The 230,686-nt window shown below is 31.4% G+C and carries 204 protein-coding genes, 6 tRNA genes and 2 pseudogenes (1 of these 212 cut by a window edge); 121 read left to right on the forward strand and 91 right to left on the reverse strand.

The genetic code is table 11. The annotated features are described in order from the left end of the window. Positions 1-215: the start of a calcium:proton antiporter gene (locus tag EQ921_RS05315; protein WP_128330875.1), read on the reverse strand. The gene continues 904 nt to the left of window position 1, outside the view; the window shows 215 of its 1,119 coding nt (coding positions 1-215); it begins with the start codon at positions 213-215; the stop codon falls past the left edge of the window. Positions 216-390: 175 nt separating this feature from the next. Further along, on the reverse strand, positions 391-1,389 hold the full coding sequence (locus EQ921_RS05320; protein WP_128153157.1) for a 2-hydroxyacid dehydrogenase: 999 nt from the start codon (positions 1,387-1,389) through the stop codon (positions 391-393). A gap of 328 nt (positions 1,390-1,717) precedes the next feature. Here EQ921_RS05320 and EQ921_RS05325 point away from each other — a divergent pair, with 328 nt between their 5' ends. Beyond that, complete coding sequence (locus EQ921_RS05325; protein ID WP_221410470.1) at positions 1,718-2,929, forward strand: M20 family metallopeptidase; 1,212 nt, start codon at positions 1,718-1,720, stop codon at positions 2,927-2,929. Positions 2,930-2,995: 66 nt separating this feature from the next. Here the strand turns inward: EQ921_RS05325 and rpsA are convergent, their stop codons facing one another. The 10 genes from rpsA to EQ921_RS05375 all read right to left on the reverse strand — a co-directional run bounded on the left by rpsA (position 2,996) and on the right by EQ921_RS05375 (position 16,991). After that, the gene (rpsA, locus tag EQ921_RS05330; RefSeq protein ID WP_128153158.1) at positions 2,996-4,789 is read right to left on the reverse strand and encodes a 30S ribosomal protein S1; all 1,794 of its coding nucleotides are present in this window, start codon (positions 4,787-4,789) and stop codon (positions 2,996-2,998) included. Between the two features lie 576 nt (positions 4,790-5,365). Continuing rightward, entirely contained in the window at positions 5,366-6,499 is a 1,134-nt protein-coding gene (locus tag EQ921_RS05335) for a 2-methylaconitate cis-trans isomerase PrpF family protein (protein WP_128330876.1), read from the reverse strand. 16 nt (positions 6,500-6,515) lie between these two features. Further along, complete coding sequence (gene citG / locus EQ921_RS05340) at positions 6,516-7,919, reverse strand: triphosphoribosyl-dephospho-CoA synthase CitG (protein ID WP_128330877.1); 1,404 nt, start codon at positions 7,917-7,919, stop codon at positions 6,516-6,518. A gap of 1 nt (position 7,920) precedes the next feature. After that, positions 7,921-9,426 (reverse strand): citrate lyase subunit alpha, encoded by a 1,506-nt coding sequence (citF, locus tag EQ921_RS05345; protein WP_128153161.1) that lies wholly within the window; start codon positions 9,424-9,426, stop codon positions 7,921-7,923. A 12-nt stretch (positions 9,427-9,438) separates the two neighbouring features. Next, positions 9,439-10,332, reverse strand: a complete 894-nt coding sequence (citE, locus tag EQ921_RS05350) for a citrate (pro-3S)-lyase subunit beta (protein WP_221410471.1) — start codon at positions 10,330-10,332, stop codon at positions 9,439-9,441. After that, the gene (citD, locus tag EQ921_RS05355; RefSeq protein WP_128153162.1) at positions 10,314-10,601 is read right to left on the reverse strand and encodes a citrate lyase acyl carrier protein; all 288 of its coding nucleotides are present in this window, start codon (positions 10,599-10,601) and stop codon (positions 10,314-10,316) included. Before citD ends, citE begins: the two co-directional genes overlap by 19 nt. Further along, positions 10,592-11,650, reverse strand: a complete 1,059-nt coding sequence (gene citC, locus EQ921_RS05360; RefSeq protein ID WP_128330878.1) for a [citrate (pro-3S)-lyase] ligase — start codon at positions 11,648-11,650, stop codon at positions 10,592-10,594. Before citC ends, citD begins: the two co-directional genes overlap by 10 nt. Before the next feature lie 16 nt (positions 11,651-11,666). Continuing rightward, a complete protein-coding gene (locus EQ921_RS05365; RefSeq protein WP_128330879.1) occupies positions 11,667-13,145 on the reverse strand; it encodes an anion permease in 1,479 nt (492 codons plus the stop codon). A 25-nt stretch (positions 13,146-13,170) separates the two neighbouring features. Continuing rightward, positions 13,171-14,367 carry a hypothetical protein gene (locus EQ921_RS05370; protein WP_128330880.1) on the reverse strand — a complete coding sequence of 399 codons (1,197 nt, stop codon included), beginning with the start codon at positions 14,365-14,367 and terminating at the stop codon, positions 13,171-13,173. A gap of 44 nt (positions 14,368-14,411) precedes the next feature. Then, on the reverse strand, positions 14,412-16,991 hold the full coding sequence (locus tag EQ921_RS05375) for a bifunctional aconitate hydratase 2/2-methylisocitrate dehydratase (RefSeq protein WP_128330881.1): 2,580 nt from the start codon (positions 16,989-16,991) through the stop codon (positions 14,412-14,414). Positions 16,992-17,885: 894 nt separating this feature from the next. On the opposite strand from EQ921_RS05375, the gene EQ921_RS05380 reads away from it, so the two are divergent. Both EQ921_RS05380 and EQ921_RS05385 read left to right on the forward strand, forming a co-directional pair. Next, entirely contained in the window at positions 17,886-18,608 is a 723-nt protein-coding gene (locus EQ921_RS05380) for a bifunctional 2-polyprenyl-6-hydroxyphenol methylase/3-demethylubiquinol 3-O-methyltransferase UbiG (protein WP_128330882.1), read from the forward strand. After that, on the forward strand, positions 18,609-19,337 hold the full coding sequence (locus tag EQ921_RS05385) for a ZIP family metal transporter (protein ID WP_128153168.1): 729 nt from the start codon (positions 18,609-18,611) through the stop codon (positions 19,335-19,337). An 85-nt stretch (positions 19,338-19,422) separates the two neighbouring features. On the opposite strand, the gene EQ921_RS05390 is transcribed toward EQ921_RS05385, so the two are convergent. The 3 genes from EQ921_RS05390 to EQ921_RS05400 all read right to left on the reverse strand — a co-directional run bounded on the left by EQ921_RS05390 (position 19,423) and on the right by EQ921_RS05400 (position 25,464). After that, on the reverse strand, positions 19,423-20,694 hold the full coding sequence (locus EQ921_RS05390; protein ID WP_128153169.1) for an MFS transporter: 1,272 nt from the start codon (positions 20,692-20,694) through the stop codon (positions 19,423-19,425). A 36-nt stretch (positions 20,695-20,730) separates the two neighbouring features. Further along, positions 20,731-23,013, reverse strand: coding sequence for a hypothetical protein (locus EQ921_RS05395; RefSeq protein WP_185144510.1), 2,283 nt, complete (start codon positions 23,011-23,013; stop codon positions 20,731-20,733). Positions 23,014-23,142: 129 nt separating this feature from the next. Continuing rightward, positions 23,143-25,464, reverse strand: coding sequence for a glycoside hydrolase family 3 N-terminal domain-containing protein (locus EQ921_RS05400; protein ID WP_128330883.1), 2,322 nt, complete (start codon positions 25,462-25,464; stop codon positions 23,143-23,145). 531 nt (positions 25,465-25,995) lie between these two features. On the opposite strand from EQ921_RS05400, the gene EQ921_RS05405 reads away from it, so the two are divergent. The 3 genes from EQ921_RS05405 to EQ921_RS05415 all read left to right on the forward strand — a co-directional run bounded on the left by EQ921_RS05405 (position 25,996) and on the right by EQ921_RS05415 (position 28,688). Further along, positions 25,996-26,778, forward strand: coding sequence for an NUDIX domain-containing protein (locus tag EQ921_RS05405; protein ID WP_128330884.1), 783 nt, complete (start codon positions 25,996-25,998; stop codon positions 26,776-26,778). A 145-nt stretch (positions 26,779-26,923) separates the two neighbouring features. Continuing rightward, positions 26,924-27,781 carry an N-acetylglucosamine kinase gene (locus EQ921_RS05410; RefSeq protein ID WP_128153172.1) on the forward strand — a complete coding sequence of 286 codons (858 nt, stop codon included), beginning with the start codon at positions 26,924-26,926 and terminating at the stop codon, positions 27,779-27,781. 112 nt (positions 27,782-27,893) lie between these two features. After that, positions 27,894-28,688 (forward strand): SDR family NAD(P)-dependent oxidoreductase, encoded by a 795-nt coding sequence (locus tag EQ921_RS05415; RefSeq protein ID WP_128330885.1) that lies wholly within the window; start codon positions 27,894-27,896, stop codon positions 28,686-28,688. An 84-nt stretch (positions 28,689-28,772) separates the two neighbouring features. On the opposite strand, the gene EQ921_RS05420 is transcribed toward EQ921_RS05415, so the two are convergent. From EQ921_RS05420 to EQ921_RS05465, 10 genes are all read right to left on the reverse strand, one after another. Next, complete coding sequence (locus tag EQ921_RS05420; protein ID WP_221410473.1) at positions 28,773-29,270, reverse strand: Dps family protein; 498 nt, start codon at positions 29,268-29,270, stop codon at positions 28,773-28,775. 97 nt (positions 29,271-29,367) lie between these two features. Next, a complete protein-coding gene (locus EQ921_RS05425) occupies positions 29,368-29,781 on the reverse strand; it encodes a DUF5856 family protein (RefSeq protein ID WP_221410474.1) in 414 nt (137 codons plus the stop codon). 158 nt (positions 29,782-29,939) lie between these two features. Beyond that, positions 29,940-31,589 (reverse strand): glucose-6-phosphate isomerase, encoded by a 1,650-nt coding sequence (gene pgi / locus EQ921_RS05430; protein ID WP_128330886.1) that lies wholly within the window; start codon positions 31,587-31,589, stop codon positions 29,940-29,942. A 135-nt stretch (positions 31,590-31,724) separates the two neighbouring features. Beyond that, the gene (locus tag EQ921_RS05435; protein WP_128330887.1) at positions 31,725-32,471 is read right to left on the reverse strand and encodes a GH25 family lysozyme; all 747 of its coding nucleotides are present in this window, start codon (positions 32,469-32,471) and stop codon (positions 31,725-31,727) included. Positions 32,472-32,535: 64 nt separating this feature from the next. Beyond that, entirely contained in the window at positions 32,536-33,180 is a 645-nt protein-coding gene (locus EQ921_RS05440; RefSeq protein ID WP_128330888.1) for a hypothetical protein, read from the reverse strand. A 67-nt stretch (positions 33,181-33,247) separates the two neighbouring features. Next, a complete protein-coding gene (locus EQ921_RS05445; protein ID WP_128330889.1) occupies positions 33,248-33,856 on the reverse strand; it encodes an outer membrane beta-barrel protein in 609 nt (202 codons plus the stop codon). Between the two features lie 838 nt (positions 33,857-34,694). Next, complete coding sequence (locus tag EQ921_RS05450; protein WP_128330890.1) at positions 34,695-34,940, reverse strand: DUF3781 domain-containing protein; 246 nt, start codon at positions 34,938-34,940, stop codon at positions 34,695-34,697. Positions 34,941-35,421: 481 nt separating this feature from the next. After that, positions 35,422-36,675, reverse strand: coding sequence for a hypothetical protein (locus EQ921_RS05455; RefSeq protein WP_164875588.1), 1,254 nt, complete (start codon positions 36,673-36,675; stop codon positions 35,422-35,424). A 28-nt stretch (positions 36,676-36,703) separates the two neighbouring features. Next, positions 36,704-38,443, reverse strand: a complete 1,740-nt coding sequence (locus tag EQ921_RS05460) for a reverse transcriptase domain-containing protein (RefSeq protein ID WP_164875589.1) — start codon at positions 38,441-38,443, stop codon at positions 36,704-36,706. Between the two features lie 207 nt (positions 38,444-38,650). Then, on the reverse strand, positions 38,651-39,040 hold the full coding sequence (locus tag EQ921_RS05465) for a helix-turn-helix transcriptional regulator (protein ID WP_128153180.1): 390 nt from the start codon (positions 39,038-39,040) through the stop codon (positions 38,651-38,653). Between the two features lie 190 nt (positions 39,041-39,230). Between EQ921_RS05465 and EQ921_RS05470 the strand changes: the two genes are divergently transcribed. Continuing rightward, complete coding sequence (locus tag EQ921_RS05470) at positions 39,231-39,560, forward strand: hypothetical protein (RefSeq protein WP_128330893.1); 330 nt, start codon at positions 39,231-39,233, stop codon at positions 39,558-39,560. Positions 39,561-39,718: 158 nt separating this feature from the next. On the opposite strand, the gene dnaK is transcribed toward EQ921_RS05470, so the two are convergent. After that, the gene (gene dnaK / locus EQ921_RS05475; RefSeq protein WP_128330894.1) at positions 39,719-41,626 is read right to left on the reverse strand and encodes a molecular chaperone DnaK; all 1,908 of its coding nucleotides are present in this window, start codon (positions 41,624-41,626) and stop codon (positions 39,719-39,721) included. A 360-nt stretch (positions 41,627-41,986) separates the two neighbouring features. Between dnaK and EQ921_RS05480 the strand changes: the two genes are divergently transcribed. Then, complete coding sequence (locus tag EQ921_RS05480; protein WP_128330895.1) at positions 41,987-43,195, forward strand: M12 family metallopeptidase; 1,209 nt, start codon at positions 41,987-41,989, stop codon at positions 43,193-43,195. A gap of 54 nt (positions 43,196-43,249) precedes the next feature. Here the strand turns inward: EQ921_RS05480 and EQ921_RS05485 are convergent, their stop codons facing one another. Together EQ921_RS05485 and purU are read right to left on the reverse strand one after the other, a co-directional pair. Next, positions 43,250-44,842 carry a peptide chain release factor 3 gene (locus EQ921_RS05485; RefSeq protein ID WP_128153184.1) on the reverse strand — a complete coding sequence of 531 codons (1,593 nt, stop codon included), beginning with the start codon at positions 44,840-44,842 and terminating at the stop codon, positions 43,250-43,252. A gap of 94 nt (positions 44,843-44,936) precedes the next feature. Continuing rightward, positions 44,937-45,797 carry a formyltetrahydrofolate deformylase gene (gene purU, locus EQ921_RS05490; RefSeq protein WP_128330896.1) on the reverse strand — a complete coding sequence of 287 codons (861 nt, stop codon included), beginning with the start codon at positions 45,795-45,797 and terminating at the stop codon, positions 44,937-44,939. Positions 45,798-45,916: 119 nt separating this feature from the next. On the opposite strand from purU, the gene EQ921_RS05495 reads away from it, so the two are divergent. The 7 genes from EQ921_RS05495 to EQ921_RS05525 all read left to right on the forward strand — a co-directional run bounded on the left by EQ921_RS05495 (position 45,917) and on the right by EQ921_RS05525 (position 52,424). Next, the gene (locus EQ921_RS05495; protein ID WP_128153186.1) at positions 45,917-46,588 is read left to right on the forward strand and encodes a response regulator transcription factor; all 672 of its coding nucleotides are present in this window, start codon (positions 45,917-45,919) and stop codon (positions 46,586-46,588) included. A gap of 13 nt (positions 46,589-46,601) precedes the next feature. Further along, positions 46,602-47,873 (forward strand): sensor histidine kinase KdpD, encoded by a 1,272-nt coding sequence (locus EQ921_RS05500; protein WP_128330897.1) that lies wholly within the window; start codon positions 46,602-46,604, stop codon positions 47,871-47,873. 612 nt (positions 47,874-48,485) lie between these two features. Next, entirely contained in the window at positions 48,486-48,878 is a 393-nt protein-coding gene (locus EQ921_RS05505) for a hypothetical protein (protein ID WP_128330898.1), read from the forward strand. Between the two features lie 82 nt (positions 48,879-48,960). Continuing rightward, entirely contained in the window at positions 48,961-49,416 is a 456-nt protein-coding gene (locus EQ921_RS05510; protein WP_128330899.1) for a PepSY-like domain-containing protein, read from the forward strand. 96 nt (positions 49,417-49,512) lie between these two features. Further along, complete coding sequence (locus EQ921_RS05515) at positions 49,513-50,571, forward strand: nucleoid-associated protein (RefSeq protein WP_228427645.1); 1,059 nt, start codon at positions 49,513-49,515, stop codon at positions 50,569-50,571. Positions 50,572-50,637: 66 nt separating this feature from the next. Further along, the gene (locus EQ921_RS05520; RefSeq protein ID WP_128153190.1) at positions 50,638-51,267 is read left to right on the forward strand and encodes a 4'-phosphopantetheinyl transferase superfamily protein; all 630 of its coding nucleotides are present in this window, start codon (positions 50,638-50,640) and stop codon (positions 51,265-51,267) included. Between the two features lie 77 nt (positions 51,268-51,344). Continuing rightward, positions 51,345-52,424, forward strand: a complete 1,080-nt coding sequence (locus EQ921_RS05525; RefSeq protein ID WP_164875590.1) for a glycosyltransferase family 9 protein — start codon at positions 51,345-51,347, stop codon at positions 52,422-52,424. 81 nt (positions 52,425-52,505) lie between these two features. Here EQ921_RS05525 and EQ921_RS05530 read toward each other — a convergent pair whose 3' ends face one another. The 4 genes and pseudogenes from EQ921_RS05530 to EQ921_RS05545 form a co-directional block, all read right to left on the reverse strand. Then, on the reverse strand, positions 52,506-54,227 hold the full coding sequence (locus tag EQ921_RS05530) for an outer membrane beta-barrel family protein (RefSeq protein WP_128330901.1): 1,722 nt from the start codon (positions 54,225-54,227) through the stop codon (positions 52,506-52,508). Then, the gene (locus EQ921_RS05535) at positions 54,221-54,820 is read right to left on the reverse strand and encodes a carboxypeptidase-like regulatory domain-containing protein (RefSeq protein ID WP_128330902.1); all 600 of its coding nucleotides are present in this window, start codon (positions 54,818-54,820) and stop codon (positions 54,221-54,223) included. The genes EQ921_RS05530 and EQ921_RS05535 overlap by 7 nt, the downstream gene beginning before the upstream one ends. 277 nt (positions 54,821-55,097) lie before the next feature. After that, positions 55,098-56,156 carry a DNA polymerase beta superfamily protein gene (locus tag EQ921_RS05540; RefSeq protein WP_128330903.1) on the reverse strand — a complete coding sequence of 353 codons (1,059 nt, stop codon included), beginning with the start codon at positions 56,154-56,156 and terminating at the stop codon, positions 55,098-55,100. Positions 56,157-56,220: 64 nt separating this feature from the next. Further along, a pseudogene (locus tag EQ921_RS05545) lies at positions 56,221-56,988 on the reverse strand (DNA polymerase beta superfamily protein). Between the two features lie 168 nt (positions 56,989-57,156). Between EQ921_RS05545 and EQ921_RS05555 the strand changes: the two are divergent. The 4 genes from EQ921_RS05555 to EQ921_RS05570 are packed head-to-tail and all read left to right on the forward strand — an operon-like array spanning position 57,157 to position 63,045. Further along, complete coding sequence (locus tag EQ921_RS05555) at positions 57,157-57,609, forward strand: MarR family winged helix-turn-helix transcriptional regulator (protein WP_128330906.1); 453 nt, start codon at positions 57,157-57,159, stop codon at positions 57,607-57,609. Beyond that, the gene (locus tag EQ921_RS05560; RefSeq protein ID WP_128330907.1) at positions 57,593-59,998 is read left to right on the forward strand and encodes a 3-hydroxyacyl-CoA dehydrogenase/enoyl-CoA hydratase family protein; all 2,406 of its coding nucleotides are present in this window, start codon (positions 57,593-57,595) and stop codon (positions 59,996-59,998) included. The genes EQ921_RS05555 and EQ921_RS05560 overlap by 17 nt, the downstream gene beginning before the upstream one ends. 17 nt (positions 59,999-60,015) lie before the next feature. Beyond that, positions 60,016-61,194 carry an acetyl-CoA C-acyltransferase gene (locus EQ921_RS05565; protein WP_128330908.1) on the forward strand — a complete coding sequence of 393 codons (1,179 nt, stop codon included), beginning with the start codon at positions 60,016-60,018 and terminating at the stop codon, positions 61,192-61,194. 48 nt (positions 61,195-61,242) lie between these two features. Further along, entirely contained in the window at positions 61,243-63,045 is a 1,803-nt protein-coding gene (locus EQ921_RS05570) for an acyl-CoA dehydrogenase family protein (RefSeq protein WP_128330909.1), read from the forward strand. 734 nt (positions 63,046-63,779) lie between these two features. Here EQ921_RS05570 and pncA read toward each other — a convergent pair. Further along, the gene (gene pncA / locus EQ921_RS05575; RefSeq protein ID WP_128330910.1) at positions 63,780-64,379 is read right to left on the reverse strand and encodes a bifunctional nicotinamidase/pyrazinamidase; all 600 of its coding nucleotides are present in this window, start codon (positions 64,377-64,379) and stop codon (positions 63,780-63,782) included. Between the two features lie 189 nt (positions 64,380-64,568). Here pncA and EQ921_RS05580 point away from each other — a divergent pair, with 189 nt between their 5' ends. From EQ921_RS05580 to EQ921_RS05595, 4 genes are all read left to right on the forward strand, one after another. Beyond that, a complete protein-coding gene (locus tag EQ921_RS05580; RefSeq protein ID WP_164875322.1) occupies positions 64,569-64,880 on the forward strand; it encodes a DUF2568 domain-containing protein in 312 nt (103 codons plus the stop codon). A 53-nt stretch (positions 64,881-64,933) separates the two neighbouring features. Continuing rightward, positions 64,934-66,097 carry a nicotinate phosphoribosyltransferase gene (pncB, locus tag EQ921_RS05585; protein WP_128153201.1) on the forward strand — a complete coding sequence of 388 codons (1,164 nt, stop codon included), beginning with the start codon at positions 64,934-64,936 and terminating at the stop codon, positions 66,095-66,097. 90 nt (positions 66,098-66,187) lie between these two features. After that, complete coding sequence (locus tag EQ921_RS05590; protein ID WP_128330911.1) at positions 66,188-66,658, forward strand: hypothetical protein; 471 nt, start codon at positions 66,188-66,190, stop codon at positions 66,656-66,658. A 140-nt stretch (positions 66,659-66,798) separates the two neighbouring features. Further along, positions 66,799-67,254, forward strand: a complete 456-nt coding sequence (locus EQ921_RS05595) for a hypothetical protein (protein ID WP_128330912.1) — start codon at positions 66,799-66,801, stop codon at positions 67,252-67,254. Between the two features lie 35 nt (positions 67,255-67,289). Here the strand turns inward: EQ921_RS05595 and EQ921_RS05600 are convergent, their stop codons facing one another. Genes EQ921_RS05600 through EQ921_RS05615 form a run of 4 tightly spaced genes read right to left on the reverse strand, consistent with a single transcriptional unit; the run spans position 67,290 to position 71,081 of the window. Further along, positions 67,290-68,549 (reverse strand): AGE family epimerase/isomerase, encoded by a 1,260-nt coding sequence (locus tag EQ921_RS05600; RefSeq protein ID WP_128330913.1) that lies wholly within the window; start codon positions 68,547-68,549, stop codon positions 67,290-67,292. Positions 68,550-68,559: 10 nt separating this feature from the next. Next, positions 68,560-69,444, reverse strand: a complete 885-nt coding sequence (locus EQ921_RS05605) for a GRP family sugar transporter (RefSeq protein WP_128153205.1) — start codon at positions 69,442-69,444, stop codon at positions 68,560-68,562. A 22-nt stretch (positions 69,445-69,466) separates the two neighbouring features. Next, positions 69,467-70,246, reverse strand: coding sequence for an SDR family NAD(P)-dependent oxidoreductase (locus EQ921_RS05610; RefSeq protein ID WP_128330914.1), 780 nt, complete (start codon positions 70,244-70,246; stop codon positions 69,467-69,469). Positions 70,247-70,292: 46 nt separating this feature from the next. Further along, complete coding sequence (locus EQ921_RS05615; RefSeq protein WP_128330915.1) at positions 70,293-71,081, reverse strand: glucose 1-dehydrogenase; 789 nt, start codon at positions 71,079-71,081, stop codon at positions 70,293-70,295. Positions 71,082-71,263: 182 nt separating this feature from the next. Between EQ921_RS05615 and EQ921_RS05620 the strand changes: the two genes are divergently transcribed. The 4 genes from EQ921_RS05620 to EQ921_RS05635 all read left to right on the forward strand — a co-directional run bounded on the left by EQ921_RS05620 (position 71,264) and on the right by EQ921_RS05635 (position 76,792). Next, a complete protein-coding gene (locus EQ921_RS05620) occupies positions 71,264-72,319 on the forward strand; it encodes a lactonase family protein (protein WP_164875592.1) in 1,056 nt (351 codons plus the stop codon). 116 nt (positions 72,320-72,435) lie between these two features. After that, entirely contained in the window at positions 72,436-73,728 is a 1,293-nt protein-coding gene (gene eno / locus EQ921_RS05625; protein WP_128330917.1) for a phosphopyruvate hydratase, read from the forward strand. Between the two features lie 371 nt (positions 73,729-74,099). Further along, entirely contained in the window at positions 74,100-75,383 is a 1,284-nt protein-coding gene (locus EQ921_RS05630) for a citrate synthase (protein WP_128330918.1), read from the forward strand. A 140-nt stretch (positions 75,384-75,523) separates the two neighbouring features. Further along, complete coding sequence (locus tag EQ921_RS05635) at positions 75,524-76,792, forward strand: DUF2851 family protein (RefSeq protein ID WP_128330919.1); 1,269 nt, start codon at positions 75,524-75,526, stop codon at positions 76,790-76,792. A gap of 128 nt (positions 76,793-76,920) precedes the next feature. On the opposite strand, the gene EQ921_RS05640 is transcribed toward EQ921_RS05635, so the two are convergent. The 9 genes from EQ921_RS05640 to topA all read right to left on the reverse strand — a co-directional run bounded on the left by EQ921_RS05640 (position 76,921) and on the right by topA (position 87,983). Next, entirely contained in the window at positions 76,921-77,862 is a 942-nt protein-coding gene (locus EQ921_RS05640) for a transglutaminase domain-containing protein (RefSeq protein WP_128330920.1), read from the reverse strand. A gap of 7 nt (positions 77,863-77,869) precedes the next feature. Beyond that, entirely contained in the window at positions 77,870-78,532 is a 663-nt protein-coding gene (locus EQ921_RS05645; protein WP_128330921.1) for a rhomboid family intramembrane serine protease, read from the reverse strand. Then, on the reverse strand, positions 78,533-79,576 hold the full coding sequence (locus EQ921_RS05650) for an FAD-binding oxidoreductase (protein ID WP_128330922.1): 1,044 nt from the start codon (positions 79,574-79,576) through the stop codon (positions 78,533-78,535). Between the two features lie 129 nt (positions 79,577-79,705). Further along, positions 79,706-80,644, reverse strand: a complete 939-nt coding sequence (gene gldN / locus EQ921_RS05655; RefSeq protein ID WP_128153215.1) for a gliding motility protein GldN — start codon at positions 80,642-80,644, stop codon at positions 79,706-79,708. Between the two features lie 24 nt (positions 80,645-80,668). Continuing rightward, positions 80,669-82,198, reverse strand: coding sequence for a gliding motility protein GldM (gene gldM, locus EQ921_RS05660; RefSeq protein WP_128330923.1), 1,530 nt, complete (start codon positions 82,196-82,198; stop codon positions 80,669-80,671). 40 nt (positions 82,199-82,238) lie between these two features. After that, on the reverse strand, positions 82,239-82,922 hold the full coding sequence (gene gldL / locus EQ921_RS05665) for a gliding motility protein GldL (RefSeq protein ID WP_128330924.1): 684 nt from the start codon (positions 82,920-82,922) through the stop codon (positions 82,239-82,241). A 51-nt stretch (positions 82,923-82,973) separates the two neighbouring features. Beyond that, the gene (gene gldK, locus EQ921_RS05670) at positions 82,974-84,386 is read right to left on the reverse strand and encodes a gliding motility lipoprotein GldK (protein WP_128153218.1); all 1,413 of its coding nucleotides are present in this window, start codon (positions 84,384-84,386) and stop codon (positions 82,974-82,976) included. A gap of 118 nt (positions 84,387-84,504) precedes the next feature. Then, complete coding sequence (locus tag EQ921_RS05675) at positions 84,505-85,623, reverse strand: formimidoylglutamase (protein WP_128330925.1); 1,119 nt, start codon at positions 85,621-85,623, stop codon at positions 84,505-84,507. Beyond that, the gene (gene topA, locus EQ921_RS05680; RefSeq protein ID WP_128330926.1) at positions 85,623-87,983 is read right to left on the reverse strand and encodes a type I DNA topoisomerase; all 2,361 of its coding nucleotides are present in this window, start codon (positions 87,981-87,983) and stop codon (positions 85,623-85,625) included. Before topA ends, EQ921_RS05675 begins: the two co-directional genes overlap by 1 nt. 342 nt (positions 87,984-88,325) lie before the next feature. Here topA and EQ921_RS05685 point away from each other — a divergent pair, with 342 nt between their 5' ends. Continuing rightward, the gene (locus EQ921_RS05685) at positions 88,326-89,087 is read left to right on the forward strand and encodes an SMI1/KNR4 family protein (protein WP_128330927.1); all 762 of its coding nucleotides are present in this window, start codon (positions 88,326-88,328) and stop codon (positions 89,085-89,087) included. A gap of 183 nt (positions 89,088-89,270) precedes the next feature. On the opposite strand, the gene EQ921_RS05690 is transcribed toward EQ921_RS05685, so the two are convergent. The 4 genes from EQ921_RS05690 to EQ921_RS05705 all read right to left on the reverse strand — a co-directional run bounded on the left by EQ921_RS05690 (position 89,271) and on the right by EQ921_RS05705 (position 96,335). Further along, on the reverse strand, positions 89,271-90,026 hold the full coding sequence (locus EQ921_RS05690; protein WP_128330928.1) for a tRNA(His) guanylyltransferase Thg1 family protein: 756 nt from the start codon (positions 90,024-90,026) through the stop codon (positions 89,271-89,273). Between the two features lie 135 nt (positions 90,027-90,161). Then, entirely contained in the window at positions 90,162-93,950 is a 3,789-nt protein-coding gene (gene acs / locus EQ921_RS05695; RefSeq protein WP_128330929.1) for an acetate--CoA ligase, read from the reverse strand. Positions 93,951-94,479: 529 nt separating this feature from the next. Further along, entirely contained in the window at positions 94,480-95,799 is a 1,320-nt protein-coding gene (locus tag EQ921_RS05700) for an aspartate kinase (protein ID WP_128153225.1), read from the reverse strand. Between the two features lie 245 nt (positions 95,800-96,044). After that, positions 96,045-96,335, reverse strand: coding sequence for a hypothetical protein (locus tag EQ921_RS05705; protein ID WP_128153226.1), 291 nt, complete (start codon positions 96,333-96,335; stop codon positions 96,045-96,047). A 372-nt stretch (positions 96,336-96,707) separates the two neighbouring features. Between EQ921_RS05705 and glsA the strand changes: the two genes are divergently transcribed. Genes glsA through EQ921_RS05720 form a run of 3 tightly spaced genes read left to right on the forward strand, consistent with a single transcriptional unit; the run spans position 96,708 to position 100,759 of the window. Beyond that, a complete protein-coding gene (glsA, locus tag EQ921_RS05710) occupies positions 96,708-97,724 on the forward strand; it encodes a glutaminase A (protein ID WP_128153227.1) in 1,017 nt (338 codons plus the stop codon). Positions 97,725-97,768: 44 nt separating this feature from the next. After that, on the forward strand, positions 97,769-99,391 hold the full coding sequence (locus EQ921_RS05715; RefSeq protein WP_128330930.1) for an ankyrin repeat domain-containing protein: 1,623 nt from the start codon (positions 97,769-97,771) through the stop codon (positions 99,389-99,391). Positions 99,392-99,409: 18 nt separating this feature from the next. Beyond that, positions 99,410-100,759, forward strand: a complete 1,350-nt coding sequence (locus EQ921_RS05720; RefSeq protein ID WP_164875593.1) for an ankyrin repeat domain-containing protein — start codon at positions 99,410-99,412, stop codon at positions 100,757-100,759. A gap of 43 nt (positions 100,760-100,802) precedes the next feature. Here the strand turns inward: EQ921_RS05720 and EQ921_RS05725 are convergent, their stop codons facing one another. Continuing rightward, positions 100,803-102,206 (reverse strand): cation:dicarboxylate symporter family transporter, encoded by a 1,404-nt coding sequence (locus EQ921_RS05725; RefSeq protein WP_128330932.1) that lies wholly within the window; start codon positions 102,204-102,206, stop codon positions 100,803-100,805. Positions 102,207-102,498: 292 nt separating this feature from the next. On the opposite strand from EQ921_RS05725, the gene dnaE reads away from it, so the two are divergent. Together dnaE and EQ921_RS05735 are read left to right on the forward strand one after the other, a co-directional pair. Then, a complete protein-coding gene (gene dnaE, locus EQ921_RS05730; protein WP_128330933.1) occupies positions 102,499-106,869 on the forward strand; it encodes a DNA polymerase III subunit alpha in 4,371 nt (1,456 codons plus the stop codon). Positions 106,870-106,880: 11 nt separating this feature from the next. Beyond that, positions 106,881-107,543 (forward strand): hypothetical protein, encoded by a 663-nt coding sequence (locus EQ921_RS05735; protein WP_128330934.1) that lies wholly within the window; start codon positions 106,881-106,883, stop codon positions 107,541-107,543. 169 nt (positions 107,544-107,712) lie between these two features. On the opposite strand, the gene EQ921_RS05740 is transcribed toward EQ921_RS05735, so the two are convergent. Both EQ921_RS05740 and EQ921_RS05745 read right to left on the reverse strand, forming a co-directional pair. Further along, on the reverse strand, positions 107,713-108,291 hold the full coding sequence (locus EQ921_RS05740) for a family 16 glycoside hydrolase (RefSeq protein WP_221410475.1): 579 nt from the start codon (positions 108,289-108,291) through the stop codon (positions 107,713-107,715). 138 nt (positions 108,292-108,429) lie between these two features. Then, positions 108,430-109,077: an NADPH-dependent F420 reductase gene (locus EQ921_RS05745; protein ID WP_128330935.1), complete on the reverse strand. Its 648-nt coding sequence runs from the start codon at positions 109,075-109,077 to the stop codon at positions 108,430-108,432. 208 nt (positions 109,078-109,285) lie between these two features. Here EQ921_RS05745 and EQ921_RS05750 point away from each other — a divergent pair, with 208 nt between their 5' ends. The 3 genes from EQ921_RS05750 (at position 109,286) to EQ921_RS05760 (ending at position 112,607) form a co-directional block, all read left to right on the forward strand. Beyond that, positions 109,286-109,621: a helix-turn-helix domain-containing protein gene (locus tag EQ921_RS05750; RefSeq protein ID WP_128153234.1), complete on the forward strand. Its 336-nt coding sequence runs from the start codon at positions 109,286-109,288 to the stop codon at positions 109,619-109,621. Positions 109,622-109,795: 174 nt separating this feature from the next. Continuing rightward, positions 109,796-110,434 carry a hypothetical protein gene (locus EQ921_RS05755; protein ID WP_128330936.1) on the forward strand — a complete coding sequence of 213 codons (639 nt, stop codon included), beginning with the start codon at positions 109,796-109,798 and terminating at the stop codon, positions 110,432-110,434. Between the two features lie 343 nt (positions 110,435-110,777). Next, a complete protein-coding gene (locus EQ921_RS05760; protein ID WP_128153236.1) occupies positions 110,778-112,607 on the forward strand; it encodes a hypothetical protein in 1,830 nt (609 codons plus the stop codon). A 408-nt stretch (positions 112,608-113,015) separates the two neighbouring features. Here EQ921_RS05760 and EQ921_RS05765 read toward each other — a convergent pair whose 3' ends face one another. Continuing rightward, the gene (locus EQ921_RS05765; RefSeq protein WP_164875594.1) at positions 113,016-114,005 is read right to left on the reverse strand and encodes an FUSC family protein; all 990 of its coding nucleotides are present in this window, start codon (positions 114,003-114,005) and stop codon (positions 113,016-113,018) included. 212 nt (positions 114,006-114,217) lie between these two features. Between EQ921_RS05765 and EQ921_RS05770 the strand changes: the two genes are divergently transcribed. Next, a complete protein-coding gene (locus tag EQ921_RS05770; protein WP_128330938.1) occupies positions 114,218-114,742 on the forward strand; it encodes a methylated-DNA--[protein]-cysteine S-methyltransferase in 525 nt (174 codons plus the stop codon). On the opposite strand, the gene EQ921_RS05775 is transcribed toward EQ921_RS05770, so the two are convergent. Continuing rightward, positions 114,739-115,338, reverse strand: a complete 600-nt coding sequence (locus tag EQ921_RS05775; protein WP_128330939.1) for a CDP-alcohol phosphatidyltransferase family protein — start codon at positions 115,336-115,338, stop codon at positions 114,739-114,741. The genes EQ921_RS05770 and EQ921_RS05775 overlap by 4 nt on opposite strands. A gap of 54 nt (positions 115,339-115,392) precedes the next feature. Further along, a complete protein-coding gene (locus EQ921_RS05780) occupies positions 115,393-116,274 on the reverse strand; it encodes a DMT family transporter (protein ID WP_128330940.1) in 882 nt (293 codons plus the stop codon). Between the two features lie 73 nt (positions 116,275-116,347). On the opposite strand from EQ921_RS05780, the gene EQ921_RS05785 reads away from it, so the two are divergent. Then, positions 116,348-117,181: a TerC family protein gene (locus EQ921_RS05785; protein WP_128153241.1), complete on the forward strand. Its 834-nt coding sequence runs from the start codon at positions 116,348-116,350 to the stop codon at positions 117,179-117,181. 47 nt (positions 117,182-117,228) lie between these two features. Here the strand turns inward: EQ921_RS05785 and EQ921_RS05790 are convergent, their stop codons facing one another. From EQ921_RS05790 to EQ921_RS05810, 5 genes are all read right to left on the reverse strand, one after another. After that, positions 117,229-117,522 carry a Dabb family protein gene (locus EQ921_RS05790; RefSeq protein WP_128330941.1) on the reverse strand — a complete coding sequence of 98 codons (294 nt, stop codon included), beginning with the start codon at positions 117,520-117,522 and terminating at the stop codon, positions 117,229-117,231. A 32-nt stretch (positions 117,523-117,554) separates the two neighbouring features. After that, positions 117,555-118,055 carry an endonuclease V gene (locus EQ921_RS05795; RefSeq protein WP_128330942.1) on the reverse strand — a complete coding sequence of 167 codons (501 nt, stop codon included), beginning with the start codon at positions 118,053-118,055 and terminating at the stop codon, positions 117,555-117,557. A 5-nt stretch (positions 118,056-118,060) separates the two neighbouring features. After that, positions 118,061-118,549: a GNAT family N-acetyltransferase gene (locus tag EQ921_RS05800; RefSeq protein WP_128330943.1), complete on the reverse strand. Its 489-nt coding sequence runs from the start codon at positions 118,547-118,549 to the stop codon at positions 118,061-118,063. 57 nt (positions 118,550-118,606) lie between these two features. Next, on the reverse strand, positions 118,607-120,142 hold the full coding sequence (locus EQ921_RS05805) for a YifB family Mg chelatase-like AAA ATPase (protein ID WP_128330944.1): 1,536 nt from the start codon (positions 120,140-120,142) through the stop codon (positions 118,607-118,609). Positions 120,143-120,312: 170 nt separating this feature from the next. Continuing rightward, a complete protein-coding gene (locus EQ921_RS05810; RefSeq protein WP_128330945.1) occupies positions 120,313-120,723 on the reverse strand; it encodes a hypothetical protein in 411 nt (136 codons plus the stop codon). Positions 120,724-120,883: 160 nt separating this feature from the next. Between EQ921_RS05810 and EQ921_RS05815 the strand changes: the two genes are divergently transcribed. From EQ921_RS05815 to typA, 3 genes are all read left to right on the forward strand, one after another. Then, positions 120,884-121,579: a hypothetical protein gene (locus EQ921_RS05815; protein WP_128330946.1), complete on the forward strand. Its 696-nt coding sequence runs from the start codon at positions 120,884-120,886 to the stop codon at positions 121,577-121,579. Positions 121,580-121,595: 16 nt separating this feature from the next. Then, entirely contained in the window at positions 121,596-122,018 is a 423-nt protein-coding gene (locus EQ921_RS05820) for a hypothetical protein (RefSeq protein WP_128330947.1), read from the forward strand. 100 nt (positions 122,019-122,118) lie between these two features. Continuing rightward, positions 122,119-123,879: a translational GTPase TypA gene (gene typA / locus EQ921_RS05825; protein ID WP_128330948.1), complete on the forward strand. Its 1,761-nt coding sequence runs from the start codon at positions 122,119-122,121 to the stop codon at positions 123,877-123,879. Between the two features lie 172 nt (positions 123,880-124,051). Here the strand turns inward: typA and trxA are convergent, their stop codons facing one another. Next, a complete protein-coding gene (trxA, locus tag EQ921_RS05830; protein ID WP_128153249.1) occupies positions 124,052-124,375 on the reverse strand; it encodes a thioredoxin in 324 nt (107 codons plus the stop codon). A gap of 546 nt (positions 124,376-124,921) precedes the next feature. On the opposite strand from trxA, the gene lipB reads away from it, so the two are divergent. Continuing rightward, the gene (gene lipB / locus EQ921_RS05835; RefSeq protein ID WP_128153250.1) at positions 124,922-125,632 is read left to right on the forward strand and encodes a lipoyl(octanoyl) transferase LipB; all 711 of its coding nucleotides are present in this window, start codon (positions 124,922-124,924) and stop codon (positions 125,630-125,632) included. A gap of 150 nt (positions 125,633-125,782) precedes the next feature. Here lipB and EQ921_RS05840 read toward each other — a convergent pair whose 3' ends face one another. Continuing rightward, the gene (locus EQ921_RS05840; RefSeq protein WP_164875595.1) at positions 125,783-127,195 is read right to left on the reverse strand and encodes a DUF6359 domain-containing protein; all 1,413 of its coding nucleotides are present in this window, start codon (positions 127,193-127,195) and stop codon (positions 125,783-125,785) included. A 287-nt stretch (positions 127,196-127,482) separates the two neighbouring features. Here EQ921_RS05840 and EQ921_RS05845 point away from each other — a divergent pair, with 287 nt between their 5' ends. The 3 genes from EQ921_RS05845 to EQ921_RS05855 are packed head-to-tail and all read left to right on the forward strand — an operon-like array spanning position 127,483 to position 131,152. Continuing rightward, on the forward strand, positions 127,483-129,435 hold the full coding sequence (locus tag EQ921_RS05845; RefSeq protein ID WP_128330950.1) for a DUF349 domain-containing protein: 1,953 nt from the start codon (positions 127,483-127,485) through the stop codon (positions 129,433-129,435). A gap of 4 nt (positions 129,436-129,439) precedes the next feature. Next, a complete protein-coding gene (ribD, locus tag EQ921_RS05850; protein WP_128330951.1) occupies positions 129,440-130,486 on the forward strand; it encodes a bifunctional diaminohydroxyphosphoribosylaminopyrimidine deaminase/5-amino-6-(5-phosphoribosylamino)uracil reductase RibD in 1,047 nt (348 codons plus the stop codon). A gap of 45 nt (positions 130,487-130,531) precedes the next feature. Beyond that, positions 130,532-131,152, forward strand: a complete 621-nt coding sequence (locus EQ921_RS05855; RefSeq protein WP_128330952.1) for a YigZ family protein — start codon at positions 130,532-130,534, stop codon at positions 131,150-131,152. Here EQ921_RS05855 and EQ921_RS05860 read toward each other — a convergent pair. Then, positions 131,130-131,540, reverse strand: coding sequence for a thioesterase family protein (locus EQ921_RS05860; protein ID WP_128330953.1), 411 nt, complete (start codon positions 131,538-131,540; stop codon positions 131,130-131,132). The genes EQ921_RS05855 and EQ921_RS05860 overlap by 23 nt on opposite strands. A gap of 149 nt (positions 131,541-131,689) precedes the next feature. Here EQ921_RS05860 and dnaA point away from each other — a divergent pair, with 149 nt between their 5' ends. Together dnaA and EQ921_RS05870 are read left to right on the forward strand one after the other, a co-directional pair. Then, the gene (gene dnaA / locus EQ921_RS05865) at positions 131,690-133,120 is read left to right on the forward strand and encodes a chromosomal replication initiator protein DnaA (RefSeq protein ID WP_128148574.1); all 1,431 of its coding nucleotides are present in this window, start codon (positions 131,690-131,692) and stop codon (positions 133,118-133,120) included. Continuing rightward, a complete protein-coding gene (locus EQ921_RS05870; protein ID WP_228427647.1) occupies positions 133,117-133,578 on the forward strand; it encodes a low molecular weight protein-tyrosine-phosphatase in 462 nt (153 codons plus the stop codon). Before dnaA ends, EQ921_RS05870 begins: the two co-directional genes overlap by 4 nt. 13 nt (positions 133,579-133,591) lie before the next feature. Here EQ921_RS05870 and EQ921_RS05875 read toward each other — a convergent pair whose 3' ends face one another. Next, positions 133,592-134,461 (reverse strand): NifU family protein, encoded by an 870-nt coding sequence (locus EQ921_RS05875; RefSeq protein ID WP_128148576.1) that lies wholly within the window; start codon positions 134,459-134,461, stop codon positions 133,592-133,594. A gap of 71 nt (positions 134,462-134,532) precedes the next feature. Here EQ921_RS05875 and EQ921_RS05880 point away from each other — a divergent pair, with 71 nt between their 5' ends. Continuing rightward, on the forward strand, positions 134,533-135,078 hold the full coding sequence (locus EQ921_RS05880; protein WP_128148578.1) for a gamma carbonic anhydrase family protein: 546 nt from the start codon (positions 134,533-134,535) through the stop codon (positions 135,076-135,078). A 64-nt stretch (positions 135,079-135,142) separates the two neighbouring features. Here EQ921_RS05880 and EQ921_RS05885 read toward each other — a convergent pair whose 3' ends face one another. Further along, positions 135,143-136,084: a metallophosphoesterase gene (locus EQ921_RS05885; RefSeq protein ID WP_128148580.1), complete on the reverse strand. Its 942-nt coding sequence runs from the start codon at positions 136,082-136,084 to the stop codon at positions 135,143-135,145. Positions 136,085-136,096: 12 nt separating this feature from the next. Next, positions 136,097-138,916: a TonB-dependent receptor gene (locus EQ921_RS05890; RefSeq protein ID WP_128330954.1), complete on the reverse strand. Its 2,820-nt coding sequence runs from the start codon at positions 138,914-138,916 to the stop codon at positions 136,097-136,099. Positions 138,917-139,186: 270 nt separating this feature from the next. On the opposite strand from EQ921_RS05890, the gene crcB reads away from it, so the two are divergent. Continuing rightward, complete coding sequence (gene crcB / locus EQ921_RS05895) at positions 139,187-139,561, forward strand: fluoride efflux transporter CrcB (protein WP_128148584.1); 375 nt, start codon at positions 139,187-139,189, stop codon at positions 139,559-139,561. A 63-nt stretch (positions 139,562-139,624) separates the two neighbouring features. On the opposite strand, the gene EQ921_RS05900 is transcribed toward crcB, so the two are convergent. Together EQ921_RS05900 and EQ921_RS05905 are read right to left on the reverse strand one after the other, a co-directional pair. Then, a complete protein-coding gene (locus EQ921_RS05900; RefSeq protein WP_128148586.1) occupies positions 139,625-141,184 on the reverse strand; it encodes an Rne/Rng family ribonuclease in 1,560 nt (519 codons plus the stop codon). Between the two features lie 267 nt (positions 141,185-141,451). Then, positions 141,452-141,742, reverse strand: a complete 291-nt coding sequence (locus EQ921_RS05905; RefSeq protein ID WP_128148588.1) for an HU family DNA-binding protein — start codon at positions 141,740-141,742, stop codon at positions 141,452-141,454. A 97-nt stretch (positions 141,743-141,839) separates the two neighbouring features. Here EQ921_RS05905 and mutY point away from each other — a divergent pair, with 97 nt between their 5' ends. The 6 genes from mutY (at position 141,840) to EQ921_RS05935 (ending at position 146,809) form a co-directional block, all read left to right on the forward strand. Beyond that, positions 141,840-142,835, forward strand: coding sequence for an A/G-specific adenine glycosylase (mutY, locus tag EQ921_RS05910; protein WP_128148591.1), 996 nt, complete (start codon positions 141,840-141,842; stop codon positions 142,833-142,835). 47 nt (positions 142,836-142,882) lie between these two features. Further along, positions 142,883-143,269 (forward strand): single-stranded DNA-binding protein, encoded by a 387-nt coding sequence (locus tag EQ921_RS05915; RefSeq protein ID WP_128148593.1) that lies wholly within the window; start codon positions 142,883-142,885, stop codon positions 143,267-143,269. 40 nt (positions 143,270-143,309) lie between these two features. Beyond that, positions 143,310-144,644 carry a gliding motility-associated protein GldE gene (gene gldE / locus EQ921_RS05920; RefSeq protein ID WP_128330955.1) on the forward strand — a complete coding sequence of 445 codons (1,335 nt, stop codon included), beginning with the start codon at positions 143,310-143,312 and terminating at the stop codon, positions 144,642-144,644. Further along, a complete protein-coding gene (gldD, locus tag EQ921_RS05925) occupies positions 144,637-145,215 on the forward strand; it encodes a gliding motility lipoprotein GldD (protein ID WP_128148598.1) in 579 nt (192 codons plus the stop codon). Before gldE ends, gldD begins: the two co-directional genes overlap by 8 nt. A 4-nt stretch (positions 145,216-145,219) precedes the next feature. Beyond that, on the forward strand, positions 145,220-146,515 hold the full coding sequence (locus EQ921_RS05930; RefSeq protein WP_128330956.1) for a hemolysin family protein: 1,296 nt from the start codon (positions 145,220-145,222) through the stop codon (positions 146,513-146,515). Positions 146,516-146,611: 96 nt separating this feature from the next. Next, a complete protein-coding gene (locus EQ921_RS05935; protein WP_128330957.1) occupies positions 146,612-146,809 on the forward strand; it encodes a hypothetical protein in 198 nt (65 codons plus the stop codon). Between the two features lies 1 nt (position 146,810). On the opposite strand, the gene EQ921_RS05940 is transcribed toward EQ921_RS05935, so the two are convergent. Next, a complete protein-coding gene (locus EQ921_RS05940; RefSeq protein ID WP_128330958.1) occupies positions 146,811-148,463 on the reverse strand; it encodes a M1 family metallopeptidase in 1,653 nt (550 codons plus the stop codon). A 53-nt stretch (positions 148,464-148,516) separates the two neighbouring features. On the opposite strand from EQ921_RS05940, the gene EQ921_RS05945 reads away from it, so the two are divergent. The 20 genes and pseudogenes from EQ921_RS05945 (at position 148,517) to EQ921_RS06030 (ending at position 161,776) form a co-directional block, all read left to right on the forward strand. After that, positions 148,517-149,554 (forward strand): low specificity L-threonine aldolase, encoded by a 1,038-nt coding sequence (locus EQ921_RS05945; RefSeq protein WP_128330959.1) that lies wholly within the window; start codon positions 148,517-148,519, stop codon positions 149,552-149,554. Between the two features lie 249 nt (positions 149,555-149,803). After that, positions 149,804-150,181 carry a hypothetical protein gene (locus EQ921_RS05950; protein WP_128330960.1) on the forward strand — a complete coding sequence of 126 codons (378 nt, stop codon included), beginning with the start codon at positions 149,804-149,806 and terminating at the stop codon, positions 150,179-150,181. A 45-nt stretch (positions 150,182-150,226) separates the two neighbouring features. Next, complete coding sequence (locus EQ921_RS14905; protein ID WP_370449497.1) at positions 150,227-150,433, forward strand: RHS repeat domain-containing protein; 207 nt, start codon at positions 150,227-150,229, stop codon at positions 150,431-150,433. A 1-nt stretch (position 150,434) separates the two neighbouring features. Then, positions 150,435-150,701, forward strand: coding sequence for a hypothetical protein (locus EQ921_RS14910; RefSeq protein WP_255424454.1), 267 nt, complete (start codon positions 150,435-150,437; stop codon positions 150,699-150,701). A gap of 131 nt (positions 150,702-150,832) precedes the next feature. Further along, a complete protein-coding gene (locus tag EQ921_RS05960) occupies positions 150,833-151,420 on the forward strand; it encodes a hypothetical protein (protein WP_128330961.1) in 588 nt (195 codons plus the stop codon). A gap of 396 nt (positions 151,421-151,816) precedes the next feature. Continuing rightward, entirely contained in the window at positions 151,817-152,326 is a 510-nt protein-coding gene (locus tag EQ921_RS05965; protein ID WP_128330962.1) for a hypothetical protein, read from the forward strand. 37 nt (positions 152,327-152,363) lie between these two features. After that, entirely contained in the window at positions 152,364-152,534 is a 171-nt protein-coding gene (locus tag EQ921_RS14955; RefSeq protein ID WP_370449498.1) for a hypothetical protein, read from the forward strand. A gap of 1,059 nt (positions 152,535-153,593) precedes the next feature. After that, positions 153,594-153,953 (forward strand): RHS repeat domain-containing protein, encoded by a 360-nt coding sequence (locus EQ921_RS05970; RefSeq protein WP_164875596.1) that lies wholly within the window; start codon positions 153,594-153,596, stop codon positions 153,951-153,953. 44 nt (positions 153,954-153,997) lie between these two features. Continuing rightward, positions 153,998-154,201, forward strand: coding sequence for a hypothetical protein (locus EQ921_RS05975; protein WP_128330964.1), 204 nt, complete (start codon positions 153,998-154,000; stop codon positions 154,199-154,201). Positions 154,202-154,204: 3 nt separating this feature from the next. Next, a complete protein-coding gene (locus EQ921_RS05980; protein WP_128330965.1) occupies positions 154,205-154,555 on the forward strand; it encodes a hypothetical protein in 351 nt (116 codons plus the stop codon). 795 nt (positions 154,556-155,350) lie between these two features. Then, complete coding sequence (locus EQ921_RS05985) at positions 155,351-155,914, forward strand: RHS repeat-associated core domain-containing protein (protein WP_255424443.1); 564 nt, start codon at positions 155,351-155,353, stop codon at positions 155,912-155,914. 333 nt (positions 155,915-156,247) lie between these two features. Continuing rightward, positions 156,248-156,859 carry a hypothetical protein gene (locus tag EQ921_RS05990; protein ID WP_128330966.1) on the forward strand — a complete coding sequence of 204 codons (612 nt, stop codon included), beginning with the start codon at positions 156,248-156,250 and terminating at the stop codon, positions 156,857-156,859. A 153-nt stretch (positions 156,860-157,012) separates the two neighbouring features. After that, positions 157,013-157,771, forward strand: coding sequence for a hypothetical protein (locus tag EQ921_RS05995; protein WP_128330967.1), 759 nt, complete (start codon positions 157,013-157,015; stop codon positions 157,769-157,771). Beyond that, a complete protein-coding gene (locus EQ921_RS06000) occupies positions 157,764-158,360 on the forward strand; it encodes a hypothetical protein (protein WP_128330968.1) in 597 nt (198 codons plus the stop codon). The genes EQ921_RS05995 and EQ921_RS06000 overlap by 8 nt, the downstream gene beginning before the upstream one ends. Before the next feature lie 260 nt (positions 158,361-158,620). Beyond that, positions 158,621-158,872, forward strand: a pseudogene (locus EQ921_RS06005) (hypothetical protein); the annotation flags it as partial. A gap of 116 nt (positions 158,873-158,988) precedes the next feature. Continuing rightward, complete coding sequence (locus EQ921_RS06010; RefSeq protein ID WP_128330969.1) at positions 158,989-159,315, forward strand: hypothetical protein; 327 nt, start codon at positions 158,989-158,991, stop codon at positions 159,313-159,315. Between the two features lie 36 nt (positions 159,316-159,351). Then, complete coding sequence (locus tag EQ921_RS06015; RefSeq protein ID WP_128330970.1) at positions 159,352-159,759, forward strand: hypothetical protein; 408 nt, start codon at positions 159,352-159,354, stop codon at positions 159,757-159,759. A gap of 255 nt (positions 159,760-160,014) precedes the next feature. After that, the gene (locus EQ921_RS06020; RefSeq protein WP_128330971.1) at positions 160,015-160,527 is read left to right on the forward strand and encodes a hypothetical protein; all 513 of its coding nucleotides are present in this window, start codon (positions 160,015-160,017) and stop codon (positions 160,525-160,527) included. A 107-nt stretch (positions 160,528-160,634) separates the two neighbouring features. Then, on the forward strand, positions 160,635-161,144 hold the full coding sequence (locus EQ921_RS06025; protein WP_128330972.1) for a hypothetical protein: 510 nt from the start codon (positions 160,635-160,637) through the stop codon (positions 161,142-161,144). Positions 161,145-161,257: 113 nt separating this feature from the next. Further along, complete coding sequence (locus EQ921_RS06030; RefSeq protein ID WP_128330973.1) at positions 161,258-161,776, forward strand: hypothetical protein; 519 nt, start codon at positions 161,258-161,260, stop codon at positions 161,774-161,776. 208 nt (positions 161,777-161,984) lie between these two features. Here the strand turns inward: EQ921_RS06030 and EQ921_RS06035 are convergent, their stop codons facing one another. Then, positions 161,985-162,233, reverse strand: a complete 249-nt coding sequence (locus EQ921_RS06035) for a hypothetical protein (protein WP_128330974.1) — start codon at positions 162,231-162,233, stop codon at positions 161,985-161,987. Positions 162,234-162,379: 146 nt separating this feature from the next. Between EQ921_RS06035 and EQ921_RS06040 the strand changes: the two genes are divergently transcribed. From EQ921_RS06040 to EQ921_RS06055, 4 genes are all read left to right on the forward strand, one after another. After that, positions 162,380-163,159 (forward strand): hypothetical protein, encoded by a 780-nt coding sequence (locus EQ921_RS06040; RefSeq protein WP_370449505.1) that lies wholly within the window; start codon positions 162,380-162,382, stop codon positions 163,157-163,159. 94 nt (positions 163,160-163,253) lie between these two features. Continuing rightward, on the forward strand, positions 163,254-163,637 hold the full coding sequence (locus EQ921_RS06045; RefSeq protein WP_128330976.1) for a hypothetical protein: 384 nt from the start codon (positions 163,254-163,256) through the stop codon (positions 163,635-163,637). Between the two features lie 323 nt (positions 163,638-163,960). After that, complete coding sequence (locus EQ921_RS06050) at positions 163,961-164,482, forward strand: hypothetical protein (protein WP_128330977.1); 522 nt, start codon at positions 163,961-163,963, stop codon at positions 164,480-164,482. 1,014 nt (positions 164,483-165,496) lie between these two features. Further along, on the forward strand, positions 165,497-165,907 hold the full coding sequence (locus tag EQ921_RS06055; protein WP_128330978.1) for a hypothetical protein: 411 nt from the start codon (positions 165,497-165,499) through the stop codon (positions 165,905-165,907). Between the two features lie 1,077 nt (positions 165,908-166,984). Here the strand turns inward: EQ921_RS06055 and EQ921_RS06060 are convergent. From EQ921_RS06060 to EQ921_RS06085, 6 genes are all read right to left on the reverse strand, one after another. Continuing rightward, positions 166,985-170,659, reverse strand: a complete 3,675-nt coding sequence (locus EQ921_RS06060; protein ID WP_128330979.1) for a thiol protease/hemagglutinin PrtT — start codon at positions 170,657-170,659, stop codon at positions 166,985-166,987. Positions 170,660-171,590: 931 nt separating this feature from the next. Continuing rightward, positions 171,591-171,664 (reverse strand) — tRNA-Arg (locus EQ921_RS06065). Positions 171,665-171,749: 85 nt separating this feature from the next. Then, positions 171,750-172,415 (reverse strand): HAD family hydrolase, encoded by a 666-nt coding sequence (locus EQ921_RS06070; RefSeq protein WP_128330980.1) that lies wholly within the window; start codon positions 172,413-172,415, stop codon positions 171,750-171,752. A gap of 54 nt (positions 172,416-172,469) precedes the next feature. After that, positions 172,470-173,150 (reverse strand): sugar transferase, encoded by a 681-nt coding sequence (locus EQ921_RS06075; protein WP_228427650.1) that lies wholly within the window; start codon positions 173,148-173,150, stop codon positions 172,470-172,472. Next, the gene (locus EQ921_RS06080; RefSeq protein ID WP_128330981.1) at positions 173,128-174,471 is read right to left on the reverse strand and encodes an ammonium transporter; all 1,344 of its coding nucleotides are present in this window, start codon (positions 174,469-174,471) and stop codon (positions 173,128-173,130) included. The genes EQ921_RS06075 and EQ921_RS06080 overlap by 23 nt, the downstream gene beginning before the upstream one ends. 160 nt (positions 174,472-174,631) lie before the next feature. Then, positions 174,632-175,000 (reverse strand): septal ring lytic transglycosylase RlpA family protein, encoded by a 369-nt coding sequence (locus EQ921_RS06085; protein WP_128148623.1) that lies wholly within the window; start codon positions 174,998-175,000, stop codon positions 174,632-174,634. A gap of 172 nt (positions 175,001-175,172) precedes the next feature. On the opposite strand from EQ921_RS06085, the gene EQ921_RS06090 reads away from it, so the two are divergent. The 8 genes from EQ921_RS06090 (at position 175,173) to EQ921_RS06125 (ending at position 183,765) form a co-directional block, all read left to right on the forward strand. Next, the gene (locus EQ921_RS06090; RefSeq protein ID WP_128330982.1) at positions 175,173-176,861 is read left to right on the forward strand and encodes a hypothetical protein; all 1,689 of its coding nucleotides are present in this window, start codon (positions 175,173-175,175) and stop codon (positions 176,859-176,861) included. A 123-nt stretch (positions 176,862-176,984) separates the two neighbouring features. Further along, positions 176,985-178,034, forward strand: a complete 1,050-nt coding sequence (locus tag EQ921_RS06095) for a WG repeat-containing protein (protein ID WP_128330983.1) — start codon at positions 176,985-176,987, stop codon at positions 178,032-178,034. Between the two features lie 69 nt (positions 178,035-178,103). Continuing rightward, a complete protein-coding gene (gene lysS, locus EQ921_RS06100; protein ID WP_128330984.1) occupies positions 178,104-179,801 on the forward strand; it encodes a lysine--tRNA ligase in 1,698 nt (565 codons plus the stop codon). A 196-nt stretch (positions 179,802-179,997) separates the two neighbouring features. Further along, complete coding sequence (locus EQ921_RS06105) at positions 179,998-180,306, forward strand: TM2 domain-containing protein (protein ID WP_128330985.1); 309 nt, start codon at positions 179,998-180,000, stop codon at positions 180,304-180,306. A gap of 415 nt (positions 180,307-180,721) precedes the next feature. Further along, a complete protein-coding gene (locus EQ921_RS06110) occupies positions 180,722-181,480 on the forward strand; it encodes a hypothetical protein (RefSeq protein ID WP_128330986.1) in 759 nt (252 codons plus the stop codon). Positions 181,481-181,484: 4 nt separating this feature from the next. Beyond that, entirely contained in the window at positions 181,485-182,195 is a 711-nt protein-coding gene (locus EQ921_RS06115) for a hypothetical protein (RefSeq protein ID WP_128330987.1), read from the forward strand. 2 nt (positions 182,196-182,197) lie between these two features. Continuing rightward, entirely contained in the window at positions 182,198-182,986 is a 789-nt protein-coding gene (locus EQ921_RS06120) for a hypothetical protein (protein WP_128330988.1), read from the forward strand. 194 nt (positions 182,987-183,180) lie between these two features. Next, complete coding sequence (locus tag EQ921_RS06125) at positions 183,181-183,765, forward strand: cysteine dioxygenase family protein (protein WP_128330989.1); 585 nt, start codon at positions 183,181-183,183, stop codon at positions 183,763-183,765. Positions 183,766-183,878: 113 nt separating this feature from the next. On the opposite strand, the gene EQ921_RS06130 is transcribed toward EQ921_RS06125, so the two are convergent. From EQ921_RS06130 to EQ921_RS06140, 3 genes are all read right to left on the reverse strand, one after another. Next, positions 183,879-185,549 carry a tetratricopeptide repeat protein gene (locus tag EQ921_RS06130; RefSeq protein WP_128330990.1) on the reverse strand — a complete coding sequence of 557 codons (1,671 nt, stop codon included), beginning with the start codon at positions 185,547-185,549 and terminating at the stop codon, positions 183,879-183,881. A 70-nt stretch (positions 185,550-185,619) separates the two neighbouring features. After that, a complete protein-coding gene (locus tag EQ921_RS06135; protein WP_164875597.1) occupies positions 185,620-186,501 on the reverse strand; it encodes a PstS family phosphate ABC transporter substrate-binding protein in 882 nt (293 codons plus the stop codon). Next, positions 186,498-186,689, reverse strand: coding sequence for a C4-dicarboxylate ABC transporter (locus tag EQ921_RS06140; protein WP_128330992.1), 192 nt, complete (start codon positions 186,687-186,689; stop codon positions 186,498-186,500). The genes EQ921_RS06135 and EQ921_RS06140 overlap by 4 nt, the downstream gene beginning before the upstream one ends. A gap of 97 nt (positions 186,690-186,786) precedes the next feature. On the opposite strand from EQ921_RS06140, the gene tsaE reads away from it, so the two are divergent. From tsaE to EQ921_RS06170, 6 genes are all read left to right on the forward strand, one after another. Further along, a complete protein-coding gene (gene tsaE, locus EQ921_RS06145; RefSeq protein ID WP_128330993.1) occupies positions 186,787-187,188 on the forward strand; it encodes a tRNA (adenosine(37)-N6)-threonylcarbamoyltransferase complex ATPase subunit type 1 TsaE in 402 nt (133 codons plus the stop codon). A gap of 1 nt (position 187,189) precedes the next feature. After that, a complete protein-coding gene (locus EQ921_RS06150) occupies positions 187,190-188,386 on the forward strand; it encodes an alanine dehydrogenase (protein WP_128148647.1) in 1,197 nt (398 codons plus the stop codon). A gap of 1 nt (position 188,387) precedes the next feature. Continuing rightward, entirely contained in the window at positions 188,388-188,753 is a 366-nt protein-coding gene (locus EQ921_RS06155) for a hypothetical protein (RefSeq protein ID WP_128148650.1), read from the forward strand. Positions 188,754-188,844: 91 nt separating this feature from the next. Next, positions 188,845-189,693: an acetyl-CoA carboxylase, carboxyltransferase subunit beta gene (accD, locus tag EQ921_RS06160; RefSeq protein ID WP_128330994.1), complete on the forward strand. Its 849-nt coding sequence runs from the start codon at positions 188,845-188,847 to the stop codon at positions 189,691-189,693. Between the two features lie 61 nt (positions 189,694-189,754). Then, on the forward strand, positions 189,755-191,173 hold the full coding sequence (locus EQ921_RS14830; RefSeq protein ID WP_221410476.1) for a nucleoside recognition domain-containing protein: 1,419 nt from the start codon (positions 189,755-189,757) through the stop codon (positions 191,171-191,173). A 116-nt stretch (positions 191,174-191,289) separates the two neighbouring features. Further along, positions 191,290-191,958 carry a DedA family protein gene (locus EQ921_RS06170; protein WP_128330995.1) on the forward strand — a complete coding sequence of 223 codons (669 nt, stop codon included), beginning with the start codon at positions 191,290-191,292 and terminating at the stop codon, positions 191,956-191,958. 251 nt (positions 191,959-192,209) lie between these two features. Here the strand turns inward: EQ921_RS06170 and EQ921_RS06175 are convergent, their stop codons facing one another. Next, positions 192,210-192,797 carry a sigma-70 family RNA polymerase sigma factor gene (locus EQ921_RS06175; RefSeq protein WP_128330996.1) on the reverse strand — a complete coding sequence of 196 codons (588 nt, stop codon included), beginning with the start codon at positions 192,795-192,797 and terminating at the stop codon, positions 192,210-192,212. A gap of 345 nt (positions 192,798-193,142) precedes the next feature. On the opposite strand from EQ921_RS06175, the gene EQ921_RS06180 reads away from it, so the two are divergent. Beyond that, complete coding sequence (locus EQ921_RS06180) at positions 193,143-193,523, forward strand: START-like domain-containing protein (RefSeq protein ID WP_128148658.1); 381 nt, start codon at positions 193,143-193,145, stop codon at positions 193,521-193,523. 90 nt (positions 193,524-193,613) lie between these two features. Continuing rightward, entirely contained in the window at positions 193,614-194,438 is an 825-nt protein-coding gene (locus EQ921_RS06185; protein ID WP_128148660.1) for an aminotransferase class IV, read from the forward strand. Between the two features lie 246 nt (positions 194,439-194,684). Here EQ921_RS06185 and EQ921_RS06190 read toward each other — a convergent pair whose 3' ends face one another. Genes EQ921_RS06190 through EQ921_RS06205 form a run of 4 tightly spaced genes read right to left on the reverse strand, consistent with a single transcriptional unit; the run spans position 194,685 to position 198,367 of the window. Next, on the reverse strand, positions 194,685-195,386 hold the full coding sequence (locus tag EQ921_RS06190) for an SAM-dependent methyltransferase (RefSeq protein ID WP_128330997.1): 702 nt from the start codon (positions 195,384-195,386) through the stop codon (positions 194,685-194,687). Between the two features lie 9 nt (positions 195,387-195,395). Then, complete coding sequence (gene gldG, locus EQ921_RS06195) at positions 195,396-197,063, reverse strand: gliding motility-associated ABC transporter substrate-binding protein GldG (protein WP_128330998.1); 1,668 nt, start codon at positions 197,061-197,063, stop codon at positions 195,396-195,398. Then, positions 197,063-197,791 (reverse strand): ABC transporter permease subunit, encoded by a 729-nt coding sequence (locus EQ921_RS06200; protein WP_128330999.1) that lies wholly within the window; start codon positions 197,789-197,791, stop codon positions 197,063-197,065. The genes gldG and EQ921_RS06200 overlap by 1 nt, the downstream gene beginning before the upstream one ends. A gap of 3 nt (positions 197,792-197,794) precedes the next feature. Further along, complete coding sequence (locus EQ921_RS06205; RefSeq protein WP_128148668.1) at positions 197,795-198,367, reverse strand: CopD family protein; 573 nt, start codon at positions 198,365-198,367, stop codon at positions 197,795-197,797. Between the two features lie 207 nt (positions 198,368-198,574). Between EQ921_RS06205 and EQ921_RS06210 the strand changes: the two genes are divergently transcribed. From EQ921_RS06210 to bla, 4 genes are all read left to right on the forward strand, one after another. Continuing rightward, positions 198,575-199,126, forward strand: coding sequence for a YagU family protein (locus EQ921_RS06210; protein ID WP_128148670.1), 552 nt, complete (start codon positions 198,575-198,577; stop codon positions 199,124-199,126). A 146-nt stretch (positions 199,127-199,272) separates the two neighbouring features. Beyond that, complete coding sequence (gene hisS, locus EQ921_RS06215; protein WP_128331000.1) at positions 199,273-200,640, forward strand: histidine--tRNA ligase; 1,368 nt, start codon at positions 199,273-199,275, stop codon at positions 200,638-200,640. Positions 200,641-200,643: 3 nt separating this feature from the next. Continuing rightward, positions 200,644-201,132 (forward strand): N-acetyltransferase, encoded by a 489-nt coding sequence (locus EQ921_RS06220; protein WP_128331001.1) that lies wholly within the window; start codon positions 200,644-200,646, stop codon positions 201,130-201,132. A 34-nt stretch (positions 201,133-201,166) separates the two neighbouring features. Beyond that, positions 201,167-202,048: a class A beta-lactamase, subclass A2 gene (gene bla, locus EQ921_RS06225; protein WP_128331002.1), complete on the forward strand. Its 882-nt coding sequence runs from the start codon at positions 201,167-201,169 to the stop codon at positions 202,046-202,048. Between the two features lie 85 nt (positions 202,049-202,133). Here bla and EQ921_RS06230 read toward each other — a convergent pair whose 3' ends face one another. Then, on the reverse strand, positions 202,134-202,403 hold the full coding sequence (locus tag EQ921_RS06230) for a hypothetical protein (RefSeq protein WP_128331003.1): 270 nt from the start codon (positions 202,401-202,403) through the stop codon (positions 202,134-202,136). 155 nt (positions 202,404-202,558) lie between these two features. Between EQ921_RS06230 and EQ921_RS06235 the strand changes: the two genes are divergently transcribed. Together EQ921_RS06235 and EQ921_RS06240 are read left to right on the forward strand one after the other, a co-directional pair. Beyond that, the gene (locus EQ921_RS06235) at positions 202,559-202,975 is read left to right on the forward strand and encodes a helix-turn-helix domain-containing protein (RefSeq protein WP_128331004.1); all 417 of its coding nucleotides are present in this window, start codon (positions 202,559-202,561) and stop codon (positions 202,973-202,975) included. A gap of 651 nt (positions 202,976-203,626) precedes the next feature. Further along, on the forward strand, positions 203,627-205,222 hold the full coding sequence (locus EQ921_RS06240; RefSeq protein WP_128331005.1) for a DUF4435 domain-containing protein: 1,596 nt from the start codon (positions 203,627-203,629) through the stop codon (positions 205,220-205,222). Between the two features lie 73 nt (positions 205,223-205,295). On the opposite strand, the gene lpdA is transcribed toward EQ921_RS06240, so the two are convergent. From lpdA to EQ921_RS06260, 4 genes are all read right to left on the reverse strand, one after another. Then, entirely contained in the window at positions 205,296-206,699 is a 1,404-nt protein-coding gene (gene lpdA / locus EQ921_RS06245; RefSeq protein WP_128331006.1) for a dihydrolipoyl dehydrogenase, read from the reverse strand. A 152-nt stretch (positions 206,700-206,851) separates the two neighbouring features. Then, a complete protein-coding gene (locus EQ921_RS06250; protein ID WP_128331007.1) occupies positions 206,852-207,403 on the reverse strand; it encodes a YcxB family protein in 552 nt (183 codons plus the stop codon). Positions 207,404-207,541: 138 nt separating this feature from the next. After that, positions 207,542-208,063, reverse strand: a complete 522-nt coding sequence (locus EQ921_RS06255; RefSeq protein ID WP_128331008.1) for a ClbS/DfsB family four-helix bundle protein — start codon at positions 208,061-208,063, stop codon at positions 207,542-207,544. An 18-nt stretch (positions 208,064-208,081) separates the two neighbouring features. Further along, positions 208,082-208,930 carry a GyrI-like domain-containing protein gene (locus EQ921_RS06260; protein ID WP_128331009.1) on the reverse strand — a complete coding sequence of 283 codons (849 nt, stop codon included), beginning with the start codon at positions 208,928-208,930 and terminating at the stop codon, positions 208,082-208,084. 650 nt (positions 208,931-209,580) lie between these two features. Between EQ921_RS06260 and EQ921_RS06265 the strand changes: the two genes are divergently transcribed. Then, positions 209,581-210,300 carry a hypothetical protein gene (locus tag EQ921_RS06265; RefSeq protein WP_128331010.1) on the forward strand — a complete coding sequence of 240 codons (720 nt, stop codon included), beginning with the start codon at positions 209,581-209,583 and terminating at the stop codon, positions 210,298-210,300. Between the two features lie 122 nt (positions 210,301-210,422). On the opposite strand, the gene EQ921_RS06270 is transcribed toward EQ921_RS06265, so the two are convergent. Further along, entirely contained in the window at positions 210,423-211,961 is a 1,539-nt protein-coding gene (locus EQ921_RS06270; protein ID WP_128331011.1) for a glycine--tRNA ligase, read from the reverse strand. A gap of 216 nt (positions 211,962-212,177) precedes the next feature. Here EQ921_RS06270 and rpsU point away from each other — a divergent pair, with 216 nt between their 5' ends. From rpsU to EQ921_RS06365, 19 genes are all read left to right on the forward strand, one after another. After that, positions 212,178-212,372 carry a 30S ribosomal protein S21 gene (gene rpsU / locus EQ921_RS06275; protein ID WP_128148698.1) on the forward strand — a complete coding sequence of 65 codons (195 nt, stop codon included), beginning with the start codon at positions 212,178-212,180 and terminating at the stop codon, positions 212,370-212,372. 188 nt (positions 212,373-212,560) lie between these two features. Continuing rightward, a complete protein-coding gene (locus EQ921_RS06280) occupies positions 212,561-213,478 on the forward strand; it encodes a tyrosine-type recombinase/integrase (RefSeq protein ID WP_128148700.1) in 918 nt (305 codons plus the stop codon). Continuing rightward, positions 213,468-213,761 carry a ribosome hibernation-promoting factor, HPF/YfiA family gene (gene hpf / locus EQ921_RS06285; RefSeq protein ID WP_128148702.1) on the forward strand — a complete coding sequence of 98 codons (294 nt, stop codon included), beginning with the start codon at positions 213,468-213,470 and terminating at the stop codon, positions 213,759-213,761. Before EQ921_RS06280 ends, hpf begins: the two co-directional genes overlap by 11 nt. 127 nt (positions 213,762-213,888) lie before the next feature. Further along, positions 213,889-213,962, forward strand: a tRNA-Thr gene (locus EQ921_RS06290). A 10-nt stretch (positions 213,963-213,972) separates the two neighbouring features. Continuing rightward, a tRNA-Tyr gene (locus EQ921_RS06295) sits at positions 213,973-214,055 on the forward strand. A 77-nt stretch (positions 214,056-214,132) separates the two neighbouring features. Then, positions 214,133-214,205, forward strand: a tRNA-Gly gene (locus EQ921_RS06300). 11 nt (positions 214,206-214,216) lie between these two features. Then, positions 214,217-214,288, forward strand: a tRNA-Thr gene (locus tag EQ921_RS06305). Positions 214,289-214,436: 148 nt separating this feature from the next. Further along, the gene (tuf, locus tag EQ921_RS06310; RefSeq protein ID WP_128148704.1) at positions 214,437-215,624 is read left to right on the forward strand and encodes an elongation factor Tu; all 1,188 of its coding nucleotides are present in this window, start codon (positions 214,437-214,439) and stop codon (positions 215,622-215,624) included. A 47-nt stretch (positions 215,625-215,671) separates the two neighbouring features. Beyond that, a tRNA-Trp gene (locus tag EQ921_RS06315) sits at positions 215,672-215,744 on the forward strand. Between the two features lie 15 nt (positions 215,745-215,759). Further along, entirely contained in the window at positions 215,760-215,966 is a 207-nt protein-coding gene (secE, locus tag EQ921_RS06320) for a preprotein translocase subunit SecE (protein WP_128148706.1), read from the forward strand. Positions 215,967-215,983: 17 nt separating this feature from the next. Next, positions 215,984-216,529, forward strand: a complete 546-nt coding sequence (nusG, locus tag EQ921_RS06325; protein ID WP_128148708.1) for a transcription termination/antitermination protein NusG — start codon at positions 215,984-215,986, stop codon at positions 216,527-216,529. A gap of 47 nt (positions 216,530-216,576) precedes the next feature. Beyond that, positions 216,577-217,020, forward strand: a complete 444-nt coding sequence (gene rplK / locus EQ921_RS06330; RefSeq protein WP_128148710.1) for a 50S ribosomal protein L11 — start codon at positions 216,577-216,579, stop codon at positions 217,018-217,020. A gap of 11 nt (positions 217,021-217,031) precedes the next feature. Continuing rightward, complete coding sequence (gene rplA, locus EQ921_RS06335; protein ID WP_128148712.1) at positions 217,032-217,724, forward strand: 50S ribosomal protein L1; 693 nt, start codon at positions 217,032-217,034, stop codon at positions 217,722-217,724. 17 nt (positions 217,725-217,741) lie between these two features. After that, the gene (gene rplJ / locus EQ921_RS06340; RefSeq protein ID WP_128148714.1) at positions 217,742-218,266 is read left to right on the forward strand and encodes a 50S ribosomal protein L10; all 525 of its coding nucleotides are present in this window, start codon (positions 217,742-217,744) and stop codon (positions 218,264-218,266) included. A 55-nt stretch (positions 218,267-218,321) separates the two neighbouring features. Then, positions 218,322-218,699 (forward strand): 50S ribosomal protein L7/L12, encoded by a 378-nt coding sequence (rplL, locus tag EQ921_RS06345; RefSeq protein WP_128148716.1) that lies wholly within the window; start codon positions 218,322-218,324, stop codon positions 218,697-218,699. Between the two features lie 93 nt (positions 218,700-218,792). After that, a complete protein-coding gene (rpoB, locus tag EQ921_RS06350; RefSeq protein ID WP_128148718.1) occupies positions 218,793-222,617 on the forward strand; it encodes a DNA-directed RNA polymerase subunit beta in 3,825 nt (1,274 codons plus the stop codon). Between the two features lie 58 nt (positions 222,618-222,675). Continuing rightward, positions 222,676-226,950: a DNA-directed RNA polymerase subunit beta' gene (gene rpoC / locus EQ921_RS06355; RefSeq protein WP_128148720.1), complete on the forward strand. Its 4,275-nt coding sequence runs from the start codon at positions 222,676-222,678 to the stop codon at positions 226,948-226,950. A gap of 11 nt (positions 226,951-226,961) precedes the next feature. Next, positions 226,962-227,264, forward strand: a complete 303-nt coding sequence (locus tag EQ921_RS06360; protein WP_128148722.1) for a DUF3467 domain-containing protein — start codon at positions 226,962-226,964, stop codon at positions 227,262-227,264. A gap of 222 nt (positions 227,265-227,486) precedes the next feature. Beyond that, positions 227,487-230,681: a SusC/RagA family TonB-linked outer membrane protein gene (locus EQ921_RS06365; protein WP_128331012.1), complete on the forward strand. Its 3,195-nt coding sequence runs from the start codon at positions 227,487-227,489 to the stop codon at positions 230,679-230,681. Positions 230,682-230,686: the final 5 nt, after the last annotated feature.

Below are 230,686 nucleotides of genomic sequence, written 5' to 3' on the forward strand. Positions count from 1 at the left end.
AAAGGCTCTCCTACCTTATGAGCTATTACCTCTGCATGATGAACGGCAGATAAAACTGCTGTAATTAATATAACTCCTAAAAAAATAAGATAAAAAGTATTTTCAGTAAACGTGCCTTTAATAAATAAAGTAAATACAGCTATAACCGGAAAAAACAAGGTCCACAACGGTAATTTTATATTTAGTTTTTCTGATAAAAATTTATTATATTCCATAATAATTCCTCTAATAAAGTGTTAAATAGTTTAGATTTAAGATAACAAATTTTCTAATGATTAAGTAAATACTTATTTCTTAATAAATAATTTTAATTTAATTTATATGATTTACTAATTCCTATCAGTATTTGTCAATATTTAGTGTTAAGTAATAATTAGTTGCTTAAAATGATTAAACTAATTGTGCAGCTTTGTTTTCAATAGTTTTCGTTTCTTCTAATTGTTTAAGATTATCTAAAGTTACTAAAGCAATCTGGCTTAAGGCTTCTTCGGTAAAAAATGCCTGATGCGCCGTTACTAAAACATTAGGGAATGAAAGTAACAATTGAATGGTATCGTCTTCGATGATAGTTTCCGATAAATCCCTAAAAAACAGTTTTTCTTCCTGTTCATATACATCGATACCTAATGCTCCTATTTTTTTTGTTTTCAAACCTTCGATAATAGCGCGGGTATCAATTAACCCTCCTCTACTTGTATTAATTAAATACACTCCTTTCTTCATAAGTTCAATAGTATCTTTATTGATTATGTGATGAGTTTCGGGAGTTAACGGACAGTGTAAAGATATAATATCGGATTGTTTTAATAATTCATCCAGTGCTACGTATTCAAAACCTTCTTTTTTTAATTCTTCATTCGGATATAGATCATACGCTAAAACTTTTGTGCCTAATGCCTTTATCGTTCTGCAAAATACTCTTCCTATATTTCCGGTTCCAATAACTCCAACCGTTTTTTTAAAAATATTGGTACCTAGTAATCCGTTTAATGAAAAATTTTGTTCTCTCACCCTATTATAAGCTTTATGTGTCTTTCTATTTAAAGTCAACAACATAGCCAAGGTATGTTCTGCTACCGCTTCCGGTGAATATGCCGGTACTCTGCACACTCTTAATCCGTACTCTTTAGCGGCTTCCAAATCTACATTATTAAATCCTGCGTTTCTAAGGGCTATATATTTAACTCCTTTCTTAACTAATTTTTTTATTACCTCTTTATTAATTTTATCATTAACAAAAACACAAATAGCTTCTGCATCTTCTAAAATATTAACTGTATGTTCGTCAAGATTAGCTTCAAAATATTCCAATTCAAAATTAAAGTTTTCATTACATGCATTAAAAAATTTTATATCGTAAGGTTGGGTTGAAAAAAAAGAGACTTTCATTATTTTATTTTTTATTTTAAGTGTCAAATAGTATTTCAAGTAAAATTACAAAAAGTATATAAGGTAAACATAATCATATATATATTATTTGTAATTATCTTCAGTCAACTATACATATAATTTTGTTTAAAACTTATGGTTGTAATTTTTTATCATTAAACATTCTACCAATTTTATTATTACTTATGTCATGTAAATATTTTTTTTACTTTGAAAATAAATTGACTCAAAATATACTTTTACCTAGTGTAAATAATTTTAATTTATCTTATTTTATTTTTTTATTATCTTTAGTCCATATAATTTACTTATTCAAAAAAATCAATTTATGAAAAAACTTATATTACTCACCTTATCGGTATTATCTCAATATGGCTTCGGGCAAGATAATACTTTATGGCAGAACTCCATACCTATGACTAAGGTTATAGAATGGAGAAGACATATTCATCAAAATCCTGAACTTTCATTTCAGGAAAACAAAACCAGTAAATATGTGGCAGATGTATTGAAGAGTTTTGGAAATATTCAGGTGAAACAAATTACAAAAACCAGTGTCATTGGTATTTTAAAAGGAAATTCTCCCGGAAAAACTGTTGCTTTCCGAGCTGATATGGATGCCTTACCTATTCAGGAAGAAACAGGTTTACCTTATGCCTCTGTAAATGCAAATGTGAGTCATGCCTGCGGTCACGATTCTCATACAGCTATGTTGCTTGGAACAGCTTATACGCTTTCTAAAATGCAAAAAAATTTAAAAGGTACTGTTATATTTATATTCCAACATGCAGAAGAAAAAATTCCCGGAGGAGCTTTAGATATGATTAAAACCGGTGAACTTGATTCTATTGAGGCTTTTTTCGGACTACATGTTATGCCTCTTCCTGTAGGAATCATTGGTATTTTGCCTAACGGGCCTGCCTCTACTGCCTCAGACAGCTTTTTCCTTACAATCACTGGTAAAAGTTCTCATGGTTCCATGCCCCATCTAGGTGTTGACCCTATCGTTACAGGGGCTGAGCTGGTAAATAATTTACAAACTATTGTTTCCAGAAATGTACAGCCTGGAAATTTAGCTGTTCTTACGGTTGGAAAATTTCAATCAGGAAATGCTCCTAATGTCATTCCTGAAAGGGCTGAACTGGCAGCTACGATCCGAACGACTGATCCTGAAACAAGAAAGTTAATGGAAACACGTATTAAATCCATAGTTGAAAATACAATAAAAACTAACAATGCAAGCTATCAACTGGATTATGTTTTAGGTTATCCACCTATATATAATGATGAAAAACTAAATGCTTTAGCCAAAGCCAGCGCTATTAAGGCGACAGGATTAGATAATGTTGTTGATTCTCCCTCTATTACAGCCAGTGAGGATTTTTCTTATTATAAAAAAATAGCTCCTGTTTGTTTTGTCTTACTTGGAGTGGGTAATGATGCTGTTAATCATAATTCAAAATTTACTATTGATGAAAGTGCTTTTCTTAATGGTATTAAAACTGAAGTTCAGATTATCCTTGATTTTCTAAATCAATAAATTTAATAGTAAAAGAGCCGCATAAGCGGCTCTTTTTATGAATTATTTTATCAAACTTCAGAAAGATTATTCTCCTTCTTCCATTTTTCTTTTTAATTCTTGTAATTCGTCTAAATCACCTAAGGTTGATTTTTCAACGCTTTGGTTTTGAGACTTAACTTGTTTTTCAGTTTCTTCTCTGCTCTCTTCTTCACGGAAAGTTCCAGTATGAGAAACAACTACTCTTTTGAATTCTTTGTTAAATTCAATTACTTTGAATTCAGCATCGTCTCCTTTTTTGATTTTAGATCCATCTTCTTTCTCTAATAATCTTGAAGGACAGAATCCTTCTACTTCAGCATCTTCAAACTGAACAGTAGCTCCTTTATCAAACAACTGAATTACTTTTCCTGTGTGTACAGTTCCTTCAGCATATTTAACTTCGTATTTATCCCAAGGGTTATCAGTTAATTGTTTGTGACCTAAGCTTAGTCTTCTTGCATCTGTATCAAGTTCTAAAACTACAACATCTAATACATCTCCTACTGAACAGAATTCAGACGGATGTTTGATTTTTTTAGTCCATGAAAGATCAGAGATATAAATTAATCCATCAACACCTGCTTCTAATTCTACGAAAACTCCAAAGTTTGTGAAATTTCTAACAGTTCCTTTATGTTTAGAACCTACAGGATATTTAGCAGTAATGTCTGTCCAAGGGTCTGGAGTAAGCTGCTTCATACCTAAAGACATTTTTCTTTCTTCTTTATCTAAAGTAAGAATTACACATTCTACTTCATCACCGATTTGTACGAAATCTTGTGCAGATCTTAAGTGAGTAGACCAAGACATTTCAGAAACGTGAATTAATCCTTCAACACCTGGAGCTACTTCTACAAAAGCACCATAATCAGCTAAAACAACTACTTTTCCTTTGATTTTGTCTCCAACCTGTAAGCTTGAATCTAAAGCATCCCATGGATGTGGTTCCAATTGTTTCATACCTAACTGAATTCTTGATTTTTGATCATCAAAATCAAGGATTACCACGTTAACTTTCTGATCTAATTGTACTACTTCAGATGGATGATTAATTCTGCTCCATGATAGATCTGTGATATGGATAAGTCCGTCAACACCTCCAAGGTCGATGAATACACCGTAAGAAGTAATGTTTTTAACAACACCTTCTAATACCTGACCTTTTTCTAATTGACCGATAATTTCTTTTTTCTGATCTTCGATGTCAGCTTCGATTAATGCTTTGTGAGAAACAACTACGTTTTTGAACTCATGGTTTATTTTCACAATCTTGAATTCCATAGTTTTTCCTACAAATTGATCGTAATCTCTAATTGGTTTTACATCAATCTGAGAACCTGGTAAGAATGCTTCGATTCCAAATACGTCTACAATCATACCTCCTTTAGTTCTTGATTTCACATAACCTTCAACAATTTCTCCGGTTTCGTGAAGCTCATTAACTCTATCCCAAGCTTTAAGCATTCTTGCTTTTCTGTGAGAAAGTTGTAATTGTCCTGTTTTGTCTTCTCTTTGAGCAACCATTACTTCAACTTCATCACCAACTTTTAAGTTAGGATTATAACGGAACTCATTTAAGGAAATTACTCCTTCGGATTTAAAGTTTATGTCAACGATAGCTTCCTTATCGGTAATACGAACTACCTTACCTTTGAAAACCTGATTTTCATCAAGTTCCTGTAAAGAAGTATCATACATTTTTTCTAATTCTGATTTTTCTTTTCTATCTTCAGCGTCAAGGCCAGATTCAAAAGAATCCCAATCAAATTGTTCAGGAGCCACATTGGCATTTTGAAGAACCTCTTGTTCTTCTACTAGGTTTTTAGTCTCTTCAGACATATTGTTTAATTTAAATTGTATTTCAACCAAGGTCAATTAAGAATAAAAGGCGAAATTGTTTGTTTGAAAGTGGTTATACTTAAAGTTATTTCGATTTTCTTCTAGTCGCCAAAATCGAAGCGCAAATATAATAAAAAATTTATAGTTTTAAAATTTATTACACCTCTTTTTTACTGATATTCTAAAAGTTAAGGCTATTCTAATTTAATTATTAATAATTAAATATTTAAGCTAAATCATTTTATCTTTTACTCGTTGATTTTCAAACAAATTATTACGCAATATTTTAAATTATAAAGATAAATGTTAAATTTATAATACATTATTAAATAACTTTAAAATATTTTAAAACTATATTGTAATAAAAATTTAACCTAGTAAAACAGAGGTTTGAATTAAATTATGTAGAAAAATATAAACTTATGAGTATGGTTGATCCTAATACAAAAAAAATCCCACTATTTCATAAATTTAAAGTGGGATTTGGAGTTATAGTTAATATATTTTTAATGTGATCTATTTTGATAATGAATTATATGAAAAATTTAAATGAAAGGATTAATAAATATCAAAGATTTACCAATATACCTCTCCTTTCATAAGTTTCTTAACTGTTCTGAAAACAGTTCCTAACAGTGCTTTTACCTGCCCGTCTTCTTCAGCAACTTTAGCACCTACTGATAGTAAACCGCCACAATGTCCTATACGTATTTCCTCCTGTTCGCTGGCTTTTCCGATAATCTGATTAACAATTGTTCCCGGAATTTTGGCTGCCACTCCTGTACATATTCCTCCTGTTATTGCATAATTAGGATGCAATTTTCCCATTGAAAGCATACGCGCCTGTAGGTCTATCTGATCTTTTTTAATTGTTTCTCCATTACTGGCTTTGTAATCTGCTGCTTCTGCAACAAAGCAAAACTTAGGTATTGCAGGTATTTTTTTTGCTTCTTCTATAGATGTAGTTAGTCCCATTTTTACGGAAGCTGCTTCTCTAATACTTAACATTTTTTTCAATAATTCAGGATTTGAATCTATATCCAGCGGTTGTTCGCTTCCTGTTAATCCTAAATCTTTCGCCCAGACAAAAACCAATGGGTTAGCTGCATCAACTATAGAAACTTCAAAATCTCCGTAATCCGGAGTTGATAAAACATCTATAACATTTCCTGTAGGTAGCAGCTTTTTAGTTACAGCACCTCCGGGTTCCAGAAAATCTAATTGTATTTTAGAGGCAGTTCCTGGCACTCCTGAAATGGCATAATTACCTTCATATACCACTTTTCCATCTTTTACCGGCAAATGTGCTATAATTATTTTACTTGTATTGGTATTAAAAATAGAAACCTGTGTAATAGGTTCCTGAACATCATCTATTAATCCCATTTCTATAGCAAAGGGAGCTACTGCGGCTGACATATTTCCACAGTTTCCTTTACGATCTACTAAGCTGGTTGTTATATCAACCTGAGCAAATGTATAATTCACAGCATTTTTTTCTCCGTTTCGTTTTTTAACGATCACTGCTTTGCTGGTGGTGGAGGTTGCTCCGCCCATGCCGTTAAACTGCTTACCGGTAGGATCATTTCCACCGTATATAGCTGTCAATATATGGTCTTGTTCTTCAATACTTTCAGGTAAATCATTTTCAAGAAAACACCCTCCTTTACTGGTACCTCCTCTCATCCAAATACAATTAATTTTTTTCATTTTTTATGATTTTGAATTATTTAAAACTTTGTAATTTTTTTATATAATAGAAAAACCAGGTAAGTGATAATAAATCGGCACTACCTCCCGGACTAAGATTTCTATTTATACATTCATCATCAAACTCTTCCAATTGCTGTAAAAAATATTTTTCATTTTCATAGATTTTTGAATCTCTCATCATTTTGCCGGCATAGTCCTTTATCCATTGTAAGGCCTCTACTCCTCCTCTGTTAACAATATTAGTATCATTATTTTCTGACATTAATGAAATCAGAGCTAAAAATAAGCTAAAATCATCACCCAGAAAATTAAATTTTTCAAATATGGGTAATGAGATACTGACTACGGTCTGAAAACCGGAAGCTGCCTCACCTCTGGCTCCTTTGAATTTGTATTTTTTATATGTTTTTATTCCTGCTGTAGATTCTTCGTTTACCTCTAGTTCCTTTTCTATATTTTGAGTAATTTCAGACACTAATTTACAAACTTCAGTAATTGATACACTCTCTTTTTTGTATAGATATCCTAATGCTGTACACACTAATCCTAATGAAAATATACTTCCTTTATGAGTATTTACTCCCTGCGTGGCCTGAAACATTTTTTTTTCAGCTTCGATTCCTATAGGACGAATCTGTTCAAGAATTTTATCTTTTTCTTCGTTTTGTAATGCCATTCCTTTTGACACAAAATCTTTTAAATAGGGTTTAATTGCCTGAATACTTCGATGAAACATAGGCAAGTCCATATCTTTATGTGAGCCGTTATTTCTTTTATCAACCAATCCTGGCTTAGGTGTTAGTAAAACCTCTTTTTCTAATGCTTTTGCTGCTAAATTCATAATCATATTCGCAAAAGCATCTTCTAAAACCAATTTTTGCATGGTAATCAAGATATCTTCCAGTGTATGAGTCCTGTTTCTTGCACATATCTTTGCTTCTTTTTCACATATCAAACATCTTCTGGGGCTGGAACCTAATTCTGTTCTGGATATTATTTCACCTTTCTCATTTAATACATCAGCATCCCATAATCTTGCTAAATTTGAAGATTCTTCCAAATCTATCATTAATTTTTTCAGATTATCTGCTTTTGTTTTAACTGCATAAACAGCAAAATGACCTGTGTTTTCTCTATGTATCTGCTGAGAATAAATTTCAATAGTATTTTGTTCAAACCATGTATCAATTTCTTCCAAGGCTCTTTGGAAAATATAGTCAAAAAGATGATTTTTTTTTACTCCTCCCGGTGAAACCAAACTTAATGATAGTAAAGAACAAGAATGCTTTTGCAAGCATTCCTGTTGTATGAATTGTTTTTTTTCACGGGAATCAAGTAATTCTATTAATTCAACTTGTTTTCCTAAAAAACAATCAGAAGATTTTAATTGGTTAAATTCTTTCTCGAAATCTTCCACTTTATTCTTTAATTTGAAAAACCGTATCTATTACATGTCCATCTCTGTACCTTACCACAGCTACCGGTTTATCAGTAAATTCGATAGGTTTTGGCTTTCCGGTAAGACTAATGGCTCTTTCGTGTAACTGCCGTATGGTAAACAGTTCAATTCCGGCCTTTTCAAGTTTTTCTTTTATATCTGGCCTTTGGGGATTTACAGCAACTCCATGATCTGTAACTAATATATCTATATTGTCTCCTGGTGTTACACAAGTTAAAACATTTTCTACTACGGTAGGAATTCTTCCTCTTACCAATGGTGCTACAATTATTGATAAATGTGCTGAGGCAGCTGTGTCACTGTGCCCGCCTGAAGCCCCACGTATCACCCCGTCCGATCCTGTTAAAACATTAACGTTGAAATTAACATCTATTTCCAAGGCACTTAATATCACTATATCCAAACGCTCTACTGAAGCTCCTTTAGAACTGTAATTTGCATATTTATTTGCACTTATCTCTATATGATTTGGATTGACAGCTATGGAGCGTGCTGCATCTTTATCAAAGCTTTGTACATCCAAAAGCTTTTTGATTAATCCTGCTTCATGTAATTTCACCATGCTGGAAGTGATTCCTCCTAAAGCAAATGCAGCTGTAATATTTTGAGATTGCATCTTATTTTCCAAAAATCTGGTTACTGCTAATGAAGCTCCTCCTGTACCGGTTTGTAAGGAAAATCCATCTTTAAAATATCCTGAATGAAATATAACTTCAGCTGCTTTCCTTGCTATTAAAAGTTCTCTAGGATTAGTTGTCATTCTGGTTGCGTCCGCTCCGATTTTATCCGGATCTCCTACCTGGTCTACTTTTACTATGTAATCTACTTCGTCTTGTGCTATGCTTCCGGGATTAAATGGATAGGGTGCTATTTTTTCTGTAAGCATTACCACCTTTTTAGCATACTGGGCATCTGTTTTAGCGTAACCCAGAGAACCACAAAACCCTACTCCGGTCGCATTTCCGTAGTCATCACATACCGGAACTCCTAAAAATGCAACATCGATGTTAATTTCTCCTGATTTTATAAGGTGAACTCTTCCTCCGTGAGAATGTATATTTACCGGCTCTTTCAAAATACCTCTTGATATTTGTTCTGCCAGCTCTCCTCTTATTCCTGATGTATAAATTTTTGTGATTACTCCTTGTTTAATATATTCTACTAAAGGGGCGTTACAACTATTTAATGAGCTGGAGGCCAAGGTAAGGTTCTTAAATCCTTTTTTTGCAATTACTTCCATTACTCTGTTAATTACAAAATCTCCATTTCTGAAAGCATGATGGAAAGATATGGTCATTCCGTCTTGTAAACCACTTTTTTCAATAGCCTGTTCTATTGATTGACATATTTTCCTATCGCTTGCAATTGTTTCGAATAGGTCTAACTTACTGATTTTATGATATTCTTCTATGGATAAATCTTTATGAGTATCCAAATAGGTTAAAATTCGTTCTTTCTGATCCATTTTTGTACTTTATTATAATTCTCTGACTCCTGATAATTTAGCTCGTTGTAAAACCAGTTGGGCTCTTTCAATTATGGGAGCATCAACCATTTTACCGTTCAGAGATACTACTCCGGAACCTTTTTGTACTGCTTCGTCAGAAGCTTCAATTACTTTTTTTGCAAAATCTACTTCTTTTTGCGTTGGGGCATATAAGTTATGAAGAAGTTCAATTTGTCTTGGATTAACCAAAGATTTACCGTCGAATCCTAATTGTTTAATAAGTGCTGCTTCCTTTAAAAACGTTTCTTCATCGTTTGCATCTGAGAATACTGTATCAAATGCCATTATTCCCGCAGCTCTTGCAGCATGTAAAATGGTACTTCTAGCAAACAACAATTCTATTCCATCCGGAGATCTTTCTGTTTTTAAATCTTTTACATAATCTTCTGCACCTAATGCTATTCCTATAAGTCTTGGACTTGAAAAGGCAATTTCTTTTGCATTTAAAATTCCTAATGCAGATTCTACAGCTGCAAGCATTTTAGTACTTCCTACCTCTCTATTACAATCTTTTTCAATATCTTCTATTACTTTTTCCATATCCAACACATCTTGTGCAGAATCCGTTTTAGGCAAACGCACGACATCAGTTCCGGATCGTACTACTGCATTAAGATCATCTACTCCAAAATCCGAATCTAAGGCATTAACGCGTACTACTTTTTCTATATCTTTATAAAAAGGATGTTGTAAAGCCTGAGACACCAACATTCTTGCACTGTCTTTTTCTCTTAGGGCTACGGAATCCTCCAGATCGAACATGACTGAATCCGGTTTGTATATAAAAGAGTTGCTTATCATTGCGGCATTTGACCCCGGAACAAACAACATACTTCTTCTTAATTTTATATTAGCTGTTTCCATTCTATTTTTTCGTTAGTTGATCGTGTTATTGCGGTAATCATTCTGGCTCTTAATACACAGTCTAAAGCACCTTTATCTTTAACTACAATTTTTGCTTTTTTTATTTTAAATTCTTCTAATGTGTCTTGTATTACTTTTTCAATTGCTTCTTTGAATTGTGCTCCCACTGAACTGCTGATTGTGATATCTATTTCTCCGCAAGGAGCAATCTGTATCATTGCATCGCTGGACTCCAGTGTTCCTACAACCGCTTCTTTTGTTATTTCCATTGTTGTTTATTTGTGTTATTATTTCTGTTTCGCAGATATTCATAGGTTACTTTAGGAACCAATTTTTTTATGTTCTCAACATCTCCTTTAAAATAAAGCTCTCTCACTCTGGATGCTGATATAGGAATATCCTGTAAAAGTTTACGTTCTTTAATATCTACCGTTATTTTTGGATAATTTGAATCGTCTTTTTCCAACCAGTATTTCATGGCTTCGTTATATTGATTCGTTACTCCTGAGAATGGTTCACTTCCGACAAACCTATGTGTAATGCGCAAAGCCGGACCTATAAAACGTCTAAATATTTTCAAATCTAATTCTAAATAGCTTTTTTCCACAACATCTTCATCTTTAAGAAAATAAGTTGGAAATGTTGCTCGTGAAATGATATATCGGGAACCTTCATGCAAGGTTATATTTTTTATATGTTTCACCCCTTCTGCTACGAGATTAAATCTATCCCGGTAAGAAAAATAGGAAGCATCTTCTTTTACGATAAATATATGTACCCAATCACACTCTGAGGCCGCTTTTTCAATCAAATATTGATGTCCTAGTGTAAATGGATTTGTATTTAATACAATGCTTCCTATTTTTTTTCCTTTTATATTTTTACTGTTTTCTTTTAATTTTTTACAATAATTTAGTAATCCGTTTTGTGTATTTTCCATTAAAACCACCAATCCTGGTACTGTTTCTATTTTGGTAAATCCACAGGCTTTAAACATCTTTACATTTTCGGGTTTAGTATATAAAAATAATTCTGTGTAACCTAAGTCATATCCTATGTAGATAAGTTCTGTCATGAGTTTAAGTACTAATCCTTTCCCTCTTTCCTTTTTATCTATGGCTACACATTTTATAATACCACCTTCTGAAATTCCTCCGCAAGCAATTATGGCTTCATTTTTTTCAATTGTAATAAAGAATAGAATATCATGGCTTATTTCCAAATCATTTTTTTCCAAAAATTTTTTAATGTTTTTTATATTTCCGCCTTGTGGTTTTAGTTCTATTTTTCTAATTGTATAAGAATTATAATTGCTCATAACTTAAAATTTTATTCTATTTTAATATTCCTGAATTAACTAAAAACATCCACCAAAGAATACCTATGGTACAATGTATAATTAAACTTCCATAGCCTACAACACTACCTACTTTCCACCATGATTTGGTATCGTTATAACCACAGGCCATTACGATAGGGGCAGCCGCTCCACCATAATGAGTTGTACATCCCCCATAAGCATTGGAGAATAAAATACCTATAGCTAATATATCATATGGTAATTTTAATGCTACTCCTAATAATCCGAATACTGAAACCATAGCGGCTACATAAGCGGCTCCAGATGCAAAAATATATCTGATTACCACGCTAATGGCTAAAACTATTACGATACCTACCATTCCTTCGCCGCCTTGCATGAATGGAGCTATAAATTCTAATTTTTCAGCTAATGTTTCTCCTAGCCATTTGAAAAAATCTACTTGAGTTAATACTCCGGAAAGACCTATAATTCCACCATACCAAACTAGTGTACTCCATCCTCCTTTGCTTTTCAGGATATCATCCCAACTAATTACATTGGTAATTAATAATATAGCCATTGCAGCAAGAGCTATAGCTGCAGAATCTACTCCTATCATTTTTCCAAAAATCCATCCTAATAATGCAACTACAAACACTCCACATAATATCATTTCTTTTGTACTCATTGGGCCTAATTCTTCCAATCCATTTTTCGCAATAGTTTTATTGTCTACTTTTTTCATTTCGGGTGTACAAAACTTGTAAACAACTAGTGGTGTTAAAAACAAACATAACAATCCGGGAACCGAAGCGAACACCATCCACTGTACCCATGATAAATTAAACTCAGGATTTATTTGATGTAAAAGACTTAATGCTAATGCATTAGGAGCCATAGCTGTTAAAAATATATAACTGGTAGTTTTAGTTACCATATAAACATTTAATAATAAATATTTACCCGCTTTATCTGGTGATTTTTCCGGATCAGAGCCTAAGGCTGCAGCAACCCCATTAAATATAGGAGTAATTACACCACCTGCTCTTGCTGTATTAGAAGGCATTGCAGGAGAAAGTAATAATTCTAAAAAGACATTTACATATCCTAATTTTAAGGTACTACTACCTATCATACCTATTAAATTATAGGCTATTCTTTTACCTAATCCGGTTATTACAAACGATACACTTAAAGAAAAAGCAGAGAATACTAACCAAGTTGTAGTTGAAGCATATCCTCCTAATACTTTTTTCATTTCAATAAGAGATTTTTCTCCTTCTAGTAAATTTTTATTATAAAGACCTATAAATATAGCAGAAACTGCAATAGCTGCTAATAAAATAACCGGTTCTTTATAAGGCTTCATTACTAACCCTACTATTGCTGCTAAGTAAACTCCAAATAATTTCCACGCTATAGGAGGTAATTCTTCGGGATTAGGAGTTATACAAGTGATAACAACTATTAGTATTAAAACTCCAAGTTTTATAATTTTTGATTTGTCCATTTGTTGTGTTATTTATTTTAAATAGTTATATTTTAATTTCCATTGAAACGGCTAAGGTATTGGAGTGTAAGTCCTGCCCTCTATCACCGGCTTTTTTATAGACTTTGTAATTGAAGTTGGGTGAAATTTTAACACCTTTTGCGATAATGTATTCAAGTCCAAATATAAACATGTCTGTATGTCCTGTAAATGCCTTGTTATCTGCATTAAAAAAATCATATCCTGAATAATATGATTCCGGAAGACTTGTACTATATACATCTGCTCTTCCAAATATTTTTATTTGTTTCGTAATTTTTCCATTAAGAAATAGTGAGTATCCATATTTATCAACTTCAGCAGCTCCGTCATTAAATACTTTACTTAATTCTGCACCGGCAGATATTTTGGAATTTCTGTATCCTATAAGTGCTGTTGCATACATTCTGTCTTTTCTATGAAGATTTTCACCTGTTTTAATATCAAATAGAGGTCTTATGATCATATTTTTAAATGGTGTTATAGTAGCTGCTACCACATACTGATACATATTATCTTTAGATATTTTTCTAAAACCTTCTCCTTTTAGAATTGCTGCATCTACAGATAAATATGGAGCTATTTTATAAACTCCTGTAATACCTATATCTGCACCTCTGGCTAAACCGTTTGCTATTGGAAAGCTTTTATTAATATATCTGTTTTCCCAATATTGTAAAGGAATAACCACATGGGGAGTAGCAAACATTCCTGCAGTGACAGATACTTTTTCAGTTTCGTATTTTATATATACGTTTTTAAGTGCGGGTGTTTTTAAACTTTGAACGTTTTCTTTTCCTATTTGTGCTAATGTTCCTTCCGGAGTAGCATCAATCATAATTCTGGTAGATAGATTTTCAGTTATCTGATAATCGTAACCTAAATAACTTCTTGCAATATCAAAACCTTGTCTTCTGTCACTTTTATTTTCTAAACTGTTTGCATACCCCATAAAAATTCTCCCGAAAACTCTTCCTTTGGGTTTAAATTCAGTAGATTCTTTTTTTGTTTCTGATACAGTATTGTTGTTGAGTGAAGAAGTATTTTGAGCCTGAAGTATTTTCATTTGCTCTTGTAATTCTTTTATTTGTTGCTGTTGTTGTTCCATTTGTTTTTGATAGTTTATCTGAATACTATCATTTTTTTGTGCTTTTATAAGGCTGATTGTAAAAGCAAAAACTATTAAAAAGATTTTTTTTTCCATACAGTGATTGTTTTAGCTATTTTCATGTGAGTAGTTGTAATTTTTTAGTTTTTTAAGTCTGTATAATAATCAGACATTGTACTAAAATCCAGATACTTATATATTTTTTTCTCATTTTCTGAAAGTACTTTTATGTGGGTCGTATACTCATCTATTGAAGGAAGTCTTCCTAATAGCGAACTAACAGCAGCTAATTCTGCAGAGGCCAGATATACTCTGGCATTAGTTCCTAATCTATTCGGGAAATTTCGTGTAGAAGTGGATATTACATTAGTTCCTTCTTTTACTCTGGCCTGATTTCCCATACATAAAGAACATCCTGGTATTTCAATTCTAGTCCCTGCTGAACAAAATGTATTATAAAGTCCCTCTTCTTTTAATTCTTTTTGATCCATTCGCGTAGGAGGGCTAATCCATAATTTGCTTTTCAGCTCTTTTTTACTTTGTTTTATTATTTCTGAGGCTGCTCTAAAATGCCCTATATTAGTCATACATGAACCAATAAATACTTCATCAATAGTTCCTTCATTTATTTCTGATAATAATCTGGCATCATCCGGATCGTTAGGAACACAAAGTATCGGCTCTTTTATTTCATTCATATCGATGGTAAGAATCGCTGCATATTCAGCATCTTTATCTGCTTTTAGTAATTCAGGTTTTGATAACCATTCTTCCATTTGCTGAATTCTCTTTTCTATAGTTTTAGAGCATTCATATCCTTCTGTAATCATCCATTTTAAGAGAGCTATATTAGATTCTATATATTCTTTAACTTTATTTTCTTCTAATTCAATAGTACATGCTGCTGCTGAACGTTCTGCTGAAGCATCAGCCAATTCAAAAGCCTGTTCCATTGTTAAGTCAGAAAGTCCTTCTATCTCTAATATACGTCCAGAAAAAACATTCTTTTTCCCTTTTTTGTCTATAGTTAATAAACCTTCTTTAGTTGCATAGTAAGGTATTGCGTGTACTAAATCCCGTAAAGTAATTCCTTCTTGTCTTGTTCCTGTAAATCTGACCAATACAGATTCTGGCATATCTAAGGGTATTACTCCGGTTGCTGCTGCAAAAGCAACTAATCCTGATCCTCCGGGAAAAGATATTCCCATCGGAAATCTAGTATGTGAATCTCCCCCCGTGCCTACAGTATCCGGAATAATCATTCTGTTTAGCCAGGAATGGATAATTCCATCTCCAGGTCTAAGCACTATTCCTTCTCTTTCTATAAAAAACTGGGGGAGTGTTTGTTGTAATTTTATATCTGCTAACTTAGGATAGGCTGCAGTGTGACAGAAAGATTGCATAACAAGATCTGCAGAAAATTTAAGGCAAGCCAGATCCTTTAATTCATCTCTGGTCATGGAACCTGTTGTATCCTGTGAACCTACGGAACTTATTTTAGGCTCGCAATATTCTCCTGGTCTAATTCCTGTTACTCCGCATGCTTTACCTACAATTTTTTGAGCTAAAGAATATCCTCTGTTTGAAGCTGGTATTTGTATATTTTTTCTAAATACATCATTTACCGGAAGATTTAAAAATTCTCTAGCCTTAGCTGTAAGTTTTCTACCTATAATGAGAGATATTCTTCCTCCCGCTCTTACTTCATCAAATAATACCGGATTTTTTATTTCAAATTTTGTAATTAATTCATTTGTACTATGTTTTCTAATTTCTCCTGCATATGGATAAATATCTATTACATCTCCTGTATTAAGCTGAGAAACATCTACATCTTCAATAGGTAATGCTCCGGAATCTTCCATTGTATTAAAAAATATAGGTGCTATTTTTCCGGCTAACACTATTCCTCCTCTTCTTTTATTGGGTACAAAAGGGATATCTTCTCCTATATGCCATAAAACAGAGTTGGTTGCTGATTTTCTTGAAGACCCCGTCCCCACTACATCTCCTACGAATACTAAAGGATATCCTTCCTCTTTTAGTTTATTTAGTAAAGAAACAGGCCCTATTTCACCTTCTTTATCCGGAACGTTGTCTGTACGAGACATTTTTAACATTGAAAGTGCATGAAGAGGAATATCTGATCTACACCAGGCTTCTTGCGCAGGAGACAAATCATCTGTATTGATTTCTCCTGAAACTTTAAATACTTTCATTGTCAACTTTTCAGAAACTTCTTTGTTGTGAGTAAACCATTCAGCATCTGCCCATTTTTGAATTACTTTCTGAGCATAAAGATTTCCTTGTTGAGCTTTTTCTTTTATAGCTTCAAATCCGTCAAAAATCAAAAGAGTATGTGAAAGCTGTTTCACCGCCAATTCTGCCAATTCTTCTATATCTAAAGCTTCAATCAGTGGTTGTATATTATACCCCCCCTGCATACTGCCTAAAATTTCAACCGCTTTGAGTCGGGAAATTACAGGACTAGTGATTTGTCCTTTACTAATTTTATCCAAAAATTCTGCTTTAATTTTAGCAGCTTCATCAACTCCTGGCGGTACCCTATTAATTAAGAGATTTAAAAATTCTTCTTCTTGTTCTTTAGGAGGATTTTTTAACAAACTAACTAACTCATTTGTATAAGATACACTTAATGGTAATGGAGGTATTCCTCTTGCCTCTCTTTCTGCCAAATGAGCATAATATTTTTCGTTCATACTTTCGATATATTTCAATACTCGACAAAATTATTACTTTTAAACCATTAAGTAAATAATACGAGTAATGATTCATATCATATCAAAATTAATAAAATAAATGAGATAAACTAAAGATTTTTTTATACTTAATATAAATTATTAATTTAAACAATTCCTATGAATTATTTAATTAAAAAATTCTACAATTAATAAAACAAGTATATTTAACACTAACTAAACACTTTATAATCAGAAAATTACTTACAATCTTCAGGTTTAGTTTTAATTTTTAAGAAGGTTACTATTCATTGTTTCGATATATTTCAATGCTCAACAAAAGTATTACGTTTTAATCAATTTAGATATATCATAAGGAATGATACATATCATATCATTGTAAATAAAAAAATGGGATAAATAAAATATTTTTTTCTAAGAAAATTGAAGTTTTGATTTAAGCTGTTAAATAAATAATTTTAATACTTAATATGAATTTGGATTAGGTATATTATAGTTTACTCAAAGACTTTTGAATTGATGTATAAATAGCCATGATACGGATTTGTTAAATTATAAAATATTGATTCGTTAAACCGACAACTATTTTAATATATAATATTTTATTACGATTAATTGTAAACTACACAATTCATTATATAAAAATTCACATCTATGTAACTTACCTCTATAGTCCTGATATTTTATATAAATTATATGAATGAATATTTTTTAAAGCATTATCGTATGTGTCAAAACTTTAATTTATCTGATGAATACTTAGACCGAAAAAGAGTGAGTGTGCTATTTTATATATGAATCCAACAAATTATTTATCCCTATTTTTATTTACGTTTTTAAATAATGATTTACATAATGTATAAATTAGTTAAAAATTTGTATTAATTTTGAATTATGGATTGGTTTGCAGAATGGTTTAATACTCCCTATTATCATATTTTATATAAAAACCGTGATGACAGGGAGGCTCAGGAATTTATTTCCTATTTACTAAAATATTTATCTATTTCCACAGATAAAAAGATATTAGATCTGGCTTGTGGAAAAGGAAGGCATAGTATTTTCCTTAACAAGCTGGGATACGATGTTACTGGAGTAGATTTAGCTTCTCAAAGCATAAAAGAGGCTAAACTATTTGAAAACGATCGTTTAAAATTTTATGTGGGAGATATGAGAAATCCTAATTTTCCCAATTCCTTTTCAGTTGTATTTAATTTATTTACCAGCTTTGGATATTTTAGTGATGAAGAAGACAATTACAGAGTTTATAAATCTGTATATGAACAAATAAGAGAAAACGGAATCTTTGTCATGGATTTTATGAACGCTTCTCTTGTGGAGAATGATTTAATTCCGAAGGAAGATAAAATAGTGGATGGTATTACATTTCACCTTGAAAGAAAAGTTGAAAATGATTTTGTTATAAAAGATATTACCTTTTCTGACCAAGGTAAGGATTATCATTATCAGGAACGAGTGAAAGGTTTTAAATTAAATTATTTTAAAAAACTGGGTGAAAAAGTAGGTTTTACACTTACGGATGTATTTGGAGATTACCAACTCAATGAATTTAATGAATCTAAATCGCCAAGACTAATTTTAATTTTTAAGAAATAGATGGATTATGCTATCTTAATTTTAGCGGTAGTACTAGGTGCTGCCATTGCTTACTATTTTCAAAATAATGCAAAGTTTAGTAAAAATTTACTTATGTTTAGTGCCGGTTTGTTACTGGCAATTACAGTTTTGGACATGTTTCCTTCTTTATACTATAACGGAGGAGCACATGCCGGTCTTTGGATCATAGTAGGGGTTGGATTACAACTTATTCTTGAAGGTCTGTCTAAAGGAATTGAACATGGACATCTTCATCATCATAAAAGCAGTCATAACGGAAACAATATTATTCCACTTAGTGTTATGCTTGGTCTTTTTATTCATTCTTTTTTAGAAGGTACTCCTATTATTGATGCACAATCCGGAATACATTTACACGGAGGACATTCGCATCATCATTCTCACTCTAATATTTTATGGGCATTAAGCATTCACAAAGTATCTGAATCAATTGTACTGGCTACTTTTCTTTTTTCTCTCAACATTAAAAGAATTTATCAGTTTCTTATACTTGTGTTTTTTGCCATTTCAGCTCCCATTGGTGCTTTCGTCGGTTCTTTTTTAAATCCTTCCTGGTATCCAAATGTTTTAGGAATTGTTGCAGGGATTTTCCTTCATATTTCTTCAGTTATTATTTTTGAAAGCAATGAAAAACATAATCTAAACTGGCAAAAACTTGTTTTGGTTTTCAGCGGTATGATTTTAGGTATAATTATTTCTCTTATATAAATAAAAAAAACTTCCCTAAAATTTTAGGGAAGTTTTTATAATAATATATAGAAATATTTAAATATCTTGAATAACCCGATATTATTTAATTTACCGGAATGTCTTTATTTACGTTTTTACTACCTATTAATGCATAATAAAGAATAAAAGCAAATTCTAATATAATTAACCAGTAGCTAGACAAGAAGCCTGAATTATCAACTATATATCCTTGAATAAGTGGCAAAATACCTCCACCGCACACCATCATCATAAAAATACCTGATGCTGCAGAAGTATATTTTCCTAATCCTTCAACTGCCAGGTTGAAAATTCCTCCCCACATAACTGAAGTACATAAACCACATAATACAAAGAACATGATAGTTATCGGTAATTGTGCTAACCCAAATGATATATCTGATTTAAACACAGGCATACTTACTGTTATTGAACTAGGGCTGACTATAGCTAAAAGTATAAATACAAGCCCTAATAAAGCTGTAAATGAAAGCATGGTCTTACTTGAAATTTTAGTTCCAAGAGAAGCTCCCACCAAACGGCCTATTAACATTAAAAACCAATACGTACCTATTACTGTTCCTGCTACAGTCGTATCTATTCCTAACCCTCCGTTATCTACAGAAGAAGTCATATATAAATTTGCTGTATTAGGAATCCCTACTTCTATACCTACATAAATAAAGATAGCTACTGCTCCCAGACAAAAATGTCTGAAAGAAAAAGCACTATATTTTCCAGTATTTTTTTCTGATTTGCCTAAAAAAGGCTCAGGAATCGATACTAAAGTCAAAACAATAAAAGCTAATGCAAAAATACCCATAGCCAGAAATAACGCAGGATTAGCATCTTTTATAGTTTGTTGTGCAGCATTTCCGATTAAATACCCTACTAAAACAGGAACTATGGTAGCTCCAAAAGAATTAATAGTTCCTCCGAATTGTAAAAGTATATTTCCTTTTTTTCCACCGCCTCCTAATGTGTTTAACATAGGGTTAACCACTGCATTTAACATACACATGGAAAATCCGGATATGAAAGCACCGGTTAAATATACTTCAAAACTTTCCAGACTACCTGATAAATATTGAATACCTACTCCAACAAACCCTACTACGATAGCTAGTAAAGCTGTCTTTTTATAACCTATCTTTTGAAGAAGAAGCCCAGAGGGAATTCCCATAAAAGCATAAGCAATAAAATTGGCTGCGTTTCCTAGTTGAGACTGAAAATTACTTGCCCCAAACTGATTTTTTATAATTACCCCCATTGGGTTTTGCAAACCTGTTACGAATGAAATCATAAAAAACAGGGCAAACATCATTATTATGGGTAAAACATAACTTTTGTTGTTCATATAACCTTATAATTTAAATTGTTTAATTTTCTTTTATTAAAAATTATATTTAAGGCCAAATTCAACTGTAAACGGTCGAATGTAAGTACCGGATAAAATAGTTCCTTCTTTTTGTTTTGCCTGTTCCGCTGTTAAAAGTAAATCTGCATCTCCCATATCTCCCTGTGCTCCTTTCTGATTCAACAAATTAATAATTGTTGAAGACAAACTTAAATGCTTGTTAATTTTATATTCCAAACCTGCAAACGTTTCCCAACGACTAGCAAAATAAACTGTGTTAGGTCTGTTTGCATATTGTTTACTGAAATATCTTGCACTTGCCCAAACTCTTAAATCTTTCCAAACATAACTAGGATCTATTTCAATTAATACTCTTGAAATACCTGTAACATACTTATCCGTAAAATCGTATTTTGCTACAGATCCATCGTTAAAGCCAACTTGACCTACGAAATTTTTATATTTCGGGTCTTGCAAAGTTAGTAAAAAATGTAATTCAAAATTTTTAAAAGGTTTAGATATTATATCAGTAGTCCAACCAATTGTTTCTATATCATATTTAGTAGTCTCTCTTTTTACTTCACCCGGATTGTTTGGGTTAGAGAAGTTAACTGTTGAACGATACTCATCTCTTGTGATGTAGGTAGCTTTAGATACTACACTAATTATAGGGTGGTTATAAAATACTCCGAAACCAGCACTAGGTATTTTAGATTTTTTAATTTTAGGATCTACCCCAATGTTATAATTTTCTAAATGTCCCGCTTGTTCTATATAATTTAAATCTCCTAATAAACCAAATTTCTCGTTTACTTTGTAGATTGCATTAACCATATAGGATTGGTTAAACCAATCTTTGTCAATTTTAGTCTTAGGTCCTGTTAAAGTTTGTAATCCCAGATTTCTGTCCTGATAATCCCCTCTTAACGTCTGATATTCTAAACGAGCACCTACATTAACTTCAAGAGATTTGGATACAGTCCATTTGTCTAAAGCAAAGAAAGCAAATTTATTTTCTCTACCGTTATGATATTCTAAACCTCCATTTAGGTTAAAGTCACCATTAGCGTTAGCTCCTGATCCAGCTTTTATTAACTTTCTAGGGTTTGGCGCAACTTCCTGAAAATACATGGCTGATTCTGTTGCATATTTGTCTATATCATAAAACCATTCGTTTACTCCAACTTTCCAATCATGAGTACCCCAGCTTGATTCGGATTTTTTACCTAATTCTATGGTTCCTGTTAATGACTGAATCGGAGTTCTTTTAGTTGCTAAAATTAAAACTCCCTGAGCATTGGATCCGGTGTAAGCCTCCCCTGTATCAGCATATACGAATTCACCAGCTGCAGCTTTTGAAATACCTGCCATAATTGGAATATAGGTACCTACTTTCGCAGAATGGTATCGTACTATATAATTTAAATTTAGTCCATTATCAAAATTGTTTTTACCGATAACGTCTATTGTATTTGATTGAGAACCGTAATCATTTAATACATCTCTTTGTACCAAGTCCCCGCTAAATGCATCCATTAAAGTAACTTTCCCGGATCTTTCATAGTATGATTTTCTACCTATTTTAAATCCTGGAACTTCACTTACCTCTCCATTTTTACCGTATATAAAAGGGCTGTATTTTTGACCAATTCCTTTTACATTTGCATATTTATATAGAGCAGTAATGGATCCTGTACCTCCGGTAAATTTATAATCCTGTGTTAAGGCTAATTTATAAATCTGAGCCTGATCAGAATAATACGTGTTAAGACCTTTTGCGTTAAAAGTTCCCGGGTCCATACTTACATAAGCTCCTGCAGAATACTTTAATCCTTTTTTATTAATAGGACCACTTACATTAGCACTCCCTCTTAATAAACCATAATGATTAGATTCCAGATTTAATTTCCCCTGAAAATCATCTGTTCCAAGATTATCATAAGAACTCAAAGAGAAACCAACATCTCCGATATTAATTGCAGTTTGACCTAAATCATATAAAGAATATTTATTTAGCATGGCATCCCCTCTCCATGTTTTTGTAGGAACTTCCGGCCAGAAGAAATATACTACCGGCAAACCGTTTTCCAATACAGTGGTTCCTCCAACGGAAGCAGGAAGACCAATATTTACATCACGAGGTCCGGTATTGTTAGCTGCATTCAACATAACTTTACTATCACCTTTCTGTTCTGCGCTTGTTTTTATTGTATCTGATTTTTGCTTTACCTGAGCAGTAAGGCTGGCACCACCTAATAGGGCTAACGAACTTACCGTTAGTATTTTAATTTTGTTTAACTTTTTCCGATTTTTTTTCATTGTGATTTTAATTTGTAGTTATTTTGTAAAATATTTTTATTGTATTTTGTTTTTATAATGGAGTAACCAAATGAATTTAAATATTTAGTTACTCCATTTATATAAACTTAAACGACTAATATGAAATCATTATTTATGATATTTGGCTGTACGGGAATCTTTAATTATTCCACTCCAGTTTAATCCATATCCGAAATCGTAAATATTACCTTCTGTATCTGTATGACATTGCATATCAAATGGAACATCTTCTAATTGTTTTTCAACGGTAGACATGTTTGCAGGCATTTGTAAAGGAAGTAATCCTGATGGTTCATATTTACCTGAAATTATATCCATTACTGCTTGCTCACCTATTCCAAAACGAACTAGAATACCTTGAACTCTACTTTCAAATTCGTTGAAAATCATTGGACGATTCACATTTGCTACTACTATAACAGGCTTATCACCCATTTGATTTTTAGTAGTTAAAACTGTTGATAAATCCATAGCATTTGAAACATTAACCGTTTTCCCTTTGTATGAACGATCTTTAATTGTTGGATCTATTACCGGATCTCCGGCAGCTATACTGTGGTCACGTGCATCTGTAGCAGTGTAACTGTTGTATTGTAAAGAAATTGGCACATATCCGTTACCTCCTTTTTTTCTGTCGTTTAAATCATATCCTCCTCCATCATTATTGCTATAAGGGCTAGATATAAATACTATTGAAAAATCTGCTTTTTTAGGATCTTCAGTTACGTTGTAATATTTTTTTACTAACTCTAAATCAATAGGGTAATCTAAGCTTGGTGATGACCAATTTCCCCACCAATCTTTAGTAGACGGGTAATAATTTTTAGGGATAAATACCGTTTTTCTGTCTTTTATTGGTAATAAGTTTGCTTTATTTTTTAATAAAACTACAGATTTAACTTGTGCATCATAACCTTCTTTCATAAAGTCAGGGTTTCCAACTAATTTAGCACTTTCAGAAGCATCTAAATATGGATTTTCAAATAATCCTAGACGGAAAATATTTTTCAAAAGTCTAACAGCAGACTGTTCGAAACGATTTCTCATATAAGCTTTTCCATGTTCTTTGATTCCCATTTTATAAGCTTCGATGATTGGTCCCATAACATTGTTACCTCCAAATTGATCCATACCAGCCATTAAAGCGATATAATGTCTTTCGGCAACTGTTTTATCTTCAACTCCCCAAGGTTTTCCGTCAAATTCATCCGGTGTTTTACCTTCGTTATGAGTTATTAACCAGTCCGTACATAATACACCGTCGTATCCGTATTTTCCTCTTAACAGGTCGGTAATGATATATTTATTAAAACCATTTGCATAATTACTGCCATCTTTAGACTGATTGTAAGATATGGTATAATAAGGCATTACAGCTGAAGCTTTAGAAGTCTTACCGTCTAATTTGAATGCTCCTTCTGTAAATGGTTTTAAATGAGTTTCAAAATTACTTCCCGGATATACGGCATATTTACCAAATGCCCAGTGTCCATCTCGTCCACCTTCTTCAGGTCCTCCACTTGGCCAGTGTTTTACCATTGCATTCACACTTTTATATCCCCATCCATCGGCTATTTCATCTTTACCAAATGAAGTTTGAAAACCATCAATGTAAGCTCTTGCCATATCAGTTGAAAGTTCAGGACTTTCACCAAATGTCATATAAATTCTATACCATCTTGGTTCAGTACCTAAATCTATTTGAGGTGATAATGCAGTGGTTATACCTAACGCTCTATATTCCTGAGCGGCAATGTTACCAAACTTACGTACAATAGAAGGGTCAAAAGTTGCTGCCAATCCTAATCCATCCGGCCAGATTGAAATATCTCCTCCAGCACCAGCGTTAAATTCCGCTTTTGTATTTCCGGTAGCTTGTCCTGAATGTCTTGGATCCGTACTTGTGTTTCCTGGAATACCTAATCCGATACCTTCAACGAAAGCTTGCATCTGGTTATTCCATTTTGCAGCTACTTCCGGACTTTTAACTGAAGTAATAAGCACATGTCTTAAGTTATCATCTTTAAGAAATGTTTTTTGGTCATCTGACAAAGCCCAAGGTTGTGCTCCACTTAAAGAAAATGGTTTACCATTATATTTCCCTGATCCAAAACCTGAGTCATTAGAAGGTATAGCCTGGTGAATACTATACAGCATTAATCCTGCTATTTGTTCTAGAGACATTTTTTGAGCCAAGTCTTTTGCTCTTTCATCGATTGGTAATCTCCAATCTTCATATTTATCAAGTTTACCATTTTTATTAAGGTCTTTAAACTTTAAACCGTCTACAGTTAAAATTTTAATCCCTGAAGTAGGAGAATAACCTATGGTAGCTCCGTTATTGTTATTAATTAAAATAAAATCGCTGTGTTGTGCCTTGACACATAGTAGAGATAAAATCGTAAATGCAGTTAAAATTCTCTTTCTCATATAATACATTTATTATTTAGTTATACATTATTTCTTTTACGTTTGTGGTTAGGTAGACACATATAAATGTCATATGGACGCTAATATACTTTAAAAAGTTTCTAAAAAAATAATTTATTAAGGTACTTTTTTTAACAAGATAAAAACATATAATACAAATAATTAATAATCAATCAATTAATTTAGTTTTGAGTGATGAAAATCATAATAGTTTGGATAAATTTTATGGTTTAAACAACCGTAATTTTGCTAATTAAGCAAAAAAAAACCTCTCAAAAATACCCTTTGAAAACGTTTTTCTTAAGATTTTCTTAATTTTTTCTTAATTTTTCTAACATTTAGCTGAATTGTAAATTACACTAGCTAATATAGAATTTCTATGTTAATAATTAATAGAATACCAACCATTTAATCTCAATAAACAGTTAAATTGTATTTATCTGATTAATTAATCTTATACAATAATAAAAAAATGGTAAAAAAAAGTAATTAATTTTGTATAGATTTCACTTTTCTAAATATAACTAACTCATGCAAAACAATAAAACATTTTCTGGAAGCGGTGATTTACTTTTGAAAAACAGAAACGAATTCCTGCCCGGAATATCTGTAGATAATGTTATTTTTGGATACCATGACGGTAAAATTAAAATTTTACTTAATAAATTTATTTCTTTTAATAAATGGATGCTTCCCGGAGGGTTTATTTACACATCTGAATCGGTAAATGGTGCTGCTATAAGAATATTAAAGGAACGAACCGGCCTTGAAGATGTTTTTTTAAAACAGTTTCATACATTTGGTGACATAAACAGAACCAGCCTCGATGAAAATATGGACCTTCTTAACAAACATTTTACAGACTCTGAAGCCCGAAATAAAAATCACTGGCTTATCCAACGGTATGTAAGTATTGGTTATTATGCTTTTGTAGATTATTCCAGAACCAGTATAAAATGTTATGATGATGAAGATATTCAGTGGTCAGATTTGGATAAAATTCCTGCATTGTATTCTGACCACAATAAAATAATACAAACGGCCATCAGAGAAATCTGTAAGTATATTGCTTATATCCCTATCGGTTATGAATTACTTCCGGAAAAATTTACCATGAGCGATCTGCGTTTAATTTATGAGGCATTTTTGGGAGAAAAATTAGATCGTCGTAATTTCCAGAGAAAAATGCTTTCCATGGGTCATCTTAATAAATTAGATGAAAAAAGTGAAAAAAGAGGAGTAAAACCTGCAGTCCTATTTTCCTTTAATAAAGAAAAATATACTGAGGGTATAACCAAATTCTTAAAAATATAATCATTTAACTACATACATAATAACAAAAAAAGCCCCTATACTTAGGTTAAAATATAAAATTTAATATATTTAGTGATATAATTCATAATATGTTAAAAATTTTATTTTGTACTTTTGAAAACTCAACTAAAACAAAATACAAAATATGATTTTATTAGCAGACTCAGGAGCCACAAAAGCCGACTGGATTGCCATCGATACGGAAGGTAATCGTTTATTTTCTTCTCAAACCAAAGGTTTAAGCCCCGAAGCTATCGATAAAGAAGAAATGTTAATAAGACTTAACGAACGTTTTGATATCTCTCAAAATAAAGAAAAAGTCACCAAAGTATTCTTTTACGGGGCAGGTTGCGGTACAGACAATATGAAAGATATTGTACGTGCAGCTTTGGAAGAATTTTTCACTAATGCAGAAGAAATTGTAGTGGAAGAAGATACTTACGGAGCTGTTTATGCAACAACTCCTCCGGGAACTCATGCCATTGTGTGTATTCTGGGTACCGGTTCAAATTGTAGTTATTATGATGGTGAGTCACTTCACCAGAAAATTTTGTCGTTAGGATATTTATTGATGGATGATTGCAGCGGTAACAAATTAGGAGCTGATCTTATTAGGGCTTATAATTTCCAAACCCTTCCTAAAGTTTTATCTGACAAACTGGAGCAGGAATATAATATGGATATTGATGAAATTAAGGAAAATCTTTATAAGAGACCTAATCCTAATGCTTACTTAGCAACTTTTGCAAAATTCATTATCCAAAATAAAGATCATGAATTTATCAAAAACATTATTGATAAACAGATTCAGACATTTATTGATTGTTACATCAAACAATACGATAACTGTGCAGAAGTTCCTATCAACTTTAATGGTTCAATCGGCTTTTATTTAAAAGATGAATTGGAAAGAAAACTTACTGAAAATGGATTAAAGCTTGGAGTTGCTTTAAGAAGACCTATTGATGGTTTAATCGAATACGTTAAAAGTCATAAATTATAATATTTATAATATATTACAGAATAAAGGGAGTTTTTTACAACTCCCTTTTGTTTTTTAATTACTTTATTATTAAAAATAAAATTATATTTTTGTCATCATCTAATTAAAAAAAATGCCAAGAACAATTGTAATTACGGGAACATCTTCTGGTGTCGGGCTAGCTTTGGGAAATTATTTTCAAGAAAAAGGGTACCGAGTGTTTGGATTAAGCCGTTCCGTATCTGATTCAGCAAAATTTAAAACTATACCTACAGATATTACTAAAAAAGAGGAAATTGAAACTGCTTTTGCTACTATAATTAAGGAAACAGATACTATAGACTGGATTATTAATAATGCGGGCAAAGGTATGGTGGGACCGGTTGAAAATGCTACTATTGAGGAAATCATTGAACTTTTTTCTCTTAACCTGGGGGCTCCTGCCGTAATTATTTCGCACGTACTTCCCATAATGAGGAAAACCAATCAGGGAAAAATTATCAATATTTCTTCCATCGGAAGTGTCATGGGGCTTCCTTTTCGGGGATTTTATTCTGCATCAAAATCTTCGCTCGATATGGTTACAGAATCCTTGCGTTATGAATTAAAAAATACTCATATTGAAGCTTGTACTATTAATTTGGGAGATATAAAAACCAATATAGCCGATCACAGAATCAGAAGCGAAATATCAGATTTTTATAAATCTGATTTTGAGGAAGTGTATGATAGAATGAATGTGGATGTAAATACCGGTTTGGATCCGTACACACTTGCCCCTTATATAGAAAAATTATGCTTACAAAAAAAGCGTTTAAAACCTCACTATTATTTTGGAACCTCCACTCAAAAACTGTCGGTATGGGTAAAATCCCTCATTCCGCAAAAATGGTTTGAAAAGATTATAGCTAAATATTCGGGATTATAATATAATTAGTATACCTATATGAATAAAAAACAGGTTTTTCAAAAAGAAAAACCTGTTTTTTATTTAGTTTAAAACTTTTATGTTTTATTTGGCAGTAGCTCTAAGCATCCATGCCATAGTTTCATGCTGTTCCATTACTCCTGTTAAGAAATCGCTGGTTCCTAAATCCTTATATTTCTCAGCAATAGGAATAAGTTCTGCACGTATGATACGAATTATAGTTTCGTGATCGTCACACAATTCTAAAAGCATCGTTTTAGCATCTGCTACCTCTTCTCCATCATGCTCAACTAAATCTGCCACCGCGCTGAATTGTTTGAAAGATCCTAATGCATAGTGCCCAAGCTTTCTAATTCTTTCCGCAACTTCATCAATTATTTCTGCCAACTCATTGTACTGCTCTTCAAACAAAGTATGTAATGATCTAAAATGCGAACCTTCTACATTCCAATGAAATTTTCTAGTTTTTGTATATAGAAAATATTCATTTGCCAATAGTCTGTTTAGATCGTCAGATACTGCTTGTTTGTTTTCTTCACTTATTCCAATGTTTGCTTCTATGTTTTTAACTTTTGATGCCATATGATTATTTTTTAACTGTTTTAAACGATTACTATTTGTAAAATTACAGGATTATATATAGCAATTTTCGAACCAAAAACCACTATTTATAATAAATTTATTGTAACCTTTTCAAACGATATAGCAATTGCTGTACAGCTTCCTGATAGTCGTCAAATATTGATTGTGCATAATCGTCAGGGAATAAATCTCTTCCGTCCTGTAAAAGCATGTAGAAGTTTTCACAATGTTTTACAATATCTTTAGGATTGGGCGTTTCTTTTATTGTAATATCGATAGTGCCATACTGAGCGTATGCAGTTTCCACCAAGCGGTCTATGGTATCCAATACAGTATCTATGGCTTCATCTAATGCCATGTGAGTCGCATAACTACCTTTACCGGTAACATGCCAGTGATAAAGTTTTAATGAACTGTTGTAGGAAAAGATTTCACCAAAAAATTTACCCAATTTTTTGTTTTTTGTAGCGTCATCATAGGTGCCTTTAACTTCATTTTTCTCTTGAATCATAACATTTATTTTTTAGGTTATATTGTATAATTTGCAAATACCATACCTAAAGCAGAGAATAAAGTGACAAATAAATAGAATGGTCGCTTATTTAAAATGTATATAAATACTCCGCAATAAATTAATTACGGAGTACTTTAATTGTATTTTGATAAGTATTATCTCATTTTTTTATAGGCGTTGATAAGCCCGTTAGTTGAAGAGTCGTGAGATGAAATTTTTTCATCTGTTAGTAACTCCGGAAGCACGTTATTGGCTAATTGCTTTCCTAATTCAACTCCCCACTGATCAAAACTGAATATATTCCAGATAACTCCCTGAACAAATATTTTTTGTTCATATAAAGCTATCAGCTCGCCCAACAATTTGGGTGTTAAAACTTTATATAAAAATGAATTGGTTGGTCTGTTTCCTTCAAAAACTTTATACGGTTTTAAAAAATTAATCTCTTGTTCAGACTTTCCTTGTTGTTTTAATTCTTCAACTACCTGTTCTTCAGTTTTACCGAAAGCCAAGGCTTCTGTTTGGGCAAAAAAGTTGGAAAGTAGCTTCTCGTGCTGATCCGAAACTTTGTTTAATGTTTGTGCTCCTGCTAAGAAATCGCAAGGAATAAGCTTAGTTCCCTGATGTATTAGCTGGTAGAAAGCATGCTGTCCGTTGGTACCCGGCTCACCCCAGATTACCGGTCCTGTCTGGTAATTTACTTTTTTTCCGTCTCTGTCCACATATTTTCCGTTAGACTCCATGTCTCCCTGTTGAAAGTATGCTGAAAAACGATGCAGATATTGCTCATAAGGTAAAAGAGCTACTGTTTCTGCATTAAAAAAATTATTGTACCAAATTCCCAGTAAAGCTAGTATTACCGGTATATTTTGGTCAAATTCAGCATTTCTGAAGTGTAGATCTGATTCGTTTGCTCCTTCCAGTAACTGTACGAAGTTGTCAAAACCTACGGCAAGGCATATACTTAGTCCGATAGCTGACCAAAGGGAATAACGGCCTCCTACCCAATCCCAGAATTCAAACATATTTTCTTTGTCTATTCCGAAACCTGTAACTGCTTTTTCATTGGTAGATAATGCTACAAAATGTTTTGCTACCTCCGATTCATTTTTTGCTGATTTCAAAAACCATTCTCTTGCCGTATGTGCATTGGTCATGGTTTCCTGAGTGGTAAAGGTTTTGGAAGCTACAATGAAGAGAGTCGTTTCCGGATTCAGGTTTTTAAGCGTTTCTGCTATATGTGTTCCGTCTACATTGGATACAAAATGCATGGAAAGCCTTGTTTTATAATGCTTCAATGCTTCAACCACCATTAACGGTCCTAAATCTGAACCTCCTATTCCAATGTTTACCACGTCTGTTATTTCTTTTCCGGTAAATCCTTTCCACTGGCCGCTGATGACAGCTTCCGAAAAACTTTCCATTTGAGAAAGAACTTGATTTATCTCTGGCATTACATCTTTACCGTCAACCAGTACCGGTGTGTTTTTTCTGTTTCTTAACGCAGTGTGTAATACCGCTCTATTTTCAGTGCCATTGATTTTATCACCGCTAAACTGTTTTTCTATAGCATCTTTAAGGTTGGTTTCTTCAGCCAGCTGTAAAAGCAACTCTAACGTTTTATCGTCAATTCTGTTTTTAGAATAATCAAAAAGTATATCGTTAAATTGTATTGAATACTTATCGAACCTGTTTGAATCTTCTTTAAACCAATCTCTAAGATGTTTATTTTTTATTTGATTGTAATGTTCTTCTAATAAATTCCAAGCTTGTGTCTGGGTCGGATTAATTTTTGATAATGCCATTTTGGATTTAATTTTTTTATCGTACTAACAAATTTAGGTATTTAATCATTGTTGACAAACAATTTTAGCCGAGTGTTTTTAAATATATGAAAACTTACGGCAATCTTTTGTTACAAGTTTTGAATAATGCGGTTTTTATTCAATTTTCATGAGATTTTTAAACTCGTTTTCGTTCCCGTTAAACACATTTAAATCTACATAGGTGGATATTCCTTTCTGATGTCCGCGGTTGGCATACTGCCAAAAAATCCAGTTTCGGGAATCTTTGATTTTAGGCTCTGAATATATATCCCTGAACCATAGCCGGTAACTCTGTGAGTCTCCCATGATATAGTCTTCATAAAACTCCTGGGTTACATACCATATGGGTTTCTTATGATAGCGCTCTTCTAATTTTTTTTCAAATACTCTCAATTCTTTACGTAACTGACTTCTGGATATCCTTAGCTTACAGTTTCCTCCGTATTCCAAATCTATGACAGGTGGCAGCGCATTAGAATCATATGGTACAACCTTAATAAAATTTTCGGCCTGCACTTCGCCTGATTTACAAAATGTAAAAAAGTGGTAAGCTCCCCGGTTTATATTTCTGTTTTTTGCTTCTTTCCAATTTTCCTGAAATTTTTTATCGATAAAGTCTCCTCCTTCGGTAGCTTTTATGTAAACAAAATTAATTTCCTTGTTGTGCAGTTTTGACCAATCAATGGTTCCCTGATATGCAGACAGGTCTATTCCCCGAATAGGATATTGTTTTTTTGACGGGTAGTTACATCGTATATAACCGGTATAAAATCCGGCTGTCAGCAATAGTCCTGTCAGTCCCAGCCCTACGACTACACCCCATACTTTTTTATGGTTAATTAGTGATTTTTTGGTTTCCATGTTTTTAAAAAACAAAAAGACCTCTGAAAAATCAGAGGTCTTTTTTATATTTAATTTTACTATTTTAGAAAGTAAACTTTTTTATTACACCTACGCTTATAGATTTACCGAAAGTAAAATCTATGCTTTGGCTTTTGTAATTATCAGCATAGTCTCTAGCTGTATTTGTTTTTGTGTCATTCCATTCAACACCTCCAAAAGCAACATTTAAACCAAAGTTATTTTTAAAGTTGATAAATAAAGACGGAACAAAGTTGATATAGTATCCTGATCCTCTCACTCTTTGAGTATCGTCAGAGTAGTTTAACCCTGTGGAATAATCTCTAAGAGTTCTGTCAGATCTGTACTGCTGGTAACCAGCACCTAAATCAGCGAATATACCGAATGTATCTGTGAATGAATGATTGTAACGGATAAAACCTCCAATTTTAGTTTCGTACGTTTTATCTTTAATTTTAACTAGAGTACCTCCCATATCAGTTTTTGCTGAATTTTCAGAAAAACTCATAGTACTTCTTGCTCCAATGTACCAGTTATCAGCAATACCATAAGCTATGTTTGGTGAGAATGATACCTGATTTGTTTTCGCATTGTTGAAACCGTCCACTCTTTGATAGCTTAAATCTGTCCCCAGAAAGATAGATCCTTGCTGAGCCTGAACAGACATTACGCTAAAAAAAGCAAAGGCTGCTATTATTAATTTTTTCATTTTAATCTTTTTTAATTAATTTTTAGATAACTTTTAAACGATTAACTCCAGAATTTAATTTATAAAATTATAGAGAAAAGTTTTTAGAGATACCAATGTTAAAGGCATTACCGAAAGTAACATTTACTGTACTTTGTTTTGCATTTGTACCTTTAGCTTTTAAATGGCTGTACTCAACTCCTCCGATGCTGAAGTTTAAACCAAAGTTATTTTTAAAATTAATGAATAATGCAGGATTGAACCCAATGTAGTAACCGTCTGCTTTGTTTTCGATGTTACTTGTCGTTGCGTTGTATCCTTTAGTTTTAGCTTCTTGCCATCCACCACCTAGTTCTCCGTAAACAGCAAATGTTTCACTTAATGGTTGTGTGTAACGTACAAAACCTCCGATTCTGGTTGTTTTTGTGTTTCCATCTTCCCATCCTAATTGCTCTAAAGAACTTGCATTCAAATCAGCTTTAGTGAAAGCAACTTTAGCAGCTATTGTCCATCTGTCAGCAAACTGATAACCTAAGTATGGAGACCAATCGTAAGAATCTAATTTTTCTTTTGCACCTCCAAATTTGTTTTCAGTATGGCTGTAACCAACATTACCTCCTAATAAGATACTGTTTTTTTGTGCGTTCATAGTTGATAATCCAAAAACTACTGCTGCAAACAATACTAACTTTTTCATAATTTTCTTTTTTATAAAATAATTTAATTCAAAAAATTTATTTAACCTTTATTCTAATGTAAAATTCTCTACATGTTTAGAATTTTTTATTTTAAATTATGTTAACGATACGTAAATATCGTGCCAAAAATTAACATTTCATTAAAAACTTATACTCAACTTATCTTCTTCCCTGTAAAGAACTTTTGAAGATTTTATCTTATATTTTCATATACAGATATTTAGGTTATAAAAATTTCTTCTTTAGCTCTATTCGGGGCAAATATAGTTATTTTTTTTTTCTAAATTACAATTTTAGGTACTATCCGTATAAATAAATGATAATTTATTATAAAAGCATTTTACCTTACGTAATTTATTTATTGTTTCCTAATTTTAAGATCAATTTATATCTTTTCCAGATAGTGTGCTAAAAACATACCAACTTTATATTTCTGTGGCAATAAATAAACTCCTAAAAGAAAAAAGTTACCCTTATTGGTTTTTATTTATTTAGTATCAACTATTTACGCAGGTTTAGCTCCTAAAATTTATTTTTACTGAAACGCTAGTATTTCAGACATTGTCTTGGAATACAGCGGTATTTACTGCTGCTAAAAGGTAGACCTTTGCATATCTAATGGTATTTACTGCCATATTGCAGGCAGATATATTGTGACTGGTCATGACAATTGATCATAAACCAAACAGGTTTTACGTTTTCAGAATATTTATACACTTTTGACAAGTTTAATTAACAGAAAAAATTTATTTATATTCTTTTTTTCGAAAAAAAGAACTCCTGCATACTGACATAAGTAGTTTAAACGGGTAAACAGAATTTAGATTTTTTATTCCTTTATACCTTAATTTTATTTTTATGAGCGGTTATTAGGGTATAGCTCCCGGCATGTACGGTTAGTACTGCATCTTTACTATATACATACCAGTTCTTCCCTCTCCTTTCTATCCGGTCTGCCTGTTGTATTTGCTTCTTACACCAGCTTACTACCTCATTGGTTTTCAGGGAAAGGTTTTTCTTTATCCGCAGTACTCCTAATTCTGTGGTATGAATTTTATCAATATTAGATAACAAGCTTTTCATTTTCTTTTTAACTGTTTAATATACTCTATATTATTTATAAATATATTACGACTTTCAATATTTCCAATAGTTATAAACCTTATTATAGCCGTTTAGTTCGTTAAGAACAGCAACTCTATCCAAAATGGAAAACTGCTATTTATGATTCTTTTCATCCCAAATGGCATGAACTTCACGGTCATCAAAAATGCGGATGGATATTTTAGTATTGTCGGTCATCATAAATTTCTTTCAACAGCTCGCCATATCAAGAGATACAAATGTATATAAAAAGTGTCACACATATATTATAGGTAATAAACTCTTAAAGACAAAACTCACAGTAAAATAAATATATTACCTTGATTTACAGTCCCAATATATTAGGAACATTCCTAAAACTAATCACATTCATATGTCAAATTATTTATATATTTATGATATAACAATTTATAAAATTCTCACCTAATTTTAAACCTAAAATGTAGAGTTGGAATTTTATTTATAAGGATTTAAATGCATTAATAATTGGTTGTAAAAAACTAATCCCAATTACAGTATCCTGTGACATACTCCACAATTTGGAAACAACATATTCAACATTATTCACTTTATCTTTGTCAAAATAACATGCCTTATTATCACCACATATATCTATCTGATAACAAGCTAGTTTGTCTTTTTCTTTATACTTTTCTCTATACGGAGAAGCAAACTTTATGATTTTATTATAATTTTTAATATTATAACTAATCATTTCTGTCGCATAGAATACTTTTTTTATTTTATCTATCTTTACCCTCTCAGCAATTTCATTTATCTTTCTATATGTAACAGTCTTTATAGATGAAAGATAAGACATGAACTCAAAAGTATCATCTTCATAAATTATAAGAAATGTCGGCATAAGTGTGCCTTTTTGATCAAGTGCCATTATATGCATTATTACGAATGCTTCAAATTCATTTATTTTATCATTGTTATCACTAAACATTCTGGTTAGATTAGACAGAGGAGTTCGATGTTTTTTAAAAAAATTCTCAGGGTAAAAAACAAAACCTTTACTGGCTTTTTCAAATTGATCTTCTTGATTATAGTAAACATAATCATCTACAAATAAAACTTCTTTAGGGATTTTGAAGAAATGAAATTGTTTTATTTTATCTTGCAATTGATTACATAAAGAACATTCTTCTCCAATATCTTTTCTCATTGCGTTCATAAACTCTATCATATTATGAACTCCAATAATGACATCTTCTAAAAACTCTTCATCAAAATCTTTTTCATAAAAAGAAAACTCTACTGAAAAAAATATTTCTATGGAATTAAGTCCATGAAATAATAATCTAACTGATTCTATAGTGTCTGTAATAGATATTTCATTTCCTATATCAAATACCTCTTCTGATAAAACAATTGAATTATTAGGAATATATAATATTATTTTAATTTTTTTCTGCAAATCAAATGGATGTTCTTTTAGAACTTCATTTCTCTTTTCTATAAACCATTTACTAGCTTCTCCTGTAAAATATTTATCTCTATTCTTAATGTAGATTTGTTCAAAAGATGTGCCTTTTAAAGATTTCTGTAGCATAAAGGTTATATTCCTATATTCAGAAAAAAAAATATCTAAATAAGATATATTATCAAACAGGTTGTTTCCCTTATTAAAATGCTCCAAACTCCTTAGTGCACTATATAACTTATGCATAGCTGGATAAAGCAAACTGCTTCTATTGTAATCATCCATAGTAATATTAATCTATATTCACTAATTTTCAATTTTCATCTTTTGAGTCTTCTAATATTTTTAAGAGAACATCAAATAGTACTTTAAAATTTTCTAATGAGATTTTTTTAAATTCTCCTGTTTTATTTGCGATATTCTCAGCAAATGCCATTTTAGTTAAAGCTACATTAACTCCAAACTCATTGAGAACTCTATCATTACCATCAATTATTTTAGGATAAGATGACCGTATGGTTTTTCTATTAGCAAAATTTACATTTTCTTCTTTATGGAAACATGTATTAGGATCAAATTCAGTACTTAAATATAATCGCCTCTCTTTATTTCCTTTTGTTTTTATTTCATCATCAGTATAATAATGCTCAATACATATCTCTTCAAAATCTCGATGAGGAGGTATAGGAAGCATTACAGAATATACCTTATCCCCCCAATGTTTATAAAAATTAGGATATTGACATATATTTTTTCTATTATAACGTCTATCATCACCATCAAATAGAAAAATATCAACTCTATCGCTTTTTTTCGTTATAGACCAATTCTTACAAATATCATATAAAGTGCTATTGCTTATTTCTTTCCCCTCATATGGATGAAATCCTATATTTAAGTCTATAAAATCCCCTTTACTCTTTAGATATTTTAGAGCTGTTTCAATATGTATAGCATCAGTTTTTCCTTCACAAAAAACAATAGCAGTATTTGATTCTATAATATCTTTAGGTACTGGAAGTTTTATTTCTGGATTTAATTCTTTAATTCTCCTAAAAAGATTTCGGTATACACTATTATTTTTTCCTTTAATATATCCAATATAACCTATTTTACCTGATATTTCTTTTAAAAAAGAAAAAATATAATTTTCTACTTTTTTATTTTTATAATTATACTTCTCAAAATGTTCTATTGCTGCATTTTCAAGACCATATTTTTCCCATGCATGAAGCATAGCTCTTACATGACGAACAAATTTTCTATTGATATTTATTCGATTATTGACTATCAACCCTGTAACTTCTTGTCTATTATTTTTTAATGCAAATCTGATCTTCTGTCTATTAATAACGAATCCATTAGACTCAATAATACTAATGAGCTCATTAGATAGAAACAACTCATTATCTCTAATAACACCAATCTCTTTTGGTAATTCTTTTAGGTTAGTAGAAAATGTTAAATCATCGGCATACCTTGTATAATCTACCTTACATTTTTGTGAAAGATCTAAAATCTGATTATCAAGTCGACGACAAATATAATTTGATAAGATTGGAGAGGATGGTGCACCTTGAGGTAAACAACCATTATAACAACATACTTGGGCAAGTATGGTAGCTACTTTATCGTTAAAATTAAATGGATAACTCTTAAATAGTCCTCTTATTCTACCAAAATTAATTGAAGTAAAAAAATCTTTTAAATCTATATTTATAAGAATTCTTTTTTTAACATGAATTTGAGCATTTGTCTTGATACTTTTATCTTTAACATATCCATGAGCACAATATTTAGGACTATGTAAATTATTTAATATAATAGACAGTTTTTTCTGAATATTCTTAATTCCTGAAATCGGAGCACAAATTTGGCGTTTACTCTTGTTTCTTTTTGATATTTCGAATATCTCATATTTCTTTTCGTCTGGTAGTTTATATATATTATATATTAAATTTTTGTATGGAATATCTAAAACTGAAGCTAGCTGTCTATCAGTTTCCACTTCTAAAAATGAATTTAATATATCTTTATCAAAATCTTCTTCCATGATGTAAAAACAAGTATCCGCTGAATTATTCATCTTATAGTGCTACGGCCATAAAACCGAAAATATTGGAAAGCGTTGGTGGAACAGTGTCCTAACCTTTTCATAATCGTCGCAGGAACACAACGAAAAAGTCAATAATTCAACGAATACTTTTAAATAAATTTATATTCTAAACTTGTCTATTAGTCAGTTATACAAATCAGAACTCTACCCTCTCCCTTTCAAAACCTCTTCCAGAAGTCTCACTTTTTCCTTTTCGGTTTCGAGGAGTTTTTCGTATAGTTCTACGATTTTATCAACGGTATTAAAGGTAGGTTGATTAAATATTGAACCAGAATTATCATGTAAAGTACTTGAAATAATATTTATAGCAGCTCCCTGTTCTAATTCAGTAATGGCTTCTACAGGAATATCCAAGGCTTTGGCGATTTTCTCCAAAATGTCTTGTTCCAGCTTCTCTTTCTTTTCGTAGGTAGATAAAGTAGCTTGTGATACGCCAATTTCTTCTGCCAGTACGTCCTGGTTAATGTTTCTCCATTCTCTCCATCGTCTTACATTGGCTCCGTGGTTATTCTTTTTTGCTGTAGTTGCTTCCATTTATTCTAATTATAAAGTTTACTTACTCACAAAAATAGGAAAATTAATTCATCCACTATTTAATTTCTTTAGCTTATTTTTTTATTACTAGTGTTACTAATATTATTATTAATATTTTCAATATACTATTGGTTGCTCTGATAGGTTTTACCATCAACCGGCAGTTACTTTGTCTCAAAAAAGCGTAAAAATGAAAACCGAAAATTATCCTCATATTGAAAGGCTTCAAAAATTAGAGAGAACATTACTAGAATATATTGAGGAATATTCTCCTTTTTATGAAGACATGGTTAATTACGACTATGTGCACTATAATCTAGTGTCTTTATTGGAAGTGTCCCAAAAATGCCTGTTTCTGGAAGAGGATATACTGAGGGATGATATGAAAATCCATATCTATAATTTACTGGAAATTGCCAAAGCTATGCTGGATAAGGATGAGCATGATTTTTTAAATCAGTTGGCCACGTATGCAAGAGCTTACGGTGAAGTAAAGGACTATATAAAGAAAAATTCTTGATATAAATCTGTTTCTGGCTCTACCTGAAATAAGGTAATATAATTCTTTTTTTCTGCATTCTTATAGTACCGAACTAAAAATATTTACAAGAAAAAACCGCAGTAAATATATGCTTTACTGCGGTTTGTTTATTTTTGATTATCGTTTGTAATCTTTTCTTATTTTATTTCTTCAAAGTCAACATCTTCTACATTATCTCCCCCTTGTTGTCCTGCACCTGCCTGATCTGCGCCTTGTTGTGCTCCGGCAGCTGCCTCAGGGTTTTGACCTGCTTTGTATAAATCTTCAGATGCGGCTGTCCATGCCGTATTAATTTTTTCCATTGCTACGTCTATGGCAGCAATATCTTTACTTTCATGGGCTTTTTTCAATTCTGCCAAGGCATCTTCAATCGGTTGTTTTTTGTCTGCCGGTAATTTGTCTCCAAATTCTTTTATTTGTTTTTCTGTTTGGAAAATCATTCCATCAGCAGCATTCAGCTTATCAACCTCTTCTTTACGTTTTTTATCCGCTTCAGCATTTGCTTCTGCTTCTTTTTTCATTTTTTCGATTTCCGCTTCGCTTAAACCGGAAGAAGCCTGTATTTTAATGGATTGCTCTTTACCTGTACCTTTGTCTTTAGCCGATACACTTAAAATACCGTTAGCATCTATATCAAAAGTAACTTCGATTTGAGGAACTCCTCTAGGTGCCGGTGGAATGTCTACTAAATCAAATTTACCGATTTCTTTGTTATCGTTAAACATAGGTCTTTCTCCTTGTCCTACTCTAATGGTTACAGCGGGCTGATTGTCTGCTGCGGTAGAGAAAGTTTCTGATTTTTTGGTAGGGATGGTCGTATTGGCATCAATTAGTTTAGTGAAAACTCCTCCGTAGGTTTCAATACCTAAAGATAACGGAGTTACGTCTAATAATAATACATCTTTTACATCTCCGGTTAATACCCCTCCCTGAATAGCGGCTCCTACGGCAACCACCTCATCCGGATTCACTCCTTTGGATGGTTTTTTTCCGAAGAATTTTTCTACTTCTTCCTGTATAATAGGAATACGGGTAGAACCTCCTACTAATAAAACCTCGTCTATATCTGAAGTTTTTAATCCTGCATCTTCCAATGCTTTTTTACAAGGCTCCATAGATCTTTTAACCAGGTCTGCTGCTAATTGTTCAAATTTTGCACGAGTCAAAGTTTGAACCAGGTGTTTAGGCCCTGAAGCTGTTGCAGTGATGTAAGGTAAATTAATTTCTGTTTGTGCAGAGGATGATAATTCTACTTTCGCTTTTTCTGCTGCTTCTTTTAATCGTTGTAAAGCAATAGGGTCTGCTTTTAAATCTACTCCTTCTGCTGATTTGAATTCACCTGCCAACCAGTTGATGATAACATCGTCAAAGTCATCTCCTCCTAAGTGTGTATCTCCGTTGGTTGATAATACTTCAAAAACTCCGTCTCCTAAATCCAAAATAGAAATATCAAAAGTACCTCCTCCTAAATCGTAAACCGCTACTTTCTGATCTTTGTGTGCTTTATCTAACCCATAGGCCAATGCTGCGGCTGTAGGCTCATTTATAATTCTTTCTACTTTTAACCCTGCAATTTCACCTGCTTCTTTAGTTGCTTGTCTTTGTGCATCGTTAAAGTACGCAGGTACGGTAATTACCGCTCTGTCTACAGTTTCTCCTAAGAAATCTTCTGCCGTTTTTTTCATTTTCTGAAGAATCATGGCTGAAATTTCCTGTGGTGTATATAATCTTCCGTTGATATCTACTCTGGGTGTGTCTGAGTCACCTTTTACTACTTTATAAGGAACTCTGGATACTTCACTGGCATCAGATGAATATTTAGTTCCCATAAATCTTTTTATAGAATAAACAGTGTTGTGAGGGTTAGTCACCGCTTGTCTTTTTGCAGGGTCTCCTACTTTAATTTCTCCATCTTCCATAAAAGCCACTACTGAAGGAGTGGTTCTTTTTCCTTCTGCATTAGTTATAACAGTAGGGTCGCTTCCTTCCATAACTGCCACACATGAGTTGGTAGTTCCTAAGTCTATTCCAATAATTTTGCTCATATTTATGTTTTTTCTTTTGTTACTAAATTAATGATATTAAAATTTCACTGTAACTATTTTCAATGATTATGCCATGAAGCAATTTAGAATTATTTGTCAGCCACCTACGTTAAATATATGACATAATGACAAAAAAAATCCTGTTTTTCTTATATAAATAAGTCTTTATTTTCTGCTCTTCCTCTGAATATAAGAATGACCAAGCCTTTAGCTGTCTTTTTATACTCATGCTAAATTTTCAACTATAGCACAGGTCTGCAAGGATTAAGATATATTAGCAAGTTTTTAATAATATAATATTTCAAGATAATTTACAAATAAAAATTATTATATTTGATTAAATTAAAACAAATAATTATCATGAAGAACTATTTTAACCTTTTCTTTATAGCATGCGTGCTATTTTTATCGTCGTGTAGCGACGAATCCATTAATCCGGTATCCTCAACCGATATTCAATCAAATGCCAAAGAACATCTATGTTTAGATGCTATTGTACCGGAAGATCTTTTAGAAAATCCCAAATTAACTACTCACGGTGCTTTATTGAAGTCAAAAAAATGGGAAAACGGACAAACTATTACTATCAAATTTTTAAACGGTAATGCTTTTTTACAAAACAAAGTAAAACAATTTGCCAATCAATGGATGCAATATGCCAACCTTAAATTTGTATATGTAAATGCGAATCAGAGTGCTGATATAAGAATTAACTTTGATAACAGCGGGGGATCCTGGTCTTATTTAGGCACAGATTCAAAACGAATTGACCAAAGCAAGCCTTCTATGAATTTTGGCTGGTTTAACAACTCTACGCCGGACACTGAATTTTCAAGAACCGTAATTCATGAATTCGGACATGCTTTAGGACTTATACACGAGCATCAGAATCCGGCAGCCAATATCCAGTGGAACAAGGCCAAAGTTTATTCTTATTATGGGGGTGCTCCTAATTACTGGACCACTGCACAGGTAGATAATAATATTATAAACAAATACAGCAGCACGGTAACCAATTATTCATCTTTTGACAGTCAATCGATTATGCTGTATTCTTTTCCTGCTTCATTAACTTTAAACGGATGGTCCAGCGGATGGAATACCGCTTTATCTGCAACTGATAAAAACTTTATTTCTCAGGAATATCCTAAGTCTAAACCAAGTGCTGAACTTAGAAATTTATATCGATATAATATTAATGCTCAGCATTTCTATACTTCTAATTTTGCAGAATTAGGCAACAGGTATTATGAAGGTGTATTAGGTAAGGTCTATTCTCAGCAGGTAAGTAATACTCTGCCTATTTACAGATATTTTAATAGTATTAACGGAGATCGTTTGTCTACGTTAAACTGGAATGAGCTGAAAGGCGGTGGCCAGGGCGGCTGGAGATACGAAGGAATTACCGGATATGCTTATCAAAGCGCACAGCCCAATACAATTCCTGTTTACAGATATTATAAAGGAGGTAACAGACCAGACCATTTTTACACTATAAACAGCTCGGAAGTTGCCGGTGGTAAATACGGCTATCAAGCTGAAGGTATTGCTTTTTACGTGGTAAGATAAGAAAAAAAAGAGAGGTAAAAATTACCTCTCTTTCTTTTTTATTACATAATCGGATTAATATTCGTTGGTTGAGTGCAGTTTTACGGAGGGATATTTATCCGTAGTCATAGTAATGCTAAAGGCTGAATCTGCCAGGAATACTAACTGGCCAAATTTATCGCGCGCCAGAAATTTTTGCTTTACTCGTTTGAATTCTAAAAATTCTTCCGATTTTTCATCATCACATTCCACCCAGCAGGCTTTATGTATATGAACGGGTTCGTAACTACATTTGGCTGAATACTCATGTTCCAATCTATATTGTATTACTTCATACTGAAGGGCTCCTACAGTACCTATAATTTTACGATTGTTTATTTCCATTGTAAAGAGCTGAGCAACTCCTTCATCCATCAGCTGATCTATTCCTTTGGCCAGCTGCTTGGTTTTCATTGGATCATCGTTATTAATATACCGGAAATGTTCGGGAGAGAATGAAGGGATTCCTTTAAAGTTTAATTTTTCACCTTCTGTAAGGGTGTCTCCAATCCTGAAATTTCCTGTATCGTGCAACCCGACAATATCGCCGGGAAAACTTTCTTCCACCACTTCTTTTTTATCTGCAAAAAAAGCTGCCGGACTGCTAAACTTCATTGTTTTATTCTGACGAACATGAAGATAGTTCGTATTTCTTTTAAATGTTCCCGATACTATCTTGACAAACGCAAGACGGTCTCTATGTTTAGGGTCCATGTTAGCATGAATTTTAAAAACAAAACCTGTAAATCCTTCTTCTTCAGGTTTAACTAACCGAACATCACTCATTTTAGGTAACGGATTAGGGGCTATCTCCACAAAGGCATCCAAAAGTTCCTGAACACCAAAATTATTTAAAGCAGAACCGAAAAATACCGGCTGTAATGCTCCTTTCAAATATTCTTCTTTAGAAAAAGACGGATATACAGATGCTATCAGCTCCTGATCATTTCTCAAATTTTCCGCAGCTTTTTCTCCTACCCATTCGTTAAGTGAGGGATCATTTATATCCTCAATTTCAATGGTGTCTCCTATTTTTTGCTTTCTTTCTTCTGTGAAAAATTTTAATTTTTTTTCCCACATGTTATAGATTCCCTGAAAATCTAATCCCATACCTATGGGCCAGGACAAAGGGGTAACTTTCAGTTTTAATTTCTGCTCAACTTCGTCCAGCAAATCAAAAGCGTCTTTTCCTTCCCTGTCTAATTTGTTAATGAAAACAAGCATAGGTATGTTTCTCATTCTACAAACCTCGACCAGCTTTTCTGTTTGTTCTTCAACTCCTTTAGCCACATCTATAACCACAATAACCGAATCTACGGCGGTTAAGGTTCTATAGGTATCTTCTGCAAAATCTTTGTGTCCGGGAGTATCCAGAATATTTATCTTCTTTCCTTTATATTCAAAAGCCAATACCGAAGTAGCTACAGAAATACCTCTTTGCCTTTCAATTTCCATAAAATCCGAAGTGGCTCCTTTTTTTACCTTATTGCTTTTTACAGCTCCTGCTTCCTGAATAGCGCCTCCAAAAAGCAACAATTTTTCAGTAAGTGTGGTTTTACCTGCATCGGGGTGAGAAATAATTCCAAAGGTTTTACGCCTGTGTATTTCTTTTTCTAAAGTAGTACTCATTATTAAAATTTGAATAAATGTCTGCAAATATAAAATAATTATAAGTTTGCTTCTCTATATGCTCCACAATAATTGCTATGAGCAACATAGTAAACTATGAAAACAGAATGGTTTTATTCTTATAAACCAAAACCCTCCGGTTAATATGACTTTCTATAGCCCGGGATAAAACTATTTTTTCCAAATCTCTTCCTTTTCGAACTAAATCCTGAACACTATCCCGGTGTGTTATTCTGGTTATATCCTGTTCTATAATCGGCCCTGCATCCAGCTCTGCGGTAACGTAGTGACTTGTAGCTCCTATAAGCTTTACTCCTCGCTCATATGCAGCATGATAAGGCCGTGCTCCTACGAAAGCGGGTAAAAACGAATGATGTATATTTATAATTTTATCGGGATAATTTATAATGAATTGATCAGACAATATTTGCATGTAGCGGGCCAGTACTATGAAATCAATATGATTTTCTTCCAGCAAATGCTTTTGCTCTGCTTCTATTTCTTCTTTATTTGTACTGTTAATTTTTAAAACATAATATTTAATTCCGAATTTTTCTGCCACCCATCGTAAATCTTCATGATTACTTATTATCAACGGTATTTCTACCTTCCACTCCCCTGCCGTGTATCTTGCCAGTATATCAAACAGGCAGTGAGACATCTTAGATACAAAAACTGCCATTTTAGGTTTATAATCATTAAAATACAAGCTAAAAGTAAGATTGTATTTTTTTGCATATAAGGTTTCAAAATAATCTTCTATCTTGTCTCTGGGAATAACAAAATTTGAAAGATCCCACTCTATACGCATAAAAAACTGATTTTCCTGCTTGTCTACATGTTGTTCCAGATTGATGATATTCCCCCCATTAACATTAATAAAATCTGTAACAGCAGCAACCAATCCGGGCTGATCCGGGCAGTATATTAGAATAATAGCTTGTGAATTTTTCATATTTATATATGTATATTAATTTGATGCGAAATAGTATACAAATATACTTTATTTAGTAATTTACCGGGATTTAATGCCATAAATAAAATGTGTATTTTTACATTCTTTAATTGAATAATATGAAAATACTTGTAATTGAAGATGAACCGGAATTGTGCCAAGTGATTTGTCAATCCCTGGAAAAAGAAATGCATATTGTTGAATCTGCCAATAATTATAAAACCGGGTTAGACAAAATCATATCTTTTGATTATGATTGTATTCTTCTTGATATTATGCTTCCTGATGGAAGTGGCATGGACTTATTGAAAAATTTAAAAAATGAGGGTAAAAAGGATTCTGTAATTATAATTTCTGCAAAGGATTCTTTGGACGATAAAATTGAAGGATTAGATTTAGGTGCTGATGATTATCTGACTAAACCTTTTCATCTTGCAGAACTTCATGCCCGCATAAAATCCGTGCTTAGAAGAAACAATCATAACGGACAATCCTTAATTGTATGGAACAATATTAAAATGTCTCCTGAAAACAGAACGGTTGAAGTAAATTCTTCTTTACTTAATCTTACTAAAAAAGAGTTTGACCTACTTTATTATTTCCTTATAAATCCTAACCGGTTAATATCTAAAACAGCTATTGCAGAACATGTGTGGGGCGATTATATGGATGAGGCAAGCAGCCTGGACTTTGTTTATTCCCAGGTAAAAAATTTACGAAAAAAGCTTAAGGATCATGAAGCCGACATCAATATTCAAGCGGTATATGGTTTAGGATACAAAATGATTTAATCTTACTTTTTATATGCGTTTACATAATTATACACTGAAATACCTTACGATAGCACTCTTACTAGTAATTTCTCTATGGGCTGCTCTTTTTTATGCTTTTATTTTAGATGAAGTGTATGATAATATAGATGATGGACTCAAAAACTCTAAAATTGAAATTATTAAGGAAGCATATAAAGATCCTAAAATTTTAAATACACGGGAATTCGGAATTAATAATTTCAGAATTACTCCTATGCCGGAAGGTGATTATCCTTCTAAAAGCAAAATTATTACTACTCAGGAATATCTGGAGTTTGATGACGAAGATGAGCCTGTAAGATTATTAACCGCTTATTTCTACGATTCTGATAATAACCCTTATAAGCTGGAAGTGAAAACTTCTATGATTGAAGAAGATGATTTACTTGCCGATTTAAGTATTGCTTTATTGGTTTTATATCTGGTTCTTATAATAAGCATTTTTTTATTAAATTATATTTTATTAAAAAAGGTATGGAAATCATTTTATGATTTATTAAATAAATTAAAAAAATATATTCCGGGAAATAAATCCAGCTTTACATCTACTCAAACAAAGATTAAAGAATTTAAAGATTTGGAAAATGAAATTGAAAAAATGATGATCCGAAACGAGAATAGCTTTAATCAACAAAAATTGTTTATATCTAATGCCGCTCATGAGCTTCAAACTCCATTAGCTATATCCATCAATAAACTAGAACTTTTAGCGGAAGATCCTCAAATTACAGAAAAACAATTAGAAGGAATTTCTTCTATTACAAACAGTTTAAATCGCCTGGTTAACCTTAATAAATCTTTATTATTGCTGACCCGTATTGAAAATAATCAGTTTCATGAAAATGAAAATATATCTTTTAATGATATTATTAAAAACAGCTTAACTGATTTTACTGACTTTGCTGAATATAAACAAATCTCAATCGAACTTACAGAGATTGGTAATTTTGAATTTTATATGAATAAAGGGCTTGCTATAACTTTGATTAATAATCTGATAAAAAACGCCATTATCCATAATTACCCTACAGGTAAAATTATTATTACTATAAGCCAAGACTATTTCCTCATACAAAATACCAGTATTCAAACAGTACTTGACGAACAACTAATCTTTAACCGATTTTACAGAAATTCGAATGACTCCCAGTCTACAGGCTTAGGCTTATCCTTAGTTAAAACAATAATTAACTCTTATCCTAAATTATCTATTCAATATACTTTTAATGATTTTCATAGTTTTAAAATTTACCAAATTATATAATTAGGTTTTTACAATATAATTACAACTCTGTTGTTTATTCTCTCTTTAATCCATTAAATATTAAACCATTTTCCTAGTATTTTTTTAGTATTACTCATAAATTGTACAAATTAGTTTAATATAAAAAAAGATTTATTTTGTGTTAATATTTTTTTTTATATATCATTTTGTTAATCAGGATATAATATGTTAAAATTTATTTATTTTACCTAAAAAATACATTTATTATAAAATATTGTTTAATTTTGTAAACATTTCTTTTTCATTATAAGGTAATAAATACATAATAATACATCATTAATAAAAAAAATACTATGATTCTAAATTTAACTAACAAAAAAATTAATTAATTTATTTATTTGCAAAACGTTGTTGTCCGATAATTTATTTTTCAATAATATGTAATAAAAAAATTCGCTCTTTATTACTTCACCTCTCCCAACTATTGATTAATAATATTTTCAACTCTTTGTATAGTCCTTTAACATATACAATCTATGCTGTTGACCTGTATATGTATGAGATATCATTCTCTTAATATTTTATGGAGTAAGCTCTCTATGCTTAATGTTACTTGTATGTTAGAAAATAAAAATATAAATTCTTTTATATATGGAAGAAAATACAAAGCTTTCTGTAAAAAAAAACAATCTTATTAAAAATAAATTCGAACCCAAAATTCTCAGCCGGCAAGATAATAATGCCAACGAAGAATATATTTCTAAGTTAAAAAACATAGCAAAAAATTATAATAAAAAATCTGTTTTTGAAGTTGGCGATTTAGTACAATGGAAGATAGGTCTAAAAAATAGAAAAAAACCCGAATACAATCAACCGGCTATTGTTATAGAAGTACTGGAAGAACCTATAAATGAACATATAAATGATAAAGTAGGGGTTTCCAACTTAAATGAAAAATTATCTTTAGCCTTGGGTTTTTTATCAGAAAATAATGAATTTCAAATTTCTTATTATTCTCAAAAAAGATTTGAACATTATATATAACTCTTTGTGCCTGAAAATTAAATTCCTAATTCTTTCCTAAATTTACATTTAGGTTTGTATCCCATTATTAAAATTAGTTGTAATGAAATACAAAATAATAGTTCTAGGAATTTTAATTTGTGCCTCCATAGTTTTTATCTCTATGCGTTTTTATTCCGTAGGTGAGACCATTGTGACGAAAGACCAGTTACCTGAGAAAGCCTCAGCATTTATTCAACGTCATTATGCTCATCATAATTTAAATTATATAATTAGAGAGCAGAAATTTTTTAGCAAAAAATATGAAGTCAAATTTACCAATGGAATGGAAATAAATTTTGATTCTCAAGGAAACTGGACAGAGATTGATGCAAAATATGCTACCATTGATTATTCTGTTTTTTCTCAAAAAATCGGATTTTATCTGGCCTCCCACTTTCCCGGTACTCAAATTTTAAAAGCCGAAAGGAAAAATTTCGGAAGACAGGAAATAAAAATATCTAACGGGCTGGAACTGCTCTTCTCATCACAAGGAGAATTTAAAAGTCTGGAAGATTAAAAAGTTAATTGTCTATTTTTTTTAAATTAATTTAATTTTCATTGAATTGTATTTTTTTAAAAAGTTATTTTTGCATTTCGTTTCAAGTCTATAATTATGATGATTAATCTGAAAACTGCAGTAATAACCAAATTAACATTGCAATCTGTTGGAAATAAATTACGGGAAGAAAAAAACACCTATGCCGGTGATTTATTCCATCTCAATGAAAAAGAAGAGGAAGAACTTCTTCCTTTTTTTATGTCTCCTTTTAAAAAATTGACGGAATACTATCAGTTTACTCATTATACTCAAGATATTAACTTTAATATATTATATTCTCTCTGCAAAGAAATGTTTGATGATTCTATAGACTTTGTTGAATTTTCAGACAAAGTACTGGATCATCTTTATGAAAGATCCAATCACCCTCAGATTAAAAGTGGCGAGGTTTTTATCGCTTTGCTGGAAGGTATTGATACGGGTCAGGAATCTAAAATATCCGGCATCGGTATTTTTAAACTCGAAAACAAAAATAAATTTTTGCGATTCAGACATTCTGATATTGTAGAATGCGCAATTCAAAAAGGATATCGTTTAAATTCATCTCTGGATAAAGGGTGTATCATTCTTAACGTTCAAAAAGACTCCGGTTACCTTTCGTTAATACATGATGATGCACGTGTTGAATCTGAATACTGGAAAAAATCTTTTTTAGATGTAGACTACATTAAGGATGACTCTTATCAGACAAAGAATTACATCAATCTGCTCTCTGATTTTTCTCAGCAAGTTATTTTTGAAGAGAAAGGAAAAAAAGCCCAGACAGAGTTTATAAGTAATTGCCTTCAGGTTTTTAACGAAAATGAAACTATAACCGAAGAAATTCTTGAAAAAGAAATATTGGATACGTATGAGGTAGCAGAAGAATTTAAAAATTATAAAAAAGATTATGCTGAGTCTTCCAATATTGAATTTTCTCAAATATTTGATGTATCTACTCCTGCCTTAAACCGGGAAAAAAGAAAGATTAAAACTGATATAAAACTGGATACCAACATACAGATTAAGCTGGATATAAACTCACCTGAATCTTCTGAAGACTTCATGGAACAGGGGTATGATGATGAGAAAAAAATGTTCTATTATAAAGTCTATTTTAATTCTGAAATATAGGAATTTCAGACATATTTGGTATATAAGTAGTTTATTTCATATATTTACTTTTCAATTCACCACAGAATGCCCATCGTAGACTTTATTATACCAGACTATTTCACCAGAATTGTTACATGGAAAGTAAGCGAGACCAATGAAGAATTGCTTCGTATTCTCAAACTGAACAATAAGCGTCAAGAAAGATATGAATCGTTAACTCCTAAAAGGAAACGTGAGTATCTTGGACTTAGAGCCTGTCTTATGGCTCTGGGACTGGATGAAAAAGTGCAATATACCCCCGAAGGAAAACCTTTCGTTGAAGGTACATATAACATCTCTGTCACTCATTCTCACGGAATGGTTTGCGTAGGTGCCTCCTCTTTTAATATAGGAGTAGACATTGAGCTGGAAAGAGATAATAAAATTAATAACATTAAATATAAGTTTATTCGTGAAGATGAATTTAAATTTATTCCTAAAGAACAGGAAAAAGATTATTTTCATATCATCTGGGGACTAAAAGAAGCTTTATATAAAATACACCAGGGAAACTTATGGTCTTTTTTAAATCATTACAGGGTGGAACCATTCAGTTTAAAGGGTGATAAACCCATCACCTGCTGGATTATTGATGAAAAAGCCAGCGTAAAGTATTATGCCCGATATAAAAAAATTAACAATTATTACATGGCCTATGTCTTAAATTATGAATAATTTTTTTCATATGTTGACATTAACTACCGAAATTTTTATTTTATTTTCATCTGTACTACCATCTAAAATTTAATCCATTGAAAAAAGCACTTATCATTCAAAACAAATTTATAGGAGATGTTTTGGTAGCCAGTGTACTGGCTAAAAATTTAAAAAAAAGCATTCCTGACCTTAGTGTTCATTTTTTTTGCTATGATAAAGCCGTAAGTATATTAGAGAATAACCCATACATAGATAAAGTTATTACCTTTGATGACCAAGAACTAAAAAAAATTCCGGTTCTTTGGAAATATACCAAACAAATCAGAAATGAAAAGTATGATATATTAATTGATCCCTATGCAAAGTTACAAAGCCGTTTTATTACTCTGCTTTCCAACGCTAAGCAAAAAATCAGCTTCGACAAACCCTTTTTCAAACATTTTTATACAAATGTTTATAAAGAAGAAAAAGAACCTATGCTTATTCATTGTACTTCCATTGAAAACCGATGTTTATTATTATCTCCATTCTTTAAAGATTTTACGACTATTGATTTTCAGACGGAAATATTTCTTACCGATGAAGAAATAAATAACGCCAGAGAATATATGTCCCAGGAGGGGGTTAATTTTAATAAACCGGTTATTATACTGGGTGTTTTAGGCAGCAGCCTGGATAAGTCCTGGCCTTTAGCCTATATGGCAGAATTGACCAATTTTTTACTTGAAAATTTTGATATAAATATATTGTTTAATTACGTACCTTCTCAACAAAAAGATGTAGATCGAATCCTTTCTTCGGTTTCACAAAAAGATAAGATATTTACATCTATATTGGGATCTTCAGTAAGAGAATTTGCAGCTATTTTAAAAAATTCAGATGCTCTTATTGCTAATGAAGGGGGAGCGGTAAATATCGCAAAAGCTCTCTTAAAACCTACATTTTCAATCTTTTCCCCACATAAATTCCGGAAAGACTGGGGCTGTTATGAAAATTTGTTTATACATCAAAGTTTTCACCTTACAGATATAAACCCCGAAATATACAAACAACACTCTGTTAAAGAGATTCTAAAAGCACCTGAACCTTTTTATCTTTTGTTAAAGCCTGAAAAAGTTATTCCGGTAATTTCCGATTATGTACAAAACGTGTTAAATATTCCTTTATATAAATAAACCTATAAACGTTAAAAAGCAGGTAACTATTAAAAAATAAATTACCTGCAAAATTAATGTATTAAATGTTTGGAAGAAAAATCACATAATTCCTCCTCCTTTTTTAGTGTTCTCGTCAAAAACTTTTTTATTTATTCTATTAACTTTCCCAGAGCTTAAATTGTAACGAACAGAAAAACTTATATTTCTGCTTTCCCAATCAGAACGTCCTTTGAGATTAGATGGGTTGATCATTTGATATTTCGAATGGTTGGTGTTGAATACGTCTGCCAACCTTATACTGATACTTAATTGATTGTTCATCAACATTTTTCTCAATGAAATATCTACTTTCCATTGTTCATTATATGAGTTATAGAGGTCCTTTGACTTAGAATAATATTGAGCTAGAAGTTGAATACTTAAAGAAGGATTAAGAACAAAATTATTGGTTGTTTTAATTATATATTTGTCAATATTCCTTTTAGTCCACTGCTCCTGCTTTAATCCAGACACTTCTCCCCAATAGTACTCCAAAGAAGAATTATTTTTCCACCATTTGTAAGCAGAAAAATTTAAATCAAATTCACCTCCATACTGAGCATTGGCTTTCGTATTCTCGTTAATAATTTCAATATAACTCGGATGCTCTACAAATCTTTGACTGATTGCGTCTTTAATATCTCTATAAAAAATACCAGCTTCCACATTTAATTTTCCAATATTAGCAGAGGTTCCTACCTGAAATGAATTAGTAAATTCAGGCTTTAATTTATCATTACCTGAAATAATTATTGTTCCGACTACAAATTGAGGAACCGGAGAGAGTATTCCTGCCCACGGACGATCAATTCTTCGTGAATAATTGAAAGACAATTCCATTTTTTTTTCTTTTCCTAATTTATAACTGGTATGTAAAGTAGGATAAATTTGCACATCTGTTGTATTAACCTGAACTGAATTAGTAAAATCTGATGTTGCTTTTGTATCTGTAAGCTCACCACGTATACCGGCTTTCAAACCAATTCTCTCCCATTGTTTTTTGTATTCTGCATATAAACTATAAATATCCCGTTCGAATTTGTACACATTTGCCTGGGCACTTTCGTAATTGTCCTTGTATCTGTTAAGCCTTAATTCAGCACCTGCCGTAAACATAGTTTTATCAGAAAGAGGATTTGAATAATCCAGATTTGCTCTGATATTTTTTTCTTCAATATGATTTCTTTCCTTTAAACTTATAGAAGAGTTTCTAAATCTATCTTGATTATTTTTATTAAAATTTGCTTGAAATTCTAATTCGTGATCCGATTTATCGAATTTTGATTTATAAAATAAATCATACTCCTGATATTTTGAATTATCTTTCTGTGACTGATTTATTATACTTTTCATTAAATTATTACTATCGATACTTTCATTATCCACACGTAAGTTATTTCCTGATTGTTGCGTATAAACTGATAACGTATTTTGAGAGTTTATAAAATAATCAGTTCCTACTTTTACATATCTGTTAATATTTCCTATTGATAACAGATAATCTAATTGAGAATCTGGGTTTCTTCTCTTTAAATAACCGGAGTTTTGAAAATTATAATCATTATATCCTGCATTCGCGAATAGATTAAATTTTTTATAGCCCAAATTCATATCAATACCGTTTACATATTTTGATTTTTTTCCTATTATATATCCGGTATTCAAACCTAAATTAATTCCTTGTTTAGTACTCTTTTTTAATATTATGTTGATTATTCCTGCTTTACCTTCAGGTGAATACTTTGCGGGTGGATTGGTTAAAATTTCTATTTTATCTACCAAATAGGGGGGTATAATTTTAATACCTGATCAAAATCTAAAGTAGAAGGTTTGCCGTCTATCAAAACTTTAACATTTAAACTTCCCCGTAAAGAAATTTGGTTTGCTTGATCTATGCTGATTCCCGGAATTGTTGTCAATATTTGAGTTAAATCCGGAGCTGTACCTGCCCAATCATCACCAAGAGTTACGACTTTTCTGTCAATACTATTTTTAATCGTCGTTTTTTTTCCGGTGATTACTAAATTTGTCAGCGTATGTTCTTTCGTTATTTTTTCCATTTTAATTGATTCCAGATTTACAGATTCACCAGAAATATGAATAGACTGTTTATTTTTTACATAGCTGAAAATTTCAGTAATAATTTCATACTCTCCTTCAGATATTTCAAATCTGAATTCTCCATTTTCTTCAGTAAAAGTATCATTTACAATACTTCCATTTTTTAAAATTAATATCATAGCTCCCTCTATACCTATCTGTGTAGATTCGTCAACAATTTTACCTCTTACCTGTGACATTGATTGAGCATATAAAGTACTGGATAATACTATTGATATAAGGGTCAAAATTGTACTTAATTGGATTTTTTTCATAGGTTGTAAATTTAATTTAATACTTTGTTATACATACTAGTTAATTATAAAAGCAACTGTTTTATACAATATGTATGAGTATTATGAAATTTGTTACATACTATATTAATTTTTTTCTAAAAAATTAATATAGCACTGACAATCAATACACTAAATTAATAAAAACTATGATTTTTTTTAAGTTTGTAATATAGTTAAACTGGAAAATAGTAAAAAAAGAAGTTAAAATTGAAAATAATCAGGTAGATATTAAATAAAAATGCATCCATAAAAAAATCTATTCATATAAATGTTCTCGCATCTCAATTAATAATGATTCAGCAATTTTAGAATCCGGTTCATTTCGCAAAGAAGATAAAGAATATAGATTTTCTATTTCCTTTATTAGATCTTCTGATTTTTGTAGTAACTCTTCATAGGAATACCTGCCATATTTTATATTTAACAATTCTTCACGATTTGACCTTCTAACTATTAATTCCCCATTTTGAAAAATATCCCTAGCCACTTCCAGAAGCCTGATGGTATGCATCATGTTTTTTGAATCGTAATTATTTCCATGTGATTCATTTATTTTAAATCTCTCTTTATTTCTTTTATCCACCCAACTCCAATATTCTTTATATTCCTTACAATAAGAGGAATATCCGTCTTTATTAAAAGACAAGTAAGCAATTTCTTTTTCTCCTTTAGCAATAGATGATAAGCTAACTTCATTAGTATCATCCTTTTTAGTAATTCCTCTATATCCCAAATTACCTTTTTGGTCATAAAACAATGCGTAAATCCCTTTAGAATGAGGAATACTGACTAACCCGCAGTTTTCTTGTTTAAAATTTTTAATTTGTAACCACTCAGACAATAAAACAGAATCATATCCGGATAAAATATAGCAGAAATCAAGTACCGATTTTCTTTGCTTCTCGATTGGATTTACTATTTTCTTTTTCAATCCCTGAGCTTTTTTAATCTGACTGATTGCATAACCGGCAAATGTATCCTTCACCAATTTTGAAAGGAACATGGAAAGATTTAATTTTTCCATAATGGGATGTTTATATAGAATGCAGTCTTGAGGAGATGCTAAAACTTCAAGAATATTAGGATTATTTTTCACCAATAATTCAACAAACCTGCCCAGTTCATAATATACTTCGTCATTTGTTTCATTACTGATTTGAGGAATATAATCAAATCCATAAAATTTATCTTTAGGCAAATAATATACACCTCTTATATCTGTATCTGAATTTTCCGTATCTAATCCAAAAGCTCTACTCCCACTAATAGCTTCAAATAACAATAGATTTTTATCTTTTATATCCTGAATATTCATAATTTACAGTTAATTTTAATTTATACCTGAACTTAAATAGTAAAAAAATTTTCAACATTTAATATTACCTTTGATCAAATCCCATTTTGTTTATAAAAAAAAGATCTAATTTATCTTTTTCAAAAATTATAGTATTTATGGAACCAGCAAATTCAGTACATGTCTGAAAAGTTGTATTAATATATTTTTTTAAATTACTATCAATTGTTATGATGTGAGATTCTTCAACATCCTTTTTGTATTCTATCAAATTTGTAATCAAATCTTTTAAATTCAAAGGCACTAGTTTAAGGAGCTCTTGTATAGTCATAGGTGCTATTTCATTTTTTTCCATACACCATTGAGCCGCAAGCAAAGGACGAAGTATATAAAACAATTTTTTGATTTTTATTTCTTCTTCAGCTATTGTTTCCATTGCTCCTTTCGCCACACCCAGATAATGAAAAATGTTGGATCTTTGATTAAAATACTGATAGCAAATAGCCACTAACTCTTCTTTAAATCCGGCTTCTTCTTTATAAACGATAGGTGATTGAAGCCATTCGAACGGAGTTGTATTCGATTTTTTTATTAATAGTAAAGTTTTTTTCAAATCCCATCCATTAATGTCGAGCTCATCATCAATGGCAAAGTTTAAATATAATTCCGGATCCTGTATAGATAAATACTCTTTTTGTTCTCTACTGTAAATAAACCGGACATCATAATCACTTCCCGCTGAAGGAAAGCCCTATCCTCTACTCCCCGATTCACAGGCAAACCAAATTTTTATTTTCTTTTCTTTTTCAATTGTTGAAATTTTATCCAAAATTCTATTTCTCATGAGATGCATATTATCTCCAAAAATAAAAATAATGATTTAAATATTACACAAGTCATCCCTTACTGAATATACAAACACAATAATATCAATAAGATAGTTTTACAAAAAAAGCTAAAAAATTTAAATTTATTATGCATGCATAATAAATTTTATTATATTTGGTATATGACAAATATCATGAAAAACAGAATCACAATAGACTATATATTACGCTCTACCTGGCTTTCTATACAAAAAATGTATAACGAAGAAGCCACTCATTTTGGAGCTACAATGTCAGGTGCTTTTACTTTATTATCCATTGATCCGAAAAAAGGAACTCCCAGTTCCTCGTTAGGTCCAAAAATGGGAATAGCTGCCACCAGTTTATCCAGGACACTTAATGACCTGGAACAACGAAAACTTATAAAAAGGACTACTTCAAAAGAAGACAAGCGAAGCATCATTATAAGCCTAACCCATGAAGGACTTCGTATGAGAGACATATCCAAACAATATGTAAAAGAATTTCACCATACCATTGAGAAAGAAATACCTATGGACAAATTAACTATTTTCTATGATGTTATGGATGAAATCAATCGAATAATCACAAAAAAAAGAATGAAGAAAAATGAAAAAACACATTAATCATGTTACCGTTCTCGGATCCGGGATTATGGGTTCGGGCATTGCATGCATGTTTGCAAACATTGGCGTGCAGGTCTTGCTTATCGACATGGCTCCTTCAGAACTTTCAGATTCAGAAAAAGCTAAAGGCTTATCATTGAATGATCCTATAGTAAAAAACCGAATTGTAAATAACAACCTTAGAAAAGCCGTTCAATCTAAACCTGCGCTTCTATATCACCCCTCTTTTATTGACAGAATTTCTACCGGCAATTTAGAAGACGATTTACACAAAATTAAGCATACCGACTGGATATTTGAAGTTGTTGTTGAAAATCTGAAAATTAAAAAAAGCATATATGAAAATATTGAAAAATATAGGATTCCGGGAACTTATATTTCCTCAAATACTTCAGGTATACCTATTCATTTAATGTCTGAAGGCAGAAGTGATGATTTTAAAAAATATTTTGCAGGAACCCATTTTTTTAATCCGGTTCGTTACTTACAACTACTAGAGATTATTCCAACCAAAGAAACCTCAAAAGAAGTCATTGATTTTTATTTGATGTACGGAGACAAATTTTTAGGAAAAACTACTGTCTTATGCAAGGATACACCCGGATTTATAGGGAATCGAATCGGAGTATATTCCATGTCCAAAATAATATCTTTGAGTGATGAACTTGATTTAACTGCAGAAGAAACCGATGTTTTGACCGGCTCTATACTCGGACGTCCTCAAACAGGCACTTTCAAATTAAGTGATTTAGTAGGACTGGATACGGCTGCAAATGTAACCGAAGGGCTGAAAATTAACTGCCCGGAAGATACAATGATTCAGAATCTGAAAGTTCCGGACTTTATGAAATTTCTGACTGAGCATAAATTTTTAGGAAACAAATCCGGAAAAGGTTTCTATTTTAAAGAAAAAGATGCTGACGGAAAAGATGTACGCTATACTATAGATTTAAGAACTCTAGAATACAGAATACTTCAAAAACCGAAAATTGATCTTATTGATACAGCAAAACAAGCAAAGGATGAAAGAGATAAATTAAAAATATTGTTATCATCCGAAAGTAAATACGGAAACTTTTATCGAAAACATTTTGCCAGTTTATTTGCGTATGTTTCATTAAGAATTCCTGAAATATCTGATAATTTATACAGTCTGGATGATGCTATGAAAACGGGGTATGCCTGGAAAACGGGGCCGTTCGAACTTTGGGATCAGTTAGGCTTAAAAAATGGAATCGATTTAATTGAAAACGAAGGGTTTAAAGTTTCATCCTGGGTTAAAGAAATGCAGGAAAAAGATATTCATCACTTTTATCAAGTAGATTCGCATGGAAATACCTTGTATTATGATCAAAACAAACAAGCCTTTCAACCCATTCCCGGTCAGGAATCTTTTATTATTCTCAATAATCTTCGTCCTACAAAAACATTATGGCAAAACTCCGGAACAGCAATTGAAGATTTGGGGGATGGAATTATAAATATTGAATTCCGTTCTAAAATGAATTCGTTGGGAGGTGAAGTTCTGGAAGGAATAAACAAAGGAATAGAACTGGCCGAAAAAGATTTTCAGGGAGTGGTGATATCAAATCAAGGAACTAATTTTTCCGTAGGTGCAAATCTGGCTATGATTTTTATGTTGGCCATTGATCAGGACTGGGAAGAATTAAATATGGCTATCGCACTTTTTCAACAAACAACCATGAGAGTCAGGTATTCTAACATACCTGTAGTAGTTGCTCCTCACGGTATGGCTTTAGGTGGAGGTTGCGAACTTACTTTGCATGCAGATAAAGTGGTAGCTGCTGCTGAAACCTATATAGGATTAGTTGAATTTGGTGTGGGAGTTATACCGGGAGGTGGTGGTTCCAAAGAATTTGCACGAAGGGCTTCTCTCAATTACCTCAAAGACGACGTTAAAACAAACAGATTAAGAAATGCATATATGAATATCGGAACTGCAAAAGTATCAACATCAGCTTACGAAGCTATGGACATGGGTATTCTTATTCAAGGAAAAGATACGATAATAGTTAATAAAAACCGATTAATATCGGAAGCTAAAAAGCAGGCGATTTTACTTGCCGAAAGAGGATATACAAAGCCTTATCCTGAAAAATTTGAAGTTTTGGGCAGGAATGCCTTGGGAATGTTTTACGTGGGATCAGATCAATTAGTTAAAGGAGGGTACATGTCTGAACATGATCAGCTCATTGCCAACAAACTTGCCTATGTAATGACCGGAGGTAATTTATCTGAACCTTCCAGAGTTACTGAGCAATATATACTGGATTTAGAACGAGAAGCTTTTCTGTCTCTTTGCGGAGAAAAAAAGACTCTGGAGAGAATACAATATATGTTACAAAATGGAAAACCACTAAGAAACTAATTTAAAAGCAAAGATTTATGAAACAAGCATATATAATTACAGGCTATAGAACTGCCGTAGGAAAAGCTCCTAAGGGAAGTCTCAGATTTGTCCGTCCTGATTGGATGGCCTCTCAGGTGATAGCAAAATTACTTTTAGAAAATCCTTCCATTGATAAAGAACAAATAGACGATGTAATTGTAGGTTGTGCTATGCCTGAAGCAGAACAGGGTCTCAACATGGCAAGATTAATTTCGCTTATGGGATTACAAACAGATAAAGTTCCGGGAATGACTATTAATCGTTATTGTGCATCAGGCTCGGAAGCTATTGCCATTGCATCAGCGAAAATAAAAAGCGGAATGGCCGACTGTATAATTGCCGGAGGTGCTGAAAGTATGTCATACATACCGATGGGGGGATATAAACCTGTTCCCGAAACAGAAACAGCTAAAAAACATCCTAGTTATTATTGGGGAATGGGACTTACAGCTGAAGCAGTAGCTCAGAAGTTTAATATTTCCCGTGAAGAGCAAGATGAATTTGCCCTTCAATCTCATGAAAGAGCTATAAAAGCTATAATCGGACAAAAATTTGATAATCAAATCGTTCCTTTAGAAATTTCATATGATTTTTTGAATGAAAATAATAAACCTGAAACAAAACATTATTCTTTTACTCAAGATGAAGGACCAAGAAAGGAAACCTCACTGGAGGCTCTTTCTAAGCTAAAACCAGTATTTGCAAACAAAGGAAGTGTGACCGCAGGTAATTCTTCTCAAACTTCTGACGGAGCTGCTTTTGTTCTGGTAGCTTCTGAGGAATTTATCAGTAAAAACAATCTACAACCTCTGGCCCGACTTGTTTCTTATGGTGTTGCCGGAGTAGAGCCCAGACTTATGGGAATAGGACCTATTGAAGCTATTCCCCTGGCATTGAAAAAAGCCGGATTGACTTTAAATAACATAGATTTGATAGAACTTAATGAAGCTTTTGCTTCTCAATCCGTAGCTATAAAAAAACAATTACAAATCAATCCTGATCTACTGAATGTTAATGGTGGAGCAATAGCATTGGGGCATCCATTAGGTTGTACAGGAGCAAAACTTACCGTACAACTGTTAAATGAAATGAAGCTAAGAAAGAGCAAATATGGAATAGTTTCTATGTGTATTGGTACAGGACAAGGGGCAGCAAGTATTTTTGAACTTTTATAGAGCCTGATGTTGTTAAAACAATAAAATAAACCTTAAAAAAATCAAATAATGGAAACATTAAACTCAATCAATAAAGCTAAAGGAGCTGCATTTATAACTCAATCAGTTCATTTTGAAGAAATATTTATACCGGAAGATTTTTCAGAAGAACAAAAAATGATGAGAGATACAGTAAAAGATTTCATTGATAAAGAAGTCATACCTATAAATGAACGCTTCGAAAAAAAGGACTACGCACTAACAGAAGAAATAATGCGTAAAATAGGAGAATTAGGACTTCTGAGTATTGCCGTTCCTGAACAATACGGAGGAATGGGAGCTGGCTTTGTTTCTACGATGCTCGTTTGTGATTATATCTCAGCAGCTAATGGTTCATTAAGTACTGCCTTCGGAGCTCATACCGGAATAGGCACTATGCCTATAACTTTATATGGAACGGAGGAACAAAAAATGAAATATCTGCCTAAATTAGCTTCAGGAGAATGGTTTGGAGCTTACTGCCTGACAGAACCTGATGCCGGATCTGATGCTAATTCAGGGAAAACAAAAGCCATCCTGTCTGAAGATAAAAAATATTATAAAATTACGGGGCAAAAAATGTGGATATCCAATGCTGGATTTGCTCACTTATTTATTGTTTTTGCAAGAATTGAAAACGATAAAAATATAACCGCATTTATTTTAGAAAGAGATGAATCAAACGGACTTTCTTTCGGTGAAGAAGAACATAAACTCGGAATACGATCTTCTTCAACCCGGCAGGTTTTTTTTAATGAAACAAAGATTCCTGTTGAAAATATATTAGGAGAAAGAAACGGAGGTTTTAAAATTGCAATGAATGCTCTTAACGTAGGTAGAATAAAATTAGCTGCTGCATGTATAGATTCGCAACGTCGAATAATTACGCATGCAATTCAATATGCTAACGAAAGAGTACAGTTTAAAACTCCTATTTCGGCTTTCGGGGCAATACGTAAAAAAATAGCTGAGCGAGCTACTTCCATTTATGTCTGTGAATCTGGTTCTTACAGAGCTGCTAAAAATATAGAAAATAAGATTGAAGAACTGATACACTCAGGAGCTTCTCACAGTGAAGCAGAGCTTAAAGGAGTTGAAGAATTTGCTATTGAGTGTTCTATTCTAAAAGTCTATGCATCTGATGAAGCTCAGATAACTGCAGATGAAGGTATTCAGATATATGGAGGAATGGGCTTTTCTGAAGATGCTCCCATGGAAGCCTCCTGGAGAGACTCCAGAATAGGAAGGATATATGAAGGTACTAATGAAATTAATGGTTTGGTTGCGATAGGAATGTTAATTAAAAGAGCATTGAAAGGTCAGATCGATTTAATTAACCCGGCACTTTCTGTAAGTAAAGAATTAATGAGTATTCCTTCATTCGATATTCCTGATTATTCTCAAACCCTATCCGAAGAAAAAGAAATGCTTTCTAAACTGAAAAAAGTTTTCCTCATGATTTCTGGTTCTACTATTCAAAAATATAAAGAAGAAATAGAAAAACAACAGCATTTATTGCTCAATGCATCCCAAATACTTATACAAATTTATATGGCTGAAAGTGCTGTTTTAAGAGCAGAAAAAATTGTAACTAAGTTTCCAACAAATGCAAAAATACCATTAGCAATGGCTCAACTAAATCTTTTCAAAGCTATTGAAATTATAAAATCTAAAGCAACAGAATCCATCTACTCATTTTCGGAAGGTGATGAACAAAGAATGCTATTATTAGGCTTGAAAAGATTTACGAAGTATAGCAATCCTCCCAATGTAATAGCGCTAAGTGAAAAAATAGCATCGCATATTATTGAAAAAAACGAATATACTTTATAATTTTGGCACGCAATTTGCATTTTAAAAAGTATTCATAAGGCAGTGAATTTTCATAGTAGTTAGTTTTAACCCCGTTTTATACGGGGTTTTTTATTTATATTTATTTTTTAAATCAGACAATTTTGGCACACATTTTGTTTTAAATATAACGTTCATAAGGCAGTGAATTTTCATAGTAGTTAGTTTTAAACCCCGTTTTATACGGGGTTTTTTTATTTTATTAATTTACTGAAATATAATAACTCTGGCACGCATTTTGTTTTATATATAATGTTCATAAGGCAGTGAATTTTCATAGTAGTTAGTTTTAACCCCGTTTTATACGGGGTTTTTATTTTTAATTAATTACTATCACGCTAAATATGAATAACTTTGGCACAAATTTTGTTTAAAATATATTGTTCATAAGGCAGTGAATTTTCATAGTAGTTAGTTTTAACCCCGTTTTTATACGGGGTTTTTTATTTTTAATTATTTACCATCACGCTAAATATAAATAATTCTGGCACAAATTTTGTTTTATATATAATGTTCATAAGGCAGTGAATTTTCATAGTAGTTAGTTTTAACCCCGTTTTATACGGGGTTTTTATTTTTAATTAATTACTATCACGCTAAATATGAATAACTTTGGCACAAATTTTGTTTAAAATATATTGTTCATAAGGCAGTGAATTTTCATAGTAGTTAGTTTTAAACCCCGTTTTATACGGGGTTTTTTGTCTTTTAACTATTTAATTTGAATTCACAATTTCCCCACCTAAACTTATAAATTCTCTTTTTATCAATTCATAGTTCTCACAGCTTATCGGCTTTGTAGCATTATCAATAATAAAGGTTTTGAAACCAAGTTTTATAGAGTCCTTAGCTGTAAAATAAACACAAAAATCTGCGGCTAATCCACAAATGTAAACTTCATCAACCTTTTTACCTTGAAGATAATTTGATAAACCTGTAGATTTTTTATTTCCATTATCAAAAAATCCACTATAGCTATCGATACCTTTATCCATTCCTTTTCTGAAAATGGCTTCAATTTTATTTTGATTTAATTCTTTAGAAAACTCTGCCCCCATACTTCCCTGTACGCAATGTGCAGGCCAGAGTGTTTGAGGTAATCCGTCCAGCTCAATCTGTTCAAAGTTTTTTTTGCCTTCATGCATCGTACTAAAACTTAAATGATTTGCCGGATGCCAATCCTGAGTCGCTACAACCAGTTCATAGTTTTGCTGAATTTTATTGATTATCGGTATTATATGGTTTCCATCCGGAACAGCTAAATTTCCTCCTGGTATAAAATCGTTTTGAACATCTACAATTATTAATGCTTTCATATCTATTTTTTTCAAAAATATGTTAAATATAAAATTTAATTTTTACTTGACTAAATTTCTTAGGCATAACAATTGTTATTATATAATAATCAATAAAAATTGATATTTTAATACAAAATTGTAAATTTGACAAATTTGTTGATCAAAAATATGAATTATATATTTTCTATAAATTCTGTTTTAAGGTTTATGTTAGAATTAATTTCTATCACAATTTTCATCTGGCTGGGATTTAGTAAATTTAAATTTCCGTTTAATATATGTATTGGAATATTACTTCCTGCTGCATTTATTTTCCTATGGTCAGCATACATTTCGCCTGGCTCTCCTAGTCGATCCGGTCATTTTATACGATTTATAATTGAGCTTACAATTTTTATTTCAGCTTTTTTCCTTCTTAGCTTAAAGCTCTCCCTCAATTTAGGAATTAGTTATTTAATCTTCGCGATTGCAAATAATATTCTAACCCATTGGGGAGATATATGGTTCGATAAACAATAAATTAGAACAAAAGATATAAACATAATAACCCTAATTAAAAACAAAATAATATCATGATAATTAAGCACTTCACGGACAATGATTTATATAAATTTTCAGTCATGCATGCCATTCAGAGGCTTTATCCCTGGGCATATGTAAGATATGATTTTATTAACCGGGGTCAAAATGCTTTTCCTGAAGGTTTTGCTGAAAGATTAAAAGAAGAAATTAACGAAATGACTTCTTTAAAACTTAATAAAGAAGAAAAGCACTTCATTATGAAAAGATGTTATTTCCTGGATCCTTTTTTTATTGATTTTTTAGAAGGTTATACCTACGATCCGGAAGAAGTGCACATTTCTCAGGAAGGCGGAAAATTAAACTTATATATTGAAGGTTTTTGGTATAGAACCGTATTATGGGAAGTTCCTTTAATGGCTCTTATTTCTGAATTATATTTCGAGATGATAGGTACCCAACCTCAGGATATTGAAATAAAAGCTAAGGAAAAAGCTTTGGGACTTAAAAATCTTGAGGCTGATTATTCGGAATTTGGAACACGAAGACGTTATTCATTTGATGTACAGGACAGAGTTGTTAAAACCTTAAAGGAAAACTCAGGTGACTATTTTAAAGGCACCAGTAATGTTTACCTGGCAATGAAATACGATACTATTCCCATCGGCACCATGCCTCATGAATGGTTTATGTATCATGGAGCACTTTTTGGATATCGCTCTGCTAATATAAAGGCATTAGAAGCCTGGGTAGATGTTTTTCAGGGAAGCTTGGGAATTACTCTGACTGATACGTATACTTCTGACTCTTTCTTCAAATCATTTAATTTAAAATTAGCAAAATTATTTGATGGTGTTCGTTGTGATAGTGGCAATCCTTTGGAATTTACCGATAAAACTATCAATTTCTATCAGGAACATAGAATAGATCCTACCTCAAAGACTATTGTTTATAGTGATTCTTTGAATTTGAACGAGGTAAAAAAAATAAAGGAATACGTTAATGGGCGAATTCATGATACCTACGGGATAGGCACTTATTTGTCTAATGACGTAGGCGTTAAACCTCTTAACATGGTAATTAAATTAACTCATGTGAAAGAAACTCCTTCTGATGAATATCTGAATGCGGTAAAGCTATCAGATGTATTGGGTAAAAATACCGGTGATGAAAAAGAAATTAATTTGAGTAAGCTGACTTTAGGCTTGGATGATTAAAAAATAAATAACGGCAGATTTTAAAATCTGCCGTTTTGGTTTTCCTAAATTTTACAACAATAAAACTAACTATAAACTAAAATTCATTGTATGCATATAAAACATTTACTTACAGCTCTGAGTATCTTAATTACTATTATAGTAAATGGTCAGAAAAAAGTGACTCAAGGAATTGCTCTTAACCTTGGGTATTCTTATGTAAATACCAATACCGGCTATTTTGGAGGAGAATATGGCTATCGATTTAATTCGATTGACTGGACGGGTATTACCATAGGAGCCGGTGCCTTTATGGGGAATTTCAATCGTGAGTTTAAATTCATACCGGAAGCTCATGTTACTTATTCTCATGCAATTCTTTTAGGTGAGTTTTCTATAACTCAACACAATATAAACCCTAGCATAGGATTACACTTATTCAATTTAATGCGCCTTAAGGTGGGCTATAGCTGGAAAATGGGCAATGAAAATGTAAGAATGCAAGGCATTACCTTCGGATTAAACGTTTTACTTGGAAGTTCCGGGTTTTATGATGATTTTAATCTAAAGGTAGTACATTAAATTAGCCTGTTTAATTATTTTTTATAGTTTAAACTCAAATCAAAACTATAAAATAATTTAATTACGATAGTTTATAAGTATCGTATTCTTACGTAAGCTTAAAATGAAATTATAATATTAAATTTGAAAAAAAATTGTAAATGATAAAACAGTGTTTCATACTTATTTTGTTTATATGTGCACTAGTAAAAGCTCAGGCTCAGTCACAGGGTGTTGCATTAAATGTAGGTTATTCTTATATTAATACAAATGCTGGTTATTTAGGAGGAGAGTATGCTTATCGGTTTGACCCTGAAAACTGGCATGGCATAGCCTTAGGAGCAGGAACTTTACTGGGAAGTTTTAACGGAGATTTTAAATTTGTGCCCGAAGCGCACGTTACCTATTCCAATACATTATTCTTAGGAGAGTTTTCAATCACTCCTCATAACATTAATCCAAGTCTGGGAATTAACGGAATGAATATATTCCGTCTTAAAATCGGATACAGCTGGGAAATCGGTAATGATAAAATAGGAATGAAAGGAATAACTTTTGGAATTAATTACCTATTAGGTTCCAAAGGATTTAAAGATCAATTTGAACTTAAACATTAAAAAAACGCGTAAACTAAATTTACGCGTTTTTTATTTTATAATACTTTGCTTACATTGTTTTTGACCCCTTCAGTAATACTTCCACCTAAAGGTAAGTTGGGTATAATGGTTGCCTGCAAGGCGTGATAAATATCTGGTTTCCCTAACCAGATACGTTCCGTAGGTTTGTTATTTTCATCTAAATTATGAAACCAACTTCCCTTTTGGTGATCCACCAAATACTTGTCAATATATTCCCAAAGTAATTTATATTTGTCATCATATGCAACGTTTCCTGTTCTTCTAAGAAATGAAACGGCAGCTGCAGACGCCTCAGCCAATGTCCAGTGAAGACGGTCTCTCACAATAGGTTTTTCATCAAAATCAACCGTATAAACTATTCCCGGTTTACCATCTACGTCCCAACTTTCTTTCCACGCTTTTTCAAAAAGTTTTTCAGCATCCTCCAAAAGCCATTCAGGAACTTCCATCTCATTTTTATACAACTCTGCTTCTAGGCCTACAAGCAAACGACTCCACTCAAAACCGTGCCCCGGTGTTATTCCATAGGGTCTGAACTGGTTATTTTTATCTTCTTTGTTGTAATCTTTTATTTCTTCCCATTGGGGAGTGAAATGCTCAATTACACTGTAATGATTTTTTTTAGCATGTACGTGAATAATTCTTTCCACTATTTTTAATGCTCGTTGTAACCATTTGACATCTTGAGTTGCAGAAAAAACAGCAAGAAAAGCTTCTGTAGAATGCATATTACTATTGGCTCCTCTGTACGATTCTAAATCTGACCAGTCATAATCGTAACTTTCCAACATAGCTCCTTCTTCCTCACTCCAAAAATATTTTTCTAAAATATGAATAGCTTTTTCCAATAAAAGCTCACCATCCTTACGTCCGGAAATTTTTGCAGAGGATCCGGCTAATGCTATAAAAGCATGTATATAAGCCTGTTTTCTTCCAGCATCTCCTAATCCTCCAATTGAATAAAACCATCCATCGTGTTCTTTATCATTAATTACGTCTAATAGAACTTTTACGCCGTGATCTGCAATTTTACCATACTCAGGAAATTTCATAGATGCTAATGAGTAACAATGAGTCATACGAGCATTTTCCATTGTATCCAATGCTTTATTAATCAAATCCCCATTATCATCCAAATATCCGAAACCTCCTTGTTTCAATACAGAATTGAGACCAAATTTTAACAACTCGTTTCCTTGCTGATGCAAGTATTGTTGGTGATCTTTCGATTTTACCCAACTAGATTCTATATCGTGCTCTTTATAGTTTTTCATACTTTTATTTTTAAGATTTATCGTATACACCTGATAAGTAAATGAAGAATAATCCCAGTACAATGATAGACATTCCTATAATGGCTGAAATCCATTCTTTTCTTGTTTTTTTCTCTTTATTAATATATACACCGGCAATAACTGAAACTATTATAGAAGCTTGTCCTACAGGATAAGCTACTGATAAACCTAATTTCATTTGTGAGACTAAAATTGCCAGATTACCAATAGCCCATACCACTCCTACGATGCTATTTTTCATTGCGGTAAAATTATATGGATTGATCTTAAAAAATAAAAATGCTATTAAGGTAACTCCAATAATCTGACCTACTGATTGAGGTAAAAGACTTGACCAACCATCAATTCCAAAGTATTTTAAAATCCCAACATAAAGGGTAAATCCTAACGTAGAAAGAAGATTAACTGCTATACCTCTCCCCCATTGTATCTTTTCACCTTTTTTTCCTTCTTCCGGTTGTTTATAAGATGTAAATACAATACCTATAATTATCATAGCAAGAGCTATAAAACCGAATATTTTAGAATTACTTGTTGCCCAATCTCCTAAAAAAACACCTAATAAAGAGGTTCCAATTATCTGTGTTCCATTTGAAATGGGCATGGATTTGGAAACACCTAAATACTTAAGTCCTTTATACTGGCAAACAGAACCTAGCGCCCAGAAAAGTCCCGAGGCTAGTCCAATCCAAATAATGTGAGGATTTAACTCCGGTTTCCTTATTGCATAAACAACAATTGCAAAGATAAAACTTCCTATTGCAATTCCGAAAGATTGTTCTATAGCCTTCCCTCCTATTAAAGTAGAAATAACCGGTACCATACCCCAGGATAAGATGGGAATACAGGCTATTAAAAAATCAATTATACTCATTAGTTATTCTTTTTATAAAGTTTTAAGCGTCTTGTCCTAATATTGATAAAGCTCCGTCCACGGTATACGTTGAACCGGTAACGTATGAACTTGCCTGAGAAGCTAAAAATAAAGCTACATTTGCTACCTCTTCAGGAGAACCTCCTCTTTTCATAGGAATTATATTTTCTTTTTCTTTCAAAACATCTTTATCATCCATTACTTTCTTGTTCATGGGGGTCAAAATCATACCCGGAGCAATATTATTCACGGTTAAACCTTTTGGTGCCAGCTCAATAGCTAATGTTTGAGAAAGATTTCTCATACCTGCTTTAGAAGCATTATAATCTGCATTTCCTGGCTTACATATATATTCGTGAATGGAAGTAACATTTATTATTCTTGAATTCTGGTAAGAATCGTGCTTCTTTTTAAGTTTTAGAAATTCTTTAATGCAATAAAACGGACCATATAAATCAGTTTTTATAGTATTATCCCAAGTTTCAATATCCATATCTTCTACATTAATATTTTGTCCGTTTACTCCTGCATTATTTACTAAAATATCAATGTCATTAAAGTCTTTTTCAACTAAAGCAAAAAAACTTTTTATTTGCTCTAAATCAGAAACATCTACCTGATATGCTTTAACTTTTACATTCAAACTTGACAATTCTTTTTCTAACTGTTCTGCTCTCTCTTTTCCTGAATGATATGTTATAATTACGTTAGCTCCTTCCTGAGCAAATTTGGTGGCCATCGCTTTACCAATACCGGAGCTTGAACCGGTAATAAGTGCGGTTTTATTATTTAATTGTCCCATAAATAAATTTTTAAAGTTTTTTTAAGTATTTTAAAGTTTTATAATTTTACATTGCTTCGTCTTTTATCTCAAATGAAGGATATAGTTTCATTCCTCCATCTGCAAATATGGATGTTCCTGTTATATATTCTGCCTGAGAAGAACACAGCCATACAGCTACATTGGAAATATCTTCTGGTTTTCCAACATATCCAAGAGGAATAGTTTCTTCTACTTCTTCAACTATTTTTGGATCTTTAAAGTCTGCATTTATAGGTGTATAAATGGCTCCAGGGGCAATACAGTTGACCCTGATTCCTTTTTGCGCATATTCCAACGCTAAGGTTTCGGTTAACATTTTAACCCCTCCTTTACTGGCTGAGTAATGAACAAAATGAGGTTTTGGAATTCTTTCATGTACACTGGACATATTGATAATAATTCCTTTTTTATTCTTTTCTAAGAAATATCTTATAGCTTCTCTGGAACCTAAAAATACACCGGTTAAGTTAGTACTGATAACTGAATTCCAATCGTCAAGAGCCATCTCATGAGTTGGAATTTTTTTCTGATGACCTGCATTATTGATCCATATGTCCAAATCTCCAAAAGTATCAATAGCTGCTTTACTTAGCTTTTTTATATCCTCTTCTTTACCCACATCTCCTTGTACAGCAATAGCCTTTCCTCCGGATTTTTCAATTTCTTTTACTAAGTCTTCTGCATCTTTTTTATCGGAAAAATAATTAACAATCACGCTAATTCCCTCTTTACCGAATCTTTGAGCTATGGCTTTACCCAAGCCTGTAGAGGATCCTGTTATAACAGCGACCTTACCTTTTAAGTCTTTATACATAGTATGTCTTTATTAAAATTTATTAATGTTATTTATAATTCAAAGGTATAAAAAATAATTTTATTTTTTTTTTATACCAAACAATTGAATAATTTTACGTGAAATTAAATCACACTAGAAAACTCAACTTCTGTTGCTTTTTCTGTCTATTATCTAAATCAACAATTAAACCAAAAATGATTATGGAACTATTCTTAATTATTGGAACTTATACCCAGGGAGGCAGCAACGGTATGTATGTCTATAAATTTAACCCTGAAACTGGAACATCCAGCTATTCAAGCAGTGTTGCTATCAACAACCCCTCTTACCTGGTGGTAAACCATCAGGAAAACCACATCTACTCTGTAAGTGAAAATGAAGACAATGAAAATTCTACGGTTAACGCTTTTACTTTTGATAAAAAAGAAGGGAAAATAGTTTTACAAAATTCACAGCAGGTATTCGGGGCTGCACCGTGTTACATCAATATCGGTAAGAAGGATAGATATGTTGTTACAGCTAATTATATCGGCGGGAGTATTTCGGTATTTAAAACAGATATGGACGGCAGTCTTCTTCCCATTATTCAACAAATTAACTTTTCTGGTAGTAGTGTTCACGATGTTAGGCAAAATCAGTCTCACTTGCATTGTGTTGTATTTTCACCTGACTATAATCATTTGTTTGCTACTGATTTAGGAAGCGACAGAATTTACAAATTTGATGTTGATTATGATCATGAAGGAAGTTTCCTTTCCTTCGGTACTCCTCCATATGTTGAGGTTACTGCCGGATCCGGCCCTCGACATTTAACTTTCCACCCTAATCAGAAATACGCATATTTGATTAATGAACTAGGTGGTACGGTAACTGTTTTTGAATATAATAATGGGAATTTAGTGGAAATACAAACTACTATTTCGGATAAATTTAAAGCAGAAGGAAGTGCTGATATTCATATTCACCCGAACGGGAAATTTCTTTATGCTTCCAATCGTTTAAAAAAAGATGGAATCTCCATTTTTAAAATTAATGAAAATGATGGCAAAATTACCCGCATCGATTATGAAAGAACTGATATACATCCACGAAATTTTATTATTTCTCCTAATGGTAAATTTTTATTGGTAGCTAATCAGGACAGCAATACCATTCAGACATTTTCTATAGATCTGGAAACCGGATTACTAAGTGATAATCAGGAAGATATAATCATTGACATGCCTGTATGCCTGAAGTTTATTTCTATCTGTTAGTTTTTATGATTAATATTAGGTTAAATCCTTTAAAAAATCGGTAAGACATACCTTTGTTCTGGCAATAATTAAGTAATTTTGCTTAGATTTTTTAACAAACAAAAATATTTTTAATTATGAGTCTAATAGCACAAATTCATGCAAGACAAATTTTGGATTCCAGAGGAAATCCAACTGTAGAAGTGGATGTAATCACTGAGTATGGAACTTTAGGAAGAGCTGCTGTTCCATCAGGAGCTTCTACTGGTGAATATGAAGCTGTAGAGTTGAGAGATGGAGGAAAAGAATATTTAGGTAAAGGAGTATTAAAAGCAGTTCAAAACGTTAATGAATTGATAGCACCTGAATTAGTTGGTGTTGATGTTTTTGAACAAGCTTTAATAGATAAAGCAATGATAGATTTAGATGGAACTCCTAACAAAGGTAAATTAGGAGCTAATGCTATCTTAGGTGTTTCTTTAGCTGTTGCTCAGGCTGCTGCAAAAGAATTAGGATTACCTTTATACAGATATGTGGGTGGTGTTAACGGAAAAGTTCTTCCTGTTCCTATGATGAACATCATTAATGCAGGAGCTCACTCTGATGCACCAATCGCTTTTCAAGAATTTATGATTATGCCTGTAGTAGCTGACAGCTACTCTACTGCAATCAGAATGGGAACAGAAATTTTCCACTCTCTTAAAAAAGTTTTACATGACAGAGGTCTTAGCACTGCTGTTGGTGATGAAGGTGGTTTTGCTCCAAACTTTAAAAATATCGAAGATGCATTAGATACAGTTTTAGATGCGATAAAAAAAGCAGGGTATACTCCGGGGCAGGATGTTATGCTTGCATTAGACTGTGCTTCATCTGAATTCTGTAAAGATGGTAAGTATGATTATTCTATTTTTGAAGGTCAGGGTGGTAAAGTAAGAACCAGTGAAGAACAAGCTGAATATCTAGCTGAACTAGCAGGTAAATATCCAATTATATCTATTGAAGATGGTATGGATGAAAACGACTGGGCTGGATGGAAAATTCTTACTGATAAAATTGGAGATAAAGTTCAATTAGTTGGTGATGATTTATTTGTTACTAATGTAAAAAAACTAAGTGACGGTATTAAACAAGGTGTAGGAAACTCAATCCTTATCAAAGTAAACCAAATAGGTACTCTTACAGAGACTATAGATGCGGTACAAATGGCTCAAAACGCTGGTTATACTGCTGTAATGTCACACCGTTCAGGAGAAACTGAAGACAACACCATAGCGGATCTTGCTGTCGCATTAAACTGTGGACAAATTAAAACAGGTTCTGCTTCAAGATCTGATCGTATGGCTAAATACAATCAGTTATTAAGAATTGAAGAAAGCTTGGGTGAGGTTGCAGTATATCCTCAATTCAATGCTTTTAAAATAAAAAGATAACTTTTTAAAAAGTATTCTATAAAAAAACAGGGTTTAATTTAAATTAAACCCTGTTTTTTTTATTTAAATTTTTAAATGTTATGCAACTTTTACATTGTGATTTTTATCATGTTTTCTTGAATTTTATTAATCTAATTCAATATTTTAAATGGGTGTAAAAATTATATTTTCTGTTTTTTTTCGAAAAATATAATTGAAATACACTATAATAATAAAGATAAAAAGACATTAACTTATCAATATACAAACACTTATAATTTATTAAAAGACTTGATTTTTTTTTTACATATTTTTTTTTTGTTAGTAATTTTTATTTCATATATTTCAGTCAATAAAATAAATTAAAACCAACATAAAATAATAATCAAGTTATGTCTGACACAGTAAAAATACAGTACAATGGCAAAGAGTATGAATATCCGATAGTAGATAGTGTTATTGGTGATAAAGGTATTAATATTAATAAATTAAGGGACGATACGGGCCTTATTACTTTAGATATCGGCTATAAAAATACCGGAGCTACCAAAAGTAAAATCACTTATCTGGATGGGGATTTAGGACAATTATATTACCGTGGTTATCCTATTGAACAAATTGCTGAAAAATCTACTTTTACTGAGGTTATGTATCTATTGTTAGAAGGAGAACTTCCTAAAAAAGATCAGCTTTTACAATTCGAGGCAGATATTAAAAAAAACAGTCTGGTAAGTGAGGAAATGAAGCAAATTTTAAAAAGTTTTCCTCGTTCTGCACACCCTATGGGGGTATTATCTACTTTAACCAGTGCTTTAACCGCATTTAATCCTCATGCTGTAAATGTAAAATCGGAAAGAGATTTATATAATGCTTATACTATGCTTCTGGCTAAGTTCCCTGTTTTATGCGCCTGGACTTATCGTCTAAAATTAGGTCTACCTTTAAATTATTCAAATAATAGCTTGGATTATCCTCATAATTTTTATCAGATGATGTTCCGAAAACCAACCGAAGAACTTGAAGTGGATGAAGTTGTTGTGAATGCCATTGATAAATTATTAATTCTTCACGCAGATCATGAACAAAACTGTTCTGCTTCTACAGTACGAATGGTTGGATCTGCACATACTGGATTATTTGCTTCTATATCAGCGGGTGTATCTGCTCTCTGGGGTCCCTTACATGGTGGTGCAAATCAGGCTGTAATAGAAATGCTTGAAATGATTCAAAAAGATGGTGGTGACCTTCAAAAATGGATTGATAAGGCTAAATCCAAGGATGATGATTTCAGATTAATGGGATTTGGTCACAGAGTTTACAGAAACTTTGATCCTCGTGCGAAAGTTATTAAAAAAGTGGCTGATGATTTATTTGAAAAATTAGGCATTCAGGATGAAACTCTTGAAATTGCTAAAAAACTGGAAGAGGTAGCTCTCAATGATCCTTATTTTATAGAGAAAAAATTATACCCTAATGTTGATTTTTACAGTGGTATTATTTACAGGGTTTTAGGTATTCCTACGGAAATGTTTACAGTAATGTTCGCTTTAGGCAGGCTTCCAGGGTGGATTGCTCAATGGAAAGAAATGAGAATGAGCGGGGAACCTATCAATAGACCGAGACAAATCTATGTAGGTAACCCTCAAAGAGATTATGTTCATATAAACGATAGATAATACTTTTTACATTATATACCCATATACCAACATTTAATGTATTAAAAAAGCTTTAATCTTAGGATTAAAGCTTTTATTTTTTGTAAATTTATCTTTTATTAGAATATATAATCCCATAACTTAACTACTATTAGAATAAAATGAACGAAAGTTTTTTACATTATGTATGGATGTATAAAAAGTTTGAGTTATTTAATTTACGAACCACTTCAGGTGAAAAACTTGAAATCATCCATTGTGGAACTTTAAATCCTGATTCAGGACCGGATTTTAACTTTGCTAAGGTTATTATTAACGGAACTGAGTGGGCAGGAAACGTAGAAATACATGTAAAATCATCTGATTGGACTAAGCATAAACATGATTTGAATCCGAACTACGACAACATTGTACTTCATATCGTTTATGAAGATGATCAGGAAATATTATCATTAAAGCTAAAAAAGATACCTACTTTAGAATTAAAAAATTATATTGCTGCTAGCTTGATAAACAATTATACTCACCTGGAAAAGAAAGCATATAGTTTTATTCCTTGTGAAAAATTATTTACCAATTTATTACTAAAACCTTCTATTGGTTTTACGGAAAAACAGTTCTTTTGTAAACTGGAGGAAAAACAGAAAAAAATAACACAGCTCCTTATTTTAAAAAATAACGATTGGGAAGCTGTTCTCGCTTCTGTTTTAGCTTATTCATTTGGTCTTAAAATCAATGCGGAAGCATTTGAACAAATATTTATGGAAACTGATTATAAAATTCTTCGTAAACAGTTTTCAAACCTTACTCATTTAGAGTCTTTATTGTTCGGGCTTTGCTTCAATCTTGATACGTATGAGGATGAATATGCTGAAATATTAAAAGAACAGTTTAAATTTTTACAAGTAAAGTATAGACTCACCAAAACAACTATAAATTTAAAATTTTCTAAGCTGAGACCTGCCAATTTTCCTACTATACGTCTATCACAGCTTTCATGTATTTTAACCCAGTATCAAAATTTATTTTCTTATGTTATCGGAGCTAAGACATTGCAACAATATATCTACATTCTTGATGATGTTCAAGCTTCTTCCTATTGGAATAATCATTATGTTTTTGATAAAATTTCATCTCATAATCAAATAAAAAAACTTTCATTATCTCAAAAAGAATTAATTATCTTGAATGCTTTTCTCCCCGTTAAGTTCGCTTATTCTAAAAGTATAGGAAAATGCATGGATGACGAAATAATCTCAATTATGGAGGAATTATCTCCTGAAAAAAATACAGTTATACAAAAGTTTGAGAATTTGGGCATATCATTTAATTCAGCTCTTGAAACTCAGGCTTTTCTACATTTATACAAAAATCAGTGTCTAAATAAAAAATGTCTAAAATGTGATATTGGTTATAATATTCTAAAGTAGAAAAAAAGAATTTTACTTTTACTATGTAAATAATAAAATTTATTAAGATATATTTAGTGTAAATTAAGTCCTTTGCTAATTTCAATACAATATTAGGACAAAAATATGATATAAAATTGAGGATTTCCTTAATTTTCAACATCAATTACACCTAAAACTTTATTGTTGTAAAATGGGCCTCCAGGATAATGAGCTGTATAATCTAAGTTAAGCCATATTTTACCATCCTGATCGATATGATAGTATAAACTTCTTCCTTTACTTTCTTTATCAAATAGTTTATGTTTGATAAGAAAATTAATAGACTCTAAATCACTTTCATCTCCTATATACAATTCGGGGTAAATATGTCCTACTGTATATACTAACCGAGGTAGACCTCCGACAGCTCTAATGCATGAAGCCATCAATATGGAATGATCGTCGCAGTCTCCTGATAAGGTTTTGATTGATTCACTGGCTTTTGCATAATATTCTTGGCCTACAGGATCGTTAACATAAGTCCAACGAGAGTTTATTTCTTTAAATATAGCAAGACATTGAATTGTGGTTCTATATCTACTATCGCTCTGATATTCTTTAAAATGCTTATTAATTGCTTCTAAAGCAAAGGTTCTTACTTCAGGATTTGTATAGTCCATTGCTTTTAATATAAGAGCATCTGAAGAATTAAATGCAACTTTATTGATTAATATTTTTTGTGGCTTGTTACTATCTTTCATAGAATGTATCATAGCTTGATAATCGAGTGCAAGCGAAGCAAATCCATATTTATTGGTTAAACTGCCAACTGATAGTAGGCCAATAATGCATAAACAAAAGACAAAAAATATTTTTCTGACAAATTTTACAAAAAACCATAAAATGAAAACAATTAATGCGAAAATAATTATTCGATCTAAATTAAATTTCCAATTTACGTTGGGTAAATTTCGATGAACAATAATAAATATTGGTAATGAAATACATAAGATTGCTCCATAAACAATCAGTTTTTCTAAAATAGTCCAGAGCTTTTGCCAATCATTTTTGGTATAATTTTTATCTCCTGAATTCTTTTCATTATTCATATCTAATCTATTTTTCTTTATAAACAAAATAAGCTAATACTGATAAAGGTATTAACATGAATAAAAGATACATCGGTTTAAAAGAAATAAATGGATAATCAGGAAACTTAACAATGAAACCTAAGGCTGCTACTATGCCCATTATAGCTCCTCCTAAATGCGCGTCATGCCCAACATTTCCTAATTGTGCTTTCATTCCATATACGGAATACCCTAAGTAAATAATACCAAATACCCAACCAGGTATGTTTAAAGGTAATGGAAATATACCTATTGATATTTGTGAATTCAATATGATTGATGCAAATAAAATTCCGGATACACCTCCTGAGGCACCTATTGCACTATAATACGGATTTTTTTTATGCATCCATAATGACAATAGATTACCACCTAAAATTGATCCCAAATAGGTTATGAAAAAAAATGCAACACCGTAATAAAGCAAAAAAGTTGAAAAAAAATAGAAGGTATACATATTAAATATCAAATGCATCAAATCCCCATGCAAGAAAGCAGAAGTTAACAATCTATCCCATTGCTTACCCCTCAATATTGCTCCTATATTAAATTTATATCTATCAAAAAATACCTGATCATTAAAACCTTTATAACTAGTTAAGGCAGTAATTACAATTACACCAATTACAATAATATTTATTTCTCCCATTTATTTATTAAATCTATTTATATCTACTTCGGCTTGAAGCTCACTTATATTTTCCATGTATTCATACAATTCTCCTGCCATAGTTGGAGCTAACATAACTCCACGGCTGCCAAGACCATTGAATATGAAAATTTTTTTAAGTTTTGGATGTCTTCCTAATAACGGTCTTCTGTCAATTACCGTTGGTCTTATTCCGGCAAATTTTTTTACTATTCTATAATCATAATTTAAAAACTTATTTAATCCATTAATTAGCTCGTTTTGTCCTTCTTCCGAAACTATATCATCTACTTCTCTATAATAATAAGTTGCACCTACATAATAATAATCATTTTCCATAGGCATAACAAAAACTTTAGATTTTACAATGTCTTTTAAATCTAAGCCGTTGGCATGAATAACCATAGTTTCTCCTTTAACTCCCTCCATAGGTAAATAACTGAAATAAGGATTGGCTTTTAATGCATACCCGTCACAAAAAACAACTTTTGCTGCTTCAACCCCCTTGTATTCAATTGAGTTTTCTAAAATATTCAGAGCATTAAAATCAAAAACATCATCGATAAGATTATGTTTGGTAATAAGATATTTCCTATACTCTCTAAGTAATTCTCTAACAAATATTTTCCCTGAATGCTTGACTCTTCCCATACCATAATCGGCTTTAATATATGGATTAACCGATTGATGAACATTGGGATCTAAAAAAGGAATTAGATTTTCATTTTTAGATGATTTTTTTATCCAGGTCTTAACTTCATCTTCATTGGCGAAAATTCTATATAAATCAGATTCGTAAACCAGTTTTACGTTTAGTAGTGATTCAAAGTTTTTAAACTCTTTTAATAAAACATCAATTTCTTTCTGAGCATTCCATACGGGTGTGAATCTTTTTAAAACTACCGGATTAAACATTCCTGAAGAAACAAAAGATGCCGAATTTGAGACAATATCAATGATTTTAAAAGATTTGTTTTCTTTTTCAAGTTTATTTGCTAAACAGGTTCCTGCGAGTCCCTGTCCTACAATGAGGTAATCAATCATAAATGGTGAAAATATAAGAAGCTAAAAAAATTAATGCTAAAGACTAAAAAAGCTAATCTTTGTAAAGACAAAGATAAAAAAAAGTCCCGAATCCAAAGATTCGAGACTTTTGAAATATAAAAGTATTTTTTAATAATTCCACATATTATTTTCTTTCTGCAGAATTTCGTTTTTAATTCTATTACTTTCTTCTAATTGAGCTGATGCATCTCTTGGAATATAATTGGATATTTCTCCATCTCCATATTCAGATTGTGATTTATAAATGATAGAACTAAATCTTCTGGCATTAAGCACATCATCATAAGTAATGGAGGAAGATCCATTTTTAGGATTAAACAGTGTATAACTAGACAATACTTCACGGGCTCCTGGATAGAAGATCCAAAATAAATCTATCATTTCATTATCTCCCTGATATCCTAGTAAAGAGGCTTCTGCCAATGAACCCAACACTTGAGGATCTGGTCCCATAGGAGCAATTCCTAAAAGTCTGTATTTCATTTGTCCTAACCTTTTATCTATATACCACATTCCTTTAATTTTAATTAACTTTACAGAACGCGTATCCGTTTTGAAATAATCCATTCCGGCTGCAATTTCTTCTTGTGTTGGTTCTACACCGGAAGCTCTAATATCCTGTAGCCAAGCAGACTCTTTTACTGCCTGAATTTTGTTTTTTAGATTTTCCGGGGCAACTTTCATTGTAAAATTGTCATCATCGTACACTTCTGTAATCTGTCCGGAATTTATTCCATTGAATAATGCATCGTATAGAGATACATAAGTGGCTGTCACATCATCATGCGAATAATAATAAGGTTGATTTAACTTTTCATTTAAATCAATTATTTCCCATACTACTTTCGACCACAGAATATCCTTATCTTCAATGTATCCATAAGGCAATACAGTTGGTTGGGTTGATATAGTATCAGAACCGTTCACTATATCGTACCTTTCCGTTCTCATTTCTCTTAATTCTTCAGGTGATTTTGCGTTCAAAATATTTTGAGCAAATGAACCTGTGCTAATTAAGGCTGTTATACAAATTATTAGATATTTCATGTTTTACAAAGTAATATTCAAATTTTATAATACGTTAATTACAACTGGTGAAACTGAAGATTGTGATACTCCTGATACTGTTGCTTTAATATTAAATATCAATACCTGATCTCCAGATCTTGCTTTAGATAAAACACCTCCTGCAGCAGACAATTTATTTCCCGAAACAGTAACAGTAGGCTGTCCTGAAACTTTTACGCTAAATCCTGTAACGGATATAGATACCGGAAATTCGAAGTCTGGAATATTTGCAGAAATTGTTTGTGCAGCTAACGCTCCGGCACTAACATTAACAACATTTGAGCCACGTACTTCACCTTGTGCTTTTGGCACATTCTTGATTCTATAGTTATATTGTTTACTTATAGCTTTTCCACTTGAAGTTTTCCCTGAAACTGTAAAGGTAACTGACGTCCCTGCTCCTGGTCTGTATGACCAACCGCTTCCAGCTCTTGAAAGACTTCCTGAAGATGCTTGTAATGACAGAGAAGAAGGTTCTATACCATTCACTGCTGCACTTAACGGGTTATCAACCCCACGGTAAACAACATTCATTTTATCAGCCATTACTACGGCACTTCCATCCGTTGTTTTCATGGTTTCAGCTACTACTTCATATTTCTCATTGAAGTTTTCAGTTTTGCTTTTTCCATCAGGAGTTATATAAGTAATAGACCCGGATAATGTATGTACTCCTGCTCCACCCGCTGTCATTCCTACTACAGCTTTTCCACCGTTTAGTGCTACATTTTGTCCATTTAAAGTTATAGATCCTTTCAAGGATGTATCGTACGCACCAAATCCTACTACTACATCAAATCTTTCTCCGGATTTAACATATTTAGGAGACGCAACTATAGGAACAAAGGCTTTTAATTCAATTTCATCCTGCAACTTATTAGATAATAAGTCTCTGACAATATTTCCTTCTTCTGTTCTAATATTTGCTTCTAAACGAGTAAGATTAGTCAATGCAGAAATCATCGGTTGATCATAGAATTGCTCTACTAACCATGATTTCTTTCCTTTTCCTGAAAAATCAAATAACTGGTTGATTCTGTCTTTAGCTCCGGAAGAAGCTCCCTGAAGAATAAATTTTGTAAAACCTTGGACTTTACTGATCATAGTAGCTACTTCTGGTGTTGGTTTATTGTCAGAAATAAAAAACACTTTATTTACTACGTCAGTATTTTGTAATGATTTATAATCGGTTTCAACATCAGGCTGCGGAGTTGTATAACCCGCATCTGTTTTTAGTTGTGATTTTACTTTTTCAATTGCTGAAAAAGCTTCGTCCGCTTGTCTTTTTATCTCCTGAGCTTTTGCTGATATTTCTACATATCCTGCATTACCGTCTTGTTTTTTCTTTTCGATTTGATCGTAAAAAGTCTGGTTATTTTTACTAGCTAGATTAGTAGATAATTGCAAAGATTCGTTAACCCCTTCAAAGGATCTTAAAACTTCCCTATCTACATTCATAGCCAACATAGCGATAAACACTAAATACATTAGGTTTATCATCTTTTGACGTGGTGTCTGTTTTCCTGCTGCCATTTACTTATTTAACTTTTTAATTATAAATTATTAAAAATTATTAAGATTTCATGGCATTGAGCATACCACCATATACTTTATTTAGATTGTTTAGATTAGTTGTCAATTCAGCTAATTGTTGTTGGAAAGCTTCTGAGTTTTGACCTGCCTTAGATAAATCATCAATATACTTTTGATTTGCTTCAGTATATTTTTTCCCATTGTCTAACTGCAACTGATATAAAGCATTTAAGTTTTCCATATGAGATGATGCTATAAATAACTGCTCTTTGTATTTTTCTGTAGCAATATTAGCCTCTACTGTTTTATTAATACCTTCTACTGCGGAACCAAAATTTTCAATTCCTCCTCTTAATTTATCCAACATATTTACATCTAACTTAGCCTGAGATAGCATTTGATCAAGCTTTGAAGATAAAGAAACTTCTGCTTCTTTTATTGCTTGTGGTGTTTCCACAACTCTTTGCTTTCTTTCTACTGCTTTTCCATCAGCTAATTCAGGATATACTTTTTCCCAGTCATATTCACCTGCAGGTGTATCAAAAGCAAATACTACAAATATAAATGCTTCTACGATAAGACCTGCACCTAAGATAATACTTCCGTCTATTCCTAATAAACTTAAGTGATTAATTTTAAACAATGCTCCTAAGATAACTACTGCTGCTCCTAAGGAATAAACCATATTAAGGATTCTATCTTTTGAATTTGATTTTGCTGCCATTTTTTTAATTTTTGAAATAATCTATGATTGTCGTATGAAATTTAAAGTATATTATTTAGTTTGATATTTTGCTGATTTAGGAAATTTACCTTTAGCTCCTTCGGGAATAGTCTGAACTCTTCGGAAACCGATATAACTTCTTGCTGAATCTTTGTGTTCCCAATCTCTTTCGCTTACCATAAGCATATATCCTATATCTTTCCAGGATCCTCCTTTAATAACTTTTCTAGGATCTTCAATTCTATTTCCTAAATAAGGATTTAAGGTTGATGAGATTACATAAGAACTATTATTATATGCTGAAACTGTCCATTCGGATACGTTTCCTGCCATGTCATATAAACCAAATCCGTTTTTATGAAATGATTTAACCGGAGCTGTATACAAATATCCTTTTTCACTTTCCATATAATCTCCCCGCTTAGGTTTAAAGTTTGCTAAGTAACACCCTCTGTCATCAATAAGATAAGGTCCTCCCCATGGATAAGGAGCATTTTCCAAACCTCCTCTTGCTGCATATTCCCACTCAACTTCTGAAGGTAAACGATAAGGGAAAACTTTTTCTAATTTCTTTTTTCTACTTTGGTTAAAGTCGTTTTTAGATTTGGTACTGTAAGCACAAAACGCTCTTGCCTGATCCCAAGTCACTCCAACAACCGGATATTTTGAATAAGCTTTATGCCAGAAGTATTGTTCGAAAAGAGGCTCATTAAAAGAGTAGTTAAAATCTCTTAACCACACTGTAGTATCAGGATAAATAGGAGTTGCTTCTCTTCTGATAAAATCTTCACCTCTTCCTTTTTTCTTAACTGCTTCCAACTGATCTATCCATGTAAATTGATAAACTAATTTTCTTGGATCCAGAACTCTTTCGTTATTGAATCTTTCTTCAGGCGGATAGTATAGAGACTCCATAACTTCTGCATAGGAAACATCAGGATATCTTGAAGTATTCCATTCAAGAGGTACAGACCAATCTAATTTTTTGGATTCATCGTAACCTTCTCTTCCTCCTCTTTCTGATAACATTTGCTGATATGCAGACTGTTCATCGTCAGATTTCTGGTTTAAATATGCATAACGGCCGATACCATCATCAGCTCCTTCATCTCCAGCTCTTTGAGCCAATAAGGAACGAACGATTGAATCTCTAACATAATTCACAAATATTCTGTATTCGGAATTGGTAACTTCTGTGTCATCCATGTAAAAAGATGAAACAGTAACCGTAGTTAAAGGTGCTTTTGTGTCTGTTCCGGTAAAGTCCATATCGGATTGTCCCAAAACAAATGCTCCACCAGGAATAGGAACCATACCATACGGCCTTTTATTGTTCCATTGCTGGCTCTTTTGCGTGACTACAATTTCTCCCTGAACGCCTGGTTTCCCTGCTTTTCCTTTCTTTGACGAATTACAAGAAATTATCGTTGTTGCTGTCAATAAGAGTAATAATACTTTTCTCATTATAACCAAAGTGTTTCTTTTAAAAAAGTGTAAAACTACTATTTTTTTAGTTTACTTAAAAATTTTGTTTTTTATAAACGTAGATATTACCTATAATATTATGTTTTTATTAACTTTTTTATAAAAAGCGTTTAAATGTTTTCCAATATTTTTCAGGTATATTACCGTTCAATGCATCTTCATAATCTTTTTTTGTACAAGGAACTAAAAATACGGGAACATCATCTGCATCTAAACTTACTGTTAACCACCATTTTTCCACATATTTATCTTTTAGAAAAATCAATTCTTTGTCTTCATGTAAAACTATGTATTTTATATATTCTTCATTTTCATAATAGGGTTGTTGGTTTCTTCCTTCTATGAGATACCATAACAGTTGAGAAACTAACTTTTCATTCATTTTATTGTGCGAGTATCCTAAAAAATTATAAATACCTGCAATTTTTACTTGTTTGGATAATCCAATGTAGCGGGTTAATGCACAAATTTCTCTGTTTGTGAATCCATTAGCTGTACTTTCTGTTGATAAGGTTCCGTCGTATGATTCGATAGAATTTAAATTAATACCAACAAAGTCAGAACTTCTGAATACAGGCTCTGAATTTTTCGGGTTTTCTGTAATTTGACCTAATCTAACTCCCTCGAAATCCAGACTGTTAAAAGCTTTTAATGTTGAATTGGGGACAAAATAACTTTGATATCCTACGTTTGTAAAATTGAAAAGTAAGTTAGGCTCGTCTATTATCATTCTTGAAAGATAATTTTTATCGGTCAATTGCTCCTTCATGTTTCCCATATCTATGCGAGTATCCACTGCTGTATAGTTAAGTGGCGTATCTCTGACTGATAAAGCTCTGTACACAGAATAATTTAGGCTCATACTTCCTCCCAGAACAATAGGAAATACCCCCATTTTTAGTAATTCTTCCAATACTTTTTGTAAAGCAAAATAGGTATTTTCAACTTCATTCCCCGGTATGATATCTCCTAAATCATATAAATCAAAATCCCAATCGTTCCAAACTAATCTATAGAACTCTTCCCGAATTAAGCGAATATTTGAAAATTCTTTTGAGTGACCTGTCCCTCTTAAATCTGAGCAGCCGATAAGAACTACACTATTTGCCTTTATTTCATTCTGCCAATAAAATTTTATTCTGGCTCCAACGGAATCAGGATGAGAATACAATATTGATTCATCAACGGGATGTAAAAAATCCTGCAAGGCTCCCACTACTTTTTCTTTGCTTTAGTTTTTGTTTGTGCTTTCGCTTTTGCAGGTGCTTTAGTTTTCGCCTTAGTTTTTGGCTTACTTCCAGATTCTGCAATAATTTTTAAAACCTGCTCTAATGACAATTGAGCTGCTTCTGTATCTTTAGGAATCTTAAAGTTTTCTTTACCTTGTTTAATATAAGGTCCCCAACGACCATTTAATATTTCTATCACAGGCTCTTCTGTTTCGAAAGATTTTATAAACTTGTTTCGATCTGATTCTCTTTTCGCTTCAATTAAATCAACAGCTCTTTCTAAAGTTATAGTAGAAATTTCATCTCCTTCTTTGGGTTTTAAGGAAACAAATTTACCATCGTGTTTAACATAAGGTCCGAATCTTCCTGTATTTACTTCTACTTTTTTTTCTTCATAATCACCTAAATACCTAGGTAACTCAAATAGTTTTAATGCTTCTTCGAGCGTTATGGTACTAATTTGCTGTCCTTTCATTAATCCGGCAAATTTAGGCTTTTCTTCATCTTCAGATTCACCTATCTGGACCATTGGTCCAAATCTACCAATTCTGGCATATATATTTTTACCGCTTTCAGGATCTGTTCCTAATAATCTTTCTCCTGTAGCACGATCGGCTGTTTCTTTAACTTCTTCTACATGGGGATGAAAATCTTTATAAAAATCTCCCAGCATTTCTTTCCAATTTTCATTTCCTCCTGCAATACTATCAAAATCTTCTTCGACTTTAGCTGTAAATCCATAATCTAATATATTAGGAAAATGATCCGTTAAAAATCCGTTTACAACCAAGCCTATATCCGTAGGAAGCAATTTTCTTCTGTCTGCTCCATAGTTTTCAACTTCTACGCTTTCTGTGATATTTTGATTGTTAAGAATAATTTTCCTAACCTCTCTTTGCTTGGGTTCCAAATCACCAACTTCAACATATTGTCTTTTTTGTATGGTTGAGATGGTTGGCGCGTATGTTGATGGACGGCCTATTCCTAACTCTTCTAATTTTCTAACTAAAGATGCTTCATTGTATCTTGCAGCGGGCCTGCTGAATTTTTCTTCTCCGGTCATTCTATCTAACTGAAGTATTTCCCCATTTTCTACTTTAGGTAGTAATCCACTGTCCTCGTCTTCGCTATCTTCGTCATTCTGTATCTGATAAAGTTTTAAAAATCCATCAAAAACAATTACTTCTCCCCTAGCTGTAAATTTTTCTTTAACATCAGGTGTAGTAATATCAATAATGGTTCTTTCCAGTTTTGCATCTGACATTTGAGATGCTAATGTCCTTCTCCAAATCAGATGATACAATTTTTTTTGTGCATCGTCACCACCTGCTTCTTTGACAGCCAGATTGGTTGGACGAATTGCTTCGTGAGCTTCTTGAGCTGATTTATTTTTGGTTGTGTATTGTCGTGTTTGTAAATATTCTTTTCCAAACTCTTCTGTAACTACATGAACTGCTGCATTAAGTGCTTCTTCAGATAAATTCACACTATCTGTTCTCATATAGGTAATATGCCCGGATTCATATAATTGCTGAGCGATTCTCATGGTCCTGCTTACAGAAAAACCTAACCTTGAAGCTTCCTGCTGCAATGTGGAAGTTGTAAAAGGTGCTGAAGGTGTTCTTTTTCCTGGTCTAGTTTCAACATTGGAAACTGAAAACGTTTTGTCTTTAACTATTTGTATAAAACCTAAGGCTTCTTCGTATTTTTCAAAATCAACATTTAGTTTACTTTTTAAAATATTCTGAGTTTTATTGTAAAAGTTAGCCTCAATTTTATAAGAAGCCACAGGAACGAAATCTAAAATTTGTTTTTCTCTCTCGCATATAAGCCTTACTGCAACCGACTGAACTCTACCTGCAGATAACCCTGCTTTTACTTTTGACCATAAGATTGGCGACATTTCAAAACCTACTATTCTGTCGAGTACACGACGAGCCTGCTGAGCATTTACCAGGTTAACATCTATATCTCTTGGATTTTGTATCGCTTTCTGAATTGCATTTTTTGTAATTTCATGGAAAACAATTCTTTTTGTTTTCTCAGGACTTAAGTTTAATTCATTATATAAATGCCAGGAAATTGCTTCTCCTTCACGGTCTTCATCGGAGGCTAACCAAACTGTATCGGCTTTTTTTGCTAATGATTTTAACTTTTTTACAATTTCCTTTTTATCCGGAGAGACCTGATATATGGGTTCTAACGTTTTCATATCAATCCCCATATCTTTTTTAGCTAAATCTGTTATATGACCATAACTTGATTCCACTTCAAAATCATTCCCCAAAAATTTTTTTATTGTTTTTGCCTTAGCCGGCGACTCCACAATTACCAGATTCATACTCAGAAATTTTTCGCGAAATTAGAAATTTTTTATCAATATATAGTTTTAAGTTTTATTTTTTATTTATTTACTTTATAATTTTAGCTCTATGTAATACATTAATATTCATATTAATGTAGTCAATTGCTTATCATCTTAATAAAATCTTAATTATTATTTATTCATTGTTTTTTTTACTTTAATTCTTTGATTTGTAAATTCTCAAACTTTCATTTTTTCTTTTTTTACTGTTTTTTATAGATATTTATTTTATTTACTAAAAACTTATTACGTCTATTAAAATTTTTATCTATAGTTTTATTATGTAGATTTATAATTTAAACGATAAATTAAGGGTTTAAATAAATGACAAAAGAACAGGTTATAGAAAAATTAGTTCAGCTTGCAAAAGGTGAGCTATCTCCAACAGATTGGTTACAATGGTTTGAAAAATATAAAGACTCAATTGAAGGTATATGCGGAAGATTACGTTTTTTAAAAATGAAACCAAAAGATAGTTTTAGTGAGATAAGAAACACTTACTTATCACAAATTACTGCTTATGAATGGCTAAAATCTATAAAAATTACTATTGATTTATCTGATAATTATAAAAAAGATTGGGAAAAAGAATTTGAAAATTTTGTCATATCTAAACAAAAGAAAACCAAAAACTTAAAAAAAACAGCTAAAGAGAGATTTCAATATTTGCAATCTGTTTATCCAATTTTATTTAAGCTGATAACCCAAAATTATCATCAAGATTTGTTTATAAGTAAAGGCAAAAGTTATAACGAAATTAAAGAAAAGGAAAATTCACTGGCAATTATTTTTTCTGAAGACATTATCGAATTTTTTTCAACAATTTCAAAATTTCAATTTGAGGGCATTTCGATCCATTTTGATGAACTTGCGCCTCTCAACAAAGAGCAGTTAAATCTTCTCATATTAGGAGAGTTTTGGCTTTATGGCGACGGAGATAAAATAGTATACAATTCTGTAGACCATAAAGTTTATAGTTTTGCTCATGAGTATCGTCCTCCACAATTGATAAAGATTGCTGATTCATTAAAGGAATTGGTTGATAAGGTTTTTGTTAAGTATCTAAAAGGCTACGAAAAGCAATAATTTAAATTTATATAATTAATTTTCAATAATTTATATCAATAAAAAAATCATAACTCCGTTTTTTTTAGCTAGGACTCATATAAACACTATTATAGGTAAACTTAAGCTAAATACAGTCACACAAATATTTATCTAAACTAATACATAATGAGGATTCTCTTTCATAATTGCATTATTTTAATATCAAGAACTTATTTTTCTAATAAACAATTTATATTCTTCCTTTAATGGTAATTCTTTATTTACGATCAGATTTTTCTTCTTACCTATCATTTTTTGATTGTTAATTTCATTAATTCCTTCTTTTTCTATTTCCTCCCAATAGACACCTATTCCTCTTTTCTGCCATTTGGGCAAATCATTAAAATTTAAACCGTTGCTAAACAATAGTTCATTTTTCTTCGCTACATTCATATTTAACATTTTTTCAGTCACTTCATTTTTGGAATATCCCTGTTTTCTTAAATTCCAATATACATGTCCATTTAATGAATTTTTATACGCATCGTCCATTCTCCACTGAAAATAGTCGTAGACAAGTTCTTTATTAGGTAACTCAGATAATCGACAATCAAACACTACTGCTTCTCCTATCAACATTGAAAATGCAGCACTTACCTCTCCCGCTAAAATGGAAATATATTTACTTCTTTTTCTTGAAAAAGAATTTTCATTGATATCAAACAACAAGGAAATTTCGTCACTTTGTGTGTATCCGTATAAAATTTTAATTCCACTTTTAAGTACATGTTTGACTGTCTCTACCATCATTTCGGAAAATTTTTCATCAAACGGCGTTTCAAATGAATATTTTTCTTTGGTTAATTTGGTAAAACCTCTTCCATCTAAACGAGCTATAATATACATTTGAGGAATTACCGAACGATCTGCAAGAGTTTCAAAACATTTCATCTTAGCATTTAAATTTTTGAAATTCATTTATTCCCTTATTTAAATTTATTCATATATTTCATAAAAAATAGCAACAAAATAAATACAATTATTTTATAATTCCCAAAATAAAAAAGCTGTTCATACGTATGAACAGCTTTTTTTAAAATAAGTTGATATTGATTATATACGTTTTTCTATAATCTGATCTACGACTTCAGGATTTAGTAAGGTTGAAGTATCTCCTAGGGCATCAAGTTCATTGGATGCTATTTTCCTTAATATTCTCCGCATAATTTTTCCCGAACGCGTTCTTGGTAAACCCGGAACAAATTGTATTTTGTCCAATTTAGCTATCGGACCAATAGTTCTTGATATTCTTGCCTGTATTTCTTTTCTGACATCTTCTTCGTTTTCGGGTTTTTCGAATGTTATTACGAATGCATATAGTGCATTTCCTTTGATATCATGAGGAAATCCAACCACTGCGGACTCTGTTATTAAATAATGCTCATTGATAACATTTTCAATAGGTGCTGTTCCCAAGTTATGGCCGGATACAATTATCACATCATCTACACGACCTGTAATTCTATAATTTCCATTAGTATCTCTAAGAGCTCCGTCACCTGTAAAATATTTTCCTTGGTAAGCAGAAAAATAAGTATCTGCATATCTTTGGTGATCTCCATAGATAGTTCGAGCCATTCCGGGCCAAGGAAACTTGATACATAGATTACCTTCTCCGCTGATTGATTTCAGTTCCTTGCCTTCACTGTCCAGTAAGCATGGCTGAATTCCTGGTAACGGCTGTGTAGCAAATGTTGGTTTTGTGGTCGTTATACCCGCCAGAGGCGCTATCATTATTCCTCCGGTTTCCGTCTGCCACCAGGTATCGGCTATTGGACAGTTTCCTTTGCCTACTTTGTCATTATACCAATTCCAAGCTTCTTCGTTGATCGGCTCTCCTACTGAGCCTAAAACTTTTAATGAGCTTAAATCATAATCTTCTACAAAGTGAAGAGGCTGAGCTTCTAATGATCGTATTGCTGTTGGTGCTGTATAAAAATGAGTTACTTTATATTTATCCACTATGTTCCAAAACCTTCCAAAATCAGGATATGAAGGTGTGCCTTCAAACATTATTGAAGTTACTCCTGAGCATAAAGGAGCATATACGATAAACGAATGTCCGGTAATCCATCCAATATCAGCGGTACAAAAATATACATCTTCCGGATCGCCTATCTGAAATACATTTTTAAAAGAATAGGTTGTATAAACCATATATCCTCCGCAGGTATGTACCATTCCTTTAGGCTTTCCTGTAGAGCCTGATGTATATAGAATAAATAAAGGATCTTCTGCATCCATCTCCTCTGCAGGACATTCCGGGCTGGCATCTTTGATTAAGTCATGCCACCAAAGATCCCGATTAGGTGCCATCATTACCGGTTTATTTGATCTGTTCAGAACTATTACACTTTCAATTGAGGAAGTGTTTTCTAAGGCTTCATTTGCGATTCCTTTTAAATCTACGTATTTATTTCCTCTGTAATTTCCATCACAGGTTAAGAGTAGTTTGCATTGTGAATCGTTAATTCTGGCAGCTAAAGCTGAGGATGAAAACCCAGCAAAAACAACTGAATGAATAGCGCCGATACGGGCACAGGCTAAGAGACTTATTTCTAATTCGGGAACCATAGGTAAATAAATACAAACTCTATCCCCTTTGCTAACTCCTTTACTTTTAAGGACATTAGCAAATTTACAAACTTCTTCGTGTAATTGTTTATAGGTCAAAATTCTGTTTGGTTCCGTTGGTCCATTAGGTTCCCATATGACAGCTATTTTATCACCATTTTTTTCAAGATGCCTGTCTAGACAATTTTCCGTAATATTTAATTTTCCCCCTTTAAACCATTTAAAATCTGCATTTTCAAAATTATATTCCAAAACAGAATCCCAACTTTTTTTCCACCTAAATGTCTGAGCTATTTCTGCCCAAAATTGTTCGGGCTGATCTAAACTTATATCGTAAATTCGCTCATAGTCTATTCGGTTTTTAACAACCAAATCATCTATTGTTTTCTCTTTTAAAGCAAATTTTGAAACATTTTCCAGCTGAAAATCTTGTTGTATTTCATTGATAACCGAAGGATTTTTAGTGACTTCAGGGATCACAAATTCTTCTCCATCCGCTATCTTTCTGATTATATCACGAAGAATGCTTCCTGATTTAGTTTTAGGTAAACGTTTAACATACACCACTTGTTTTAAATCAGAAATAATTCCCATTTTTTCAACAACCATTCTTCTTAGTTCCTCTGTCAAACGAAATGGATCTGCTTGTTCAAATGCTTTAATTACAGGTACAGCTACTACTGCCTGTCCTTTTATAGCATCTTTCACTCCTATAACTGCTACTTCAGAAATTTTTGGATGAGCATTGATAATATTCTCGATTTCCAGTACAGATAACCTTTGTCCGGCAACATTGATGACATCCCCCAGATTTCCCGTAGTATAAAAATTACCTTCTTCATCACAGTATCCTCCTGCACCTGAATTATAATAATCAGCTAGTTTTTCTGAAACAAATAAATCTTCCGGTTTATTATTCATGATAAAACTATAAGAACCGGGCGGCAAAGGTTTGGTAGCTGCGATTATACCTATTTTACCGGAATCTTCTTCCTGACCTTCTCCACTTACTACCTTCATATCAAAGCTTCTGACAGATTTTCCTATTGAGTCCGGATATTGATCTTTCGTCCCTTTTTTTATTTCTTTACCTAGTAGCGGCCATGCTGCCTCAGTTGTCCACCAAAGACTAGTCAGATCGACATTAATTTTCCTTTGAATCCAATCAATAACATCTTTTCCGGAATCATCACCCGAAAGAACAATGCGATTTAATGACTGTAAAGAGTATTTTTCAATAAATAATCCCTTAGGATCTGCATCAATGATCTTTCTGAGATTAATTTGAGGCGTTAATAAAACGCTAACTTTATTTTCCTGTATTAGTTTCCAGTATGATCCCGGATCGGGAGTTCTTGTTGAACTTCCTTCATATATTATCGATGGATTTCTATTGATCATAGGGGCTAAAATCATAAAGCTATGGCTGATTCCGCCTCCTCTATCGTAAGCGGTAAAGAAAACTTCGTCTGGATTACATTTAATAATATTCACCATTAAATCTTTTAAGGAAACAGCATAATCACCGGTATTATAAACAGCCCCCCTGGCCTTTCCTTTTACTCCGGATGTATATAAAATATAAGCAGGCGAGTCAGCCTGAATTTCTACATAGCTTTCAGGTTGCGAATTTTCTAATAACTCATCAAAGTCTATATCTAATGAACTGTTGGAATGTAAAAAACCTAATTTCCTATTATATAACAATATATTTTGAGGAGTGTGGTCTGATTTAGATAATGCTTTGTCTATGATAGGTTTGTAAGATATTATCCTATCTACGTCAATACTTGATGTAGCTGTAATAATTAGTTTAGGTTTGCAATCATTAATCCTTAATGCCAGTTCACTTGCCGAATAACCACTGTAAACAACTGAAAAAGTGATTCCAAGCCTTGCGCATGCTAAGATTGAAAATACCGTCTGAGGAATCATAGGCATATATAACAAAACTATATCCCCTTTTTTTAATCCTAATTGTTTCAGTCCTCCGGCTAACTTTTCTACTTTTTGTTTGATTTGACTGTATGTATATTCTCTTCTTGTCTGCGTAACGGGTGAGTCGAAAATAAAAGCGGTGTTTTCTCCATATCCGTCTTCGATATGCTTATCTATGCAGAGATAAGATAAATTTGTAATACCATCTTCAAACCAATTTGATTTACCTTCTTTATATGAGTAAAATTTCTGCGGGGAGGTAAACCACGATATTTTACCTGCTTCTTTCATCCAATAATCTGAAATTGTAATCATTTCTTGTGTATCCATGTTTTAGTTTATTTTATACATTTTAGGTTTTCTCTTATTACTACTAAAAATATAAAATAATTTGAATAAAACATCCGATTCATGAAATCCTTTAGCAATTAATCAAAAATATTGTTTTTTAATTTTGATATTTTAATTAAAAAATCATAGCTTTTACTAGTATTAATGCTGTTTTATATGATTTTTATCATAAAATTCAGTTTTTTTAAGACTATGAAATAATTATAAAATTATTAATTAAGATTAACAAAACACAGTTTCTTCCTCATATTTTAATTTATTTAGTTTATTTATTAATTATTACAACCCCCACAAGAACTATCATATATTATTTTAGTCATAAAATATTTAATTTTTTATTCATTATAGTATCCCTTTGTAACACTATTCAGTCTTTCAATCATTATACTGTGGAAAGAATTTATAAGTGAATAAATTTAATATTTTATTAAAATGAAGAATCTGATTAATGTGTATAAAAAAAGGGACACAAAATGCATCCCTTGTATTTTATTGAAACAATTACAACTTAATAACCAAATAATTTCTGATTAAGCGCTTGTAATGCATCTTTTTTATATTTACTATCAATTACAACTGATATATTATGTTCACTTCCTCCATAAGATATCATATGTAAAGGAATCTCCTTAAAAGCATCCAGGATTTTTACCCCATATCCGGATTCATTTTTAGCTATATTACCGACAATAGCAATAATAGTCTGATCTTTTTCTACTTCAACGTTAGCCACTTCAGTAAGCTCCGCCATTATATTGTCCAGATTTGCCGGATTGTCAATGGTTAACGATACTGCTACCTCAGAAGTAGTTATCATATCTATTGAAGTTTTATATTTATCGAATATTTCAAATATTGTTTTAAGAAAACCATAAGCTAGCAACATTCTTCCACTTCTTATGGTAATTGCATATATTCCATCTTTAGCAGCAACTGCACGTATCCCTTCCGGCGTATCAATATCTCCTATCAACGTTCCTTTTGCCTCAGGCTGCATGGTATTTTTTAATGCTACGGGTATTCCCCTTTTTTGAGCAGGAAGAATGCAGGTAGGATGTAAAATTTTAGCTCCGAAATAAGCAAGTTCTGCTGCTTCATCAAAACTTAGTTCATCTACAGGATGAGTTTTGTCTACAAAACGAGGATCATTATTATGCATACCATCTATATCTGTCCAGATCTGAATTTCTTTAGCATCTATAACAGCCCCGATTATACAAGCAGTATAGTCACTTCCTCCTCTTTGCAAATTATCTATATCCCCCTGAGAATTTCTACATATATAGCCCTGAGTTATAAAAAAATCAATATCCGGATATTTGTTTAGTTCTTCCTTGATTTGCTCTTCTATATACACCATATCAGGCTCACCGTCTTTATTAATTCGCATAAATTCAAGCGCAGGCAGAAGAATAGACTTTTCTCCTATCTCACTTAAATAGTAATGAAACATGGTTGTACTTAATAATTCGCCCTGAGCTAAAATAATTTTTTCTTCTTTTGACGTAAAAAGAGGAAGATCTGTAAATGAAAGAAGGTAATTAAAATACTCATTAATCATTTCATGACCCTTCTTTAAAATTGTTTCATTTTTATACAAGTCATTTATTTCTTTCTTATATTTGTCTTCCAGAGCTTTTATTAACTCTTTTGCTTTTTGTGTATTTTTTTCATACAACGAAGCTGAAATTTCAACTAATGCGTTAGTAGTTCCACTCATTGCTGAAAGTACTACTATTTTAGAATCCTGACTTTTTGTTAACTCCGCCAGATTTTTTATACGTTCGGCACTTCCTACGCTTGTACCGCCAAATTTTAATACTAACATTTTTTCTCCTTTTAATAAAACCTAGACAAAAATACATATTTTAGTATTTATTTACACCTGATTTATACTAAAAATTAAATGTTTGAATTTTATTAAGATCATTTAAAAGTTTACAGAAAAATTTATTGTTAATATGTATTTGATTGCTTGTAGTAAAATAGGAAAAGACATACCTAATATAAAAAAGATGAACCTTAATAGTAAGATTCATCCTCAAAATTCAATAAATGTATATATTTAAAAGGTTATTCTTCTTTACCTTTTGAAATATCGCGCATCTTTCTTTTAGCATCTGTAGTCATATCTTCAACTTTATCGCCTACCTTGTCTCCAAAGTCACTGGCTTTATCAGATATTTTGCTAAAAAACGAAGATATAGACTCTTTAAAACTACTATATTTTCCTTTAAAAAATTTTTCCCAATCTACTTCCAATCCTTCTTTATCCATAAAATCTTTTACAATAGATAATGATTTTAAAGCTTGTTCTTCTGTTAATCCTGCTTCTTTCTGAAGTCTTTCTACTATGTTTTCCATAACTATTTATATTCTTTAAAGTTTTTCTGTTTATTAATTGTAAACAAAAATCAAGCCTTACTATAATATTTTGTTTCAATTTTTCATATTCGATCTTTTTTTTATAACATATGACCTCTATAACATTTATACATTCAATTACATAAATACTTTATTGTTATAATGTAAATAAATTATTCTTTTAGTATCTATAAAAGCAACTTTAAATAAGTTATTTTTATACTGAAACTATGGTTTCACCACATTCTTTTTTTAGTTTCTTTTCAATATTGATTGTAAACCTATATTTTTTTATCAGTTTTAACATACTTTATATAGTATGATTAAAATATTTTTATTAATTTATCGCCCTAAATAAAGATTATAAAAATTATGAGGAAATTATTTTATTTTATTGCGTTTACTATCTCTTTATCAAATTTTTGTGCTTCACAAAATCATAAAGAGCATTTCCATGAAAACAGCAAAACCTTACAAAATCTAGATTTGCTATTGACCAATGTATGGCAAGAAAGCAAGGCTTTCATCCCTCAGGGTCAGGTTGCTGATTATATTCCGGAATTAAGTAAAGCCAATAAAAACCTAGTAGGTGTTGCTTTTATGGATCAATCAGGAAAATTATATACAAAAGGTGATACTAAAAGTAAATTCACCATGCAAAGTATTTCCAAAGTGGTAGCTTTAATGATAGCTACTAAAGAGAGAGGAGAATCGTATATCTTTGAAAGAATGGGATATTACGGAACAGATGCTGCTTTCAACTCCTTTTCTGAGCTTCAGTCTAAAAAAAAGCCATTGAATCCTATGATGAATGCAGGTGCAATAGTTACCACATCATCAATTAGCGGTACAGGAGATGAAGCCTACCAAAAAATCTTAAAAATGGTAAGATACATAACTAAAAATGAATCTATCAATATTAATCAGGCTGTGTATCTTTCTGAAAAAGAAACCGGAAACAGAAACCGAGGAATGTTTTATTTATTAAAAAACTATGGTCTTTTCGATGCTGTAGATGAAGAAAGTCTAAATAATTACTTCAGACAGTGCTCTATTGAAGTTGATGCAGAAGATTTAGCTAAAATCGGATATTTTTTTGCTCATAACTGTACACGTTTTGACGGGGACAAAACTTATTATAACCCTGATATGAGCAAGTTAATTAATTCTGTTATGCTAAACGGCGGAATGTATGATTACAGCGGAGAGTACTCCCGAAAAGTTGGTTTACCTTCCAAATCCGGTGTTGGAGGAGGAATTATGGCTGTAGTTCCAGGAAAATACGGAATTGGTACATTCAATCCTTCTTTAGATGAACAAGGTAATTCTGCACCTGGAGTTTACATCATGGAGAAACTTAGCAAAGAATTAAATTTAAGTATTTTCTAAATTTTATAATCCTTAAAAACCTATATTTAATTTAAACGATAACTATGAAAGAAATTAATGGTGTCTCATTTGAAAACTGGGCATGTGCATGTGGAAATATTTCAGTAGGAATGTCTAAAGAAGAGGTATTTACTGTTTTAGGAATTTCTTCTGAATCATGGGAAAATATTAATTCGGAATGGACACAAAACCTTAGTGCGATTATTACTCAGGATCCTACTAAAGCAATTCAATATGCCGGATATTTATCTAACCCCAAACAGGGTAAATTTGCTGAAATGGTTCAAAATGCAAATGCTGATTTGAATAGTGAATTAACAATTCCTGACTTTAATACTTTTCAGGAAATATTTATGAAACTGAATGATGAAAATCAAAATGAAATTTTGACTAAATACGGGTTAACTCCTGATAACTGGAACAAAATATCAAACCATTACAATCAAACCGTAGAAGATTTAACAAAAGATCTCACACTTAAAGAAGCTCATCAGAAAGGAAATTACTTAGTTATTAAAAACAAAATTTTAAATTCTCCTCAGGAATACAAAGAATTAGGCAAGTTCGATCAACAGAATTTAGTTAATGATCTGGCGCGTGGAAAATATTTTTCAATTATTTTTGATATTATCAATGCCAATCTGGAGGAAATGGACTTATCTGAAATTGATAAACTAGAAGGTAGTTTTGTTGAAACTGTATTTAAAGGACTTTCTTTCCCTAAGCCAGTACCTTTTCCAAAAAATGAATCTGACCTGATTCTGATAACAGAACCTGATATTATACAATTTATAGATCGATTTTGTGATCATATCAAAAATATTGATGAAAATACGAATGTTACCTCTTTATTTAAATGGGCTATTACTAAAAAGTTGCCTTTACCTATTGACGCACTGGAATTATTAATTCAAAAAGGATGCTCCGTTTCAATTTATGATGCTTCAGACAATTCTCTTTTACATTATTTATTACCAGAAAACTATATATCTTTTTTACTAAATCATGGATTAGATCCTAATCATAAAAATAAAGGCGGTGTAACTCCATTAGAGTTGGCTTTAAGTAACAATGCTGAAGTTGTTAAAACACTTCTTGAAAATGGTGCAGATCCTCAACATAAAAATAAACAGGGAAACTCTCTGTTTTATATAGCTTTGATGGACCTTATGAATCGGGATTTATATGATCTTTTATGTGAATATGATACACCTGATTTTGAAGATTTAAACAAAGACGAAACCTCTTTTTTATTCAACTATATTAAAAAATTAGATGAATATTCCAGCAATACTGAGCTAAAATGCCTTGAAAAACTACTGGAACAGGGAGCTGATCTTTCCATTTCTTGCATGTATTACGGAGAACCTACTACACCTTTAAAAGAAGCTGTAAAAAAACCTTTTGCTGTATTTGAAATTGTTATGAATCACTTTTACGGAGATATTAATGAAACCGATGATAATGGAAATACCTTACTTCATCAGGTTTGTGGCTATAATATTAATTTTCAGGCTGAAGATGCTGTTCAGGTTTATAAAAAAGCCAAGTTTCTTATAGAAAAAGGAGCTGATGCTTCTATTCGTAATAATGAAGATAAAACAGCCTTGGATTTGGCTGTAACTGATAATTTAAAAGAAAAAACCGTAAAATTATTATTAAATTAAAAACCTACGTATATGTCAATGTCTTTTATTATAGCCTGCGAACAAGGAAATCGCAAAATAGCAGAATTACTTATTGAACAAGAAGGTTCTGATGTAAACTATACGGATGAACAGGGACGGACAAGTCTGCATTATGCAGCTCATCACGGTTTTGTTGAAATTTGTAAGAAACTTATTGAAAAGGGAGCAGATATCAATTATGAAGACCATAATGGGGAAACTCCCTTATTTTTTGCGGCTTTACAAAATCAAACCCAAACGATTAAACTTTTGCTAGAGCATAATGCTGCTATGGAAATTAAAGATTATCAGGGAAATAATCTACTTCATATTTCTACCAGAAATGGTCAAAAGCCCCTATGTGAGTTGTTTATTGCAAAAGGAATGGATATAGAAAGCATTAACAATCTTGGAGAAACGCCTTTGATGTTATCAATACTTTATAAAAAGAAACCTTTAATGGATTACTATATTGAACAGGGGGCTGATATTCATGTTACCACAAAAAACGGAAACAATCTACTTCATTTAGCCTTGCAGGATGGTAATTTACCTATTATAAAACAATTAGTTGAGAACGGATTATCTATTGATACACCGAATTCTAACGGAACCAGCCCTTTATTGCTGGCTTGTATGACTAATAACGCTATGCTGACTAAATATTTTTTAGAAAAGGATGCTGATATTTTTCAAACAAATACAGAAGGTATTTCTCCTATTTACTACGCATGTGCATATAATCAGAAACAAATTGTACAGCTTTTTATTCAAAAAGGATTAGATGTCAATTATCAAACACCTTCTCAGGGAGATATTATATTAGGAAGTTATCTGGATTTTATTGAATCTGCTCAAGATATATCTTCTGAAAGCCTCTATCACCTTAACAGCAGTTACACCAGCGGAGGAGAAAGTCTTTTACATATATCAGTTAAAAACGGACATTTATATATGGCTGAACTTTTAATTAAAAACGGAGCAAATGTAAATGTTCAAGACGAATCCGAAAATACTCCATTACATTATGCTGCTGCAAATGGTAAGAAAGATTTAGTTAAACTATTGATTGATCATGGTGCAAACGCAAATCTATCCAATGTAAGAGAACAGAAACCTATTGATTATGCTAACATTAAAGGATATAACGAAATTGTTTCAATTATCTTAGGTACTACCGGCATGGATTCAAAATCTGAGAATCTAAAATCAACTGCTGAAATTCAGACCAATTTTTCTAGTCAAAATTCTTTATCAAAAGAAGATATTAAAACTAAACTAAAAGAATTAAAAGAACTCTTTGAAGAAGAGCTTATAACCGAGGAAGAATTTAATTTAAAGAAAAAAGAATTGCTAAATCAATTATAAATTTTTATAAACTCTCTTTTAAGTTTTAAAAGAGAGTTTTTATTTAGTCTTTCAAAATGACATCCGGATCGTTAAATATATTCATATTCATATTTCCTGTTTCTTTATCAACTATGACAGCAGAAGTTAAAGAACCGGACACATTAGCCATCGTACGAGGCATGTCTATAATAGGATCTATGGCTAATACCATTCCTATTAAAGGAAAATATTCACCTAGTCCCATACCGGAAAGTACAATTGTAGCTGCTATTGTTGCTGTTCCCGGAATACCGGCCACTCCAATGGAGCCTATAACAACTACAATAACAAGCATTATGTAAAACTGGGCATCCATAGGTATACCGATCATGTGAGCTACCATGATAGCTATCAAAGCAGGAAAGAAACCTGCACACCCATTCATTCCCATCGTACTTCCTAAAGAACCTATTAGGTTAGCCGTTCCACTGCTTACTCCCATACGTTCTGTTAAAGTAGCTATTGTTAGTGGTAAAGTTCCTACTGAAGATCTACTGGTAAATCCCATCAACCACACCTCCACCGATTTTTTTACAAACAGCAATGGTGAAATACCATGTAAGGAAACTAACAAAACATGTATCAAAAGCATAAGAATTGCTGCTATATAAACAGATAAGACAAAGCCGGAGACTTCCATGATTGCAGGAATACCATTAGATATAATTGTCTTTGAAAGCAATGCAATGACTGCATATGGCATATATTTTATAATAGTCATGGTTACTGACATAACTATTTTATAAAGTCCTTCTATTAACTTTTTAAATAAACCGATAGCTTCAGGATTTTTTTTCTCCATTCTATTCGCTCCTAAACCAATTAAAGCAGAAAATATGACCAGACCAATAATATTTTCAGTATTCATAGCTGATACAATATTGCTAGGTACCAAATTTACAAAGGTATCTACCAGATTTGTCATTTCTCTTCCTTTTAACTCAATAGGCAAAGTGTTATGAGTATAGCCTAGTGAAAAAATATTTCCTAATAAAATACCTATTATACAAGCTATTCCTGTAGTAAAAAGCAACCAGAATATTCCTCTGAATGCTATTTTAGGTAGATCCTTCTGACCAGAAAAATCGATAATTACTTTAACAATTGAAACAAATACCAGCGGTATTACCAACATACGTATGAACGATATAAATATTCTTCCGAATAATCCATACCAAGTTGCTGTTTCCTGCATCCATATTAAAGGTTCTTTCTGAAACCCCGTTAAACACTGAATTCCTAACCCCAGAACTATGCCCATACCTAAACCGGCAAACATTCGTAATGAAAAGCTTACTTTTTTATCCTGAAGTTTTTTTATAATATAAAAACTTATTAACAATGCTGCAATAGCAAATAACGTCTGATAGTGGGTCAAACTCAAATAATTTTCAAAAAAATTTCCTGTGAAAATTTTAGTATCCATATCTTATTTATCTCTTAAAAATTTATGCTTGATTTGCTTAAGTGGCAATTTAATGTGAAAAGAATCTATGATTTACACGCTTTTTCAGCATGTAAATAACATTTTATAAAACAAAAATTAAGCCTAAAACTTTATCTTTTATAGAAGTAATACGAACAGGCTATAAGTTTTAGTTATAAATGTAAGTTTAATATATTTTTAATTTAATTAAAATACTCATTTACAATAACTTAAACCATTACTTATGAATTGATTATTTGAGAATAGTTAAAATATACTAACTTTGTAGTATATGAAATTTTTAGTTTTTGACACTGAAACCACAGGTTTACCGGCCAATGCCAATGCTCCTGTTTCCGATTCTGACAACTGGCCCCGAATGGTACAAATTGCCTGGCAATTACATGATGAAAATGGGGATTTAGTAGAAAACTATGACTTTATAATAAAGCCGGAAGGTTATGACATACCCTTTAATGCACAAAAAATTCACGGTATAAGTACTGAAAAAGCATTAGCTGAAGGGCATGATCTTAAAACCGTACTTGATCAATTTAACCAGGTATTGGCAGAAAATCCGATTTTAGTCGGACAAAACATCAGTTTTGATATACCCATTGTTGGAGCTGAATTCTATCGAAAATCATTAGAAAATAACATAGCTGAATTAAATCTTATTGATACAGCACAGGAAGGAACCAGCTATTGCGCTATTCCCGGTGGACCTGGAGGAGGCTTTAAATACCCTAAACTTTCGGAACTTTATGAACGTTTATTTGGTTATGGTTTTGATGAAGCCCATAATGCGGCAGCTGATGTAAATGCCACAGCCCAGGCATTTTGGGAATTGGTTCGGCTACGACAGGTATCTGCCAAAAAATTATTTTTTACGGAAGAAGAGCTAAATCGTTTTATTGAAAACCATCCTTCTCCGTTTAAAGCATTTGATATTATTGTTAGACAGCAGGTCAATGATTTTAATCAAAAATTAAAAGAAAAGCAATCACAAGTTAAAAAATCAATTGATGAAATTGATTTTTCCCATTTTTTTCATTTTCACAATCATTCGGTATATTCAATTCTTACCTCTACCAGCAAGCATTCCGATTTAATTAAAAAAACATTGGAGTATAAGATGCCTGCTTTAGGAGTGACGGATTCCGGTAACTTAATGGGAGCTTTTGCTTTTCTAAATGAAATAAAAAAAGTTAACAGCTCTATTAAGGAACATAATAAAAAAGTGGAAGCCGGTGAGCTTAACGAACCTGTAAAAAAAGAAATTATTCCTATTGTGGGATGTGAACTTTATATTTCAGAAAATTATCTTCAGAATAAATTTACTAAAGACAATCCGGATAGAAGATATTCTCAGATATTGCTGGCAAAAAACCATGCAGGATTTAAAAATCTATCCAAACTTTCCACCTTCGGATATAAAGTCGGCTTATATGCAGGATATCCGAGAATAGGTAAAGAACTGATTGAACAATATAAAGAAAACCTTATAGCTACCACAGGAGGTTTATCTTCCGAAATACCAAGTCTTATTCTGAATGTTGGTGAAAAACAAGCTGAAGAAGCCTTTGTTTACTGGCAAAATTTGTTTGGTGAAGATTTTTATGTAGAACTTCTAAGACATCACCTGGATGAAGAAGAACACTTAAATAAAGTTTTACTACGCTTTGCGGAAAAGTACGGAGTTAAGGTTCTTGCCCAAAACGATACTTTTTATATTAATAAGGAAGAAGCAGAAACTCAGGATATTCTCCTTTGCATTAAAGACGGTGAAAAACAATCGACTCCTATAGGAAGAGGTTTTGGAAAACGATATGGATTACCTAATAATGAATACAACTTCAAATCTCAAAAAGAGATGGCTTTGTTATTTTCCGACATTCCGGAAGCCATTGAAAACTTTGAGGATTTTATAAAAAAATTTGAACCTTATCAGCTGGCTCGTGAAGTGCTGTTACCCAAATTCGATATTCCTGATGAATTTAAAGATCCTCAAGATGATATTGATGGAGGAAAACGCGGTGAAAATGCATACCTTGCTCATTTAACCTGGGTGGGTGCTAAAAAAAGATATGGAGATACTCTTCCTGAAGAAACTCGAGAGAGATTGCAGTTTGAACTTGAAATTATTGCTAAAACAGGGTATCCCGGGTATTTTCTTATCGTGCAGGATTTTACCTCACAAGCTCGTAAAATGGGAGTAGCAGTCGGTCCCGGACGTGGTTCTGCAGCAGGTTCAGCTGTTGCCTACTGCATTGGTATTACTAATATAGATCCGATAAAATATGATTTACTTTTTGAAAGGTTTCTTAATCCTGACCGGGTATCGCTTCCTGATATTGATATCGACTTTGACGATAGAGGTCGTGAACGTATCATTCAATGGGTTGTAGATAAATATGGTGAAAATCAGGTAGCTCAAATAATTACTTACGGAACGCTCGCAGGAAGGTCTGCCATACGTGATGCTGGAAGAGTGCTGGAACTTCCATTAAGCGATACGGATCGATTGTCCAAAAATCTTCCGCCCAATCTTAATCTTACTAAGCTTAAAAACAGAACTGAAGCCGATCTGCAAAAAGATTTCGGTAAAGAAGAAGCCGAACCGGTATTACAGCTTAAACAAAAATTTAAATCAGATGATTTGGAGGGAAAAGTAATTCAGAATGCCTTTCAATTGGAAGGAAGTTTAAGAAATACTGGAGTACATGCCTGTGGAGTCATTATTACTCCGGAAGATATAACCAATCTTATACCCGTATCAGTAGCCAAAGATTCCTCTCTATTGGTTTCTCAATTCGATAACTCGGTGGTAGAAAGTGCGGGGCTGCTCAAAATGGACTTTTTGGGGCTTAGAACCTTAACCATTATCGGAGATACCATAGAAATCATACGAAAAAGAACAGGAGAAACTCTCAATCCGGATGATTTTCCTCTGGATGATGAGACAACATATGAAATTTTTAAAAACGGAAATACAGTCGGTATATTCCAATACGAATCGCCTGGGATGCAAAAGCATTTAAAAGCCTTGCAACCCGATAAATTTGAGGATCTTATCGCCATGAATGCTTTGTACAGGCCGGGCCCCCTCCAATATATTCCCAACTTTATTAATCGTAAGCATGGTAAGGAGGAAATAACATATGATCTTCCTGATATGGAAGAATATCTGGCAGATACTTATGGTATAACTGTGTATCAGGAACAGGTAATGCTCTTGTCTCAAAAATTAGCCGGATTTAGTAAAGGTGATGCCGATGTGCTTCGTAAGGCTATGGGTAAAAAACAAATAGATGTCTTAAATAAAATGGAAGCCCGTTTTCTGGACGGGGCTATTGAGCGAGGACATCCTGAAGAAAAATTAAAGAAAATATGGGAAGACTGGAAAGCTTTTGCTCAATATGCTTTCAACAAATCCCATTCAACCTGCTATGCCTTTATTGCTTTTCAGACCGCTTATTTAAAAGCTCATTATCCGGCTGAATTTATGGCTGCCTTGCTAAGTAATAACTTGAATAACCTGACTACTCTTACTTTTTTTATGGAAGAATGTAAAAATATGGGGCTTGAAGTGCTGGGACCTGATGTGAATGAAAGTGATTATGAATTCACCGTTAATGAAAAGGGAGCTATTCGTTTTGGAATGGGTGCAATTAAAGGTATTGGTGAAAATGCTGTGGAGGCTATCGTTAAAGAAAGAGTAACGAATGGAAAATATACGAATTTATTTGAATTTTTTGAAAGGGCAGATTTAAAAAACATAAATAAAAAAGTACTGGAAAATTTAGTGCTGGCCGGAGCATTCGATGAATTAGGAAATTCTAACCGTGCCCAGTTTTTTGCTGAGGAAAACGGCTCTTCAACTATAGAAAAACTTGTACGCTATGGAACCGCCTATCAGGACAATAAAAATTCTGCTCAAAATTCTTTATTTGGTGATTTGGGCGACGGAGGTTTTGATGTTATGAAACCTTTAATTCCAACTACTGAGGAATGGAGTACCATGTATAAACTTGGAAAGGAAAAAGAAGTTGTGGGAATCTATATTTCCGCTCATCCCATGGATAATTATAAATATGAAATTGCTTTGGTAAAGCCCATGGATATATCTGAAGTTAATGAAAATAAGGAAAAATATATTAATAAGGAAATTTATATTGCCGGAATGATCAGCCGTTTTGAGCATAAAGATATTAATGATGGCAGAACAAGAATTGCATTTTTTGATGTAGAGGATAAGACGGGTACTATTTCTTTAAAACTTAAAAAAAATTATTTGGATCTTCAAAAATATTTGATTCCTAACTTGTTTGTTTTAGTAAAAATTATGGTTGGCGTTATTCGTGATAACGGCTTTGTTTATATAAATGTTATTTCTATTGAAGAATTAAGTGATATAATAGGAAAACATGCTAAGAAATTAACTATTAAAATTAATCTAGAGGATTTAGATGAAAATACGCTTGCTACATTAAATAAAGTTTGTGATGAAAACGCAGGTTCGAAAGATATTCATTTTGAAATTCTTGATAAAAAAAATAATTTGTTTTTAGAAACCGCTTCTATGAACAAACGTGTAAACATAACCAAAGAAGTTTTAGATACGATTAAAGATGAACTCTTCCTGGATTTCAGATTAAATTAATTTTATTGCCTATGAATACCCAAAAATCTTATGTTACTTATCAAACTTTTACAGATATAGACAGTCTTGATGATTTTTCACATTTTTTAAAGGAACATGAAATTGATTTTGATATAGAAGATATGTCTCCATCCTTTGATCCTTCATTTTCTTTTAGTGAACTAAATAAAGAGTTCAGAATTAAATTAATGAAAAACGATTTTGAAAAAGTAGATGATTTGCTGATAAAATATTATTCTGATCAACTTGAACTAGTTGAAAAGGACTACTATCTTTTTAATTTTACGGATGAAGAACTTGTTGAAATTGTAACAAAGCCTGATGAATGGAACAAATTTGATTATCTTTTGGCTCAAAAAATTTTAAAAGAAAGAGACAAAGAAATTAATCCGGAAGTTATAAAAATAATAAATAAACAAAGAATTAAAGATTTAGCTCAACCTGAGGAAAGTCAGAAAGTCTGGATTATATGCGGATTTGCTTGCTCCATTTTAGGCGGTCTTTTAGGTATATTCATCGGTTGGTTTTTATTTTCTCATAAAAAAACACTGCCCGATGGAGATAAAGTTTATGCGTATTCTGTAAAAGACAGAAATCAAGGAAAGCTTATTTTTATATTGGGTATATTTTCATTTTCACTATGTACTATATTAAGAATTTTTTCTTTATTATAAGTTTAATATTTAATATAACACATTCCTAATAAATTATTAATTAAAATTATTTCTTAACTCAACCTATATTTTACAGATTAGATATATCGAATTATTTTTTTTCGTAATTTTTTGTTTTTGATATAATTGATTCCGGTATTACAAAATTATAACACCGGAATTCAACCTTTTATTTTTCTTCAGTTATTTTCCAATCTTTAAAAAACCCTTCAGTTCCAATATCCACAAAAAAACCTATGCCTCCTTCTTGTTTATTACCTAGTTTCAAATCTTTTACAATAAGCGAAGGTTCTTCCTGGTTATTGATATATAATTTTGCTTTATCTCCTTTTACTTCAATTCGTAACTGAATCCATTCATTAAGCCCCATATCAGCATACGATTCATACTTTTCAGGAGACTCATTTCTTAAACGCTGATATTTGTAATCCGGATAGGCAAAGTATTGTATGCTATGATTCCTGCGTATCTGGTCATCTGCTCTGCCATTGGTGGGGCGAATATAAATGCATTCAAATTGTGAATAATCCTTAGCTATTCTAAAAGCTATTCCAATAAATCCTCTTGAATACTCAGGAGCATCATCCAAAAGCTTGCTCAAAACCTTTACCTCTATAGTTCCATTTTTAAAGTTGACATCATTTAAAAGACCAAAGGTTGCTTCATCTACTTCTTTTATTTTAGAATCTTTAACAATTCTCACTATTTTTTCATCTGTCATATTTTCTTCCGAAACAAAAGTATTCACAGCCGTAATTTTATAATTTTTTTCTTCTGTGACTTGTGAGTAGAGATTGAATGTTATTAAAAACAAACTACTTATCAGATAACATTTTATACTTTTCACTGGTTTTAATTTTAAAATGATTTGAACTTTTATATTTAATTATTGTATGTATTTGAAAGTACTGTTCCAATTGTCTGAAAAAATTCCCTGAGCAATATAAAACTGTCCCATATATTCTAAAGCTCTTGATGATTCTATTTTACCAGAATCATAAAAATTCCAGCCAAACTTTATTACTATTTCAGCTACATTTTTTTTAGAGTTTTCATCATTCCCTGAAATAAATACGGTTCCCTGTTCACTAAGTTTGGGTTTGTACATTAAATGGGCACCTACGGTATTCATGGCTTTTACAACGTAAGTGTCAGGAAGCAGTTTCTGAACTTTTTCAGCTATTGATTCCTCAGAATTAGTAATAAGCTTTATTACCCCATTTACAGGAGCTTCACCAGACAATGCATTAGTTATGTCCCAAAGTATTTTTTCTTTAAATTTAGAAATCCCTATGGTTTCAATTACTTCTACTAAACTGGCTCCCGGAACTGATAAAATAATAATATCTGCAAATTCTACTGCGTTATCATACGTTGTTATATCTATACTTGAATTAATGTTTTTAAGTATATCTATATTTCCGTTTTCTTTATTTACGTTTCGAGTACCAATTTTAATTTCATAATTTTCAGAAATTAGTCCTTTTACTAATGCCTGAGCTACATTTCCTGTTCCGATAATTGCTATTTTCATTTTTTTTTATTTTTATTGATTTCTGAAGCAAAACTACTCTTGAATCTATTTATATACAAGTAGGTTACTAACGAACACCTATAGTTAGAATTATTGATAATCAAACACTTAAAAAATTTATTTTAACAAATTTTTAACTTTTATTCATACCTTAATAAAAGAATGTTACTTTCAATTAGAGAGTTATTGTATATTTGTTAAAAAAAATATGAAAACCCTGAATTTAGAATATCCGACTTGCCCGGTCAGAAATGTATTAAGCCGGTTTAGCGATAAATGGTCTTTATTAGTATTATCGGTATTGTCTTCAGAAAGTAAACTTCGGTATGGGGAAATCAATAAAAAAATTCCTGATATTTCTCAAAAAATGCTGACTCATACGCTCAAGAATCTTGAAGAATATAATCTTGTAAATAGAAAATCTTATCCGGAAATTCCTCCAAAAGTTGAGTATTCATTAACCGAAACCGGTAAAAGTTTACTCCCTGCTATACAAATGCTTATTGATTGGGCTTCAACACATTTTAATGAGGTAAACAGTTAATAATAATATCCTTAAGGCAACTAGTTTAATATTTGTAAATATTACGTAAGAAATTTTTATACTATTTTAGTAATATGTAAGGCATTTCTTTGAACCTCCATAACCTGATACCGACTGTTTTGAAAAAAATACAATTTAAATTATTTAATTTCGTTTTAACTAAAAAATCTATTCATGAACAAACTATTATTTTTATCCGTATTACTTTTTACATTAACCAGTTGTGCTTCAAACTTTACTGAAAGTTTTACCAGTGGAAATGTAAAAAAAATTTCCAGTCAAAATTCTCATCAATATTCCGGAGGCTATAAAATTTTTGCATCTCGTGAATATGATTCAAACGGAAGTTCGACAATTCTTACCGGAAATTCAAATAAACATGGTATTTATAAATTTTTACAAAGTGACATTCCAACAATTAAGAATATAAAAGATATAGAAAGATATGTTAGAGGGTTAAAAAAAGACTCACTGACCAGTAACTGGAATGACAATGACTGGGTCAATGTTTTATTTGAAGGAAATACTGTTTTCTTTGAGTTAAAAAAAGGGAATCAAACAGTAAAAACATTTAATGCTACAGGAAAATATAAAAATGGATTTTTTGTTTTTCCACGAGAAAAAAACTGTATTGATCTATCTAAAATTTCAAACGGCTGTTTAATAAGCAATAAAAGAATAGGTATTACTCATGATGGGCAATTGCTGGTTCAGGAAACTAAAAAATATGAAGTACCCGCTTTAAAATCTTCAACAGTTGTTGATTTCCTGAAAAACGGAACAGAAAGTGTTTATAGCTATCAAAATAAATAATTTGCATATAAAGCCACCTACTCAAGATTAGTGAAAAATTTAATATACATTAAACTTTTTGCAAATAATATAAGTTTTATCTTATGTTTAACATTCAATTAGGCAAATATGAATTAATTTTGAGTTAAATTTTATTTAAAGATTTAAATTTTTCACTGTTAATAATACTTAGTCAATAATAAAAGTTAAATATTTTATCTCATCATGAATTCCTTACTTACTAGCTCAAATAAGATGTATAATAAGGAATTTGGAATGCTATATATTAAATCAAACAAAACCTACTTAAATCTAGCAATTTTATCAACTATTAAATTAATCAACACAACACACGCTTATATAAATGAATAAAAATTTTCATACATTTCACATTCCGGTTATGGGAATTTCATATACAATAGATACTCCGGTAAAGGTTGCCAGATTTGGTATATCTTCTGTAATATCTATTGTTCAGGACAATCTTATAGAACGCATGAGGGAATATTATTATAAAAAAAATAATAATACTTACCACCCTATAGAAACATCGGATCCGGATTACCGTTCCAAACGTATTACAGATTATTTAAATCTGTTGAACCAAATGGTACAAAATCAAATTGATAAATTGAAAAACTCATCTTTTGAGCCTGGTTCTGATTTAATTCTTTATTTTGAAATGCTACCGGAAGATAATTTTTTGAAGAAACTGTATAAAAAAATGAAGGATATTCATGACAGTTATGAAAAAAAGAAACTTCAGCAGGAACTTAAAGAACAAATTCAAGCAGGAAGTATTGATGTTAATATCATGACAAAAGTTGACAATAATCAATACTTGAGAGACGGATCTGTTGTTGAGGACGGTTCAGATGCAATTACAGCTTTAAAAGGATATTCTGAAAGTAATCTGGAAAATTCATCTGTCATATTTTCGGCAGGAATGAATCCCCGTTTATTCAATTATCTTGAAAACCTGTCTGCATTCACAGATATGAAAAACGGTAATTTCACCAAAAAGATAATCATTAAAGTCAGTGATTACCGATCAGCTATGATTCAGGGTAAATACCTTGCAAAAAAAGGATTATGGGTTTCTGAATTCAGAATCGAATCAGGTTTAAATTGTGGTGGACATGCATTTGCAAGCCAAGGGTACATGCTGGGGCCTATACTGGAAGAATTTAAAGAGAAACGAGTTTCACTTACCGAAGAATTATTTTCCATTTACAGCAAAGCCTTGTCTTTAAAAGAAAAATTTGTACCGGAAACAGCACCGGAAGTTAGAATTACAGTTCAGGGAGGTATTGGTACCCATGAAGAGAACGAACTGTTGCATAATTATTATAAGGTAGATGCTACCGGATGGGGTAGTCCGTTTCTACTGGTTCCAGAGGCTGTAAGCATTGACGATGAAACATTGGAAGCATTATCCCGATCCACTGAAAAGGATATATATTTAAGTAAAAACTCTCCTTTGGGAGTTCCATTTAATTATCTTAAAAATATTTCCGGTGAAAAAGAAAAATACAGTTTGGCTGAAGGAGGAAAACCAGGAAGTCCTTGTACTGAAAAACTTCTTAAATCGGATACTGAATTTACCAAAAGACCTATTTGTACGGCTTCGGTATCTTATATCCGACAAAAAATCAAGCAAATAAGTAAAATGGATATAACTCAGGAAGAACGTCGTAAAAAAATTGCAGCGGTTCTTACTAAAGAATGTTTGTGTGCTGGTTTAAGTAATGCTGCTCTGCGCAAATATGATCTATCTCCCGTTACTAAAGAAATACTGGGTGTTACTATATGTCCCGGACCAAATATTGCTTATTTTGACAAAATTGTTTCACTTAAAGAAATGGTTGATCATATTTACGGGCGTACAAATATTTTAAAACCCGGATATAGACCGCATATGTTCATTAAAGAATTACACATTTATGTCAAGTATTTAAAAGAACAGTTTTCTGAAGTTGTTGATTATACAGATAAGAAAATTGCTAACTATTACGAAGTATTTTGTCAGAATATGCAAAATGCAGTGGAATATTATCAGTCTAAAGTAAATTCAATTTTAACTAAAGAAGAAAGCAAAAGCGAGTTTGTATCTGAGCTTAAAAGCATTGAAAATGAAATTAACAAAGTATTACAAAGCGTTAAATTTTCTTTTCAAAAGCAATTGGTAAGCTAATCTTTACTACAAAATAATCATATATAAAATTCCATAATTTTTATGGAATTTTGTTTTTATTAACCTATCATAAAAGACTAGATAAGTTCTTATTTACAATATTAAAAGAAAATTAAAATTGCCGTTTTTTGAAAATATTGTGATATATGTAATAAAAATATTATAAATTCTTATTTGAAAATCACATTCTGAATTTCCAATAACGATACAATCTATCTTAGAAAACAAAAATACAAGGTATAGTTATAATCGATTAATAAAGAATAGTTTCTATCTATACGATAACTCGCATGGTTCAAGGTCTAAAAAATTTAATGCAGCAATATGTAAGTATATTTAATATTTATCATAGATGCATGTTTCTCAATAATTAAAACAGATATTTGCTATGGAGATTGAATAATATAATCAACTTTTATTAATTATTCCGGAAATCTTCATATAAAAAAGACTTAGGGTCATTACCAATAATGCAGATATTCCCCCTATAGCTGTTGCCAGTATCCGGTTTACAGCTACCAGGTTCTCAGGAGTCCCATTAATAGCAAACATTAAAACAGCTGAAATTGTTATAAAAGTTGTTAATATTGCATAAGACTGATTAGCCATGGCATAACACAAATATAATGAAATGATTATTTCAGCAGCCATTACGTATTTTGAAGAATCAATTAAGACCAAACCCGTTGCAATCATAATTCCGGCAAATGTCCCGATCAATCTGTTTTTTACACGCTGAAAGGTATTGACAAAGTCTGGTTTTAAAATTAATACAGCAGTCATGGTTGCCCAGTAATAATATTCAACTTTAAAAAGATAAATAAAAACAAAGCATAAAAAAACAGTTAAAAATGCGTAAACCGCCGCCGCACTGAATCGTATTTTTTTGTCTATATTTTGATGTATGTTTTTTAAAATTCTTAATATATTTTTAGGCTTCATTATATTTCTATGAAATGATAATTTACGTAAAAGAAAAATGATACACAGACATTGTAACAAACCGCCTATTAATATAAAAAAAGCTCTTTGCGTTGCTGCATGCATATCCCCTGCATAATAACCGGCTACAAAGAATGCTATCGCCCATTGTATAACTATCCACCACGCATTTTGATCTATTAAAGCAACCAAAGCACACAAACTGGCAAACATCATACTTCCTAAAATATATAAAGGAAAAAAATGCCCTGTAAGAGAACCTATCCAGGCACATATACTCATACCTATAACTGCTATGAACATAGGGGCTAAAGGGTATTTCAGAATTTTCTTGTTTGCTCCGTATCCTGCTGTAACCGCACCTCCTGCTGCAATACTAGTGTATATTATAGAATCAAAATAAAGCCCAACTGCATAAATAATTATAATTCCAGGTAGAGAGTATAAAGCTATCATAAGATCCTTTTTTGTCTCTTCACTTAAAGTCAGGACTTTCTTTATTTTATTAATGAAATTTAGTATCATCTTAACATATCGAAAAATCAGTTATCTTTTAATAAGAAACAAAAATACTAATAGAAGAAAATCTTTTTGCATTTTTAATCAATTAATATTTATATAAATGGTAATTTTACTTATTACATTTCTTTAAATGTTTATATGAACTTATGAATATTATTAATATACAACATTTTAATAGTTCTTTCGGAGAACTAATTATAGGATCTTTTAATAATCAATTATGTTTATGCGATTGGAGATATAGAAAAAGACGGGAATCTATTGATTTACGGATTAAAAAATTTTTGAAAGCTGAGTATAAAGAAGATAGTTCTCTAATTATAGAAGCAACTATACAACAGCTCGTAGAGTACAGTAATAAAGAAAGAACATCTTTTGAACTACCCCTTTTATTATGTGGCACCGATTTTCAAAAGTCGGTTTGGGAAGAACTCAACGAAGTAGCATATGGTAAAACAGAAACCTACCTGGGTCTTGCTAAAAAAATGAAAAATGAAAAGGGTATTCGTGCTATAGCTTCTGCTAACGGAGCAAATGCTATATCCATTATAATACCCTGCCATAGAATCATAGGTTCTAATCGGGAACTGGTAGGTTACGCCGGAGGTTTGCCTATAAAAAAACAACTGTTAGCCCATGAAAGTCCTGCCTTACAGACCTCCTTGTTTTAATTAAACCAATGATTTTTTTTAAACAGTATGTTTTTTCTGACTAAATATGCGTGATAAAAACTAGGTATGTCGTGGGCCCAATGAGGAAGTATTAAAAGGATTAAAATAACGTCTGCGTAAGATATGTATCCTATTAAAATTGAGATATCCATAAAAAATCCTCCGTAATTAAACCCTATAATCGAGGTAAATGCTACTACTAAACTTAAACCCCACAATTTGGCAGTATAAGAGTGAGTACTTGCTTCTTTTTTAAAACGAAGAAAACTTACTAAATAGCATATTATTTCCAAAATAAACAGGAAAATAATTGGTACGCTGTTATTCTTAATTATTTCCGGGCTGATTATCCATGATGATATTCCTATAGATAGCCAGAAAAAAAGATCTACTAAACTATCCAATCTTCTTAACTTTTCAGTAGCTATTCCTAACCGCCGTGCAATAATTCCATCAAATATATCAGATAATAATCCTAAATACATAAGTATTACGATAAATATTCTTATTGAATTACCTCCCAGATAAGACATGGAAATAACAATGGGTATTAACAATATTCTGAAAAAAATAAGCGTTATGGGAATACGATACATATTAAAATTATTTATCCAACCGATTTCAATTGTAAAAATCGTTTCTATTCTATGTTAAACAATAGTCTTTTTTTTGTTTTTAGTTTTTAAATACCCGTTAATACAAATAGCCAATATCATAATTGCCGTGGCAATATAAAAGGTAGGGCTCATCCTTTCAGAATCTTTCCAAACAATAAAAGCTATTAATATAGCATAAACGGGTTCCAGATTAACTGACAACATTAATGTAAAAGGCGTAATATGTTTCATTAACCTCATGGTCATAACCAGTGGAAAGCTGGTTAATAATCCTCCCAGAATTACAAGCCATAAAATATCCATAGGCTGAATAGAAATAACTGAATCCCAACTATTACTCAGGCACATAAACAGGGTTAAAATCAGAAAACCTCCTATCATTTCGTAAAATGTTATTACGGTTGAACTTCCCTTATGGTACATTACTCCATTAATGGCAGAAAACAAGGCGGATAAAAAAGCACAGGCAATTCCCATTATGATGCCTTTCCAATAGGACATTTCGGTATTAAATATTAATACTATGCATATTACGATTACAATAGAAAGAAGAATTTCAGATATTCTGATTTTTCTCTTAAAAAATAAAGGTTCTAAAAGAGCCACAAATAAAGTTCCGGTTGACAGTGTTGATGTAGCTATTGATATGTTGGATATTTTAATTGATCCATAAAATAAAACCCAATGAGTTCCTATAATAATTCCACAACCTATTAGTTGAAGAAATAGCTTTTTATTAATTGAAAAGCTTTCTTTTGTTAAAAACCGTAAATAAGCAAACAAAAGTATTGATGCTATTAATAATCTGCACCAAACCAAAGGAATGGCACCTATAGTAATTAATTTCCCCATTACACCTGTAAATCCCCACATGAAAACGATAAGGTGTAATTGAGCTAAAGCGGGTATTTTCATTAACAAATATTTAGCTAAAAATCGATTACAAAGATAACGAGCTTTTATTTACATTTGTTAAAAAATTATATTAGTGGAATTTATTGAAGTTTTTTTACAACCCAGCGCTTGGATTGCGCTTATTACTTTAGCTTTTCTTGAGATTGTTCTTGGAATTGATAATATTGTTTTTCTCTCTATTGTTACTTCCAAATTACCTAAAGAACAACAACCCAAAGCCCGAAGAGTTGGACTTTTACTAGCCATGGTTTTTCGTATAGCCTTGCTATTCGGAATATCTCTTGTTTTAAAATTGACAAAACCTATTTTTACTTTTGATATCTCCTGGATCGATGGTAGTATCTCGGGACAAAGTATCATAGTTTTTGTTGGAGGATTATTTTTATTGTACAAAAGTGTTACTGAAATTCATCATAAGCTGGAAGGTGAGGATGAAGCTAATTCAGGTTCAAAAGCTAAAAGTAATTTTACCTCTGCTATTGTTCAGATAGTAGCCCTGGATATTGTTTTTTCTTTTGATAGTGTACTTACAGCTATTGGATTAGTCAGCTTCAAGGAATTCGGGTATGCCGGAGCTATGTCTATAATGGTTACAGCTGTTGTTTTCGCTGTAATGGTTATGTTGATATTTGCAGAACCAGTCAGCAAATTTGTAAATAATCATCCCACCATACAGATATTGGGACTTTCTTTCCTTATACTCATTGGTGTAATGCTGATTACTGAAGCTTCTCATCTTTCTCATCTGAGAATATTTGACAGCGAGGTAGGAGCTATTCCCAAAGGTTATTTGTATTTTGCTATAGCTTTCTCTCTTTTTGTTGAATTTATAAATTTAAAAATGGGGAAGAAAAAAAGTAAACCGGTACATTTACACGATTCAGAAATTGTGAATAATAAAAAATAATAAAAAAAGGAGGTTATAACCTCCTTTTTTATTTTACCTGTTCGTAATCATATTTCATAATCTATAGCAACCCTCTGCTCTACTACTGACTTTATAAACTCTACAACCTTAACATGCTCCGGGTGCTTTGCATAGATATCCAGATCTTCAAAACTTTTAAATTGGGAATTCAAAATTACATCAAAATTATTTTGAGGCGCAATATCCATATTAAAACTTACCTGAATAAATTCCAATTCACTAATCACATCTTTCAAGGCTTCCAGATCTTTCTTAATCCTTTGTGCATTTTCTTTTTTATCAGCTTCCTTAAGCTTCCACATAACAATATGTTGTATCATCTTAATTGATTTTAATTTTTAATACTCTTTTTTTATCTTTTAGTTATCTGATCTAATTCTTTTAATATAGTAGGATTACGGAATTTTCCTTTCATATTTTTTATCAGTTCTATAGCCTTTTCTCTTTCCATTCCTACAGAAGAAATATATAAAGGATTTTTACTCTCTCCCCTTACTAATGCAAAAGTAGTTTCTTTATTGGCAAAAAAATCTTTTTTTGCTACGCCTATCACCGGAATTTCTCCGTTTAAATGCTTCCAAAGGTATCCCCCTAACCCATATTCTTTATTATTATCTACATAAATATGACCATCTACGATTATAGCTTCCAGTTGTTTTGTATCCACTTTGTTCAAAATGGCAAGTATACAGGGTAACTCTCTTTTATAAAATTGCCCGGGAATATACTCTTCAACATCCTTAACATTTTCAATAATAATTTTCCTAGGATGCTCATCTTCCCAATTGAATAATACTCCTACCGATTTGGCTGTTGCATCTTCATAATAATATACATCTATAGCTAAAACCATATTTATTATCTCAAGATAAGCTGCCAGAATTCAACATCAATCAAGCGGTTAAATTTTTTACCTGATTCTCTGAAATTCCCTACCAGTTCAAATCCGAATCGTTTATGAATTTTCCTGCTGGGTTCATTAGGTAAAGAAATGACACCAATGAGAGAATGAACATTTATTTTTTTAGACTCCTCAATCAGTTCTTCCAACAACAAATTCCCCCTGCCCTTTCCTGTAATATGATGATCTAAATACAGGCTGGTCTCTAATGTTATGTCATAAGCGGAACGTTCTCTCCAGTTATTAACATAAGCATAACCTATAACATCATTATTTTCTTCATAGATCAGATAGGGATAATTCTTTTTCAGAATTTTTTCAATTCTGTAAGCTATATCCTTTTCACTCACTTTTTCTTCTTCAAAAGTTATGATTGTTTCTTCAATATAGTAATTATATATCTCAGCTATTCTTTTAGCATCCGACATACGAACTTTTCGTATCATATATTTTGTTTATCCAGATTAATAGCATAGTAAAGATACTAAATACTTGTTAATATCTTATACTCCCCAATGATTTCTGTCTAAGCTACGATATTGTATAGCTTCTGCAATGTGATATGAGACTATTTCCTCAGATTCATCTAAATCGGCTATAGTTCTTCCTACACGTAATATGCGATCGTAAGCCCTAGCCGATAGTCCTAACTTGTCAATAGCTTTTTTTAATAATTTTTTTGAATCTTCGTTCAAACCACAAAAATCATCTAATTGTTTAGGCCCTATCTGGGAATTGTAATGAATTTCTTCTATTGAGTTATAGCGAATCGTTTGTAATTCCCTTGCTTTAATCACTCTATCCCTTATGGCTTCACTACTTTCGCCTTTTCTTTTTTCAGATAAATCATCAAAAGCTACCGGCGAAACTTCTATATGGATATCAAAACGATCCAGTAATGGTCCTGAAATTTTATTCATATACCTCTGCATTTCCTGAATTGAACTGGTATTTTTAGGATCATCAGGAAAATATCCTGATGGAGAAGGATTCATAGAGGCTATCAGCATAAAACTGGAAGGATATGTAACTGTAAATCTTGTGCGTGAAATAGTAACCATTCTATCTTCAAGTGGCTGTCTTAATACTTCTAATACCTGTCGGTTGAACTCAGGCAGTTCATCTAAAAACAAAACCCCATTATGTGATAAAGAAATTTCTCCCGGCTGAGGATAGGTTCCTCCTCCTACTAATGCTGCTCCAGATATGGTGTGGTGAGGATTTCTGTAGGGCCTGACAGTCATCAATGACGACTCATTACCCAATTTTCCGGCTACAGAATGTATCTTGGTTGTTTCAAGAGCCTCTGAAAGAGTTAAAGGTGGTAAAATAGATGGAAGCCTTTTTGCCAACATAGTCTTCCCACTACCCGGCGGACCTATCAACAAAACATTATGTCCGCCCGCAGCGGCTATTTCCAAAGCTCTTTTTACATTTTCCTGCCCTTTTACTTCTGAAAAGTCGTAAGGATGATTCGTATAACTCTTAAAAAATTCTTCTCGTGTATTGACATATGATGGAGTCAAAGCCTTTCCCTTATCAAAAAAATCTATTACTTCTTTAATATTTTCAATGGCATAAACAGTAAGCTCATTTACAATTGCTGCTTCTTTTGCATTTTGTTTGGGAAGAAAAAAACCTTTATAACCTTCCTGTCTGGCCTGAATGGCTATAGGTAATACTCCTTTTATAGGTTGAAGTGAACCATCTAAAGACAATTCTCCCATAATTAAATACTCTTGTAAATTCTCACATTTAATTTGTTCCGATGCTGCCAGAATTCCCATAGCTATCGTCAAATCATAAGCTGAACCTTCTTTTCTTAAATCGGCAGGAGCCATATTTACCGTTATTTTTTTCCCTGGCATTTTGTATCCGCAATTTTTTAATGCTGCAGAAATTCTATGGGCACTTTCTTTAATTGCATTGTCTGGCAGGCCGACTAACTGATATCCGATTCCTTTATCTATATTAACTTCAACTGTTATTAATTGTGCATTGACTCCATAAACAGCACTTCCATAGGTTTTTATTAACATAACAAATTATCAATTTATCCTTTTAAAGAATAAATATAAGTCATTTTAACAAACAAGACGTTATATTACCAGACACAATTAATGCATATATATAAATTAATTACTCTATATAAAAAAAAGCTTTATATTATAATATAAAGCTTTTTAAAACTATTAGATGTGTTTACAATTTATTTTGAGGCTGCAGTAACTAACATCATATACCAATCTTCCAATTGTTTTTGCTGCTGCACTGTTAGCCTTTTTTTTACTTTTTGTAATTCTGCATCAATATCATTTGCACGCAATTGCAATTCAATTATTTTATCTGTATTACCTTCTTTATTAGCTCGGGCTACCTCTTCAAAATATTTTTTAGTTGCATCAACAAATTCATTGACTTGCGCATCTTCAAATTTAGGTACAGATTTGGTTACAGGATCCAGACTAATATCTTTTGAGACTTCATCTTTATTTGTAATAACTAAACTATCTTGTTCTGTATTATCATTGTTATTTTTCACAGAATTCTGCTTATTATCTGTACAAGTGACAGGCAACAGTAAAGAACAGAAAACTATGGCTGTATAAATTATTCTCATACTTATTTTTTTGTAAAATTACAATAAAAAAGTTTTAATCCTAGAATATCAAATCAACAAACCTATACAAAAAAATCGCATCACTAAATAAATATAGAATACATTTTAATATAAAAATTACGATTTATAAGTATATTTACCATACCTTATAAACATAAAAATGAAATATCAGAAAATTAAAGTTAATTTTGGAGACACTATCTCTCAAATAGCCGCTGATTATGGATACAAATCATCAGATGGTGGCAAAATATGGAATGATATAAAAAATTCTTCATTACGGAATCGAAGAAAAAAAATAACCAATCTTAGTTCTGATGATGAATTATACATTCCGATTCCGTGGAAAATAATTTATAAAGATCTGACTAAAACTTCTAGCCTCTGGTACAAAATGGAAGCGAAAAGAAATGGGGATAAAGGTAAATATTTGCGTTGGACTCAAACAGTATTTCAAGATAATCAACCTATAGGCTCTACTAATACTTTCTGTGTCGACGCATGTCCACCAGACGATGACGAACCTTTCTATTATACGCTTGCAGAATTAAACCATAATTCTGATTTTCGTCTTCACTTTTATGACATCCCAAAACGTCCTAATCCTATAAACAGACCCACAGCCTGGAGAGCAGTATTATCAATTAGCTCTATTTTTGAAAAAAAAGTTTCGATAATTGATTCGATTGTATGGGGTATTGATTTTCATATAAATGGTAAACTTACCAAATACAACCCCAGAAAAGCAACACTAGAGGAAATAAATGGGCACATTAAACTATTATCAGCAGGAAATGGACTAACTCAGACCTTTAAGGATGGAGGATGGACATTTCAAAAAGCAATTGAATATTAATTATATAAAATCGAAAATGAAGAAATTTTCACCGATTCTGTTACTTTTTGCATTATGTATAATGTGTAACAAATCTCAGATTAAAAAAACAGATCCCATAAAAAGTATAAATAAAACAAAAAACATTTATACAGATAAGGATTCCGTTAAATTAAAAAATTCAAAAGCCATTGTTTTAGCTGAATATCTATACGAAGAACCAGGAGGCAAATATTCATGGACTAAAATCAAAATACATAAAGTATTACGTAACCAAACGAACATACCTATTACTGATTCTCTCTCTATAAGCTATTATTCATGGAAAAAAGGAATCCCTTCTAAGGGAATTTACAAAGTATATTTAACTTCTTATCCATTCGGCAGCGACACTTTTAACCACCTAAACCAATGGATGCTGCTAGAAGGAGATGGAAATGTAGCCGTTGATAAACCTTAAAAACATATTTAACAAAGACTTAAAAGATTTAATTTAAATCACCTTAGTCTTTAGTTTCATAATAAAAATCTTACATTTGCACCTGAATTTAAATATTTTTATGCAATCAATCAGAAATATCGCAATTATTGCCCATGTCGATCACGGTAAAACAACCTTAGTAGACAAAATCATCCAGGCCTGTCATGTAGTAGAAAAGAGTGAAGGGGATTTAATTCTGGATAATAACGACCTTGAACGTGAACGTGGTATTACCATATTATCTAAAAACGTATCTGTTAACTATCAGGGAGTAAAAATCAATATTATTGACACTCCGGGACACGCGGATTTCGGGGGAGAAGTTGAAAGAGTATTAAAAATGGCTGACGGCGTGCTTCTTTTGGTTGATGCATTTGAAGGACCTATGCCTCAAACACGTTTTGTTTTAAGTAAAGCTATTGAATTAGGGCTTAAACCTATTGTGGTTATTAATAAAGTAGATAAGGAAAATTGCCAGCCGGAACATGTTCACGATCAAGTTTTTGAACTAATGTTTAATTTAGATGCTACAGAAGAGCAGCTGGACTTCCAAACAGTATACGGCTCATCTAAACAAGGTTGGATGTCCGGTGATTACAAAAATCCAACGGATAACATTAACTACCTGCTTGATAAAATTATTGAGCTAATACCGGAAGCTCCATATGTTGAAGGTACTGCACAAATGCAGATTACCTCTTTGGACTTTTCTAGCTTCGTTGGTAAAATAGCCATTGGCCGTGTATACCGTGGAGATTTATTTGCTGGTAAAGATTATATGCTTTGTCAGGATAATGATAAAATGAAAAAAATCAGAATCAAAGAATTACAGGTGTTTGAAGGTTTGGGAAGAAGAGCTGTTGAATCTGTAAGAAGTGGTGATTTATGTGCTATTATAGGTGTGGATAGTTTTGATATCGGGGATACAATCGCCGATTTAAACGAACCTGAAGCTCTTCCAAGAATATCTATTGATGAGCCTACCATGAGTATGTTATTTACCATTAATACTTCTCCGTTTTTTGGAAAAGAAGGTAAATATGTTACTTCAAGACACCTTCGTGACCGTTTAATGAAAGAAACCGAAATAAATTTAGCTCTAAGAGTTGATGAAACCGATTCTGAGGATAAATTTAATGTATTCGGACGTGGAATACTTCACTTATCTGTTCTAATTGAGACCATGAGAAGAGAGGGCTATGAATTGCAGGTAGGACGTCCTATGGTTACTATTAAAGAAATTGATGGTGTTAAACATGAACCTTTTGAAAATCTTGTCATTGATGTGCCTTCTGAAGTTTCAGGAAAAGCTATTGAGCTGGTAACTCAAAGAAAAGGTGAATTAAAAGTTATGGAACCAAAGGGTGACTTACAACATCTTGAATTTGAAATTTCATCAAGAGGCCTGATAGGTTTAAGAAACCTTATTTTAACGGCTACTTCCGGAGAGGCTATCATCAATCACCGTTTCAAAGATTTTCAACCGATGAAAGATATTATTCCTCAGCGGCAGAACGGCTCTTTGGTTTCATCTGAGACAGGCCAGGCGCTTGCTTACGCTATTGACAGACTTCAGGATCGCGGCAAATTTTTCGTTGAGCCCGGAGAACAAATTTATAAAGGACAAATCGTAGGTGAACATTCCAGAGATAATGACTTGGATGTAAATCTTATCAAAGGAAAAAAATTAACGAATGTACGAGCGTCAGGTACTGACCAGGCTGCTAAAATTTTCCCGAAAATAGATTTTTCTTTAGAGGAATCCATGGAATACATCAAGGATGATGAATATCTTGAGATAACCCCTAAAAGTTTACGTATGAGAAAAATTAATTCATAAATAAAAAAGCCCGGCTAATCAGCCGGGCTTTTTTATTTATTCATATTTTAAAATACTATATATGTTTCATGTATTATGTAAACTAATCCAAACTATATTTTAACCACAGTAAACAAAAAAAAACCATCCTGAAAAACAGGACGGCTCTATAGATTATTTTACTAATACTTGATTAATTAGCTAATAAAGATTGCATTCTTTCAACCAATTTTTCTTTAGGCTGAACTCCAACAACTTTATCAACTACCTGTCCATTCTTAAAGAATAGAAGAGTAGGAATATTTCGGATCCCATACTCTACAGGAACTTCCTGATTTGCATCAATATCTATTTTTGCAACTTTTACTTTCCCTTTAAACTCTTCAGACAACTCTTCTACTATTGGGGTTAAGTTTCTACAAGGTCCGCACCATTCTGCCCAAAAATCCACCAAAACAGGCTCGTTTGAGCTTAATACTTCATCTTTAAATGATTGATCACTAATTTCTAAAGCCATAATATTTATATAATTTTATTATATTTTTTTGTGATATAAGAACAAATGTAAATCAAAATTTTCATTCTTTTACAATATATATTTTAAGTTATTATTTTAACGTTTATACCCTTACCATAAAACATGAAATATTTAATATAAAATTAGAATAAATCAAACTTAAATACTAAAAATTTAAACTAAAAAAAAACAAACCACATTGCACAACAATTATATTTCAACACCTTTTCAACAACATTTTTTTAACAAATATTTATTTTTGTTTTTTTTTTACAAAAATTAATGTATATTTGCATCAATAATTAGTTGTTCTTTAATAAAGTTTTTTAGTGTTAATTAAGCCCTTTCAAGAATCTCTTTGAAAGGGTTTTTATTTAACCTGAAAAATTAACTTCTTTTTTATTGATTTATTTTTAACAAATTTATAAGATTCCAAGTCAATTATAAATACTTTCACATCTTTTTTACCTATTCTATTATAGATATAACTTATTTAATTTTAATAATATAGTTTATATATAATCCAAAAATATGTATTTTTGCCGCATGAATGAAATCCTAAACAAAAAAGTACATTACAGGGATTTGAATGAAATGCCTTATACAGATGCCTGGAATATTCAAGACGAATTATTAAACTCAATTGTTCAGATTAAATTAAAAAAAAAGAAGGAAAATATCAGTCACTTAACTACCCCTAACTATTTTCTTTTTGTTTCTCATTCACACATATATACATTGGGGAAAAATGGCGATTTTTCTAACCTTCTCATTGATGAGCAATTTTTACGTAACCTTAACGCAGAATTTATAAAAACAAACCGTGGCGGTGATATAACTTATCATGGTCCCGGACAAATTGTCGGATACCCTATCCTGGATTTAGAAAATTTTTTTACTGATATTCATAAGTATATGAGATATCTGGAAGAAACGATTATTAAAACAGTTGAACACTTCGGGATTAAAGGAGAACGTTCTTCCGGAGAAACAGGAGTATGGATTGACCCCGGCAAACCTTATGCTAGAAAAATCTGCGCAATGGGAGTAAAAGCCAGCAGATGGGTTACTATGCATGGCTTTGCACTTAACGTAAATACAGACTTACATTATTTTTCACATATTGTACCTTGTGGAATTAAAAACAAGGCAGTTACCTCTATAGAAAAAGAATTGGGATACAAAGAAGACATTAATAAAGTAAAAACTGTTATTAAAGAAAAATTTTCTGAAGTTTTCGATATTGAATGGATTTAAAAAAAGTTAAAATAATTATTTACATTATATATTCGGTATTTTCTTCTTTATGCTCTTTTTTAAAATCAATTAAAAGAATGTTTATATTAATAAAAAGAGCTGTTTATATTCACAGCTCTTCTTAAATAAATATTAAAATGTTTATTACAACTATTTTTTCACAACTTTTATACTTTTTACTTTCCTGTCATTTAGTATTCGGACAATATATATTCCAGGATTCAAATCAACAACATATAAAGGCTGCTTATCAGCTAACTCGGCTGATTTTACAAGTTTACCGTTTATAGAATAAATTTCAATCTTAGATCTACCCAACCATAGAACAGACAGGTAATCATCTAAAACTGTAGTTGACAATACTGAAACCTCCTCATTATAATTTATTTCTTCCGTAGATAAAATATCCAATACATAATCTGAAACCGAGCGAATTCCTGGTGAGGAAAAATAGGATTCTAAAGTCCCATATATTTTAATTTCTTTTTTATAGTTATGATTGTTATCTACCAAATTTAAAGAATTCCTGACTGAACCAATAGGTAACTCAACCGGAACTAACAACGATGTATCGGAAACATCTGTATCTGCAGAAGGTGAAAGAACCAAATTGGTATTTTTGGTAAAACCGGAAGTTTCGATGTTATTGATGGTCCCATTTACTGCTCCTGCAATATAACCTTTCATCCAATATTTAGTAACGACACCAGCAGGGTGCTGATTAGATCTTGCTTCATCAATAGTATACGGATTTGATTTAGACCCTTTTTCTCCTTCAGAAGATTCCTGTGACAAATATACACTATATCGTTTGACAGTTGTCCCATTTTCTGCCGTAACATCTACGTATGCATACCCCGGAAGAGTGGAGAGATTTGATATTACTACGTTTGCATTAGCATCTTCAGCTTTTGCTGATAAAACAGGAACATCAATTCCAGATGATAAGTTATAAAAATATCCTGATTTTGAAGAAGAAAATCCATTGAGCAACTCGTTATTAACTTTTAATTCCGATAAATTTGCATTATTGTTTAAATTAGATCCTCCATAATAAACTTTTAAATCATCAATAAATGCTCTTCTCAAATTAGCCGGAACATTTAAAGTTTCAATCCTTATCATTGCATCTTTTTTTCCTCCCGTAAATACTACCTCCACCTGTTCAAAAGAGTCATTTTTTGACCCTGAATAAGATATTTCCTGCGAAGGCAAATCAGAGACAGTAACCAGAACTTTTCCGGAATTATTCCATCCTTTGACTTTAAACTGTACCTTGAAAACTCCATTATTTTGGGATAAATCCAGAGCTTTGGTAGTGATAGAGCCCACTGCTCCACTTGTTCCCAGCTTTACGGTTCCACCTGCCTCATAAACTTTATCTATCAAGACTATATGATCATTTCCTGCCCATAAAGAACTGGAAGCCGATACATCGTCACCTTTTGACGCAGAGGAAAAGTCTTCAAATAAAATAATGGTTTCTGATTGAGCCTTGCCCAGGAAGATAAAACAAACACAGAAAATAAAACATAAGACGTTTAAAGAGTAATTTTTTTTCATAACTTTAATTTTAAAATTGATTAATCCTTTATACTTAGTCAATACAAAACTAATCATCAAACTACAAAAATTATATTAATTTTTAGTTAACTTTAATTATTAAATAACTATATGTATTATTATTTATCAAATTTAAAATATAATACAAAATAAATATGTAATTTTTATATTTTATAAAAACAATCTTTTTTTTTTAAATATCATTTTTATCAGGATTTTATTATCACATCTGTAGCAGATATATAATATTTTTTTATATTTTTGTTAGGAGAAAATATCATCAGATTATGAGTACGGAATTGGATAACCTGCATAATGCAGAAGGAAATGAAAACAACGAGAATATAGTTAATGCTGAAAATGCAGCAACAAACAGTAATCAAAGTGAAAACACTTTTGATGAACTTAATGCTGAGAATTCAAAAAATCATCAGGAAAACGATGAAATACATATTCCTGAAGAGGATTACGATTCTTTGGATTTAGAAAAACTTATTGTCAAAGCTAAAAACCTTCTTTCAGACTATCCTGTTTATTTGATTAGTGATGCGATGAATCATATACGGGAGTCTTTCAATAAAAAATTTGATGAAGCAGAAACTGACAGAAAACAAAAATTTTTAGATGAAGGAGGTGAAGAATTAAGTTATCAGCCAGATAACTCTATTAAAACCAAATTTAACTCATTATATCATGATTACAAAACCAAGTTAAGTTCTCATTACAAGGATATTGAACAGAAAGAACAGATTAATTTAGATAAAAGGCTTCAGATTATTGAAGAACTTAAGGAGCTGTATACTACCCCTATAGAGTCTATCGGTAGCTTTTTTAAAAAATTCAGAAATATAAAAGAACGTTGGCATGAGGCTGGAAAAATTCCAAAATCTAAAGCAGGAGATGTTTTCAGAACGTATTTCCATCATTTAGACAATACTCATGACTTTATTCGGATGAATAAAGAATTAGAGGAGTTGGATTACGCACATAATCTTGAGCAAAGAAAAGCAATTATCGGAAGAGCTGAAGAATTGGTAACAGAACCCAGTGTTCAAAAAGCTCTTAACGAATTACAATATTTACATAAGCTTTGGAAAGAGCAGGCAGAACCTGTAGCAGAAGAATTCAGAGAAACCACCTGGCAGGAATTCAAAGCCATTACTCAGAAAATTCATACTCGTAAAGCCGAGTTATTCGAAAAAATTAAAGAAGAACAGCAGGCTAATCTTGAAAAAAAGCAATTTATTATTGCGGAATTAAAAAAGATTGTTTCAGTAACTACTCCGGATCATTCTTTCTGGCAAAATAACGTAAAGAAAATCGAACAGTTAAGGGAAGAATTCTTTTCTACGGGAAGGACTCCAAAAGAATTTAGCAGTGAAACATGGGGAAGTTTTAAAGACTTACTTCATGATATAAACACTAAGAAAAACACATTTTATAAAGATCTGAAAAAAATTCAACAAGAAAATTTAAAGAAGAAAAATGATTTGTTGGAAATAGCTAAATCTAATAAAGACAGTGAAGACTGGGATGTAGCTTTGAATCTTTACAAAAAAATCCAAAACGAATGGAAAAATATAGGTCACGTTCCCAGAAAATATTCAGATAAATTATGGAATGAATTTCGTGAAAATTGTAATTATTTTTTTGATAAATATAAACAACGAAATTCAAAAACTAATGAGGAATGGATTGAAAACCTAGAGAAGAAACAAGCACTTCTTTCTGAATTGGATTCTCTATCCGAATTGAGTAAAGATGAGGCTTTAAACAAAATCAATGAATATAGCATTCGTTGGAATTCTATAGGTAAAGTACCTAGAGAAAATATGGATATCAATAAAGAATTTAATCAGTCTATTAAAAAGCTGATTAAACAATTTGATATTCAAAAAAATGTTATTGACGAAATGCAATTAAACATAAAAGTTGAAAATTATAAACAAGCTAAAGACGACAGAAGGCTGGACGAAGATCTGAGAAAAATGAAAAAACAGATGCAGGATCTGGAACATGAAGTTGTTCAATTAGAGAATAATCTTTCTTTCTTTTCTAATGCAAAACAAGACAATCCATTATTACAAAACACTTTAAACAATATAGAGTCTAAAAAAATTAAATTAGAAGAGTTAAAACAAACTTATTCTAAATTAATCAATCTGGATTTATCCGATACGAGTGCAACTAATACAAAAGCACAATCGGAAAATGTAAATAAACCGGAAACTGAAGAGTAGTTTTATGATTGAGCAGGATGAAAACTACATCCGAAGATGCATACAAATAGCTAAGAACGGATTAGGAACTACTTATCCCAATCCGTTAGTTGGTTCGGTTATCGTTTATAAAAATCAAATTATTGGTGAAGGCTGGCACAAAAGAGCAGGACAAGCTCATGCTGAAATTAATGCTATAGATTCTGTAAAAGATAAAACTCTTTTAAAGGAAAGTGATATTTATGTGTCGCTAGAGCCTTGCTCACATTACGGTAAGACTCCTCCTTGTGCGGTAAAAATTGCAGAATTGCAATTTAAAAGAGTTATAATAGGCTCTATAGATCCAAATTCAAAAGTAAATGGAAAGGGTATATCAATAATTAAAAATTCAGGAATACCTATTGTTACAGGAATACTTGAAAATGAATGTTATAATTTAAACAAGAGATTTTTTACCTTTCATATAAAAAAAAGACCGTATATATTTCTTAAATGGGCGGAAACCCTTAATAAAAAAATTGACAACGGTGAGGATAGAGATTCTCCTTTCTGGATAAGCAATCCTTATTCATTACAAAAAACACATTTAATCAGAAGTCAGGAAGAATCCATCCTTGTAGGGAAAAATACCGCAGTAACAGATAACCCTGCACTTACCTGCCGTTCTATTCATGGAAGCAATCCTTTACGAATTCTTATAGACAGACGACTGGATGTTCCGGAATCTTTCCGATTATACAACTCTGAAGCTCCTACCTTAATATTCAACGAAAAGAAAAATTTAAAAAAAGAGTTTACTGAATATATACGGATTGATTTCTCAGAAAATATATATACCCAAATATTAAATAATCTTTATTTAAGAAATATTCAATCATTGATTGTTGAAGGTGGTAGACAAACTCTACAAAATTTTATAGACAACTCTCTTTGGGATGAAGCTATCATTACTACTTCAAACACAATTGTTAAAAACGGAACAGATTCTCCTACTCTTTTTGGTAACATTACCCATCAGGAATATATAAACACCAACCTGATCACTTATATTCAAAATTTAAGCCGGCAATAGGTTCAAAAGCTAAATTTAAAATCATTTATTAGTATCTTTGTTTACATGTCAGAAACTTTTGAATACAAAACGATCTCTCAGTCTATTACCGATGCTTTGGTAAAAATTAAAGGAAGTAAATTTTTTGGTTTAATATATCCTGTAATTAATGAAGAAGACATTAAAAAATTTCTTCTTCAGACCCGGGAAATGTATCCACAAGCCACTCATTACTGCTATGCTTACCGATTAGGAGTATCTGGTGAAAATTATCGTGTCAATGATGATGGTGAACCTTCAGGGACTGCCGGACTCCCAATCTATCATCAACTATTATCATTTGAACTCACCAATGTTTTATTAATTTCTGTTCGATATTTTGGAGGAACGAAACTTGGAGTCGGTGGGCTAATTAAAGCTTATAAAGAATCTGCACTTTTTACTATTGAACAAAGCGATATTATAATTAAAGAACTTTCCGAAATTTATGAGTTAACTTTTGATTATAACCATCAGTCAGCCGTAATGACTCTTTTAAAAAAAATGAATCTGGATATTCTAAATTTTAATTTTTCTGAAAATTGTGAACTTTCCATAGAAATTCCACTTAAAAGAAAAACTGAATTTTATGAAAAATTTGATTCATTATTTGCCCAAAATTTTGTTACTCAAAAAAAGGTTCCATAATCGATTTTATTAACTCCGGACAACGTAAAATTTTACCTGTTTTTTTATCCATAAAATATAGAGTAGTTGACCCTGTAGTTAATACAATTTCATCTTGATTTCTTATCTCATATTCAAAAAAAATTCGCACTCCGTCTGGTAATTTATTTATATAAGTTGTTACCGATAATTCATCATCATAGCGTCCGGGTTTTATATATTTCACAGATAAATCTGCGACCGGCAACATTACTCCGCTGTCTTCTATATCTTTGTAAGACAAACCTATAGACCTAAATAATTCGACTCTTCCTACTTCAAAATAGGATGGATAATTTCCATAATAGATATAGCCCATTTGATCGGTTTCTCCATATCTTACTCTTACTTTGGTTGTTACTTTAATCATGGTTAAAAATCATATACATTACTTACTAATAAATTTCTAAATAAACAACAGGTATTCCACTTTTTTTTTATAAAAATAATTAACAACTTTGCCCTACAGATTCAACTGTATTTATTATCAATTTAATTTTCTAGCCAAATTTATAAAAAATGTCAGAAACTGCGATTTCCACATGGGAAGCTTGTCTTCAATTTATACGGGATAACATCTCCGAAAAATCGTATTTAACGTGGTTTCAACCAATCCGTGCAATTAAATTACAAGATAAGGTTCTTACTATACAAGTACCTAGTAAATTTTACTATGAATACCTTGAAGAAAATTATATAAAAATAATTAAAAGTGCCCTTACCAAAAATCTGGGTAAGGAAGCTAAGCTGGTTTACTCTATAATGATGGAAAAAAGCCAGCAGACAGAAACTCCTTATACCGTTAATATTCCAAGCTCACAGAAAGCTCAAATTAAAGTTCAGGAGGTCGATGCTCCCCTTTATGTTGAAAGAGGTGTTAAAAATCCTTTTATTATTCCGGGCTTGCAAAAGATGAAAGTTGACAGCCAACTAAACAACAACTATACTTTTGACAATTTTATCGAGGGGGACTCTAACCGCTTAGCTCGTTCAGCTGGGAAACAAATAGCCAAAAGACCCGGAGGTACATCTTTTAATCCTTTATTTATATATAGCAGCGTTGGTTTAGGTAAGACTCATTTAGCTCATGCCATCGGCTTAGAAGTTAAAAGAATACAACCTGAAAAAACTGTTCTGTATGTTTCCATGGAAAAATTCGGACAGCAATTTCAGGAAGCTACAAAGTCTAACAATCGAAATGATTTTATTCATTTTTACCAAATGATTGACGTACTGATAGTCGATGATATTCATTTTATTTCGGGCAAAAAAGGAACTCAGGAAGTTTTCTTCCATATATTCAATCATCTGCATCAAAGTGGAAAACAAATCATTTTAACTTCAGATAAATCACCTGTAGATATTCAGGATGTTGAACAACGACTGATCTCTCGTTTTAAATGGGGACTTTCAACTGAAATTCAAACTCCGGACTATGAAACCCGTTTGTCTATACTAAAACAAAAAATGGAGTATGACGGTATTGAATTATCTGAAGATGTACTTGATTATATAGCTAAAAATATTAAGACCAATATAAGAGAGCTTGAGGGCTCGCTTAATTCTATTATAGCTCAGGCAACTTTTAATAAGAAAGAAATTACTTTGGAATTAGTAGAAAAAACTCTTTCCAATCTAATAACTAATTCCAAAAAAGATATAACTATAGATTACATTCAAAAACTGGTGTGCGATTATTTTAAATTGTCTATTGATACATTACAATCAAAAACAAGAAAACGAGATATAGTACAAGCCCGTCAGCTTGCGATGTATTTTGCGAAAAAATATACAAATGCTTCACTTTCTTCTATAGGTGATCAAATTGGTAAAAGAGACCATGCTACAGTTCTACACGCCTGCAAAACTGTTGACAATTTATTTGAAACAGATAAATTATTTAAATCGTATGTTGAAGACTTAAATAAGAAAATAACTTCTGATATATGAAAATATTAATGGTTTGTTTAGGGAACATCTGCCGTTCTCCCATGGCTGAAGGAATTTTAAAATCTAAGCTTCCTGAAAATTTTGAAGTAGATAGTGCGGGTATTGCTGATTATCATGTTAATGATAAACCTGATAAAAGGGCAATTGAAATTTGTAAAAAAAATAATATTGATATTTCTCATAGCAGGGGTAGACAGTTTGTAGTTTCAGATTTTGATAAGTTCGATCACATATACGTAATGGATCATGCTAATAATAGCGATATACTCTTCAAGGCAAGAAAAGAATCTGATAAGAAAAAAGTAAAACTTATTATGTCTGAATTTGAAGATAAGGAAAAATCCAGAAAAAGTATTCCGGATCCTTATTATGGAGATATGCTTGATTTTGAAAGAGTGTTTCAACAACTAGATGAAGTTTGTACTATAATTGCTGAAAAACTCTTAAAAAACCAATAATTTAATTTTTTTATTAACCATTGATTGCTTCTACGGCTTCTACTTCATTAGGTAACATTTCTTTAAGAAGACTTTCTATTCCGTTTTTTAAAGTTATTGTAGAGGAAGGACATCCGCTACATGCTCCCTGAAGCACCATATGAGCTGTTTTGGTTTCTTCATCAAAAGATATAAGATCTATATTCCCACCGTCTCCGGATACAGCAGGTAAAACATATTCATCTAAAATTTCTTTAATTTTCTTTTCAATATCAGTAAACTCCTTATTAGCAGTTGCTACAGGTTTAAATGTTGAAAAATTTTTGATTGTGCTAATCTCTTTTCCTTCTCTGAAGTATTCTGAAAGATTATATCTGATTTCCATTGATATATCCTCCCAATCAGTATCGGGTGTCTTTGTGATTGATACAAAATTATCTGAAATAAATACTTCTTTTACATACGGAAATTTAAACAGGTATTGAGCTAAAGGAACTTCAGAAGCTTCATCTGGATTTTTTATCTCAATAATGCCTTCTATAAGTATTTTGTTAGTTACAAATTTTCGTACCGTGTTATTTGGAGTCATTTCAACATATACTGATACCGGCGCTGTCTGCGTTTTTAAAACTACTGAAGGATTCGCTAATAGTTCATCGGCAATTAATTCCTTAATTTCGTCTGAAACCATCTCCCACTCTACCATATCATTTTTTTGAATAGCAATAAAATTCGCTGTAATAAAAATATGAGTAATAAATGGAAGTTGTAACAGCTCCTGTGCTAATGGAATATCTGCTGCTTGCGATAAATCTGAAATTTCATAGCTTCCCTCTACTAATGTTCTTGGAACTACAAACTTTATTATATTTTTATTAGGTGTATTTTCTACTTTTATATCCATTCCTTTTTAATTATTTAACAAAAATACATAACTTGCGCCAACTTTAGAACTTTATGCAATAACATTAACATATGGCTTTATTAAAAAAATTGTTAGACAAAGCTCCTTCTATGGGCAAAGACTGCTTTCTAGCTGAAACTTGTGTTATCATCGGTGATGTTATTATGGGAGATCAGTGCTCTATATGGTACAATGCCGTTATCAGGGGAGATGTCAATCATATCAGAATGGGTAATAAAGTTAATATCCAGGATAATGCTATGATACATTGCACATATCAGAAGTATCCCACATATATAGGTAACAATGTTTCGGTTGGACATAACGCTATCGTTCACGGATGTACAATTCATGACAATGTATTAATCGGTATGGGGTCTATAGTTATGGATAATGTAGTAGTTGAAAGTAATTCCATTGTAGCTGCCGGTGCTATTGTAACTCAAGGTAAACTGGTAAAATCAGGAGAAATTTGGGGAGGAATACCCGCAAAAAAAATTGGAGAGGTTTCTGAAAATTTACAAGAGGGTGAAATAAAAAGAATAGCTAATAATTATATAAAATACAGTAATTGGTATCGTGTACATGAGGAAGATGAAGATGAAAATGGTATATAAAACTTCATATAATTGAATACCCAAAAACTTGTTTTATCGTTTTGGGTATCCAAATTTTTCTTTACTACTTTCTTTTAGTTATTGTATGTAGTACTTCTCCCTTACTGTTAATGAAATATAATTTTAATTCATCTGCGTCTGCAGAAACTAACGAAAACCCTGCATCAGGACTACAAAATACAGTGCCTTCTATAGCTTTTACTTTTCTGCTTTTAGATGCTGAGGTGTTTACAACGTAATCTATATCTGTTCCTTTTAGCTTTATATGCTGAAAATTATGTATATGTCCAGATACATACATATCTACTTTATACTTTCTAAGTATTGGATCCACTCGCTTTTGCATATCTGCTCTTTCTTCATCATCTTTAGGGGTTTGCGCATATATAGGGTGATGTCCTATCACCAGTTTCCACTTTTCTTTTGATGTTTTTAGAGTATTTTCCAGCCATTCTGTTTGTTTTTCAATACTTTGATTAACTGCATCTGGATATTTTTCTGTTTCCTTCCTGTATTTATCTATCAACGGAGTGGTATCCAGATAAATAATACGAATAGATTCATTATTATTTAATGTATACACTTGCGTATAATATCTGGCTGGCATTACCCATCTGCGACTCACCTTAGTGTAATCAAGAACGGCCTGTGTATTTCCTCTATATTCATGATTTCCTAGCAATGGATACCATTGAATCATCAGCTCCGGATGTGAATAAATTAATTCGTAATTGGTCATCCATAAAGGATCATTTATACTGGCCACGCCATCAAAATGATGAACATCTCCGGGAGCTGAAATAAATTCAATATTTATATTTTCAGCCATTTGTCCCATTAATTCTGCAATGGGTTTTTGCTCATAATATCCATTTCTACCTAAATCATTTGCTATGTAAAAATTAAAATGTTTTTTTGTTTGTTCTTCCAGATTTTGTTGTCCAAAACAAAATTGAATCGATACTAAAAGTATCAGCAGGCTTTTTACTTGTTTTTTTATGTTCATTTTGATTATATTTTAAAAATCATATTTAACTCCGAAATTATATGAAGCTTTATAATATTCTAATTGCTGTACTCTGGATTTAATTCCCTGATAGTATCTTAAGGGCTGGTTAGTTAAATTATTTGCTTCTATAAAGATTCTGAATTTTGGGGTGACCTTAAATGTAGCATTCGCATCTACAAACATTTGCTGATCGTAATAACTGTCGTTAAAATCATCAGATCCCAAAACATCAAGATAATCTGAGGTGTAATTTAAGGAAACCCGAGCAGAAAAACGTTTATTTTCCCATGAAAGTGAAGCATTTACCATATGTGGTGCTGAGCCGGGTAATTGCATATCTTTTCTTTCGATTCCATCACTATTCGTTATCCCTTTGGCTTGTGAATGTGTGTAGGTATAATTTAGATATACATTGAAATTTCTTAAAAATTCCGTAGGTAAAAAATCAAGTTTTCTCTGCACCGAAATTTCTACACCATAAACATCAACACTTTTTCCATTTCTTGATTGAGTATAAACCCAGCTTTCATCCGTAGGAACCGGATTAGTTACTCCGGGATAATCATTTGAAAAATTGTCAGACGTATAGTTTATATTTCTGTATTTATATATAAAATCCTTAAGGTTTTTATAAAAAAATCCTGCTGAGATGATACCTACAGATTTAAAGTAGTATTCTCCCATAAAGTCAAAATTATATGAATACGTAGCTTTCAAATCAGGGTTTCCTACAGATATGCTCATATCAGATGAAGATATATTGGTATAAGGTACCAAATCGTAATAATTTGGTCTGGCTAAAGCTGTGGTAAAAGCAGAACGTAATACAAATTTTTTATTAACTTCGTATTTCATATTCACACTTGGTAAAATATTTAAATACGAATTATCTTTTTTTACTTTTTGTGCATCTAAATCTCCACTAATAACATAATTCCCGGTATAATCGATATGAGTATTTTCTGCTCTTACCCCTATTATAAACAACAATTTATCGGTAATATTTTGATCGTACCTTAAATAACCTGCTATAATTTGTTCTTTTGCTTTATAATTTTTAGATAGATATTCATCTGGTTTTAATGCGGAGCTATATAATGCCGGATCATACAATTGGAGGTTTCCCAAATACTCTTTCGAAGCAAACATTCCCGGTACATATTTTGAGCCTGGATTAAAGTTATTTCCATCCCAAAAATGTGTAGATATACCCGATAAGTTTTCCATAGCGTTAATTGGCGTATAAGTATAAAAAATGTTGTTTCTTTCTTTGTCTTTAAACCTTCCTTTCATTCCTACTCTTAATCTTCCTTTCTGACCTGAAACTATGGATAATGGAACCCGAATGTTTATCTTGGCAGAATATTCTTCTTCTGATGTATAATTTCTGTTTTCAGTTAAGGTTCTAAACTTCATTTTATCCATATTCTCATCGACAGAACTTATATAAGGATAATGAGAATCGGTCAAATCTTCATCAATTGTAACTCCTTTTTGTTGAAAATCAATATATCTTTCATTAGGTCTTTCTTCACTCGCTTTTGAATAACTAATTCCCCAATCTAAATCTAATTTATCAGATATTAAATGCTGTCCTTTAATAGCATAATTTTGAATTCGCTGGTCCTCTAAACGGGTATTCTTATTTCTGTCGTTGTTGATTCCTCCTTTGGTTTCACGCCTTATATCGCCCGTAAATCCTTTTATTGTACCATCCGCATTGTATTGTGGTTTTATACTTCTATATCTGGTTCTGTATCTGTTTTCTCTGTCATCTCTCCAATTATACATAATATCTGCTGATATTCTGTTATTATTATTAAATTTATAATCCAGCGAAGAGGAAAAGCTTCTTCTTACCCTTTCAACATCGTATTTCCTTATATCAAATTGCGAAACATATTCCTGACTATTATTGGCTTTTGACCAAGTAGATTCAATATTATCGGAGCCGTAATTTTTTTGTTGATAAGAACCGCTGACTACTACTCCCAGTTTGTTTGAAAAAAATCTGTTTCCATAAATAAGAGAAGCTGAATGGGTTGATTTTTCCCTTATGGGCATATAACCTCCGGACAATGTTAAAGATATACGTTGCTTATTAGGCACTGCCCGAGTAACCAAATCAACGCTACCTCCTATAGCATCGGCATCCATATCGGGGGTAAGAGTCTTATTAACTTCTATAGTTGATATCATATCGGCAGGAATTAAATCCATTTGCACATTACGGTTATCTCCTTCTGCTGAGGGTATTCTTCCTCCGTTAAGAGTCACTGAATTAAGTTCTGGTGCCAATCCTCTGATAATTATATTTCGTGCTTCTCCCTGATCATTCTGCATGGTTATTCCGGGAACTCTTTTCAAGGCATCTCCTATATTAGAATCAGGAAACCTTCCAACCTGATCGGATGATATAACATTACTGATGTTAGAATTATTTTTTTGTTGGTTTAACGCCTTAGCCTGACCTTTTAGCTGATCACCTAATATGACCACTTTCCCTAGCTCGGAAGTATCATCCGATAGTTCAATAAAAAATTCTTCATTCTTACCACTTTGTACTGTGATTTGTTTATTCCAATTTTTGTATCCTAAATAGGTAACAATGAGCTGGTAACTTCCTTCCGGAACATTTAAGAATTCGAAATATCCGTTATCATCTGAAATAGTATAACGACTGTCATCAGAAAGAACTAATTTTGCTCCCGGCAAGGCAAATTTCCCGCTTTGATCCGTTACTTTTCCTGAAATAATACCTCCAGCCTGTGCATTCATAATTACAAAGAACAATTTAAAAAAAAGAGAAGCTATTAATTTGTTTTTCATTCAACTGATTTTAATGTTTTATTCGGCGGTAAAAGTATTCCGGATATGTTTCATTATTGTTTAAAATATGTTAAGATTGAGCTACATATAATTTACTGTTTTAATTATCTGTGCTTTAATCTAACCATTATTACGATTGTTTACTTATACTAAAATTCCTACCTTTGATCTTTGAAAAAGATTATATTGTTATCAATAATTTATATCTTTTTTAACTTTAATTAAAATTAGAATTATCTGATTTTTATAATTCAGTAAATAACAAGTTATATGATTAAAAACATTTTGGTAGTTGGTACTGGTGGAGCTATGGGAACCATTTTACGATACCTTATCAGTGTGTATACTTCTAAACATTATAGTGGAGATTTTCCCATTGCTACTTTTTTTATTAATATAACAGGATGTATGTTAATCGGATTGTTTGTGGGACTTGCTGAAAGAAATCAGCTTATGAATGGTGAAATGAGACTTTTTCTTATTACCGGTTTCTGTGGAGGATATACAACATTTTCTACATTTTCATTAGAAAATCAACAATTGATGCAACAAGGTAATCAGTTTATTTTGTATGCATACCTACTTTCAAGCATAATTGTAGGGATTGCAGCAGTATATATTGGAGGATATTTATCCCGAATCTAAAATATTGGTTAATTAGATAAAGAATACATCTGAATTATTTAACAGGTTTTATTGTTATTAATATTAATTTGAGTATTTATGCAATACTTCTTTTTTATCATTCAGAATTTGAAATTCCAAATATTTAAAACTATCGCGAGGAATAATTTTAATCCAACGTTTATATTTAAAAAACCATTCGTTTCTTATGCTTTTTAGTCCTTTAGTAAGATAAGCGGCTACAAAGGGATGAACATGAAGATAGATTCTTCCTTTCTGGCTAGTAATAATATTACTAATATTCTCCTGAATCCTGTCTATCAGTACTATTGGTGATTCTATCTTTCCATTAGGATTGGGGTTATCTTCAGTAGTATTTAGTTGTTTTTGCGGACGTACTCTTTGGCGGGTAACCTGTATTAAACCAAATTTGCTTGGTGGCAATATTTTGTGTTTAGCTTTATCATCTTTCATCACTTCTTTCAGATACTCATAAAGTTCTTTTTTATGTTGTGATGAAATCAGATCTATAAAGTCTATAACAATTATTCCTCCAATATCACGCAATCTTAATTGTCTTGCTATTTCAGCAGCTGCAAGCTTATTTACATGTAGAGCGGCATCTTCCTGCGTTTTCTGATTAGCTGTAACGTTTCCGGAATTTACATCAATAACATGCATTGCTTCTGTATGCTCAATAATGAGATATGCACCTTTAGACTGATGAATATTTACATGTTTTCCAAATAGTTGCTTTATCTGCTTATCAATATTATAATATTCAAATATGGGAATATGAGAATCGTAATATTTGACAAGTTTAGATTTTTCAGGAGCTATTACACTTAAATAATCCTGCATTTCCTGTGCAAGGTTTTCATCATCACAAGTAATACTAATGAAATCTTCATTGAAATTATCCCTGAGAATAGAAGAAGCTTTATCTAGTTCTCCAAGAATCTTAACCGGTGGTTTTCCTTTTTTAATATTCCTATAACATACAGAGTTCCATTTATTTAACAGATAACGAAGATCGGACTGTAATTCTTCTGCTGTTTTTCCCTCCGCCACAGTTCGGATAATAAGGCCAAAACCTGAAGGTCTGATTTGATCTCCTACTTTTCTTAAACGGTCTTTCTCTTCAGAGGTAGAAATGTTTCTGGATATAGAAGTTTTAGAAGCAAAAGGTATTAATACCAAATATCTTCCTGCTAACGAAATTTCGGAAGAAATACGTGGTCCTTTAGTGGATATAGGTTCCTTAGTAATTTGAACCAAAATTTCCTGATTGGGAGCTAATACGTTTTGTATTAGTCCATCTTTATTAATATCTTCCTCAAAAGAAAAAGAAGTAAGCTTCGGAGTATTAATTTTTCCGGCAGAAACTCCTTTAATATACTTTAATGAAGATTTCACCTGAGGCCCTAAATCATGATAATGTAGAAATGCGTCTTTAGGATAACCTATATTAACAAAGCAGGCATTAAGACTGGGAGCTAATTTTTTAACTTTCCCCAATATAATGTCTCCTACTGTAAAATTGCTTCCTACTTCATCTTCATGTAATTCCTGAATCCTTCCTCCTTCTAAAATGACAATTTTTACTTTTCCTTCTTCGTATGATACTACTAATTCCTTACTCATTTTTCATCTTCTATATTAACCTTCTAAATTCCTTAATTTGAACAAAAACATTCTTTACCGTTTTATTTCATTTAAAAATCTGGTAAAGAATGCTTAATATTTTTAAGTTTTTTAAAACTTGTTTTTTGTATGTGAAGAAAATTATCTGTTTTTCTTTTTATGACGATTTAATCTTCTTCTTTTCTTTCTCTTGTGAGTCGCCACTTTATGACGTTTTCTTTTTTTTCCGCTTGGCATATTTTTTCTAATTTATTATTAATTAATTATTTATTTAACCTTTACGTTAGATTTTACGTTTTCTACAAAAGATTTAGCCGGTTTAAAAGCAGGTACGTTATGAGCCGGAATTTTAATTGTGGTATTTTTAGATATATTTCGTCCCGTTTTAGCTGCTCTCTTTTTAATTAAGAATGTTCCGAAACCTCTTAAATAAACATTATCACCTTTAGTCATGGCAGTTTTAACCTCATCCATAAATACTTCAACGACCTTCTGGGTCTCAGCTTTTTCAAGCCCAAGTTTATTTGAAATCGAGTTTACGATATCCGCTTTTGTCATACGTGTAAATATTATTTTCTATTATACTTTTATTGAATTTTGAGATTGCAAATATAATACTATTTTTGAAAAGAAAAATTTATAAACATTTAAAAGTGTGAATTTTATTAAACTCTTAGAAAACTGGTACAAAATAAATAAACGTGATTTACCCTGGAGGGAAACATTGGATCCTTATAATATATGGATTTCAGAAATAATTTTTCAACAGACCCGTATAAATCAGGGATATAACTACTACCTGAACTTTATAAGCAAATTTCCTACTCTTGATAATCTTGCAAAAGCTACAGAGGATGAGGTTTTGCAATCCTGGCAAGGTTTAGGTTATTATTCCCGTGCCCATAATCTTCACTTTTCAGCGAAATACATTTGTTCGGAATTGAGAGGTAGATTCCCTTCTACTTTTGCTGATATTCTTACTCTTAAAGGTGTAGGAAAATATACGGCTGCAGCTATTGCTTCAATTTCTTTTCATGAAAAAGTTCCTGCCATTGACGGAAATGCATTTCGTGTATATTCCAGATTATTTAATTGTAATAAAGATATAAGTAAAGCATCCACTTTTACTTATTTTTTTAATTTAATGACTCCTTTAATGCCTGAGAACCCAGGAGATTTTAATCAGGCTATCATGGATCTGGGCTCCTTAATTTGTACTCCTACGAATCCCTCTTGTCCGAAATGTCCCGTCCAAACGGAATGTTTAGCACATAAAAATAACACCCAATCTACACTTCCGGTAAAAACTTCAACCTTAAAAATTAAAGACGAATCTATTCATTATGCTTACTTTAACTGTGCTGGGAAATTTTTACTAAAAAAAAGAGATAATAAATCTATATGGAAAGGATTGTATGAATTTCCTCTGTTTATAGATGAGTATAAAAAGGAATACGAAATTATTAACACAGAGAAACTTCATCATAAACTTAGTCACAGGAACTTATCCATATCCATATCCGAATTTAGCATAAAAGAAAAGGCTCTTTATGATATTGCAAATAAAATTCAAGCAATAGTTTTAACTAAAAAAGAATTAAAAAGTTATGCTATGCCAAAGCCTCTGGAAATTTTTTTACAATATAATTAATATTTTTATTACTTTTGCTTAATAATGAGAACAATTAGACAAGTAAAATGAGTACATCTGTTAATAAGGTCATTTTAGTAGGTAACTTAGGTACTGACGTTAAATCGCATAGATTTAGTGATGGTAATGTAGTTGTAAATTTTCCGGTTGCCACTTCTGAAAGCTACATGAACAAAGAAACCGGAGAAAAAGTAGATGTTACTGACTGGCACAATATAACAGCTCGAAATAAGTTGGCAGAACTTTGTGAAAAATTTCTAAAAAAAGGAAGTAAAGTGTATATTGAAGGTAAACTGAAAACCAGGAAGTTTGAAGATAACGGTATAACTAAACATATTACTGAAGTTATTGCTGATAATATTTTATTCTTATCTAACCTTCTGGGCAAACAATCTGAAGGTGAAAACGAAGAAGACAATCATTCTGAATTTTAATTTGCTAAAATAAAGTAATTGAAACTTAATTTTTTATTATATGGATGACCCTGAGCCCACGAGTTTATTGTTAACCATTTTCCCACAAATTCCTGCTCAATTATATATAATTACGGGAATCTTATTTTTATTGCTTTTTTTAATTTTTATATCCGCAGGATCTGAAATTGCTTTTCTATCTTTGTCTCAAAAGGAACTTGAAAAATACAAGGCAGAATTTTCAGCTCAAGTAGATGCTATACTTAAAATCAAAAACAATCCACAAAAACTCTTATTTACATTATTAATATTTAACACGCTGATATATGTAGGAATATTATTTTCTTACACTCAAATCAGCCAGGTACTGATATCTGTTTTTCATTACTCGCAATCAGTAAAAATTACTACGGATCTTATTATTCTTACTTTTTTAATTGTAATATTTGGCGAGCTTGTACCTAAGTTTTATGCAAGAAGGAATGCTTTTGCCTATAGTTGTAAATTTATTGGTTTTATAAACACTATAAGTTTTATTCTAAGTCCTGTCACTTTATTATTTATTAAAGCTTCAAAAATTCCCAACAAATTTATAAAAAATGACAATCTTATAGGAGTTGATAACCTTACTAAAGCATTGGAAATAGCTTCGGAGGATAAGAACACTTCTATAGCTGAACAGAAAATTCTTGAAGGAATTGTAAATTTCGGTACTATTGAAACACGGCAGGTAATGACTCCGCGAGTAGATGTTTTTTCTTTACAAAAGGATTTAAAATTTACAGAAGTGGTGGAACAGGTATCTCAAAACGGTTATTCAAGAATTCCCGTATATAATAAAGATATTGATGATATCATAGGAATTCTTTATGCAAAGGATTTAATTCAGTATCTTAACACAGAAAATTTAGAATGGAACAACCTTTTGAAAAAGCCATATTTTATACCTGAAAATAAAAAAATCGATGATTTACTTTCCGATTTTAAAAATCGTAAAATGCATTTAGCTGTTGTTGTTGATGAATACGGTGGGACTTCAGGTATTGTTAGCCTTGAAGATGTTATAGAGGAAATAGTAGGAGAAATAAATGATGAATTTGATGATGAAAGCATTGTTTACTCCCAAATAGATTTAAATATTTATGTTTTTGAAGGAAAAACATCAGTTATAGATTTTTGTAAAGTGATGGATATCGATGAAAAAATATTCGATGAAGTAATTGGTGATGCTGATACATTGGCTGGTCTTGTTTTAGAAATTGCAGAAGAATTTCCTAAAAAATTACAACGTATTTATTTTAAAAATTTTATTTTTCAGGTTGAATCTTTAGATAGAAAAAGACTGAAACAAATTAAAATAACCCGATTAGATAATCTTGTGAAAAGTGATGCTTAGCAATAATAACAGAAAATATTACATACCATTCTTTCTTTTTTTCATCTTCTTTTATGGATGTAAAAAAGAAGAGTATATTCCTAAACCGGAAGGACAGGTAAGATTGGAGTACCCTACCCCCAACTATCAGCTATTCAGCCCGGAAAATTGCCCCTTTGAATTTGAGTATTCAACGTTAGCTAAAATTCAGGACAGAAATAAAAATTGCTGGTATAATATTAATTATCCGAAAATGAAAGGTACCGTATATTTAACTTATTCGCCGGTAACCCATAATATATATGATTTAATTAAAGAAGCTCAAAAGCTTGTTAACGAACATAAAATAAAGGCTAATTCTGTTAAAGTAAAGTCTTTTATGTATCCGGAAAAGAAAGTTTACGGAAATATTTACAGACTCGGGGGAGAAACTGCCTCTAACATACAATTTTATGTAACTGATAGTACCCGGAATTTTCTTTCCGGAAATGTTTACTTTAAAGTTCAGCCCAAACCGGACTCTTTGCAGCCCGCTATAGAATACATTGAAAAAGACGTAATACGAATGATAGAAACCACTACCTGGAAATAAAGTTATGGAAATAATAATACTTTTACTTTTAACACTGATTAACGGATTTTTTGCAGTCTCGGAAATTGCATTGGTGTCCGTAAAAAAACAAAAATTAGAAAATAAAGCCAAAAAGGGAAATAAGAAAGCACAAACAGTTCTAAAACTCTTGGAGAATCCTGAGGATTTTTTATCTTCTATACAAGTGGGAATAACACTTATAGGAATTGTATCTGGTGCCTATGGTGGAGCTACTTTGGTAAAATATCTGGAACCTGTATTTAACTCATTTTCCTTTACAGCAGGATACTCATTTCAGCTGGCCTATTTTGTAGTTATTGCTGCAATTACCTATATATCAATAGTTTTTGGTGAGTTAATCCCAAAAACTTTCGGACTAAAACAACCTGAAAAAATTGCACTTATTGTAGCTCCTATTATTAAAGTTTTTTCAATTTTAGTATACCCGTTTGTTAAAATTTTATCTTTTTCGACCTTCATTTTTAATAAAACATTTAAAATTTCTGAAGGCGAAGGTGAAAAAATATCTGAGGATGAGCTTATTTACATGCTTAAAACTGCTAGTTTACAGGGAGTTTTAGAAAAGGAAGAAAGTGAACTTCATCAGAATGTATTTGTTTTTTCTGAACAAAAAGCGAAAAGTTTAATGACCCATAGAAAAAAGGTTGAATGGATAAATTTACAAGATCCTGCGGATGTGATTGAAGAGCAAATGAAAAATAGTAACTTTACGAAGTTTCCTGCTTGCGACGGAAATCTGGATGAAGCAAACGGATATATTGCTATTAAAGATTTTTATGAAAATTTCAATTCACCAGATTTTAACATTCATTCTATTGTTAAGAAACCGATTTTTATTCCTGAAAACATGCATTCTGTAGATATTTTACAGGAATTCAGAAAAAATAAACAACATATAGGCTTTGTTGTTGATGAATACGGTTCTTTTCAGGGTATAATTACGATTCAGGATATGATTGAAGGTATTATCGGAGATATGCCGGAAAGTGAAGAGGAAGATGATGAAATCGTTCAAAGAACTGATGGTAGTTTTCTTATAAACGGAAACACGAGTATACGAGATTTAAACTCATACTTCGATGAAACCATTATAGAAATAAATGATGATGAATATGTCACTCTAGCCGGATTTATAATTTATCAAATGGAATATATTCCTGAAATAGCAGAAAAGCTTGATTATAATGGCTTTTCTTTTGAAATTGTTGATAAGGACGCAAATCGTATTGATAAAGTTTTAATGACACGAATTGAAGACAAGCCCATACCGGAAGAATAAGATATTATGATTTATACCTTATATTGTTCTATTTTTTTGATTTTTATAGCTTTATCTTTTAGATTATATAAAATATTACTGAAGACTACCGACATCATGAAATATATGTTTTATACTATATTTTATGTTGTCGGTATACTTATAACTTTTCAGGTAGTCGAAAAAATCGTTAATAACCTGTTTGTTCCTACCGAAAAGGAAAACGGATTTATGCTTCTGGTTTATCTTCTAACAACTATGATAGGATTTATAAGTGTAGCTATAATTACTATAAAAAAACTGAAAAAAAAATAATTTATTCTACCTTACTTAATTTTATGTAATAGTTATCATCTACATAAAATTCGGAATTTTTCAATTTTTCAGATATTTTCTTTTGCTTCCATTGCCCTGAAGGTTTTAATTCTCCAAAAGATGTTTTTACTTTATAAGAAAATCCGGTAACGACATGATTCCATCGATAGAATATATAATTATTTTTAAAATAATACTCTAAAACCGGAATATCTACTGTTCTCAGATATTGATCAAAAAATTTTGAAAAATTTATTCCTGATTTTGCAGATATATAATCTTCAATCTGTCTGGATGAAACAGTCTGATGATAAAACTCTTTATTTAGTCCTCTAAGAATATTTCTGAAAATTTTATCATTGTCTATTATCTGCCTTAGTGTATGTATGACATTAGCGCCCTTTGCATACATATCAACACTCCCTTCTTTATTAACCCCGTAAATACCTATGATAGGTTTGTCATTGAGTATTGAGGCTCTTTGTCCTATTACATATTTATCAGCCAATTCTTTACCATAATGATACTCAGTAAAAAGTGTTTCTGAATAGGTTGTAAAGGCTTCATGTATCCACATATCTGCCACATCAATATTAGTTATATTATTACCAAACCATTCATGTCCAGATTCATGTATAATAATAAAATCCCATTTTAAACCTACTCCTGTACCACTTATGTCCCCTCCTTTATAACCGTTTTTATAATCATTGCCATAAGCTATTGCGCTCTGATGCTCCATTCCTAAATGTGGAGACTCAACAATTTTATATCCATCTTCATAAAAAGGATACGGTCCAAACCAATATTCTAATGCCTGAAGCATTAGCTTAACCTGCTCAAATTGCTTGCGTGCTTTTTCAAGGTTATATGGTAAAACCCAATAATCCAAAGTTAGCAATCCTTTTTCTCCTTTATATGTGTCTTTAAAATTCACATACCCTCCTACATAAGGTACTATATTATAGGAATTAATAGGATTTTGAACTTTCCATGTAAAAACTTCTTTTAGCTCCCTATCTGAACCAAAATTAACTTCAAACTGATTTACAAATCTACCATTGGCTATTCCTTTCAAATTACGCTCAGTAACAATTGAAATTTCCATTCCTTCCTCCGGTTCATCTCCAAGATAATCTTTACATGGATACCATAAACTGGCTCCTATCCCCTGACAAGCGACTGTCATCCAAGGGAGATCATTTTTATCTTTAGTAAAAATCCACCCTCCATCCCAGGGAGCATTTTGTGCTATATGTGGTTTTCCACTAAATTGTATAATTATTTCATTATTGAAAGAATTGTTCTTAAAATACTTTTTTAAATCTAAAAAATAAAAATTCCCTTCTTTTCTAAAAGAGATCGTATCTTGATTAGCTGTGAGTACATATCTAATTTGCATAGGCTCCTGCAAATCTAGTTGCATAACGGATACTGTTTTTATATCAAATTTAATCCGGTTGGTACCTGCTAGAGATTGTTCGGAAAAATCAGGTACTATGCTTAAGGTATATTTTTTCACATTCCACCAATCTCTGAATGATGTATTACTTCCTCTCAACGTATCTTGATGCGTAAGCTTTTCAATTGGAGTAAAAAGTTGTCCATTGAGCATGAATGAAGTAAACAAAAGAATAAAACAGATTTTTTTCATACTCAAATGTATAAAATAGTAACTTTACTTAAATATAAAAAAACAAAAAACTTATGTCGTTAATCTATAGTTTTGCAAATGATTATAGTGAAGGTTGCCATCCTTCAATACTTGAAAATTTAACCGTAAGTAATTATCAACAATTTAGTGGATATGGTGAGGATCCTTATACCTTAGAATCTTCAGAAATAATCAGAAACAAAATAAACAATTCCAAAGCTGATGTTCATTTAATAGCTGGTGGAACCTTGACAAACTTACTAGTACTTGGCGCAATATTAAAACCTTTTGAATCTGTTATATCAGCTGAATCCGGACATATTAACACTCATGAAGCAGGAGCCATTGAAGCCACCGGTCACAAAATTGAAACTGTACTTACAACTGATGGTAAACTTTCTCCGGAACTTATCCTTCCGGTATTGAATAAATTTCCTCCTTATCATACGGTAAAACCTAAAGTTGTTTATATTTCTAATTCTACTGAACTGGGTACTATATACAAAAAGAATGAACTTATTAAGCTTTATGAATTCTGCCGTGAAAACAATTTATTGCTTTATTTGGATGGTGCCAGACTTGCTTCAGGGATGGCTGCTTCTTCGAATGACTTAACCCTTGAAGATATAGCAAAATATACTGACATTTTTTACCTGGGAGCCACTAAATGCGGAGGGCTTATTGGGGAAGCACTCATAATTACTCACAACGATTTAAAAACAGATTTTAAATATCATATTAAACAAAGAGGTGCTATGCTAGCTAAGGGAAGATTATTGGGTATTCAGTTTTATTCTTTGCTTAAAGATGACTTAATATTTAAACTTGCTCATCATTCAAACCTGATGGCAGTAAAACTTACCTCTGCTTTTAAAGAAAAGAATTTTTCTTTTTTAACAGAATCGCATACCAATCAGATTTTCCCTATTTTACCTAATTCATTAATCAACAAACTTCAAAATAAATTCAATTTTTTCATTTGGCAACCTTTAAATACCGATAAATCTGTTATAAGGCTTATTACATCATGGGCTACTTCTGAAAAAGCAGTTGATGAATTTATAAATGAAATTTCTGATTTTACATTATAATGATATATTAATCAGATAAAATTCTGAAAAATAAATAGCTTATGACCAATACTCAAAACTTATTTAAAACTAAATGCTTCAGATTTAAATAAAAAAAAGTAATTAATGATTTATATAATAAGAATAAGTTTATTCTTTCATTTAATAAACTTACTGTTTTCCTGCAATAAACAGAAGGAGCAAAAAAATATAGTCCCAAAATTAGATTTCGTAATTAGTGACTCTTTAAATAAATTAATTTTTCAGGAAATGGAAGAATTTTCAAAAGGACGTAATTATAAATTAATTAAGTTAAAATACCAAAAAAAAGCAAATATTGACTATATATTAGTTTCAACTTCTGGTGATTATATACAAGATTCTATTTTATACTGTCAAAAAATAAATAATAAACTAGTTTTTGTTTATAAAAGCAGCAATCCTGAGATAAATAAGATTTTTTACTTAAAAGCAACCAGTGATACAATACCAAAAGGCTTTGAAAAATATAAATTTACTATTCCACTTATTTATGATCCTTTTTATAAAATATTCAAAGTTTTAAAAAAAGATTCTATAGTTCCTTACAATGAGAAATTTGAGGATAGTTTATTTATATCTCTAGAAATACCTATATTTTACAAATAATAAATTAATAAAAATTTTGTGTACGGGTTATAAAATTAAATCTTTTTGATAAATAAGTTTTATAAGTACAAATACAACGGAAAAGAATTACAGGAAGAGCTTGGGCTCAATATCTATGACTATGGAGCACGTAACTACGACCCGGCTATAGGTCGTTGGTTTACTGTTAACCCGCCATTGGAGCAAATGAGAAGACATTCGCCTTATAATTACGCCTTCAACAACCCTGTTTATTTTTATAGATCCCGATAGTATGGTTCCAGATGAACATTGGGTAGAGAAAGCCAATGGAAATATTTATTGGGATAATAATGCAATTTCGCAAGCAACAACTAAAGATAGAGAAAGTTATAGAGGGAAGAATTATACAAGAAAAATAGAATGGGATAATAAGAGAGGAAAAGGATTGGTACAAGAAAAGTATAAGGAATATAAGGCGGTTCATAAGGGCTATTCTCAATTAGATTTTAAAGGAAAAGTTTCCACAGCTAAGGAAATAACAGGAAGATACCAATTCTAGAGGCACAATGTGGTATATAAAAATTAATGGTTCAGCAGATCAATTAACTAAATTTGGAGCATTTTTTAAAGAATACTTTAAAACTCATCAAAAGATGAATATTAATTTTCAAATACCTAGTAATCATAATAGTGGAAATAATGTTAAAGCAAACTCAACTCTTGGACAGTAAATTAATGATTTTTAACACCTTAGTTCTATTTCTGTTTATTACATGTAATAAACGACCTATACCTTCAAAATTAGATAATCAATATAATAGTAGTTTAATTAAAGATACAGCAGTTAATAAATTTATATTACAGGATACATTAAGTATATTAAGACAAGTTGGAGATATTAGTAAATTAATAGAAGATGATTTCAATTTAGGAGAATGTGTGACTTTATTAAATAATTCAGAATCGGAATATTTGAAAATAAAAAGGGAGTATGGTGGATTCAATAATCAATATAGTTATTTTTGTGTAGGTTATAAAAATGAGAAAGTACAAAAAAGTAAAATATTGCGAGATAGTAATTTTACTTCAAATAAAGGAGCCTTTTTAGGAATGTTACAAGAAGATTTTTTAAAAAAATATTCAGAAATTGCCTTTAATAAAGTAACAGATAAAGATACAATAACCTATGCTTTTATAAATAAACAAAATATATATGAAGCAAGATATGTTTTTGTAAATAATAAATTAATTAAGTTTGAATTTGGTTATCAAGATTAGATATATAATAAGCCCTGCAATAAGTGGGGCTATTTTTTATTGAATATATTTACACAGCATATGCCTTTTTAGTCTTATAGTCACGCAGAAATGCATTTAGTAAAGAGTTGACAATATTAAGCTGTTCGTTAGAGAGTTGTTAAATATCCAACAATTACCTTAACGTGCATTCAAAAAATTTTTAAATCGGGGAATAAAATTTTATATCTTTACAATGCTTCGGGTTCTAAAATGCAAAAATAAGCAATACAAAACGTTAAAGTTATATATAGCTTATATCTGGAAGGTTTTCTTAATAAAAACAACTAATTAAAATATATTTTACTTATCCCAAATCTCGACATTTGCAATATATTGATAAATAAAAAAAACATATTGAAGATAATATTAAATATTATGAAAAAAAATAAAATAAATGTAGTTTACATTTTTGTATTTACGATAATTACAATGTTTTTTTTTAATTGTAAAAATAAATCTATACAGGTTAAAATTGAAAATCAAGAACCTTGGTATGATCCTATAAATAACAAAGAGACTTTATTTTCCATAAAATTATTTACTACCTTGAGTTTTAAAAATGATAAAGAAACCGCATTTACTCTGGAAAGAAAAGATTATAATAATTTCTTTATAATTTTTAGAAAAGATACATTTGCTTTAGTTCCTGAAATAAATTATGCAAAAAAGGTAGTTGAAAAGGGAGATAGTATTTCTATAGTATATTTTACAGATCTATATCATAAGGAAAAAGACTTTGATAATCCTGCCTTTTTGAAAGAGATTGAAAACTGTCCAATTAAACAATATAACAATCAGGAAAAAATTGAAAATTCTTCTGAATACGAGATTCAGTCTAGTATAAGTTTATGGAATGCTCCTCCCACTCCAAATACTATTGATTGATTTTATATAATAAGAAGAATTATAAACAAAGTTAAGATTGAATATTTATGATTACGGGGCAAGGAATTATGATCCGTTTATGGGTAGGTGGTTTACTGTTGACCCGTTAGCCGAACAAATGAGAAGACATTCACCTTACAATTATGTGTTTAATAAGTTTTTAATAACGGTAGTTCAAAAATATATTAAAATCTATATGAATTGTTAACAGCTATATCTTAAAAAATAGATAAAGTAGTAATTAATGAAAACACTTATGGTATTAATACTTCAAATATAGGTGCAAATAAAATTTACTACTAAGGGGTCCTTAACTAGTGCTTTTAATAAATAAAGATAAGGGAGTTATATTAGAAAAAGATCCAGTCGTAAACATTAATTTTGTTAATCCCACTGAAGAAAAAATATTTTTTGCAACTCTAAAATCATATTATAACATATTATATACTTTAGAACATGAATAATGACTTTAAAAAATCACTTAGAAATCCAGCTAAAACTACATATGTAAATGATTTTAATTGATGGGAACGAAACAACGAAATTAGAGCTGTCAACTACCAAAAGACACGAGATTCTTGGATAAAAACTACATCATAACATTAAAGAGCAAATAAAAAAATATGTGAAATGAAATATATATTTAAATTAATACTTATACTTTTTTTTGCTAGTTGCAGTAATGCAAACTACCCTGTGAAAGTTATCTATCAGTCTGCCAATAATCATAAAAAAGATAGTTTAATAAATTTTAATATTTTTATAAACAATATTACTAATAAAAAAATTTTAATTAAATACAATATTGACAAACTTAATGTGGGGTGTGCTTCTTTAGACACTTTAGATTCTATAGTGTTTTATAAAAATAACATTGAAAAAAGGGGGCTCGAAAACAATTTTTTAATTGAAAATAAAAAAGGTTTATTTAGAAATTTTTTTAATAAAAAAGCTATAATTGAAATTTTTAAAGGCCAAAATATAATTAATTTAGGTTTCATCACAATGCATTGTAATGAAACTTCGGATATAATTTTAGCGCCTAAAGAAAATTTCCTATACAAAAACCTACATATTGATTATAGACTTTTAAAAGTACTAAAGAATGATAAGAAAATCAGATTATTATACATATATAAAAATGAAAAAAATAAGCTGATTATAATAAAATCAAATTGGATAATTTTACCTAAATAATAATTTATAAACATTATAACAGAATGTCAGGCTTTCTTATGCTCAGGAAAACGTAATTTTAAAAATTAAAGTGAAAAAACATTACTATCATTTCGGCTTAAAATATACTGGCTACAACTCTCAAAGTGGACAGCCGGAATATAAATACAACGGAAAGGAACAACAGGAAGAAGTCCGGCTCAATGTTTACGATTACGGAGCCCGTAATTACTCTCCTGATACAGTTCGTTGGTTTACTAAAGACCCGTTAGCTGAGAGACACCTTAACTTCTCTCCTTATGTTTATGTCATAAATAATCTTATACTATTTATAGATCTTTATGGGATGGACATTATTATTAGGGGGAGATTAATAGTTTTGGAACTATTACAGGTCAATATAAGTACTCTGATGGAAATGTATATTACAGAAATGGAGATGAGACTTTAAATTAGGGAGAATGGAGTCAATATTCAGGAGAATTGACGGATAAAATGAGTGAAGTAGTAGGCTTATTGGACCAGTTATCGGCTAATTCACAAGGTAAATCAGAATTAATTGATTTTTTTGATCAAGCGGGTAATGATATAGTTATAAGTATAAATCTAGATCAAGGAATGGGTAGTGGATCAGCTTATAGAGGTGTTACGTTGGGTATTCCTCAAAAAGTCCCTGTAGAAGGGAATCATTCTCCATGAGAGATGTCTCCGGAATACGTTACATTAGCCCATGAGATGGCACATGCAAAATCCTATAGATTAGGTATTCAGAATATAGACGTTGGGGTTGATGGAGCTAAACAAATGTTGACAGATAATGTAACAATAGATGAGCTTTATACTACACATATAGAGAATAAAGTACGAGCAGCAGCAGGCTTAAAGCTAAGACCATCATATGTTCCAAGTGAAAGAACATTTTCAGATGTATTAGAAGGATCTAAGAGCTTACATATAAATAAGAATGAGGATTACTCTAAGATGCCGTTACAAAAAGTATCTAGAAATGACGCATTTGATTACAGAACTATAAAGAAAGATGGAAGCAATTAATAAATCAATAGCAGGCATAGTTATCTTAGTTCTATTATCTTGTCAGACTTCAGGACTAAACAGATCTTTAAGTAAAATAGAGAAGATAGAAGAACAAAAGCGTTTGTTTAAGGTTACTAAAAATGATTCACCTGAAAAGCGGGAATATTTAGCTTTGGAGGATAGTTTATAGGAGTTATTATGATTATAGGAAAAATGAAATCAAGGACATAATAGAACAAAAAAAGTTAAAGAGTTTTGTTTTAAGAGAATTATTTACCAGATACTTTACTCACCTTATATATGGAGTTTATATAATAACACCTGATTCTACATTTACGTATTATCCTGATACAAATGTGAAGTATGTAAAAAGTTTAAAAGAATCGAATTTAACAAGTGATTATCATTACTTATTCAGGAATGATAGTGTATTTGTTAGTAGGAAACTTTCTTATATCGATCTCATGGATAGAGCAAAAGGTTTACCTCTAACTAAGTTATCGTCTTGCTATATTTCAGAATAAAGAGAGGGGAAACTTAAGCAGATGGCTATTAATGATTCGGTTATTTATAAAAAGAGAGGAAGTAGGATGATAATAGATTTTAATAGAGAAGTTTGGGATACTCAAGAAGGAGACTGTTTCATGAAAGGAGATGAGATAGATTGTGGATATATAAAATTTAAAAATTGTATAAAAGATAATCGAGGTGTCGTAATAAGTTGTGATACATTGAAGTAAAACTATTGAACCTCGTATCTTTACAATCCTAAGGTTACTAATATGCAAAAATGATTTATTCAACGCTCTCAAAGTGAACAGCCGTCATACACATATAAATACAACGGAAAAAGAATTACAGGAAGAGCTTGGGCTTAATGTCTATGACTATGGAGCGCGTAACTACGACCCAGCTAAAGGTCGTTGGTTTACTGTTAATCCGCCAGTGGAGCAAATGAGAAGACATTCACCTTACAATTATGCGTTTAATAACTCTATTCGATTTATAGACCCAGATGGGATGGCTCCGGATGCTTTAGATGGTACAGATACACAAATAGTTACTAAAGATAGAGTGTTGATATATGATGATGGAAATGTATATCAAACAGGCGAAAATTATGATTCATCTGATTTTAATTCTGGTAAATATTTAGATGTTGAAACCCTAAAAAACAATAGTATTCAAATTACTGAAAATGGAAAAGTAGTTGCGTCTGATAATCAAGTTTTGGAATATGTTAAGTCAATAATGCCAGAAACGGCTATAAATCCTACAGTGTTTACTATTTATATTGTTAATTTACAAGAAACAGGTAGCAATTCATTTAGTATTGGTTTGTATTCTTCTAAATATAAGAATGGAAGTTGGGCATAGTCAAAATTAGATGATAATGAATTTCATTTTAAATACGAAAAAGGTAAAAGTAATTTATTACTAAATAATTATTACAATACTAAAAATGGCTTTAGAACATAATGATGACTATATTAGTAGAGCGAATATGCTCTTTAGTAAATCAAAAAAAGTTATCTTATCAGGAGAATATTCAAGTTGTGGTGGATTGAGTAGATATAAGTCAGAAGGGGAAATAAGAGCCCTAAAAGTATAGCAAAGTAAAACGACCTATAAATTTACAACTGATAAATTTAAGGCAGCAATAAATAAATATCTTTATAAAAATAGAACTAAAAGAAAAAATAATTCGGAATGATTAAAAATTATGTATATATAAAGTTAATGGCATGTTTTATTTTCAGTCTTTTTTTATTAGGATGTTATAGTGATGATAGAATTATTGTGCAAGTAGAAGAAAAAGAACCCTCTCAGTTTAAAGTAGATTTTATCAATTTTGATAATCAAGGAGTAGTGAAGTTCAATATTGTTTTCGAAGGGGCTCTTAATTTAATTTTTAATTATAGGGATGTGCAAGAAAGAATATTTTATGATGAAAAACTAGTACATACAGAAAATATAGAAAGTGTTTTCGATGAAGAAAAAAATAAGGGTCGTTCATTTTTTATTATACAAAAAAAATCAGGCGAATGGAAAATAATTAATGATGAAATGGAGTGTACTAAAGATCCATTATTATTGGATTTTCTTGAATATAGTGAAGTGAAAATAGCATTATCAGTAGGGGATAAAATGGTTATCCCAGTAAAAATTTATTGTAGATCTTTTTCATTCAAATGTGAAAATAATTTTAGGAATAAGGATTATACTAAAAAATATTTGCCCAAAATATTTAGAATAATTTATTTTTATAATAAAGAAGGTAGTAAAATGCTATTCTATACTAATTGGTATACGATAAGATGATTCAATGATGTTTTATTAAGCATAGATGATGTATTTCTTTACTAAGATAAACAAAAATAGAGGTAACTTTACAAAGATGCCTCTTTTATAATACTCTTTAGTAAGCAAATTGAGAAGTTCAGTCGGTTAAATATTGACCCATTAGCCAAAAAAATGAGTAGACATTCGCCGTATAATTATGCCTTCAATAACCCTATACGTTTTGTTGACCCAGATGGAATGGATTGGGTTGAGTCTAAAAATGGAGATGTTACTTGGCGAGACGATGTTACAGCCAAAAATTATAAGGATAAAGGTGTACTTCAAAAAGGTGAAACTTATAGAGGAACTTATTATGAAAGAGCAAAAACCTGGGATAACAAACATCACAAAGGGCTTGTTTTAGAAATGTATCATACAAGTGGTAAAATGGATTACTCTCCTGCAAAAGAGGTAAATGTAGAGATATCAGGAGAAATGAGAAATTCTAAAATTGGTGATGTTGACGTTAAGTTGAATGCAACATTTGAAAATGGCAAAACAAAAAACATAAGCTCTTATGAAGCTGTTGCAGGAGGCTTTGGAAATGGTGCACCAGAAAATGGAGAATATACTGTTGATAGTTATCAGTACAGAAGTCCAAATGGATGGTATAACAAAGGAATGAATCGGGACGGAGTTGGATTTAGCTTTAATCTTAATCCGCAATTTAGTACAGGTAGAAGTTTGTTAAGAATACATCCTGATGGAAACAATGAAGGAACTCTGGGTTGTATCGGAATGTCTGGGGATAAAATTGTTCTTACCAATTTTAGAGATACTCTAAGAAGTATGATAAAAACAGGAGGTCCAGTACCTGTAAATATTAATATTCAAAATAATCCTAATAATAATGGTAGAAGTGGAACGAAAATACCAAATGTTAATGAATAGTCTTTTGTTATTGTTTTTTCTGTTTTTTAGCTGTCATCAATCAGAAAAAAAAATACAAGAAAAGATAGAAAATGAAACTGTTATTACAGAAAAATTTTCTAAACCAGATTTTAAAATAAATCAATTACAATTAAGAGAAGAAAGTTCAGTAAATAATTTTTATCCTCAAAATATAAGATTATTAGATAACTTACGATATTCCCCTGTGATTGCTTTTACAGATAAAGAAAAAAAAGAATACTTACTTGCGTATCAATATGAGGGAGATGTAAAGAATAGTTTTAGTTGCTTCGAGGTAGGGTATTTAAAAGATGACCCTAAACTTGAGAAAGATGTTACAGAAACTAAATACGATAATTTTAATACAGAATCAGGGCTGAAATTAGGAATGACTTTAGAAGAAATAACCAATCTAAAAGGTAGTGATTATAAGGATGAAAAAAAATCTGATGAAGAAATTATAAAATATATAATTGATAATCCTGATGACCCCAAAATAAAACAACATGAAATGCCTCCGTATTTTATGGAATTTTATCTAAAAGACAACAAACTTTATAAAATTCTATTTGGTTTTGAATATCCCTAAAATAAAAACCGCCACTCAATGAGTGGCGGTTTTTATTTTACGAATACGCTTTTTTGGCTTTGTAGTCACGCAGAAATGCAACTAGTAAAGCATTAACAATTAATTATTATATTTAATATTTATACAAAGCTATGAATACTAGAATGAAGAAGCCAATCTTACAAAGAGATAACCTCTCTCAAAGTGAACAGCTGTAATACACATATAAATACAACGGAAAGGAACTACAGAAAGAGCTTGGGCTCAATGTCTATGACTATGGAGCGCGTAATTACGACCCGGCTATAGGTCGTTGGTTTAATTCCGCCCCATTAGCCAAACAAATGAGAAAAAATTCACCGTATAACTATGCCTTCTACAACCCTATTCGATTTATTGATCCGGATTGCAGAATGGCAATTTCAAGTGATTGGATATCCGATGAAAAAGGTAATTTGATTGCTGAAAAAGGGGGGAATGCAAAACACTTACTACATTTTTGGGTATTTCACAAAAAAATGCTAAACATATGATAAATAACTAAAACCTTGCTAACGAAACTAATAATGGTTCTGTTAGTGTAAAAGCAAGGGAAACATTCACATTAGATAATGTATTTACTCGTTCTATCAAAAATCCTAAAAGTGACTTGACCATAGATGCAGCTATTGCAAGAACATCTAAAACAGGTGCAAAACCCGAAGATTATTCTAATTGTTGGGGTTCAGCAATCTCTGGTAATCAAGGGCTAGAAATTCAAGTAGGAGAAGGCATACCCACTCCAAACACTTTCGATGCAAAATTAGCATCAGATTATACTCCAACTACAGAAGGAAAAGCACAGTTTGGAAAAACTTTTTTACGTTTTACCGATGCAGGAAATAATACTCAACACGGTGCGGTTTTTTATCGTAAAAGTCAAGATGGTACAACTTATGTTTACACAAAAACGGTTGTTACCTTAAACCCGAAGTAATGAAATTATTAGTTTTACAAATAAAATTTCCAAGTTATGACACAGTTCAAGGAACTAATTCTTCTAATAGTGATTATTACAAGCCTAAAAATCTTTAATTCTTGTGCTGTAATTAACCGAAAAAGCAGAGTAATACTAGCAGATAAAACAACTCAAATTCAGATAAATGATACATTGGTTTTATCTTCAAAAGATTACGAAATTATATCATTAAACAACAGTATATTAGATATTGAAGTAACAAACAATCAAATAATTTCTTTAATTGAAAATGTAAAATATTCTGTAATAAAAATTGAAATTCAACAGGATAATAAAATTGCAAAAGGGAATAATTTATTAAGTTCATTTGTTCCCAAAGAATATGATTATTTTTATTCATTAAACAAAGGGTATATACATTTTGTAAATAACAGGATTAACTTTCGGAAAATAATGAAATAACAATCAGAGCCCTGCAATTTGCAGCGTTTTTTTTAACTTCGCATAAACAAAAAAAGGGTGAAAAAATGTGTAGCAAAGCCAGGTACTTAATTTTATACTTTGTATCATTTCCCATTTTCAGGTTTTAAATCGTCCGTTTTTGGCTCTCAAAATTAGACAAAAGAAAAAAGTTATCAATATAATGTAATCATATTATTTACGTGCCATCTTATAATACAACAATTATTTACAACAGTCAAACAATAACACAAACTTATGAAGGAAAATTTAAGAGATAGAATAATTGTATTTTTAATATTATGTTTTACTGTTGTAAATGGCAATGCACAAAGGAAAGAGAATAAGGAAGTTTTTTATACTTTTTTAGATAATTTTCTTGAAAAATTTATTGCTTCTAATAACGAGAATAAGATAGATGATTGTTTATGGTTTGTGGAAATAAATATAGTAAAAAAGTGTGACAGAAATATATTTTTTTCATTTAATTCGGTTTATCTGTTACCTTCAATTGAACAAGATTATTATGTATATAATTATAAAAATAATTTAATTATTTATAGGGTTAATCCTAAAGAAAAGTCGCGGAAAATTAAATTTTTTTTCAACCAATATTTAAAAAAAACTAACTATAATATAAATTTATTACCTAAAGAAGGAGAAGTAAATGGGCATCAATCAATTATAAATGGAGTGGGATTACTTTACTTTGAAGATAAGTTATATACGAAGTCATCTGAATTTGAATTAATAGAGAAGTATTGCGAATAAATAATAACCAAAAAACTCCTCGTATTGCGAGGAGCTGAGGTCATGCTCTTTGTCTAATAAATCCAACACTACTCTTATTTACAACAGTAAAACAATAACTCAAGCATATGAAGGTAAATATAAAAAATAAAATTATCCTAACTTTTCTTGTCTTGCTAATCAGTGTATACTCTTGTGGCGTTAATTCAAACTATAAAAGCGCGGAGTTGTACAGCGTATTAGATAATATTATTGAATCGTCTGATAATTCGTCAAATGACTTTTATATTGAAATTAAAGAATTCAAAAAATGTCATAAAGATGTATTATATGGAGTTTCCATTAGATATATGATTAATTTAATAAACACAGATAATTACCATACTTATAAATATAAAAATAAAATTATAATTTTTGTATCAAATGAGAAAAATCAAATGAAAAACTTTTTCGATACTTACCTTATAAAGTGTAATTGTGATCTATCTGGATTTCCTAAAGAAGAATGGAGTGAGACTAAAGGATTTCGATATCAGTCTATAGTAAATACAATAGCTTTATTGTATAAAGATTTTATGTTTTGTAAAAATGAAGAAATAATACAAAACTTTATGGATCAGGATTGTAAATTTGACTAAACAAAGTATTCATTCTAGTTGAAAAAACATTATAGGTATGAGTAGTCTAAAAGATTACTAACTTGTTTACAAAACAACAATTATTTATAATAGTAAAACAATATTAAATGTTTATGAGGGGAAATATAAAAAATAACATATTTAATATATGTATATTGTTAGTAGTGATTCTAAATTTGCAATGTAGAACACAAGAGTCATTAGTAAATAAAAGAGATTTGCATGATTCTATAGATGTTTTTCTTGAGAAAACTAAAGATGTAAAATATGAGTTTATTCAGATAGATTTAGCGATGACTTGTAATGAAAATATTGTGTTTATGCTTAGTAAAAAGAGTGATATAAAGAAAGATCCAAATATACGTTATCAATTATATAAGTATAAAAATGATGATATTTTATACTGTGTAAATAATAGTAAAGAGGGTGAAGAACTTGAATATTTTTTTAGACCATATTTTGAAAATTTAAAGGTTAATTTAGAAAAATATAGTAAGTATTCAGGTGATATGAATTCAGTACTTTATAGTGTAGGGCTTTTTTATATAAATAAAAAGTTTTATTTATCCTCATCATATACAGATGATTTCATTAAGAATAATGATTGTAAATGGTATTTAGGGGCTAAATAAAATAAACCCTTTTCATAATAAATTGAATCCCAAAAGTTTAGACAAATTATACTTTAAATATTTAAAAAGAAAGCGACCTATACGTATCAGTCGCTTTTTATTTTACGTTTCTTTATTCAATAATTCCAACAACTCGAGTTCATCTTTAGGGATAAGAGACCGTAGGAGTTATAAGATATTTTAGAGATCCCATTTATAGTGTTTCCTGTTAGTTAGAAAGAGTTTTCGCCAATTGTGCCGTTTGGGTAAATTCACAAAGAAATTTAATAGTAAAATCTAAGTTCTCGTAATCCAGAATAGATTTAAAATTTTCTAAAGTAGTTAAGCAATCTTTAGGGTTAAGGTTTTGTTCGACTTTTTTGTTTCGTGTTGTCATAGTAAAAAATGTTTGTTTTAAATAAACACGGCCATTGTCAACAAATTCTAACGAGTAGAAAATTCTTGGGACCTCCTCCATATTATTTGAAAAAATTTTTTCAATAAGATTTTAAACTTATTTTAATATAATTTCTTATTTTAGTTAAAAGATACTTAAAAAAAAATTTAGCGAGAGGTTTATACTACTACAAATCGAGAAATTATGATCCAGCAATTGGAATATGGATTAACTTAGACCCATTAGCCGAACAAATGAGAAGACACTCGCCGTATAATTATGCCTTCAACAACCCTATTCGATTTATAGACCCGGATGGGATGGCTCCCACTGATATATACAAAATGAATAACAACGGTTCTTTGGAATGGGTTGCTGAATCAAATAAAGATGTGGTTTATAAAGCCAATGATTTTAATTCAGATAATACTGTAAAGGAAGGGGCTACTGGTTTTGAAGTTGAAGACAAAGGGTTTATTGCTGAAAATACAAAAACACAAAATGGTAACACCTATATAGATTTTGGAAAGGATCAACAAAAAGGAATGGATTATTTTAATCAGATAGCAGACTGGACTGCCTCTGGCGATGTGAATGTGGAGTTTAATATACAAACAGCTAAAAAATTTAAAATGAATACATTTGGCGCTCCTGTGGAAAACGGCGAAAGTACCATTGTTGGAACGAACAATCACCCAACAGAAGTTTATGGTGTTTATTCAGGAGATCATGTAAGTCTTAACGGACATACTCATCCGGGTAAAATGCCTGAAAATGTAATTTTTACTGGTCAATTAAATCCAAGCGGTTTTGCTATGTCTAAATTTCCAACTAAAGAAAATAATTATCAATTCAAAATAAAAAATATTACTGAGCGTGGAGATCGAGCAATAGCAAAACTAATGCCCAATGCAACTAATTTTATTTATGTGCCATCTTATAACACAACAATTATTTACAACAGCAAAACAATAAATCATGTATATGAGGGTAAATATAAAAAATAAGAGAATAATATTATTACTTATATGTTTTTGTTTTTTTTGCTGTACTACACAGAAGAAAAATATTGAAAGCAATAAACAAATTTTATATAAAGTCATGGATAATTTCATTAATAATGGTAATGCATTTAAATTTTTAGAAATTGAAATTGTCGATAAATGTAATAATGAAATATTATTTATGGTTAGCCAAATGAATGTTATCGATACAGCTAGTATTTCCATTAAAAGGAATCATCAAATATATAATTATAAAAATAATATTGTAATTTATACACTTAATCAAAGTAAAAAAGAAAATAGAACACGAGATTTTTTTAATCCCTATTTTCAAAAATTAAATGATAAAATTGAGACATTTCCTAAAGGGGTTCAATCTATGATAATTGCAACAGGATTCTTATATAAAGAAGGAAGAATCTATGGCGATAGCTTAACTATAACCAATTATATGAATAAAGACTGTGATGATAAAGAATAAAACATACAAGAACAAATATCATAAATATCTTTACTTCTTACCTATAAAGTGTAATTGTGATCTATCTGGATTCCCTAAAGAGGAATGGAGTAAAACTAAAGGAATTCGATATCATTTCATAGCAAATTCAATAGCTTTATTACATAAGGATTCTATGTTTTATAAAAATGAAGAAATAATACAAAATTTTATGGATCAGGATTGTAAATTTGACTAAACAAAGTATATATTTTGGTTGAAAAAATGTTATTGGTATGAGTAGTCTAAAAGATTACTAATTTATTATAAAACAACAATTATGTATAATAGTAAAACAATATTAGATGTTTATAAAGGAAAACACAAGAAATAGAATTATTATTTATTTATTACTATCAATACTATTTATCTCCTGTAAAGCTCAGGAAAGATCTAAAATTAACAATAACACCGAAATATATTCTGTGATTGACAAATATATAAATAACTATTTTTCAAAAAATAACACGCACAATTTTGAATATTTAGAGATATCTATAAAAAAACAGTGTAATGATTACCTGATTTTCATGATTAGTATGCGTATTTTAATGTATTCATCGAACAAGCAGTATAAAGTATATAATTATAAGGATAAATTAATTATATATACAATAGACGAAAAAGAAAGGAATAATAATATACTCAATTTTTTTGACCCCTATTTTGAAAAGTCTAATTTCAATATTAATCAAATACCTAAGGAAGGATTTTACAATGGGTATCAATCTATAGTAATTGGGAATGCTTTATTGTATTTAAATAACACATTTTATGGAGATACAGACATGATACAAAGATATATAGATAAAGATTGCATTAAATAAAAATACAAAAATAATATCGTGAATACTAACGGTTATAACTAATTTCTTAGAGTAGGAAGGTTCCGAAGGACAAATGATGAAACTTTCGGAGAATTATACCACTTATGTATTGGAAGCCAAAGCAGTAGAATATGATGATAATTATAAAATATAACCCAATAAACAAATGCTGAAAGAGTGGGAACATGATTATTCTAAAGGTATAACCTTGAATGAGGCCGACAAAGAGGTTACTTATTAAAGTATAATGTGGTAAAATAAAAAATTTGTTAATTCATAAACTTAAAACTTAGTATTTAATAATGCAGGAAGTTATTTTTAAAGTAATAAATAAATCTGACTATTTACTTTTTTTAGATAAAAAAGAGATCTATGTAAAAAGATTTTTTAATGGATTTACTTTTATCTCTGAAATATACATTAATAATAAATTAATGATAAAATCTAAATTAATACAAATTTTAATATACAGGAAACTAAAAATAGTAGAATCAAAAATTACAAATAAAATACATTTAATAAATAATAATACATTTAATGTTAATAATGAAATAATAACATATAAAACTAAAATATTAAGTAAAAATCCAAACTATAGTTTTTATAGTAATGGTATATTAATTTTAGAATGTTATGTACCTCCATTACTAGCTGCTAAAACCCAATATCGTATAAAATTATATTTTGAAAATGAAAATGAAAATAAAATTCTATATTTAATATGCTTTTTTATCATTTTCAGTTTAAACGACATTTCCAGTGAATAGAATAAACTAAAACAATCATTTAGTTCCTGGATGATGGTGATTTAATAGATATTATAAATAAAAAATGATTTTCTTTATAATGAATCTAATTTTCAGCTCTTAATCATTTAATATTCATTATAAATTAAAGACATGAAGATACTATTGAAAGTTATAGATATAAATAATATATAATCAAAAAAATGAGATACATAATCAACAAATATTTACTATTTAGCTGTTTAAAATAATTTTTAATTTAGTGTTTATGAAAATTTTTATTGAAAATTATACAAGAGAAGACATTATTAATATTTTTAATTATTATTATGATAAGGCTGAAATTATATATTTTAATATATTATTTGATTCAGCTGATGAAGAATCATTTATATCTATTTTCAAGGCTGATTTAATATTTAAAAAAGAAGATAAGTACTATAGTACTAATAAAATGTTAAAAGTGAAATCATCTCAGGAAGTACATGATTATATATTAAAAAATGATATATTGTTTTGTAATAATAATTTTATTGAGGATATATCAATGTTTAAAGAAGAAAATGAAATTTTTGCAACGATAACGCATGAAAAATATATAATCATACATATTGAGAAAATAGATTTATCATATATACAAAAATTAAATATTTCATATAATTTAATGCCATATCACTAACAAAATAATTATTTTTAATGATTAATGATAATATTACTCATTTTTTTAAAATTACACACAATACCACATACTAAAGATTATACAAACAAAAAAATCATATTTTTAGACATTTCTGGTAAATTTTTATAACATTTATATAATTATTTAATTTTTTTTAGATTTTATAATTATTACTGAATTTGTAGTAACAATAATCAAGACTAGTACTTTGGGATATGGTAATGCAAAAGTTGCAAGATATTTTAGAAGCACCATAATTTATATTTCTTATAAATGGGGAAAGAGATTTTATCTAGAAAGAAAGTTTGATAATTTAATTTTTATGAAATAAATATAAAACTGTTTATTAAAACAATAAAATTTGAAAAACTATATTTTTAGTAAATTGAATTCAGCCATGATTTAGAATTTAACAAAAAATACTTATTTGAAAAATTAAATATTTAAAATTATAGAATCAATTACTTTTTTTATATGAAATTTATTAAAAAAACCAATCATAAAAATAAACATTAATAAAGAAACCTGTAAGCTCATTGCTAATTATAAGAATGGTTGAAACTAAAATCATTAGAACAGAAAAAATAAATAAATTAAGTGTCTTAGAACGATTTTTTAGAAAACGATAATAATTAATAAGCATTAGTACACCCGGAATATTTATTAAGAATAAGCTACTAAAGACATTATATCTTACTCCCGGCCAAATACCTCCATCATTTTTAGTTTCATTGACGATATATAAATATAATATTAAAGATATTATTGTTGCAACTATAGCTAAAAGTAGTACATTTTTGTAATTTATTTTTTTTTTGATAATTAGTCTGTAAGAATATAAACTAGCAAGTACAACAAACAAAGGAGGTGTTAAAAAGCTTAAAAAAAATAGTAGTATAATCATAAGGTAAAGTTTATTCTTACTATATAACTTACATTTTTTACTTAAATTGTATCAAATCAATTATAATATGATAACAATTTAAATCACATCCTTTATAATTTTCAATATATCGTTTACTAGTTAGTTTGAAATCTATACGAGATAAACTATTATTTTATCAATAGGATATAATATTATATCTTAGTAAATCTTTTCATTAAATGTTCCGAATTAATGTCAATAATAATTATATAAACACCTGAAGAAAGAAACTGTACATCAATTTTATTATTATGTACATCACTGATTTGCTTAATCATTTTTCCATCAAGACTATAAATATTTACCTTATCAACCTTATCAGTAGTATTAAAATATAAAACATCTGCTGTTGGATTAGGGTAGACAGATATATCAGTGGTATATACCTCATCTAAATAAGACTTAGCCTGCATTCTAGTAACTCTAACTATATATTCCAAAATTAGATTAGGGAATCTGCTATTAGTCATTTTACAGGTTAAGGTAGTATTTGCATACTTAGCATCTGCCATAAATTTACCATTTCCTGCAACAGATAAGTTAATTTCTTTACCATTCTGGGTATACCATTTATAACTTGTTATATGGTTATCAATATTGTATTCTTTGCTCAGGTCAATGATTTGACTCACCTCTAAAGTACCTCCGTTTATTTTAGCCTGATTATTGTAAAGCATCCATGAAATATTTTCCAATGGCAAATCGGAAAATCTTAGTTTATTTCCATAACAGAAAAAGTTCTCAAATAATTTATAGCTTGAAACGTTTAGTTCTGAGAGTTCACTTCCATGAACAAGTAAACTTTTCAGTTTAGAACAATCATTAATACGTAAGGTTGTTAACTTATTAACTCCGGCATCTATATATTCTAATGTTTGATTTTGTGTGGCTATTAATCCATCAATCTGATTTGCGACAATAAAAAGACCCCAGATTCCTTTGAATTTGGTAATATCCAGAGCTCCTGTTAATCCTTTACCATACCAGCTTATCTCATGTATTCTTTTTCCCTGGTCTGTATCTTTCCATTTAATTCCAATTACCTTAGCTACCCATTCTTCTGAACTATTCCAATTGTTTTTATCTATTGTAGATAACCCTACCTTTGAAAAATTATCTTTCTGTTGTAAAAACTGTCTTAAACCTTCCTTATCTTCTTCATTGTATACACCAATAACTTTAACTGAATATTCCAACTTAAGATTCGGGAATCTACTATTGGTCATTTTACAGGTTAAGGTTGTATTAAGATACTTAGTATCTGCCGTAAATTTACCATTTCCTACAGCAGATAAGCTAATTTCTTTTCCATCCTGAGCATACCATTTATAACTTGTTATATGGCTATCTATGTTATATTCTTTACTTAAATCTACGATTTGACCACCACCTATAGAACCACCATCTATTTTAGCCTGATCACTGTATTGAAAATTTGAAATATTTTCCAATGGTAAATCGGAGAATTTCAGTTTATTTCCGTTGCAGAAAAAATTCTTTAATAATTTATAATCTGAAACATGTAGTTCTGTAAGTTCATTCACATGAACAAGCAGACTTATCAGTTTCGTACAATCTTCAATACGTAAGGTTGATAACTTACTAGAACCGGCATCTAAATATTCTAATTTTTGATTTTTTAAGGCAATTAATCCATTTATTTGATTTTGTTGAATAAAAAGTCCCCAGATTTCTTTGAATTTGGAAACATTCAGAGTTCCTGTTAAATTTTTACTTGCCCAACTTATTATAAATATTCTTTTCCCTTGGTTGGTATCTATCCATGTAATCCCGTTTACCTTATCTACCCATTCTTCAGAACCTTCCCAATTATCTTTATCTGATGCGGATAATCCTAGCTTATAAAAATTATCTCCCTGTTGTAAAAACTGTCTTAAACCTTCTTTATCTTCTTCATTATACGTAGAATCTGCTGTAATGAAATAAGAACTCTCTAAAATAAGTTCAGGAAATCTACTATTAATCATTTTACAAGTTAGGGTAGTATTGGCATACTTAGCATCTGCTATAAATTTACCATTTCCTGCTGTAGATAAGCTAATTTCTTTTCCATCCTGAGCATACCATTTGTAACTTGTTATATGATTATCAATGTTATATTCTTTGCTTAAATCTATTGTTTTACCTGCAATTATTGTTATTAGATCTTTATTCTGATTAGCATACGCAATTATAGATATATTTTTTAACGGCAGTGCCGAAAATTTTAGTTTATTATTATTACACAACAAGAAATCTATTAAACTACAATTGGAAATATTTAATTCTTTAAGTTCATTATAATCAATTAATAACGTATTTAACACCAAGCAATTTCCCACATTTAAAGTAGATATGTTATTATGCCCTGTATCTATATGTTTTAACTTCGTATTTTGAATAGTCAGAGAGGAAATATTATTATGCCCTGTTAATACTTCTTCAACTTCTGCAAACGGTTCTAAATTAATAGAACCTGATAACTTAGGAGTTCCTTCCGTCCAATTTAATTTAGATATTCTTTTTCCTTCGCTCCCTTCTTTCCAAGTAACTCCTTTTACTTTGGTTACCCATTCTTCACTACTTCTCCATTTAAGTGTATCTGCAACACTAAGACCTAGAGTTAAGTAATTATCACCTTGGCTCATGATTTTTCTTAGTTCCTCCTTATCATCTCTGTGATAAACTGAGTATATCTTAGGTTTAATTTCATACAACATACTCTCATTTTTTGCATATAGTATAGCATCAATGGAATAGTACCCATCTGCTGAACCGCTCCACCCCCAATTAAAATGAAATAATCCATCCGAATCATACCCATCACAAATAAAAGCATGTCCTCCTCCTGCATAATAAACAGGTTGTCTATTTTCAAATGAGTTTATTAAAATTTGAGACCATGCTTCATCTGAAAAATTATCTCTATATATCAGTTTAGAAGTTGTATATCCAAAGTATGTAAATGCATTAGGTAGCAGCTCACTTACAGAAGCACTTGCTGCAAAGCCATACCCCATTTGCACCGCAACTCCACAATGATACATTAAATCGGCTACAGCTTTATTCTGATTAGGATTACTACTATTTCCTTTATATATATTAAGCATATTATCCCAATCGTAAACATGTTGAGTTATATCAATTGAAGGCATCGTTATATTAAGATAATCGATACGATAGCCTGGAATAATCTTATATCCCTTTTTAGGAAATTCATAATATTTTAATATCTGTGCCATAGCTGTTACTATGCAACCCGTAAGAGCCGAGTTTCCGTTAGCATCTTTTACAGGAATAGAATTATAATACGGAGCTAGTTGATCCCATTTTGTTTTTATCAAAGGGGTAACAGTATTGTATAAACTATAGGTAGCCAGATTCTTGCTATTACTAAAAGTAGTCCATTGTCTTTTTACCTTATCTGATGCTTCTTTTCCTTCTAAGATAGCTCGTTCAATTCCTTGCTCAACACTCTCTATCCATCCTAAATAATTAGGCGGGAGAAGCGATTCATCATATGTTCCTTCTGTAGTATATCCAATAACAGGCACAGATACATCATCTGCTGCTACAATGACATAGCCGTTGTTGTATCCTTTATTAAATATATAATAAAGATTGGAAGGCTCTCTTGTACTTTTTTGATTTATATTGCCCTGTACGGTTTTTACTAGCTGTACAGGTATTGATAATTTAGATAAGGATGTACCTGACTGACTTTGATGTTTTTGAGCAATTAAAATAGCTTCATCAATGGGTATTTGTTTTCCAAAAGCAAAAGCACTTTGTAAAACAAACAAAAATAGTAGTAGTTTATTTTTCATAAGCAATAATTTTAAATCTATTTTTTTTAATTAATAAGAACAAAATATAAAAATTTATATTACAAATATAAATTAAAAACAATAAATACACTAATTTGGTTTTTTTATTTATAAAAAAAACACTTAAATCATGGTTAAAGATAACTTTAGATGAATAAATTTTTTCTAATTATCTTTTCCTCAATGAAAAACAAGCATTAAAAAAAGTACCTATATTTCAGAACATAAAACAGAATCATTATTCGTTTTTTCAGCCTAAATATTGAAGCTAAAAAAGACAGCTATTTTAATTAAGGTTTCTAGTTCAACAATCAATAAGTTTTATTAAGTTTTCATAAAGCGTATTGCTAAGATCTGTGAATTGGAAAGTCCTTTGATTAATGTTTGGATTGAACTTTACGAGAGCTATTTTAAAGCAAGAAGAGTCTGAGGCATTAAACGTTGCAGAGCTAAAGGCTAAATTCTTTTTTTTGAAATGCTTTAACGCAAAGAAAGACTGTAAACACAAATAGTAAACAGTTATTGTATTAGAGACTTAATACCTATTATTCAAGGCAAAACAGATACGAATGTTAGTATATTTTTAAATGGCTTTACAACCTATGATGGTCTTTTTAATTACAGATATAAAGACATTACAGGGGCAAAATGGATTTGTTGTTGGAGGGAATCAATTAAGAGTATGAATTTAGATGAAACTATAGATATACAAATATTAATTTAATTTTACTTAAAAACATTAAAAATAAACTTCTAAAGTTATCTTGAACCTAATTCATTATTGTTTATCTGCAAGATTATTCTTATTAATATAATATATAATAAGAATTATAAGTTATACTATAATAAAGTATTGGAGTTAACTTTCAACTAGAAAAGGCAAAAATAAAAAAGCACAATCTAAATAGTTTGGATTGTGCTTTTCATTAAGTGAACACGGGAGGAGTCGAACCCCCAACCTTCAGAGCCGTAATCTGACGCTCTATCCAATTGAGCTACGTGTCCCTTTCAATTGGAATGCAAAAGTACTATTTTTTTTAATATTTTAATAATTTTTTTTTCACTTTTTTTATTCTCTTATAATTTATACTTAATCTGAAAATTCTTCTACTTTTATTAATATATCCTCCGCTTTTTTAACTAAAAAAACTGCGCCATTATCAACTAATTCTTCTTTAGGTCTGAAACCCCAGAGAACCCCTATGCTCTTGATGCCGGAACTGGCTGCCGTTTTCATATCGGTAGCTGTATCGCCTACATACAAAATTGTATTTACATCAGAAATACCTGACTCTTTCATAATATCATAAACAATCTGAGGATCTGGTTTGGCTGGAACACCTTCGCGTTGCCCCAACACAACATCGAAAGCAATATCAGAAAAATATTTTGTAACTAATGCCTGAGTCCCTAAATGATATTTATTCGAAGCAACCGCCAGCTTTATTCCTTGATTTCCCAATGATTTAAGCATAGAAATTATACCCGGATAAGGTGCTGTATTTTCATCAGAATGTAAATTGTAATATTCTATAAATTCTTGCCTAAGCTGCTCTATAAACTCTGGTTGCCTATTCACTTCAGGCAATGCTCTTTCAATTAGTTTACCTACACCTTTACCTACAAAAAAACGGTATGAATCTACCGGATGCTCAGGAAATCCGTATTTTTTTAAAATATAGTTACCTGAATTTGCCAAATCTTCAATTGTATTTAACAAAGTTCCATCCAAATCAAAAATAACCAGTTTAATCATTGTATTTTATTTACAAAGATAACTATCTATTATTATATAAAACTCATGATATTTTTACGAAAAAAGTGTTTGCCATATATATTTAAAATCATTAGCCATACTCCAGTTTTCAATATAATCTATATTAATTAAAACTTTATCCTTCCAAAGGATTTCATCATTATATTTCTGAGGATCACTTACTTTTGACAAAATTTCCTGTTCGTTTCTGTATTTTAATTGTGCCGGACCGGTAATTCCTGGCTTTACAGTTAAAATAATGCTGGATTTCCCGGAAAGTAAATCTGCATACCCAGGAACATCGGGCCTGGGTCCTACCCATGACATTTCTCCTTTTAGTATATTAAAAATCTGAGGCAGCTCATCTAACTTATATTTTCTTAATATTTTGCCCCATGGTGTAATATTCATTTGGGATGTTGTAACAAAAGTGTTATAATGTCCTTTCATAGTTCTGTATTTATATAAATTGAACTCCTTCCCACCTTTCCCAATTCTCTTTTGCATAAACAATCCATTATTTTGTGTACTTATACAAGTTATTATATAAATAATTAACATAGGAATTATTAACAAAAATAAACTTGCCAGTGCTAACATATAATCGGTAATCTGTTTAACAATCTTCATATCTATGATGTTGAGTGTAAATTTACTAAAAGAAAAAGGATTTCCTAAGAAATCCTTTTTAGTATTTTGTGCATCCCAGAGCTTAATGAACCGGATAATTTCCATGATGCACCTTTTCACCATGTTGGGATATATCCAAACCTAATTCCTCTTTGTCTGCATCTACCCTTAAAGGTATAATTTTATTTACCAGATAAAGCAAAAGCAATGTACCAAAAAATGCAAAAGCAGAGACCAATATCATAGCAACAAAATGAGTAACGAATAAAGTCGTTTCCCCATAAAACAGTCCATTGTGTTGTACAGCTTCGTTTATTGACTTATCTGCAAACACTCCGGTTAATAACATTCCAACCATTCCTCCTACTCCATGACACGGAAAAACATCCAATGTATCATCAACTCCTTTCTTATGAAATAAACGAACCATATAAAAGCTGACTATACTTGCTGCCAAACCAATAAATAATGAATGCCCAATAGACACATAACCTGCTGCGGGAGTAATTCCTACTAAACCTACAACAGCCCCCACACAAACTCCTACAGAAGTTAACTTTTGCTTATTAATTTTTTCAAGAAATCCCCAGGTTATTGCGCCGACAGCTGATGCTGCTGTTGTATTAGCAAAAGCTAACACTGCGAGTCCGTTAGCAGCAAAGGAAGAACCTGCATTAAAACCAAACCAGCCCACCCATAATAAGCTAGCTCCTAAAATTACGTACGGAACCTGAGCAGCTGATAATGTCGTATTTCTTCTTTTTTTCAGAAATATAGCACCGGCAAAAGCTGCCCAGCCAGAACTCATATGAACCACAGTTCCACCGGCAAAATCCAGAACTCCGGCTTTTGCCAAAATCCCTTCCGGATGCCAGGTAGCGTGAGCTAATGGTGAATAAATAAATATTGAAAAAACTATTATAAATAATAAATATCCCCAAAATCGTATTCTTTCTGCTACTCCCCCAGAAATTAATGCGGGAGTAATTATTGCAAATTTTAACTGAAATAAAGCAAATAACAATATAGGAATTGTAGGAGCTCCGGGCCAGGCTGAATCGGTACCTACTCCTCTCATAAACATATTGGGTATCGGATTACCTATAATCCCTCCTAAATCAGGGCCGAAAGCAAGTCCAAAACCAAAAATAAACCATAATACGGTTATAGTGACCATTGCTATAAAACTCTGAAAAATAGTGCTTATTATATTTTTACTATTTACCATACCCCCATAAAAGAAGCCGACACCTGGTGTCATTAAAAAAACTAAAACTGAAGCAACCAACATCCATGCTACATCTGCATGATTAAATTTAGCAGGTGTAAGCGTTAGTGTAGTTGTATCTGAGGAAAACAAATAATTGGAAAAAAGACTTACCAAACCTAAGATAACTAAAACCGATATTAATATTTTTTTTCTCATACCCTATATTTTTACAAGGCAAAAATACATATTTTAAGTAAAACAAAAACAATACCCCTATTAAAAAATAAATAAACTACGATATTTTAATAAAAAAACAACATACACCCTATATAAAATAAGAGTCTTTCCCATATTTTTCCTTAAAAAAGTTATTAGATTATTTTTTAATTACTTTATACTGTATTTTAATAACCCCTTTATTCAGATCAGAAATTTTTTTAAAAGCCTTTCGACTTAAATCGAAATCTCTACCTGCAACGAAAGGCCCTCTATCTGTAATCCTGACAATAACCTTTTTATGCGTTTCCGGATTTATTATTTTCACTCGGGTACCAAAAGGAAGAGTTTTATGAGCTGCTGTTAACTTTCTCATATTGTAAACCTCTCCACTTGCAGTTTTTTTACCATGAAACTTACGCCCGTACCAACTTACGGTTGCTCTAGAGTACGATGTATTTGATGTGTTCATTGAACAGGATGTAATCACTAATAAAAATATCAGTGTAAAAAAATTATAGTACTTCATACAAATATTTTAATTTTAAGTATTCAAAACAGTACAACGAAGTTAAAGAAATAAGAGCTAAAATATCAAGTAAAAGATTTTTACGACTAAGATATTATTCTTACCTTTACACAATTAAGATAAAACTAACCCAATTTAGTTAAGTAAAAAATTTCACAATTAAAAAAAATTTATGCGAAAAATTTATCTAATTTTAACACTATCCGTTGCTGCCTTTCTTTCTTCTTGTACTGAAGAGTCCAGCAACATTTTATCCTCCGGAGCTTCTGGAAAAACGGATGTAATAAATAAGTCTGGTGCTTCTGACGGAGTTCAATACTCTTTGAATGATTTAGAAATAAATCCGGATTTAGTAAAAATCTCGTCAGAAAACGCTACTCTTACCAGCTCTGAAGCTAGTATGCAGCAAGGATCGTTTAGTCTGCAGTCACCCAGTGATGATATTAAAGAAAAGCTGGTTGAAGGAACAATCATTTATGTTAAGTCAGGAGAAAATTCATATCTAAGAAAAATTAATTCCGTTTCAATTTCAGGAAATAATTATAACCTTGGAACATCCGAAGCTTATTTAGGAGATTTATTCAATGGCGGATCTATTGAATTATCAGTTAATACCCAACAGGCTGAAAAAGCTATTCAATCAAGAACTACCGGTTCTTTACTAGCTACTAAAGATTATAGCAATTCATTTACATTCGATATATTTAATCTTATTCAGGAGTACAAATATGGAGGTATGATACTTAATCCAAATACTTCTATAAGCTCTACATTCAACATGAAAATAGGATTTGGTAATTCCCGAATTCTACCTAATGAAGTGGTTGCTTACTACGAATTAAATACGTCTATGCATCCTTATTATAAATTCGAAGGAGCTTTTAATAAAAAAATCACTCATAATTTAATTGAAAATGTTCCAGCTAATTTGCTAGAATTATTAAAAAAGATAGAAGTTGATATTACTATTCCAGCTGGTGAAGTTTTAGGAAATATTCCTGCTAAAATAAGTATCAATGAAATAAATTTCCCTGTTGAAATTGAAGCTAATATTGCCAAAAGTTCAAATATTGAATTTAATGCTTCAGGAAATTTAAAAGTTGGTTTTGCATATTACAATGGTGTTCCTAATAAAACAAGCCATTTTATCTATGAGAATTCTATCACTAATTCTTCAGTTGTAAAATCTGATTTAGTTGGAGAATTAACTTCTGATATGAAAATATCTATTATTCCTAAAGTAACTTTATTTAATACGGATTTAATTGATGTTAACGGAACTATTACTTTTGGTCTTAAAACTTTCTCAGTAGGTGGAGCTAGTGTAACTAACGAGACTGGATTTGCTTCCAAAGGTGATTTCTATTCTTCCGGAGTTTTCTCATTTGGAAGTTTTGGAATCCCATTATATACAACTGAGTTATTTAAAAATAACAAAGAATTATGGAATATAGGTAACTATACAAAAACATTTACCGTTTCTAATTTCAGATCATATAAAAATTCTGCATTTCCTTGTTATGGATTAACCTCTTATAGCTTTACAGCAGCATTAGATTACAAATACCCGCTTACTGGAAAAGTAATTACCGGCGACCTTGAAATGACTTATGATGTATATGCAGATAACGGAAGAATTTTAGAACAGGGTAAAAAAGTTAAATTGACTCCTACAAACATTACTGATAAAGGATTCAATTTCACTTTATGTATTCCTTTCAGAAAAATCAGCTTCTTTAGTGTTGCTAAAACTAGTTATTTAAGAAATATTACGATTAAAGATGCCAACGGTTATATAGCTACTGATGTTATAGATCCTTCTACAGGTGCAGCTTATTCGCAAATCAAGATTACAAGATAAAATCTTTAATTATATTATCTAACAAAAAGACCGCTAATTTAGCGGTCTTTTTCTTTAAATCTTTATACCTTTAGTACTATATAGCTTAGTATACGTTGTTTACTTTTAAGATTGCTGAATAATATGAAAATTATAATTTTATACATACTTTTTATATTTACATATAAGACCTTGTTTTCACAGACTATAAACCTTCAAATCTTTTATGATAGTAATAATGTAAAATTCGGTCTGAAAAATGAAAAAGGTGAAGTACAAATTCCTGCGCAGTGGGATTCGTTAACAAAAATTAATTCTTATTTTTATATAGGTAAAAAATCAGGTTTCGTTTATACATATCGATATGATGAGTCTTTAAACGAATTAATAAGAATTAATTATAAAATTGCTGAACCTGCTATTTATTCAAATCATTTAGTAATTGTACAACCATACGGCAAAGATATACTCAAGGGAGTAATTACAATTCATGGTGAAGAAATTCTTCCTTCTTTTTATTCAAACATTAGAATTACAGAGCATTATATATTAGCTGAAATTGATAAAAAAATATCTGTTTTTGACCTACAAGGAAAAAAGATATTCTCTGAAAAATATAACTATATTCAAGTAAAAGATAATTATATATATGCTAAAATTGATGATAACCGATTTCCTAATAAAGAAAAATATGTGGTTTACACCCCACAGTTAAAAATAATAACTCATCCAGATTGGAACATTGAAGGTACATTTGGAAAAGATGGCTTATTAATGATAGAAACATTGACTAAGGAAAAATTTTATATAGATTATAACGGAAATATCAAAATCCCCCCCACTTCTAAAATTAATTTTGAAAGTCCTTTTTCCAATGGATACGCAATTATTTCCTCTGGCAAAACAGACAAAAAATTCGGTTTTATGAACACAGTAGGCGAAATCGTTATTCCTGCTGAATATGATGAAGTAAGCCCTTTTCAAATTCATTATGCGTATTTTTTTAAAAAAAATAAGGAAATTTTCACAGAAGGACTTATTGACAGTAGAAATAAAATAAAAAAGATATTTCCAAACAGAGTTATTAGCAAATCAGTATACTATGATACTAATGAGGCAACCTATTATTTATCCACTGGAGAGACATACGATGCTGACGGTAACTTAAAAGATGATTTACATCCCATCCGATGAAACAAAAAACAAGATTATTAACCGTAAAAGACTAGAATATTAGTAAATTTGCACCACAAAATTGTTAATATGCAACTATCAGAACAAGAATTAATTCGTAGGGAAAAACTACAAAAGCTAAAAGAGGCAGGAATTGAAGCTTATCCTGCTGATGAATACAAAATCACACATTCTACACAAAAAATAAAGGAGCATTTTAAGGAAGGAGAAAAGGTAAGAGTTGCCGGTAGAATCATGTCTAATCGTATTCAGGGTAAAGCTGGTTTTTCTGAACTTCAGGATAGTGAAGGTAGAATACAATTGTATTTTAACAGAGATGTTCTATGTCCGGACGACGATAAATTCAAGTATAACGATTTTTATAAAAAACTTCTGGATTTAGGAGATTTTATTGGGGTTGAAGGCGAACTTTTTGTAACAAAGATGGGTGAAAAAACCATTATGGTAAATGACTTTACTCTTTTATCTAAAGTTTTACGTCCTTTACCTTTACCTAAAACCGATGAAGAAGGAAATGTACACGATGCTTTTAATGATCCTGAACTCCGTTACCGGATGAGATATGTTGATTTGGTTGTAAATCCTCAGGTAAAAGATATTTTTGTTAAAAGAACGCGTCTTTTCAATGCTATGAGGAATTTTTTCAATGATCGAGGATACTTTGAAGTGGAAACGCCTATATTGCAATCTATTCCAGGTGGTGCAGCTGCAAGGCCATTTATCACTCATCACAATGCTTTAAATATTCCTTTATATCTACGAATAGCCAATGAACTTTATTTAAAAAGACTTATAGTTGGAGGATTTGACGGAGTTTATGAATTTTCTAAAAATTTTCGTAATGAAGGTATGGACAGAACCCATAATCCGGAGTTTACAGCAATGGAAATATATGTAGCCTATAAAGATTATAACTGGATGATGGACTTCACAGAACAGCTGCTTGAACATTGTGCTATTGCAGTAAACGGTACTTCCAAGGCTACATTCGGCGAACATACCATAGATTTTAAAGCACCTTATCCTCGTGTTTCTATGACTGATGCTATTATTAAATATACCGGTTTTGATATTACAGGAAAAACTGAAGAAGAACTAAGGATAGCTGCTAAAGGCATGGGTATTGAAGTTAATGAAACTATGGGGAAAGGTAAACTAATCGATGAAATTTTTGGCGAAAAATGTGAAGGTAATTTTATTCAACCTACATTTATTACCGATTATCCTAAAGAAATGTCTCCTTTAACCAAAATACATCGTTCAAATCCAGATTTAACCGAACGATTTGAATTAATGGTTTGTGGAAAAGAAATCGCAAATGCTTATTCCGAGTTAAATGATCCAATTGATCAACGGGAGCGATTTGAAGAGCAGCTAAAATTATCGGAAAAAGGAGATGATGAAGCAATGTTTATAGATCAGGATTTTTTACGAGCGTTGGAATTTGGCATGCCTCCTACCTCAGGATTAGGTATTGGAATGGATCGTTTAATTATGTTTTTAACCAACAATGCATCTATTCAGGAAGTTTTATTCTTCCCTCAAATGAAACCCGAAAAAACATCATCTATTGAATTATCTGAAGATGAGAAAATCATACTGAGTATTTTAGAAAACAATAACTCATCCCTAAATTTAACTGATTTAAAATCTCAGGCTGGATTAAGTGGAAAAAAATGGGATAAATCTATAAAAACACTGACTAAACACTCTTTAGTTAAAGTTATTGTTGATGGTGAAACTAAAACAGTTCAATTATCTGATTAAAAATATCATAAATTATTAAATTAAAAAGACTATACCCTTGTATAGTCTTTTTTCAATTAGTAGTAAAAATAAGAGTGAAATATACTAATTTATTATATCCTACAACTCGATTAGATTAAATTGCAGATAATTGTATTATAAAAATTTCTTTGGAAATTGTACGATACATTTTATATTTGGGATAATTTTAAATACCATGAACAAACACTATTTAATGTCTAAAATGAAATCCTCTGGAACTGCATATTTATGCTGGTTTTTCTTTGGCGTACACTATGCATATTTAGGTAAATTCGGTTTACAAATTTTATATTGGATTACCCTTGGCGGATTGGGAATTTGGACTTTTTTAGATATATTTTTAATTCCTGGTAAAGTGAATTCTCACAATTTGAAAATATCCCGTTTGATAGCAGAAATTGAAAGAAAAGAAAAAGAAGCTGAATATGCCAGAAATTTAGCTATGATATCTTCCCTATCAAGTAAAACGTCTGAAGATAAATAAGTTTATACTAAAATATTTTTAGATTTTATTGTGTATTTTCTTTTTTAAAACCATTAGCTTTTATTACGTAATAGTTTATAAGTATTAATTAATTCAGTTAGTTCCTAATAATGTAGAAAACTTCAAAAGCATTGTTATTAAATGCTTTTAGGGAAAAATATGTAATTATTATATTCGGAAATATTTTATTAAAAAAATAAAGATCTTTTAAATTATTTTTCATTTAATCTCTTATCGATTTGAGTTATCAAACACATTAATTTTAGCAATTACCCTAATGAATAATTTAAAATGATGATACATTTATAAATAAATATTATTACTAATATATATATATTTAAAAAATCTAATTAACTTTGCAAAAGTTTTGTTTTAATCATTTAATTAAAAAATAATGACACTAAAAAACCAATTTTTGATAAAAAGCTTATTAATTTTTAGTATTGGTATGCATGCTCAAGTAGGAATAGGTAACAATTCCCCAGATTCAACTTCTTTATTAGATATTTCATCTGACAATAAAGGAATAACAATTCCTCAGACAGCACTAACTTCCGTAGATACAAAGGCTCCTATCACTAATGCAGTTAATGGTTTAATTATATATAATACTACAGAAGACTCCTCATCATCTTTATACAAAGGTTTGTATTATTGGAGTGATGAAAATAACAGCTGGCAAAATTTAATGGTTAACGATCATATTCCTGATGCGTTTCTAAATTTTGGTTTGGAACAGCCCTATGTCATAGCTAATGAAATGATTTCACAATCTTTCATCAATAATACAGCGACACAGCTCACCTTTTCTTCAACTTCTATTTTATTAAATAAAGAAAACTCGTTTACAACAGGAACTGATAGTTATTTTACCGTTCCTGTAACAGGCAGATATAGTATTTATTGTGGAATGGATGTGGCTTTAAAAACAACCACGGGTTCCGAAAATTCAACAATTTATCTTCAATTTTATCCAAATGGATCTAGTACTGAAGATACAACCAAAAGAGTAGTATCAACTAAGCAAAGAGACTACATATTGACTTATCTGACACCCGTTTCAGTTTATTCTGGTTCTTTAAGCCAAGGAGACATTGTCAGATGTACCGGAACTTATAGTCTATCTTCAAATGGAGATACCCGCATCAAATATTTTTACGTTAAAAAATTCTAAAATTATGAAACAATATAATTTTATTTCTCTTCTTTTTTTGTTTTTAGCTGGACTTTTAAATGCTCAGGTTATTATAGGAGACAGTTTAGCCGGGGCTCCTGCCATATTAGAAGTAGGAACTACAAACAAGGGGCTCCTTGTACCAAGAATCGACATATCTGATTTAACTATAAGTTCTCCGGTTTCAAATCCTAAAACCGGTTTATTGGTGGTAAATACTAATGTTACAAGCGGAGATGGCCTGGTTCAATGGAACGGGACTAAATGGCAAAAGCTTTCTACGACTAATGATGTTACGAATTACATTGCTTCTTTAGGTGTTGAAAGAGTATATTTTGTAGGTGTAACCAGTGGACAAACATCAGCAGTTAATACTGATGTAGTATTACAAATGAATACTTTAGTATTAAATAACGGTTCCGTAAGTAATAATATTTACACAATTCCAACCACAGGTTTATATGAAATATCTGCAAACTGGAGAGCATCTTCAGTAAACTCAGTCAATTCTTACTTTATATTAAAAATAAAATCTAACGATACGCTTGTGGCTGAGTCTACATTTAGCCAAGCTTCATCTTTAACTAATTTAGGTACAAAAAAAGTTTACCTAGGACAATTTAATCAGGGTGATCAAATAACTTATACTATTTTTAGATCTACTGGAGCTTCGTATACTTCATCCGGTGCAATTAATATTAAAAAAATAGATTAATCATGAAAAAAAGTTCTGCATATTTACTATATAGTTTCATTTTTCTAGGACTCTCTTTAAATATTTTAAAAGGTCAGATCGCTATTAGTATTAAGCCTGAAAATGAAAATTTACCTGATGCATCCACTATCTTGGATATGGATTTTCCTGAAAATAAAAATTTAGGTATTCTTATTCCTACCGTAAATCTATTAAGTTATACTGATGCTACCACCATATCGAATCCGGCCAATTATCTATTGGCGTTTTCAACAAATACTGATACTAATGGTTTAAATGTTTGGAACCCCAATAACGCACCTGCTTCATGGGATAATTTAATCACGTATCTAAAGCTAAACCAGATTATCAGCACATCAAAAATACCTCAGGTAATTCTTTCAGCTTATCAATCGACAGCTGAAACCACAGACCATGTAACAGATGCCAATAATTCTACACCATATAAAATTAAAATGGATTATGTTGATTTAGACAGTCAGAGTGGATACAGTACAACTAACTATGCTTATACAATTCCGGCTGATGGCATATATGAAATTACCTGTAACACAACAATAACTCCTACCAATCAAAATTATAGTTCTCAAACATTTATTGGAATTAATAATGCTTATAATATTAATTCACTACTTTCATCTACAGTATCTAATCAACCCAACCCTAATGAGATAACAACCATTGATTCTTATACTCAAGGAACAGTTATAACTTGCGGTGTAGGTTCCGGAGCCTGGAACAGTCAACGGTTTAAAGTAATTAGTGGTACTATAAAAATAGTAAAATATTGATATTTTACTATTTTATATAATTCTTATTATAATAGCAAGTTCTAGAACAGAAGTTTTTATATAATAAAATATTTATTGATATATTACAATGTCTCGCTAATGAACTTAAGTTTTTAATTTCTACTAAATCTATAGGAATTAAATATTGAGAGAATATATTTTTATTATCTTTGCCCGTAATCAAAATTTAATTTATGAAAACAATAGCTGAAAATAAGAGTGAATTATTACTTAAAACTATTGAAAATCTAAAATCGCAAAAAACGGATTATAAGAGTGTAGCTGAAGAACTATTTAAATTTGAGTTTGAAGATTTTGATGCTGCTTTTAATATAAAAAGCTCTCAGGTTCCTGATAATAGTTATGTCCGTCTTCCTATTTATTCAGAGAATTGCTGTGCAATTTTAATGTTGTGGGGAATAAACAATAAAGCGGCAATACACGATCATCTAAATTATGATGGACTTATTAAAGTTCTAAAGGGTAATTTAACTGAAATTAGTTACATCGAAAGCAATGATTTTATTGAATATGAAGGTGAAGGAATAGCTTCTGAAGGAGCCGTTTTTCCTGAAGATTTAGGAGGGATACATTCAGTTATTAACAATTCTTCCGATATTTCTGTAAGTCTGCACATCTATCACACACCTCAAACATCCTTAAAAGGAGTTCGACTTTTTGACATTGAAAATAAGAAAATTGGATATTTAAATGAAAAAGCAACCTGCTGTTCATGGAATATACCTACAGAATGTTTTGATAAAATTGTTCAATTATAAATAATTTCCAAAAAATTTATAACAGTTTATAAAAAAGACGTTACTTTAACAATTAGTAACGTCTTTTTATATAATTTAAAACTTAATCGTTTTCTTTACAATATTTAATTAATTTACTTTATCTGACTTTGTAAGTTAAGAATATCTGAATTCTGAGGATCTACAGCTAACACTTTATTTATATATTCCTGAGCTTTTTCCTTATTATCTGCTAGATATTCTTTGAATGCAAAAAAAGAATAAGCAATAGATAAATATGCTTTTTCTGTATCAGAATACTCTTTTTTAGGTTCAACCAAATCTATATATTTTTGATATGATTGTGCTGCTAAACCACTTTGGTCGGTTCTGTCAAATCCATATAATGCCATACCTTTTCCAGCGTAAGAGCTTTCCCAGCCAGGAATCAATGCTATCAGTTTATCCCATGTAGCTACTGAACCTATATAATCATTAACAGTATATTGCTCAGTTGCTAATTCATATAAAGATTTAGTATCATTAGGATTTGATGCAACAGCCTTCTTTAAAGACTCAATTTTTGCATTGGTAGGAGCTGATGAGTTTGATCCTGCTGTAGCTGATGGATTTAAATCGGCTATCAAAGACATATAATTAAAGGCTTTATCTCCTTTACTTTGTGCCTGACTTAAATTAACAATAGCCTCTTTAGTTAATTTGTTTTTTTCTTCTCCGGTAGCTGTAGGTATAAGGCTATATTGAATCTTACCTAAAAGGCCATAATCATAACCTGTTTTTTCTGAATCCGGAGTAGTTTTCATATACTCATTCATTGCAGCTAAAGCTTCCGAAAAATCGGATTTATCTAGTAAAATATTAGCTTTAAGCCTATTTTTACTTGTATCGTTTATTGAATTCCAAGACTGATTTAAAATAGTTAATGCCTGAGTGTAATCTTTTGCGAAAAAATAAATATTAGCTAAATGCATAGAATTACTTCCTGTATTTTGTCCTGATAAATCTATATATTTTTTCCAATTTGAAGAAGCTTCCGCATAATTTTGAGTTCGTACATTGTAATCAGTTAAATACTTATAAGTAGGAGCAAATGAAGCATTTGCGGCTAATGCCTTTTTAAAATTTTCATTTACCAAACTTTTATCTACACTTGATGTTCTCCCATATATATTTGCTATTAACATATAAGCCTCTGCTTTATCATTAGCAATTTCAGATGCTTTTGTATAATTTGACATAGCTTTACCAGCATCCCCTTTTTCGTAATAAGCATTCCCTAATACAATATAATATTCGGCTTTATCTTTATTTTTTACTAATTCCAATAGCTTATTTGAAAACTCAATTGATTTATCAGGATCCATTGTATCCTTATTTTTTCTGAACAACACATAAGACTCTGCAATTTTAAATAAAACTTCAGGATTTTTATATCTGGTATCCTTGGCAATAGATTCAAAATCAGCATTAGCTGCTGACTTGTTTTTTTGATAAAGTTTAACAGCTGCCAACCCTATTTTATTAAGATAAGATTTAGGATCTTTTTCCAACCCTTTATTAAAATTTTGTATTGCTAAATCAATATTTGGATTTTCATTTTTTAAATAAAAATATCCCAGATAATAATAATTATCAGCAGTTGGATTTTGTGAAATAAGATTTTCAAAAACACTTTGAGCTTTACTATATTGATCATTATTCAGTAAATTCAATCCTTCCTGAATATTTTGTGCTGTTACTATACCGCTAAGCATCATAGCTGTAATAGTGAATGTTGCACTGATTTGCTTCGTTCTAAAATTCATCCTATTCTTTTTTATTTTTCTTATTATTTTATTAGATTATTTAAAGATTTATAACTTTATTATAATTACATCAATGTACCTCAACTCTTCTTTTATATAAATAATACGGTTGTAATCCTGCTCTTGTAACTATTAACTGTCCTCTTTGAGAACCGGAAAAACGGGCAAAACTACTCCCTATTAAAAAGTCTCCTTCAGCATTTAGCAAAAAAACACGTTTAGTAAAAGGATAAATATTTTCTCTTAAATTAGGTACAGTTGGAAAAACTAATTTATCATTACTATCAACAACCGGTAGTATTTTTACTTTTTTTAATAAATTTTTAACCTTAGGATCTGACTGATCACTCAAGACATCAAAACCTATGATTCCTATATGAGACTTATTATTACTCACAAAATCAATAACATCATTAGAGTTGGTAAAAGCAATTAACTTTCTATTTTTATCTTGTTGGATATTTAATTTTCTTAAAATATTATTATAATTACTTGAATTCCCGTTATCAAAAACAAATTTACTATCTGAACTAAAAATATTCTGCCGTATGTCATTTAAATAAATCTTATCAATATCACTAGTAACAGAAGTTATAAAAATAGTTGCATCACAAGCTATTTGAGCGGGAATGCATTTTATTTTTCTTTTATTGTATAAAATCTGGGCTTCTGATTGGGTTAAATCTCTACCCACTATAGCCATTTTCACCTTACCATTAACTAAATCTGCAATGGCTAAATCTTCAACTTCCGCTTTTAATGATATGTGTGTCTCCGGATAGCTCGAATGAAATACATCTACCAAAGCATTCCCTAAATTGAGAAAAGAAGGATCTATAGCTAACGTTAATTTACCCTTTCTATAATTTTCTTTCTTTTTAATATCCTTATGGCAATTAATTAAAATTGCAGCTAGTAAAACAACACTATAAAACTTAATTATTTTACTCATTTTTGTTTCATAAACTTTATTGCTCTGTATACTCTGAATAAACCATATAGAATAAATAAAGCACCTAAGATACGAGCCCATTTAGGATCCATTTCAATAATAAATTTGTTATAAACAATTACCAAAATCCCTATAATGAAATATCCAGCACCTATAAATCCTGAAAGAGATTTATAATTTAAATTCATATCTACCTTTTTAAAAGCATTCTAAATTACAAAGTTATAAAATATTTTTTTACATATTTTTGTCTTTCAATTCATAATATTTAAAATCTGCATATTTATGGAATTTACTATACAGTCCTTTGAAGATCTGGAAAGAGTAGCCAGCTATATTTTAGAAAATGCCAAATACAAAATTTTTACACTTTCCGGTAATTTAGGAGCGGGTAAAACTTCTTTAGTGAAGTATTTAGGGAAAAATCTTGGGAGTGATGATGAGATTTCCAGCCCCACATATTCCATAGTTAATGAATATCATTATCCGTCAGGTAAAATTTATCATTTTGATTTATATAGAATCAATGATTTCGAAGAACTAATCAATATTGGTTTTCACGAGTATATAGATTCCGGAAATTATTGCTTTATTGAATGGCCTGAAATATCTGTATCTGAATTACCTGAACATCATGAAATTTTACTAAATTTGAAAGATCAAACCAGATATATAACGTTTAAGTAAGATGGGTATTTTCACACCTTTTTCTGAAGAGGAACTTATTCCCAAGGAAGAACGAATAGAAGTCATAAAGAAAGGAGGGCAAGTAAAAATCGGAATTCCTAAGGAACAACAATCTAAAGAAAACCGAATTGCACTTACCCCTGATGCAGTTTCTGTTCTTACTGCTAATGGAATAGAAATTACCATTGAAAGCGGTGCTGGTCTGGGTGCACATTATTCAGACAGTCAATATTCAGAAGCTGGTGCACAAATAGCCTATAATGCTCAAGAAGTCTTCAAAAATCCTATTATACTTAAAGTTGAACCTCCGACTGCGGAGCAGATAGATATGATGCAAATTAACTCTTATCTTATATCTGCCGTTCAAATAAATACACAATGCAAAGAGTATTTTGAAAAGTTATCCTCAAAAAAAATAACTGCTTTAGGCTTTGAATATATAAGAGATCGTCACAATTCTTTATCCATCATGCGGCTTATTGGAGAAATCGCAGGTACCTGTGCCATATTAGTAGCAGCAGAATTGCTTTCTTCGTCTAATGGAGGAAATGGTTTACTGATGGGAGGAATTACAGGAGTTCGCCCCACCAACGTTGTCATTATCGGAGCGGGTACAGTAGGTGAAAATGCAGCCCGTTCAGCGTTAGGTCTGGGAGCAACTGTTAAAGTTTTTGATAATTCTCTAACCCGTCTTCGAAGATTCCAGGAATTATTAGGTAGACGCTTATATACTTCTACCCTGGATCCCAAAGAACTAAACAAAGCGTTAATTCGATGCGATGTGGCTATTGGGTGCTTACGGGGTGAAATGCGTTCACCTATCATTGTAACGGAAGGAATGGTTCAAAAAATGAAGCCAGGTGCAGTTGTAATTGATATCAGTATAGATAATGGGGGAATATTTGAAACCTCTGAAGTTTGCACTCATTCAGAAAAAATAATGATAAAACACGAAGTTTTACATTATTGTGTACCCAATATAACTTCAAAAGTTGCCCGAACTGCCTCCAAAGCTCTTAGCAATTTTTTCATAGGATATTTCCTTGATGTTATTGATCAGGGAGGTTTTGAAGCTATGTTTTCTCTTAACAGAGGTATTTGCCGTGGAATATACATGTATAAGGGGCGTATTACCAATCAACAAATAGCAGCTTGGTATCAGCTACCTTATCAGGATATTAATCTTTTAATTGTTTAAAATGAAGTTTTCCAAACGCTTGCAACTATATTTATTTGGATTTTCAATTGGACTTGTTTTTATAACCTTTGTATTTGGTGATAAACTTTTTTCTTGGTCATATTTACCTAATGACAGAGTTTTAGCAGAAGTAAAAACAAAAAAATTAGCTTTTTCTGATGCTAGTCTGTCTTTTTTAAATATAGAAAACAAATCTAAATCATATATTACAGATACGGTTTTAGTTAAAGGAAAAATTGATTTTAAAAAAAGTCATGCTCAATCAAAGCCATGTCCTGATTATCTTATTTCTTATGATAAGATACAATTAAAATTTACAAAATGTAAAGATAAAGTAACTATTGACTCAATCAGCAGGGCTCAATAATTTTTTTAAAACAGCTTTATATCAAAAATGTCAAATTATAAATATTTAATTTTTTGCTATATTTACACCCTAAAAATCAAAAGACATATTTATGGGATGGTTCACTCGAAGTAAAAAGAACATCAATACTGAATTCAGTGAAAAGATGGATGTACCTAAAGGACTATGGTACAAAACTCCTTCCGGGAAAATAATAGAAACAGACCAATTAAAAGCCAACTGTTACGTAAGTCCTGAAGATGATTTTCACGTAAGAATAGGAAGCAAGCAATATTTTGAAATTCTGTTTGATGATGGAAAATTTACTGAAAGAGATACTAAAATTGAAAGTAAAGATCCACTAAAATTTACAGATACCAAAGCATATAAAGATCGATTAAAAGAAGCTCAGGCTAAAACAAAGCTTACAGATGCACTTCGCAATGCAGTAGGAAAAATTAATGGTAGAGAAATTTATATTTCTTGTATGGATTTCAGTTTTATAGGCGGCTCATTAGGTTCAGCTGTAGGAGAAAAAGTCAGAAGAGCTATTGACTACTGCCTAAAACATAAATTACCCTACGTAATTATATGCCAGTCGGGAGGTGCACGTATGCAGGAAGCAGGCCTATCCTTAATGCAATTAGCTAAAATTGAGGCCAAGCTTGCTCAACTAGGTCAAGCCAGCTTACCATATATTTCTGTTTTAACGGATCCTTCATTTGGAGGAATTACAGCCTCTTATGGTTCAACAGGAGATTTAATCATTGCAGAACCGGGAGCTCTTATTGGATTTGCAGGTCCCAGAGTTATTCGTGAAACTATAGGAAGAGATTTGCCTGAAGGATTTCAATCAGCCGAATTTTTACTTGAAAAAGGGTTTATAGATATCATTTCACATCGAAAAGATTTAAAAAATACACTTTACAATTGCGTTGATATGCTAATGAGCAATCAATAATAGATAATAAGAAAAGCAAATAAAGCTTTTCTTTTTTTATTAACAAAAAAACACTTTCAAAATGACACTTAATTATATATGGATAGCCTTTATTATTTTGTCTTTTATAGTCGGACTAATAAAACTTATATTTTTAGGTGATACGGTGGTGTTTAAACATATGGTTGATGGACTGTTTGATACAACCAAAGTTGCTGTAATGGACATAGCCCTTCCTCTGGCAGGAATGATGACATTCTGGTTGGGAATTATGAAAATCGGAGAAAACGCAGGAGCTATTCGTTTTTTATCAAAAATTGTCAGCCCCTTTTTTACCAAATTGTTTCCTTCAGTTCCCAAAGATCATCCGGCCATTGGCAATATGATGATGAATTTCAGTGCTAATCTTTTGGGGCTGGACAATGCTGCTACTCCTTTGGGTCTTAAAGCTATGGATAGTTTACAAACATTAAATCCGAAAAAAGACACAGCTACAGATGCTCAAATAATGTTTTTGGTACTGCATACCTCCGGACTGACACTTATTCCGGCAACTATTATGTTATACAGATATTTGAACGGAGCACAGGATCCTACCGATATATTCATTCCTTGTATAATAGGAACCTTTTGTACCACTTTATTTGGAATTATTATTGTAGGCATAAAACAAAAATTAAATCTAATTAATCCTACTGTAATAGCCGGGCTAGGCATTTCTGTAATGATGATTCTGGGACTTTCATATTACATGAAAAATTCTGCTGCATCTTATGCCGAAAATGCTATTTCTTATACAGATAAGATTGATTCCCAGATGCGTAATGATGAAAATATTACTGTCGACCAATTCAAAGAATTGTATCCGGAATCATTTCGAAAAGAAATAAAAATAGATTCCGAAAAAATCACACCGGAAATAATTACTAAAACAAACAATGAATATATAAATTTTGAAAGAGGAACATCTTCAAGAGTAATGAGCAATCTTCTACTTTTATTAATTCCTACAATCTTTATAACCGGTGGTTTCATCAAAAAAATTAATGTTTTTGACAGTTTTATTGATGGGGCAAAAGACGGGTTTGGAGTAGCCGTAAAAATCATTTCTTATCTTATTGCAATGCTTGCTGCCATAAGTCTATTACGAAATAGCGGAATCATGGATTATATACTTGCTGGTATTGCCTATCTTTTCCATTTATTAGATATAAATACTGATTTTATTCCTGCTCTGCCTACTGCACTTATGAAGCCTTTAAGCGGGAGCGGAAGTCGAGCTCTTATGATTGAAACCATGCAAAATTATGGAGCTGATTCGTTTGCTGGAAGACTTGCCTGCATTTTTCAGGGAAGTGCAGATACCACATTTTATATTATAGCCTTGTATTTTGGAAGTGTGGGTATAAAAAGAATCAGGTATGCAATAACTGCCGGTTTACTGACTGAGCTTTTAGGTGTAATTACTGCTATTTTGATTGCTTATTATTTTTTCGGTTAATCTGTATCATTTACCATAGAAATATTATAAATATTTTAACAGTATAAGACCTGCATTATCAGCAGATCTTACATTTATAATTAATATATTTGTCCTATAAATTTTAATTAATATTCATGAGTGATTTCAGTTGGGGACAATTAGTTAATCCTGAATTTTACATCAAATTAGGAGGGATCTATTTAGTTTTATTTATAGTATTTGCAGAAACTGGACTTTTTGCCGGATTTTTTTTACCGGGCGATAGTTTATTGTTTCTATCAGGTATCTATAGCCGGGAATTATTTCGGGAAATTTTAGTTATTGATTCAGATTTTTTAAATGTTTTTTTACTTGCCAGTATGGTTGCTCTTGCGGGAATTATCGGAAACGAAGTTGGATATTGGTTCGGAAGAAAAAGTGGTCCGTACTTATATACAAGAAAAGATACTTTTCTTTTTAAGAAAAAATATTTGTTTCAGGCAAAAGACTTTTACGATAAACATGGAGGCGGTGCTATAATACTTGCCCGTTTTCTTCCAATATTACGAACCTTTGCTCCTATTGTTGCCGGCATTGTACAAATGAGTAAAGGAAAATATCTTTTATACAACGTGATAGGTTCTGTAGCCTGGTCTTTTTCATTAATTTTTGCAGGACATTATTTATACAAAATATTCTTAGAAAATTTCCATTTCGATCTAAAACGACACATTGAAACCATTGTATTACTCATGGTTTTGATAACTACTGTTCCGGTGCTTTATAAACTTTTCTTTAAAAAAAGCAAAGAAGAAGAAGAATAATAAATTACAATTAACTTATATAAAATAAAAATGCACTGTATCAATTACAGTGCATTATTATTTTTTTCAGCTTTTTAAGTTCAATAACTTTGACACTTTTGGAAAAGTTAAGCAAAAGCTTTATGGTATAATCAGAAGGGCCGTCCCCTCCTTTATTAAAATTAATAGATTTTTTTTGCATAGAATGTCATTTTTAATCTAAATGTCTATGCTTAAGAACGCTACTCTTCTAAAAATTATTGTGCTTAATTCTATAAAAAAGCAATATTTTTTAATTCTATAATTTTTCTGAGATTAATAATAGCATATCGCATTCTTCCTAATGCCGTATTTATACCTACATTAGTCTCTTCTGCAATTTCTTTAAAGCTCAAACCTTTATAAAAGCGAAGCTCCAATACTTCTCTTTGATCCTCAGGAAGAGTTTCTACAAGCTTCTTTAAATCTGAAACTATTTGATCATTAATCATTAAATCCTCTATAGAATGTTCAGAAACCTTTACAAAGTCGAAAACGTTATAGTCTTCATTTTGACTACTAGTTTCATTAACAAATTTAGCTTTATTGGATATTCTGAAATGATCAACAATTAAATTATGTGAAATTCGCAAAACCCAAGGGAGAAATTTACCTTCTTCGTTATATTTACCTTCTTTGAGAGTAAGAATAACTTTAATAAAGACGTCTTGAAATAAGTCTTCAGCTAATTCAGGATTATTAACTTTTCTGTTTATATAATTAAATACCCTGATTTTATGCCTATGCAACAATGCCTCAAGCGCACTTTCTTTTCCTTTAATATAATCGTGAACAAGTTCACAATCTGTTTTATGCATCATACTCTACAGTATTAAGTTTTAAAATAGAGTAGAATTATTTCAATAGGCTTACTTTTTATTGTTTGTGCAAATGTAAGACCTAAATTTTAATTTAACACAACTTTTTCTAAAAAATAGATGTTTTTTTAAATAAAATAAATAAAACAGTTCTTTTTTTTTGAAAATCAGCAATTTATATGATTTATATTAGCATTTTTTTACATTTTTTTTAACACATATTTTCAATATATTGAATATCAGTAATTTATATCTGAATTATTTTTTCAGTAAGCTTTATAAATAGTTGCATAATATTTTTTAGATATAGAACTAATTTATATATTGCGACCTGAAATTAATATTAGCATGAATAAAGTAAAGTATCAGTTAGAATTTGACATGAAATGTTCTACTACTCTTCTTTTTGAGTATATAGGAACTTCTTCAGGAATGGGCGAATGGTTAGCAGATGATGTTATTGAACGTGGAGATGAATTTACCTTTATCTGGGGCGACCAACAGGAAATTGCCAGTTTAATCAGATATAAGGAGGAATCTTTTGTTCGTTTTAGATGGGAAGAAGATGAAGGCACAAAATACTTTTGGGAGCTTGCTATTCATATTGATGATGTTACTAATGATGTAGCTTTGGTTATTACCGATTTTGCAGAAGAAAATGATTTGGATCATTCCAAATTATATTGGACCAATTTAATTGATGATCTTAAAAAGATTATAGGTTCATAAATACGTTTTTTGCGAATCTCCGGATTTATATTCGGATGATCATGAATTCTATTAATATAAAATTTTATATATTATTCAATTATAAATAATATGAAAGTTATCTTCAATGGTTCTATCGTAGAAGAGAAAGATTTAATTGTCAATTATACCCAAAAGAATTTTTTTACGGGAGATTTTGTAAATGGATTTTGCTGGTTTTTTCAAAATAAAATTTTATTTTGGGAAGATGTTTATTTTCAGCTTATGGCATCCATGAGAAAAATGAGGATAAACATTCCACTATCCTTTACACCGGAGATGTTTGAAAAGGAAATAATGATTTTGTCTGACCATCTGCATACATCACAAGGAAGAATAAAACTTACTGTATTCAGAAATCAAATTCCGGAAAATGCACCGGATGTAATTATTGAATTTTTACCTTATAAAGATTTTTATAATACAAAAGGTTTAGAATTGGATGTATATAAAGAAATACAAATATTTCCAACTCTTTTATCAGCACTTTATATTTATCATCCTGTAAATATTGTAGCAGAGCAATATGCTTATGAAAATGAACTTCAAGAATTAATACTACTCAATCAGGATAAAAGGATAGCACGCTCTATCTTTGGAAACCTCTTCCTTATCCAGGACAATTTAATTGTTTCTAACTCTACACAGGAAGGTGCTTATCTTTCAGTTCTAAAGAAAAATTTTATTACTTTTTTGCGTGAAAAAACCGAGTATATTTATAAAGAAGAAAATCTTTCACCTTTTCAGACACAATCAGCACAAGAAATATTTATTCTTAGTGAAGAACATGGATTTATTCCAGTAAAGAAAGTACGCAAAAGTAATTTCAAAAATGAAATATCTCATTTATTATCCAAAAAATTTACAGGTTACGCTTTAGAGGTTTCTAGAAAATAAAAAAGGTCGCATAAGCGACCTCAAACTAAAACCACAAAAAAATGAGAAAGAAATTACACAAGTGTGTAATTTAACTTGCTTTCGAAATTGAGTTAACTAAATAACTCCTTTTCTCTGATACAAAATTACTATCAATTACCGATAGATTCCAATAATACTTATAAAATTAATTTATAGTGTCGATAGTACGTTTAATATATTCCTGTATTAATAACTAGTTATAAAGGAATTGGTGTCCAAAAAAAATTATGCTTGAATTATAAAAATGGTTGGTTTTTTATGAAAATCCATTTTTTTCGCTTTCCATTCCCTGCAACTTAACGTTAAAATTGTCTCATCTGGAAGAGTTATATGTGTAGCTACACATAATTGAGTTTGAGGGTGCAAATATTTTAATAAATCATCAAATAATGACTGGTTTCGATAAGGAGTTTCCATAAATATTTGTGAAGAACCGGTATTTTTACTGATAGATTCCAGATGTTGAACTGATTTTTTTCGTTGCTGTGAATCTATAGGAAGATATCCATGAAATGAAAAACTCTGCCCATTGAGTCCGCTGGCTATGAGAGCCAGAATAATAGATGAGGGTCCATTTACCGGAAAAACCCGGATATCATTTCTATGACACCAGGAAACAAGTAAATTACCCGGATCAGCAATGCATGGCAATCCGGCCTCAGAAATCAACCCCATGTTTTCTCCTTTTTTCAATGGTTCTGCCAACAATTCAATCTCCTGTTGAGAAGTTCGTTTATTTAATACGGAAAACGATAGTTCGCTTTGAATGACTTCCGGACATAAAAATTTAATAAACCTTCTGGCTGTTTTTTCATTTTCAGATGCAAAATGCTTTAATTCTTTAAGTAAATTCATTTCTTGTTCTGAAAAAATGTTTTTAGGTGAATTCTCTCCCAAGAAAGCTGGAAGTAAGTATAAGACTGCCATAATAAGTATCTAATTAAATTTCTTTTTTCTTATCCATATACAAACAATGCCTAGAATCAGAATAAAGCCTACAGGCAGTAACAAATTTAACCATTGCCAGTAAGAGCGCTCCATTACAATAGACTGTTTATCCAATAATCTCATTTGCAGGGTACGATTTCGCAGAGCCATTAATCCACTATCATCCAGGAGATAATCCAGGGCATTGATTAAAAACTCTTCATTACCATAAGTAATTCCTGTAGAATAATCAAGCCCTAGTGGTAAAGGTTGCCCTTTAATTACCTGATTTCTTGCAATATCTCCATCGGAGACAACAATCATTTTATTTTTAGGTGAAACCTTAATAAAATCCTTAATTTTCGAAGACTCTATTCTATCCGCATACGATGATGAAAATTTTCCTTCCATTAATACAGCCATAATTTGCGGACCTTTATTGTAAGATCCAACGTTCATGCTATCCATAGCAGATACTTTGGCTTCTTCAAGAGACACATAGGAAGGTACTCCCTGAATACTGGTGTATGGCGAACTTTGATATAAAATAGTTTTCTTTACTCCTGGTGTATCTAATGTATCAATTGGAGACGGAAACTCAAATCTTACCGGATTTAAATTTTTAGTTATAGGACTATTATTTAGTGAAAAACTTAAAGGAAAATATACCCACGGTACCCGTGCATTTTGAGCATTTCCTTGTACTGTTCCTACTTGAAGATTTATATAGGTTGGACTTTGTAAATCTTTAATCATCCCGGAATTTATACGCACTCCATAGGAAAATAAGAGATCCGTAAGGTTTAGATCATAAGGATAAGCCAATATTTTACTAGATTTCAACAAGGTATCCATCTCAGCATTAACCTGATCTATAGCCCACAAAGTTTTCCCTCCACTCATTATATATTGATCGATAGTAATTTTTTCTTCTTCTGTAAACGCTTTTCTTGGTTTGGCTATCACCAATGCATCATAACGTTTCATAGAAGGTAAATCCTCAATCTTTAACGTCTGGCTATCTTTTGGAAAGACCGGACCAAAATTATAACTTTGAATTATACGACTAGCAAAGCTATACATTTCCAAACGGTTCAATTCTTTCTGGTTAACTAAAATACCTACTGATTTAAGTCTCTTTTTAGATATTTTATCTATCGCTTCAATAAAAGCGTATTCAAGGTTTTCTACCGAACGGGCAATTTGCTCTTCACCGGAAATACCGGATTGTTCAATAATTAAAGGAACTGTTCTACCATATCCTTTATATTTTATCGTTGCATAAGGATAAATTGATATTTGGGTTGAAACTCCTTCTTTGTTAACGTTAAGCATAGATTTCTGGATTCCCATAGCAGACAAAGTATCCTGTGAAATTCCTTCTTTCTGGGGATCTATAAGATTATAAGAAATATTAGAGTTTAGGCGTTTCATTTCATCCAGCAAACTCAACGTTTCCGATTGCAGCTGCTTAAAATTGGCAGGAAAATCACCTTCCAAATAAATATCTACCTCCATAGGTTCATCAATCCTGTCTAAAACCGTCTGAGTAGTTGCTGATAATGTATAGCGTTTGTCAGAGGTTAAATCGAGTCGATCGTAAACAATTCCTGAAGCCATAATAAGCCCCAATAAAAGAATAATTATCCACCCTGAATTCTTTCTAATAAAAGCCATTATTTCTTTCTTTTAATAAGTTGAACAGATAATAACAGAAATAAGGTTGTAACAAAAAGGAAATATCCTAAATCCCTTGTATCTACAATTCCTTTGGTAAAACTCATATAATGCTGGTAAAAACCGATTTTCTGCAAAACGTAATCAAAATTTCCCATCAGATTATAAGATGCCAGATTTTCAAGTCCGAAAAAGCAGAAAAAACAACAAAATACCCCTACCACAAAAGCTAAAACCTGATTTTTAACTAAAGAAGATGCAAATAAACCAATCGAAGTAAAAACCAATGATAAAAACAGCAGCCCGATGTAACCGCTTAAAATAGTTCCTGTATCAAGATTTCCCAGTGGCAAGCTGATATGATAAAGTGTATAAATATACACCAAGGTAGGTAGTAATGAAAATATAACTAAAACCAGAATAGCAGCATATTTACCCAACACGATCGAGCGGATAGACAGAGGCTGTGAAAACAACCACACCAGTGTTCCGTTTTGCTCTTCTTCAGCAATACTTCTCATGGTAAGTGCAGGGATCAGAAACATTAATATCCAAGGAGCAAGAACAAAAAAACTGTTTAAGGAAGCTGTTCCTATATTAAAAACATTAAAATTATTGTCAAAAAACCATAAAAAAAGAGAACAAATCAGAACAAACGCTATAGCTACTACATAAGCCCCTATACTTCCGAAATATACTCCTAATTCTTTTTTAAAGATTGATAGCATTTTTTATTTCTTCTTTTTTCTGTTAACTACTTTCACAACCATCATTATGACAAAAACCAAGGCCACAAAACTTATCAAAAGGCTTAGCCACATTCCCATAAAATATTCTTTGAATATGACAATAAAAATAACAGCAAATAAAATTATTGTTGCTACTTCATTCATCATACGCAATCGTACCGAAGAGGTTTTGAATGCACCCTTTTTAATATCTCTGATGCTTTTCCAGCTCCAGTAATGATAAAATCCTAAAGCTGCTACAAATACCAATTTTACATGAAACCACGGTTGCCGTAGAATATAAAAACTGATATCGCCCTTAGTATTTATCATCATAAAAGCACCCGTGACCAGCATAATTATTCCTGCCGGAACCGTTATAATATCCCATAAACGAGATATCATATATATATATTGTTTTTGTAGTATTCCCCTTTCAGGCTCAGACTTATCTTTTGCATCTATATAGTATACAAAAAGACGTATGAGATAAAATATACCTGCGAAATAACTAACCATGAAAATTATGTGAATCGATTTTAGCGCGTAATAACTGGGAATATCAGGGATATGCATTCAGATGTTTTTTTTACTTGGCGAATTTACTAAATTTAATATATTTCTGAATCAACTCGTATCAATTCTTACTTATTACTTTATTAATAAATTTTATTTTATCCGGTAAAATACAAAAATCATGTAAAATAAATAGTTTACCATTAAATAATTATCATACGAAACACTTACTTTTGTTATACAATTTTTAACCCTTAAACCTTTAATATGAATTCAATATCAACTCCTTTATCCAGAAGAAAGGTAAAACTAGCTGTTTGGTTAGGTATCATTACCGGAATAATATCTGCTATTGTAAAGTTTGGATGGGAAATACCTTTTCCACCCCGCACACCTGAAAGAGACTTAACCAATCCTCCTCAACAACTCCTGGAACAATTGGGAATGTCTTACGATATGTCTCATCTGGTATATTATTTCAATGGCAATCCACGCCCTATTATGAGCTTTATCGTCCATTTTTCATTTGCTATTTTTTTTGCTATTCTCTATTGTGTTATAGCCGAATATAAACCTAAAATAAAATTATGGCAAGGAACAGCTTATGGATTAGTTATTTATATAGTTTTCCATGTAATTCTGATGCCTTTGATGGGAACAGTTCCTGCTCCTTGGGATCAACCTTTTGAAGAGCATTTTTCCGAACTTTTCGGACATATGTTCTGGACATGGATCATTGAAATTTGCCGAAGAGACATCAGAAATAGAATAACACATGAACCGGATGCTGAAATTCCTTTAACAGCTCCTTTCAGATAATAGATTTTATTTCAGAAAATAAATATAATCATTTAAATACTCTTTTATTATAAATTAACTTATACAAAAAGAGAAGCTAAGGGCTGTGTAAAAGTCAAAACTATTCTATAAATTTGCTTAACAATATAACTATAATACAATAAGCTATGAAACCTGGAATTCCTAAAGGAACCCGCGATTTTACTTCAAAAGAAATACAGAAAAGAAGATATATCATTTCCCGGCTACAATCTAATTTTGAAAAATTTGGATTTCTTCCTTTAGAAACCCCTTCTTTCGAAAACTTAGATACTCTTACCGGAAAATATGGAGAAGAAGGAGATCGACTTATATTTAAAATCCTAAACAGCGGCGATTTTTTGGGAGATGCCAGGAAGAAGAGTCCGGATATTGAACAATGGAATTCAAAAAATTTAACGGGAATAATTGCTGAGAAAGCCCTACGGTATGATCTTACCGTACCTTTTGCCAGATTTGTAGCTATGAATCATGGTCAGCTGGCTTTTCCTTATAAACGATATCAGATACAACCCGTTTGGAGAGCTGACAGACCTCAGAAGGGAAGATATCGTGAATTTTTTCAGTGCGATGCCGATGTGGTAGGATCTACCAGCCTGTGGTACGAGGTAAGCTTTGTATTGCTTTACGATGCTGCATTTACAAGCCTGAATATACCGGTTGAAATACACCTGAATAACCGTAAATTACTGGCAGCTATTGCCGAGTATGCAGAAATTGAAAACCAACTGATTGATTTCACCGTAGCTTTGGATAAGCTGGACAAAATTGGTTTAGATAAAGTTCTGGAAGAAATGGCAGCTAAAGGTATTTCTCAGGACTCAATTCAAAAATTGGTTCCCATCATTGAACTTTCCGGAAGTTTTGAAGAAAAAATAGCTAAGCTAAAAGATATACTCCAAGATGTAGAAATAGGTCAGGAAGGTATCAAGGAAATGGAATTTATATTTAGTTCCGCTACTTCTGTAGGTTTACAATCAGCTGAACCTGTTTTTAACCTTACTCTTGCACGCGGTCTAGATTATTATACCGGTACTATATATGAAATTAAGGCTAAAAATGTATCTATTGGTTCCATAGGAGGTGGAGGCAGATACGATAACCTTACAGAAATATTTGGAGTAAAGGGTGTGTCGGGTGTTGGAATTTCTTTTGGACTTGACCGCATTTATCTGGTGATGGAAGAACTAAATCTCTTTCCGGAATCTACTCAGGTAAACAAGCAAATTCTGTTTTTTAATTTTGGGGACCAGGAAAGCCTGGAAGCTTTAAAGCTTATTCAAAAATTACGAAATCAAAATATTGCCTGCGATTTGTATCCTGACAAAGCTAAAATTCAAAAGCAGTTCACGTATGCAGAAAAAAACGGAATACAGTTTGTAGCTTTTTATGGAGAAAGTGAAATAGCGTCTGAGTCTGTAACTCTGAAAAATATTACTACCGGTGAACAGGAAACACTTCCTGCCAGCGGAATTTTTGCTTTTATAAATCAATAGAAAATGATTGAACCATTACACATACACCACCTTGATGCCGTGATGCTCCTTGTAGAAGGAGTGATAAAACGAATGAGAGAGTTGGGTATTGAACAATGGGATGAAGTTTACCCCGGCCGGGATATTATTGAAAAAGATTTGACAAAGCAGCAGGCATATGGCTATTGGGATAATGAAAAATTATCTGCATATACGGTTTTAAATGAAGAATATGATCAGGAATATTCAACTATAAATTGGATGGTCAATGAAAAAGCTTTGATTATTCACCGGTTGATGATAGATGCAGCCAGTCAGGGAAAAGGAATAGGTAAAAAGTTAGTTGATTTTGCCGAAAAGTATGCAAGTATTCATGGATACCACTCTATCCGGCTGGATGCTTTTTCAAAAAATCCTGCGGCCCTGCATTTATACGAAAGAAAAAATTATATAAAAAGAGGTGAAGTGAAGTTCCGAAAAGGAATTTTTTACTGTTACGAAAAATCAATTTAACTTTAACGATAGAATCAACTAAAAAACTTTAAAAATGAAAACATCTTTTATTTTATTTTATGTGTTCCTGCTAGGCTCTTTTGCTTTCTGCCAAAAACCTCTGGAAAAAACAATTAATTCCATAATTAAAAATAAAAAAGCTACCGTAGGTGTAGCCGTCATTTATGACGGGAGAGATACACTCACGGTAAATAATAACTACCACTACCCTACCATGAGTGTTTTTAAATTCCATCAGTCGTTGGCTGTATTGGACTATATGGACAAAAACCTATTACCTTTAGAAACACCCTTGTTTCTGAAAAAATCAGATTTACGCCCAAATACGTATAGTCCGCTTAGGGACGAACGTCCGGAAGGAAATTTTTCGATCTCTATTGGTGAATTAGTTAAATACACTGTAGCAAAAAGTGATAATAACACGTCTAATGCGTTATTTCATTATATGAGCGGTACGCGGATGACCGATCTATATATCCGTACACTGGGAATTAAAGATTTTGCCATTACAGCTACCGAGGCAGAAATGAGTGATGATTTTAATAACCAATATCTGAACTGGACAACTCCATTAGCTGCGGCACGTCTTTTAGAAGTTTTCCTGAAAGATGATTTGGTATCTAAAGATACCCGCGATTTTTTGGTGAATGCTATGGTGCAAACAACCACAGGCCCGGATAAACTGAAGGCTTTGCTGCCGGCAACTACTAAAATAGGTCATAAAACCGGAAGTTCTGCTCGTAGCAAAGAAGGTCTTAAAGTAGCAGACAACGATATAGGGTTTGTAGTTCTGCCCAATGGTAAACAATATTCTATTGCTGTTTTTGTAATGAACTCTATGGAAAGTGATAAAACCAATGCTCGCATTATAGCCGATATTTCTAAAGCGGTCTATGACTTTTATAAAAATAAATAAAAATATTTTTCAATAAAAACTAAAGGGCAGAATTAGTAAAACTAGTTCTGCCTTCTTTAAATCCAGATTTCCCTTATAGGCATTGTTAAATTTTAGTTTTTAATTGATCCAATATTTCCAACTCTTCTTCCGGAAGCAACCCTTCGGCCAGGTCCAGTAAGTTATAAATGTCCCATTTACTATGCTCTACAAGCTCTGGAGTTTCTATCTCTGTCAGTAGTAAGGTTCTAAGTATTTTTAGTATAGACTGTAATGTATACCCCAACTTCTGATAGCTTTCCATTTGAACTGGCAAAGGTAAGCTAATTAAATATTCTGCAATTTTTTCCTTACTTTTTTCTTTTTCTATACTCATTTGCTTTTAACTTATCCCCAAATTTAAAAACTACAAATGTTGTATTATACAATTACTTCTTTATAATAACAAATGAAAACTTTGTATTTTACAAATGTGACGTTTTTATCTGTATTTTTGTTACTTTTGTAATGCATTAAAATATTATCTATATTATGAATACCGATACCGCTCCAAAAAAGGCACATCATGGAAGAAATATTAAGCGTTTGCGTGAAATGTTGGGAATAAAACAGGAAACTATTGCTATTGATTTAGATGTTACTCAACAATCAGTTTCTGATATGGAACAAAAAGAAGTTATTGCAGATTCTATATTAGAAAAAGTTGCTAAAACGCTAAATGTTCCGGTAGAGGCTATTAAAAATATGAGTGATGATACAACCATTAATTATATTAATACTTTTAATGATACTGTAACTAATAATAATGGTGCTCCTTTCTCTTATAATTATAATTGTACGTTCAATGCTATAGATAAAATTGTGGAACTGTACAATGAAAAGGAAGCTTTGTATGAGCGTATGTTGAAAGAGAAAGATGCATTGCTGGAAAAGTTTTTGAGTAAATAAAGAGTTTACAATTATCCTCTTATTAGTATAAAATTCCTACAATAGTGCACCTCCTATAACTATGGTCTTGTATGGATGCGTTAGGAAATTAAAGAATCAAAGCGTTAAAAAAGATTTACTGTTTGAGCTTTAGCGAGTTTAAATCTTTTAGCTTTGAGGTGATAATTTCTATGCTAATCTATACAAAACCTTGATTTTTTCGCGCTTTTGTATCAAGACAAAAGCGTATAAATACAAAAAAAGTTTTGTTCTCATTAACGATAAATTTAATCCCTAAGTAATAACGGAGCTTTATAAAAAAATATTTTTGATTCATTTATTATCAAAATCATAATAAAAGTTTCATTTTAAAAGTTTAAATAAAATCATCCGTTATCTGTATTTCTTACCGCTGCAACCTATATTATATTTCATTCTTGAACTTATTAACAATTTTTTTTAATTAAAAAAAAAACATAAATAATTCTATCATTCTTTTGTCTTGAAACAAAAGAATCAAAAGTTCAAGAAAAATAAAAACTTGCCTTTCGGCTCAAACATTTATTTTTCATTAACCTAGTTTCTTCTGTTAATAAATTTCATAAATAATTTTATCTAATTTTACGTAAATCTCTATATTTGAGATATAAATAATCTTAATAATTAAACCTTATGAATATAGAGCTCCCTCCAAAAAAAGGAAGCCAGGAAGTAATTAACTTAGATTTTAAACAACTAGTTATAATTGGTGCTAATGGCTCAGGAAAAACCAGATTTGGTTCATACATAGAACAAAAAAACCTAAAGAAAACCCATAGAATTTCTGCACAAAAATCACTTTCGTTTCCTAAACAAGTAAATACTACATCAAAAGAAAAAGCTATAAATGAATTTTTATTCGGATATTATTATGATAAATCTATATCTAATGATTTTTCAAATCATAAAATTAATCACAGATGGAATAGTAACACTAACACCTCATTGTTAAATGATTATGAAAAACTTTTAGTATTACTTCACACCGAAGAATACGAGACTATGTTAGATAACAAAGAAGGAAGAAGTAATAATCCTATAACTAAACTGGATAAGATACAAAAACTATGGGAGGCTGTATTACCACACAGAAAACTCATAAAACGGGCTGGAACCATAGAAACCTATCCGGCAGGAAATGAACAGGAAAAATACAATGCGTCTGAAATGAGTGACGGAGAAAGAGTTCTTTTTTATTTAGCCGGTGAAGTTATATGCGCCCCTCTCAACTCCATTATAATTATTGATGAACCTGAAATGCATATTCATTCATCTCTTATAAAAATCTTTTTTGATTTGGTTGAAAATGAAAGACCCGATTGTTCTTTTATTTACCTCACTCATCATATCGATTTTGCATTCACCCGCCAAAATGCTAAAAAAATATGGATGAAATCTTATGAAGGAAATAATCACTGGGATTATGAAATTCTTGATGAAGAATCACCTATTCCTGAACAACTTTACTTAGAAGTTTTAGGAAGCCGGAAACCTGTACTTTTTATTGAGGGTGAAAATAGTAGTATTGATTATGAATTGTACGAACAAGTTTTCCCTGATTATACGCTAAAGCCTGTAGGTAGCTGTGAAAAGGTTATCCATATTGTAAAATCATTTCAAGAACAAAAAAATTTTCATCATATAGAGTCTTTTGGTATTATAGACCGAGATAGAAGACAGTCAACAGATATTACAAAATTAAATACTAATGGTATTTGGGTTCTTGATGTTGCAGAAGCTGAAAATTTATTGCTTATAGAACCTATCGTTAAAGCTATTGCTAATCATATGGGAAAGAATGAAGAAGAAATTTTTGATAACGTCAGACAAAATATTCTTGATTTTTTCAAAGAACAATGTGACTCCCAGGTTTTACTACATTTTAAAGAATCTATTGTTAAAGAATTTACAAGATTAAGCAACTTTACATCTAATGAAATAACTAGTGCTGTTACTGAAATTGATAATGCATATTCTGCTATTGACAAACAAGCATTATTTAACAACATCAACCAAGAGTTTCAGCAAATTATAACAAACAATGACTATGATGGCTCATTACGAGTATTCAATTTAAAAAATGCTTTAATTCCTAAGTCAAACATTCTTAATTTAACAGGAATAAAGCATAAAAATGATATAAAAAACTTAGTGATAACATTATTGAAAAGAAAGGATGAAAATAGTCAATTAATTGCATCTGCAATTAATTCTAAAATAGTAAAATAATTCCATTTTTAAATAAAAAACACTTTCCTAATTGGGAAAGTGTTTTTTTATTATAACAGATTATAATTTTTTGTTAAAAATGAATAGCCCTTTTACCGGTAGCATCTAAAGCAGCTTCTTTAATAGCTTCGGCATAGGTAGGATGTGCATGGCTCATGCGGGTAATATCTTCAGCAGAAGCACGATACTCTAATAAAGTCACTGCATCAGCAATTAAATCTGCTGCACGGGCAGATATGATATGCATTCCTAAGACTTCATCGGTAGTTTCATCTGCCAGAATTTTTACAAATCCGTCAATATCTCCACTAGCACGAGCACGCCCTAAAGCACGCATCGGAAATTGTCCGGTTTTGTACTTACGCCCTTCTTCTACCAACTGCTCTTCGGTTTTACCTACACCGGCAACTTCTGGCCAGGTATACACCACTCCGGGTATCAGGTTATAATCAATATGCGGTTTTTGACCCGCCAGCTGTTCTGCCACTAAAACGCCTTCCTCTTCAGCTTTATGAGCCAACATAGCTCCCTGAACAACATCTCCTATGGCATAAATATTCGGTATATTAGTCTGCAAATGGGAGTTTACTTTTACACGTCCCCGCTCATCCATCTCTATCCCTACATTATCCAATCCTAAACCTTCGGTATATGGTTTTCTTCCTACTGCCACCAGACAATAATCTCCTTCAAAAGTCACCTCTTTCCCATTTTTATCCACTGCCTGCACACTCACTTTTTCTCCTTCACGAACTACATCCGTTACTTTAGTGGAAAGTGAGAATTTCATTCCCTGTTTTTTTAATACTTTTTGCAACTCTTTGGACAAGGCTCCGTCCATAGTCGGAATCAGCCTGTCTAAAAACTCAATAACAGTAACTTCTGCCCCTAATCGTTTGTAAACAGATCCTAACTCTAAACCTATAACTCCCCCACCTATGACTAACAGATGCTTAGGTATTTCTTTAAGGTTTAAAGCTTCCGTAGAAGTAATAATCCGCTCTTTATCTACGGGCGCAAAAGGTAAGTTAACAGGTTTGGAACCCGTTGCTATAATAAAATACTTAGATTCTAACTCTTCACTGCTACCATCTTCTTTTTTAACAGCCAGCCGTGTGGCAGATATAAAAGTTCCTACTCCCTGAAAAACTGAAATTTTATTTTTATCCATAAGGAAATTAATTCCTTTGGTTGTTTGTTCAACTACCTCATTTTTTCTTTGAATCATTCTTCCTAAATCTACTTTAGGAGTATCTATTTGTATTCCGAAATTTTCGAAATTATGAAGTGCATTATGAAAATGCTCAGAAGAATCCAACAAAGCTTTTGAAGGTATGCAGCCTACATTCAGGCAGGTGCCTCCTAAAGTTGAATATTTTTCAATTAAAGCAGTTTTAAATCCCAATTGCGCACAACGTATTGCAGCAACATATCCTCCGGGACCTGAACCTATTATGGTTACATCAAAATTATTCATGGTTTAATTTGTATTGTATATTTCAAATATATAAAATTGAACCCAGATAATAAAGAATTTTCATTTTATATATCAGAGTAATTTTTATCGTCATATTTTAGTAGAATTTAATAAATAGCTGAAGGTCTAGATTGCACTGTAAAATCAATGTATTACCTCCATTTCCATCGGGGAAATTTCAAAATTTCAATTGAATTTTCTTGAGCTATTTCATAAATTCGTTCTGTTAGCTCCTCAGAGTTTATTAAATTCCGTTTAGGAACAATAATATTTCTACCTCCGTTTAGCTTGATAAAAACATGAGTAGGTAATTCATAAATAGTTTCAATATCTGAAATTTCAATTTTCCCTGAATCTTTACCACTGGTGATGGTCAAATCTGAACCAATAGTAAGGCTTAAATTTTCTATGTTTGATTGATTAAAATTTTTATTTACCAATCTTTTATAGTATCTTTTGTAAATCCAACGCGAATAGATAGGATATATAAAGATAAATCCTAACCCGAATAAACTAAAATAAATAGCCAGATAGGTGTTTTTTTGAACATAAAAAAACAAGGCCATAATAAAAAAAGTAGAAGTCCATAAGATTAATCCTCTTCTTCGTTGTTTTTTTACAAATGAATTGATGGAAGCACTGAAAAGTTGATGAGTCAAATAATCATCAGCAGTGATTTGATAGGTAAATAAAGATTCTTTCATTATTTTAGGTAACAGATTATATAATTTTTAAATTTCCTGCAAAAGCACATTTCTTATTTAGATCAGTAAATATACTAATCTTTCTATGTTTACGTACAGCCCGTGCTCAATCTAAATAATCAAAAATCTGAAATACCTTTATAAATTACTTTTTTGTTTAATGCATTTAATTTGCTTCTTAATTTTTTTCATAGCCCAATCATAATGACTGGACGTTGCCGATACACAATAACTGCCTAAGCTAGTGGTTCCTGTCCATGAAAAATATTGATTAGTAAATAATTGTTCATTTGTAAAGCTTTTAACAAGCGCAATTACTTCCGAATGGCTTTTTTCCACCAGACGAACAGACTCCTGATAAGGAGTTTTCTGATGTTTCTCCCATAAAACTAAATTCATTTGTGGATAAGTTTTCCAATTATATGGTTTTGGTAAAAAATTACTTTTATTTCCTGACTGATTAGAAACTATCCAGTTTAAGAGTAATTGGTGCCATTCATATAAATGAATGAGAATATCTCGAATGTTTTTGTCTCTGTCTTCAAAAAAAAATGATTGTTCTTGTTCTTCTTCTGACAATGAATTTATGAGTAGAAATAGTTTTGTAAAATTTCCCTCTCCTAATTCTATTAATTGTTCTTTTGTGGTTGGTCTTGCCATATTATTAATTTTAATGGGTTATATTACTATAGGAATATATATTTTAGTAATTCTTTCATCTACATTTTCATAATAATCGACATATTCTTCGAAAGATATACCGAATCGTAACTTATAAGTTCTATCTGCTGATATGAGATCATAATACTCCTGAAGTCCACAATAATCACCTTTCAACGTATAAACCGCATACGCCCCTCCCTTAACTTGGAGTTTTCCGAATTCAGCATGAGGGTTCATTTCTTTATCAATTGATGCACATGCATAAAAAAAGCAATTATCATGTGAGGTTACATTAGGATCATTAAAACTAATTCCAAAAAATCGGGTGGTTTCTGTTAGTAAGTTATTTTCATTTAGATAGCAAAGCAATTTATTCCAGGAATAATTATAAGTGTCCGGCTCTCCATACTTACCTATTATCCGAAGATACACTAAATTTAAATCTTCTTCAACCACAATACAGGATTCTGGGAATCGTATATTTTCATTTGCATTTTCTATATTGTTGTTTATTTTTAATTTTAACTGATTGACAAATTTTCTAGGCGAAATACCTAAATGAATTTTGAAAGCTTTTGAAAAAGATTGAGGATTATCATAACCAACCATTTCAGCTAAACAGGTAAGGCTCAAATCTTCGATCTGCATATATAAGACGGCTCTTTCAACACGCTGTCTTACTATGTAAGTTAAAACAGACTCTTTTAACTCTTGCTGCATAATGCGAAGCAGATGCCTTGTGGAAACATGAACTAAATTTGATAATACCTCTAAACTCAACGAAGAATGCAAGTTTGCGTTAATATAATCCAAAACTATATTGACTTTTTCTTTATATATTTTTTTTGTAGCTTCTTTTTTCACAATCTACATTTATAATATACGTAAAGTTACAACTTTCAATTTCTAGAATGTTGTCCAATCCCGACAATACTTTCCTAAAAAAGCAAAACACCACATTAGAAATTTCTGAGGAAGAACTTTATATTTTAGATATTCAAAAGAAAGTTTTATAAATTAATTAGCCATATCAATATATATTTTACAAAAAATAGATTTATAGTTTTGTTATTGACATCTACATATATAATAATATACAAATGCTCAATTTCGTTTATCTGACAGTCACAATTATCTTCTAACCGATAGTAATAATATTAATATTTACGAAATACTTAAATTTTAATTAGTATTCTATCTATAATATTGCTTCTAATATCACTCTTTAAATATCTTTTTTTGTGAAAAAAACATGATTTTTAAACATCTAAAAACTTAATATAAATTATTATTTAATGAAAAAAATAAAAAAATAATTCCTTTCAATAATATAGCCATAATCAATTTATATTAATGTATTAATATAAATAATGATTTTATACTTCATTTACACATATAATATTAATTATTTTAATGAAATTCTAATAAATTTACATAAAACGAAATCTTTTTTTTTTTATTTTCGTATTACAATTTAATTTAAATATTTTTTCACAAATTAACTACGAAAACTTATGAAAAAACAGTTTTTACTCTTACCAATAACCTTGTTATCGGTATTATCTTATTCTCAAGTGGGGATCAACACTACAACTCCATTGAAAACACTACACGTAAATGGATCACTGCAAATTGTAAATGAATTAAGTACCGGAGGAAGTGCAGACACAGCAGGATCACCGGGATCAGCTGGTGAAATACTAACTTCACAGGGAGAAGGTAACGCTCCTACTTGGGAAAAAATAAGCAATGTATTAGCTATTGGCAACATAAGCAATGCCTATTACATACAAGGAACCAGCTCTGTTGTAGTAGCAGAAGGTAAAACAGCTGATGTTCCGGGGTTAAGTATTACTTTAACTGTACCTCCCGGCAAAACACAAACTTTCTTATTTACTATTTTAGGTTTTGCTACACAAATAAATAGCAGAACAACCCAAGGAATTTTTTCTCTTTTACAAAATGATGTAAAAATATCATCAGCATTTGCTTCTAAAGCAGGTCAATTTGTTTCTAACATTACAGGAGTAGCTGGATTAAAAGATATGCCGGTTCCCGTAACTTTTTTAAGATCCGTAACACTTCCTTCCGGGACTTATAATTTTAAAGTTCAGTACAAGTCTTGGGTTGGAAGCTCTACAATCAATTATATTCCTACCATCTACAAAGGCTATGATGGTGATAACGAAGCCATGCTCTCTAAAATGCAGATATTAGTTTATAATAATAATTAAATTTTACATTAAAATCAATCATTATTTTAGTAAAATATAAACATTAAAACATATTTTTAAAAATAAAAAAAAGAAAGATTAAAAATTTAATCTTTCTTTTTTTACTTTATAATAAACTCTTATTAAATTTTTTTCAAAAGAGTTTTCATATCAACTTTTTCACTGATTATTTTATGAAGTGAATTAACGGAAACTCTTTCCTGAGCCATAGTATCTCTATCTCGAATAGTCACCTTATGATCATTTAATGTATCATGATCTATCGTTACGCAATAAGGAGTACCAATAGCATCTTGTCGACGATATCTTTTTCCAATAGCATCTTTATCTTCATACATAACATTAAAATCATATTTTAAATCGTTACATATTTTTTCAGCATATTCCGGTAAACCATCTTTTTTTATTAATGGAAAAACGGCTACCTTAATAGGTGCTAATGCCGGTGGCAATGAAAGAACAACTCTAGAGGAACCGTCTTCCAACTCTTCATCTCTCAAGCAACTTGAAATTAAGGCTAAGAACATTCTGTCAAGACCTATGGATGTTTCTACCACAAAAGGAACATAGTTTTTGTTAAGTTCCGGATCAAAATATTGTAATTTTTTGCCCGAATATTTTTCATGTGCTGAAAGATCAAAATCTGTACGTGAATGAATTCCTTCAAGCTCTTTGAAACCAAACGGAAATTTAAATTCTATATCTGTAGCTGCATTAGCATAATGAGCTAATTTTTCATGATCATGAAAACGATAACTTTCCTGCCCTAGACCTAATGCCAAATGCCATTTTAATCGTTTTTCTTTCCATTCTTCAAAATGAGAAAGCTCAGTTCCCGGAGGAACGAAAAACTGCATTTCCATTTGTTCAAATTCACGCATTCTAAATATAAATTGTCTGGCAACAATTTCGTTTCTGAAAGCTTTACCAATTTGAGCAATACCAAAAGGTAATTTCTTCCTGCCGGTTTTTTGTACATTCAAATAATTCACAAAAATTCCCTGTGCTGTTTCAGGACGTAAATATAAATCCGTTGCAGACTCAGCCGTAGAACCTAATTTGGTTCCAAACATAAGATTAAATTGTCGAACTTCCGTCCAATTTTTAGATCCTGTTTCCGGATCAGAAATACCTAATTCCTCTATCAAAGCTTTAGTATCTGCCAAATTAGTTTCCAGCGACTTAGCCAGTCGTTGTAAAATATCGGCTTTTTGTTTTCTATACTCTAAAACTTTTGGATTAGTTGTTTCAAACTGATTTTGATCAAAAGATTCTCCAAAACGCTTTCTTGCTTTTTCGATTTCTTTTTTAGCCTTGTCTTCAAATTTTTCTGCGTAATCTTCGACAAGAACATCTGCACGAAATCTCTTTTTACTATCTTTATTATCAATTAAGGGATCATTAAAAGCATCAACATGACCGGAAGCTTTCCAAATTGTAGGGTGCATAAATATAGCTGAGTCTATTCCTACTATATTCTCATTGAGTTGCACCATTGCTTTCCACCAGTATTGTTTTATATTATTTTTTAATTCCGCTCCATTCTGACCATAATCATAAATTGCTGAAAGTCCATCATAAATTTCACTGGATGGAAAAACAAATCCATACTCTTTCGCATGAGCAACTACCTTTTTTAATATATCTTCCTGAGATTTCATATGTATGTTGTTAGATAAAATTCACTTTTAATGTCCAAATTTACTATAAAAATTAAGATTTTCGATTTTTAGCCTTAAATAATACTAAATTACATTGAATGAATACCCGGATACAGATACAAAATATTCATATTTTTAAATAAATTTTGTATATGTGAATTATATATCTATATTTGCACCCTAAAATAATTGAGAATATAAAAAAGAGATGTTATTATGCTAATTATTCCAGTAAAAGATGGTGAGTCTATAGATAAAGCTCTAAAAAAATACAAAAGAAAATATGACAAAACAGGCGTTGTAAAAGAGTTGAGAAAAAGACAACAATTCACAAAACCTTCTGTCACTAAGAGACAAAAACACATCAGAGCAGCTTACAAACAAAGAATGGAAAGCAAAGAAGAAGCATAAACATAGCTTCTAAGCAATGATACTATGGCCATTAGGCTATAAAAATATAGGCAAATAATTCTTTTGAATTATTTGCTTTTTTATGTATTTAAGTTTTCGGTTCTCGAATTACCTTCCCCTTACCTACTTCCTTAAATTAAATTGGCTTGTTTTTTGAATTTAATTACATTTGAAAAAAGTCGTTTGACATGATTGATAAATTTCTGCAATATCTGGAATTTGAAAAATTATATTCTTCTTTAACTATTTTGAGTTACAAGAGAGATCTTGACGATTTAAAATATTTTTTACTCGAAAGCGAAGGTTTATCAGACATTACTAATGCAGATAAAAAACAACTTAGAAACTTCATTATCAGTCTATCCAAAAAAAACTTATCAGAAAAAACTATAAACAGGAAAATATCTACTCTTCGCAGTTATTATAAGTTTTTGTTAAAAGTTGAAAAAATATCCATAAGCCCTGTAACGAATCTCAAAAATTTAAAAATAAAAAAAAAGGTACTTCTACCTTATACTGAAGAAGAAATAAAATTTTTACATCATAATATAACAGATGAAAATAATGAAAAATTAACCGACTTTGAACGGTCTAGAAATTTACTCATTTTTGATTTTTTTTATCTTACAGGAATCAGGCGAATAGAATTAATTAATCTGGAAGTTTCTAAAATAAACATACCTGATAAGAATATATCTATTATTGGAAAAAGAAACAAAGAGCGACTCGTACCTATTACGAATGAATTAATTGAAAAAATTAAAACATATATGTTACTCAGGGAGAATGAAATCTTAACTGTTTCTCAATACTTTTTTACAGACAAATCAGGTAAAAGATTACAAGAAAAGTTTGTTTATAACCTGATAAATAAGTATCTTAGTAGTGCGACAAGTAAGAATAAAAAAAGCCCGCATATGTTACGACATACATTTGCCAGCCATTTATTAAACAATGGAGCAGAATTGAATTCAATAAAAGAAATACTGGGTCACAGTAGCCTGGCTGCTACGCAAATTTACACCCATAGCAATATAGATGATTTAAAACAAGTGTTTAACCACTCCCATCCTTTGGGACTTAAAAACAAAAAAAATGAAAATTAAAGCACAAGCAGTAAATTTTAATGCACAAGAATCTTTATTAGAATTTTTAGACAAAAAATTATCTAAACTTGATTTATTTTATGATAAAATAGTAAGAGCAAATGTATATATGAAACTGGAAAATTCTACAGATAAAGAAAACAAAACCGTAGATATAATTTTAGAGGTTCCTGGTGATGATTTAGTAGTTAAAAAAACTTCCGCTTCATTTGAAGAAAGTATTGACTTATCTTGCGAAGCACTTAAAAAGATGATAATCAAAAAGAAAGAAAAAGTATCCTAAAAAAAATGAAAAATTTTTTAAATAAAATTTGGAGATAAAGAAATTTTCCCTACCTTTGCAATCCGTTAAACAAAGAACAACACTTACGATTAACGGATTGTTTCTTTGAAATAAAAAATTTTGATTAGCCGGTATAGCTCAGTTGGCCAGAGCACGTGATTTGTAATCTCGGGGTCGTGGGTTCGAATCCCTCTACCGGCTCGTTTTCGAAGGGGAGATACTCAAGCGGCCAACGAGGACAGACTGTAAATCTGTTGGTTTTTACCTTCGGAGGTTCGAATCCTCCTCTCCCCACTAAAAATCAAAAAATTTTGTAATTCTAGCAAAATATTTTAATTTTGATTTTGAATTACAAAGGTAATTTAAATTAAGCGGAAGTAGCTCAGTTGGTAGAGCGTCAGCCTTCCAAGCTGAATGTCGCGAGTTCGACCCTCGTCTTCCGCTCAATTTTATTAGCCGATGTAGCTCAGGGGTAGAGCGCTTCCTTGGTAAGGACGAGGTCACGGGTTCAATTCCCGTCATTGGCTCTTATCTAAAAACATACTCAATCATTTTTATTTTTTTAATTAAACAATATAAACTTATAAAACAATATTTTTTTTATAAGCTATTGTTATTTAGAAATAATTGAGTATATTTGCACTCATTTTTGGAAATTAAACAAACATATTTATCATGGCAAAAGAAACTTTTCAGCGTACCAAGCCACACCTTAATATAGGTACTATCGGTCACGTAGACCACGGAAAAACAACTTTAACAGCTGCTATCACTAAAGTATTAGCAGAAAAAGGGTTAGCAGAAAAAAGAGACTTTTCTCAAATTGATGCTGCTCCTGAAGAAAAAGAAAGAGGGATTACAATCAACACCGCACACGTAGAATATCAAACAGAAAATCGTCACTATGCTCACGTAGACTGTCCAGGTCACGCCGACTATGTAAAAAACATGGTTACAGGTGCTGCTCAAATGGATGGAGCGATTTTAGTTGTTGCTGCTACTGACGGTCCTATGCCACAAACCAGAGAACACATCTTATTATGTCGTCAGGTAAACGTTCCTAAGATCGTTGTGTTCATGAATAAAGTGGATATGGTTGATGACCCTGAATTATTAGAATTAGTAGAAATCGAAGTAAGAGATTTATTATCTTCTTACGAATATGACGGAGACAATACTCCTGTTATCCAAGGTTCAGCACTAGGAGCTCTTAACGGAGAACCAAAATGGGTTGAAACTGTTGATCAACTAATGGATGCTGTTGATACTTGGATCGATCTTCCAGTTCGTGATCAAGATAAACCATTCTTAATGCCAATTGAAGACGTATTCTCTATTACAGGACGTGGTACAGTAGCTACAGGTCGTATTGAAGCTGGTGTTATCAACTCTGGAGAAGGTGTTGATATCGTAGGTATGGGAGATGAAAAATTAACATCTACTGTAACTGGGGTTGAAATGTTCAGAAAAATATTAGACAGAGGAGAAGCTGGAGATAATGTAGGTTTATTATTAAGAGGTATTGAAAAAGCTGACATCCGTCGTGGTATGGTTATCGCTAAACCAGGTTCAATAACTCCACATAAAAAATTCAAAGCTGAGGTTTATATCTTAACTAAAGAAGAAGGTGGTCGTCACACTCCATTCCATAACAATTACCGTCCACAGTTCTATGTAAGAACAACAGATGTAACTGGTACAATTACTTTGCCAGAAGGAACTGAAATGGTAATGCCAGGTGATAACTTAACTATTACAGTTGAATTACATCAGCCAATCGCACTTAATACAGGTTTACGTTTTGCTATTCGTGAAGGTGGTAGAACTGTTGGTGCAGGTCAGGTTACTGAAATCATCGATTAATAAAAATATCTTAAAGAAAGATCTTTAAAAGATCTTTCTTTAAAAAAGCGGGCATAGCTCAGCTGGTAGAGCAGTGGTCTCCAAAACCAAAGGTCGAGAGTTCGAATCTTTCTGCCCGCGCTAAAGAAAAAATAAATGAACGGACTAATTAACTATCTTAAAGGTTCGATAGAAGAATTTAAAGATCATGTAGAATGGCCAAAATGGTTAGATCTGCAATCTTCGACAACAGTTGTCGCTATAGCTACCATTTTACTTTCTGTCTTCTTATTTGGAGTAGATTGGGTTCTGGCTAAAGCTCTTCAAAATATTTATTCAATTTTAATAGGATTAAAATCGTAAGAAAATTCCAGGAAGCGATGAATGAAATGAAATGGTATGTACTCAAGACTATCAGTGGTCAAGAATCTAAGGTGAAGATGTACATCGAAAACGAAGTATTAAGATCTGAACACCTTAAAAACAATCTTGGACAAGTGGTGGTTCCTATGGAAAAAGTAGTACAAATCAGAAATGGAAAAAAAATCCGAAAAGAGAAAGTTTACTATCCGGGATATGTGATGGTAGAAGCTAATCTTATCGGAGAACTTCCGCATACTATTAAAAATATTCCAGGAGTTATTAGTTTCCTTAGTGCTACTAAAGGAGGAGATCCTCTCCCTATGAGAAAAAGTGAGGTAAGCAGAATGTTCGGTAAAATGGATGAATTATCCGAATCTGAAGATACTGTAACCATTCCTTTTGAATTTGGAGAGACTGTTAAAGTGATTGACGGCCCCTTCAATGGATTCAATGGTACTATTGAAAAAATTAATGAAGAAAAACGGAAATTGGATGTTATGGTGTTGATTTTTGGAAGAAAAACACCAATAGAACTGAGTTTTTCACAAGTAGAAAAAATATAGGCTGCTTCCACAGATATAAATTAAATCATTTTTAACTAAAAATTAAAATGGCAAAGAAAATTTTTAAAATGGTAAAGCTCCAAGTGAAAGGAGGACAAGCAAATCCTTCTCCACCGGTTGGACCTGCATTAGGTGCTGCAGGTGTTAACATCATGGAGTTCTGCAAACAATTTAATGCACGTACCCAAGAGAAGCAAGGACAGGTATTACCTGCTATAATTACTGTATACGAAGACAAATCTTTCGACTTTGTAGTTAAGACTCCTCCAGTTACCGTTCAGCTTTTAGCAGCGTCTAAAGCTAAAAAAGGTTCAGGGGAGCCTAATAGAGATAAAGTAGCATCAGTTACCTGGGAACAGGTACAAACTATTGCTGAAGATAAAATGGTAGATTTAAACTGTTTTACAATAGAATCAGCTGTAAGTATGGTTGCAGGAACTGCAAGATCCATGGGTATTAGAGTAACCGGACAAAATCCGTTTAACAATTAATCTTACGAATTATGGCAGTATTGACAAAGAAACAGAAAGCAGTTGTTGCTAAAGTAGATAAAACTAAACTTTACTCACTAGAAGAAGCTTCTAGTTTAGTAAAAGAAGTTAATTATACAAAATTTGATGCATCAGTTGACATTGCTGTACGTTTAGGAGTAGATCCTCGTAAAGCAAATCAAATGGTTAGAGGAGTTGTATCTTTACCTCACGGAACCGGAAAAGAAACAAAAGTTCTTGCATTAGTTACTCCTGACAAAGAACAGGAAGCTAAAGATGCTGGTGCTGATTTCGTAGGTTTGGATGACTATCTTCAAAAAATTAAAGACGGTTGGACAGATGTTGACGTTATCATCACTCAACCTCAGGTAATGGGTAAATTAGGACCATTAGGAAGAGTTTTAGGACCAAGAGGTTTAATGCCTAATCCTAAAACAGGAACTGTAACTATGGAAATAGGAAAAGCAGTGGCTGAAGTAAAAGCAGGTAAAATTGACTTTAAAGTAGATAAATATGGTATTGTTCATGCCGGAATAGGAAAAGTATCTTTTGATGCTAAACAAATTCAGGAGAATGCACAGGAAATCATTTCCACTTTAATCAAATTAAAACCTCAGGCAGCTAAAGGAGTTTATGTGAAAAGTATTTACCTTTCCTCTACTATGAGCCCAGGTATTGCTATAGATCCAAAAGGTGTTAACTAATTAAACTTGGAGTAATTATGACAAAGCAAGAAAAATCACAGGTAATAGAAGAAATACAAGAGTTATTAAAAGATACTAATGTATTATATATAGCTGACACTGACGGATTAAACGCACAACAAACTTCTGACTTAAGAAGAGCCTGTTTTAAAGGAGAAATTTCAATGAAAGTGGTTAAAAACACTTTATTGAAAAAAGCAATGGAAAATATCGAAGATAAAGATTTTTCCGGTCTATTCGACAGCTTGAAAGGAAATTCTACTATTTTCATTTCAGAAAAAGGAAATGCTCCTGCAAGACTTATTCAAACATTTAGAAAAAAATCAGAAAAACCTTTACTAAAAGCAGCTTGGGTAGACTCGGCTGTATTTGTTGGGGATGCTCAATTAGATGCTTTAGCAAATCTTAAATCAAAAGAAGAGCTTGTTGGAGATATCATCGGATTGCTTCAATCTCCTATCAAAAATGTTGTTTCAGCTCTTAAATCAGGAGGAAATACCATTGCAGGTTTAGTAAAAACATTATCTGAAAAAGCGGAATAAAAACACGCACTCATAATAAATAACAGTTGTTAAACAAAAATTAAAAAAAATTAAAATGGCAGATTTAAAACAATTAGCTGAAACTTTAGTTAACCTTACAGTAAAAGAAGTTAGTGAACTAGCTGACATATTAAAAGAAGAATACGGAATTGAGCCTGCTGCTGCTGCAGTTGCAGTTGCTGCTGGTCCTGCTGCTGGTGAAGGTGCTGCTGCTGAAGAAAAAACAGAATTTGATGTAATTCTTAAAGCAGCTGGTGCTAACAAATTAGCTGTAGTTAAATTAGTAAAAGATTTAACAGGAAAAGGATTAAAAGAAGCTAAAGATGCTGTTGACGGAGCTCCTACACCAATCAAAGAAGGAGTATCTAAAGACGAAGCAGAAGGTCTTAAAAAACAGCTTGAAGAAGCTGGTGCTGAAGTTGAGTTAAAATAATTCAACCTACCTAAAAATAAAGGTTTAGGCCTCCAATATAGCATTGGTAAGGTCTAAGCCTATTTGTGTTTTAAAAAGATTTTAATTTATTATATGAGTAAATCATTGGCGTCAAAAACTCAAAACCCTAAGAGATTTAGTTTCTCACATTCTAAAGGACAAATTGAATTTCCTGATTTTCTAGACATTCAGGTAAAATCATTCCAAGATTTCTTTCAATTGGAAACCCGTCCCGACCAAAGAAAAAACGAAGGACTTTTTAAAACGTTTACTGAAAATTTTCCCATTTCGGATACAAGAAATCAGTTCGTTTTAGAATTTTTAGATTATTTTGTAGATCCTCCCAAATATTCCATCCAGGAATGTATTGAAAGAGGTCTAACTTATAGCGTACCACTCAAAGCACGTCTTAAACTATATTGTACTGACCCCGAACACGAAGATTTCGAAACAGTGGTTCAGGATGTATATTTAGGACCAATTCCTTATATGACTCCCAGCGGTTCGTTTATCATCAATGGAGCAGAAAGGGTTGTGGTATCCCAATTACATCGTTCGCCCGGTGTATTTTTTGGACAATCTTATCATGCCAACGGGGCAAAATTATACTCCTCCAGAATTATTCCTTTTAAAGGTTCCTGGATGGAATTTGCTACCGACATTAACGGTGTGATGTATGCTTATATAGACAGAAAGAAAAAACTTCCGATGACCACTTTGCTTAGAGCAATCGGTTATCAAAGTGATAAAGATATATTAGAAATTTTCGATCTTGCAGAAGAAGTTAAAGTAAACAAATCCAACCTGAAAAAAATGTTAGGTCGTACTTTAGCTGCCAGAGTATTAAATACATGGTTTGAAGATTTTGTTGATGAAGATACCGGAGAAGTTGTTTCAATAGAAAGAAACGAAATCATTTTAGATCGTGAAACTGTTTTAGAAAAAGAACACATTGATCTAATCGTTGATTCCGGAATTAAAACTATATTAGTACATAAAGAAAATAGTGGAGAATTCTCTATTATTCACAATACATTACAGAAAGATTCTACTAACTCTGAAAAAGAAGCAGTAGAATACATTTACCGACAGCTTAGAAATGCTGAACCACCTGATGAAGAAACTGCAAGAGGTATAATTGACAAATTATTTTTCTCAGATGCTCGTTACTCTTTAGGTGAAGTGGGTCGATACAGAATTAATAAAAAACTAGGTTTAAACATTTCTGAAGATGTTCAGGTGTTAACTAAAGATGATATTATTGAAATAGTAAAATATCTAATCGAATTAATTAATTCAAAAGCCGAAGTAGATGACATCGATCACTTATCCAACCGTCGTGTAAAAACTGTAGGTGAACAATTAGCCGGACAATTCGGAGTAGGGTTAGCTCGTATGGCACGTACCATTAAAGAAAGAATGAATGTTCGGGATAATGAAGTTTTCACCCCTATTGATCTGATTAATGCTAAGACATTAACTTCTGTAATTAATTCATTTTTTGGAACTAATCAGCTTTCTCAATTTATGGATCAAACCAATCCATTATCAGAAGTTACTCATAAAAGACGTATGTCTGCATTAGGACCTGGTGGTTTATCCAGAGAAAGAGCAGGTTTCGAAGTTCGTGACGTTCACTACACTCACTACGGAAGAATTTGTCCCATTGAAACTCCGGAAGGACCAAACATCGGTTTGATTTCATCTTTAGGTTGCTATGCCAGAATCAATGATTTAGGATTTATGGAAACTCCATATAGAAAGGTTGTTGATGGTAAAGTAGATTTAAATTCAGAACCTCAGTATTTTACTGCTGAAGAAGAAGAAGATAAAATCATTGCTCAGGCAAATATTAACATAGATGATGAAGGTAATATTCTTGATGAAAGAATTGTTGCTAGAGAAGAAGCTGATTATCCGGTTATAGAGCCTAATAAGGTAGATCTTATTGATGTTGCTCCTAACCAGATTACAGGTATTTCCGCATCTCTAATTCCATTCTTAGAGCACGATGATGCAAACCGTGCATTAATGGGATCTAACATGATGCGTCAGGCTGTTCCATTATTAAAACCTCAGGCTCCTATAGTAGGTACTGGTCTTGAATTCCAGGTAGCTAAAGATTCAAGAATCTTAATCAATGCTGAAGGAGAAGGTGTAGTTGAATATGTCGACGCTGATAAAATTACTATTAAATACGACAGAACAGAAGAAGAAGAACTTGTAAGCTTTGATACTGCAAGTAAAACTTATAAATTAACTAAATTCAGAAAAACGAACCAAAGCACCTCAATAACGCTAAAACCAATTGTAAAAGCGGGAGACAGAGTTAGTAAAGGACAGGTTTTAACTGAAGGTTATGCTACCGAAGACGGAGAATTAGCGCTTGGACGAAACTTATTGGTTGCTTTCATGCCTTGGAAAGGATATAACTTTGAGGATGCAATTGTAATTAACCAAAGAGCTGTTAGTGAAGACTGGTTTACTTCAATTCATGTTGATGAATATACTTTAGAGGTAAGAGATACTAAATTAGGTATGGAAGAGTTAACTTCCGATATTCCTAATGTAAGTGAAGAAGCTACTAAAGATCTTGATGAAAACGGTATGATCCGTATTGGTGCTGAAGTAAAACCTGGAGATATTCTCGTAGGAAAAATTACTCCTAAAGGAGAATCTGATCCTACTCCGGAAGAAAAACTTTTACGGGCAATATTTGGTGATAAAGCTGGTGATGTAAAAGATGCGTCATTAAAAGCTGAACCATCTCTAAAAGGTGTAGTAATAAATAAAAAATTATTTACACGTAATATTAAAGATAAAAGAAAAAGAGGGGATGAAAAGTTAAAAATCGAACAATTGGAATCTGACTTTAAGATTAAATTTAATGATCTTAAAAATCAGCTCTTAGATAAATTGTACGTATTACTTAATGGAAAAACCTCGCAAGGGATATACAATGATTTAAATGAAGAAGTAATTCCTAAAGGTGTTAAGTTCACCCAAAAATTATTATCCAGTATCGATGACTATTTTAACTTAACAGGTGGTAGCTGGACTATTGATGAAAGTAAAAATAATTCCATCAAGGAACTTTTACATAATTATAAAATTAAACATAACGATTTATTAGGAGCACTAAATCGTGAAAGGCATACCATTTCTGTAGGAGATGAATTACCAACAGGTATCGTTAAACTAGCAAAAGTTTACATTGCTAAAAAACGTAAGCTTAATGTGGGTGATAAAATGGCAGGTAGACACGGAAATAAAGGTATTGTTGCTAAAATTGTTCGTGATGAAGACATGCCTTTCCTTGAAGATGGAACACCTGTTGATATTGTATTAAATCCATTAGGGGTACCTTCCCGTATGAACATCGGGCAGATATATGAAACAATCTTAGGATGGTGTGGTATGAAATTAGGCAAAAAATTTGCTACTCCTATATTTGACGGAGCTACTTCTGAACAAATAGATGACCTAACCAGAGAAGCAGGCGTACCTCAATGGGGAACTACCTATCTTTACGATGGCGGCACAGGAGAACGTTTTGAGCAAAAAGCAACGGTAGGTGTTATCTATATGTTAAAATTAGGCCACATGGTTGACGATAAAATGCACGCACGTTCAATTGGACCTTACTCTTTAATTACTCAACAGCCGTTAGGAGGTAAAGCTCAATTCGGGGGTCAGAGATTTGGAGAGATGGAGGTTTGGGCACTTGAAGCATTTGGTGCATCCAATATATTACGAGAAATCATCACTGTTAAATCTGATGACGTGGTCGGAAGGGCTAAAACTTACGAGTCTATCGTTAAAGGTGAGCCTATGCCAGAACCTGGAATTCCGGAATCATTCAATGTATTCCTTCATGAATTGCAAGGTCTAGGATTAGACGTAAGATTAGAAGAATAAGTTTATTCTTCTAATCTATAAAATTTAAAATTTTTTCAATCTAATTGATATTAAAAGAATGGCAGTTAAACAAAAAACTAGCAGATTTAATAAAATAACTATAGGGTTAGCTTCTCCGGAAAGTATTTTACAACAATCCAGAGGTGAAGTTTTAAAACCTGAAACTATCAATTACCGTACACATAAACCTGAGCGTGATGGTCTTTTCTGTGAAAGAATATTCGGACCTGTAAAGGATTACGAATGTGCTTGCGGTAAATATAAAAGAATCCGTTATAAAGGTATTGTTTGTGACCGATGTGGTGTTGAAGTTACTGAGAAAAAAGTAAGACGTGAACGTATTGGACATATAAATCTGGTTGTTCCTGTTGCTCATATTTGGTATTTCCGTTCTTTACCTAACAAAATTGGTTATTTACTAGGTATACCTTCAAAAAAATTAGACATGATTATCTACAATGAAAGATTTGTAGTTATTCAGGCGGGTATTGCTAAAAAATTAAACGGAGAAGAACTTGAACAGAATGAGTTCTTAACTGAAGAAGAATATTTAGATATACTGGAAACTCTTCCTATTGAAAATCAATACTTGGACGATTCTGATCCTAACAAATTTGTTGCCAAAATGGGAGCTGAATGTCTGGAAGAATTATTGAAAAGAATTGATTTAGATGCATTGTCTTATAACCTAAGACACAAAGCCAATACAGAGTCATCTAAACAAAGAAGAACTGAAGCTTTAAAAAGACTACATGTAGTAGAATCTTTCAGAGATGCTAATACTAACGGGAGAATTAATCGTCCGGAATGGATGATCATGCGGGTAATTCCAGTTATTCCTCCCGATTTAAGACCTTTAGTTCCATTAGATGGAGGAAGATTTGCTACCTCCGACTTAAATGATTTATACCGAAGGGTTATTATTAGAAATAACCGTCTTAAAAGATTAATTGAAATCAAAGCTCCCGAAGTTATTCTTCGTAACGAAAAGAGGATGCTACAGGAAGCTGTTGATTCATTATTTGATAATACAAGAAAATCATCGGCTGTTAAATCTGAATCGAACAGACCATTAAAATCGTTATCCGATTCATTAAAAGGAAAACAAGGTCGTTTCCGTCAGAATCTATTAGGTAAACGTGTAGATTATTCTGCCCGTTCTGTAATTGTTGTAGGTCCATTCCTTCAGCTTCATGAATGTGGATTACCTAAAGATATGGCTGCTGAACTTTATAAACCGTTCATTATTCGTAAACTGATTGAAAGAGGTATTGTAAAAACCGTTAAGTCAGCAAAACGAATTATTGAAAGAAAAGAACCGGTTGTATATGACATTCTAGAAAACGTGATGAAAGGTCACCCTGTTTTACTTAACCGGGCCCCTACCCTTCACCGTTTAGGAATACAAGCCTTTCAACCTCGAATGATAGAAGGTAAAGCTATTCGTCTTCACCCTTTAGTGTGTACTGCATTTAATGCTGACTTTGATGGTGACCAGATGGCTGTTCACTTACCTTTAGGACCTGAAGCTATCTTAGAAGCTCAGCTATTGATGCTTGCTTCTCAAAATATTTTAAACCCGGCTAATGGTTCTCCTATCCAGGTACCTTCTCAGGACATGGTTTTAGGTCTTTATTATATGACTAAACCTTTAGTTCCTACTGAAGAAATTAATGTTAAAGGACACGGTTCCATATTTTACTCTTCAGAAGAAGTAGATATTGCTTACAATGAGAAAGCAGCTGACTTAAATGCTATCATTAAAGTTAAAGCTAAAGTTCTTGAAGGTGAGGAACTGGTTGAAAAAATGATTGAAACAACAGTAGGTAGAGTTTTATTCAATAAAATTGTACCAGAACAAGTTGGTTACATCAATGAAGTTTTAACAAAAAAATCACTTAGAAATATTATAGGGAATATTCTTCAAAGAACTAATTTCCCTACAACTGCTAAGTTCCTGGATGATATGAAAAATCTGGGATATGCTACCGCATTCCGAGGAGGATTATCTTTTAGCTTAGGAGATATTAAAACTCCGGATGAGAAAAAGATCATGATTCAGGATGCAAATGAGCAGGTTGATGGTATCCGTGCTAACTATAACATGGGATTAATTACCAATAATGAGCGTTATAATCAGGTAATTGATGTTTGGACTAATACCAATGCCCGTCTTACAGATTTAATTATGCAGAGAATGAAAACTGATAAAGGAGGGTTTAACTCTGTATACATGATGCTTGATTCCGGAGCACGGGGTTCTAAAGAGCAGATTCGTCAGCTTGCCGGTATGAGGGGATTGATGGCTAAGCCACAAAAAGCTGGTTCATCCGGTGGGGAAATTATTGAAAATCCAATTATTTCTAATTTCCGTGAAGGACTTTCTATCTTAGAATACTTTATTTCTACTCACGGTGCGCGTAAAGGTTTGGCGGATACCGCTTTAAAAACTGCCGATGCAGGGTATTTAACTCGTCGTCTGGTAGACGTAGCACAAGATGTTATTATTAATGAAAAAGATTGTGGTACTTTAAGAGGAATTGAAATTACTCCTTTAAGAAAGAATGATGAAATTGTTGAACCTCTATCCGAAAGAATTTTAGGTAGGGTTTCATTACACGATATATACCATCCGGATACAGATGAATTGCTTGTAGAAGCTGATCAAATGATTACTTCTGAGCTGGCTAAATTACTTGAAAATTCCGGAGTTGAAGCAGTTGAAGTACGCTCTCCGCTGACCTGTGAATCTAAGAAAGGTATTTGTGCAAAATGTTACGGAATAAACCTTTCTACTAATAAATTAATAAATAAAGGAGAGGCTGTTGGAGTTATAGCTGCTCAATCCATTGGTGAGCCAGGTACCCAGTTAACCTTGAGAACCTTCCACGTGGGAGGTACTGCAGGTAACGTTGCCGAGGTTAACAGTATTATTGCCAAGAGAGATGGAAAAGTTGAATTTGATGAAATCAGAACTGTAGAAAGTGAAGATGAGAACGGAAACAAAGCTACTGTAGTGGTTTCCCGTTCTACAGAATTCAAACTTCTTAATGCGGAAGGTAATATTTTAATGATTAACAATATTCCTTATGGTTCTACCTTACTTGTTGAATCTGGTCAGGAAGTGAAAAAAGGTGATATCATCTGTAAATGGGATCCCTACAATGCTATTATCCTTTCTGAGACAGCTGGTAAAATTGAATACGAACAAATTGAACAGGGTTCAACTTATCAGTTGGAGATTGATGAGCAAACAGGGTTTGAAGAAAAAGTTATTTCTGAATCCAGAAATAAAAAATTAATTCCTACTCTTAAAATTCTGGATAGTAAAGGAAATGAGCTTAAAGCTATCAACCTACCAGTAGGAGCTCACTTAATCGTTAATGACGGAGAAAAGATAAAGGCAGGAAGAATCTTAGTTAAAATACCTAGAAGGTCTGCTAAAGCAGGGGATATTACAGGAGGTTTACCTAGGGTAACTGAATTATTTGAAGCAAGAAATCCATCTAACCCTGCTGTAGTTTCAGAAATTGACGGAGTAGTTAGCTATGGTAAAATAAAAAGAGGTAACCGTGAAATAGTTATCGAATCTAAAAACGGCGAAATTAAACGTTACTTAGTTAAATTATCCAATCAGATTCTGGTTCAGGAAAATGACTTTGTACATGCTGGTGATGCCTTATCAGATGGAGCTATTACTCCTACAGATATTTTAAATATTAAAGGCCCAACTGCTGTACAGGAGTATCTAGTAAATGAAATTCAGGAAGTTTACCGTTTACAGGGTGTAAAAATTGATGACAAGCATTTTGAAATCATTGTTCGTCAAATGATGACTAAAGTTGAAATAGTTGATGCAGGGGATACTAAATTCTTGGAAAACAACCTTGAGCATAAGATAGACTTTATAGAAGAAAATGATAGAATTTTTGGAATGAAAGTTATTGAGGATGCCGGCGATAGTGAGAATTTAAAAGCGGGTCAGATTATTTCATCCAGAGACTTGCGTGACGAGAACTCCAGACTGAAACGAGAAGATAAGAAATTAGTTGAAGCAAGAGAAGCTTTACCAGCTACAGCTAGTCCTGTATTGCAAGGTATTACCAGAGCTTCACTTCAGACTAAATCATTTATCTCTGCAGCTTCCTTCCAGGAAACCACCAAAGTTCTTAACGAAGCCGCTGTTGCAGGAAAAATTGATTATCTGAACGGATTAAAAGAGAATGTTATCGTTGGACACAGAATTCCTGCAGGTACAGGTTTGGCAGAATACCAAAATGTTGTTGTAGGTTCTAACAAAGAATTTGAAGAATTAGTAACCGAAAAAATTTAATTAATAACTCAATGGAAAATCAAGACCCAAATCAACAGGATCTAAATATTGAACTTACGGACGAAGTAGCATCAGGAGTTTTTTCTAATTTAGCTTTAATAAACCATTCTCCTACTGAATTTGTATTGGATTTTATTCAAATTATGCCGGGGGTGCCTAAAGCTAAGGTTAAATCAAGAATAATATTAACACCGGAGCATGCTAAAAGATTATTGTCAGCCTTAACTGATAATATTCAAAAATTTGAAGAGCAATTCGGAAATGTTAAGGATGAAACTTTTCATTTAAATTTTGGTCCTAAAGGACAAGCGTAAATTATTTGATAACTAGTAAATTAGTTAATTGATATAAAAGCCGGAGATATTCTCCGGCTTTTTCTTTTAATAATATTCTCAATAAACTTTATTATATTAAATTCATCTACAAATCTGCAACAAAACCTTATATAACGTTATATATTAAGCATTTATTTTGCAAAAAATATTAATTTATAAAAAAATATAATTATATTTGAATTATAAATTAATGTATTAAATATGAGAATAAACCGAATTTTCTTAGGATTTTCGTTTGTTTTTCTAAGCTCTATTGTATGGGCTCAGATGAAAACGATTACAGGAAAAGTACTGGGTGTTGATGGTACACCACAAAGTGATGTGTCTGTTACCATACAAGGTACCACACAATCTGTCTATACCGATGAGACAGGTCAGTTTTCAATTGAAGCCGAACCAGGACAAACTATTGAAATTGCTTCATTTAATGATGAAAAATCAAGCTTTGTTGTAGGCAATCAAAATTTTTATGATGTAAAGTTACATGCAACTGCAGTAACATCTGCAAATCCTACTACATCTAAAGGTGAAACAGAACTTGAAGGAGTCGTAGTAACCGCTCTTAACATCACAAGGGATAAAAAGTCACTTGGATATGCGATACAAGCTGTAAGTGGTGATGACATCTCCAAGACAAGAGAGTCAAATCCTATTAACTCGCTTTCCGGAAAAGTTGCAGGGTTGCAGATTGTTAATAATAGTGGAACATTAGGTGGCTCTACTCAGATTCGTTTAAGAGGTATGAGATCTTTGTCTCAATCAAATAAACCTCTAATTGTTATTGATGGTATACCCCTAATTGATGAAAATATTAACAGTTCAGCTACACAAAGAGGAGCTGGAGGTATAGATTATGGAGATTCGTTTGGTGATATAAATCCAGATGATATAGAATCTATGTCAGTTTTAAAAGGTGCAACGGCGGCTGCATTATATGGTTCAAGAGCTATGAACGGAGCCATCATGATTACGACAAAAAAAGCTAAAAGAGGAAAAACCGACATAACATTAAATTCTGGTATTATTATAGATAAAGTTTATAAAATGCCTAGACATCAAAAACTATATGGAGGAGGAAGTAGTAGCCAGTTTAAAACACAAAACATTAACGGTACAGACTATTTGTTAGTTGATTACAAGACAGATGAATCATGGGGACCTAAATATGATCCTAACAAATATGTTTTAAATTGGAATGCTTTTGACCCTGAATTTTCTGAAGATTATTTAGTAGCAAAACCTTGGACATACCCTAAAAACGATTATAAAGATTACTTTAAAACCGGTATAACCTATAATAACGGTATATCTATCAGTAGAAGTATCGAAAATACAAATGTAAGAGTTGGTTATAATAATACTAAATCCACTGGTATTACTCCAAACTCAGAGTTAAATAAAAATGCTTTATCTATGAATTTAAACACTAAATTAAATGATAGATTAAAGCTGGACGCTTCTGCTGCTTATACTGTTACTAAAGGGTTCAACAGACCTGAAGTTGGCTACGGAGATAATAGTATTATGCAGAAAATGTTTCAATTTGGTCAAACTTCATTAGATTACAAAGATTTACAAAAATACCAATTAGCGAACGGAGTCCAACGACCTTGGAACAGAACCTCATGGAATGATGCAACACCTGCATATTCTGATAATCCATATTGGACAGCGTATAAAAATACAAATCAAGATAAAAGAGATCGACTTTACGGAACTGCTGGCTTAACTTATGATTTAACTAGTGATATTTATGTCAATGGTAAAGTAATGTTAGATACTTATTCTACGAATACTGAAAACAGAACTGCTATGTACTCGCAGTCAACATCAAAATATATAACTTCTGAAAGAAAATATACAGAATTAAATTACGAAGCAACTATTCATTTTGATAAAAATTTAGGAAATTTCTCAATTAATTCTTTTGCAGGAGCAAATAGAAGAGATTTCAGAGCTAGATACGTAGAAGGACAAACTCGTGGAGGTTTGATAGTTGCTGATTTATATAATTTATCTAACTCTGTGGAAACCCCTGCTATTCTAAATTCTAAAAGAAAGAAAAGAGTAAATAGCTTATTTTATTCATTAAGTTTAGGTTATGATAATTTCGTTTTCTTAGAAACGACTGGAAGAAATGACTGGTCATCATCCCTATCTTCTGCAAACAACTCGTTTTTTTATCCTTCAGTTTCCTCAAGTTTTGTGTTAACAAGATATATAAAAACTACTTGGCTTGATTTCTTAAAAGTACGTGCTGGATACTCAGAAGTTAGAAATGATACTGATGCTTATCAATTATCGGATACTTACTTGAACTCTGAATCAGCATTTCCAAATTATGGGACTAACTTTTTAGGAAATCCATGGTACTGGGTTTCAAGAGTTGCAAAAAATCCAAATCTAAAACCTGAAAAATTAGAATCTCTTGAGTTTGGATTGGAATTTCAATTATTAAAAAATAGAATTAGCGGAGATATTTCGTATTATAAAACAATAACTAAAGACTTAATTACAACCGTACCTCTGGATGGTTCTGCTGGAGTTCCATGGGCCAGTATGAATTCAGGTAAATTACTTAATCAAGGAGTTGAGGTTTCTTTAAACATCAACCCTATTAGAACTAAAGATTTTAGATGGGATTTTAACTATAATTTCTCTAAATCAGATAATGAAATTAAATCACTAGCACAGGGCTTAACTTCATTAACAATAGCTTCAGCTCCATTTAACGTCGCTGTTGCAGCTTTACCAGGATATCGTTATGGACAGATTTATGGAACTGACTATGTTTATTTAAATGGAAAAAGAGTGGTGAATTCAAATGGAGTTTATAAAAAAACATCTTCACCAGTAGCTTTAGGCTCTATTTTGCCTGATTTTACTATGACATTTAGAAATAGTTTTTCATATAAAAACTGGAGTTTAGGTGTACAGGTTGATTGGCAGAAAGGAGGAAAATATTTTTCAACTACCCATTTATTTGGAATGTATTCAGGAATATTACCTGAAACTGCTGCCAACGGTATCCGCGAAAACGGTATAGTTTTAGATGGTGTAAAAGAAGATGGTTCAGTTAATGATATAAATATAAGCGCAAGGAGTTATGGTCAACAATTTTATAGCGGTCCAGATGCTCAAAATGTTTTTGATGCAGATTTTGTAAAACTTAGAGAAGTATCGTTATCATATACATTGCCTGGTAAATATTTAGGAGAAGCAATTAATTCAATAACTTTTTCTGCATTCGGTAGAAACTTATTTGCTTGGGGATTAGCATGGAACTCAATAGATCCTGAGGTAGCTAATTACGGTAGTGGAAATGCATCCGGTATTGAAGGAGGTTCTTTACCTACAACCAGATCTTTTGGATTTAATGTTCAAGTTAAATTTTAATTTAA

It is taken from the genome of Apibacter sp. HY039, assembly GCF_004023655.1.
Classification (GTDB): Bacteria; Bacteroidota; Bacteroidia; order Flavobacteriales; family Weeksellaceae; genus Apibacter; species Apibacter raozihei.

What these genes read in the sequence shown, in the direction of transcription:
- EQ921_RS05320 (WP_128153157.1), bottom strand. Translation starts at nt 1,389, where the DNA reads ATGAAAGTCTCTTTTTTTTCAACCCAACCTTACGATATAAAATTTTTT.
- EQ921_RS05325 (WP_221410470.1), top strand. Translation starts at nt 1,718, where the DNA reads ATGAAAAAACTTATATTACTCACCTTATCGGTATTATCTCAATATGGC.
- rpsA (WP_128153158.1), bottom strand. Translation starts at nt 4,789, where the DNA reads ATGTCTGAAGAGACTAAAAACCTAGTAGAAGAACAAGAGGTTCTTCAA.
- EQ921_RS05335 (WP_128330876.1), bottom strand. Translation starts at nt 6,499, where the DNA reads ATGAAAAAAATTAATTGTATTTGGATGAGAGGAGGTACCAGTAAAGGA.
- citF (WP_128153161.1), bottom strand. Translation starts at nt 9,426, where the DNA reads ATGGATCAGAAAGAACGAATTTTAACCTATTTGGATACTCATAAAGAT.
- citE (WP_221410471.1), bottom strand. Translation starts at nt 10,332, where the DNA reads ATGGAAACAGCTAATATAAAATTAAGAAGAAGTATGTTGTTTGTTCCG.
- citD (WP_128153162.1), bottom strand. Translation starts at nt 10,601, where the DNA reads ATGGAAATAACAAAAGAAGCGGTTGTAGGAACACTGGAGTCCAGCGAT.
- citC (WP_128330878.1), bottom strand. Translation starts at nt 11,650, where the DNA reads ATGAGCAATTATAATTCTTATACAATTAGAAAAATAGAACTAAAACCA.
- EQ921_RS05365 (WP_128330879.1), bottom strand. Translation starts at nt 13,145, where the DNA reads ATGGACAAATCAAAAATTATAAAACTTGGAGTTTTAATACTAATAGTT.
- EQ921_RS05370 (WP_128330880.1), bottom strand. Translation starts at nt 14,367, where the DNA reads ATGGAAAAAAAAATCTTTTTAATAGTTTTTGCTTTTACAATCAGCCTT.
- EQ921_RS05375 (WP_128330881.1), bottom strand. Translation starts at nt 16,991, where the DNA reads ATGAACGAAAAATATTATGCTCATTTGGCAGAAAGAGAGGCAAGAGGA.
- EQ921_RS05380 (WP_128330882.1), top strand. Translation starts at nt 17,886, where the DNA reads ATGGATTGGTTTGCAGAATGGTTTAATACTCCCTATTATCATATTTTA.
- EQ921_RS05385 (WP_128153168.1), top strand. Translation starts at nt 18,609, where the DNA reads ATGGATTATGCTATCTTAATTTTAGCGGTAGTACTAGGTGCTGCCATT.
- EQ921_RS05390 (WP_128153169.1), bottom strand. Translation starts at nt 20,694, where the DNA reads ATGAACAACAAAAGTTATGTTTTACCCATAATAATGATGTTTGCCCTG.
- EQ921_RS05395 (WP_185144510.1), bottom strand. Translation starts at nt 23,013, where the DNA reads ATGAAAAAAAATCGGAAAAAGTTAAACAAAATTAAAATACTAACGGTA.
- EQ921_RS05400 (WP_128330883.1), bottom strand. Translation starts at nt 25,464, where the DNA reads ATGAGAAAGAGAATTTTAACTGCATTTACGATTTTATCTCTACTATGT.
- EQ921_RS05405 (WP_128330884.1), top strand. Translation starts at nt 25,996, where the DNA reads ATGCAAAACAATAAAACATTTTCTGGAAGCGGTGATTTACTTTTGAAA.
- EQ921_RS05410 (WP_128153172.1), top strand. Translation starts at nt 26,924, where the DNA reads ATGATTTTATTAGCAGACTCAGGAGCCACAAAAGCCGACTGGATTGCC.
- EQ921_RS05415 (WP_128330885.1), top strand. Translation starts at nt 27,894, where the DNA reads ATGCCAAGAACAATTGTAATTACGGGAACATCTTCTGGTGTCGGGCTA.
- EQ921_RS05420 (WP_221410473.1), bottom strand. Translation starts at nt 29,270, where the DNA reads ATGGCATCAAAAGTTAAAAACATAGAAGCAAACATTGGAATAAGTGAA.
- EQ921_RS05425 (WP_221410474.1), bottom strand. Translation starts at nt 29,781, where the DNA reads ATGATTCAAGAGAAAAATGAAGTTAAAGGCACCTATGATGACGCTACA.
- pgi (WP_128330886.1), bottom strand. Translation starts at nt 31,589, where the DNA reads ATGGCATTATCAAAAATTAATCCGACCCAGACACAAGCTTGGAATTTA.
- EQ921_RS05435 (WP_128330887.1), bottom strand. Translation starts at nt 32,471, where the DNA reads ATGGAAACCAAAAAATCACTAATTAACCATAAAAAAGTATGGGGTGTA.
- EQ921_RS05440 (WP_128330888.1), bottom strand. Translation starts at nt 33,180, where the DNA reads ATGAAAAAATTAATAATAGCAGCCTTTGCTTTTTTTAGCGTAATGTCT.
- EQ921_RS05445 (WP_128330889.1), bottom strand. Translation starts at nt 33,856, where the DNA reads ATGAAAAAGTTAGTATTGTTTGCAGCAGTAGTTTTTGGATTATCAACT.
- EQ921_RS05450 (WP_128330890.1), bottom strand. Translation starts at nt 34,940, where the DNA reads ATGAAAAGCTTGTTATCTAATATTGATAAAATTCATACCACAGAATTA.
- EQ921_RS05455 (WP_164875588.1), bottom strand. Translation starts at nt 36,675, where the DNA reads ATGGATGATTACAATAGAAGCAGTTTGCTTTATCCAGCTATGCATAAG.
- EQ921_RS05460 (WP_164875589.1), bottom strand. Translation starts at nt 38,443, where the DNA reads ATGGAAGAAGATTTTGATAAAGATATATTAAATTCATTTTTAGAAGTG.
- EQ921_RS05465 (WP_128153180.1), bottom strand. Translation starts at nt 39,040, where the DNA reads ATGGAAGCAACTACAGCAAAAAAGAATAACCACGGAGCCAATGTAAGA.
- EQ921_RS05470 (WP_128330893.1), top strand. Translation starts at nt 39,231, where the DNA reads ATGAAAACCGAAAATTATCCTCATATTGAAAGGCTTCAAAAATTAGAG.
- dnaK (WP_128330894.1), bottom strand. Translation starts at nt 41,626, where the DNA reads ATGAGCAAAATTATTGGAATAGACTTAGGAACTACCAACTCATGTGTG.
- EQ921_RS05480 (WP_128330895.1), top strand. Translation starts at nt 41,987, where the DNA reads ATGAAGAACTATTTTAACCTTTTCTTTATAGCATGCGTGCTATTTTTA.
- EQ921_RS05485 (WP_128153184.1), bottom strand. Translation starts at nt 44,842, where the DNA reads ATGAGTACTACTTTAGAAAAAGAAATACACAGGCGTAAAACCTTTGGA.
- purU (WP_128330896.1), bottom strand. Translation starts at nt 45,797, where the DNA reads ATGAAAAATTCACAAGCTATTATTCTAATATACTGCCCGGATCAGCCC.
- EQ921_RS05495 (WP_128153186.1), top strand. Translation starts at nt 45,917, where the DNA reads ATGAAAATACTTGTAATTGAAGATGAACCGGAATTGTGCCAAGTGATT.
- EQ921_RS05500 (WP_128330897.1), top strand. Translation starts at nt 46,602, where the DNA reads ATGCGTTTACATAATTATACACTGAAATACCTTACGATAGCACTCTTA.
- EQ921_RS05505 (WP_128330898.1), top strand. Translation starts at nt 48,486, where the DNA reads ATGGAAGAAAATACAAAGCTTTCTGTAAAAAAAAACAATCTTATTAAA.
- EQ921_RS05510 (WP_128330899.1), top strand. Translation starts at nt 48,961, where the DNA reads ATGAAATACAAAATAATAGTTCTAGGAATTTTAATTTGTGCCTCCATA.
- EQ921_RS05515 (WP_228427645.1), top strand. Translation starts at nt 49,513, where the DNA reads ATGATGATTAATCTGAAAACTGCAGTAATAACCAAATTAACATTGCAA.
- EQ921_RS05520 (WP_128153190.1), top strand. Translation starts at nt 50,638, where the DNA reads ATGCCCATCGTAGACTTTATTATACCAGACTATTTCACCAGAATTGTT.
- EQ921_RS05535 (WP_128330902.1), bottom strand. Translation starts at nt 54,820, where the DNA reads ATGAAAAAAATCCAATTAAGTACAATTTTGACCCTTATATCAATAGTA.
- EQ921_RS05540 (WP_128330903.1), bottom strand. Translation starts at nt 56,156, where the DNA reads ATGAATATTCAGGATATAAAAGATAAAAATCTATTGTTATTTGAAGCT.
- EQ921_RS05555 (WP_128330906.1), top strand. Translation starts at nt 57,157, where the DNA reads ATGAAAAACAGAATCACAATAGACTATATATTACGCTCTACCTGGCTT.
- EQ921_RS05560 (WP_128330907.1), top strand. Translation starts at nt 57,593, where the DNA reads ATGAAAAAACACATTAATCATGTTACCGTTCTCGGATCCGGGATTATG.
- EQ921_RS05565 (WP_128330908.1), top strand. Translation starts at nt 60,016, where the DNA reads ATGAAACAAGCATATATAATTACAGGCTATAGAACTGCCGTAGGAAAA.
- EQ921_RS05570 (WP_128330909.1), top strand. Translation starts at nt 61,243, where the DNA reads ATGGAAACATTAAACTCAATCAATAAAGCTAAAGGAGCTGCATTTATA.
- pncA (WP_128330910.1), bottom strand. Translation starts at nt 64,379, where the DNA reads ATGAAAGCATTAATAATTGTAGATGTTCAAAACGATTTTATACCAGGA.
- EQ921_RS05580 (WP_164875322.1), top strand. Translation starts at nt 64,569, where the DNA reads ATGTTAGAATTAATTTCTATCACAATTTTCATCTGGCTGGGATTTAGT.
- pncB (WP_128153201.1), top strand. Translation starts at nt 64,934, where the DNA reads ATGATAATTAAGCACTTCACGGACAATGATTTATATAAATTTTCAGTC.
- EQ921_RS05590 (WP_128330911.1), top strand. Translation starts at nt 66,188, where the DNA reads ATGCATATAAAACATTTACTTACAGCTCTGAGTATCTTAATTACTATT.
- EQ921_RS05595 (WP_128330912.1), top strand. Translation starts at nt 66,799, where the DNA reads ATGATAAAACAGTGTTTCATACTTATTTTGTTTATATGTGCACTAGTA.
- EQ921_RS05600 (WP_128330913.1), bottom strand. Translation starts at nt 68,549, where the DNA reads ATGAAAAACTATAAAGAGCACGATATAGAATCTAGTTGGGTAAAATCG.
- EQ921_RS05605 (WP_128153205.1), bottom strand. Translation starts at nt 69,444, where the DNA reads ATGAGTATAATTGATTTTTTAATAGCCTGTATTCCCATCTTATCCTGG.
- EQ921_RS05610 (WP_128330914.1), bottom strand. Translation starts at nt 70,246, where the DNA reads ATGGGACAATTAAATAATAAAACCGCACTTATTACCGGTTCAAGCTCC.
- EQ921_RS05615 (WP_128330915.1), bottom strand. Translation starts at nt 71,081, where the DNA reads ATGTATAAAGACTTAAAAGGTAAGGTCGCTGTTATAACAGGATCCTCT.
- EQ921_RS05620 (WP_164875592.1), top strand. Translation starts at nt 71,264, where the DNA reads ATGGAACTATTCTTAATTATTGGAACTTATACCCAGGGAGGCAGCAAC.
- eno (WP_128330917.1), top strand. Translation starts at nt 72,436, where the DNA reads ATGAGTCTAATAGCACAAATTCATGCAAGACAAATTTTGGATTCCAGA.
- EQ921_RS05630 (WP_128330918.1), top strand. Translation starts at nt 74,100, where the DNA reads ATGTCTGACACAGTAAAAATACAGTACAATGGCAAAGAGTATGAATAT.
- EQ921_RS05635 (WP_128330919.1), top strand. Translation starts at nt 75,524, where the DNA reads ATGAACGAAAGTTTTTTACATTATGTATGGATGTATAAAAAGTTTGAG.
- EQ921_RS05640 (WP_128330920.1), bottom strand. Translation starts at nt 77,862, where the DNA reads ATGAATAATGAAAAGAATTCAGGAGATAAAAATTATACCAAAAATGAT.
- EQ921_RS05645 (WP_128330921.1), bottom strand. Translation starts at nt 78,532, where the DNA reads ATGGGAGAAATAAATATTATTGTAATTGGTGTAATTGTAATTACTGCC.
- EQ921_RS05650 (WP_128330922.1), bottom strand. Translation starts at nt 79,576, where the DNA reads ATGATTGATTACCTCATTGTAGGACAGGGACTCGCAGGAACCTGTTTA.
- gldN (WP_128153215.1), bottom strand. Translation starts at nt 80,644, where the DNA reads ATGAAATATCTAATAATTTGTATAACAGCCTTAATTAGCACAGGTTCA.
- gldM (WP_128330923.1), bottom strand. Translation starts at nt 82,198, where the DNA reads ATGGCAGCAGGAAAACAGACACCACGTCAAAAGATGATAAACCTAATG.
- gldL (WP_128330924.1), bottom strand. Translation starts at nt 82,922, where the DNA reads ATGGCAGCAAAATCAAATTCAAAAGATAGAATCCTTAATATGGTTTAT.
- gldK (WP_128153218.1), bottom strand. Translation starts at nt 84,386, where the DNA reads ATGAGAAAAGTATTATTACTCTTATTGACAGCAACAACGATAATTTCT.
- EQ921_RS05685 (WP_128330927.1), top strand. Translation starts at nt 88,326, where the DNA reads ATGACAAAAGAACAGGTTATAGAAAAATTAGTTCAGCTTGCAAAAGGT.
- EQ921_RS05690 (WP_128330928.1), bottom strand. Translation starts at nt 90,026, where the DNA reads ATGAATTTCAAAAATTTAAATGCTAAGATGAAATGTTTTGAAACTCTT.
- acs (WP_128330929.1), bottom strand. Translation starts at nt 93,950, where the DNA reads ATGGATACACAAGAAATGATTACAATTTCAGATTATTGGATGAAAGAA.
- EQ921_RS05700 (WP_128153225.1), bottom strand. Translation starts at nt 95,799, where the DNA reads ATGTTAGTATTAAAATTTGGCGGTACAAGCGTAGGAAGTGCCGAACGT.
- EQ921_RS05705 (WP_128153226.1), bottom strand. Translation starts at nt 96,335, where the DNA reads ATGGAAAACATAGTAGAAAGACTTCAGAAAGAAGCAGGATTAACAGAA.
- glsA (WP_128153227.1), top strand. Translation starts at nt 96,708, where the DNA reads ATGAGGAAATTATTTTATTTTATTGCGTTTACTATCTCTTTATCAAAT.
- EQ921_RS05715 (WP_128330930.1), top strand. Translation starts at nt 97,769, where the DNA reads ATGAAAGAAATTAATGGTGTCTCATTTGAAAACTGGGCATGTGCATGT.
- EQ921_RS05720 (WP_164875593.1), top strand. Translation starts at nt 99,410, where the DNA reads ATGTCTTTTATTATAGCCTGCGAACAAGGAAATCGCAAAATAGCAGAA.
- EQ921_RS05725 (WP_128330932.1), bottom strand. Translation starts at nt 102,206, where the DNA reads ATGGATACTAAAATTTTCACAGGAAATTTTTTTGAAAATTATTTGAGT.
- dnaE (WP_128330933.1), top strand. Translation starts at nt 102,499, where the DNA reads ATGAAATTTTTAGTTTTTGACACTGAAACCACAGGTTTACCGGCCAAT.
- EQ921_RS05735 (WP_128330934.1), top strand. Translation starts at nt 106,881, where the DNA reads ATGAATACCCAAAAATCTTATGTTACTTATCAAACTTTTACAGATATA.
- EQ921_RS05745 (WP_128330935.1), bottom strand. Translation starts at nt 109,077, where the DNA reads ATGAAAATAGCAATTATCGGAACAGGAAATGTAGCTCAGGCATTAGTA.
- EQ921_RS05750 (WP_128153234.1), top strand. Translation starts at nt 109,286, where the DNA reads ATGAAAACCCTGAATTTAGAATATCCGACTTGCCCGGTCAGAAATGTA.
- EQ921_RS05755 (WP_128330936.1), top strand. Translation starts at nt 109,796, where the DNA reads ATGAACAAACTATTATTTTTATCCGTATTACTTTTTACATTAACCAGT.
- EQ921_RS05760 (WP_128153236.1), top strand. Translation starts at nt 110,778, where the DNA reads ATGAATAAAAATTTTCATACATTTCACATTCCGGTTATGGGAATTTCA.
- EQ921_RS05765 (WP_164875594.1), bottom strand. Translation starts at nt 114,005, where the DNA reads ATGATAGCTTTATACTCTCTACCTGGAATTATAATTATTTATGCAGTT.
- EQ921_RS05770 (WP_128330938.1), top strand. Translation starts at nt 114,218, where the DNA reads ATGAATATTATTAATATACAACATTTTAATAGTTCTTTCGGAGAACTA.
- EQ921_RS05775 (WP_128330939.1), bottom strand. Translation starts at nt 115,338, where the DNA reads ATGTATCGTATTCCCATAACGCTTATTTTTTTCAGAATATTGTTAATA.
- EQ921_RS05780 (WP_128330940.1), bottom strand. Translation starts at nt 116,274, where the DNA reads ATGAAAATACCCGCTTTAGCTCAATTACACCTTATCGTTTTCATGTGG.
- EQ921_RS05790 (WP_128330941.1), bottom strand. Translation starts at nt 117,522, where the DNA reads ATGATACAACATATTGTTATGTGGAAGCTTAAGGAAGCTGATAAAAAA.
- EQ921_RS05795 (WP_128330942.1), bottom strand. Translation starts at nt 118,055, where the DNA reads ATGGTTTTAGCTATAGATGTATATTATTATGAAGATGCAACAGCCAAA.
- EQ921_RS05800 (WP_128330943.1), bottom strand. Translation starts at nt 118,549, where the DNA reads ATGATACGAAAAGTTCGTATGTCGGATGCTAAAAGAATAGCTGAGATA.
- EQ921_RS05805 (WP_128330944.1), bottom strand. Translation starts at nt 120,142, where the DNA reads ATGTTAATAAAAACCTATGGAAGTGCTGTTTATGGAGTCAATGCACAA.
- EQ921_RS05810 (WP_128330945.1), bottom strand. Translation starts at nt 120,723, where the DNA reads ATGAGAATAATTTATACAGCCATAGTTTTCTGTTCTTTACTGTTGCCT.
- EQ921_RS05815 (WP_128330946.1), top strand. Translation starts at nt 120,884, where the DNA reads ATGAAATATCAGAAAATTAAAGTTAATTTTGGAGACACTATCTCTCAA.
- EQ921_RS05820 (WP_128330947.1), top strand. Translation starts at nt 121,596, where the DNA reads ATGAAGAAATTTTCACCGATTCTGTTACTTTTTGCATTATGTATAATG.
- typA (WP_128330948.1), top strand. Translation starts at nt 122,119, where the DNA reads ATGCAATCAATCAGAAATATCGCAATTATTGCCCATGTCGATCACGGT.
- trxA (WP_128153249.1), bottom strand. Translation starts at nt 124,375, where the DNA reads ATGGCTTTAGAAATTAGTGATCAATCATTTAAAGATGAAGTATTAAGC.
- lipB (WP_128153250.1), top strand. Translation starts at nt 124,922, where the DNA reads ATGAATGAAATCCTAAACAAAAAAGTACATTACAGGGATTTGAATGAA.
- EQ921_RS05840 (WP_164875595.1), bottom strand. Translation starts at nt 127,195, where the DNA reads ATGAAAAAAAATTACTCTTTAAACGTCTTATGTTTTATTTTCTGTGTT.
- EQ921_RS05845 (WP_128330950.1), top strand. Translation starts at nt 127,483, where the DNA reads ATGAGTACGGAATTGGATAACCTGCATAATGCAGAAGGAAATGAAAAC.
- ribD (WP_128330951.1), top strand. Translation starts at nt 129,440, where the DNA reads ATGATTGAGCAGGATGAAAACTACATCCGAAGATGCATACAAATAGCT.
- EQ921_RS05855 (WP_128330952.1), top strand. Translation starts at nt 130,532, where the DNA reads ATGTCAGAAACTTTTGAATACAAAACGATCTCTCAGTCTATTACCGAT.
- EQ921_RS05860 (WP_128330953.1), bottom strand. Translation starts at nt 131,540, where the DNA reads ATGATTAAAGTAACAACCAAAGTAAGAGTAAGATATGGAGAAACCGAT.
- dnaA (WP_128148574.1), top strand. Translation starts at nt 131,690, where the DNA reads ATGTCAGAAACTGCGATTTCCACATGGGAAGCTTGTCTTCAATTTATA.
- EQ921_RS05870 (WP_228427647.1), top strand. Translation starts at nt 133,117, where the DNA reads ATGAAAATATTAATGGTTTGTTTAGGGAACATCTGCCGTTCTCCCATG.
- EQ921_RS05875 (WP_128148576.1), bottom strand. Translation starts at nt 134,461, where the DNA reads ATGGATATAAAAGTAGAAAATACACCTAATAAAAATATAATAAAGTTT.
- EQ921_RS05880 (WP_128148578.1), top strand. Translation starts at nt 134,533, where the DNA reads ATGGCTTTATTAAAAAAATTGTTAGACAAAGCTCCTTCTATGGGCAAA.
- EQ921_RS05885 (WP_128148580.1), bottom strand. Translation starts at nt 136,084, where the DNA reads ATGAACATAAAAAAACAAGTAAAAAGCCTGCTGATACTTTTAGTATCG.
- EQ921_RS05890 (WP_128330954.1), bottom strand. Translation starts at nt 138,916, where the DNA reads ATGAAAAACAAATTAATAGCTTCTCTTTTTTTTAAATTGTTCTTTGTA.
- crcB (WP_128148584.1), top strand. Translation starts at nt 139,187, where the DNA reads ATGATTAAAAACATTTTGGTAGTTGGTACTGGTGGAGCTATGGGAACC.
- EQ921_RS05900 (WP_128148586.1), bottom strand. Translation starts at nt 141,184, where the DNA reads ATGAGTAAGGAATTAGTAGTATCATACGAAGAAGGAAAAGTAAAAATT.
- EQ921_RS05905 (WP_128148588.1), bottom strand. Translation starts at nt 141,742, where the DNA reads ATGACAAAAGCGGATATCGTAAACTCGATTTCAAATAAACTTGGGCTT.
- EQ921_RS05915 (WP_128148593.1), top strand. Translation starts at nt 142,883, where the DNA reads ATGAGTACATCTGTTAATAAGGTCATTTTAGTAGGTAACTTAGGTACT.
- gldE (WP_128330955.1), top strand. Translation starts at nt 143,310, where the DNA reads ATGGATGACCCTGAGCCCACGAGTTTATTGTTAACCATTTTCCCACAA.
- gldD (WP_128148598.1), top strand. Translation starts at nt 144,637, where the DNA reads ATGCTTAGCAATAATAACAGAAAATATTACATACCATTCTTTCTTTTT.
- EQ921_RS05930 (WP_128330956.1), top strand. Translation starts at nt 145,220, where the DNA reads ATGGAAATAATAATACTTTTACTTTTAACACTGATTAACGGATTTTTT.
- EQ921_RS05935 (WP_128330957.1), top strand. Translation starts at nt 146,612, where the DNA reads ATGAAATATATGTTTTATACTATATTTTATGTTGTCGGTATACTTATA.
- EQ921_RS05940 (WP_128330958.1), bottom strand. Translation starts at nt 148,463, where the DNA reads ATGAAAAAAATCTGTTTTATTCTTTTGTTTACTTCATTCATGCTCAAT.
- EQ921_RS05945 (WP_128330959.1), top strand. Translation starts at nt 148,517, where the DNA reads ATGTCGTTAATCTATAGTTTTGCAAATGATTATAGTGAAGGTTGCCAT.
- EQ921_RS05950 (WP_128330960.1), top strand. Translation starts at nt 149,804, where the DNA reads ATGGAAGAATTTTCAAAAGGACGTAATTATAAATTAATTAAGTTAAAA.
- EQ921_RS14910 (WP_255424454.1), top strand. Translation starts at nt 150,435, where the DNA reads ATGGTTCCAGATGAACATTGGGTAGAGAAAGCCAATGGAAATATTTAT.
- EQ921_RS05965 (WP_128330962.1), top strand. Translation starts at nt 151,817, where the DNA reads ATGAAAAAAAATAAAATAAATGTAGTTTACATTTTTGTATTTACGATA.
- EQ921_RS05975 (WP_128330964.1), top strand. Translation starts at nt 153,998, where the DNA reads ATGAGTGAAGTAGTAGGCTTATTGGACCAGTTATCGGCTAATTCACAA.
- EQ921_RS05980 (WP_128330965.1), top strand. Translation starts at nt 154,205, where the DNA reads ATGTCTCCGGAATACGTTACATTAGCCCATGAGATGGCACATGCAAAA.
- EQ921_RS05990 (WP_128330966.1), top strand. Translation starts at nt 156,248, where the DNA reads ATGATTAAAAATTATGTATATATAAAGTTAATGGCATGTTTTATTTTC.
- EQ921_RS05995 (WP_128330967.1), top strand. Translation starts at nt 157,013, where the DNA reads ATGAGTAGACATTCGCCGTATAATTATGCCTTCAATAACCCTATACGT.
- EQ921_RS06000 (WP_128330968.1), top strand. Translation starts at nt 157,764, where the DNA reads ATGAATAGTCTTTTGTTATTGTTTTTTCTGTTTTTTAGCTGTCATCAA.
- EQ921_RS06015 (WP_128330970.1), top strand. Translation starts at nt 159,352, where the DNA reads ATGACACAGTTCAAGGAACTAATTCTTCTAATAGTGATTATTACAAGC.
- EQ921_RS06020 (WP_128330971.1), top strand. Translation starts at nt 160,015, where the DNA reads ATGAAGGAAAATTTAAGAGATAGAATAATTGTATTTTTAATATTATGT.
- EQ921_RS06025 (WP_128330972.1), top strand. Translation starts at nt 160,635, where the DNA reads ATGAAGGTAAATATAAAAAATAAAATTATCCTAACTTTTCTTGTCTTG.
- EQ921_RS06030 (WP_128330973.1), top strand. Translation starts at nt 161,258, where the DNA reads ATGAGGGGAAATATAAAAAATAACATATTTAATATATGTATATTGTTA.
- EQ921_RS06035 (WP_128330974.1), bottom strand. Translation starts at nt 162,233, where the DNA reads ATGGAGGAGGTCCCAAGAATTTTCTACTCGTTAGAATTTGTTGACAAT.
- EQ921_RS06045 (WP_128330976.1), top strand. Translation starts at nt 163,254, where the DNA reads ATGGATAATTTCATTAATAATGGTAATGCATTTAAATTTTTAGAAATT.
- EQ921_RS06050 (WP_128330977.1), top strand. Translation starts at nt 163,961, where the DNA reads ATGTTTATAAAGGAAAACACAAGAAATAGAATTATTATTTATTTATTA.
- EQ921_RS06055 (WP_128330978.1), top strand. Translation starts at nt 165,497, where the DNA reads ATGAAAATTTTTATTGAAAATTATACAAGAGAAGACATTATTAATATT.
- EQ921_RS06060 (WP_128330979.1), bottom strand. Translation starts at nt 170,659, where the DNA reads ATGAAAAATAAACTACTACTATTTTTGTTTGTTTTACAAAGTGCTTTT.
- EQ921_RS06070 (WP_128330980.1), bottom strand. Translation starts at nt 172,415, where the DNA reads ATGATTAAACTGGTTATTTTTGATTTGGATGGAACTTTGTTAAATACA.
- EQ921_RS06075 (WP_228427650.1), bottom strand. Translation starts at nt 173,150, where the DNA reads ATGGAAATTATCCGGTTCATTAAGCTCTGGGATGCACAAAATACTAAA.
- EQ921_RS06080 (WP_128330981.1), bottom strand. Translation starts at nt 174,471, where the DNA reads ATGAGAAAAAAAATATTAATATCGGTTTTAGTTATCTTAGGTTTGGTA.
- EQ921_RS06085 (WP_128148623.1), bottom strand. Translation starts at nt 175,000, where the DNA reads ATGAAGTACTATAATTTTTTTACACTGATATTTTTATTAGTGATTACA.
- EQ921_RS06090 (WP_128330982.1), top strand. Translation starts at nt 175,173, where the DNA reads ATGCGAAAAATTTATCTAATTTTAACACTATCCGTTGCTGCCTTTCTT.
- EQ921_RS06095 (WP_128330983.1), top strand. Translation starts at nt 176,985, where the DNA reads ATGAAAATTATAATTTTATACATACTTTTTATATTTACATATAAGACC.
- lysS (WP_128330984.1), top strand. Translation starts at nt 178,104, where the DNA reads ATGCAACTATCAGAACAAGAATTAATTCGTAGGGAAAAACTACAAAAG.
- EQ921_RS06105 (WP_128330985.1), top strand. Translation starts at nt 179,998, where the DNA reads ATGAACAAACACTATTTAATGTCTAAAATGAAATCCTCTGGAACTGCA.
- EQ921_RS06115 (WP_128330987.1), top strand. Translation starts at nt 181,485, where the DNA reads ATGAAACAATATAATTTTATTTCTCTTCTTTTTTTGTTTTTAGCTGGA.
- EQ921_RS06120 (WP_128330988.1), top strand. Translation starts at nt 182,198, where the DNA reads ATGAAAAAAAGTTCTGCATATTTACTATATAGTTTCATTTTTCTAGGA.
- EQ921_RS06125 (WP_128330989.1), top strand. Translation starts at nt 183,181, where the DNA reads ATGAAAACAATAGCTGAAAATAAGAGTGAATTATTACTTAAAACTATT.
- EQ921_RS06130 (WP_128330990.1), bottom strand. Translation starts at nt 185,549, where the DNA reads ATGAATTTTAGAACGAAGCAAATCAGTGCAACATTCACTATTACAGCT.
- EQ921_RS06135 (WP_164875597.1), bottom strand. Translation starts at nt 186,501, where the DNA reads ATGAGTAAAATAATTAAGTTTTATAGTGTTGTTTTACTAGCTGCAATT.
- EQ921_RS06140 (WP_128330992.1), bottom strand. Translation starts at nt 186,689, where the DNA reads ATGAATTTAAATTATAAATCTCTTTCAGGATTTATAGGTGCTGGATAT.
- tsaE (WP_128330993.1), top strand. Translation starts at nt 186,787, where the DNA reads ATGGAATTTACTATACAGTCCTTTGAAGATCTGGAAAGAGTAGCCAGC.
- EQ921_RS06150 (WP_128148647.1), top strand. Translation starts at nt 187,190, where the DNA reads ATGGGTATTTTCACACCTTTTTCTGAAGAGGAACTTATTCCCAAGGAA.
- EQ921_RS06155 (WP_128148650.1), top strand. Translation starts at nt 188,388, where the DNA reads ATGAAGTTTTCCAAACGCTTGCAACTATATTTATTTGGATTTTCAATT.
- accD (WP_128330994.1), top strand. Translation starts at nt 188,845, where the DNA reads ATGGGATGGTTCACTCGAAGTAAAAAGAACATCAATACTGAATTCAGT.
- EQ921_RS14830 (WP_221410476.1), top strand. Translation starts at nt 189,755, where the DNA reads ATGACACTTAATTATATATGGATAGCCTTTATTATTTTGTCTTTTATA.
- EQ921_RS06170 (WP_128330995.1), top strand. Translation starts at nt 191,290, where the DNA reads ATGAGTGATTTCAGTTGGGGACAATTAGTTAATCCTGAATTTTACATC.
- EQ921_RS06175 (WP_128330996.1), bottom strand. Translation starts at nt 192,797, where the DNA reads ATGATGCATAAAACAGATTGTGAACTTGTTCACGATTATATTAAAGGA.
- EQ921_RS06180 (WP_128148658.1), top strand. Translation starts at nt 193,143, where the DNA reads ATGAATAAAGTAAAGTATCAGTTAGAATTTGACATGAAATGTTCTACT.
- EQ921_RS06185 (WP_128148660.1), top strand. Translation starts at nt 193,614, where the DNA reads ATGAAAGTTATCTTCAATGGTTCTATCGTAGAAGAGAAAGATTTAATT.
- EQ921_RS06190 (WP_128330997.1), bottom strand. Translation starts at nt 195,386, where the DNA reads ATGGCAGTCTTATACTTACTTCCAGCTTTCTTGGGAGAGAATTCACCT.
- gldG (WP_128330998.1), bottom strand. Translation starts at nt 197,063, where the DNA reads ATGGCTTTTATTAGAAAGAATTCAGGGTGGATAATTATTCTTTTATTG.
- EQ921_RS06200 (WP_128330999.1), bottom strand. Translation starts at nt 197,791, where the DNA reads ATGCTATCAATCTTTAAAAAAGAATTAGGAGTATATTTCGGAAGTATA.
- EQ921_RS06205 (WP_128148668.1), bottom strand. Translation starts at nt 198,367, where the DNA reads ATGCATATCCCTGATATTCCCAGTTATTACGCGCTAAAATCGATTCAC.
- EQ921_RS06210 (WP_128148670.1), top strand. Translation starts at nt 198,575, where the DNA reads ATGAATTCAATATCAACTCCTTTATCCAGAAGAAAGGTAAAACTAGCT.
- hisS (WP_128331000.1), top strand. Translation starts at nt 199,273, where the DNA reads ATGAAACCTGGAATTCCTAAAGGAACCCGCGATTTTACTTCAAAAGAA.
- EQ921_RS06220 (WP_128331001.1), top strand. Translation starts at nt 200,644, where the DNA reads ATGATTGAACCATTACACATACACCACCTTGATGCCGTGATGCTCCTT.
- bla (WP_128331002.1), top strand. Translation starts at nt 201,167, where the DNA reads ATGAAAACATCTTTTATTTTATTTTATGTGTTCCTGCTAGGCTCTTTT.
- EQ921_RS06230 (WP_128331003.1), bottom strand. Translation starts at nt 202,403, where the DNA reads ATGAGTATAGAAAAAGAAAAAAGTAAGGAAAAAATTGCAGAATATTTA.
- EQ921_RS06235 (WP_128331004.1), top strand. Translation starts at nt 202,559, where the DNA reads ATGAATACCGATACCGCTCCAAAAAAGGCACATCATGGAAGAAATATT.
- EQ921_RS06240 (WP_128331005.1), top strand. Translation starts at nt 203,627, where the DNA reads ATGAATATAGAGCTCCCTCCAAAAAAAGGAAGCCAGGAAGTAATTAAC.
- lpdA (WP_128331006.1), bottom strand. Translation starts at nt 206,699, where the DNA reads ATGAATAATTTTGATGTAACCATAATAGGTTCAGGTCCCGGAGGATAT.
- EQ921_RS06250 (WP_128331007.1), bottom strand. Translation starts at nt 207,403, where the DNA reads ATGAAAGAATCTTTATTTACCTATCAAATCACTGCTGATGATTATTTG.
- EQ921_RS06255 (WP_128331008.1), bottom strand. Translation starts at nt 208,063, where the DNA reads ATGGCAAGACCAACCACAAAAGAACAATTAATAGAATTAGGAGAGGGA.
- EQ921_RS06265 (WP_128331010.1), top strand. Translation starts at nt 209,581, where the DNA reads ATGAAAAAACAGTTTTTACTCTTACCAATAACCTTGTTATCGGTATTA.
- EQ921_RS06270 (WP_128331011.1), bottom strand. Translation starts at nt 211,961, where the DNA reads ATGAAATCTCAGGAAGATATATTAAAAAAGGTAGTTGCTCATGCGAAA.
- rpsU (WP_128148698.1), top strand. Translation starts at nt 212,178, where the DNA reads ATGCTAATTATTCCAGTAAAAGATGGTGAGTCTATAGATAAAGCTCTA.
- EQ921_RS06280 (WP_128148700.1), top strand. Translation starts at nt 212,561, where the DNA reads ATGATTGATAAATTTCTGCAATATCTGGAATTTGAAAAATTATATTCT.
- hpf (WP_128148702.1), top strand. Translation starts at nt 213,468, where the DNA reads ATGAAAATTAAAGCACAAGCAGTAAATTTTAATGCACAAGAATCTTTA.
- tuf (WP_128148704.1), top strand. Translation starts at nt 214,437, where the DNA reads ATGGCAAAAGAAACTTTTCAGCGTACCAAGCCACACCTTAATATAGGT.
- secE (WP_128148706.1), top strand. Translation starts at nt 215,760, where the DNA reads ATGAACGGACTAATTAACTATCTTAAAGGTTCGATAGAAGAATTTAAA.
- nusG (WP_128148708.1), top strand. Translation starts at nt 215,984, where the DNA reads ATGAATGAAATGAAATGGTATGTACTCAAGACTATCAGTGGTCAAGAA.
- rplK (WP_128148710.1), top strand. Translation starts at nt 216,577, where the DNA reads ATGGCAAAGAAAATTTTTAAAATGGTAAAGCTCCAAGTGAAAGGAGGA.
- rplA (WP_128148712.1), top strand. Translation starts at nt 217,032, where the DNA reads ATGGCAGTATTGACAAAGAAACAGAAAGCAGTTGTTGCTAAAGTAGAT.
- rplJ (WP_128148714.1), top strand. Translation starts at nt 217,742, where the DNA reads ATGACAAAGCAAGAAAAATCACAGGTAATAGAAGAAATACAAGAGTTA.
- rplL (WP_128148716.1), top strand. Translation starts at nt 218,322, where the DNA reads ATGGCAGATTTAAAACAATTAGCTGAAACTTTAGTTAACCTTACAGTA.
- rpoB (WP_128148718.1), top strand. Translation starts at nt 218,793, where the DNA reads ATGAGTAAATCATTGGCGTCAAAAACTCAAAACCCTAAGAGATTTAGT.
- rpoC (WP_128148720.1), top strand. Translation starts at nt 222,676, where the DNA reads ATGGCAGTTAAACAAAAAACTAGCAGATTTAATAAAATAACTATAGGG.
- EQ921_RS06360 (WP_128148722.1), top strand. Translation starts at nt 226,962, where the DNA reads ATGGAAAATCAAGACCCAAATCAACAGGATCTAAATATTGAACTTACG.
- EQ921_RS06365 (WP_128331012.1), top strand. Translation starts at nt 227,487, where the DNA reads ATGAGAATAAACCGAATTTTCTTAGGATTTTCGTTTGTTTTTCTAAGC.